The following is a 228,794-nucleotide window of genomic DNA, read 5'->3' on the forward strand; positions in this document are numbered from 1 at the left end:
ATCAGGCCTCCCGGACGAATGGCTGATCGACGGCGTCACGTGGCTGCGCGAGCCGTTGTCGATCGACGAGCTCGACCAGGCGGACGGCGTGCTGACCGGATGCGCGGTGGCGATCGCGGACACCGGCACGATCGTGCTGGACGGCAGCGAGGCCCAGGGACGCCGCGCGCTCACCCTGCTCCCGGACTACCACCTGTGCGTGGTTCGCCAGGACCAGATCGCGGCGTCGGTCCCGGAAGCCCTTCAGCGCCTGGAGTCCACCCGGCCGCTGACGTTCATCAGCGGCCCGTCGGCGACCAGCGACATCGAGCTCAACCGGGTGGAGGGCGTCCACGGCCCCCGCACCCTGGAGGTCCTGATCGTCGTCTAGCCCCGGACATCAACCGCAGTGGACTCCGGCGGCGTCCTTGATGGCCATCTCGTCGTAGTAGTAGGTGATCGCGCGAATCGTCACGCACTTGCCCTTGGCGTACACCTTGACCGGGCCGGCGTAGTACTGGAAGTTGCCGGAGTCGAAGTCGTTGTTGTAGCCGGGGCGGTTGTTGTCGTCCTCGCGGAAGTCCTGGTTGTACATGCTGATGCTGGCCTGGTGCTTGAACTGCGAGTAGTAGGCCGTCTTCACGTTGGCCGCGCAGTTGTAGCCCGTGCTGGAGTTGTAGTAGAGCCGGATCGTGCTCAGGTGGTTCGGCACGCGCGACATCACCTTGTAGGTGTCGATCAACGAGCCCGTGCACCCGTACTCGGCCGCGTGGGCGTTCATCGGCGCGAGGACGAGGGCCGCGGCGGCGGCCGCCACGACGGCGACGGTTTTCCTCAGACGTGTCATACGCCTGAGGGTGGGCCGGGCCGGTTAAGCAGCGGTTATTTGAGCAGGCGGGACAACCGGCGGTCGGCCAGCGGCTTGCCGCCGGTCTGGCACGTCGGGCAGTACTGGAAAGCCTTGTCCGCGAACGACACCTCGCGAACCGTGTCGCCGCACACGGGACATGGCAGCCCAGTGCGCGCGTGCACCCGCAGCCCCGACCGCTTCTCGCCCTTGAGGCGTGCCGCGTCCTGACCGACGGACCGTGCGACCGCATCGGTCAGGGTGGTGAGCATCGCCTCGTGCAGGTGGTCGAGCTGTTCGGAGTTCAGCTTGCCCGTCGTCGCGTACGGCGAGAGCCGGGCCATGTGCATGATCTCGTCGGAGTAGGCGTTGCCGATGCCCGCGATCAGGGTCTGATCGGTCAGCGACGTCTTGAGCCGCTCGGTCCGCTTGTCGAACAGGTCTTCCAGCTGCGTGCGGGTGATCCCCAGCGCGTCGGGGCCCAGCCTGGCGACGCTCGCGATGGTCTTCGGGTCGCGCACGATCCACGCGGCGAGGCCCTTCTTCGTGCCTGCTTCCGTCAGGTCGAACCCGGGCCCCTGGCCAGGCGGACCGAGGTGCACGCGCAACGCCAGTGGTCCGCGGCCCTGCTTGGGCGGCGGTGCGGACATGGTGTCCGCCCAGCGCAGCCAGCCGGCGCGGGCGAGGTGGACGACCAGGTGCAGGCCGTCCGCGACTTCCAGGTCGAGGTGCTTGCCGTGCCGGTGCGCGGCCACGACCTCCTGACCGTGCAGCGCGGTCCACGGCGGGTCGAACGTCTTGAGGACCTGCAGTGAAGCCACGTCGACGCGGTGCACCACACGGCCCACCGCGTTCTCGCGCAGGTGGTGGACCAGTGCTTCTACCTCAGGTAGCTCGGGCACCAGACCAGTGTCGCATCAGTCGACGGGTTGCAGCGGACCTTCGACGTCCGGCAGCGAGTGCATCTCGATCGTGCGGGCGACGCGGGAGGCCTCCTGGCGCACCGCCATCGGGCCGCGGACCGAGCCGATCCACCGCTCGGGTGGCAGCTCGTCGGCCGTGGCCTTGCTCTCCGCGACCAGCGTGTGCGGGCGGCGCAGCGCCCAGCGGACCGGGAAGAACAGGAACAGGAAGATCAGCGCGAGGATCAGCCAGGCGGGGACGACGACCTGCTCGGGCGTCCAGGCGATCAGCACGACCACCATGACGGCGAGCATGCCCGCCATCATGATCCCGGGCAGCACACCACCGCTGACGTCGTGTTCGAAGTCGTCGGACTCCACCGGGTTGCGCCACTCGATGCGGCTGTGGACAGTCCACATCCGCCCGTCAGCACCGCGCACCAGCCGCGTCATGTACCCGTCTCCCACAGTCGGTCGGTCTTGGACAAACCGTACCTGGCGGAGGCAGAGCCTTGTGGGTGAACTCGGCTGAGCTTGATCGTCACCGTCAGTTTTCGAGTGCCGGTTTCGGGTAGAGCGTGATCGTCGTGGCCGTGGTCTGCGGCGTCGAGCACGGCTCGGAAGGCGGTGTCGACGGTTCGGACGACGCCGACGGCGTGTCGAGCGACGTGATCTCACGCCTCGAGGTCGGCGCCGAGCTGACCACCTCGGCCTGCTTCGACGACTCGACGATCTTCTCCGCCCGCTCCACCGGCGGGTCCTGGCGCTGGTCGCTGGTCGGCACCGGCACGGACGTCGTCCTGCGCACGGTCTCCTGCCGCTGCCCGCCGCCGGGGTTGATCACGTTCTCCTGCGGCTGCTGCTGGTGCCCCTGGGGCGGCGGCTGGGCGACCACGAGCTCCTGGCTGTGCTCGGAGCTCGTCGAACCGGAGGTGTTCATCGCGACGACCGGGTTCTGGTCCGGCTGCAGCACGGCGACACCGGGGCCGCCGTTGAACACCGCGGCCATCGTCCCGAACAGGCCGATGGTCGCCACGCTCGCCGCCGCGACGGCCAGTTTCGCCTTCGTGAAGAAGACCTTCCCGGCGAACGCGAGCCCGAGCGTGGTCGGCACGATCAGCAACGCCGAGTTGGCGCGCAGCGTCGCGCAGACCTCGTTCAGCTCGGTGTAGAGCTGGGTGCAGGCAGAACAGGTGTCGAGGTGGGCGCGGATCCGGCGTTCCTCGACGCCCTGGACGCCGCCCGCGGTGTAGGTGCCGAGCTTCGACCGGATCGCCGCGCACGACGAACGCCCGTCGTCGGCCGCGAGGTGAGCCTGCAGGTACGCCGCACGCAGCCCCTCGCGCGCACGGCGGGCCAACGCCGACATGGCGTTCGGCGAGAGTCCGAAGTGCGGTGCCACGGTGGCGGGGCGTTCGCCCTCCACCTCGACGCGCCACAGCACGACCCGCCAGCGTTCGGGCAGGCTGGAGAAAGCCCTGGTGATGAGGTTGTGCTCGGCCCGGCTGTTCGCGTTGTCGCTCACCGGTTCGACGCGCCGGCCCAGCTCCTCGTCCTCGACGGGCACGTCCCGGCGCCGCCCGCTCCACTCCCACGCGACGCGGCGCGCGACGGTCAGCAGGTAGGTGCGGACGTGGTCCGTGGGACCGCTGCCGCGGCGAATCGCCTGCAGCATCCGGAAGAACGCCTCAGCGGTGAGGTCGTCCGCCTCAGCCGCCTCGCGGACGTGCCTGAGAGAGAAACGGCGGATCGCGTCCGCATGCCGGGAGAACAGTTCGCCGTAGGCCGAGTCATCTCCCTCGCGCACTCTGGCGAGCAGGTCCCGGTCGACCTCGTTCTCGTCGACCATCACAGGCTTCAACATGCCACAAGGGGCCAGACCTGCTCCTCGTCGAGAACAGGTCGATACACAAGACCATCCGTTCGGCGTGGGCTGATCAGCGCAACGCATTCGGTGACAGGACGGTCACAGGTGGGCGTCGGCCCGTCGGCGGAAGAAGATCCAGCGACTATCGTCACGCCCGTGGTGGACTGGCGAGAACGCGCCTCGGCCCTCGTGCCGGAACTTCGGGCTGTCGCCGAGACCGAGGAGTGGTCCTGCCACGTCTTCTTCTCCGAGCTGTACCAGCTGGCCCAGGAAGCGCACCGCGAGCAGGCCGACGACGTGCTCCGGCGCGTGTACGGCTTCGCGCACTGGTGCTTCCACCAGCCGGAGCAGTTCCTGGAGAACGCGGCGTTGATCAGCTTCTACGAGCACGTGTTCGACGACTGGGACCTCCGCGAGGAGGTCGCCGCGTGGTTGCCGGTCGACGTGCTGCCCAAGGTGCGGGCGCTGTGGGAGTGGCGCTGGCCGAAGGAGCAGTTGGACGAGGTAGATCAACTGCTGGCCGGTTTGGAACCCCCCTCGCAAGATGCCGTCTGACCCCTGTTGTATAGTTCTCTCCCGTAAGGCAGTGCGGATGTAGCGCAGTTGGTAGCGCATCACCTTGCCAAGGTGAGGGTCGCGAGTTCGAGTCTCGTCATCCGCTCTCGAAAGAAGTCCGGTGCCCATTGGGTGCCGGACTTCTTTCGTTTCAGCGGACCGCGGGGCCGACGGTGAGCGTGCCCGAGTCGGCGTCCAACTCGGCCATTGGTCCAAGCGCGATGGACAACGGGTGGTCGCCGTGGCCGACGTCGATGCCGCCGATCACCGGCACCCCCAGAGGCTCCAGCCGGTCGCGCAGAACGTCGAGGACGGTCCAGTCGCGGTCGGTGTAGTCCTCGAACCCCGGGAACCGGCCGAGCGCGACCCCGCGCAGTCCGCGCAGCGAGCCCGACCGGATGAGTTGCGTCAGCTGCCGGTCGACGTGTCCCAGCCCGACCGCCCGCGGGGCCTCCAGGAACAGGATCGCGCCGTCCAGCTCGGGCAGACCGGCGCCCACGGACCAGGCGAGGGTGCCAAGATGCCCGCCGACGAGGTTGCCCGTCGCCACACCGCCCACCTGAACCGCCGCTGTGAGCGCCTCCTGGTCGCGACGCAGCACGGCGGGTTCGGTCTCCATCAGCAACGACCGCGTCGAGGCCGCCGAGCGAGCGCCGGCCAGGAAACCGTGGATCCCGGCGATTCGGCAGTGCCGCCACAGGGCCAGGTGCAGGCTGGTGATGTCGCTGAACCCCGCCAGCGGTTTGGGGTCGGCCCGCACGGCGTCGAAGTCGAGTTCGTGGGCGATGCGGTACGCGCCGGCGCCTCCTCGGGTGGCGATGACCACCCGCACTCCGGGATCGCGGTAGGCGTCGTCGAGATCGGCCAGCCGATCGGAGTCCCGGCCCGCCAGGTAGCCGTGGCGGTCCAGCGCGTGCTCGCCCACCTCGACGACCAGTCCCCAGCTCTCCAGAGTCCGCACGGACTCCGCGAGCTCGTCCTCACTCGGGTAGCTCGCGGGCGAGACGAGACGAACCCGATCCCCGGCGACGACACGCGGTGGCAGCACGACGTTCACACGACAGACTCTCGCAGGCGGAGTCGAGTGGTTCTCGGGGTGATCTCCGAGCCCGCCCGTGAAAGGGTGGTGGAGTCCGCTCGCATCAACCTGATCGAGCCCGTTCGACAAAGGACCTGGAGATCATGGCCATCAAGCAGACGGCAAACGCTCACTGGGAAGGCTCCCTCGTCGAGGGCAAGGGGAACGTCAGCCTCGCCACCTCCAACAGCGGCAGCTTCGACATCGACTGGAAGGCGCGCGCCGAGGAGGCGGGCGGCAAGACCAGCCCCGAGGAGCTCATCGCCGCCGCGCACTCCGCCTGCTACTCGATGGCGCTGTCCCACGGCCTGACCGGTGCCGGCACCCCGCCCACCTCGATCGACACCAAGGCCGAGGTGAGCTTCCAGGCGGGCGTCGGCATCACCGGCATCCACCTGACCGTCCGCGCCAACGTGCCCGGCCTGTCCCAGGAGGACTTCGTCACGGCCGCCGAGGGCGCCAAGGCGAACTGCCCGGTCTCCAAGGCGCTCGCGGCCGTCGAGAACATCACCCTCGACGCTGCCCTGGTCTGAATCGCAGCGCCGCGGGCCCGTGACTGATCAGGTGCCTGCGGTAGCGCACGTCGCCGGGCTGCTCGGCCACCTCGGACGAGCGGTCGAGCAGCTCTTCGGCGACGATCCGGCCCTCCAGCTTCGCGAGCTGGGCGCCGAGGCAGTAGTGCGGTCCGTGCCCGAAGCCGAGATGGCCCGGCACGGACGGCCTTCCCGGGTCGAAGTCCTCGGTGAACACCTTCGGGTCGCGGTTGCCCGCCGCGTAGTCGAGGAACAGGTGGTCGCCCTCGGCGATCTTCACCCCGCCCATCGACACCGGGCACGTCGCCGTCCGGAAGAACCCGATGAACGGCGTGTCCAGGCGCACGACCTCCTCGACCACGCCGCCCAATCGGCGTTCCTTCGCGTCGAGTCTCAGGAACATGCTGGCCAGCATGTTCGTGGTCGAGTCGGTCCCGGCGACGACGATCGCGAGGCACAGCGACAGCCGTTCCTGCTCGGACAGCTGCCCGCCCCTGAACGCGTTCGAGCGGGCGAAGTAGGCGCAGAACTCGTTCATCCCGGCGAAGTACGACCCGAGCACGCGCTCGCTGACCTCCTCGCCGCTGGTCAGTTCCAGCACCGGTGCCACGAACTCGCGGAACAGCGGGAAGTCCGCTTCCGGCACGCCGAGCACGTCTCCGACGACGCCCAACGCGAACGGCGCGGCGAACTGACTGACGAAATCGGCTTCTTCCGGTAGTTCGTCGAGCAGAGTCCTTGCGCGTTCCCTAATTGTGTCAGCCATTTGGCGCACGGCCGTTGGAGTGAATTTCTGATTCGCCGCAGCACGAATTCGGGCGTGCCTGGTGCCGTCGGCCGCGTTGAGCGAGGACATGAGTTCTAGCAATCGCCGCTGCTCCGGTGGCATCATCGCCGCCACGGCCGCGACCTGCGGACCTGTCATGTTCCGGGAGGAGAACGTCACCGGATCAGCCAGCACGGCACGCAGGTCGGCGTATGCGGTGACGCGCTGGGCGTTGATTCTCGGGTCGAATTCCATTGCGATATCTTTGCGCGGTTCCAGCCTTTGTCGGGGGCTGACGACAGGACGAAAAACGTGATAATCCGGCTGCTCGGACCGCTCGAACTCACCGGTCCGAACGGAGCAGTCCAGCTCAGCAGTGCGGGACAGAGAACCCTGGTGGCACGGCTGGCGCTGAACCCGGGAGAGACGGTGCCGAGGAGTGCGCTCGTGGACGCGCTCTGGTCGGACGAGGCGCCGGCGACCGCCACGAAGACCCTGCACAGCCTGCTCGCCCGTCTGCGCGGCCAGATCCGCGACGCCGGACTCGGTGAGTTGATCACCACCCGCGAGCCGGGCTACGTGCTGAACGCGCCTGCGGACACGGTTGATGCCGCACGGTTCGAGGCGCTCGTCGCAGCAGCACGGCATAGCGAAGAACCGTTGCAGTCCGCGAAGATGCTGCGTGAGGCCCTCGCGTTGTGGAGCGGCGACCCGCTCGCGGACTGCCGGCCGGGCGAGTGGACCCGGCAGGAGTCCGCGCGGCTCACCGACCTGCGGATGGACGCGACCGAGGACCTGATGGAGGCGTCGCTGGCGCTCGGCGAACACGCCGCGGTGGCGCCGCTGGTCAACTCGCTGGTGGAGCAGCACCCGTTCCGCGAACGGCTGTGGGAACAGCTGATGATCGCGCTCTACCGGTGCGGACGGCAGGCCGAGTCGCTGGCCGCGTTCCAACGGGCGCGCGGTGCCCTGGTCGACGAACTCGGGATCGAGCCCGGCCCGCGGCTGCGCGACCTCGAACAGGCGGTGCTGACCGCTGATCCACGCCTCGACCTGCCCGAACGCACGCCGGTTCCGGTGCGCGGCAACCTGCCCGCCGACCGGTCGAGCTTCGTGGACCGCCCGGAGACCGAGCACGTCGCCGACCTGATCAGGAAGCACCGGCTGGTCACGCTGATCGGCGTCGGCGGGGTGGGCAAGACGCGGCTCGCGGTGCACGTGGCGCGCGCCGAGCAGCCACCGGACGGCGTGTGGCTGGTGGAGCTGGCGGCGTTGCGCGACCGCGCCCTGGTCCCCCACGCGGTCGCCGAGGCGCTGGGCGTGGTCGACCAGACGGGACGCGGGCAGCTGAGCGTGCTCACGGAGTTCCTGGTCCGCAAGGACGCGTTGCTGGTGCTGGACAACTGCGAGCACGTCGTGGACCACTGCGCGGTCCTGGTCGACACGCTGCTGCGGGTGGCTCCGAATCTCCGTGTCATCGCCACGTCCCGCCGCGCGCTACGGGTCTATGGCGAGCAGGTGATGTCCGTGGCGCCGTTGTCCGTGCCCTATCCCGCGGCGACGTTGTTCGCCCAACGGGCCGATGCGGCGATTCCCGGCTCGTTCGTCATCACGCGCGCGAACGAGCAGGCCGTCACGGACCTGTGCAAACGGCTCGACGGCATCCCGCTGGCGATCGAGATGGCGGCGTTGCGGGTCCGCGCGCTGACGCCGGCGCAGCTGCTGGAACGGCTGGACGACAGGTTCCGGGTGCTGACCGACGGCGGGCGCACCGCGTTGCCGCAGCACCAGACCCTGCTCGCGACGATGGAGTGGAGCTTCGACCTCTGCTCGCCGCGCGAGCAGCTGCTGTGGGCGCGGGCGTCGGTCTTCGCCGGCAGCTTCGACCTGGCCGCGGCCGAGGCGGTGTGCTCCGACGAGTCGCTGACCGCGGACTTCATGTTCGACGCGGTCGACGGACTGGTCGACAAGTCCGTGCTGCAGCGAGAAGAACACGCGGGCGTGGCGCGCTATCGGTTGCTGGAGACCATGCGCCAGTTCGGGCAGACGCGGTTGCGTGCGGGCGACGAAGAGCCACGGCTGAAGACTCGCCATCGCGACTGGTACGCAGGCATTGCCCTGCAAGGAGAACGGGCCTGGTTCACGCCACGGCAGGCCGCGACCGTCGGAGCGATGACGGCCGAACGCGGCAACCTGCGCGCGGCGCTGGAGCACTCCCTGACGACACCGGGAGAGGCCGACGCGGGGCTGCGGCTGGCGGCGACGCTGTGGTTCTACTGGGTCGGCTGCGGGCGGTTCGCCGAGGGAAGGCACTGGCTGAACTGGGCCTTGTCGCTCGAGACCCAGCCGTCGCGGGCACGCTGCAAGGCGTTGTGGGTCACCGGCTACCTGGCGACGTTGCAGGGCAACACCTCCGCGGTGCCGGCGTTGCTGGAGCAGTGCCGCACCGAGGCCGCGTTGCTGGACGACGAGGACGCCGACGTCTACGCGACCTACGTGCAGGGCGCGGCGGCCGTGTTCGACGACGACCTGCCGCTGGGCGCGACGTTGCTGGCCGAGGCCGACCGGCGGCACGCCGAACTCGGGCACATGGACAGCAACGTGGTCATGGCACGCGTGGCGTTGGCGATCACCGTGGCGTTCGGCGGCGAACTCGACCGTGCGGCGGAGATCTGCACCAAGGCACGGGAGGTGTGTGAGGAGAACGGTGAGCTGTGGGCGCGCGCGTTCGCGTTGTACGTCCTGGCTTTCGTCTCGATGGGACGCGGTGACGTCGCCGGGGCCCGTGAGCTGGCCACCACCGCGTTGCGCATCAAGGAGAAGTTCAACGACCTGCTGGGCATCGCGGTGTCCGTGGAACTGCTGGCGCTGATCTCGGTGGTCACCGGGTCCGCCTCGCACGCCGCGCTGCTGCTGGGTGGCGCGGACCGGGTGTGGCAGTCGGTCGGGTTGCCGCTGTTCGGTTCCGCGAACTTCGCCGCTTCGCACGACCAATGCGTGGCGCTGTGCCGGCAGGCGTTGGGACCGGAAGCGTACGAAGAACACTTCACGCGCGGTGCTGCGATGACCGTGGCCTCGGTGATCGCGGCCGCGCAGTCGTGACGCAGGTTCCGTGCAACCGGGCGTGAGCAGGCTGGCCGGATGAGGACCAGCGTGCGCACTCCCGACGCGGGAACCGTCGAGGAAGTGCTGAAACTCGCCGCCAGGGCACCGTCGTTCGGCATCGTTCCGCCGTGGCGATGGCGAACTGGCAACGAGTGCCTTGAGCTCGTGACGACACGTACTGACCAGACGGCGTTGCTCGCGTGTGGTGCGGTGCTGCACCACGTACGGGTCGCGTTGTCGGCGATGGGCTGGGACTGCCACGTGCTGCGGACTCCTCACCCGGACGGCCAGGTCGCGTCGGTGCACCCGCGCTGGGAGCTCGACCCGTTCTCGTGCGAGGTGGCCCCGGCGGCGGCGATCTCGTTGCGCAGGGCCGATCCGCGGCCCTACTCGGCCGACGAGGTGCCGGACTCGGCGCTGACGTGGCTGCTGCACGCGGCCCGCGCCGAGAACTGCGACATCGAACTGGTGGCGCGGCGCAACGGCGTCCTGCTGCGGATGGTCGGGCACGACTGGCTGAGCGTGGGCGAGGCGGTGAGCGGCGTGCTGCTGGCGTCGACGGTGTGGGGCCTGGCGTCGCAGGTGCTGCTGCACGAGGGCGAGGTGCTCGTCCGCGTGGGCTGGCAGTCGCCCAATGCCGAACCGTTGCCTCAGTCAGCCCGCTAGGGCGTCCTTTTGCGTGGACCATGGGTGCGTGGACCGGGACAACACGCTCGCGCACCTGAGCGAGGACGACTGGCGCAGACCCGACTCGTCGTCGACCCAGCTCTACCGCGACCTGTGCGCGTTGCGCGACCTGCCGGTGGGACAGCTGACGCCGACGTCGTTGCACCTGCTCGTGACGCATCAGGTGGGGCTCGACGTGACCGCGTTGCTGGCGCTGGAACACGTCGAGTGCGACCCGCTGCGCTCGGTCGCCCTGTACCCCGGTGACCTGCTCGCAGCTCTACTGAGAGTAGATCACTCCTTCTGGGCTGATCACCCTGAGTTACTGGCCAGGATGTCGGGAATTCTTGATCGACTTCGCACGCTGCCGGACGGCGACTGGCACCTCCTGGTGTCCGCGGCCGAGCAGTTTCCCGGTTAGGCGCGCATTAGGCGAGTCTTTGCCGGGACCTGAGTTCCTTGCACCATGGCAAAGACTCTCGCGGCCGCCGGCCTCACGCTGGCCTCTCTCGCCGCCACCGCTGTGTTCTTCTCCCCCGTGGCTTCTGCCGAGACCTGCAAGGCTTCCTACTACTCCGGGGGCGGCACGACGGCCAGCGGCGAACGCTTCGACCCCAACAAGCTGACGGCCGCGCACAAGACGCTTCCGTTCGGCACGCGCGTGAAGGTGAAGAACCGTTCCAACGGCAAGACGGTGACCGTGCGGATCAACGACCGCGGCCCGTTCATCACCGGCCGATGCGTCGACCTGACCCCGAAGGCCTTCAAGACGATCGCACCCTTGTCACAGGGCGTAGTCGGCGTGACAGTCACCAAGGTTTGATTGAACCGAAAACAACCGGTTCGCTTGACCCAATCGAGTGAACGGGATAGGCAATCGGGGTGTTGGCGGCGATGAGTGGGCCGGGACGGCTCGCGACCGGGGCTCTCCTGGGTGCGGTCGTCGCCGCGTTTTACGTGCTAGCGCCGCTTGTCGGATCGCTCGCGTCGGGCGATCCGGCAGGGCCGGGAAGCGACAAACCGGCCCGAGTCTCACTGATCAACACGCCTTCGCTGATCCCGACGGAGTCCGATGCCCCGTCACAGACAGTGGCGTCCAGCTCGTCGTCAGCGCCGTCTTCTTCTTCCAAGACAACGACTACGACGACAACCACGACCACAACGGCCGTGACGACGACAACGACCACCAAGGCGCCGCCGCCCGTCACCACGACGACCACCAGGCCGCCGACCACGACGACGACCACCAAGCAGTGTGGACTGATCTTCTGCTGATCAGACGGTTCTGCGGCGCTCGTAGATCGCGTCGAACCGGCTCGTGTCGCTGAGCCCGTGCCGCAACAACCTCGCGGCGTCTATGAGGTTCTTGTCGTCCCGCGCCATCGGTTCGCTGACGTGGTCGAGACACGCGCCGACCAGCTCGTCATGGCTCGGAAGCGCGAGTTCCGGGTACAGCTCCTCAACGCGCGCGGCGAACCCCGCACGCAGGTAAGCGACTTCCTTGGGCGTGTACACACCCTTCGCGACGCCGTGGTCCCACATCCAGAAGGCGAGCTCGACGAACCTCGGCCGTTCAGGCACCTCGTCGTGCGAAGCCGTGCGCGCGGCCAACAACCTCGCGCAATAACGCCACCATGACCGAAAGTCCTCCGGCGCCTGCCTTTCAGCCCAACGGATCCTCTCCTCCACCGGCATCGCGGCAAGCCCTTTCACCTGCCGCCACACCACCCGGTGGTCACCGTCGAACGAGATCGTCAGATCCTGCCCGAACGCCGTGAAGATCTTCCGCACGCTGCCGGGCCGGAACTCGGGATCCACCCCCACGTGAACCGTGACCTGAGCGTCCGGCTGCCAGTACAGCTGATGCCCGAACTCCACCCCACCGACCGCGACCAGCTCGACCCCACGCCGTCCCAACTCGGCCGCGACCTCGTCGAACATCACCACCCCGCCGAACCGCCCGTACTTCGCGGCCACGGCGTCGTCCAGCCACTCGTCGCCGTACTCCAGCCGATGCGCCTGCACGGCGAGGTGCTCGCCCTGCCAGCCCAGCTCGCGTTCCCGCCAGTACCAGCCGACCTCGACCAGCCCGTAGGACCGCCAGTACGTGCGCCCGCCGCGGTTCTCCCCGCCGAGCCCGCCCATGACCTCGGCCGCGACGTCCGGGCCCAGGTTCGCGTCGAGCCCGAGGACGGTGCCGGTCTGCACGACGTCGGCGAAGAAGCCGGCCTTGGCACTCATCCGCCCGATCCTGCCAGGAGGGCGGTAGGGGTGGCAGACGGAGGACCGCATCACCGACGAGCTCCGACTGGTCTACGAGGTCGCGGGCGATGAGATCAGGATCGCCGCATGTCGTTACCACTGCGGCAAGTAGCGCAAGAGCGGCTGAACTGCTCCGGACAGGGGCGGATCAGCCGCTCTTCGCGTTGAGCCGGGTAACGCGTCCGCCGCGGTCGCCGACTGAACCGTCGGGCGACCGGACAGGGCCATGACCTGCATCGCAGGGACGCGGCACCGATGATGTGAGTTAGCACATGAATCCATCTTGTTCGGACACCAGACGATGTGTTGATCAGCGAGAATCGCTGAAACGAGTTTTCTGGGGAGTTCCGTCATGTCCGCTCGCGCCCGCCGTGCCGCGCCTGTCGTGGCCGTGCTCGCGCTCCTCGCCGCCGTCAGCGGGGTGACGTGGGCGGTGTGGGGAGACGGTTCGCGGTTCGAGAAGACGATGCAGGCCGCCGATCCGACGCCGCGGCTGCCCTACCTCGTGGACACCAACGTGCTGGTCAAGCTGACCGGTCAGGTCGTGTTCGACCGGGACGGGCCGGTGGAGAGGTTCGCGCGCGGCAACGTGCTGACGCCGGCCGAGATGGAGATCGTCCGAGAAGGTGGCGTGACGGAGGTCGAGGCGACGATCACGCTGGACGAAGGCGTCACGCTCGGGCTGTGGCGATTCGGCGTTCAGCACGGTGACTCGCCGTGGGGGCTGTTCGGCGCGCTTGACGGTCTTTACGCCGCGGGCCAGCACGAACTGGTGAAGACCTCGCATCCCGACGTGTTGCTCCGCCGGAGCGGGAACACCTTCCACGCGCATTACGTGCGTGGTCAGGACGTGCTGCGCATCGAGGGGTACGGCGACAACGGTGACGCGGTCACCGCACGGGTCATGAGTTTGCTGGACCGGCAGATCGAACGGTCGCCGGCGGACGAGCAGCCGATATGACCGTGACCGCACCCCAGCGCACGACGATCGTGCCTGCCGTCACGTTGTTGCAGGCAGGCGCGGGTCTGCTGGCCGTCTACGCCTACCTGATCGGTCAGCACTTCGACCTCGCGGTCATTCGCGCCGTGCTCAACCGGCCGCTCGGACTCGGCGAGGACTTCGGGCCGCTCGCGCTTCTCGTGTTGCTGGCGACCACCGGCTACACGGCGACGTTCGACCGGTCTCCGCTGGTCAGCAGGCTGCAGCGGACCTACCTGCCAGCTGGCATCGCGGTCGGACTCGCCGCCGCGCTGGTGACGTTCGGAGTGCCGATCTGGACCTCACCGGACACCGCCGGCACCTCGCTGCTGGACTTCGCGGGCAATCTTTCGCTGGTCAGCCAGCTCGTCACGAACGCGCCGCTGCTCGTGCCGCTCGCCTGGGTCGTGTTGCTTCAGCTGGTCGGTGTCGCGACGGCGGAACTCACCCGCCGCTTCGGTGTCGTCGTCCCGATCGCCCAGATCATCGTCGTCACGGTCGTGGTCGCTGTCGCACCGACGAGCAGGGCGGCACTGGTCCTGGTCTTCTACCCGCTCGTGATCTTCGGTCAGGTCATCGCGCTGCACAGCCGGGGTGTGATCCCCACGTGGATCGCGTCCGGCATCGCGATGCTCTGCGCGATTCCGGTGCTGGGGCTGAACAACACGAACGAGCAGTTCGCGCAGTGGTGGTACCCGGTGGCCTCGCTGATCGCCGCGCTGCTCGTCGCGGTGGCCGTCGTGGTCAGCGGTGAGACCGCGCGACGGCTTGCCGGACATGCTGCCGTGCGTTGGCTCGCCGACCACGCGATCTGGCTCGTGGTGCTGGCCGGCGTGATCGGCTACCCGCTGCTGGGTGGTGCGCCATGACGGGCAAGCCCCGGTACATGCACGGCCTGGACTTCATGCGCGTCCTGCTGAGCGTCGTCGTGATCTACAACCACTACGCGGGGTGGATGCAGGTCAGCAACGAGCCCTGGGGTGCCAGCGACGCCGTCGACGGCGTGCTGATCGGACCGCTGCACCTGAACCCGAACCTGGGCTTCGTCGGCGTCAGCGTGTTCATGCTGATCAGCGGCCTGGTCGTCACGCAGGTCTCGTTCCGCGAGACCACCGGTCAGTTCCTGGGCGCCCGCGCGGCCAGGCTGCTGCCCTCCCTGTGGATCGCCACCCTGCTCGCCTGGGCCTTCGCGTCCTGGCAGTGGGTGAACATCAACAGGCTCCCCGACTTCGACGACCTGTTCTGGAACCTCCTGCTGGTCCAGTACGCCGTGCCGGAGACCGCGCAGGTGCTCGCCGTCGTGTGGACCCTCATCGTCCAGGTGGTGTTCTACCTCTTCGTCGCCGCCACGATCCCGCTGCTCAGGCGGTGGCCGTGGTTGCCGCCCGCGCTGTCGGTGGCGCTCGTGTCGGTGCTGCTGTCCATCACCCCGCCGGACGACCCCGCGCCCGCCACCGCGGTGCGGATGATCGCGACCTTCCTGCCGGTGCTGTTCATCGGCCAGCTGATCTCGCTCGTCCGGCTGGGCAAGCTGCCCGCCGGTGCCGGTGTCGCGTTCGGAACGCTGCACTTCCTGCTCTTCGTCCAGGCGGATCTGACCAGCAAGGTGTGGCCGAACGGTCAGGCGTTCCCGCGCACGCTGCTGATCGTCGTGCTGATCGTGCTGCTGGCGATCCGCGCGGACGGGAAGCTCGTCCGGTCACCTTTTGTCGCGGCGATCGCCAAGCGGACCTACGCGGCCTACCTCGTGCACATCCCGATCAGCTTCGCGCTTTTCCGCGTGATCACACCTGCTGTGGGATCGTGGCTGACGGTCGCATTCGCTCTGCTCTGCGTGGCAGTCGCGTCGGAACTGCTGTACCGGTTCGTGGAGGATCCGGTGGCGCGGTGGTACCGCCGCCGGACGAAGGCACGCACGGCCAAGCCCGAACTCGTGGGGAACTGGGGAACATGAACGCGGTCGCTTGCACGATCACCAGGGAGAGCGGTCTGCCACTGGCGACGGTGCTCGCCAAGTCGTACCTGGAGCACCACCCCGGTAGCCGGTTCGTCATCGCCGTGCTCGACGCCGAACCCGGTGCCCGCTCGGAGGACGGCATCACGGTGCTGGGTCCCGGCGCGATCGGGGTGCCGGAGGACGACTACTTCGGGCTGGCCACGGCCTATCCGCCGGAGCAGCTCGCCGAGGCGTTGAAGCCGTTGCTGCTGCGGGAGCTTCTCCTCGAAGCCGATGTCGCCGTGCATCTGACGTCGTCGAGTTTCGTGCTGGCGCCGATGGGTGATCTGCTCAGCGGCGAGCACGCGCTCGTGGTGTCGCCGCACTTCCATCAGCCGTTCGACGACGTGAAGTCCGACGAGGGCCGGCTGGTGGGCACGGGCGTGTTCGACCCCGGTTTCGTCGTCGTCTCGCAGAGTGCGGTGGAGTTCCTGGACAGCTGGGCGGAGGCGGTCCGGACGTTCCACGCCATCGACCTCGGTCGTGGCATTTGGGCTGATCAGGCGTGGTTCGACCAGGCCGTGAGCCAGCGGGCGCATCACGTCGCCAAGAAGACGATCGGTGTGTGGAACGCCTTCGAACGGGAGGTCGGCTCCGACACCCAGGTGATCGACTTCCTCGGGTTCGACGCGACCAGGCCGTGGTTGCTGAGCACGCACCTCAACGCGCGGCCTCGCACGCTGCTCTCGGCACAGCCCGGACTCGCGCCGGTGGTCGTGCGGTACGCGGCGGCGTTGACGGAGGCCGGGTACATCGCGCCGGAGGACGTGGCGCCGTCGTGGCTCAGTGAGCTCTCCGACGGCACGGCGATCACGCCGCTGGTGCGCGCGATCTACCGGCAGGCCGCGGCAGAGGAGGACGAGGAGGTGCCGCACGCGTTCAGCGGCAAGGCCTTCCGCGACTGGCTCACCGAACCCGAGCTCGGCACGCTGAACCGGTGGGCCGCCGCGATCTGGCGCGATCGGGCGGACCTGCGCGGCTACTACAACGAGTCGACGAACCCCGGCTACCTGGACTGGTTGCGGGCGTTCGGGGTGCCGGGCGGCGACCTGCCGTCCTGGGCGATCCCGACGCCGCCCCCGCCGATCGCTCCGGCGGTGGACGAGTTCGGGGTCAACCTGCTCGGACACCTCACCGCGGTGCTCGGCGTCGGCGAGCTGGGGCGCTCGCTGCACGACGCACTCGCGGCGGCGAACGTGCCGACGGCGTCGGTGATCGAGGACGAGTTCGTGGTCAACGAACTGGGCATCGACGCTCCGGAGGACGTCAGCAGGCCGCGGTTCCCGGTCAGCGTCCTCTGCGTGAACGCCGACCTCACCCAGGCCGTGCTGCAGGCGCACCCCGAGGTCGCCGAGGGGCGGCACAAGATCGGTGTGTGGTCGTGGGAGCTCGACGAGTTCCCCGAGGCGATGCACGCGTACGGCAGCGTCGACGAGATCTGGACGATCAGCGAGTTCTGCCGCGAGGCGATCGCCGCGCACACCGACAAGCCGGTGAAGGTGTTCCCCATTCCGGTCAGGAGCAGGGAAGCGGCTGCGAAGAAACCCGGCGGGCGCACCAGGTTCCTCTTCGCGATGGACTTCAACAGCGTCTTCAAGCGCAAGAACCCGCTCGGCACCATCGAGGCGTTCCGGCGCGCCTTCCCCGGACGCGACGACGTCGAGCTGGTGCTGAAGGTGATCAACGGCAAGCAGCACGTCCCGGCCGCCGAACGGCTGCGGGCCGCCGTCGCCGAGGACGACCGGATCACGTTGATCGAGAAGTACCTGACCGCGCAGGAACTGCACGACCTGTACGCGAACAGCGACTGCTACGTGTCGCTGCACCGCTCGGAAGGCTTCGGCTTCACGGTCGCCGAGGCGATGTCCATGGGCATCCCGGTGATCAGCACCGACTACTCGGGCACCACCGAGTTCGTGGACCCGGTGAACTGCTGGCCGGTGCCGTACGAGATCGTTGAGGTAGGGCCGGACGCCGCGCCGTATCCATCCGACGCGCACTGGGCCGAACCGGATCTCGACGCGGCCGCCCAGGCGATGCGCGAGGTCGCGGACGATCCCGCACGAGCAGCCGAACGCGGGCTGGCCGCGCGGGAGCATCTGCGTCGCACGCGCGGCACCGAAGCCGCCGCGGAGTGGATCCGGGACCAGGTCGGGGAAGCGCTGCGGACCTGGCGGGAGCGCTCTCAACCGGCCGCGCCCGCCGCTCCGGAGCCGGATCCGGCGGCGGGCCGAGGTGTGACGCCGGTTTTGCGCAAAGCGATACTGCGAGTGGTCAGTCAGGTAGAGCGTTATAGGGCATCCGGCCCAACGGTCCGATAGGCCGGATCACGACTTGGCGGTTGGCCGGTCAGCTCTCAGGCACGACATGCACAATGGCCGGGTTCGTACTTGGAGAAAGGGGCTGTCAGCGTGAACTGGCAGGACGAACTGCGCAAGCTGGACGACGAGCTTGCGAGCGGCCGGATCTCGGCTGACGACTACCGGGTTCGCCGCGACCAGGTGCTGTCCTCCAGCAACACGAGCGGCCAGCAAGCGTCCGGGCAGCAGCCGCGCTGGCAGGCCCAGCCGCCGTCGGCGGGTCCGTCGACCGGTTCCCAGGCGACGCAGTACATCACCCCGGTCGGTGGCGGAGAGCCGCCGAAGCCGAACCCGGACGCGACCCAGGTCGTGACGCCGCGGCCGGCCGACGCGGACCGCACCCAGGTCGTGCCCGGCGGTGGCATGCCCACGCCGAACTACGGCCCGCCCTCACCGGCTCACGGCTTCCAGCAGCCTGGCCCTCCCCCGCCTCCGTGGCAGGCCAGCGACCAGACGCCGCCGTGGGTGACGCCGTCGAACGACAACTGGATGCGCTCCGGTCCCGAGGTGTTCGACGAGAGCTCGTCGGGCAAGGGCAAGAAGGTGTTCGCGATCATCGGCGCGATCCTGGTGGTCGCGCTGATCGGCGGTTCGATCTGGTGGTTCGGCCTGCGCGGCGGCTCCGGCGGCGGCGAGAACACGACGGCCGGCGGAACGTCGACGACCTCGTCCAGCGCCAAGCCGAAGACCGCGCTCGAACTGCTGCCGGCGGCACCCGGCACGGCGGACCCGAACAACGGTGACGCGACGGCCGAAAAGCTCGTCACGGCCGGTTTCCTGACCGCGGAGGACGCCGAGGCGCTGACCGCGGCGGGCGTGCAGAAGATCGCGTTCAAGGGCGGCAAGGAAGAGGCGTTCGTCTACCACGCCGAGGTGTTCGAGGCCGACTCCGCGGAGAAGGCGACGAAGCTCGCCGCCGATCTCGCCGACGCGGCGGGCAAGACCGGCATGGTCGAGGGCGCGCGTGGCCTGTTGCCCGCGAAGTCCAAGGTGCTCCAGCTGATCAAGCAGAAGCAGAACGGCACGTACCAGATGGTGTACGCGGCCGGGAAGCAGGTCGTGCGCGCCACGACCGTCCAGGAGCCCATCGGTGACAGCGACGCCGACCTGATCAAGAAGTTCCAGGAGTACGGCTTCGCGGTGTCGAAGAAGTTCCCGATCGCCTGACATGAGCAACGACGTCGTCGACTACGCGGACGGCGCCGAGGATTCCGTTCTCGAACGGCTCCGCGCGGCGGCGGACGTCAGCGGTGGTTCAGCGGAGCTCGCCACGAACCTGGGTGGTTCGTGGGAGCTCAGCTACCACTTCTCACCCCAGCGGCTCGGGCTGCTCGCTCCGCTGAACATCCAGCCGGGGCAACGGGTTCTGGACGTCGGCTGCGGCAGCGGCGTCCTGAGCCGGGCCATGGGCGAGGCCGGGGCGGACGTAGTCGGCGTCGAGGGCGTGCCGTTGCGCGCGGCCGCGGCGCGGGAACGCTGCCGCGACCTGCCGGGTGTGCGGATCGTCGACAGTCCCGCCGTCGAACTGAGCAGGCACGGCACGTTCGACCTCGCGATGGTCTGCGGGGTGCTGGAGTACTGCGATCCCGAGCAGCTGCTGGGCGACGTCGCGGACGCGCTGGACGACGACGGCGCGCTGGTGCTGGCGATCGAGAACCAGATGGGACTCGGGTACCTGCTCGGCAGGGCGGAGGACCACCGCGGCAAGTCGTGGGTCGGCCCCGCCGGCTATCCGGGCTCCGGTGCGCGGACGTGGAACAGGCAGCGGCTCGGCGAACTGCTCGCGGACGCCGGCTTCACCGCCCAGCGCTGGCTGTTGCCGTACCCGGACTACAAGATCCCGCGGATCGTCGTGGACGCGGCGCTGCACGACCGTCCCGACGCACCCGAACTGATCGACAAGCTCGTGCGGGATCCGTTGCAGGGCGCGTTCGGCGGCACCACCGGCGCCGTCGCCGGGAGGCTGCCGCACCGGCTCGCCGTCGCGGACGGGTTCGGCGCGGCGGTGTCGCCCTCGTTCCTCGTCATCGCGGCGCGCACGCAGAAGTCCGTCGAACGGACCCTGCGGCCGGGCCTCGCCTGGATGGTCAACAACGGCAGGCTCCCGCAGTGGCGACGCTCGCGGACCCTGACCGCCGATCTCGACCTCGTGATGACCGACTGCCGCGAGACCTCGGCGGGCTGGCTGCGCCAGGTGCTGGTCGAACGCGACCCGGTGTTGCCCGGCGTCGCCCTGGACAGCCTGCTGCTCGACGCCTTGGCGGACAACGACCTTCCGGCGCTGCGCGACCGGTTGAAGCGGTGGCGCGAGTACTGCGCGGCGGACGCGCGGCCCGCCACCGACGCGGACGTGCGGCACCCGTTCCTGCCCGGCCGTGACGGTGTCGCGGTGCTGCCGCCGGACTGCCTCGACGTGCATCCGGGCAACTTCATCGTCGCCGGCGACGGGACGTACCACCGGATCGACCTGGAGTGGCAGGCCGAGTCCGGCGTGGACGCCGAACTGGCGCTGGTGCGGGCTTTGCTCGAGTTCGCTCGCGAGGTCCACCGCAGCGGCGCCGCGCATCCGTGGCCGGCGCAGTGGACGATCCGGCAGCTCACCGAGGAGCTGACCGAGCTCGCCGCACTGCCGGCGCCGAGGTGGGCCGACCTGCTTCCGGCCGAGGCGACGTTGCAGGAGCTGGTCAGCGGCACGGCGGCGGACGAGGTGCACGCCGCGTTGCTCAGCGAGCTCGACGTGCCCGGCAGGCCGAGGCTCTGGGAAGGGCCCGCGCTCACCGAACTGCAGGACGTCGCGAACTCGGTGCCGCAGCTGACCGCGCAGATCACCGACCTGAACGCACGAGCGGTCGAGCTGAACGCGCATGCCGTCGAGCTGACGGAAAAGCTGCACGAGCGCTCCCTCGAACTGGACGAGCTGCACGAGCAGTCGAACGCGGCCGCGGACACGTTGCGCGAGGAGATCAGCAGGCTGGACGACCTGGCCGGCAACTCGCTGATGGAGCTGGCCGACACCGACGCGCGCCTCGTCGAGCAGACCGCGCGTGCCGAACGGCTCGCCCAGGAGAACGCGGAACTGCGGGCCCGCCTGGACAAGCTGAACTCGTCGTCCATCGTCCACATAGGACGTGACTACGTCTGGCCCGCCGCCCGTGCGGTGCGCGGCACGCGTGACCTCCTGCTCGGCAGGGGCGGCGAGGAGACCGACGCGGTCCTGCGCCGCCTGGGCCCGATCGCACCGCTGGTCGGTGGCCGGATCCGCGAGGTGAGCAAGCAGAACCGCGCCGAACGGATGCACTACGAGGTCGAGGTTCCGGCGGACGAGATCGCGATCGGTCGCGGCCAGGTCGTCGAGCTCGAAGGCACGGCCGCGCACGACGATCTGCCGGTGCACGCCGTCGCCGTCCGCGCCGACGGCCGGACCTACCCCGGCACGATCGGTCACCCCGGCAACGGAATCCGGCTGCGCGTGCCCGTGCGCGCACGCACCTCACCGGGTTCTGTCGCGCTCGAACTCCTGGTGACGCTGGCGGACGGCACGATCTTCCGCTGCGACCTGCCGCCGTTGCGCGTCCGTCCACAGTCGACGGTCGAGCGCGTCGAGGCGTCCTGGCCCGCCACCGGGCCCAAGGTCGCGATCTGTCTAGCCACCTACAACCCGCCGAGGCACCACTTCGCCGCCCAGCTCGACTCGATCCGCGCGCAGACCCACGCGAACTGGGTGTGCGTGATCAGCGACGACAGCTCGGACGAGGCGGGCCTGGCCACGCTGCACGACGTCGTCGGCGACGACCCCCGTTTCATCGTGGTCGAGCACGAGCAGAACGCCGGTTTCTACGGCAACTTCGAGCGGGCGCTGCAACTCGTGCCCGCGGACGCGGAGTTCGTCGCGCTGTCCGACCAGGACGACCTGTGGGACGCCGACAAGATCGAGACGATGCTGGCGGAGTTCGCCGACCCGTCGGTGCTGCTGGCGTACTGCAACATGCGGCTGGTCGACGACAACGGCACGGTGATCACCGACCGCGTGTGGCAGGACAGGCCGGACCAGATCACCGACCTGGAGCAGTTGTTGCTGCTCAACACGGTGACCGGCGCGGCGAGCATGGTGCGCGCGGACGTGCTGGCAGAGCGCATGCTGCCGTTGCCGCCGAGCACTCCGGCGTCCTATCACGACCAGTGGCTGGCCGCGTGCGCGTTGTCGATCGGGCGGATCGCGTTCGTCGACCGCGCGCTGCACTCCTACCGCCAGCACGGCGCGAACGTCACCGGCTGGCAGGTGCCGCGCCTCGCCGACGGCCTGCCGGGCCTCAAGGGTCTGGCCAGGTACGCGCTCGGCCTGGACCAGGACGCGTTGGCGCACAAGCAACCTGAGCTCGACCACATCGTCGAGCACGAGACGCGCCGGATCGCGCAGTTCGCCACGGTGCTGCTGATGCGCAACCACGACCTGATGCCGCCGGAAACGGTCCAGCACGTCTCGCGGCTGACCACGGCCGAACGCAGGCTGTGGCCGCTGGTCCGGCTCGCGCTCGAAGGCGACCGCCCGGACACGGCGGGTGCCGAACGGAGGCTGCTCGCGGCCGCGTTGTTGCGGCGCGCCCAGCGTTAGCGGGTTCTCGCGGGCGCCAGACCGCATTCGACGAGCACGTCGTCCAGCACGTCGTCGCCCGCGCGCATGACGATCTGCGCCCACTCCTCCGCGCTCGCGAGCCGCGCGCGTTCGACGCCCGCACGCACCGCGTCCTCGCGCTTGCGGTCGCGCGCGTACCGCTTCTCCCACTTGAGGTGTGGCAGCACGTCCAGGCGCAGCACCCGGACGGCCTGAGGCTGCCACTCGGTGATCTCCTCCGCGGGCGTTGCCGGGCCGAGCGCGAGAACGACGTCGTAGAGGCCGACGCGTTCGCGGCTCCACGTCGCCGGTTCGGCGTCGGACACGACCTCGATCCCCGCCGAGCGCCAGTCCTGCTCGGGTTCCTCGGGCACGAACAGCGTGACGGCGGCCTCGCGGTCCCGTTCCCTGAGCTCGGTGAGCAGGGCCTCGTCGAGCTCTTCGCCGGCAACCACCAGGATCCGCGCGGAGGCGGGGTGGTCGCGCAGCCACCACAGCCGGTGGGTGTGCTCGTGGATGCCCAGCGACGGCGGGCGGTCCGCCAGATCCTCGGCGTGACGCTTGCGGAACACCTCGCGGTTGATGTCGGAGAGGCGTTCGGCCGTGGCCGTCGAGCTGGTGCCGTGCCGCACGTGCAGCACGCGTGACGCGGGCTGGACCCACACCTGCCAGCCGTGCCTGCGCAGCATGAACTGCAGATCGGTGTCCTCGTAGTAGGCGATGTGGTACTCGGGCGAGAACCCGCCGACCTCGTAGAACGCCTTGCGCCGCAACACCAGGCACGCGGCAGAGGCGTAGTCGACGACGCGCGGGTAGAACGAGTCGACGTCGTACTGCCCGTCGCCCCAGCCCCTGCTGTACGCGTCACCGCCGAGGAGGCTGCCCGCCTCCTGCACCCGTCCGTCGGGGAAGACCATCAACGGCGCGACCGCCGCGACCTCGGGCCTGCCGTCCAGGAACTCGAGCAGCGGAGGCAGCCAGCCCTCCGTCACCTCGACGTCGGCGTTGAGGAAGCAGACGAACTCGGTGCCCGCGTGCTCGACGCCGACGTTGCACCCCGCGCCGAACCCGAGGTTCTCCTCCAGCCGGACCACCGTCGCCCCGGTCAGGTTGTCCTCCAGCCACTGCCCGGTGCCGTCGGGCGACGCGCTGTCGACCACCACGACCTCGTACGGCTGGTCGGTGTGCTCGGCGAGGACCTCCAGGCAGCGTGCGGCCATCGGACCGCCGCCGTAGGTGACCAGCACGAACGTAACGCGGGGGCTCACCGTCCGCGCAGCTTTCCGTAGACGACGCGGGGCAGCCGCGACCACCGGTAGAGCTTGGTGCCGCGCATCGCCGCCAGTTCGGCCCGTTCCGCGGCCAGCGCGGCGAGCACGTCGCGATGGCGCTCCGCCAGCTCGGTGTGCAGCCGTCGTTCGGTGGCGAGGTCCGGTCCGACGTCGCCGCTGCGGCTGAGCATGTGCTCTATGACCGCCTCGCGTTCGGCGATCAACCGCGCGTGCAGCTGCTGGTGCGCCTTGCGCAGCGCACGGTTCTCCGCGGCGAGCATCGCGATGCGCGGCTCGACGGCGCCGGTGCGCGCGAACGCGTCCTCAGCCAGCCGCGCGACGGCGTTGAGGTGCTCGTCCAGCACCCGGACGGCCTTGGCGGACCTCTCCACCTTGAGCGCGCGCCGCATGGCCGTCACGAGCCTGCTGGGGGCCGTGGCGATCTGCTCCGCGCTGCCGAACTGCTCGACGGCGGGCCGGTCGACGCCCTTCGGGTCGAACAGCACCCAGGTCCGTTCGAACGACTGCGCGGCCGCCGCCACGTGTTCGTCGCCGGCCACCACCGCGGCCGCGTTCGCGATCAGGGCCAGCCGGTCCTCGACCACCGCGTCGTGCGGCAGCTCCGGCCAGCCGGTGTCCTCGGGTTTCGTGCCGGTGGGCATGACCACGACGTGGTCGATGGCCAGCAGTTCTGCGGCCTTGGCGACCGCGGGCCGCAATCGGACCAGCGGCGTGCCCGCGGTGACGTGCCAGAGCAGGTACCGGTGTTCGGGCAGCCTGCCGAGCTGCTGGAGGTGCTGCACGCGAGCGGTGAGGACCTCCGGCTCCACGAGCCGGTTGGCGAGCACGCCGAGGTTCGGCACGGCCTCCGCGTTCGGCCCGCCGTCCCTCGTCGACAGCACCTTGATGCCGGTCTGCCCGCCGCTCCTGACCGCGACCGCGACGGCGTTGCCGGGCAGTTCGGCGATCTCGACCGGCTCGGACGGCGACACGACGATCAGGTGGAAGTCGTCGGGCCCCACCGAACTGATCGGCAAGGCGCCCAGCCCGCCGTCGGCCCGGTGCGAGTGCTCCCGCCGGGCGAGCGGACTGATCCGCCAATCACCGAGGCGTTCGCGCAGCTCCCGTCCGAGGACGCGCACAGGCAACTGGTCGCCAAGCCCGTCCAGCTCGGTGCTGCACAGCAAGCCGAGTGCTCCCCCAATGGCGGTTTCTTCACGCACCGGTCGGACTCTACTGGTCAGACCCCGCCAAGACCGGCGAGTCGCCAAGGTGCAACCCACGACGAGTGCTACACGTCTAGTACGGGTGTAGGAGCCACTCGGAGGCGACACATGTTGATCACCGTGACGTTAGTCACATTGGGCGGTTTGGCGTTCTTGGTGCGAACCGTAGCGGTCCTCCTGGCCGTTTCCTCAACCAAGAAGGCCAACGATTACCCTGCGCCACAAACGTCCGCCAATTGAGATACTCGTTCGGAGTACGTCTTACGGCGGAACGTTGACTTACCGTACGATCCTTTCGGGTCGTATGACTGATCAGTCACCCGAAGGGGACCTCACAGGGGTAGGTGCGCCATGGACCACGCACTGAACAAGGTCATCGAGCTGCGCGAGAGTGGCTTTCAGTTCCTCCACCTGAGGGACGACGCCGGGCAGCTCGACCGCATCATGGCGTTCAAGCAGCGCAGAGGCTTCATCGACTCGATCCTGTTCTGGTCGGAGACGGAAGCGCGCGCAGGACGCCTGCCGGCGGTCCGCGACTCGGCCAGGCCGGCTCAGGCCGTGTGGATCTACGAGGGCCCGTTGGTCGAGGCCGTGGACAGGCTGCTGGACCTGCCTGAGCCCGGCGCTCGCAACGCACCGTCGTTGATGAAGGCGACCGCGTCCGATCTGGCTGTCGTGACGACGCTGCCGTTCAAGCTCAAGCTGCCGCCGGGGGCCATCGCCTAGGCGGGCTGTTAGTTGTTTTCGAAGTCGCCGCAGATTGCGGCGACTTTGAACCATGCCCGGATCAGGCACCCGATGACAAGGCTTGTCTTGTTCGTGAGCGGCCCTGGCGTGTCCAATACGACCAGAATCATGACGTTCGGTAGCACTCGTGGCCTACCTTTCTGCTGCGAGCCTTCGGATCCACTTCGCGGATTCGGCTGGGCTGAGCGCAACGACGGTCCCAGCGACGTGCTCGACGTACAGAATCTGTCGCCGTCACGAGGAACCGGCGTGTCCTCCGACTGAAACAGGCCTGGGATGAGCTTGGCCTGGTAGTTCCACCCCTTGGCGCCGTACATGTCGAGCATCGCTCGCAACGCGTGGATGTCCGGTAGCTGGCCGTTCTCGATGCGACTGAGCTTCTGAACGTTGTACACGCTGGCGTGCGCGCACGACTTCATGTCCCAGGCCGGAACGAAACCGGGGCTGTACGCGATATCCGTGTGGCGGGGCGAGGATCGGGTTTGCACCACCACATTGCGTTGGCGCCCCCTAAAGGATGAAGAACTTCCCTCGCCTGAGTTACGCAGCTTGATGTAGAGGGCCCGGACCCAGAAACGTTCGCGCCCATGAACCTCAGGAAGACCGTCGCGGGGGCCGCTGTTGCCCTCGGCAGCGCTACCGTCATGCTCGGCCTGGGTGGTATCGCACACGCGGACACCGGGTCCGCCGCCGCTCACACCGCGCCCGACCTGGGTGGCCAGCTGGGCGACATCGCGCAGGCAGGCGACCTCGCGCACGTCAACACCGCCGACGCCGCGGGCAAGATCCAGGCGATCAACGCGCAGGACGTGGACGTCAACGCGCTCGTCGAGAACGTCGACGCCGGCGCGACGGGCCTGCCGGCCTCCACGCTGCTCGGCCTGAACGAGCCGACCGGCGTGCCGACCGGTGCCGCGTCCGTCGACATCTGATCTGACCGACCAGCACTTCCTGGCCGGGGCGGCGCCCGATTCCCTCCCCCTCGAATCGGGCGCCGTTCCACTTTTTAGGAGCGGAACGTCTTGAGCATCAAGAAGATCGTCGCTTCCGCCGGTATCGCCGCGGGTGCGATCGCTGCGATGACGGGCACCGCGAGTGCCGCGCCGCAGCTTCCCGACGTCGACCCGATCGGCAAGGTCAGCGAGCTCGGCGACAGCGCCGGGGTCAGCACGCTGCACAACTTCGGTGGCAACGTGGAGATGATCCACGACGGCACCAGGGTCATCGGCGGCTAGAGCTACCGGCCTGCGGCGTAGCCCTGCGCGCCGCGTGCGTTCGCGCCTGCGCGCAGCAGTCCGTCGAAGGTATCCCTTGCCACGGCGGACATCCGGCCGAGAGTCCACTCGCCGGCGTCCACGACCTGGTGGCCACGCGATCGCAACGCATCCAGGACGTCCGCGCCGGCGCGGGACTCGATGACGAGTTCGCCCGGCGTCCAGGCCCTCGGGTAGAACGAGCTCGGGAACGCGTTCGAGTGCCACATCGGCGAGTCGATCGCCTCCTGCAGATTCAGGCCCGCGCGGTGCGCCAGCCAGAAGCCGAGCTGCCACTGGTCCTGCTGGTCGCCGCCGGGGGTGCCGAACGCCAGCGCGGGACGGCCGTCGCGCAACGCCATCGACGGCGACAGCGTGATCCTCGGACGCTTGCCGGGGGCCAGTGAGTTCGGCAGGTCCTTGTCCAGCCAGAACATCTGGGCGCGGCTGCCCAGGCAGAAGCCGAGCGACGGGATCGTCGGCGAGGACTGCAACCAACCGCCGGACGGGGTCGCGGAGACCATGTTGCCCCAACGGTCCACGACGTCCACGTGCACGGTGTCACCGCGCGTCACGCCGGAGCGTTCCACGGTCGGTTCGCCGATCGCACCGGTCGGGTCGGAGATCGCGACCGTAGGGCCGCTGATGATGTGGTTGGGCAGCAACGGTTCCCGGCCGTCGGGCGAGCCCGGCCGAAGCTCGAAGGACGCCGAGTCGGAGATCAGCGCACGGCGCTCGGAGGCGTAGGCGCGCGACAGCAGGGTCTCCAGCGGCACGTCCGGAACGTCGCCGTACCAGGCCTCGCGGTCGGCGAACGCCAGTTTCGCGGCCTCGACGGCGAGGTGCACGGTCTCCGCGGTGGGCTTGCCGTCCACATAGGACAGGTCGTACCCCTCCAGCAACCGCAGCTGCTGCGCCAGAACGGGTCCCTGCGTCCACGCGCCTGCCTTGACGAGCGACCACTCACCGAAGTCGGCGACGACCGCGTCCTCGTACGACGCCTCCCACGACGCCATGTCGGCACCGGTCAGCACACCCGCGTGATCACGACCGGAGTCGTCGCGGAACTCCGAACGGCAGAACTCGTCGATCTGCGCCGCGACGAACCCCTGCGACCAGGCCCGGCGCGCGGCCTCGATCTGCGCCTCGCGGTCGGAGCCGGCGGCCTCGGCGGCGGCGAGCAGCCACTCCCAGGTGTCGGCGAGCTTCGGATTGCGGAACCGGCCGCCGGGCGCCGGCAGGACGCCGTCGGGCATCCACTGCGCGGCGGACGTCGGCCAGTGGTCGCGGAAGAGTTCCGAGACGAGGCCGATGGTGTGCGCGGCGCGTTCGACCAGCGGGAAGCCGTCGCGGGCGTAGCCGATCGCCCGGTCGAGCACGTCACGCAACGACTTGGTGCCGTGGTCACGCAGCAGAGTGAGCCAGCCGTCCCACGCGCCGGGCACCGTCGCGGCCAGCAGCCCGCTGCCGGGCACCAGCGAAAGACCGAGATCCGTGTAGTGCTCGATCGACGCTCCGGCGGGCGCCACGCCCTGCCCGCAGAGCACGCGCGGGGCCGCTCCTGCGGCCGAGAAGATGATCGGCACCTCGCCGCCGGGGCCGTTGAGGTGCGGTTCCACCACCTGCAACACGAAACCGGCGGTCACGGCGGCGTCGAAGGCGTTGCCGCCGTCCTCCAGCACCGCCATGGCCGACGCGGAGGCGAGCCAGTGGGTCGAAGCGACCATGCCGAAGGTGCCGACGAGTTCGGGGCGCGTGGTGAACACATCCATAAAGGTACGCGAGGCTAACTATATTGCGTGACTCCAAGTGACGTATGCCCTAGGCCCGAACGGAGCAGCAACAGCTCGGCGTACGACTTTGGTCGTAGCGGACGGTGACAGATCTCCTACCAGAGGTCTACCGGCGCGGCCGATGTTTCGAACACCGTCGAACGGCACAGTTCTAGCCATGGGAATTCTGGGTGTCGCGACGATCTTCATCGGCCTCGCGCTCGTGGCGGCGGTGCCGTTGGTGGCCCTGCTCCACTGGACCGACCGTTGAGTTCGAGGTAACGAGCGTTAACCTCCTCGCGAGCAGTTCGCTTCGAGGAGGATGAAGGCATGGAGATCTCGGGTACCGCGGCCATCGTCACCGGTGGCGCGTCCGGTCTCGGCGGCGCGACCGCACGTGCGCTGGCGGCGCGTGGAGCGCAGGTTTTCGCTCTCGACCTGCCGAGCGCCATCGCGAACGCCGACGCGATCGAGAACGTCACCTACCTGGCCGCCGACGTGACGTCGGGCGAAGAGGTCCAGGCCGCCGTCGACACCGCGGCCGGTTCCGGCGCCCCGTTGCGCATCACGGTGAACTGCGCGGGCATCGGCCCGTCGTCCCGCACCGTCGGCAAGACCGGCCCGCATGACCTCGACCTCTACCGCAAGGTCATCGAGGTCAACCTGATCGGCTCGTTCAACGTCCTGCGCCTGGCCGCCGCGGCCATGGGCAAGACCGAGGAGCTGGAGCACGGCGCCCGCGGCGTCATCATCAACACCGCGTCGATCGCCGCGTTCGACGGCCAGATCGGCCAGGTCGCCTACGCCTCGTCCAAGGGCGGCGTCGTCGGCATGACCCTCCCGGCCGCCCGCGACCTGAGCAACGTCGGCATCCGCGTGCTCACCATCGCGCCCGGCATCGTCGACACCCCGATGCTCGCCACGGTCTCCGACGAGTTCCGCGCGGGCCTCGCCGCCGGCGTGCCGTTCCCGAAGCGCCTGGCCCAGCCGTCCGAGTACGCGCAGCTCGCGCTCTCGATCATCGAGCACGACTACCTGAACGGAGAGGTCATCCGCATGGACGGCGCTCTCCGCATGGCACCCCGCTAGAGCTCGCCCGCGAAGGGCAGACGGGACATGGCGTCCGAGGTCATCCACTCGCGCAGGCGATGGGTGGCCTGGACGTCGTCCTCGTTGTACTCCAGCAACCGCCGCCGCTGATCGGTGTCGAGCGCGTCGCCGTTCATCCCGACCGCGGACCGGTACCAGCGCATGGAGTTCTCGCCGCCGGCCTCGGGATCGCGCCACGAGAACCCGGCCACCGGCGCGATGACCTTCAGGCCCTTGCCGTGCGCGCACAGGAACTGCTCGCGGACGATGCCGAACAGGTCGACCCACGAGTCCGAGTTGATGAACTCCTTGATCTGCGCCACGGTCGGAATGCCGGGCTTGCCGGCGAACCGTTCCGCCGACGCCAGCAGCCAGCGGTTCTCCGCCAGCTCGTTGTAGCAGTAGGCGCGGAACGACAGCCCGCGCGCCTTGGCCCGCAACCGGATGCCGGTCAGCCAGGTCCAGAACTCGGCGAACGACCGCGCCTCGTCGTCGCACGGCAGCGGGTCCCACGTGACGAAGGCGCGGTAGCCGTGCTCCTCGTCGATGTCCTTTCCGGACAGCAGACAGCCCCACATGTACGCGCCGAGATCGCCGAAGCTCTCCATGTCGACGTCGACCTCGACGTCCGCGCGCGGCACGTTCATCTCGGGCACCCTGCGCACCAGAGTCAGGTCGCGCAGCCACGCCCGCGCCAGCACCACGGCGTCGCCGAACGGCATGCCGACGAGCTGGATCGGGCCCACGGCCGCGGGATCGAGCTCGGCCAGGTCGTCCACAGTGGACAGGCCGATCTTCCGCAACGCCACCGCGTCCTCGCCGCGCACGACGAGGCTGACGTCCCGGCCCTGCTTGAGATCGTTGTCGCAGGTGGGCCACCACGGGCACGTCTTGCAGTCGACGATCCGCGACGGCCGGGCGAGTGGTTCCCGCTCGTTCGCCGCCGCCAGCGCCACGGCCAGCCGGTCGCTGAACCGGGCGTCGTACTCGGCCAGCGCGTTGCGGCCGCCCGGCCACGTCGGCGCCTCCAGGTCGTGCCACAGCACCACGTCGGCGTCCATGCCGATCACGCCGCCCGTGGCGCGGCCGTTGCGCGCGTAGCCGGCGGCCTGCAGCTGCCGTTGCGCGTGGGCCAGCCGCAGCTGATCACGAGGCTGGGGACGGACCTTGCGGTGCGGGTCCGTGCGGCTGCCGTCGGGCAACGGCATCGTCAACGGGCTCGTGCGAGCGCCCTGGCCGGGATCGGTGATCTTGTGCCGGACCACGAGCACCGGCACGTAGCCGGAGGAATCCCTGACCAGCAGGTCGATTCCGCCACGACGGCCACCGCGTGGATCACGGGGCAGGGCGGCGCCCCAGATGTACTGGGCGCCCATCTCCATCGCCGCGAGCGTCACCCGTTCCCGGTCCGCGCTGCGCACATCGGGTCCGCTCGGCACCTCGAAGAGGTTCGAGCCGACGATCCTGCCGAGCGCGTCCGCCACCGCACGCCGATGGTTGGTCGCGTCCGCTTTCCGTTGTTCCGAAGCCGGATCTGGCGCCGCCTTGGGAACGTCGCGCATGTCCGGATCGTTTTCGAGGTGCACCCGCCGCCGACAACGAGTGACCACGCCGGCGTCTAGCTGCACCTGGGAAGTCACAGGATGAGGGTATGTCGCGCGTCGAGGAGATGTGTCGGCAACCTGGGCAGTAAGTTTCACGTGACGGAGGAGGTGTACCCGAATGGCGCGCAAAGCGAAGGCCGGCTTCACGCCCAGCAGGGCCAAGAGCCTGGTCGGTGTCGCGAAGGTGGTGGCCCCCGCGCTCATTCCGGTGCTGGCCCCCGTGATCGCCCGCGGAGCTGGGGTTTTGAGCGAGCAGTACGACCGCTATCGGGCCCGTCGGCTCGGTATCGACGTCGCCGACATCGGTAAGTACTCCGGATACGGCGCACGGCTGCACGCGCGAATTGTCGGCTTCTCCGAGTCGATGGAGACATTGCGGGCAACTGATTCCGATTGGGTTTCGAAGACCGAGGCGCGACTCGCTCAGCTCCTCGCCGCGGTGCGCGCGTCCGAGCGCATGCCGACGGCCCGGCGCAAAGCAGCGCACCGGGCCGTCGGAACTGATCTGGAGATGCTGGAGCAGGAGTTGCTCAGGCGTCTGAACGTGCGCTGACGTCCGGTTTCCTTCCGGTCACCTCGGCCACGGCCTTGACCGCCGCCTCCTCGACCACCTGACCGGGGTCGAGATGCGCGGTGACCTCCTCCATCACCTCGGCGACCCGTTCCTCGCGCCTGATCATCGGGTCGGAGCGCAGGTCCTTGGCCAGTGACACGCAGAGCCCGATCATCACGACCATGAACGGCAGCGCCGCGATGATCGTCAGGTTCTGCAGCCCTGTCAGCGCATCGGACCCGCCGACCAGCAGCATCACCGCCGCGACGGCACCGGTCACCACGCCCCAGAAGATCACCACGGGCTTCGTCGGCCGGATGGTGCCCTCCTGCGAGAGCGTTCCCATCACGATCGACGCGGCGTCGGCCCCGGACACGAAGAAGATCGCCACCAGGAGCATCACGACGACCCCGGCGACGGCGGCCAGCGGGAACTGGTCCAGCAGCGAGAACAACTGCGATTCCGAAGTGGACTGACCGGCGAGGTCGATGCCGTTGCGCTGTTCGAAGATGGCCGTGCCGCCCAGGATCGCGAACCACACCAGCGACACCGCGGACGGCACCAGGATCACGCCGGCGACGAACTGCTTGATCGTGCGGCCACGCGAGATGCGCGCGATGAACATGCCGACGAACGGCGTCCACGAGATCCACCACGCCCAGTAGAAGATCGTCCAGCCGGACAGCCAGGTCTCGGTCGCGTCGCCACCGGAGGCGGCGGTGCGGCCGGCCATCGTCGCGAGCTCGCGGAAGTAGTCACCGAGTGCGGTGGGCAGCAGGTTCAGGATGAACACGGTCGGGCCCACGACGAACAGGAACAGCGCCAGCACCACGGCCAGCACCATGTTGATGTTCGACAGCCACTGGATGCCCTTGGCGACACCCGAGACGGCGGACGCGACGAACGCCACGGTCAGGATCGCGATGATCGCGACCAGGACGCCCTTGCCCACGTCACCGGCCCAGCCCGCCGCCTCCAGCCCGCTCCCGATCTGCAGGGCACCGAGACCGAGGGAGGCGGCCGAGCCGAACAGGGTCGCGAAGATCGCCATGACGTCGATCGCACGGCCCCAGCCGGAGGCGGCGCGCTTGCCCAGCAGCGGCGCGAAGGCCGAGCTGATCAGCGAGTTCCTGCCCCGGCGGAAGCTGCTGTAGGCGATGGCGATGCCGACGATGGCGTAGATCGCCCACGGGTGCAGCGTCCAGTGGAACAACGTGGTCGCCATCGCGGTCTCCAACGGATCTCCGTCGGAACCGGGCGGCGGCTTCACGAAGTGCGTCAGCGGCTCGTTGACGCCGTAGAACATGAGCCCGATGCCCATACCCGCGCTGAACATCATCGCGACCCAGGACACGGTCTTGAACTCGGGTTTCTCGTCGTCCTGGCCGAGCGGGATCTTGCCGTAGCGGCTGAACGCGAGCCACAACGCGAAGACCACGAAGCCGGTGGCGGAGAGCACGAAGGCCCATCCCAGATGCTGGATGATCCATCCCAGCGCAGCCTTCGAGGCGGCTGCCAGACTCTCGGTACCGACGATTCCCCAGGTCACGAACGCAAGCGTGAGACCTGCGGCAACGCCGAACACAACCCGGTCGGTACGGCCCGGCTTGTCGCATTGAACGGTCATGCGGCCCTAGATACCCACTCATAGACCGGGCCAAACTCCTCCGATTACCCTCAACCTCGTGAGCACACGGACGAGTGAGTTGCGCACCCTTCGTGGTGCCGCACTCGCGCTGACGTCTGCCGCGCTCACGATCACCGCCCACGGGCTGGGCGGCGGCGAGATCTCCGAGTTCATCCACGCACTGCCGCTGGTGGTGCTGATCGCGTTCGCGGCGGCGTCACTGGCCGACAAGCGCACCGGACGAATCTCGGTCATCGCCGGGCTCGGCACGGCCCAGCTCGCTCAGCACCTGCTGCTGACCTGGGTCAACCACGAGCACACCACCACGCTGACCGGGCAGATGTTCGTGGCGCACCTCGTGGCCGCGACGCTGACCGGTCTGTTGCTGTTCCACGCCGAGAACGCCCTGTTCAGGCTGTTCGCCGCCGTCACCCGCCTGATCCCCCGCAGGCTCACGCCGCTGCCGGTCTCCACGCCGATGCGGACGTTCCCCCGCACGCCGTACCTCCAGAACGCGCACCACCTGGAGTTGTCGCGGGCGAATGGGCGGCGCGGCCCGCCCTGTGACTCCTGATCATCCGTATCCCTCTGCAGACCCCTTTGGCATCAGGAGCCACAACTTCATGTCTACAAATCGATTTGGCGTGCGCACGCTCGCCGTTGCCGCCGTTGCCGGATTCGCCGTGCTCGGCACGCCGACCATCGCATCGGCGCACGTCAGCGCCCAGCCCGCGGAGTTCACCCAGGGCGGCCGCGCCACCTTCGCGTTCCGCGTCCCGAACGAGCGCGACAACGCAGGCACCACCAAGATCGAGGTGACGCTGCCGCAGGACACGCCGCTCACGTCGGTGCGCACCAAGCCGCTGGCCGGCTGGAAGGCCGAGGTCGTCAAGGGCAAGCTCGACAAGCCCGTGACGCTCGCCGGCAAGGAGGTCACCGAGGCGTTCAAGACGATCACCTGGACCGCCGAGCCCGGCGTGAAGATCAACGTCAACGAGTACCAGGAGTTCTTCGTCGCCATCGGCACGCTGCCGGAGGGCAAGGACAAGCTCGAACTCCCGACCAAGCAGACCTACGAGAACGGCGAGGTCGTGGACTGGGCCCAGGCCGCCGGTGCGGACGGCAAGGAGCCGGAGCACCCGGCGCCCGCGCTGAAGCTCGCCCCGAAGGCAGCCGCCGGTGACGACCACGGCCACGGCACGACCCCGGCCGCCAACAGCACCGAGACGCACGAGGCGTCCGCTGCCGGTTCCGACAAGACCGCCCGCTACCTCGGTGGCGCCGGTCTGGCCGTCGGTGCGCTCGGCCTCGGCTTCGGCGTCGGCGCGATCCTCCGTTCGAGGCGCAAGGCATGAAGCGCGCTCTGATCGCTTTCCTGTTCGCTGGTGCGGCCGTGCTCGCCACGGCCGCCCCTGCGGCGGCGCACAACGCACTGATCGGCAGTGACCCGAAGGACAAGACCTCGCTGGAGGTCGGCCCGTCGACCGTCACGCTGACGTTCGACCAGGACGTGCAGGGCGGCCAGGGCATCAACGCGATCTCGGTCGTCGACGCGAACGGCGGCCACTACGAGGTCGCCGGCGACCCGACGATCAAGGACACCGCGGTCTCCGCGAAGGTCAACGCCCTGGGCAAGGCCGGCGAGTACAAGATCGGCTACCGCATCCTGTCCGCGGACGGGCACCCCGTCTCCGGTGAGCTGACGTTCACGCTCACGAAGGACGGCACGGGCACGCCTGCCGCGGCGCCGAGCAACGCCACGTCCGGCGACTCGGGTTCGAGCGACGGCCTGCCCATCTGGGTGTGGATCGTCGGCGCCGTGGTGCTGCTCGGCGGCGGCGTGTTCTTCGCCCTGCGCGGTGGCGGAGGCGGAGGCGCGAAGGTATGAGCGACGTCCGGACCGCCGCCCCCACCCACTACCGCGTGCTCGCCGGACTCGTGTTCGGCGCACTCGGAGGCATCGCGCTCGGCCTCGTGCTGGCACCACCCGTCGTGGTCGCCGGGGTCGTCGACGCCGGGGCGGCGGTCCGGTACGGCCTGCCGGTCACACGGGTGCTGCTCGACATCTCGGCGACGGTCGTCGTCGGGCTGTCGATCCTGCCGAAGCTGCTCGGCTTCGACCGGCCGACGCACACCGAACCGGTCATGCGGCTGGCCCGGCCGGCCGCGGTGATCGCCGCCGCCGTCTGGGTGGTCGCCGCCCTGCTGGCGATCGTCCTGCAGGCCGCCGAACTGCGGCCGGGCAGTGACGTCAGCATCGGCAACGCCATTGACTACATCGCGAACGTGGGCGCCGGAAAGGGCCTGCTGTTCAGCGCTTCCTGCGCGTTCGTCTACCTGATCGTCGGTGTGATGGCCGTGCGCAGCGGCGAGTCCGTGCCCGCTGAGCTGCGGATTCTCGTCTCGATGTTCGGGCTGCTGCCGATCCCGGTGACCGGGCACGCCTCCAACTGGAAGTACCACGACTACTCGATGGTCTCCATGGAGCTGCACGTGCTGGGCGCCGCCGCGTGGACCGGCGGGCTCGGCGCGTTGATGGCGCTGGTCGCCTACCGCAAGGGACTGCTGGCGATCGCGTTGCCGAAGTTCTCGAAGATCGCGACCGTCAGCCTGATCGTCGTCGCGGTCACGGGCCTGTTCAACGGGTTGCTGGAGCTGATCCTCAACCCGATCGTGCCGTTCCCGCAGTCGCTGTTCACGACCGGCTACGGCCTGCTGTTCCTGGGCAAGGCCGTGTGCGCGGGACTGATCGCGGTGCTCGGCGCGCACATCCGGTGGCGGTTGCTGCCGAAGATCTCCCAGCACAAGGTCACCGCGATCGTGCAGTGGGCGATCCTGGAGGTGACCATCATGGGCGTCGCGTTCGGCCTCGCCGTGATCCTGAGCCGCGCTCCGGTCAGCTGAACCCCGTCGCGACCCTGACCAGGTCGGCGACGGCACGCGACCTGCTGTGCGGCGGCCACGCGATCACCGTCGTCACCTTCGGCGCGTCCACCACCGGTACCGCGGCCAGGCCTTCGAGCAGGCCCGAGCGGACGACGTCCGGCATGACCGCGACCGCACGGCCGAGCGAGATCAGCTGGAACAGCTGCGTCAGGTTGTGCACCTCCACGCCGGGACCGGGAAGGTAGCTGCCGTCGGGTTCCGGCCAGCGCACGAGTTCCGGCAGGTCGACGACGTCGGCCATCCGCAACTGCCCGGCGTCGGCCAGCGGGTGCGAGGCCGCGAGGATCGCGAACTGGCTCTCGGTGTGCAAGGGCTCGACGTCGAGCCCGGCGGTCGAGTCGTAGGGCTCGTGCAGGATCGCCACGTCCGCCCGGCCGTCGAGCAGCGGTTGCCGGGTGTGGGTCTCGCACAACAGCAGGTCGACGGCGACCGCGCCGGGTTCGGCGGCGTAGGCGTCGAGCAGCTTCGCCAGCAGCTCGCTGGAGCCACCTGCCTTGGCCGCCAGCACCAGCGAAGGCCTTTCGACGGTGCGGGTGCGCCTCTCCGCCGCGGCCACCGCCCCGAGGATCGCTCTGCCTTCTGCCAGCAGCACCGCGCCCGCGTCGGTGAGCGAGACCTTGCGACTGGTGCGGGTCAGCAACGCGACGCCGAGCCGTTGTTCGAGCTGGGCGATCGTCCGCGACAACGGCGGCTGGGCGATGCCGAGACGGTCGGCGGCGCGGCCGAAGTGCAGTTCTTCCGCCACCGCGACGAAGTACCGGAGCTCTCTGGTCTCCACCCGGCCACCGTATCGATATCCGCCGGGTATCGGTGCCAGACCGAAGTGATGTTGGTTCTGACGACACCGCCGACCACGATCAAATGCATGAGCGAACAGACGATTGCGCTGGTCACCGGCGCGAACAAGGGCATCGGCTACGAGATCGCGGCGGGCCTCGGGATGACGGTCGGAGTCGGCGCGCGAGATGCCCGGCGTGGCGAGGAGGCGGTGGCGAAACTGCGCGCGAACGGAGTCGACGCGTTCGCCGTGCCGCTGGACGTGACCGACGACGAGAGCGTCCAGGCAGCGGTAGCACTGTTCGAGGAACGGTTCGGCCGCCTGGATGTGCTGGTCAACAACGCGGCGATCGCCGGAGCATGGCCCGCGGCGCCGTCCGCCGCCACCCCGGAAAGTCTGCGGGAGGTGCTGGAGACCAACGTGATCGGCGTCGTCCGGGTCACCAACGCGATGCTGCCGCTGCTGGCCCGTTCCGCACGGCCGCGGATCGTCAACCAGTCGAGCCACCTGGCGTCACTGACGCTGCAGACCACACCTGAAGTGGAGTTCGGCGAGGTGAACGGCACCTACACGCCGTCGAAGACGTTCCTGAACGCGCTGACCGTCCAGTACGCGAAGGAGCTCCCGAACATCAAGATCAACGCCGTCTGCCCCGGTTACGTGGCGACCGACCTCAACGGCTTCCAGGGCACCAGCACTCCCGCGGACGGCGCCAAGGCCGCCATCAGGCTGGCCACGCTGCCCGATGACGGGCCGACCGGCGGTCTCTTCGACGACGACGGAACCGTGCCCTGGTGAGGCAAATGTTCAACGTGAAACATTCGTGCACTTCGCCGTGGACTCGGCGAGTGGTCTGATCGGCGCGACGAGCTGTGCGCGAACGGACTAGTCGGTGATCAGTCGAGCCGAAGATTCTTCCCGCATCCGCGCCAGCCGGTTCATCGTCCGCTGACCGCGACGGTCCAGCTCACGGCTGTCGATCCAGCCGTTGGCGTAGTAGCGGTAGTCCTGAGCCAGCGCCACGAGCTCGGCGAGGTAGTCGGCGGATCGTCGCCGTCGCTCCTCGTCAAAGCCCGCCAGCAGCGGTAGCTGGGTGTCCACCACCTCGTCGAGCAACTGCGCGGACCGCAGCGCTCTCCTGGAACGCCACCTCCGAGTAAGGCTCACGCGCCGCACCTCGTCCTTCGCCCCGACCTGCCGCACCCTAGGCGTGGATTTCTCGCCCGTCGATGCTGCATTCGTGTGCGAAGGCCCTGGCGTTACCGGTTCGTGTCCCACGCCATCCGATCGTGCTGCTATAGGACCCAAACGAGATTGTCACTAGGCAGCGCTGTCAGCCCCGGTGAAACGTGCGACGCGCTCGGCCAGTTCACGGGCCTCGGGGTTGTTGCGGCGCTTCTCGGCCTCCTGGCGAAGCGGCTCCATGCGCTGCTTGGTGCGCACCGACTTGAGGCCTTCCGACAGGTCAACGGCCTGGCCGCCGACCTTGGCGCCGTGGTCGACGTCGCCCTGGATGAGGTGGTTGATCGACATCGAGGTGAGGTTGAAGGACCGGCTGCGGGCCATGTCGTCGCCGAAGCTGTTGATCGCCTTCGACAGGTAGGGGATCGCGGTGCGGGCGTACTTGACGTCCACGGACTGGGCGAGCTCCGTGTGCACGGTGCCGATCATCGACGAGAGGTCGATCTCGTTGAAGAAGCGTGCCCACGCGGGTGCTTCGACGACGTCGGCGCGGGAGAACTCGTCGCGCGCGCGGCCGAGCAGCTTGAGCGCCTGCTCGTCGGAACCCATCTTCGCGTAGGCCCAGGCCTCGTTCGCGCACAGGATGCCCACCGCCAGCTCGGAACCGGAGTTCTGCGCGGCCAGCTGACCCAGCTGGAACACCTTCAGCGCGTCGTCCGGAGCGTTCTGGTGCAAGTAGACGCGGCCCATGCGGTACAGGATGTTCGCCATCAGGGCCTCGTTCTCGCCCTGCTTCGCGAGGTCGAGCGCCTGGCCGAAGTGGTTGCGGGCCGAGTCCATCAGGCCCGTGTCGAACGACGTCCAGCCGGCGAGGTTGTGCAGGTCTGCCAGTGCGACGAAGAGCCGCTGGCGAACGATGTCCGTGGAGCTCGCGCCGAGCATCTGCTGTCCCCAGGACAGCTGGGCGACCACGGCGTCACGGCAGGAGCCGCCGCCGTACTGGTAGTCGAGGGCACGCAGAGCACGGGTGGCCGCTTCGACCTGCCGCACGTCCGTCATGCCGATGCGTCCCGGAGCCGGAGTCTGTGTGGGGTGTGAAACCCACGACCCGGAGTCCGCTCCGAACACGGCCGCGCCCACTGTCACGGCGGCGGCGTGCGCGAGGAACTTCCGACGCTTCACCGACTCTTCCTCCTCCGGATGGGGTGAGTCCGCAGCTGCGGCCACCCTTACTGCCGTTGTCTCGTCATAGGCGAGACCCATGTATCCACGTGGGACACCCAAGCCGATGGCGATCCTCGTCAGGACGTCGTACGCCATCACCTGGCGTCCCTTGAGGATCTCCGAGACTTCGGACTGCGACTGCCCAGTGAGCGCCGCGATCTGGCGCTGGGACACGCCGTGCCTTCGGAGCAGCCGGTAGACCGAGCTGATCTCTCGTCGGGCAAGTGCGTCCCGCATCTCCTGGTGGTCCCACACCTCGGTGGGGATAGGAGAGCCCTGGGAACTCATGGTGTTCATCGCGCACCCTCACAGTCCGTTGGGCGTCATCGGCAGACTAGGGGCAGGTCCCCAAGCCCGAGAAGTCCTCTTCGGCGGAGCTGATCGGCTCTGCCGAACACCGCTTACCGCTCACCGTAAGACTTCCACCGGTGGGCGCTGTGACGTCCCGTTCCGGCATGAATCATCGCAATCTAGATTCCGGTAAGCGAGTGAGCACGGAGAGGAACGACCTAATAGTGGACAGCTCCTCCTCAGGCTCCACCTCCATTGTGGAGACGGGTGACACCGAATCCACATGGCGCGGCATGACCGGGCAACGTCGGACGTGGCAGATCAGCTGCGGCGACGTGGTCGACCGGGACCGCCAGCTCACCGTGAAGGTCGTTCAGGGCCAAGTGGTCCTGGTAGGCCCTCCCGGCGAGACGGCAGTCTTGTCCCACGACCAGCTCGTACAGCTCAGGGCTGCACTACGCGAAGCCGCCGACCAGGCGGAAAGGTGACGGTGACGTTTCGATGGACGCGATCCTCGGACAGGTTCTTCGCAACGCTGTGTGGGAACGCCTCGACCTGCTCACAGAGCTGGCGAGCCGCGCTGACGCCCCGTCCCTCCTGTCGGTGGCTCGATCCGAGCTCCCTCGGCTGACCGAGGGATGGCGTGCTCTGCTGGCAGCGCACGAGCCGGACGAGAAGGGCAACTGCCCTGAATGTTCCGGCCGCTGGCGCCAGCAGAAGTCACCTTGCTCGGTGTGGCGCGCCGCGTACGAACACCTGGTTGCGGGCGGACTCGCCCCGCGCCCGGCTCGCCATCTGCGCGAGGCCCCGGTGACTCCTCCTGTCACCCGGACCCGCCGCGCGGTGGCTCGAGCCCACTAACGGGCGTTTGCGACTGACCTGGCGTCCCCCCGACACGACCAGGTCTGCAAACCGCCTACTGACCGGTGGCCCGCGATGTGCGAACCCCCGACCGCTACATCGCGGGCCCCGGTCAGCTTTTACAACTCCACAGATTCCCGCGGGCCGGTGACGTGCACCTTCCCTCCCCGACCGTCGTCGGCCCGCGGTCACCAACCACGGCCCTTGTCTGCACCTCCCGCGCAGACGAGGGCCGTTTTCACGTTTCTAGCGGTGGGTGCCGGTCTTCCAGGCCAGGTACGACGTCAGGCCGGGGAAGAGCCGGCCGGAGATCTCGAACGCCTTGAGCTGCCACGGGAACAGGTGCTCGGCACGTTCCTTCTCCACCGCGTCGACGATCGCCTTCGCGCACTGCTCCGGCGTGACCGTGGGGATCATCAGCCGGGCGATGGCCGGGATCCGCTCTTCCGCACCGGGGTTGTTGGTGAAGTACTCGCTGGAGACCTTGCCCGGCACCACTTCGCTGATCCCGACGCCGGTCCCCCGCAGGTCGAGGCGCAGTGACGCGGTCAGTCCGCGCAACGCCCAGCGCGACGACTGGTAACCCACGCAGCCGGGGATCGGCAGGCGGGACACCGGCGAGTTCACGTTGACGATCCAGCCGGAACCGCGTGACCGCATGGCGCCCAGGTACTCCCTGGTCAGCAGCAACGCCGCCAGGTACGGCACAGCGGTCATGGTCTGCAACTCGTCGGCCGACGTGTCGTCCAGGAACAACCAGCGTCCGACACCCGCGTTGTTGACCAGCACATCCGGCGCCGGCACCTCTTCCGCGAGTGCGCGAATCTGCTCGGCGTCCGCCAGATCGGCCGGATGAGCGGTCGCCGAGCCGCCGAACTCCTTGATCCGTTTGACCTGCAGATCGAGCAGTTCGGCGCTCCGGGCCACAAGGTGGACATGAGCGCCGTGGGCGGCGAACCGGAACGCCGCCTCCGCGCCGATTCCCTGGGACGCCCCCGTGACCAGAACCTTCTTGCCCGACAGCTGCATCAGACCACCGATCGCACTCGACTCATCAACACCGCGGCCAGCGTCGTCGCCAGCGCGGACACCGCGAACAGACCGCGGTAACCGCCCAGGTTGGCGAGGATCAACGCGGTCAGCAAGGGGGCGATGACCTGCGGCAACGCGTTGGCCACGTTGAGCACGCCCAGGTCCTTGGCCCGATCGGACGCGGTCGGTAGCACCTGGGTGAGCAGCGCGATCGCGACGGCCCAGTACGTGCCGAAACCGACGCCGAGCAGCGGGGAGGCGATCAGCACGGCGGTCCAGGTAGGCCAGATCACCAGGATCAACGCCGCCAGCGCCATCACGGCCGCGGCACCGTAGACATACGGCTTGCGGCGGCCAGAACGATCACTCCGTGCGCCGAACAGCACCGCTCCTGCGGCGAGCGCCACCCCGTAGAGCGCCATGAGCACGAGCAGACCGTCCTCCGGCGACTCGTGGTGGACCACGTCGCCGAGGAAGTAGAGGAGGTAGAGGGTGCCGAACGCGTTGCCGAGGTTGATCATGAGGTGCCCGCCCCACGCCCACGCGAAGTCGGGGTGCTGCTTCGGCGAGATCCAGAACGTCGGCCGCACGGGCTTGGTGATGAGCTGCGTGTCCGGCGTGCGCAGGACGAAGAAGATGGCACCGGCCAGCACGATGACCGCACAAGCCAGATAGCCGGCCTGAAGTCCGCTGACCAGCAGCGTCACCACGACCGCGCCCAGCACGGTGCCGAGCATCTGGCTGATCCCGATGAGCCCGCCGACCTGCGCCCGTTGCTCGACCGGCACCCGGTCGGGCACGGCAGAGGTCAGCGCGGCGAGCATTCCGCCGATTCCGGCCTGCACCAGGCACCAGCCGATGGTCATCACGACCACCGACGGCGCGTTGGCGAGCACGGCCAGGCCGACGGCGCCGACGGCCGCTCCGGCCAGCGTCCACGGGTGGCGACGGCCGAACCGCGAGGTCGTGCGGTCGGACAGGAACCCGATCAACGGCACGACCAGCAGCGACACCAGGCCGCCGAAGCCGGTGACGATGCCGAACACCAGCTCCTTGTTCGCCTTGTTCAGCAGTTCGGCCTGCTGCGGCAGCAACACCTGGATCGGCGCGTAGACCGCCAGCCACAACCCGAGGTTGGCGCAGAACAACCAGGCCATCCAGCCGCGGCGAACCCGCACCACCGGCTCAGCGAGGGCTTCACTCACCGCTGATCACCTTTCTGTACCAGTGGAACGAGTCGCGCGGCGTGCGTCGCTGCGTCTCGTAGTCGACCTGCACCAGGCCGAACCGCTGTGAATACCCGGCTTCCCACTCGAAGTTGTCGAGCAGCGACCACACGAAGTACCCGGCGACGTCCGCTGCCTGTGCGGCCTTGAGGTGTCCGTCGAGGTAGGAGACCCGGTCGGCGTCCGCGATCTCGTCGGGGAAGCTGCAGCCGCTCTCGGTGACGTACACCGGCGGCAGGTCCGGATATCGCTCACGCAGCGCGTTGATCATCTCGGTCAGTCCGGCCGGCACGATCGGCCAGCCGAAGCCGGTGAGCGGGTACTCGTCGATCTCCGCCAGTTCGAACGGCAGCGGGTTGCCCTCGGACGGCGCCTTGAGCCGCGTCGGGTTGTAGTAGTTCACGCCGTAGAAGTCGAGCGGCTGGTGGATCGTGGCCAGGTCACCATCGGCGATAGGCAGAAGCTCGGCGACTGCGTCGGGATATCGGCCCGACAACATGGGGTCCGCGTAGATCCAGTTGTGAATTTCGCTGTAGGCCTCGGCCGCTGCTACGTCGTTCGGCCCAACCGGCCATGCGGGCGTGTGGTTGTTCGCCGTGCCGACCGCTTGCGCGTTGTGCGAACGGAGCACTTCGACCGCACGGCCGTGTGCCAAGTTCAGGTGATGGGCGGTGGGCAACGCGTCGAAGAGCAGCGCCTTGCCGGGAGCGTGCTCACCGATCGCATAGCCCTGCAACGTCACCATCGCGGGTTCGTTGATCGGGATCCACATCTTCACGCGGTCGGCGAGCCGGTCCGCGACCAGCGCCGTGTAGTCGGCGAACCGGTCGGCGATGTCCCGGTTCAGCCACCCGCCCTCCGCTTCCAGTTCCAGAGGCGTGTCCCAGTGGTACAACGTCACCACGGGGGCGATACCGACGTCGACGAGCGCGTCGACCAGGCGGTCGTAGAAGTCGAGGCCCTCGGCGTTGACAGGTCCCTTGCCGGACGGCTGGATGCGCGGCCACGCGATCGAGAACCGATACGCGTTCACGCCGAGCTGCGTCATGAGCGCAACGTCCTCGCGCCACCGGTTGTAGTGGTCGCACGCAACGGAAGCGTCCTGGTTCTCGTGTACCGGAGAGAACTCGTCCCACACGGAGGGGCCGCGGCCGCCGGCGGTGAACGCGCCCTCGATCTGGAACGCGGACGTCGACACTCCCCAAAGGAAGTCGCTCATCGATCCTCCAAAATGTGAAACTTGTTCGGATCGTAGGCGTGTTGACAGGTTCAGGGAAGTGAAAGAGCCGTACAACAGGCAAGATGGAAGTACCCGAACTACTGGGAGTCGCCGTGACGAGCACCACCCCGCTTCGCCGTCAGCCCGTCCAGCAGCGCAGCGCCAAGAGAGTCGAGCGCATGCTCGAGGCCTGCGCGACGCTCATCGACGAGGTGGGCTACGACGGCGTCACCACGACGTTGATCGCGGAGAGAGCGGGCGTGGCGGTCGGCTCGCTCTACCAGTTCTTCCCCGACAAGAGAGCCGTCGTGCAGGCGCTGACGCTGCGCAACGTCGACAAGTTCTCCCTGGGCATCACCGAACGGCTCGAGCAGGCGACGCTTGAGCACTGGTGGGACGCCGTGGACACGGTGTTCGACGTCTACGTGACGATGCACCGCGAGATCCCCGCGTTCGGGAAGCTGCACTTCGGTGACGTCGTGGACATGCGCCTGCTCGACGACCGCCGCGACAACAACGCCGTCATCTCCGACAAGATCTCGGAGCTGATCTCGGGCAAGTTCGGCATCCCGATGGTCGAGGTCCAGGTGCCCATCGCGATCGCCGTCGAAGCCGCCGACGCCGTGATGAAGATGGCGTTCCGCAAGAACCCGACGGGCGACCAGGCGATCCTGACCGAAGCCAGGGCTCTGGTCAGGGGTTACCTGTCGTCGCGCCTACCCGCATAGGGCCGGCGGGCGGCCTGGGCTCGCCGGAAGTACCGCCGACGCTGTTCTCGAACGGCGAAGGCTCGGGCACGGCGACGCTCGGCTTCGACTTCGTTGAGCCGGTCCCACGCCTGCGCCCACATGTCCACGCTCTGCTCGTTTCCGCCGCAGGCACGCACCAACGCCTCCGTCATCCCCCTGCGCGGCCTTCGCTCACCGCGGAGCACCGCTCCCAGGTTCGACCGGCGCAACCAGCCGGACTCGGCGGCGTCCACAATCGCGCGCTGGGACAACCCGGTGTCCAGCCACATCTCCCGAAGCGCGTCGCTCAGATCATCAAAGGTGCTGATCTGACCGCTCGGTTCCCTGCGGACGCGCAGGTTGCGGTGCATCCGCTGTTGCTTGTCGGCCGCCTCCCACAGGCGCCTGGCCAAGCCGACATCGGCACGACAGGCCACCACGATCGCGGACGCCAACGCCCAGCTCGGCACCGTCTTTCCGTTGCACGCCCGCGACACAGCCGTCCCGTGATAGCCGATTCGCGCCCCCAGGCGGGCGTTCGTCAAACCCGTGGCCTTCCGCGCATCGCCCAGCCACATCCCGCTTGCCGGGGCACGGTCGGCCCCACGCGGACTCAACTTTGGCGATCGACGTGGGCCTGTACAGCTGATCCGCCGGACGGCGAGCTTGATGGCCACCGCAGCGCATCCATGTTCGCGGGACTTCGCCGCACAACCGTTTCCACAGCTCAACCTATGTGAGCGGCACTGCGACAAGCCTGAGGCCCCGAATTTGTGCAAACTCTCCGCACTAGCCCGAAAGGCCTGCGGTCTAACCGAAGTTGCGGCGCTCGCCGCGGTACGTGGGCACGGTGCGCTCGATGCGGTCACCGTGCACCAGGTGCACCTCGTCGAACCGCTCGAACAGCTCGCCCGCCTTGGCGTGCCGCATCCAGACGCGGTCGCCGATCTTCAGCTGCTCCGCCGCCTTGCCGGTGACCGGCGTCTGCACCTCGCCCGCGCCTTCGAGGCCGAGCGTCTTCAGCCCGGACGGCAGGTACGGCGACGGCTGGCGGTCGGGAGTCGGCGTGCCGGACGCGATGTAGCCGCCGGCGAAGAGCGTGGCGACCCGCTTGGTCGGCTTGCGCACCACCGACAACGCGAACAGCGCGGCGGGTTCCGGCCTGAACGCCTGGTACCCGTCGAACAACGTCGGTCCGAAGAGACCGCTGCCCGCCGCGAGCTCGGTGACGGACGGGTCGGACCCGGTCAGTTCCAGGCTTCCGGTGCCGCCGCCGTTGACGAACTCCAGGTCGGCGACCTGCCGGACCGCGCTCACCACGGCCGTGCGGCGCTGGACCAGCTCGGGCCCGGACTTGGACTGGATGAACCGAATCCCGAGCGCCCGCAGCGGCTGACCGGGCGGGTTGTCGCCCAGGCCGGCGATCTGCCCCTCGTACGCCATGACGCCGACCAGCTTGAAGCCGGTGCGTTGCGTGATCTTGGCGGCCAGGGCCTTCGCCTGCTGCGGCGTGTGGATCGACGACCGGCGCGGACCGATGTGCACACCCGGCAGCGGCCGCCACGACACGTCCAGCTCCAGGCAGACCCGGATGTCGGCGTGCGGACCGATGGCGGCGTCGACGAAGTCGAGGTGCTCCGTCGAGTCGACCATGATCGTAACGCGCTGACGTGCGGTTTCGTTGGCCGCGAGCTTCTGCAGCGACGCACGGTCGGCCGTCGGGTACGCCACGAGGAGGTCCTCGCTGACGTTCTGCTCCGACAACCACAACGCCTCGGCCAGCGAGTAGCACATGACCCCGGCATAGCCGGGCCGTTCGAGTGCCCGGCTCACCAGCTCACGCACCCGAATCGACTTGCTCGCCACCCGGATCGGATGACCGGCAGCGCGACGGGCGAGGTCCGCCGCGTTGTGGTCGAAGGCATCCAGGTCGACGATCGCGAACGGAGGATCCAGATCCTTCGTCGCGGCATCGAGTCGAGTTCTGCGCATGCTCTGACGGTACGTGCTGAACCCTTGAAACGTGAAGAGCTTTCACTTACGTTACTCGCAGGTCACACTCTCTCGTGGAGGTTCGCGTGTGGACGAACTGGGCTAAAACGGCTTCGTGCACGGCGCGCGTGGTCCACCCGTCCAGCACGGATGAGATCGCCACAACGATCCTCTCCGCCTCCCGAGTCCGCGCGCGAGGCAGCGGCCACTCGTTCAACGACATCGCCGTCGCCCCAGAAGTAGCGCTTGACCTGGACCGATGGACAGGAATCGTACGCGCGGACGCGGAAACCGGTCTCGTGACCGTCCGCTCGGGCACTCCCCTGTGGGCGTTCAACGCCGACCTGCACCGCCTGGGCCTGGCGATGCCGAACCTGGGCGACATCGACGCCCAGACCGTCGCCGGCGCAGTCTCCACCTCGACCCACGGCACCGGCGGAAAACTGGGCGTCCTCGCCACCGCGATCGTGGAACTGGAACTGGTCCTGGCCGACGGCTCAGTGGTGACCTGCAACCGCACCAACCGCCCAGACCTCTTCAACGCCGCACGGGTAGGCCTGGGCGCACTCGGCGTCATCAGCACCCTGACCCTCCAGTGCGTCCCGTCGTTCGTACTGCAGGCCTCAGAATCCCCAGGCCGCCTGGACGCCGTGCTGGAACAGTTCGACGACCTCTGCGCTGTAGAGGACCACGTGGAGTTCCACTGGTTCACCCACTCCGACCGCGTGATCCTCAAGCGCAACAACAGGATCACCACCCCAGCGCGCCCGCTCTCGAAGCTTCGCCAGGCGTGGGAGTACGAGGTGATGGAGAACGCGGCGTTCGGCGCGGTCACCAAGGTGGCCAAGACCTTCCCGCGCTACACCAAGCGCCTCAACGAACTCTGCGGCTCCCTGATCTCCGAACGGTCCTATTCGGACTACTCGCACAACGTCTTCGTGACCCCGAGACGAGTCCGCTTCGTGGAGACCGAGTTCTCCATCCCCCGCGAAACCCTGATGGACGTGATCGGCGAACTCCGCGCCGTGGCGAACAAACTGGGCGACCGCGACCACCTGATCGTCCCGTGCGAAGTACGCATCGCCCAGGCCGACGACATCTGGCTCTCGACGGCAAGCGGCCGAGACACCGCGTACATCTCAATGCACCAGGCACTGGGCATGCAGTACAAAGCGTTCTTCGACGCGTACGCAGCCATCGCGGCGTCGGTGGGCGGCCGCCCGCACTGGGGCAAGATGCACGACCTCACCGCAACGGACCTCCGCCCGCTGTACCCGCACTTCGACGACTTCCTGCGGGTACGCAACGAGGTGGACCCAGGCAGGACATTCACGAACCCGTACTTGGACCGCGTGCTTGGCTAGAACAACCAGCCAACCCACCCGCGAAGCCGAAGGCGAGCCGTCCTTACCGAGCGGGCCCGGCGGTGGGGTCCCGTCACGAGTCGCGCCACACCCCTACCTGCATGTGGCCCGCTCTTGGTTCGGCTCGTGACGGGACCCCACCGCCAACGCAACCCAACTACGAAACAGGCAGCCGCCCAACGCAACAGGCGTGCCATCAACCCGCAGGCGGCGCCACCCCCCGATCAGATTGCCGGGGGTCTGGGGGCAGAGCCCCCAGGGAAAGCACGCAACAGAACCCGCCGCAAGCAAGCCAGGGAACGCTACGGAACGAGCGCCATCAAAGAACAGCCCGAACAGCCTCGGCGACCGGCGTCTCCCCGTTCACCAGCTCCAGCGTCTTACCAACAGTCCCAGGCGCACCCAACAACTCCGCCAGCACGGCGGCAACATCCGCCCGGGTAACAGAAGCCCGAGGCAACCGAGGCGCAGCCAGGGTGACCAGCCCGGTAGCAGGATCATCGACCAACGGCCCAGGCCGCAAGATCGTCCAATCCAGATCCCGAGCCTTCAAATCTTCCTCGGCCAACCCCTTGGCCTTCAGATACACCGCGAACTCAGGATCCACAGAAGGCGAATCAGCGGACTCGATCCCCACGGTGGAAACCTGGAGAAACCGCCGCACCCCAGCCTCCACAGCAGCAGAGGCGAACAGAGCGGCGGCCCCGTAGTCCACGGTGTCCTTGCGGGCGGCACCAGATCCGGCGCCGGCACCTGCGGCGAACACTGCCGCGTCAGCACCGTTCAAATACGCGGCGACCGAGTCCAGATCAGCGGACTCCAGGTCGCACAACACCGGAACGGCTCCGGCTTCCTGCACGTCACCAAAGTGATCGGGGTTCCGGACCAGCGCGGTGGCGGCGTCTCCACGGGTGGCCAGCTGCTGCTCGAGAAGCAGCGCGATCTGCCCGTGTCCGCCGGCTATCACTACTCGCATGGTCTGACCGTAGATCAGTGAGCGACGACCAGCACGACGCGTGGATCAGGACGCGGTGGCGAGCACCTGCTCGTAGACCAGTTCGTTGACCCAGCGGGTGATGGCGGTGTCCTCGGCGGGCGCGTTCTCCTGGCGGCCGGACACGTCGACCGAGAGGTCCTTCTCGTCGTCGGCCAGCAGGACGGAGACGCCGTAGCGGCGGACGCGCGGCAGGCAGTTCGCGAGGTAGTCGTGCGAGAACGCGACCGACTCCGGGAGGACGACCGCGGCGTTGCCGTAGCGGGCGAAGGGGACGGCGGAGGCCAGCGCGGTGCGCCAGTGGCGGGCGACGGCCAGGACGCCGACGATGCGCACGGCGGCCGGCGGGACGCGGCCTTCCATCTCCGGCCACACCCACGTGGAGACGGTGGTCTTGTCGGCCTCAGGGCCCGCACCCACGCACACGCGCTCGGCGTGGGCGTCGGCCAGGAGTTCGGCCACGACGACGACCTTGCGGCCCATCAGGACCATTTCGGGGAGAACCACGCCGTGCCAGCCGAGGCGGATCGCCGCAGCGGCTGCCAACTCCTCGACGGACGCGGGCAGTTCCGGAACCGGGACCGGGGTGGTCGACAGACCGTTCGAGCTGTCGAGTGCCGCGATCCTTGCTGGGGTGCTGCTCACGCCAGTGCCTCCTCGTCACCCGCGGCGGGAGATCCGCCGCGTTTCGACTCGTGCTCTGGATAAAGAATTAGCAGTAAGCGCGCGGCCCGCCCCCAGGCCACAGGACCCCCTGCGATCGACGGCGTCGACCGGTCGGTGACCGGTCGAGGAGTGGCAAGGGGAGTTCGGTCCTACGGTGCTGCCGTCTGGGTGACGTTAATCCGTATGGACGCACCAAAAGACCTGCTCAGGGTGTGTGCGCCAGGCGTGGGGGCAAAAAGCCGGTCAGCGGTACCGGTCACCGTCCGTCGACCGTTCACCGCGCCAGAACGACCACCTACATGATGATCACGGTCTTGCCGGGCCCGTGACCTGCGAAAACATCGGCCGCGTCGCGCAACGGCACGCGCCGGGCGATCGGTACTTCCAGGTCCCCCGCCTGCACCATCGACGCCAGCCGGACCAACGTCTCGCGGGAGCCCTTCATGCCGAAGTTCTGCCCCTGATCAGCGGAAACGTAGTTGGTGTTGAACGCCAGCGGCGCGTAGCGCGCGTTCGCCTCGAACGACGAACGGTCGGCGCTGACGAGGTCGATCAGAGCGTCGGCCTCGACGAGGGTGTCGCCACGGCCGATGGGGATGACCCGCTTGCCCGCCGCACGCGCGATCTGGACGGCGAACGACCCCACGCCACCGGAAGCACCGACGATCAGCACGGATTCCGCGGTCCCGAGCGACTCGACCAACTGCAAAGCGGTCATTCCCGCGGTCGGCAATGCGGCGGCGACCGCGGGATCCATGTCGTCCGGCAAGGGAGCCAACGCGTTCCCGGCCGGAACTGTGACGTACTCGGCGTATGTTCCACCGCCGACGGGACGGTGGAAGAAGGTGCCGAAAATCCTCTCTCCGGAACCTTCCACCTCACCCGCACCATCAGTTCCGGGAACCAGCGGGAACTGATGAGGCGCGGAACTCCGGAGCATCCCGTTCACGACTTTGCGGTCGAAGGGGTTCACGCTCGCCGCGAACAACCGCACCTTCAACTCGTTCGGGCCCGCCACCGGCTCCAGAACCTCGACCAGCTCGAGCTCCGCACCGAAATCCGCTGCCGCTATCGCCCACATGCCGACCCCCGAACGAGTGACAGACATCACCTGTTGGATCAAGGAATCCGATACTGCCGGTTCAACGAAAGAACCCCCCTCGCGATTCCGCGAGGGGGGTTCTCTCTGTCTTTACTATGGGCAAGGGGGGAGTTGAACCCCCACGTCCTTTCGGACACACGGACCTGAACCGTGCGCGTCTGCCATTCCGCCACTTGCCCCTGGAGACGTTGGAAACACTAGCACGCGCCCAAACCAGGTTCCTAATCGCCCCCTGTAGGTGCGGTCGTACCCGGATACGATCGGTACAGGAGCCCGGCCGAGCGGAACGAGCGGAAGGAGTCGACATGGGCCTGCAACGCTTCGAACGCAAGCTGGAAGGTCTGGTCGGCAACACGTTCGCGCGCGTGTTCGGCGGCAGCGTCGTGCCCCAAGAGGTGGCACAGGCACTGCAACGGGAGGGTGACAGCAACATCCGCGAACTCGCGGGTGGCAGACTGCTAGCCCCCAACCACTACAAGGTGCTCCTCGGACCTCAGGACCACGAACGTCTTGCGGGCGACGAGCAGGATGAACTACGCATCACACAGCTTCTCGCAGAGGGCCTGCGAGAGCACCTGGCCGAGTCCGGATGGGATACCTATGGTGACGTCGTAGTCTCCCTGGAGCGCTCCGAGGCGCTGCACACCGGACAGTTCCGAACCAGCTCGTCCGTCGACCCCGACGTGAAAGCGGCCAGCCGACGGTCAGCACCACCTCGCACCGCAGGAGACCGACCCATGAGCCAGCCTCCCGGCTACGGACAAGGACAGGGCCAGCCCGCCCAGGACCCTTATGGTCAGGGCGGCTACGGCCAGCAGGGCTACGACCAGCAGCAGCAGGGCTATGACCAGCAGGGTTACGGCCAGCAGCAGGGTTACGGCCAGGCGCAGGACCCCGGCTACGGCCAGCAACAGGGCTATGGCCAGCAGGGCTACGACCAGGGTTACGGCCAGCCGCAGGGCTACGGCCAGGACCAGGGTTACGGCCAGCAGCAGCAGGGCTACGACCAGGGCTACGCCGGCGGCCAGCAGCCGGGCTACGGCCAGGACCAGGGTTATGGCCAGCAGCAGGGCTACGGCCAGCAGGGCTACGACCAGGGTTACGCCGGCGGCCAGCAGGGCGGCGGTTACGACCAGGGTTACGGCCAGCAGCCGGCCGGCGGTTATGACCAGGGTTACGGCCAGCAGGCGGGCTACGGCCAGCAGGGCGGCTACGACCAGGGCTACAACCAGGGCGGATACGCCCCGCCGGCCACCCAGGGCGCCAACCGTCAGCTCAACGCGACGTTGCACCTCGACGACGGTTCCAACCGCACGTACAACCTGAAGCAGGGTGGAAACGTCGTAGGACGTGGGCAGGAAGCCGACTTCCGCCTCCCGGACACCGGAGTCTCCAGGCGCCACCTGGAAATCTCCTGGGACGGGCAGAATGCGATGCTCGCTGATCTCGGTTCGACCAACGGCACCACGGTGAACGGCACGCCAGTGCAGACTTGGCAGCTCGCGGAGGGCGACGTCGTCCGCATCGGCCACTCGTCACTGGTTTTCCGCACCGCGGGCTAGAGGTCGATACGGGCGTCGGTAAGCAACTCAAGGCAGGAGCGGTTACAACCGGTGCCAGAGCTGGTGATGCAGCTGACCAGAGCGGGCTTTCTCGTGCTCCTCTGGCTCTTTGTGCTGGCCGCCCTACGTGTGGTCCGCTCTGATCTCTACGCAGCCTCAGGGCTCCGGGCGTCAGGTCTGCCCGGTTTCCGGAGGTCCGAGAAGTCGGCGAGGGGAAGCAAGGCGCCTCGGCAACTCGTGGTCACCCACGGGGCGCTGACCGGCACCCGAATCTCACTCGACGGCAGGCCGATCCTGATCGGCCGCGCTGACGACTCCACTCTCGTGCTGGACGACGACTTCGCGTCGACCAGGCACGCGAGGCTGTCCATGCGCGGCACCGACTGGTACGTGGAGGATCTCGGCTCCACGAACGGCACCTACCTAGACCGAGCCAAGGTCACCGCACCCCTGCGCGTACCTCTCGGCACCCCGATCCGCATTGGCAAAACGGTGATCGAGCTGCGCTCATGACCTTGGTTCTTCGATACGCGGCCCGAAGCGACAGGGGCCTGGTTCGCAACAACAACCAGGACTCCGTGTACGCGGGCCCCCGCCTGCTCGCAGTAGCCGACGGCATGGGTGGCCACGCCGCCGGTGAAGTCGCGAGCAAGGTGGTCATCGCCTCGCTGGCCCACGTCGACGACGACGAGCCTGGCGACGACCTCCTCGGCAAGCTGCGCGACGCGGTCGCGAGTGGCAACGGCGCCATCTCCGAGCTCGTGACGAGCGACCCGGACCTGGAAGGCATGGGCACCACGCTCACGGCCATCCTGTTCGCGGGCAACCGTCTCGGACTCGTGCACATCGGCGACTCGCGCGCGTACCTCCTGAGGGAGGGCTCCTTCGCGCAGATCACGCACGACGACACGTTCGTCCAGTCGTTGATCGACGAGGGCCGGATCACCGCGGACGAGGCCGCCACGCACCCGCAACGCTCGTTGCTGCTGCGCGCCCTCACCGGGCACGACTTCGAGCCCAGCCTCACGGTGCGCGAAGCGCGTGCCGGCGACCGGTTCCTGCTCTGCTCGGACGGTCTGTCCGGCGTCGTGAGCCTGGAGACGCTCGACGAGGCGATCCGCATCCCGGACCCGCAGGCCTGCGCGGACCGGATGATCGAGCTCGCGCTCAAGGGCGGCGGTCCCGACAACGTCACGGTGATCGTGGCGGACGTTCAGGACGTCGCTTTCGGCGACGACTACCCGATCGTCGGCGGCGCGGCAGGTGACGGCAGCGAGGACCACACTCCTCCGCCGGACTCCGCGGCCTCACGAGCGGCGACGATCACGCAGCAGCGCCCGCCCATGCAGCAGCGCATGGACGCGCCTCCCCCGCCTCCGCAGGACCCGAAGCGCAAGAAGCGCAGCGCCATCAAGGCGTTCGCGATCATCTTCGTGCTGCTCCTGCTGACCGCTGTGGTGGCTGTCGGCGGCAAGCTGTGGCTCAACACCCAGTACTACGTCGGCGCCACCGAGGACGGCCAGGTCGCGATCTTCCGCGGCCTCAACGGCACCGTCATCGGCTTCAAGCTGTCGTCCAAGGTCGAGGACTCCTGCCCGCCCGGATCCACGGGCTGCACCCCGATCACGCTGAAGGACCTGCAGGAAGCCGGTCGCAAGACCATCACCGCGGGCATCCGCAGCGACAACGGCCTCGACGGCGCGCGCGCCGCGGTCCGGTTGCTGCGCACCGAGCACATGCTGCCGCTGTGCAAGGACACGTCGTCGACGTCGACCAGTACGACGCCCTCGACGACGCCGTCCACGCCGAGCAGCAGCCCGTCGAGCAGTGCGTCCAGCGCGCCGCCCACGAACGGTTCCCCGAACCCGGAGACCGGTTCCACCGAGCCTTCGCTCACCCCCTCCCAGCAAAAGCCGGGTGTGGAATGCCGGGAGGGTCCGTAGTTGATGGGCTCGCCCGTCCCCTCCGGGGAAGGTTCACCAGGTGCGTCGGCGGCGACCAACACGTCGCCAGGCCTGAAGGCGCCGACGCGACGCGGCACCGAACTGGTGATGCTGTCGTTCGCCGCCGGTCTCGTGACGCTCGCTCTCATCCTGGTCGAACTGAACCAGGAGCGCTCGCTGAGTCTGAGGATCCTCTACCTCGGTCTCGCGTACCTCGGACTCTTCGCTTGTGCCCACCTCGCCGTGCGCAGGTGGGCGCCGTACGCCGACCCGGCGATCCTGCCGTGCGTCGCGCTGCTCAACGGGCTCGGCCTGGTGGTCATCCACCGGATCGACCTGGCCCTGGAAGGCACCGTCTTCCCGGACGGCTCGACGTGGGACCCGGTGGCCTTCAAGCAGGTCATCTGGACCGGCATCGGGTTGTTGCTGTTCGCGGCCACGTTGAAGTTCCTGCCTGACCACCGGATGCTCGCGCGGTTCGGCTACACGTTCGGCCTCGTCGGACTGGTCGCGCTGCTGCTTCCCGGTGTGCTGCCCGGTTTCATCGCGCCGACGATCAACGGCGCGAAGATCTGGCTGCGTCTCGGTCCGTTGTCCATCCAGCCAGGTGAGTTCGCCAAGATCCTGCTGATGGTCTTCTTCGCCGCGTTCCTCGTGTCGAAGCGGGACCTCTTCACCGTGGCGGGCCGCCGGTTCCTCGGCATGGACCTGCCCCGTGCCCGTGACCTGGGCCCGCTGTTCGCGGCGTGGGGCGTCACGGTCGCGGTCATGGTGCTGCAGAAGGACCTCGGCTCGTCGCTGCTGTTCTTCGGCATCGTGCTCGTGCTGCTCTACATCGCCACCGAACGCGCGGCCTGGGTCGTGCTCGGACTCGGCATGTTCTCCGGCGGCGCGGTCATCGCGTGGAAGCTCTTCGCCCACGTGCAGCAGCGCGTCGCGAACTGGCAGGACCCGATCGCGCGCTACGACGTGGTCGGCGGCGGTTACCAGATCTCGCAGTCGCTGTTCGCTCTCGCGACCGGCGGCATCGGCGGCGCGGGCCTCGGCGCCGGCCGTCCGGAGATGATTCCTGAGGCCAACACCGACTTCATCACCGCCGTGATCGGCGAAGAACTCGGGTTCGTCGGCTTCGCGGCGCTGCTGCTGGTCTACATGGTCTTCGCGTTGCGCGGCCTGCGCGGCGCCATCGCCGTGCGCGACAGCTTCGGCAAGCTCCTGGGCGGCGGTCTCGCGTTCGCGGTCTGCTTCCAGGTGTTCATCGTCGTCGGCGGCATCACCAAGCTGATCCCGATGACGGGTATCACCGCGCCGTTCCTGTCCTACGGCGGTTCGTCCCTTCTCGCGAACTACATCCTGGTCGCGTTGCTACTGCGAATTTCCGCGGCGGCCAGGGCCCCGCAGCGGGTCGCGAAGCCGAAACCGCAACAACCGGCTATCGCTGACCAGCACACTGTGATGGTGGAGCGTCCCAAATGAACACACCGCTCCGCCGCGTCGGCATGGCCATGATGGTGATGATCCTGCTTCTGCTGGGCAACGCCACGTGGGTGCAGGTGATCAACGCCGACGAGTGGCGCAAGAACGCCTACAACCGCCGGGTGCTGCTCGACGAGTACGCCCGCAAGCGCGGTCTGATCACGGTCGCCGACGGCACGGTGATCGCGGACGTCAAGGAGACGAGCGACCGTCTCCGGTTCCTGCGCACCTACAACAACGGCCCGGTGTACGCGCCGGCGACGGGGTACCTGTCGGTCACCTACGGCACCTCCGGCATGGAGCGCGCCGAGAACGACCTGCTCAACGGCTCGGACGACAGGCTGTTCGCGCGCCGTGTCTCGGCGTTGATCACCGGTCGTGACCCGGTCGGCGGCAACGTGCAGCTCACCCTGAACGCCAAGGTGCAGCAGACCGCGTACGACCAACTGACGGCGAAGGGCTTCACCGGTTCGGTCGTCGCGATCAAGCCGGACACCGGCGAGATCCTCGCGATGGCGAGCACGCCGTCCTACGACCCGAACCTGCTCGCGAGCCACGACGCGAACGAGCAGGCGTCGGCGTGGAAGCAGCTCACCGCCAAGGACTCGAACGACCCGCTGATCAACCGCGCGACGCAGGCCCTCTACCCGGCAGGCTCGACGCTGAAGGTCGTCGTCGCGGCGGCCGCGCTCGCCGACGGCAAGAACAAGGACACGCAGTACACCGCCAAGGGATCGATCACGCTGCCGGGCAGCCAGACGCCGCTGCCGAACTTCAACGGCACCCCGTGCGGCCCTGGCGAGACGGTGCCGATGGAGACCGCGCTCGCCAAGTCGTGCAACACGGCGTTCGGTGAGATGGCGGGCCAGCTCGGCGCGAACAAGCTGCGCAGGCAGGCGGAGAAGTTCGGCTTCAACGACCCGGACCTCGCGGTGCCGCTGGTCGTCGAGACCTCGACGCTCGGCCCGATCCCCGACGACGCCGCGCTCTACCAGACCGGCATCGGCCAGCGCGACGTGCTGATCACGCCGCTGGAGAACGCGGTGGTGGCGGCGACGATCGCGAACAACGGCAAGCGCATGCAGCCGTACCTGGTGTCGAAGATCCTCGGCCCGGACCTGAAGTCGATCGAAGACACCAAGCCGGACCAGGTCGACACCGCGATGACCACGGCCAACGCCAACGCCCTGCGCGACATGATGATCCAGTCCGAGGTCAACACCGGTGGCGAGGGCCGTCTGCAGAACGTGCAGGTGGCGTCGAAGACCGGTACCGCCGAGCAGGGCAACGACGCGTTGAAGAACAACCCCCACGCCTGGTACATCGCGTTCGCGCCGGCGCAGAAGCCGGAGATCGCGATCGCGGTCATCGTGGAGGACGGTGGCGACCGCGGTCTGGGCGCCACCGGCGGCAAGGTCGCGGCCCCGATCGGGCGCGCCGTGATGAACGCGTACCTGGCAGGCCGCTGATGCTGACCAAGGGCCAGCTCCTCGCCGACCGCTACCGCCTGAGCAGGCGGATCGCGGTCGGTGGCATGGGCGAGGTCTGGGAAGCCGCGGACGACCGGCTCGACCGCCGCGTCGCGGTGAAGGTGCTCAAGGCGGAGCTCTCCGGAGACCCCGAGTTCCTGCACCGGTTCCGCGTCGAGGCGCGGATGACCGCGTCGCTCAACCACCCCGGCATCGCGTCGGTGCACGACTACGGCGAGACCGCGTCCGTCACCGACGGACCGGAGGACACGGCGTACCTGGTGATGGAACTCGTCGAGGGCGAACCGCTCGCGACGATCATCTCCCGCGGTCGGCTGACCGCCGAGGTGACTCTCGACCTGCTGGAGCAGACCGGGAACGCGTTGCAGGCGGCCCACGAACGCGGGCTCGTGCACCGCGACGTGAAGCCCGGCAACATCATGGTCACGCCGTCGGGGAAGGTGAAGATCACCGACTTCGGCATCGCGAAGGCCGTGGACGCGGCACCCGTGACGCGGTCCGGCATGGTGATGGGCACCGCGCACTACATCGCTCCCGAGCAGGCACTTGGTGGCGAGGCCGAACCGGCGAGCGACGTTTACTCGTTGGCAGTGTGTGGCTACGAGTGCCTGGCCGGTCACCGGCCGTTTCTGTCGGACAACGCGGTGACGGTCGCGATGATGCACATCCGCGACATCGCACCGCCGTTGCCGCCGGACGTTCCGCCTGGTGCGCGGGCGTTGATCGAGGCGACGCTGGTGAAGGACCCCCGGCAGCGCTACCGGACGGGTGGCGAGTTCGCCGCGGCCGTCAGCGCGGTGCGGGTGGGCCAGCCGCTTCCGACGCCGTCCGGGTTCACGATGCCTCCGGTGATCCCGCAGCAGGTGCAGGCACCACCGCCTCCGCCGCCGCAGGCGTCACAGCCGCTGCCGATTCCACCGCAGATGGCGCACCACCAGGGAGGGCCGGGACGTCCCGGAACCCATCCGACCATGCAACCGGCGCACCAGACGGGCATGCAACAGGTGCATCAGACCGGAATGCAGCCGGTGCACCAAACCGGAACGTTCACTCCCATGCCGACGCCACCGGGGAGAAACCGGACCGCCGTCTGGGTTATGGTCGCTCTTCTGGTGGCAGTGCTGCTGATCCTTGGCGTGTTCCTCCTGTGGAAGTACACCGTCAAGCCGAACGACAGCACCGGGCAAGGTGGCCGGCCGACGACGTCCAGCACGGCGAACTCGAACGCCCCGGCGAACGGTCAGCCCGACTCCGCAGACCGGATTCCGGGCAGTTCACCGAAGCGGATCGACGAGGACGACTACATCGGCCGTTCCGGCGACGAGGTCAGCATCGCGCTGATCGACCAAGGCATGGAACCCAAGGTGCAGAGCGCGCAGGGCACGCCACCGGGCGACTTGAAGAAGTGCCGGGTCACCGCCATCGCGCCCACAGGCGATGTGCCGGTCGGCTCGCAGGTGAAGGTGACGTGCGCGCCATGAGCAACACAAGAACCGAGTTCGGAATACCGTCGACGAGGAGCGGGACGAAGCACCGATGAGCACTCCGCGACTGCTCTCAAACCGCTACGAACTGGGTGAGACTCTCGGGTACGGCGGCATGTCCGAGGTCCACAAGGGGCGGGACGTCCGCCTCGGCAGAGACGTGGCGATCAAGGTGCTGCGAGCCGACCTCGCCCGTGACGCCCAGTTCCAGGAAAGGTTCAAGCGCGAGGCCCAGAACTCGGCCGCCCTGAACCACCCGGCGATCGTCGCGGTGTACGACACCGGCGAGACGCAGACCGAGTACGGCCCGCTGCCGTACATCGTGATGGAGTTCGTCGACGGTCGGACGCTGCGCGACATCGTGAAGACGCAGGGCCCGCTGTCGGGCAAGCGCGCCATGGAGGTCATGGCCGACGTCTCGGCCGCGCTCGACTTCAGCCACCGGCACGGCATCGTCCACCGCGACGTGAAGCCGGCCAACGTGATGATCACCAAGTCCGGCGCCGTGAAGGTGATGGACTTCGGCATCGCCCGTGCGCTGCACGACGGCCAGGCCGCGGTCACCCAGACCGCCGCGGTGATCGGCACCGCCCAGTACCTGTCGCCGGAGCAGGCGCGCGGTGAGTCCGTCGACGGCCGTTCCGACGTCTACGCGGCCGGTTGCGTGCTGTTCGAACTGCTGACCGGCGAGCCCCCGTTCACCGGTGACTCTCCTGTCGCGGTCGCGTACCAGCACGTGCGGGAGGACCCGAAGGCGCCGTCGCAGCTCAACCCCAAGGTCTCGCCGCAGCTCGACGCGATCGTGCTGAAGGCGATGTCGAAGGGCCCGGCGAACCGCTACCAGTCGGCCGCCGAGATGCGCGCCGACCTGGTACGCGTGCTGTCGGGTCAGCGCCCGTCCGCGCCGGCCGTGATGACGGCCGAGGACCGCACCGCCGTGATGAACGAGCAGGCGGCGGCGCGTTCACCGCGCACGCAGGTCGTGTCCGGCGGAAGGCACCGCCCGGCGGCGTTGAAGTCGGAACCGGACGACGACTACGACCCGATCGCCGACGAGGAAGAAGAGCGTCGCGCGAAGCGCAAGAAGGCCATCATGGTCACGTTGGTGGTGATCCTGTGCGTGGCCGTGCTCGGCCTCGCCGCGTGGATCACCGCGAACGTCATGAACACCGGCAACGATGCGACGGAGAAGGTCCCCGTCCCGTCGATCGTGGGCCTGAGCCCCGTGGAAGCCTCGGAGAAGATCACGAAGGCCGGCCTCGTGCCGGCCCAGGAGACCGTGGCCTGCGAGCCCGGTCCGAACGGCGCCGCGGCGAAGTGCACGGCCGACCAGATCAACAAGGTCATCGGCACGAACCCGCCAGAGGGCACCCAGGTGGCGAAGGGCGGGCAGGTCACCATCTCCGTCGGCGCGCCCCCCGGTGAGGGCGTCGCGCCCGACCTGAAGGGCAAGACCCCGCAGGAGGCCCAGGCGATCCTGGACAAGGATCCCAACGGCTTCAAGCTGCAGCAGAGCGACCAGACCACCGAGGTCGACGACACGGCCAAGGTCGGCAAGGTCGCTTCGCAGAACCCCGACGTCGGCGTGAAGCTGAAGAAGGGTGGCACGATCACCATCCAGCTCGGCAGGGCGCCGGAGAAGCAGAACGTGCCGAACGTCGTCGGTGACGACCAGGCCGACGCGCGCCAGACGCTGGAGGGTTCGGGCTTCAAGGTCGTCATCGAGCCGGTCGACAGCGCCAAGCCCGAGGGTCAGGTCCTCTCGCAGAACCCGGCGCCGAACAGCAAGGCCGCCAAGGACACGGCGGTGACGCTGAAGGTCTCGAAGGGCAACCAGATCGAGATGCCCGACCTGACCGGCCTGAACGAGAACGAGGCCTCGAACAAGCTGAAGTCGCTGGGCTGGAACGGAAACCTCAACGTCCAGGAACAGCAGGTCGGCACCCCGGATCAGAACAAGAAGGTCCAGTCGCAGAACCCGGCCAGGGGTTCCGCGATCACCAAGGGGTCGACGGTGACGATCAACGTCGGCAAGTTCGGGATCATCTCGTCGTAGCGCTCAAGCACTTTCGGGGCGGCTTCCCTTCGGGGAGCCGCCCCCTTTTTGCTTACAGGCGGGCAGCTGCGGCGAGCGTGCGCATGCCGTTCTCGAGCTGCGCGACCGTGGCTTCCGGAACCTCGAAGCCGCAGACCTTGAGCCAGTTGGCGAGCATCCGGTGGCCGCCGTCGGTCAGCACCGACTCGGGGTGGAACTGCACGCCCTCGACCGGGAGTTCCTTGTGGCGCATGGCCATCACGATGCCGGTCTCGGTCTTGCCGGTGACCTCGAACTCCGCGGGGATCGTCTCCGGCAGCACCGTCAGCGAGTGGTAGCGGGTCGCGATGAACGGCTGCGGCACCCCGCCGAGAACACCCTTGCCCTCGTGGAAAACGATGCTCGTCTTGCCGTGCAACAACTCTGGCGCGCGGTCGACCGTGCCGCCCCACACCACGCCGATCGCCTGATGGCCGAGGCACACGCCGAAGACGGGCTTGCCGATGTCGGCGCACTTCTTGATGACGTCGATGCTGGCGCCCGCGCGCTCCGGCGTACCGGGCCCAGGACTGACGAGCACACCGTCGACCTCGTCGATCTCGTCGAGGTCCACCTCGTCGTTGCGCCGCACCACGCACTCGGCACCCAGCTGAGCCAGGTACTGGACGAGGTTGTAGACGAAGCTGTCGTAGTTGTCGACCACGAGCACGCGCATGAAGAGAGCCTAGTCGGTCGCGTCGAGTGAGTTAGCTCTCGTCCGCGTTGAGGTTAGGCTATCCTAAAATAGGTGTCATGAGTCGCCCCATGCGCGTCGCGGTCGTCGGCGCCGGACCGGCCGGCGTGTACGCCGCCGACATCCTGACCAAGTCCGACGTCGACGCGCAGATCGACCTGTTCGAAAAGCTGCCCGCGCCCTACGGCCTCGTCCGCTACGGCGTGGCGCCGGACCACCCCCGCATCAAGGGCATCGTGGGCGCGCTGCAGAAGGTGCTGGACCGTCCGTCGGTCCGCTTCTTCGGCAACGTCGAGTACGGCGTCGACATCAAGCTCGACGACCTGCGCCAGTTCTACGACGCCGTCATCTTCTCGACCGGCGCCTCCGCCGACCGCGCGATGGACATCCCGGGAATCGACCTGCCGGGCAGCTACGGCGCCGCGGACTTCGTGTCCTGGTACGACGGCCACCCCGACGTCCCGCGCACCTGGCCGCTGACGGCCACCTCGGTAGCGGTGCTCGGCGTCGGCAACGTAGCCCTGGACGTGGCCCGCATCCTGGCCAAGACCGCCGACGAGCTGCTCGTGACGGAAATCCCCGCGAACGTCTACGAGGGCCTTGCCACCTCCCCCGTCACCGACGTGCACGTCTTCGGCCGCCGAGGCCCGGCCCAGGCCAAGTTCACGCCGCTGGAACTGCGCGAGCTCGACCACTCCCCGAACGTCGAGGTGATCGTCCACGCGGAGGGAATCGAGTTCGACGAGGCCTCGATGCACGCGATCAGGACCAACAAGCAGGTCGAGATGATCGTGAAGACCCTCCAGGAGTGGGCGATTCGCGACGTCGGCACCCGCCCCCGCCGCCTGCACCTGCACTTCCTCGAAGCACCGGTCGAAGTGCTCGGCACGTCCTGCGTCACGGGCCTGCGCACCGAAACCCAGGAACTGACCGGCGACGGCAACGTCCGAGGCACCGGCGTCTTCACCGACTGGGACGTCCAAGCCGTGTACCGCGCGGTCGGCTACCTCTCGACGCACCTCGCCGACATCCCGTTCGACCACGTCTCGGGCACGATCCCCCACCAGTCCGGCCGCGTGCTGGACCTCGACGAAGTCCCGATCCCCGGCGTCTACACGACCGGCTGGATCAAGCGCGGCCCGATCGGCCTCATCGGCCACACCAAGGGCGACGCCCTGGAGACCATCACCAGCCTCCTCGAAGACGCCCCCGAGCTGCCCCTCGCCTCCTCGCCCGAACCCACCGCGATCGTCGAGTTCCTCGAACAGCGCGGCGTGCCGTTCGTGACCAACGAGGGCTGGAGCCGGCTCGACGCGCACGAGATGGCCCTGGGCGCGGCGCACGGCCGTGAGCGCGTGAAGGTCGTGTCGCGCGAGGAGATGACCTCGGTCTCGAACGGCTGAGAGCTTGAACGGCTGAGACGCCGTTCCCCGATGAAGCCGCCATCGCGTTGTGGGCGCGATGGCGGTTTCACTTACTCGGTCGCGCTCGCCCGAACTCTCGGCGCGTGATCCCAGGGTCTGCGCAACCGCTTGCTGCGCCTCAACACCGACTCGGCTACACCGACAACTCGCATACGCCGAACCGAGGCCGAGTCGGACGTCTGCTTTGTCTGCGACCTGCTGCCTTCCAGCGTCGAGCTCTGCCTGCCAAGCTGCTCGCCGGCCCGACAGAAGAAGCAAGAGCCATCAAGCCTGTGCCCGCTGCCCCCGCGCGCCTTCCTTTTGCGCAACGACGGCGGCCGGATTTCGGTTCCCAGGGCGTCCGGAATCCTGTGGACAACTCCCCCGCCGACGAGTCCACGCTAGCTTCCCAACGAGCTGAACTGCGCAAACAGCCGGTCTAACCCCATGATCACCGCTATACATCACCCGGTCAGGTGACTAGGATCAGTCGATCACCAGGCAAGCGTCAGGCGACCGTCGGCTCCGACGCTCACTCGGTGGTGACGTTGTTGAACGGCAGCTTCGGTTCCGCCCACGGGAACACCACGAACATCAGCAGCGCGACGATGCCGACGACCAGCACGACGGCCTCGATGACCCGCAGGAACAGCGGGCCCGGCAGGTGCCGCCAGATCCAGCCGTACATCAGCCCTCCGTCATCTCGGGCGGCACGAAGCCGTCGGCCACCGGGTAGCTCTTGGTCTCGATGGCGTGCACGATCAGTCGCTGCTTGTCGGAGAAGCGCGGGTGGCAGGTCGTGAGCGTGAGCAGGCGGGCCTGTTTGTCGGCCGGGACCGCGGCACCTACCTGGTGCGGGATCGGGGCGATGACCTCGCCCTGGGTCGGGACGACGATCTCCTGGCCCACGGTCTTGGAGTAGGCGTCGCCCAGCGTCGTGGAGAGCGGTGCCACGCCGGTGCAGGCGGCTTCCTTCGCCTTCGGGTTCGTGGCCCAGCCGGCCACCTCGCTGCTCATCGGCAGTACGCGGTAGACGAACCACTGGGTCTGGGTCTGCACGACGACCGCGTTGCAGGATTCGAGCAGGTCCAGGTCGTTGAACGGCGCGCCCTTGCCGACGCGGTGGCCGGCGATGGAGAAATTGCCGGCCTCGCCGGGCTGGGCGGTGTCCTTGTAGTGGCCCGGGCCGATTTCGAGGTGCTTGTCGGTGGTGCCCTCGACCACGGAGAACTTCCAGTCGTTGCCGAAGACCGGGATGTACATCTTCGCGAAGGCCTTGCCCTCGATGAGGTTGAGCTTCGACTGGCGGTTCGGGTCGGCGGGCGGGGGTGTGACTACGTTCGAGTTCCATTCGGAGTCGAGCGCGGCGGTCGCGTCCTGCTGCTTCTCCGCGGAGAGCAGGTCGGTCACGTAGACCTCGTAGACGACGAACAGCAGGACGATCAGGCCCATCGTGATGAGGGCTTCGCCGACACCACGCACCGTTTTGCGCGCCATGCTGTCCGGCGGGAACTCGTCCTTGGCCGCGGGCTCGTCGTCGTAGTACTCGTCATCGTCGTAGTCGTCGTAGTCGTCGTAATCGTCCTCGACGCGCGGGATCACCTCGGTGGGCGGATCGACCGGGCGGGGACGCGGCGGCATCGGGCGGGGAGGCATTCCCCGCGGTGGCGTTCCAGGCGGTGCGGGCGGCGTTCCGGGCGGCGGACCGGGACGGCCGGGCACCGGGATTCCGCGCACGGGAGTGCCCGGCGGCGGAGTCCACGGAGGCGGCCCCTGGCGGTGCTGCGTCTGGCCGTTCGGAGGCAGGCTTCCGGAGAAAGCGCTGGTGAACTGGGTTGCTTCCGGCGGAGGCAGCGGGCGGGGAGCTGGGGTGGCCCGCGAGTGCTGAAGGTCATCACGACGGGGTGCAGGACGCCGTGGTGGCGGCTGCTGCGGTCCCGAGTTCACCTGAGAACCTCCGCGCGCACTGTGAACTGAAAACAACTGCGTCTACAAGGATGGTTCGCTGACCACCGCCGCTACGTTAACGTGTCTACTGAGTAGTGCACGTAAACTCGCGTCACTCACGGATATCCACGTCAGGCGAGGACAGCATGCCCAAGTCGAAGGTCCGGAAGAAGGCGGTCTACACCGCACCCACTGACCGCCGCACGCCGGTCAAGGTCAAGGCAGCGGGGCCGTCTCACCCGGTCTACGTCGTTGTCATGCTCGGCTTCATGCTGCTGGGCCTCGCGTGGCTGGTCGTCAACTACATCGCCGCCGAGAAGATCCCGTTCATGCTCGAGCTGGGCGCGTGGAACTTCGCGATCGGCTTCGCGCTGATGATCATCGGCCTGCTGATGACGATGCGCTGGCGCTAGGCGCTCAGCAGCTCACTGTTCGTACAGGTCGGCCCGGACGTCACACGTCCGGGCCGACCTTTGTTCGCGGCACGTTCACCGGGTTCATCCGAGCGTCACCGAAGCACACAGCTGTAAGTCATCCCCATTGGGGACAAGTCCTGTGGACAACTTTGCACCAAAATGCACAAGCGACGGTTTTCCCTCATGCGGACCCGTTCAGTTGTCCACATTTCATGCGGGACACTCGACAGTGTGACTCGTACCTGGTCCACTCCCGCCCCGCTGGTCGCCGTCGCGTGGGTGGTCGCCCTCGCCCTTGCCGTCGCGGCGCTGACCGTCGACGACAACGCGGGCCGTCTCCTCATCGGGCTGGCAACGCTGCTGGTCACCTACCTCGCGGCGTTCGCGACGATCGCACGGCCGAGGCTCACCGCGGACGTCGACGGTCTGGCCGTGCGCGGGTTCGCGAGCACGACGCGGCTGCCGTGGCACGAGGTGAAGGTCAAGCTGCAGACCACCCGCCGGCTCGGCAGGGAACAGCAGACGTTGGAACTCGACGCCGACGACCGTCTCGTGGTGCTCACGAGAGTGGACCTCGGCGCCGATCCCGAAGAAGTCGCCGGAGTGCTCCACGCACTGCGGCCGTGAATCGGTTCTAGCGGCACGTCCTGGCGTACTCCAGGACGAGTTCGGCCGCCGTGTCGAGTTCGGCGGCACGCAACGCGAACATCCCGCCGAGCAACAGCAGCGCCACCGAGACCGCACCGATCTGGTACAGGTTGCGGTTCTTCTGCGGCGCTTTGACCATCGCGAGCGTCAGCAGGCCGCCGATGACGAACCCGCCGAGGTGCCCGAGCAGCGAGGCGTTGGTGAAGAGGTTCGACACCAGGTTGATGCCGACGATCACGACGATCGTCGAGATGTCCCGCTTCTGCCGCTTGAACACGATCAGCAAGGCGCCCATCAGGCCGAACACCGCGCCGGACGCGCCGGCGAGCTGCTGGCAGACGGTGCCGAAGTAGAACGCCGCCGCACTGCCGCCGAGCAGCGACAGGAAGTACACGGCGCTGTACCGCAGCTTGCCCAGCTCCTGCTCGACGACAGGCCCCACCACGAAGAGCGCGGCCATGTTGAGAGCGAGGTGGATCAGGCCGAAGTGCATGAAGCCCGAGGTGAGGATGCGCCACCACTCACCGTTGGCGGTGAGCTCCGGGATCATCGACGTCGCCGTGAACAGCCCTGCGCGCTGGTTGTTCATCGGGCTGCCGGACTGGAAGACCGTGACGACGTACGCCAGCACGTTGAGCGCGATCATCACCTGCGTGATGATCGGCCGGCCGGTCGAGACCACCGCACCCGCGGACGTGCGGGCTTGGCGGACCGTGCGGGCGCCTTCGTTCACACAGTCGACGCACTGCATGCCGACTGAGGCGTCGCGCAGACATTCCGGGCACGCCGGACGGTCGCACCTGGTGCAGCGCAGCCGGGTGGGCCGATCGGAATGACGTGCGCAGACCGGGGTCTCCGGCTGCGCTCCGATCGGCCCGTCCGGTGGCACGGGGGCGTTGCTCACGCGCGTTCGATCGTGATCCGCTCGATCTTGATGTCGTTGACCGGACGGTCGCCCGCGCCGGTCGTGGTGTTGCCGATCGCGTCGACGACGTCGCGCGACTCCTGGTCCGCGACCTCACCGAAGATCGTGTGCTTGAAGTTCAGCCACGTCGTCGGCGCCACGGTCACGAAGAACTGCGAGCCGTTGGTGTTGGGCCCGGCGTTCGCCATCGCGAGCAGGTAGGGCTTGTTGAACTGGAGTTCGGGGTGGAACTCGTCGCCGAAGCGGTAGCCGGGGCCACCGCGGCCGGTGCCGGTCGGGTCGCCGGTCTGGAGCATGAAGCCCGCGATGACGCGGTGGAACAGGGTGCCGTCGTAGAACGGGCCCGACTTCGTGCCACTCGCGTTCGCCTCGGTGTAGGTCTTCGTGCCCTCGGCGAGAGTCACGAAGTTCGCCACCGTCTTGGGGGCGTGGTCGGGGAACAGGTTGATGCGGATGTCGCCCTGCGTGGTGTGCAGAGTTGCCGTCACCTTGGTCCCGACGAAGGATTCGTTGCTGTCAGCCACCACCCCATCGTGCCATCCACGGGCGGAGATGTTCAGAAAGGGGCACGATGGGTACCCCTGTGACAATCACCGGACGACAACGTGTGGAGCAGAGGATGGACGAGGTGGACGTCATGACCCGTGCCGGCGAGAACGTTGGCAAGGCTGTCGGCACCGGTCTGAAGGCCGCGCGTCAGGGTGTCGTTCGCGCTGGTCACACCGCTGAAGCCAAGCTCGCTGAGCGTGGCATCACGGCCGACCAGGTTCGCGGCGCACTCGTCGAGCGGGCTGACACGCTCATGGGCAAGGCCGAGGACTGGGAGAAGCAGACGCGTCGCTCTCGCAAGCGCCTCGCGAAGAAGAGCGCGAAGACGCGCTCCGACCTCATGGGCAAGGCTGAGGTCGTGCGCAAGGAAGTGAAGAAGGCGGCGAAGAGCGCGCGCAAGGACGCGAAGGTGCGTGCGAAGGAGATCCGCAAGGCCGCGGCCCAGCTCGGTGCGGACGCGCCGAAGCGTCGGCGCTGGCCGTGGGTGCTGGGCCTCCTGGTCGCGGCTGCGGCGGCGGGCTACGTCGCGATGACGCGCCGGCCGCAGGAGGTCCACCTGCAGGACGACGAGGAGCAGGCCCCGCACGCGGAGCCCGTCCTCAACGGGCAGGTGCCCTCGCAGAAGGAGCCGGTCAAGTAGTTCGAATCAGAGCTTGAGGCCCTTGATCGCCTCTTCGGCGATGCGGCGGGCCTTGATGGACTGCTTCTGATTGCTCGTGACGACCACAGCGGCGTCGCTCTTCGCTACGGCGTAGACGACGCCGCTGTCGTTGTTCACGTACCCTCCGGTCCAGCCGGTGGGCGAGTTCGCGGGCTGTGAACCGTCCGGCGCCGCCTCGTTCACGATGAGCTTCGCAACTTTTTCGTCACCCACGTAGACGCGCACCGTCAACTGAATCTCCGTTGCGTTCGCGTAAAAGAAACACGCTGGGTGAGGCTCGTCCGTTGACAGTTTCACTCTGGGTACAAGCTGTCCGTTGGCCTGCGCGACGAAACTGATCGCCAGGTACGGGCAGGTGCCTTCATTCGCGGGCTTGGGCGCGGGCGGCACCGTCGCAGCCGCGCTGGTCGTGGCGGGGGCCTGCTGGTTCTGGGGCGCGGGCACCGGCTTGCTGGGGACGACATCGGGGCCACATGCGGCGAGCAGGCCGAGCAGGGGCAGCAACAGTGCTCGTTTCATAGGGGCAACAGTCAACCAGATACCAAAAGCGCCTCTAGCGGGACACTCTAAATTGGTCCATACCTTTTGTGCCTCTGCCCCTGTACCCCCTGCCTTGGAAGGACTCGATCATGGAGTTCCTGGAGCAACGACGAGAGCACGCTCTGGCTCTCTTCCGCATCGTCATCGGTCTGCTCTTCGTGTTCCACGGGGTTCAGAAGCTGTCCAAGGGAGTCGATCTGCTCTCGTGGCCGTCCGGCCCCGTGGCCCTCATCGAGCTGATCGGCGGCGGTCTCATCATCATCGGACTGTGGACGCGCTGGGCCGCGTTGCTCAGTTCCGGCGCCATGGCCTATGCCTACTTCGTGGTGCACCAGCCGAAGGCCCTGCTGCCAATCGAGAACGGCGGCGAGCTCGCGGCGATCTACTCGTGGGCGTTCCTGTTGCTGGCGTTCACAGGTGCCGGCGCCTGGAGCATCGACACGCTGCGCAAGTCGCCGAAGAAGTCACTCACCGCGGCGTGACGTGATGCGCGGAATGCACTGATGCCCCGTTCGCAGCGGCGCGAACGGGGCATCAGTGAAAGCGTATGGAGACGAGGGGAATCGAACCCCTAACCCCCGCCTTGCAAAGGCGGTGCTCTGCCAATTGAGCTACGTCCCCGGAGACCCGGGGCGGCAAGCCGCCCGCAAGATCAGTCGGTGGGAGCGGTGGCCTCGCGCCACAGGTCCGCGTCGGCCTTCGCCGAACGGCTGCGCTTAACGAAGAACAGGACCGCACCGGCGACCACGACGAGTGCGATGATCTTCTTAGCCACTCTGAACCCCTCCAAAGACAGTTATGCCCCGACTACCGGACCAGCCTACAGGCTTCTTGGGTCTTCGGCCGGGGCTCCGGAACTCAACGTCCGGACAGAATCGAGATAGTGATTCGAGAGAAGTTTCGAATCGAGTGGGCCTAGGAGGACTTGAACCTCCGACCTCTTCATTATCAGTGAAGCGCTCTAACCGCCTGAGCTATAGGCCCTCGATCAAACTGTCACCCCTCGGGGCGACGAGGAGAACCTTACAGGATCGTCCTCGCCGCTCCCAAATCGGGGGTCACTCACGCTCGGAGAGCGTCAACTCCAAGCCACCGGCCAGATCCGCGGACACGTTGTAGACGAACGCGCCCACGGTCGCGAGGGCCGTGAACAGCACGATGTTGACCGCGCCGATGATCGCCGAGACGCCGAACACGCGACCAGCGCTGATCAGCGGTTCGCCCGGCTCGTTGGCCTGGAGCAGGTCGTTCGCGGTGCTGTTGATCTTGTCCCAGACGCCCATGCCGTGCAGGACGCCGTAGAGCACGCCGACTGCCACGAGCCAGACGAAGAACAACGCGACGCCGAGCACCAGGGCCAGCTTGAGCACCGACCACGGGTCGACGCGCTTCACCTGGAGCGAGGCGCGGCGCGGGCCGCGGCCGGGGCGGCGGGCCGACGGGGTGGACGCCGCGGGGCGGGCGCTGTTGCCCATGTTCACCGACGTGCGGCTGCTGCCCAGGCCCACCGGCACGGCCGAGCCCGTGACCACGGGCTTCTGCACCTTGACGGTGTCCGGGTCGTTGACCGGGAAGGCCGGAGACGGTGCTGCGGCCGACGGAGTGGGCGGCGCGGACGGAGCCACGTACGTCTCCGTCGCGTCGTGCTGGGAGGCCTCCGTGTCGTTCGTCACTCGCTGCCAGGGCGGCGGTGTCGAGACGACGACCGGCTCGTCGGCGGCGGGCGCGGGCGGAGCCGCGGGTGCCGCGGTGCCGAGCGAGACCGTCTTCTCCTCTGCCGGAGCAGCCGGTGCGGCCGGAGTGGGAGCAGGTGCCGGGGCCGGAGCCGCAGCGGCCGGGGCGGGAGCCGGAGCAGGAGTCGCGGCCGGTGCGGCCGGCTTCTCCTGAGCCTTCTCCTTGGCGGGTGCGGCGGGGGCGGCGGCCTCGGCCGCCTTCTCCGCCGACACCGGCTTGGTCTTGTCCTGCGCGTTTCCACCCGAGGAACCGGAGGCCGCCGAAGCGGTCGAGTCCGCCTTCTCCGCAGATTTCTGGGGAGTCGGTTTGGTGATCACCGCGGTCTTGTCCGCGTCCCGACCTTCGCGGTTCTCGGGTGGAGTCACGAGCTTGTCCTTGACCTCTCGCTAGCGATTCCGACTACTCAGCCGAGTCGGTGGGGGTGGCTGCCAGGTCGGCGGCAGAATCCTCCGCAGCAGACGCTTCACTGATAGTGACGTCGCTGGGCTCATCCGCGTTGCGTGCGACGGCGATCAAAGTGGTGCTCTCGCCGAGGTTCATCAGCCGCACGCCCTTCGTCTGCCGTCCAGCCTTGCGCACCTGCTCGGCTCGGGTCCGGATGACCCCGCCCGTCGAGGTGATGGCGTAGAGCTCGTCGTCGACGTCGACGATGAGCGCGCCCACCAGCCTGCCACGTCGGCGGTCGTGCTGAATGGTCAGCACACCCTTGCCGCCACGGCCCTGGACCGGGTAGTCCTCGATCGGCGTTCGCTTCGAGTACCCACCGTCCGTCGCGACCAAAACGAACAGGCCCTCCTGGACGACGCCGACGGAGAGCAGCTCGTCATCGGCGTTGAACCGCATGCCCTGCACACCTGACGTGGCGCGACCCATGGGGCGCAGCACGTCGTCGGTCGCGTGGAAGCGGATCGACTGGCCGTCGGCGGAGACCATGAGCAGGTCGTCGTCGGCCGAGCAGAGCACCGCTCCGACCAGCTCGTCGTCCTCGCGCAGGTTGATGCCGATAAGTCCACCCGATCGGTTGGAATCGAAGTCGGAGAGCTTCGACTTCTTCACCAGACCCTTGCGAGTGGCGAGCACCAGGTACGGCGACACGAGGTAGTTCGGGATCTGGATGACCTGCGCGATCTCCTCCTCCGGCTGGAACGCGAGGAGGTTCGCGACGTGCTGGCCGCGGGCGTTGCGGTTCGCCTCAGGCAGTTCGTACGCCTTCGTGCGGTACACACGGCCCTTGTTCGTGAAGAACAGGATCCAGTCGTGCGTCGAGCACACGAAGAAGTGCGCGACGATGTCGTCCTGTTTGAGCTGCGCGCCCTGAACGCCCTTGCCGCCGCGCTTCTGCGCCCGGTAGAGGTCGGTCTTGGTGCGCTTCGCGTAGCCGGTGCGCGTGATCGTGACGACCACGTCCTCGACCGCGATCAGGTCTTCCATGGACACGTCGCCGTCGAACGGGATGATCTCCGTGCGCCGGTCGTCGCCGTGCTTGTCCACGATGGCCATGAGCTCGTCGCGCACGATGGCGCGCTGCCGCTCCGGCTTCGCGAGGATGTCCTTGAGGTCCGCGATCTCGATCTCGATCTCGGCCAACTGGTCGATGATCTTCTGGCGCTCCAGGGCGGCCAGGCGGCGCAGCTGCATCTCCAGGATCGCGTTCGCCTGGATCTCGTCGACGGCGAGAAGTTCCATCAGGCCCGTGCGTGCGATGTCCGGCGTCTGCGACCGGCGGATCAGCGCGATGACCTCGTCGAGGTGGTCGAGCGCCTTGACCAGGCCGCGCAACACGTGCGCGCGCTCCTCGGCCTTGCGCAGGCGGAACCTGGTCCGCCGGACGATGACCTCGATCTGGTGCTTCACGTAGTGGCGGATCATCTGGTCGAGCCGCAGGGTGCGCGGCACGCCGTCGACGAGCGCCAGCATGTTCACGCCGAACGAGTACTGCAGCTGGGTGTGCTTGTAGAGGTTGTTCAGCACGACCTTCGCCACCGCGTCGCGCTTGAGCGTGACCACGATGCGCATGCCGCGGCGGCTGTTCGACTCGTCCGCGATGTTCGAGATGCCGGTGAGCTTCGCGTCGCGCACGAGCGCGGCGATGTTCTCGACGAGGTTGTCCGGGTTGACCTGGTACGGCAGCTCGGTGACGACCAGGATCGTGCGGCCCTTGGCGTCCTCGTCGACCTCGATGACCGCGCGCATCTTCACCGAGCCGCGACCGGTGCGGTACGCGTCCTGGATGCCCGAGTTGCCGAGGATCTGGCCGTGCGTCGGGAAGTCCGGGCCCTTGATCCGCTCCATCACGGCCTCGAGGGTCTCCTCGTCGGAGGCCTCCCAGTTGTCCAGTGCCCACACCACGCCCGACGCGACCTCGCGAAGGTTGTGCGGCGGGATGTTCGTCGCCATGCCGACCGCGATGCCCGAGCTGCCGTTGATCAGCAGGTTGGGGATGCGGGACGGCAGGACCGTCGGCTCCTGGATGCGGCCGTCGTAGTTGTCGCGGAAGTCGACGGTCTCTTCCTCGATGTCCGCGAGCATCTGCATGGCCAGCGGGGTGAGGCGGCATTCGGTGTAGCGCATCGCGGCGGCCGGGTCGTTGCCCGGTGAGCCGAAGTTGCCCTGCCCGTCGATCAACGGGTAGCGCATGGCCCACGGCTGGGCGAGCCGCACGAGCGCGTCGTAGATCGACGAGTCGCCGTGCGGGTGGTAGTTGCCCATCACGTCGCCGACGACACGAGCGCACTTGTTGTAGCCGCGGTCCGGCCGGAACCCCGAGTCGAACATCGAGTAGAGGACGCGGATGTGAACGGGCTTGAGTCCGTCACGCACGTCCGGCAGTGCTCGGCCGACGATGACGCTCATCGCGTACGCGATGTAGGAGTTCTGCATCTCCTGCTGGATGTCGACCGGCTCGGTGCGGTCGTGCTCCGGCGGAAGGGTCGTCTCAGTCACGGTTCTTCTTTCCTCTTCGCCAGCCGTGGATGTCTAGAAGGGACCGGACTCAGACGTCCAGGAACTTCACGTCCTTGGCATTACGCGTGATGAACGAGCGGCGCGCCTCGACGTCCTCACCCATGAGCACGCTGAACAGCTCGTCCGCGGTGGCGGCGTCGTCCATGGTGACCTGGAGGAGCACCCGGTTCGCGGGGTCCATCGTGGTCTCCCACAGCTCCGCGGCGTTCATCTCGCCGAGACCCTTGTAGCGCTGGATGTTGTCGTCCTTGCCGAGCTTCTTGCCGGCGGCGAGGCCTTCCTTGATCAGGCCGTCGCGCTCGCGGTCGGAGTACGCGTACTCCGGCTCGATCCGCTGCCACTTGATCTTGTAGAGCGGCGGCTGGGCGAGGTAGACGTGGCCGTGTTCGAGGAGCGGCTGCATGAAGCGGAACAGCAGAGTGAGCAGCAGCGTGCGGATGTGCTGACCGTCGACGTCGGCGTCCGCCATCAGGATGATCTTGTGATAGCGCAGCTTCGACAGGTCGAACTCGTCGTGGATGCTCGTGCCCAGAGCGGTGATCATGCTCTGGACCTCGTTGTTCTTCAGCACGCGGTCGATGCGCGCCTTCTCCACGTTGATGATCTTGCCGCGGATCGGCAGGATGGCCTGGTACATGGAGTCCCGGCCTTCCTTGGCCGAGCCGCCGGCGGAGTCACCCTCGACGACGTAGAGCTCGCACTCCTCCGGGTTGGTGGAGCGGCAGTCCTTCAGCTTGCCGGGCAGGCCGCCGATGTCGAGCGCGCCCTTGCGGCGGACCAGTTCACGGGCCTTGCGCGCGGCCATGCGGGCCTGCGCAGACGAGACCGCCTTGCTGACGATCGTCTTCGCCTCGTTGGGGTGCCGCTCGAACCAGTCGGCCAGGTGTTCGTTCGTCGACTTCTGCACGAACGACTTCGCCTCGCTGTTGCCCAGCTTGGTCTTCGTCTGGCCCTCGAACTGGGGCTCCTTCAACTTCACCGAGATGATCGCGGCGAGACCCTCGCGGATGTCGTCGCCGGTGAGGTTGGTGTCCTTCTCCTTGAGCAGCTTCTTCTCGCGCGCGTACTCGTTGACGACTCGCGTCAGCGCGGCGCGGAAGCCCTCCTCGTGCGTGCCGCCCTCGTGCGTGTTGATCGTGTTCGCGAACGTGTAGACCGAGGCCGTGTAGCCGGTGTTCCACTGCATCGCGACCTCGACCTCGAGGTCCTCGCCCTTCGCCTCGAACGCGATGACCTTCTGGTGCACCGCTTCGCGCGTGTGGTTGATGTGGCGGACGAAGTCCTCCAGACCACCCGGGTAGTGGTAGATGCGCTCCTTCACCGCGGCCTGGTGGCCCTCGGCGTCGGCTACCTCGTCCTCCTCCGAGATCCGCTCGTCACGCAGGACGATGGTGATCCCCTTGTTGAGGAACGCCATTTCCTGCAGGCGGCGCGCGATCGTCTCGACGTTGTACGTCGTGGTCTCGAAGATCTCCGGGTCGGCCCAGAACGTGGTCGTGGTGCCGGTCTCGTCGGTCGCCTCGCCCTGGCGCAGCTCGTGCGCGGGCTTGGAGGCCTCGTAGCGCTGGGTCCAGACGTGACCCTGGCGCCTGATCTCGAGGTCGACCGCGGTGGACAGCGCGTTCACCACGGAGATGCCGACGCCGTGCAGACCGCCGGACACCGCGTAGGAGTCGCTGTCGAACTTGCCGCCCGCGTGCAGCTTGGTCATGACGACCTCGACGGTCGGCACGTTCTCGACCGGGTGCATGTCGATCGGGATGCCACGACCGTCGTCGATCACCCGGACGCCGCCGTTGGCCAGCAGCGTGACGTCCACCTTCGTCGCATAGCCGGCCATCGCCTCGTCGACGGAGTTGTCCACAACCTCCTGGACCAGGTGGTGCAGACCGCGCTCGCCGGTCGAGCCGATGTACATGCCCGGCCTCTTGCGCACTGCCTCGAGGCCTTCGAGGACGGTGATCGAGGACGCGCCGTACTCATTCTTCTTAGCTGACACGGGCCTGGAGTCTCCTCGCTGATGCGGGCAGGACCCGCACGGTGATGGGTGACGCTTCTGTGATTCTACCGGTGCACCCCGACAGAACGGGGCCAAGGACACCTTTGATTCGGTCACAGAGCGCCTCAAGCGCCATCAGACGGGTCAGGACCGCTGAAACGGGGGTTCAAATCCGCAGGTGAACGCTCATTGAGCCGCAGAATCGCCGCTGAGCCCTTGACAGGACCTCACCCGTAGGTGTCACGCGGACCGCGCCCAGGCGCGTGCCTGGGGCCGTGTCGCCAGCTGGGAGCGTCCGGTCCCTTGATCTTGAGCCGTTTGACGACGCCGTTGCCGACACCCGCGGCGATCCGTTTGATCAGCTCGCGCTGCAGAAGGCGCAGCTGAGTGGCCCACGCCGTCGACGACGCCTGGACCGTCAGTTCCCCGTCACTGAGCGCGATCGGTTTCGCGTGCTCGGCGACTTCCTCTCCCACCAATTTTGCCCAACGACCGAAGACCTGGCCACCCTGGAGTTGCGCGACCCAGCCGCGGTCCGCCGCGATCCTGGACGCGATCCGCCCGAGCGGCTGGGGGTCGCGGTCGTCCGGCCCCGCACCCGACCAGCGACGTCGGCGACGGTCGGCCGGACGGCCCTTCGACTTGCTCCCCGGCACCCGTCCGCGGGCCTTCGCGCTCGCCTTTGCCGCCTCCAGGGCGGCCCTCGCGAGGTCGGATCCCTTCAGCGACTCACCCTCAGGTGTGAATGAACCTGTGGACAAGTCCGGATTTGTGACGGAGTTATCCACACCATCCACAGACTTGTCCCCAGATGTGTGGGCGGACACACCCGATCGAGCTACATGTGGGGGCTTTGAACCCCCTGAGTCAGTCTCCGAGTCAGACACGTCGCACCTCCCCGCCGTGGACCTCGAACCGGGCCCCGGTCAGCTCGTCCGGAACGTCCTCCGCCACCGCCGCGGTGATCAGCACCTGCTCGGCGGCGGCCGCCACCTTGGCCAGCTGCTGACGCCGGCCGCGGTCGAGTTCCGCGAAGACATCGTCCAGCACGAGCACCGGTTCGATGCCGTCGACACGCATCAGTTCGTACCCGCCGAGCCGCAGGGCGAGCGCGAAAGACCATGACTCTCCGTGACTGGCGTAGCCCTTCGCAGGGAGTTCACCGAGCGTCAGGTCGAGGTCGTCCCGGTGGGGACCGACGAGACACACGCCGCGTTCGATCTCCTGCCGCCGCACCCGGTCGAGCTCGGCCAGCAGCAGATCTTCGATGCTCTCCCTGTCCTCCGGGATCTCACCGACGCTCGACCGGTACGAGATGAGCGCCGGGCGTGACTCCGGAGCGACCTCCGCGTACGCCGAGGTCACGTGGTCCTTCATGTCGCGGACCAGTTTCAACCGCGCGGCCAGCAGCTCCGCGCCGTGCTTGGCGAGATGCCCGTCCCAGACGTCGAGCGTCGAGAGGTCCGCCGATCGGGAGTGCTTCACCGTCTTCAACAACGCGCTGCGCTGCTTGAGGACGCGGTCGTAGTCGCTGCGAACTCCGGCGTACCGGGGCGCGCGCAGCACCAGCATCTCGTCGAGGAACCGCCGCCGGTCGCTCGGATCGCCCCTCACAAGAGAGAGGTCCTCCGGTGCGAACAACACGGTCCGCAGAATCCCGAGCACGTCACGCGGGCGCGGCACCGGTCCCCTGTTGATCCGCGCCCGGTTCGACTTGCCGGCCGTGATCTCCAGTTCGACGAGCAGCTCGCGGTCCTCGTTGACCACGGCCGTGCGCACCACGGCGCGCTGGGCGCCGTGCCGGATCAGCGGTGCGTCGCTGGACACGCGGTGCGAACCCAGTGTCGCCACGTACCCGATCGCCTCGACCAGGTTCGTCTTGCCCTGGCCGTTGCGCCCGACGAGCACCGACGCGCCGGGCTCGAGCTCCAGGTCGGCGAGCTCCCAGGAACGGAAGTCGCTGACCTGGAGGTGTCTGACGTGCACTCGCTAGGCCTGGGTGCTGCCCGCGCCGGACGACGGACCGGCGAGGTGCACCGAGTGGCCGCCGAACTGGTTGCGCAGCGCGGCGACGGCACGCATCGCCGGCGAGTCCTCCTGGCGTGACTGGAACCGCGCGAAGAGCGCGGCGGAGATCACCGGGAGCGGCACCGCGTTGTTGATGCCCTCCTCGACGGTCCACCGGCCCTCGCCCGAGTCCTCGACGTAACCGCGCAGGTCGTCGAGTTCGGGGTCGGACTCCAACGCGCGCACGAGCAGATCGAGAAGCCACGACCGCACAACGGTTCCGCGCTGCCACGCCGTGATGACCGCGGGCACGTTGTCGACGACATCGGTCTTGTCGAGCAGTTCGAAGCCTTCGGCGTACGCCTGCATCAGGCCGTACTCGATGCCGTTGTGCACCATCTTCGAGTAGTGGCCGGCGCCGACCTTGCCCGCGTGCGCGAAACCTTCTTCGCGCGGACCCTCCGGACGCAGCGCGTCGAAGATCGGCTGGGCCTGCTCGACGTGCTTTGCGTCGCCGCCGACCATCAGCGCGTAGCCGTTGTCGAGGCCCCACACACCACCGGACACGCCGCAGTCGAGGTAGCCGATCTCCTTCTCCGCCAGCAGGTCCGCGTGGATCCGGTCGTCGGTGAACTTGGAGTTGCCGCCGTCGACGACGAGGTCGCCGGGCGCCAGCAGCTCGGAAAGCTCCTTCACCGTGTCACGGGTGATCTCGCCGGCGGGCACCATGACCCACACGACGCGCGGCGCTTCGAGCTTGGACACCATGTCCGCCAACGACTCCGAGTCGCTGACCTCCGGGTTGCGGTCGTAGCCGATCACCTCGTGACCGGCCCGGCGCACCCGCTCGCGCATGTTGAAACCCATCTTGCCGAGGCCGACGAGTCCGAGCTGCACGGTGTTCTCCCCTAAGTTCTTCTGGTACCCGGTAAGGGTTTTCTCAGCCGGGAAGGCGAACGGGCATGAGCAGGTACAGGTAGCCCGGCGCCACGTTCCCATCCTCGTCCACCGGCTTCAGCAGCGCCGGTCGGCTGGGTGTGGTGAAGGACAAGTGGACTTTCTGCGTGCGGACGGCACCGAGTCCGTCGAGCAGGTAGCCCGGGTTGAACGCGATGGTGACCGCGTCGCCGGTGTACTCGACCGGAAGTTCTTCCTCGGCCGAACCTTCGTCGTCACCACCGGCGGACAGGCGCAGACCGCCGTCCACGAACTCGAGGCGCACCTGCGTGCCGCGCTCGGCGACGAGCGACACGCGCTTGATCGCCTGCTGCAGCGCGTCGATGTCGATGATCGCCGCGGCCGAGTGCTCGGAGGGCAGCAACTGGCGGTACTTGGGGAAGTCCGCGTCGAGCAGGCGGGTGGTCGTCCGCTTGCCGGAACCGGAGAGACCGAGCAGTCCGTCGTTGGCCGCGAGGGACATCTCGACCTTGCCGCCGTTCGAGCCGAGCGTCTTGGCCGCGTCGCCGAGGGTGCGGGCGGGAACGAGAATCGCGACCTCACCGAGCGCCTCGTCCGGCTCCCACGGGAACTCGCGCATCGCCAGGCGGAACCGGTCGGTGGCGACGAGGGTCAGCTTGCCCTCGCCGATCTCGACGCGGACGCCGGTCAGCATCGGCAGCGTGTCGTCCTTGCCGGCCGCGACGGCGACCTGGCTCACGGCCTCGCCGAAGATCTCGCCGGGAAGCTCACCGATCAACTGCGGCATCGACGGCAGGGCCGGGTAGTCCTCGACCGGCATCGTCGGGAGGCTGAACCTGGCGCTGCCACAGCTGATCATCATCCGAGAGCCGTCGACCGCGATCTCGACTGGGTGGTTCGGCAGCGCCTTGGTGATGTCGGCCAGAAGACGCCCGGAGACCAGAGCGCGGCCACCGTCGGCGATCGTCGCGGGAACGCCGACCTGTGCCGAGACCTCGTAGTCGAACCCGGAGACCGTCAGCGAGTCGTCCGACTCCGCGTCGAGCAGCACGCCGCCCAGCACGGGAACCGGTGGACGGGACGGAAGGCTGCGAGCGACCCAGGCGACTGCGTCGGCCAGGCCGTCGCGTTCGACGCGGATCTTCATGAGGCGTCCTTTCCTCGACAGTCGACAAGCCCAACCACGACAACGTGCCAGTGGGGGTTAGGGAGCCTCGACCTCGGCTGACCGAGCTGACCGAGGTGCGGAGCAACAACGTTAGAGCCTCCCGGCCCTTCCCGTCACTTCGGGGTTCGGCACCGATCCCCGGGAACCATCCACCGCTGTTTTGCTTTTGAGTTCTCTCTAGAAGAGATCAAACAGCAGTAACAGTAAGGGTTGTGGATTGTGGGGACAGCCCTTAAACCTGCAGGTCAAGGTGTCACCCACCATGTGGACTAAGGGGGGATGGCACCCGGGGACAGATCGGCGCACCCGGGGACAGCCAGTTGTGCACAGCTCTCGATCCACAGATCGTCCACAGTTGTCCCCGGGTGCGTCCCCGGGTGCGGGCCAGTTGTACCCGGGTGTTCAACAGGCTTCTGTGGCCAGATCGTGGCCGGGGCCACAGACTTTTCCAGTTGTCCCCACCCCTTCGAGTGCCGGGGGCGAACAGAAAGCCTCGGCGGGCGGCCGATCGACCCGCGTCTACCCGGGTACGTGTGCGGCGCGTGGTGGTGGTTGGAGCCGCACGCACTGATGCAGTCCCATCGCTTCGCCGAAGCCGTCCCCGGGTGTTGGCCGTCGAGCGGCAGCCGCGTACCCGGGTGCTCGCCATCGCCTCCGCTCGTCGCGTCCCCGGGCGCAGGGGTCCGTTCACCCGCACCGCCGCGGGCGAACGAAAAAGGGGCCCTCCGCGATGGAGGACCCCTGCGTTGCCACCCAGGTGGATCAGGGTGTGTGGCGAGCGCGCTGCTTGATCCGGGACGTCAGTTCCTGCACCTGGTCGTAGATTCGCCGGCGCTCTGCCATCTCCTTGCGGATCTTCTTGTCCGCGTGCATGACCGTCGTGTGGTCGCGGCCGCCGAACGTCTGACCGATCTTCGGCAGCGACAGGTCCGTCAGTTCGCGGCACAGGTACATGGAGATCTGCCGTGCCTGCGCGAGCGCCTTCGTCTTGCCGGGGCCGCACAGGTCGTCGATCGACACACCGAAGAACTCGGCGGTGACCGCCATGATCATCGGTGCGGTGATCTCCGGCGCGTGCGAGTCCGGGATCAGGTCGCGCAGCACGATCTCGGCGAGCTGGATGTCGACCGGCTGGCGGTTGAGCGACGCGAACGCCGTGACGCGGATGAGGGCGCCTTCGAGCTCGCGGATGTTGCGTTCTATGCGGGAGGCGATGAACTCCAGCACGTCGGCCGGGGCCGCGAGCCGGTCCTGGGCCGCCTTCTTGCGGAGGATCGCGATCCGGGTCTCCAGCTCGGGCGGCTGGATGTCCGTGATCAGGCCCCACTCGAACCGCGTGCGCAGACGGTCTTCCAGCGTCTCCAGCCGCTTGGGCGGCCGGTCGCTCGACACCACGATCTGCTTGTTCGTGTTGTGGAGCGTGTTGAACGTGTGGAAGAACTCCTCCTGCGTACCTTCCTTGCCCTCCAGGAACTGGATGTCGTCGACGAGAAGAACGTCGATGTCCCGGTAGCGGCGCTGGAAGGCGACCTTGCGGTCGTCACGCAGCGAGTTGATGAAGTCGTTGGTGAACTCCTCGGTCGACACGTACCGCACGCGCATGCCGGGGAACAGGCGCTGGGCGTAGTGCCCGACGGCGTGCAGCAGGTGCGTCTTGCCGAGGCCGCTCTCGCCCCAGATGAAGAGCGGGTTGTACGCACGGGCCGGAGCCTCGGCCACCGCGACGGCCGCGGCGTGCGCGAACCGGTTCGAGGCGCCGATGACGAACGTGTCGAAGTTGTACTTCTCGTTCAGCCGCGTCTGCGACGGCGACGGGTTCGCGGGCCGGGTGTACGGGAGGTTCCCGTTCGGCGTCGCGCCGCCCGCCGCGCTGGCGGTGTTGAAGGTGGGCCAGATCTCGGTGACGGCGGCGAGCGCGTCGCCGGCTTCGTCGACCTCTTCCTCGGCACCGTCGACGGTGGTCGTCTCGTCCGCGAGGCCGGGCGTGTCGCCGTGGGGAATGCCCTGGATCCCGGGCATCGGCTGGATCGCCTGGACCGGGATCGGCGTGGTCGGCGGGCTCACGGGGCTGACCGGTTCCGGTGAGTCGACCTTCACCGCGAGGGAGACCGTGCGGCCCAGCCTGCGGGAGAGCGCCGCGGTGATCGGGTCGCGCAGTGCGCGTTCGATCGCCTCTTTCGCGAAGTCGCTGGGGGCCGCGAGCAGTGCCGTTCCATCCAGCAAACCGATCGGACGGGTGACCCTCATCCACGCGCGCTGCTGAGGGGACAGGTGGCTCGTCGCCAGTTCCTGCACTACCTCGGCCCACACGAGACCAAGATCGACCTGCTGGTTCGACACTCCGCGCTCCCCTCCCCTCCACCGGAGCCCAAGACTCCACATGTGGACACGGAGGATAGAGGTATCCACAGAGTTATCCACAACTGTGCACTAAAAGGTGCGTTGTGTTGCCGGTCTGGTGGCGGCTCCCTCGCCTACCGCGGCACGCGCGAAGGACGAACGGTAACAAGGCCCGGCACGCCTCACAAGACGTGGCCCAGGCCACCCCGATTTGGTTGCCGCACCCGGGCATGCGTACCCTCGTACGAGTCTCCCGCTTGCGACGGGCGCCTTTCGCGCGCCTACGTCCACGTTTGTCGGGGACAACCACACAGGCTTTGTCAGCAGTGAAGCACCGGGAGACCGACCGTGAGCAAGGGTAAGCGCACCTTCCAGCCCAACAACCGCCGCCGCGCGAAGACGCACGGCTTCCGGCTGCGCATGCGGACCCGCGCCGGCCGCGCCATTCTGGCCGCGCGCCGCAGCAAGGGCCGTGCGACTCTGTCCGCCTGACCGCGGCTGGTAAGCGCAGCGTCGTCGTGCTACCACCGGCCGCCCGGCTCACCCGCAGCCAGGACTTCGGCCTGGTGGTCCGCCGAGGCCGCCGCGCTGGACGGCCCCGGTTGGTCGTCCACGTCTTGAAGCCCGACGTGCCCACCTTGGATTCGTCCAAGGTGGGCTTCGTCGTGAGCAAGGCAGTGGGCAACTCGGTGGTTCGCCACCGTGTCTACCGACGTCTGCGTCACGTCGTGCGCCCGGCACTGGATGAACTGCCGCCGGGAACTCTCGTCGTGGTGCGCGCGTTGGCTCCAGCAGCCGAAGCGTCGAGTTCCGAGCTCGCCGCTGATTTCTCTTCCGCCCTGCGCAAGGTGCTGCGATGACCACGTTGCCCGCGAAGGTCGCGCTGCTGCCGGTGCACTTCTACCGGCGGTTCATCTCACCGCTGCTGCCGCCGACCTGTCGCTTCTACCCGAGCTGCAGCGCGTACGCGGTGGAGGCGTTGACCGTCCACGGTGCGCTGCGCGGAACCTGGCTGACCATCCGCCGGTTGCTGCGCTGCGGACCCTGGCACCCTGGAGGCCTGGACCCCGTTCCGCCGAGGCGGCAGGTCCCCGACGTATCCACCGAGGAGTAGCTCCGTGCTCAACTTCATCTACTACCCGGTGTCCTTCATCTTGTGGTGTTGGCACTGGGTGTTCGGCAAAGTCTTCGGTGAGTCGAGCGGCTTCGCCTGGGCCCTGGCCGTCATCTTCCTGGTCTTCACCCTCCGTGCCATCCTCTTCAAGCCGTTCGTCGGCCAGGTGCGCTCCATGCGAAAGATGCAGGAGTTCGCGCCGGAGATGCAGAAGATCAAGAAGAAGTTCCCGAACGACCGCCAGCGCCAGGCGCAGGAGATGCAGAAGCTCCAGTCCGAGCACGGCGTCAACCCGCTCGGCGGCTGCCTGCCCATGCTGGTGCAGATCCCGGTGTTCATCGGTCTGTTCCACGTGCTGCGCTCGTTCAAGCCCGGCTGGGGCGAGGTCTACTTCTTCGACAAGCAGGGCGTCGACTCGTTCGTCAACGCCAAGCTCTTCGGCACGAACCTCTCGACGTTCATCACGATGCCGTCCGACCAGCTCGCGACGTACGGCACGGAGCGCCTGAACGTCATCCTGCTGTCGGTGCCGCTGATGATCGTGGCGTCCATCGCGACCCACTTCACGGCCCGCCACTCGGTGGCCCGCCAGAACGCGGCGGCGCTGGACAACCCGCAGACCGCCATCATGAACAAGCTGACGCTCTGGATCTTCCCCCTGGGCGTCCTCGCCGGTGGCTTCTTCTTCCCGGTCGCGATCCTGCTGTACTGGCTGTCCAACAACGCGTGGACCCTCGGCCAGCAGCACTTCGTGTACAAGCGCATCGACTCCGAGGAAGAGGAGAAGAAGGCGACGGTCGTAGAGACCCGCCAGGCCCTCGCCCCGAAGCCGGGCGCGAAGCCGGTGAACCCGAAGAAGCCCGCACCGGGAGCCAAGCCGGCCAACGGAGCCAAGCGCATGCCGACCGCGGGCCCGAGCGGCCCCTCCTCGTCGGCGTCGTCGGAGACCGCCGCCAACGGCAACTCCAACACCGAGATCCCCGGCCTGACCCCAGGCCGATCCACCAGCAAGAAGCCGGGCAGCAAGAAGCGCCGCTGATTTCGGGCGTTCGCCCCGGAGAGGAGACATCGTGTCGGAGACCTTGCAGGCGACCGACGACGTGGAGGCGTCGTCTGACGCCTCGGCCGAGTCCGAGGCTGCGGCCGAGCCGCAGTCGCAGAGCAAGACCGAGGACCTGCTCGTCCAGGAAGGCGACATCGCGGGCGACTACCTCGAGCGCCTCCTCGACCTGCTCGACTACGACGGCGACATCGACCTGGACGTGGAAAGCGGCCGGGCCATCGTCAGCATCGACGGAGGCGAGGACCTCGCCAAGCTGGTGGGCCCCCGAGGCAACGTCCTCGAATCGCTCCAGGAACTCACCCGCCTCGCCGTGCAGCAGGAAACGGGAGTCCGCTCCCGCCTGATGCTCGACATCGCCCAGTGGCGAGCGGGCCGCCGCGCCGAACTGGCCGAGATGGGCCGCACCACCGCAGAAAAGGTGGCCGCCTCAGGCGAGCGCGCCCGCCTGCACCCCATGACCCCGTTCGAGCGCAAGGTCGTCCACGACGCCGTCGCCGCGGTCGCGGGCGTGCACAGCGAGAGCGAGGGTGAGGAGCCGCAGCGGCGGGTCATCATCTTCACCAAGCCCTGACGGCTCAGCTTTCACTCACGGCCCCTGGTTCCCACCGGAACCAGGGGCCGTTTGCTGTCCCAGCCAGACCCCAGCGCGAGACGGAGCACGGGTGCAGGAGGAGCTCAGCTCCGAACTGGAACGGAAACCTCCGCCGTGCAGTCCGTGCGCGAACAACACCAGGCTCGCTGACACGCAAGCCCAGTGCGGGTTGCAGCATCCGGTGGCGACTTGTCGACACGCGTGACGCTTCAAGGGGACGCCTCCCCCGCACGGTCAGGGCAACGGCGAAGCCGAGCCACCTGTCGCCAACCGCAATGGCGAAGCCGAGGCGTCCCTCCGCGCGCAACGGGCAACGGCGAAGCCAAGCCATCTGCCGCCAACGGCAATGGCGAAGCCGAGGCGTGTGAACCAAGACCTGCCGGTGAAGCGGTGGTGACCCACGCACTCGGCGATTGGGGCTTTACCTTGAGTGGGCGGGATGCTCCCCTCATGGGCACGGCCGGGCGCTTTTCAGCCCGGCCTTTTCCGGCCGTCAAGCATCCCGCCAGAGGCTCAAGGTCAAGCCCCAATCGCTATCGTCGCGAAGCGGCGATGACCGGCAGCGGCTCGGTACTGCCCGCCCGGCCACCCTCGCAAGGTGACCGTCCGCCCGGCAGGTGACCGCCCCGCTGGAACGCGACAAGCCAACGCAAGCCGACCCGCACGGCCCCCCGCCCGTCCGCAAGATGACCGCCTGCCCAGCAGGCGACCGCCCTGTCGGAACGCGACTAGCTAGCGCAAGCCGACCTGCGCGGCACCTCCACCCACCCGCAAGGTGACCGCCCGCCCAGCAGGCGACCGCCCCGCCGGAACGCGACTAGCCAGCGCAGTCCACCCGCACGGTTCCCGCCCGCAGTGCGACGACCTGTCCGGCACCCGCCCGCAGTGGGATGACCTGTCCGGCACCCGCCCGCAAGGCGACCACCTGTCCGGCAGGCACCCCCACCCAGCAGTGCGACCTCCCCCGGCCGGAACAAGGCCCAGCCAACCCAAGCCGTCCTCTGACAGGCACCCGCCACCGCAAGCCGCCCCGGCAGCACTCGCCACCACAAGCCACCCCCGCACGGCACCAATCAACGTTCCACGTGAAACAGCTACCCCCGCCCCGCCCACCAACCGGCAAGCCACTCCCGCTGCGCCGCCGTGTCCGGCACCGGAAACCCGCGAGCCGCCGCGATCAACCTCCACGCCTCCCCCGGCTCCACCCCATCCATTCCCAACAACAACCCGGCCAACAACGACGACCGCCCAATCCCAGCCCAGCAGTGAAACACCACATGAGCCCCACGCAGATACAGCGCATGAAGCGGCTGAACGAGAGCAACGGCCGACACCACGTCCGGCACCGAGCGATCCTCTATCGGGAAGCACACGTACTGCAGACCCGCAGCGACGACCACGCGCTCCTCGTCCACCAGATCGCACTCGACCCGCTCATCATCCGTCTGAGCCGACACGAGCACGTCCACACCAAGCCGGCGCAGCTCGCGAATCTTGCCCTCCAGGTACATGCCGCCGGCCGGGTGAGCCATCGTCGAGACGGTGCCGGGACCGGGCCGAGAGACCGTGTAGAGCATCGGACGCAACTTTCCCCCAAGTTTCACGTGAAACGGCGCTCAGGATTTGGCAGAGCGCACGGTCGATCCGTCATGATGGTGCCCTGGCATTCGCCAGCTTTTCCACCGGCCGCCGGAACGTCGCCGCCGCGTGGTTTCACGTGAAACGCTCACGGACGGAGAACATGGCCGGGGAGTTGCCCGACAACGCGAAGCTCGTATTCGGTGAGCACGTTGAGCGTGCTGCCGAGTTCGTCAGGCTCCTGGAGGAGCACGGCGTGGAGCGCGGACTTATCGGTCCTCGTGAAGTCGAGAAGATTTGGGATCGGCACGTGCTCAACTCGGCAGTGATCGAGGAGCTGTTCGAACCCAACGAACGTGTCGTTGACGTGGGCTCAGGCGCCGGGCTGCCGGGGGTGCCGCTCGCCATTGCGCGGCCCGACCTGAGGATCACGCTTCTTGAGCCGATGGCTCGCCGCATCGCGTGGCTTGAGGAAGTGAAGGAACGGCTCCAGCTCGACAACGTGACGGTCCTCCGCGGGCGTGCGGAGGAAGGACCGATTCGCAAGCAGCTCCTCAACTGCGACGCGGCCACTGCGAGGGCGGTGGCTCCGCTGGAGAAGCTGACGAAGTGGTGCCTCCCGCTCCTCCGGGGTGGCGGGCGGATGGTCGCGCTCAAGGGCGAGCGTGCGCAGGAAGAGTTGGAACGCGACGGCGCGGCGGTGCTCAAGGCTGGGGGCGCCAACGCCAAGGTCGTCGTCGTGGGAGCGGACGTACTTGAGGTGCCTACGACGGTGCTCATCGTGGAGCGCCAGACGCGGAGGGATCGGTGAGCGTGTATCCGGAGTTCCAGTCCGCCGATGTTCCACGTGAAACGAAGACCTCCAAACCCAAAGCCAAGCCGACCAACAACGGAGATGACAGCGCCGTGGTGTGGACCCCGATTGCAGAAGAGGCGGCTCGTGCGGCAAGCGTGCTGCACCCCGACGAGTCACTGCTCCCCCGCCCGACCCATCGCCGGGTGATGACCGTCGCCAACCAGAAGGGTGGCGTCGGCAAGACGACGAGCACGGTGAACCTCGCTGCCGCGCTCGCCATTCACGGGCTCAAGACGCTCGTGATCGACCTCGACCCGCAGGGCAACGCCAGCACGGCGCTCTCCGTCGAGCACCGCAGCGGCACGCCGTCCGTCTACGAGGTGCTGCTCGGCGAGATCTCCATCGCCGAAGCGGCTCAGGTCAGCCCGACGTCACCGAACCTGTTCTGCGTGCCCGCGACGATCGACCTCGCCGGCGCCGAGATCGAGCTCGTCTCGATGGTGGCGCGCGAGTCGCGGCTCAAGGAGGCGCTCTCCTCCGAGGCGCTCGACCAGCTGCAGCCGGACTACGTCTTCATCGACTGCCCGCCGAGCCTCGGTCTGCTGACCGTCAACGCGATGGTCGCGGCGCAGGAGGTGCTGATCCCCATTCAGTGCGAGTACTACGCGCTGGAGGGACTCAGTCAGCTGATCCGCAACATCGAACTCGTGCAGCAGCACCTCAACCCGGACCTCTCGATCTCCACGATCCTCCTCACGATGTACGACGGTCGCACGAAGCTCGCGGACCAGGTGACCAGTGAGGTGCGTGGCCACTTCGGCGACGTCGCCCTCAAGACGGTGATTCCGCGCAGCGTGAAGGTCTCCGAGGCACCAGGATTCGGGCAGACGGTGTTGACGTACGACCCGGGCTCGCGCGGGTCGATGAGCTACCTCGACGCCGCCAAGGAGATCGCGATCCGCGGGGCCCAGAAGGAGGGCGCATGACCGAGCAGCGCAAGGGCGGACTCGGGCGCGGCCTGGCCGCACTCATCCCGCAGGGTCCGCCTGCCGGTGCACCCAGCACCATCCGGCCCGCCATGGCCGGCAACGGGGCCAAGGCCCAGCAGCCGATCGGCGAGATCGCGGGGGCGGTGTACCGCGAGATCGCGGTCACCGCGATCCGCACGAACGCCAAGCAGCCGCGCCAGGTGTTCGACCAGGATGCGATCGACGAGCTCTCGTTCTCCATCAAGGAGTTCGGGCTCATGCAGCCGATCGTGGTCCGCGAGCTCACTGCGGACACGTTCGAACTCGTCATGGGCGAGCGTCGGTGGCGTGCCACGCAGCAGGCCGGGCTCAAGACGATCCCGGCCATCGTGCGGCAGACCGCCGACGACGTCATGCTGCGCGACGCGTTGCTGGAGAACATCCACCGCGTCCAGCTCAACCCGCTCGAAGAAGCGTCGGCCTACCAGCAGTTGCTGGAGGAGTTCGGCGTCACGCACGAGGAACTCGCCGACCGCATCGGCCGCAGCCGCCCCGTCGTCACGAACACCATCCGGCTGCTGAAGCTCCCCCTCGCCGTCCAGCGACGGGTCGCGGCGGGCGTCCTGAGTGCCGGGCACGCGCGGGCACTCCTCGGTCTGGACGACGCGGGAGCACAGGAAGACCTCGCGGCACGGATCATCGCCGAGGGCATGTCGGTCCGCGCGACCGAAGAAGCGGTCACGATCGCCAAGAACGAGAAGCCGGCGAAACCGAAGCAGGCTCCGCGCAAGCAGCTGCACGCGCCGGGTCTGCAGGAGCTCGCCGAGCGCCTCTCGGACAACTTCGACACCCGCGTGAAGGTCGAACTCGGGCAGCGAAAAGGCCGGATCGTGGTCGAATTCGGGTCAGTTGATGATCTTCAAAGGATCATCGGCATGATGAGCCCAGAAACGACAATTCGGACATCGGAGTAGGCCCATAGGATCACACCAGGGCCTTATGTCACGGTGACGATGACGCCTCGCATCCAGTCGGATACGAGGCGTCACCTATTTGTCGATCAGTCATCGCGGACTTTCGAGCCGCCGAGCTCGCCGCCGACGAACAAAAAAGTGCGGCGCCGAGAAGCTCGGCACCGCACTCAGACCGGAGAGAACTCAGCGAGCGACAGCGCGCTCGATCAACCCGGCGTAGATCTCGCCCAACGACTCCCCCGCGGCCTCGACCGCCATCGGCAGCAGCGACGTCTCGGTCAGTCCCGGCGACACGTTCACTTCGAGGAAGTAGACGGTCCCGTCCTCGGCCACGATGGCGTCGGTCCGCGACACGTCCCGAAGCCCGAGCAGCCGGTGCGCCGCGACCGCGAGCTCCCCGACCGACTTCGCGGCGGCCGCGTCCAGCCGAGCCGGCGCGTGGAAGTCCGTCAGCCCCGCGGTGTACCGAGCGGTGTAGTCGTAGACCCCGGTCTCCGGAACGATCTCGACGGCCGGCAGCGCGTACGGACCGTCCGGGCCGTCGACGACCGCGACCGCCACCTCCACACCGGAGATGAACTGCTCGGCCAGGACGGTGTCGCCGTACGCCAGGCACCCGACCATCGCGGGCGGCAGTTCGGCGGCGTCCCTGACGACCTGAGCGCCCAGCGCCGACCCACCCTGGTCCGGCTTCAGCATCAACGGCAGTCCCAGCGTCGAGACCATCGCGTCGAGCACCGGCTTGGCACCCAGCTCCCGGAATGTCGCGTGCGGCAGCACGATCCACTCCGGCGTCGTCAGGCCGGCGCGGGCGAGCTCGGCCTTCGCGGTCGGCTTGTCCCACGCCCGCCGGCACGCCCGTGAGTCGGTGCCCACGTACGGAACGCCGAACATCTCGAGGATCGCCTGCACCGAACCGTTCTCGCCTTCACCGCCGTGCAGGGCGACGACGACGGCGTCCGGGCGGTGGTCCCGCAGACGAGTCAACAGAGACGCGTCCGCGTCCCACTCCTCCACCGTCACGCCCGCCGACCGCAGGGCAGCCGACAGACGGCGACCGGAGCGGATCGAGACCTCGCGTTCGTGGGAGAGCCCACCGGACAGCACAGCGACCATGCGGTCAGCCACAGCACAACTCCAAAGAAAGATCAGGCGGTGTCAGGCGAGGGGGTCTGCGGACCGGACAGCTGACGGCCCGGTGTCGCCCCGAAGGTCGCGGCCAGCTGCATCTCGTCCTCGATGACGTTCGCCAGGCGGCGGACGCCCTCACGGATGCGCTCGGGCGTCGGGTAGCAGTACGAGATCCGCAGCTGCCGTGAGCCGAAGCCGTCCGCGTAGAAACCGGTACCGGACGCGTAGGCCACTCGGGCCGTCACGGCGCGGGGCAGCATCGCCTTCGTGTCGATGCCTTCCGGCACCGTCACCCAGACGTAGAAGCCGCCATCCGGAATGTTCCACGTGGAACCTTGCGGCATGTGCTGTTCGAGAGCCGAGATCGCGGCGTCCCGGCGTTCCCGGTACGCCTCGCGGTAGGTCTTGATCTGACCCTTCCAGTCCTGCGTCGACAGGTACCGGGACACGATCATCTGGTTCAGGGTCGGCGGGCACAGCGTGGCCGACTCGGCGGCCAGCACCAGCTTCTCGCGCACCGCGTGCGGCGCCAGCACCCAGCCGACCCGCAGACCGGCCGCGAACGTCTTCGAGAACGACCCGAGGTACACGACGTTGTCCGGGTCCATCGACCGCAGCGCCGGGTACGTCTGGCCGTCGAACCCGAGCAGCCCGTATGGGTTGTCCTCCACGACCAGCACGCCGTAGGTCCGGCAGATCTCCAGGATCTCAGCCCGCCGCGACACCGCGAGCGTCACGCCGGCCGGGTTGTGGAAGTTCGGGATCGTGTAGAGGAACTTGACCCGCTGCCCCGCGCGCTTGCAGGCCTCCAGGGCCTCGCGCAGCAACGACGGCACGAGCCCGTCAGCGTCCATGGCGACGTGCACGACCTGAGCCTGGTACGCCGTGAACGAGCCGAGAGCGCCCACGTAGGACGGTCCCTCCGCGATCACCACGTCGCCGGGGTCGCAGAAGATCCGGGTGACCATGTCGAGGCCCATCTGCGAGCCCACGGTCACCACCACGTCGTCCGGGTGGCCGTTGATGCCCTCCAGCGCCATGACGTCGCAGATCTGCTCACGCAGCAACGGAACACCGTGCGCCGAGCCGTACTGCAGCGCCACCAGTCCCTCGGCGGCCACCAGCTGGCCGATCTCCGCGGACAGCGACTCCAGGGGCAGAGCAGCCAGGTGCGGCATGCCGCCGGCCAGCGATACGACCTCGGGACGGGACGCGACTGCGAAAAGTGCCCGGATCTCCGATGCCGTCATCCCTGCCGTGCGCGCTGCGTAGCGGCGGAGGTGGGGGTCAAGGCTTCTGGGGCCCTGCTTGGCGGGCTGTCCGGGCGCAGTCATGTGGGACTCCTGTATAGGAAATGTCCCGAGCGAGTGTAACCGTCGTCCCGTTCAGGGCACGCGCCTTCCGGGTTCCGTCACATTCGCCTACCCTCGTATGGGTTCGCTTTGTGTGTTAACGGGTGGAGGTCGGGGTGTCCCGTCGCGTCGTAGGCGTCACGCTGGACAACCTGGAGCATCTCTCCAAGCACAGCAGGACGTGCGTTTTCTGGGAGTTGGCCCCTCACCTGCGAGAACAGGCTGAGGAATACGGCGACACCGAGTTCGAGAAGGAAGCCTGGGTCTCCAGCGTCCTGCTCGAGTGGGGTTCGTGCGGTCGCATGATCTACTGCGACGGCATCCCCGCTGGTTCGGTCTTCTACGCACCACCGGCCGCTGTTCCGCGCAGCGCCGCCTTCCCCACCTCTCCGGTGAGCCCGGACGCCGTCCTCATGACGTCGCTGGACGTTCTCCCGGAGTTCCGAGGGGGAGGACTCGCGCGCGTGCTCGTGCAGGCCGTGGCGAAGGATCTGACGCGTCGTGGCGTGAAGGCCATCGAGGCGTTCGGCGACATGCGCCCGGACGACGAAGAGTCGAGTTGCGTCACTCCTGCGGAGTTCCTCACGAGCGTCGGCTTCAAGACCGTGCGCCCGCACCCGCGCTGGCCGCGGTTGCGCCTGGAACTGCGCAGCGCCATCACGTGGAAGGAAGACGTCGAGGCAGCTCTCGAACGGCTTCTCAACAGCGTCACCGTCTCCACCGCGGAACCGAGCTTCCGCCCCGTCTAGGACAGCGAAAAGGCCCCCTCGCCGGCAGCGAGGGGGCCTTTTTCGTCAGTCAGGCCGGCAGAGCCGGAGATCAGCCCTTGGCCATCTCGTATCGCAGCAGGTCGTTGAACGTGAACGTGCCCGTCGGCTGGTCGTCCTTGCCGAGCAGGTAGAGACGCTTCACGGCCACGAGAATGCCCTCGGCCACGATGTCGCGGAATCCGGGCGTCGCCAGCCGGGCGCGGTCCTCGGTGTTCGTCAGGTAGCCCACCTCGACGCGGACGGCCGTGCAACGGGTGAGCCGCAGCAGGTCCCACGTCTTCGGGTGCGAACCGCAGTTCGACATCGACGTGCGGGCGGTGACCTCGCGCTGGATGAACCCCGCCAGCGCCTCACCGACCGTGGACGACGTGCCGTTGCCCGTGCCGTAGTGGAACGTCGACACGCCCTGCGCGTTCGGCGACGAGTTGCCGTCGCTGTGCAGCGACAGGATCAGGTCGGCGCCCGCCTCGTTCGCGAACCTGGCGCGCTCCGCCTCGTCCGGGCAGTTGTCCGGACCGCGGGTGAGAAACGCCTCCATGCCGGTGGCGGCCATCTTGCCTTCGAGACGACGTGCCAGATCCAGCATCAGCTCGGCCTCGGACAGGCCGTCCACGACCACGCCGCGGTCCTGGCCGCCGTGGCCGGGGTCGATGACGATGCGCTTGCCGGACAGGCGCGAGCCCGCCCCGCGGAGCTTCTCCTGCTCCCGCAGCAGCTGCGGACGGCCGCCGCGCACCTTCGGCTGGAGCTGACGCAACGCGCGCACGGTGTCCGGACCGCACATGCCGTCCACGATCAGTCCGTAGTCGCGCTGGAAGTTCTTCAGGGCCTGCTCGGTCTGCTGGCCGAACACGCCGTTCGCGCGGCCGGCGTCGTAACCGAGCTCCAGCATGCGTTCCTGCAGAGCCAGCACGTCGTCGCCGGTCGTCGGCTGCGACATCAGGAACGCGAGTGGCCGGTCCCCCAACCGGAACGTCGCGTCACGCAGCGAGCGATAGGTCGCCGGGCCGACAATGCCATCGATGATCAGCCCCCGCTGCTGCTGGAACGCGCGCACGGCGTGCTCGACCTGCTGGTCGAACACCGGCGGCGCCTGTGGGTCGGCCGGCGGAAGCAGTCCGAGCCTGGTCAGGGTCGACCGGATCTCGGCAACATCACTTCCGACGTCCCCGCGGCGGAGCAGCTGCATGCACCCTCGCTCGACTATGGCGCCGAACCTGGTCGGCGCGTCAGTTGGGAAGTCCTCATTGTGCCCTGCTGCGCTAAGTGATCGATGCAGGGCTACTCACAGTCGTACCGAGATCACCGCCTCGGCACCAAAACGAACGTGACCCGCTCGTCTTATCGATAGACGGGCGGGTCACGTTGCGCGTTGCAAAGAACTTCTCAGCTCACTGCAAATTCTTGCGTCAGGCCAGGACGTCCTGCAGGTCCTTCAGCAGCGCGGCCTTGGGCTTCGCGCCGACGATCTGCTTCACCGGACGGCCGCCCTGGAACAGGATCAGCGTCGGGACGGACATGATCTGGTAGTCGCGGGCGATCGACGGGTTGGCGTCGATGTCGACCTTGGCCACGGTGATCTTCTCGCCGTGCTCGGCCGCGATCTCCTCCAGCACCGGCGCAACCATCTTGCACGGGCCGCACCAGGTCGCCCAGAAGTCGACCAGCACGGGCTTCTCGCTGGTCAGAACGTCGTCCGCGAACGACTTGTCGGTCACCGTGACGGTGGCGCCTGCCATGTTGCTCTCCCTAAAAGATCTCGCAGAAGGAACTTCAGTTGCTCTTGCCGTAGCCGCCACCGACGGCCTCGGCGGCCATCTCGGCCTGCTCGGTGCCGTGCTCGGCGAGCCACCGTTCCGCGTCGATCGCAGCGCTGCAACCGGAACCGGCGGCGGTGATCGCCTGACGGTATTCGTGGTCCACGAGGTCACCGGCGGCGAAGACGCCGTCCAGGTTCGTGTAGGAGGACTTGTCCTTGGTCAGGACGTAACCCTCCTCGTCGAGGTCGACCTGGCCCTTGACCAGCGCCGAACGCGGGTCGTGGCCGATCGCGAGGAAGAAGCCGGTGACGGGCATCTCCGACTCGGCGCCGGTCTGAGTGTCCTTGATCTTGATCGCGGACACGGTGCCGTCACCCAGAACGTCGGTGACCTGCGTGTTCAGCTGCCACCTGATCTTCTCGTTGGCACGGGCGCGCTCCAGCATGACCTTCGAGGCGCGGAACTCCTCGCGGCGGTGGATGACCGTCACGGACTTGGCGAAGCGCGTGAGGAACGTCGCCTCCTCCATCGCCGTGTCGCCGCCGCCGACCACCGCGATGTCGTGGTCGCGGAAGAAGAAACCGTCGCACGTCGCACACGCCGACACACCGCGGCCGAGCAGCTCCTGCTCGCCGGGGATGTTCAGGTAACGGGCAGCGGCACCCATCGCGAGGATGACGGCCTTGGCCTCGTACTCGACGCCGTTCGCGACGACCTTCTTGATCTCACCGGTCAGCTCGACCGACTCGACGTCCTCCGCGCGCAGCTCGGCGCCGAAGCGGATCGCCTGCTCGCGCATCTGCTCCATGAGCTCGGGGCCCATGATGCCGTCGCGGAAGCCGGGGTAGTTCTCGACCTCGGTCGTCGTCATGAGGGCGCCGCCGTACTGCGAACCTTCGAAGACCAGGGGCTCCAGCTGCGCGCGTGCCGCGTAGACCGCCGCGGTGTAGCCCGCCGGTCCCGATCCAATGATGATCACGTTGCGCACGCTCACGGCTCTGCAACTCCTCGATCTCGTCGTCTGACTGGCTCAACGGATCGTAGGTGCAGCTAATTCCGTGATTTGAGCGACTACCTCTGGCCCACGGTCGTGTCCGCGAGAACGCCCTCCGGCTTGCCCGGTCCACAGGTCGCCGGGTCCAGCACGACCAGCCGGTACTTCCCGATTCCGGCGGGCAGGATCGCCATCACGGCGTCCTTGCCCTCCAGGTTGACCGGGCTGATGCCGAGGGGGTTGCCCGAACTGGTGATGCCGCCGCCCTGCAGGCAGCCGGCCAACCGGTCCGGCGTCTCCAGCGGGCCGTAGTTCTGCGCCTTGAGCACTTCGCCGACCGCGGAGCCCAGCTGGGCCTTCGTCAGCGACTGCAGGTCGGCCGAGCCAGGTGTGGACGTCGCCTGCGGAGGCTGCGCGTTGTCGTTCGAGGGGGTCTGCGAGCCCGGCGACACGGCCAGCACGATGCCGAACGCGGCGGCAGCGGCCACCAGCACACCACCGCCGAGACCCAGCCTGCGGTTGCGGCGCTTGCGGGCGTCGTTGAGGGACACGACCGGCGCGATGCCGGGACGGGCCTCCGCGGCCAGTGCGGCGTCGATCCGTGCGGCCACGTGGTCGGGCATCGCGATGGGCGGCAGCGACTGCAGATCCATCAGCGTGGCGTCCAGCGCCTGCAGGATCTCCCTGGCCTCCGCGTCCGCCTCGACCCTCGGACGCAGCTGTGCGGCGACCTCAGGGGGCAGCACGCCCGCGTGCAGGTCCGCGATGAGGTCAACAGACCACGGCGGACCCATCGGCACGCGCTCCATGCCGGTCATCGGCCCTCCCACTGACGTTGCTCTTGCACATTCACACCGTCAGCTGGGACGTTCGCATCTGCGATTCGGTTCCTGAGGTGCCCGAGAACTTTGGCCAGCTTGGCGCGACCTCGCGCACACCGGCTCTTGACCGTGCCCTCCGCGATGCCCAGGAGCTTCGCCGTCTCGGCGACCGAATACCCCTCGACGTCGACCAGCACGATGGGCGCCCGCTGCTCTTCCGGCAGCTCCATCAACGCCTGCTGCACCATCAGGCTGGTCTCGCGGTCGCTCATCGCGTCACGGGGCGCGACGGGCTCACCAGGACCTGCCTCGGGCAACGGCACTGTCGGTCTTGTTTGTCGTCGTCTCATCCGGTCGAGGCACGCGTTCACCACGATCCGGTGAAGCCAGGTGGTGACCTGTGACTCGGCGCGGAACGACGACGCGGCCCGGAAGGCCGAGATGAACGCCTCCTGGAGCGCGTCCGCGGCCTCTTCCGGATCACGCAGCGTGCGCAACGCCACCGCCCACATCCGGTCGCGGTGCCGTTTGACCAGCTCCGAGAACGCGTACGGGTCACCTGCGGCGTGGGCCGAGATGAGATCGGCGTCCGAGCTGGCTGCGGCGGTCACGGGACGCACTTTAGCGAGGGTGATCACAGATCACCCGGACAGGTCTGCTCAGCGTGCCCGCGTAGTTCTACTGAGCGCGGGTGTAGAGGACCTCGCGGATCTCCGACTGGTTCTTGCCGCCGCCGGAGTTCGTCAGCTGAGTGATCCAGATCAGGACGTGACCGGTCGGTTCGTGGTCGTTGAGCTGGATCTGCGTCTGCCCGTCGGACAGGTCGGCCACGCCGATGACCTTGGTCTCCTCGATCGGCGAGTCCAGCGCGGACGCGACCCGGATCTCGACCTTCGTGCCCTTGCTGGGCGAGGTGATCGTGACCGAGGCCAGCTTCACCGGCTCCGCGAACGACGCCATCAGCCCGATGCCCGGCTTCAGCGTCGGGAACGGCTGGAAGTAGTTGTCGGTCCGCCAGAACGTGCCCGCGTTGGTGTCGACCGCCCGGCTCGCCTGGTTCGCGTTGTCGGGCTGGTTCGTCACGTCGTAGACGCCGATCTGGCCCGGCTGCACCGGTCCGGCCGGCGCGGGCGGAGGCGCGGTCTGCCCGTTCGACCCCGGCTGGTTGATCACCACGGTCGGGCCGCCGCCCTTGGACGGCTCGTCGCTGAAGAACCCGACGATCTGCACGCTCAGCCACACGATCACGGTCAGCGTGGCCAGGGCGAGCACGCCGACGCTGATCCACAGCTTCTTCTTCTGCTGCTTGTCCTGCCTGGGCCGCTGGGTCGTCCACACGACCTGGTCGTCGTCATCGCGTGACGCCGACACGGCGGGGATCAGCGAGGTCTGGGCTTCCTCGGCCGCGATCTGGTCGAGGACCTGGAGGATCGCCGCGGACGTGCGGATGCCGCCGACCGACGTGTCCTCCAGCGACCGCACCGCGACGGACGACAGGTCGTGCGGCAGGTACGGGTGCAACGCGTTCGGTGCGACCACGGACCCGTCCGGCCCGGTCGGGGCGACCGGCACGCCCTGAGGGCCGCCCGGCAGCGCCCACCGGCCGGTGAGCAGCAGGTACAGGATCGCGCCCAGGCCCTTGACGTCGTCGCGCGCGATCGCGTCCGGCCGGGGACCGGGGAACGCGAGGCGCAGACGGCCGTCCGAGGTGACCCGGATGCGTTGCGGGTGGTCGGCGCCCAGCACGAGACCGGCGTGGTGCGCGCCCTCGATGGCGGCGCCCAGCGGTTCGAGCAGACGGGTCGCGGCGCCCGCCGGCAGCGGGCCCTCCGCGATGAGGTCCATCAGGTCGGTGCCCTGGGTCCACTCGGCGATGACGATGCCGAGGATGCCCTCGTCGCCGCGGATTCCGGTGCCGGGCGTCAGCACGTCGATCACTCGCGACACACCGGGATGCGTGAACGACGCCGCGTGCATCGCGCGTTCGACCGTACGGCGGGCACGGGCCGCCGCGTCGTTGTCCGCCAGATCGCCCAGCAGCACCGTCAGCGCGACGTCCCGGTTGAGCTGACCGTCCCGCGCGCGCCACAGCTCCGCGTTGGACCTGGCGTCGGCACCGGATTTCGCGAGCAGCCGGTAGCGGCCATTGCCGATGACGCCGCCGGGATTCAGGGCGGCGTGAACTCCGCTACTCACGGAGACGAGGGTACGGGACGGCGCTCACGGACTGGAGTCACCTTCGCCGCACCAAACGGTTGATCTTGTCGATCGCCGGCTTCATCTCGGGCACCCGGAACGCGGCCAAAAGGCCGAACGCCAGCGGCAGACCGATCAACGTCACCAGAACGACCTCGACCCACGCGGAGATGACCGGGTCCTCGAGCCCGAGCGCGCCCAGGACCAGCCAGTTCACGCCCTTGGCGACCGCGAAGGCCAGCGAGGACGCCACGACGGTGAGGCAGACGGTCCAAATCGTGAAGCCGGTGCGCAGCCGCCCGAGGCGGATCCGCAGCCACACCTGACCGACGATCGCGCCGAAGACGAAGCTCAGCGACATCGCGAGCGACACGCCGACGGCGAGCTGCGAGGCGTCACCCGGCGTGGACACGGCGAGGAAGAGGTAGAGCAGCCCGATGCGCACCGCCACGATCAACGCCTGGATGAGCGTCGGCGTGCGGGCGTCCTTCATCGCGTAGAAGACCCGCAACTGCAGCAGCGTCACGGCGTAGGGCACGAGACCGAACGCCGAGAGCGCGAGCGCGAGACCGATCCTCGTGCCGCCGTCGACGCCGGAGTTGCCCCAGGCGAAGGCCGCGAGACCGATGGCCAGACCGGACACCGTCATCAACGCGCTGAACGGCATCAGCAGGATCGCCGACATGCGGTTGCCGAACAGCAGGTCGCGCACGATCGACTCGTTGTCGCCGTTCGCGGCCGCCCGGCTCATCTTCGGCATCAGCGCGGTCAGCAGGGAGACGCCGAGAACGCCGTACGGCACCTGGGCGATCAGCCATTGGTAGTTGAACGCCGTCAGCGTGCCCTCGGCGCTTGTCGCCACGTTCGTCAGCACCGTCATGCTGGCCAGACCGAGCCCGACGTAGAGCAGCACCCAGAACGCGAGGCTGCCGAACTCCGACAGGCGCGAGTCCCAGCCGAAGCGCCACTTGAACTTGAAGCCGGTCTTCTTCAGCGCTGGGAACAGCACGGACGCCTGCACGGCCACACCGAGCGCGGTGCCGAGGCCGAGCACCAGCAGGTGCACGTCGGTCATGCGGACCGGGTTGAGCGTGAGCTCGCCGGGCAGCAGCGCGTAGACGACCAGCACGACGATCACGACGAGGTTGTTCAGCACCGGAGCCCAGGTGGGGATGCCGAACACGTGGCGTGCGTTGAGCACGGCGCTGAGCAGCGCCGTCAGTCCGTAGAAGACGATGCCCGGCAGCACCAGGTACGCGAACGCGGTGACCAGCTCCGGGTTCGCGTTCTCGGAGTCGGAGATGTAGAGGTCGGTCAGCAACGGCGCGCAGGCCATCGCGATGACCGTGCCGACGCCGAGGATCAGCGTGCCCATGGTGATCAGCCACTGGGCGTACGACTCGCCGCCGTCGCCGTCCTCCTTCTCGGCCCTGACCAGCAGCGGGATCGCCACGCTGGTCAGAATGCCGCCGAGCAGGAGCTCGTTGATCATCGTGGGCAGCGTCGAAGCCGCCTGGTACGAGTCGCCGAGCATCTCGGCGCCGATCACCGCGATCAGCAGCACCTTCGACAGCAGGCCGGTGCCTCGGCTGACGATCGTCGCGATCGCCATCGAGCCGCTCGCCCTGGCGACCGACGGTGCTTGGTTCTGCTGCTCTGGCTGGGTGGTCGTGGCTGTCTCGCTCACGCGCTCGACTTCTCCGGTGTGACGTTCTCGATGGACGGGGCGTCGCCGTTCTCGCCGTTGCGAGCGCGGACCCTCTTGTAGATCCGGCGCCCGGAAAGCAGAACGAGCGCGATGCCCGCGATCACGGTGATGATCACCGTGATGGTGCCGTAGGCGGACGACGACACCTCCAGCTTGACAGTGTCGCCGAGCGGGACGCCCTCGGGAGTGGTCAGTCGCACGCTGACCGGGAACCGGCCGGAGCGCAGCACCTCGACGGGCACCCGCACGACTCGTTCGCCGCGGGCCGGAAGCACCTGGTCGGCGAGGTCGAGCTTGCGGATGCCGGGGGTGTCGGCGAGGTTGATCCGGACCGTCACGCGGACGTCGAGCTTGTTCGTGATCGTGATCGGGATCGGGCTGTCGCCGGAGCCGAGCAGGATCGGGCTGTTCGGCTGCGTCACGCCGACCATGCCGGTCAGCGCGTTCAGCTCGCCCTGGCTGACCTCGGCCGCGGACCGGGCGCCCTGCTCGTTGCCCCGCCACGCGCCCGACATCGCCCGCAGCAGCCCGAGCCACAGCGGGTCGGCCAGGTCGGCGGGCGAGGCGTGCTCGCTGTCCTCCTGCTGCATGGCCGCGACCAGGCCGTTGAGCTCGACGCTCTGGCTCGTCACGGAGTTCGCGATGATCTCCGAAATCTCCCGCGCACCGGCCTCCGGAGGGTAGGTGATCTTGGCGTTCGTCGTCGCCGGCGCGGCCCTGGTGAGCTCCTCGAGCCCGGTCTGGGACGCGTAGCCGTCGGCCAGCAGCTTCTTCGAGGTGGTGAGGAACTCGGTCATCTCCGAGAGCGGCGCGTGCCAGCGGCGCGGCGGCGCGATCAGCACGTTGCGGCCGTCGCCCTGCCAGCCGGCGCGGAACACCAGCACCGCCAGCGCGTTCTGCACGGACACCGGCTGGCTCTCGAACGGCGCGGTGACGCCGGACAGCGTGCGGGGCCGGGACTCACTGCCCTGCAGCGCGTCCGAGACCATCGAGTCGATCCTGACCGCGGTCACCGGGTTCTTGCCGCCGACACCGACGGGCGCGGTGCCCGGCGCGTCGGCGAGTCCGGTCGGGTCGAGCAGCAGCGACTTCACGCCGGGGTAGCTCTTGTCCGGCTGCGGGGTGACCAGCTCGTCGAACGTCGACTGGTCGAGGACGCCGTCCTCCGGCCACACCAGGTCGGGCAGCGGCTGCACGGACAGGACGTCCTGGATGAGCTTCGGGCCGTCGGTCACCGCGAGCGTGCGCATCGTGCCGAGCTTCGCCCTGTTCAACGCGACGAGGTCGGCGTCGGCGTACGGCAGCGCGACGACGCAACGGCCGGTGACGGCGAGCTTGAGCCGGTCGAGCCACAGCTCCGCCTCGGCCTGGCCCGTGCCCTCGGCGCCGCCACGCACCCGGTAGCCGTTGCTCATGGCCTGCACGGTCCGCAGCAGGTCGGGGTCGATGGCCAGGCACATGGCCGTGCTCATCGACGGGATCGCCTGTTCGTAGGCCTGCAGCAGGCCGTAGAGCCGGCCGTTGACCGACAGCGACGTCGCGAGCTCGTCGTCGATCAGCTCGGAGTCGTCCTCGCCGCCGAGCCTGACCAGCCGCGGGCGGTCCGCGATCGGCCACAGCACCGTCAGCTTCGCGGGCGCGCCCGGCTTGCCCTTGGTCTCGCCACCGGGCACCCCGAGCACGGGCAACAGCGTCGACAGCGCCGCGAGACGTGCCTGGCCGCCGTAGTCGGGCCTGCCGTTGACGTTCGCGAGAATCGGGTAGATGCCCGGCTGCTCGATCTCCAGCGAGGTCGGCTCGGTACCGCGCAGCGGCACCTCCAGCGTGAAGTCCTTCTGCTGGCCGGACTCGAGCTCACCGGCGACAGGGGTGAACTTCGGCTGCACGGCCTCGGCCGCCGCGGGCTCCCGCAACGCCTTGCGCAGGTCGTCCTCGGTGCCGAGCGGCTCACCGCGCTCCAGGCGCAGCACGATGTCGGACACCTTGCGGTCGCCGACGTTCACGATCTTGCCGGTGATCTTGACGGTCGCCGGGGAGTCGCCCGTGACGAACCGGGGGGTGAGCTGGTCGATGTCGAGCCGCAGGAACTGCTGTTGCGCCTGGCCCGGCTGGGCGGAGAGCGATCTGGTCGCCCACACCTGGGTGGCGGGAGCGGGCATGAAGGGCAACGCGTCGATCTCGTCAGGCTGCGCCTGCTGAGCGCCGGCGGGCGGCGCTGTGATCACCACGAACGCGGCGACAGCTGCTGTGCAGACGAGCTTCCTCAGGCTCACGCCGACTCCGCCCCGTTGCGGCAGCGGTCGGCGAGCAAATCGGCGGCTCGGCGGACCAGACGGCGCTCATCGGCATATGCGAGTCGCTCGTCCAGCTCGCCGAGGGGCACCCACGCCACCTCGGTGACCTCCACGTCTTCGTCGGAAAGCTCTCCCCCCGTCGCTTCGAGGAGGAAGTGGTGAACCGTCTTGTGCACCCGGCGGTCGTCCGCGACGAACCAGTAGTCGATCGACCCCAACGGGCGCAGCACCCTGCTATGAATACCGGTCTCCTCGGCGACCTCGCGCACCGCGGTCTGTTCCGCGGTCTCGCCGGCCTCGATGTGACCCTTGGGCAAAGACCACAGCAACCGGCCTCGCCGGTCAAGTCTGCCGATCACCGCGGCCCGCTGCTCGGCGTCGAGCACCAGGCCACCCGCCGACGTCTCGTCGACGGTCTTGAGCCTCCTGCCCCGGCGCCTCTTCCGGCGCCCCGGTTTGGGGCTCCCGGAACGTGCGGCTGACGAGGGCATACGGCCGATCGTACTTACGAACCTTGAGTACGCTGGTTTCTCGTGTCTCGATCGCTCCAGCAGAATGCGGTGGTGGAAGCTCCCGCAATCGCACCAGTCGTCGCTGAGCTCGCCGCTCGGTTCGCAGCCGAGGGCAAGCGCCTCTACCTCGTGGGTGGAAGTGTGCGCGACGCCGTGCTGGGGCGCCCGACGAACGACTTCGACTTCACCACGGACGCGCGACCTGCGGAAATCCAGAAGCTGCTGAGCGGCTGGGCCGAGGCGCAGTGGGACACCGGAATCGCCTTCGGGACGGTCGGCGCGTCGAAGCAGGGCGAGATCATCGAGATCACGACCTTCCGCGCGGACGTCTACGACGGCGTGACCCGCAACCCCGAGGTGACCTTCGGCGACAACATCGACGGGGACCTCGTCCGGCGCGACTTCACGGTCAACGCGATGGCGTTCGACATCGCGGCGAGTGAGTTCGTGGACCCGACCGGCGGCCTCCAGGCAGCGCGGGACGGCGTGCTGGACACGCCGGCGACCCCGCAGGAGTCGTTCGGCGACGACCCGCTGCGCATGCTGCGCGCGGCCCGGTTCGTCTCCCAGCTCGGCTTCACCGCGGCGCCTCGGGTGATCGAGGCGATGCGGTCGATGGCAGGCGAACTCGCCCGCATCACGCCGGAGCGCGTGCAGGTGGAGCTTTCGAAGCTCCTGTGCGGCGCGCATCCGCGCCGCGGCATCGAGCTCATGGTGGAGACCGGGCTGGCCGACATCGTGTTGCCCGAGCTCACGGCCATGAAGCTGGAGATCGACGAACATCATCAACACAAGGACGTCTTCGACCACTCGCTGGTTGTGCTGGAACAGGCAATTGATCTTGAAGAAGTTGATCAATCACCCGATCTGGTGCTGAGGATCGCCGCGCTCCTGCACGACATCGGCAAGCCGGCGACCCGGAAGTTCGAGTCCGGCGGCGGCGTCTCGTTCCACCACCACGAGGTCGTGGGCGCGAAGATGGTCCGCAAGCGCTTGCGCGCGCTTCGGTACTCGAAGGAGATCACCGAGGACGTCGCGAAGCTCGTCTACCTGCACCTCCGCTTCCACGGGTACGGCAGCGGCGAGTGGACCGACTCGGCCGTGCGCCGGTACGTGACGGACGCCGGTGACCTGCTGACGCGGTTGCACAAGCTCGTCCGTGCCGACTGCACGACCCGCAACAAGCGCAAGGCGAACCTGCTGAAGCGGACCTACGACTCTCTTGAGGAACGCATCGCGCGCATCGCGGCCGAGGAAGACCTCGCGCGCGTACGCCCGGACCTCGACGGCAACGAGATCATGAAGCTGCTCGGGCTGTCCCCGGGTCGCGAGGTCGGTGCCGCGTGGAAGTTCCTCAAGGAACTCAGGCTCGACCGGGGACCGCTGGACCGCGACGAGGCCGAGGCGGCGTTGCTCGAGTGGGCGCGCGAACAGGGCATCACACCACCCGCTCCGTGACGCATAGTGAGCGAATGGAATCCCCGCGTTAGCGAAGTGTCAGCGCGGGGATGCACCATGAGAAGTGCGCTAGGGGGCGCATGGGGGTGGTGCAGATGTTCGCTTGGGGACTTTCCGCAGGTCCTGCCACACGGGACCTGGACGTTCTGACCGACGACCAACGAGCCGTGCTGAGGTGTCTCGCGCGGGGTCACGCCGAGCACGAGATCGCGCGGGTGCTCGGCATCGGGCAGCAGCGGGTGGCCGACGAGGTGGCCGAGATCCTGCGGCGCCTGGATCTACCCGATCGTGTGGCGGCTGTCGTCTTCGCTCACGAGGCCGGCATGTTGCACCTGCCGTTTCCGCGCTGACAGGAGCAGGTAGGCGGCCATGCCGACCAGGTAGAGGCTCGCGGCGACGAGGATCAGGCCGGGCGAGCGCCCGTCCAGGGGGATCACCGTCGCCGTGATGGTCACCGCGGTGACCTGCGCGATGTTGAAGAGGGTGTCGTAGAGGGCGAACACGCGCCCCCGCACCTCGTCGCCGACGTCGTGCTGCACCGCGGTGTCCACGCAGAGCTTGACGATCTGACCGGCGAAGATGATCACGAAGCTGGCCATCAGGATGGACGGCAGCGTCATCGGCAGCCCGAGCCCGACCTGGGCTGCGGCCGTGAGCAGCAACGCGCCGCAGATCGTGCGCCCGACTCCGAACCTGTCGACGATCCGGTCGGTCAGGATCCCGGCGAGCAGCACACCCGCGCCGCCGGCGACCGCGACCTCGCCGAGCCCGCCGATGCCGGCCTTGAGGATGCCGACGTCCTCCAGGCTGTAGCGCATCAGCAGCAGCGTGATCATCAAACTCATGCCGAACGCCGCCCGGTGCGCGAGCAACGCGGCCAGCCCTGCCGTGACGCTGGGGGTGCGCCAGGTGGCCTTCGCGCCGTCCACCAGCCCGCGGGCGACGGCCGTGAGCGCGTTGTGCGGCTCGTCGACCTCGTCCGGCCCGAGCACGCCCGCCTTGAACCGGCTGGCGATGAACGCGCTGAGCAGCAACCCGACCACGGCGATGCTGGTGGTCCACGCCGAACCGCCGTCCCCGGCGCCGAGCAGCGTGCGGAACCCGATCGCGCAGGCAGCGCCGATCACGGCCATGACCGCACCGGCCGTCGTGGTCAGCGCGTTCGCCTCGACCAGGTGATCTTCGTCGACGACGTGCGGCAGCGCCGCGGACAGCCCGGAACCGACGAATCTGCCGATCCCCATGACGACGAGCGCGGACACGTACAGGGGCAGCCCGCTCAGTCCCGCACCGACCGCCAGGGCCGTGAACAGCACGAACGTGGCCCGCGCGATGTTCGCGACGACGATGACCTTCTTGCGGTCCCACCGGTCGAGCAACGCACCCGTGAAGGGCCCGATCAGCGAGTACGGCAACAGCAACACCGCGAACCCGGCCGCGATCGCCGCCGGATCGGCCTGCCGTTCGGGGTTGAAGAGCACAGCGCCGGCCAGACCGGCCTGGAAGAGCCCGTCGCCCCACTGCGAGGCGAGACGTGTGGCGAGGAGCCTGCGGTAGGCGGGGATGCCGAGGAACCGGCGTGATCCCCAGTGGTGCTTCTCCACCGCAAGCGTTGTCACCGTTGCACTGTATGCGCGCAGTGGTGAAAACCACGAAAGCCGGACCTCACGGTCCGGCTCTCTTGGATCGGATGCCAGGTCGCCTCACGGCGCGGCGCACTACGCGGCTCCAGCCGAACGGTATTCCGCGAAGGCGGTTGTCTGTTGAGCCCGGGGGACACAAAGACATCCGACACCTCAGTCTAACGGGGTGCGGCCCTGAGTTGTTCCGGCGATCACGGGTGATTTCATGGTGACGTGCGTCCCGATGACGAAGTCGAAGTCGAGCCAGGCTCCCTGTTGGTTGCCGCTCCGAGCCTCAACGACCCGAACTTCTCACGCACCGTCGTCTACATCATCGACCAACGTCCAGAGGGGACCCTCGGCGTCGTGCTGAACCGCCCCTCCGAGGTGGCGGTCCACGACGTGCTGCCACCGTGGGGCTCCCACGTCACGAAGCCGCAGTGCATCTACGTAGGCGGCCCGGTCGAACAGAAGACGGCGCTGTGCCTGGCGGCGTTGAAGGTGGGCACCGACCCGTCCACCGTGGAGGGACTCGTCGGCGTGCAGGGCCCGGTCGCCCTCGTCGACCTGGACGCGGAACCGGACGACCTGATGCCGCTGGTGCGCGGACTGCGCGTGTTCGCCGGCTACAGCGGGTGGGGCGAGGGCCAGTTGCAGGGCGAGATCGACCGTGGCGACTGGATCGTCGTGACCGGACTGGCCGACGACGTGCTGGCCGGCGCGAAGGTCGACCTGTGGGGACGGGTGCTGCGCCGCCAGGGCATGCCGCTGGCGCTGCTGTCGACCTACCCGAAGGACGTCCGCGACAACTGATTCACGTGAAACGTCGCGTTAGAGCCCTGCGAGCGGGGAGCAGCCGCCGCCACCGCACGCGCACCCGCCGCAGCCCTTCGGCTTGACCGGCTCCGGCAGCGCCTCGGCCGCGCGGCTACCGACGAGCCCACCCGCGAAGGCGATCGCGAGCGCCCCGACCAGTCCGATGATCCCAGCGGTGACGGCCAGGTCGGCCATGACGAACGCCATCGCGCCCGACACGATCGCCACGACGCCCGCGGCGACGTTCGGCACGCCGGCGACGCGGTTGGCCAGCGCGAACGTCTCCTCGTCACGCACGGCGGCGGCGGTGCGCACGCCGACGAAGCGGTTGCGGCGCAGCTTGCCCTGCAGACCCAGCAGACCGACCGCGCCAAGAGCGACGCCGAGCACACCCAGGACGACCGACAGCACGATGTTCACCCCATGAGGGTAAGACGAATCCCCGGTTCGCCCGGCAGTCACCCCGGTCTGGTGTGCCGCAGGCCACCGCCCGGTTCATCGCGCTTGCGGTCCGCTGATACCGTTGACGGCATGAGCACGGCCCGCCTGCTCCTTATCTAGCCGCGACGACCTGATCGCAAGACGGTCGGCGCGGCCGCCCTCCATGCCCTGTCTGGGCTGGGGGGTTTCGTCATGTCAGGGGCAGGAACGACGTGAGAGGGACCTTGAAATGAGCACGGACGCGGCGGAGATTCCCGCCTACCGCTACACCGCCGAGCTGGCGAACCAGATCGAGGAGCGGTGGCAGCGGTACTGGGAGAACAACGGCACCTACCACGCGCCCAACCCCGTTGGAGCGCTCAAGGGTGACGTGCCCGCGGACAAGCTGTTCGTGCAGGACATGTTCCCGTACCCGAGCGGCGCCGGCCTGCACGTCGGCCACCCGCTGGGCTTCATCGGCACGGACGTCTTCGCGCGGTACCACCGCATGAACGGCCGCAACGTGCTGCACACCATGGGTTTCGACGCGTTCGGCCTGCCCGCGGAGCAGTACGCGGTGCAGACCGGCCAGCACCCGCGCAAGACCACCGAAGACAACATCAACACGTACCTGCGCCAGATCCGCAGGCTGGGCCTGGGTCACGACGAGCGTCGCCGCATCTCGACGATCGACCCCGAGTACTACAAGTGGACTCAGTGGATCTTCCTGCAGATCTTCAACTCCTGGTACGACCCCGACGCGCGCAAGGCTCGTCCGATCGCCGAGTTGATCTCGCAGTTCGAGTCTGGCGAGCGGGACGTCGAGGGCGGCCGCACGTGGTCTGAGCTGTCTTTTGCCGACCAGCAAAGGATCTTGGGCGAATTCCGCCTGGCCTACATGTCGGAGGCGCCCGTCAACTGGTGTCCCGGACTGGGTACTGTGCTGGCGAACGAAGAGGTCACCGCGGACGGTCGCAGTGAGCGTGGCAACTTCCCGGTGTTCAGGAAAAGCCTGCGCCAGTGGATGATGCGCATCACCGCGTACTCGGACCGGCTGATCGACGACTTGGACCGGCTGGACTGGCCGGACAAGGTCAAGGCCATGCAGCGCAACTGGATCGGGCGCTCGCATGGCGCCCGAGTCCGATTCGCGGTGGGAGACGAGAGCATTGAGGTCTTCACGACCCGGCCGGACACGTTGTTCGGCGCGACCTACATGGTCCTGGCGCCGGAACACGAGCTGGTGGACCAGATTGCGGCGCCCGATCGCGTGGCAGACATCGCCGCGTACCGGCGCGCAGCGTCCCTGAAGTCCGAGCTGGACCGTCAGGAGAACAAGGAGAAGACCGGCGTCTTCATCGGGGCCCATGCGACAAACCCGGTGAACGGCAAGGAGATTCCGGTCTACATCGCCGACTACGTGCTGATGGGCTACGGCACGGGCGCGATCATGGCCGTGCCCGGCCAGGACCAGCGCGACTGGGACTTCGCGAAGAAGTTCGACCTGCCGATCATCCGCACGGTCCAGCCGTCCGAGGGCTTCGAGGGCGAGGCCTACACGGGCGACGGTCCGGCGGTGAACTCCGGGTTCCTGGACGGCATGGCGATCGACGACGCCAAGAAGACGATGATCGGCTGGCTGGAGGAGAACGGCCACGGCCACGGCACCGTCCAGTTCAAGCTGCGCGACTGGCTGTTCAGCCGCCAGCGCTACTGGGGCGAGCCGTTCCCGGTCGTCTACGACGAGGCCGGCACCGCCATCGCGCTGCCCGAGTCGATGCTGCCGATCGAGCTGCCCGAGGTCGACGACTACTCGCCGCGCACCTTCGACCCGGAGGACGCGAACACCGAGCCGTCGCCGCCGCTGTCGCGTGCCACCGAGTGGACGACGATCGAGCTGGACCTGGGCGACGGCCTGAAGACGTACCGCCGCGACACGAACACCATGCCGAACTGGGCGGGTTCGTGCTGGTACCAGCTGCGCTACGTCGACCCGGTCGAGACCGAGCGGTTCGTCAACCCGGAGAACGAGAAGTACTGGCTGGGCCCGCGCACGGCCGAGCACGGCCCGACCGACCCCGGCGGCGTCGACCTGTACATCGGCGGCGTCGAGCACGCGGTGCTGCACCTGCTGTACTCGCGCTTCTGGCAGAAGGTCCTGTTCGACCTGGGCCACCTGTCCGGCGACGAGCCGTACCGCCGCCTGTTCAACCAGGGCTACATCCAGGCGTACGCGTACGTCGACCCGCGCGGCGTCTACGTGCCGGCCGACGAGGTCGTCGAGGCCGATGGCAAGTACACGTACAACGGCGAGGAAGTCCGCCGTGAGTACGGAAAGATGGGCAAGAGCCTGAAGAACGTCGTCACGCCGGACCAGATGTGCGAGACGTACGGCGCCGACACCTTCCGGTTCTACGAGATGTCCATGGGCCCGATGGACGTGTCACGTCCGTGGGCGACCAAGGACGTCGTTGGCGCGCAACGGTTCATGCAGCGTCTGTGGCGCAACCTGGTCGACGAGACCGACGGCTCGCTGCGCGTCACGGACGAAGAAGCGTCCGTCGAAGCGCTGCGCCTGCTGCACAAGACGATCGCCGGCGTCCACGACGACTACGCGAACCTGCGCTACAACACGGCGGGCGCGAAGCTGATCGAGCTGAACAACTACGTCACCAAGCACTACTCGGCGGGCACGCCCCGAGTGCTGGCCGAGGCCCTGGTGCTGATGCTGGCTCCGCAGGCCCCGCACGTGGCCGAGGAGCTGTGGTCGAAGCTGGGCAACGACGGCTCGCTGGCGCACGGCCCGTTCCCGAAGGCCGACGAGCAGTACCTGGTCGAGGACACGGTCGAGTACCCGATCCAGGTCAACGGCAAGGTCCGCTCGCGGGTCGTCGTGTCGGCGTCCGCGTCGCAGGACGAGATCAAGGCCGCGGCGCTGTCCGAGGAGAAGATCGCCGAGCTGGTCGCCGGTGGCGAACCGCGCAAGGTGATCGTCGTTCCCGGCCGCCTGGTGAACATCGTTCTGTAGCAACGAGAAGAGCTGGCGTGGCTACGGCCGCGCCAGCTCTTCCAGCACCTGCTCCACCTCCAGCGACGGGTCGGCCACGCGAGCCGCCCGCAACGCTCCCCCGAGCACTGTCATGAGCATCTCGACGACCACGTCCTTGCTGAACGGGTGCTCGTTCAGCAAGTAGTCACGGGCCAGCTGGTCGGCCGCGGTCGTGTACATCCGCAGCGCGGCCCGGACCGCCGGTCGCTCGAAGTCGAGCCCCAGGTTCTCGCACAGCCGGCGATTGCCGTCGTCCCGCACGGCGTCGAACGGCTCCTCCACGCCCCACGGCCGCAGCACCAGGTTCAACGCCAGGTCGCGATGCGCCGTCAGGTAAGTCAGGTGCGCCGCGTGCGACTGACGAATCCGCTTCCCCAACGGCACGGCCGGGTCGCTGACGTGCAGGTCCAGCACCTCGCGGCCGATCGAGCACAGCACCTCGCCGTAGAGCCCCTGCTTGCTGCCGAAGTGGTGGAACACCAACCCGTGCGCCACCCCGGCGGCTCGGGCGATGTCGGCTGCCTTCACCTCGTCGTACTTCGACGTGATGAACAGCTCTCGGGCCGCTGCCAGGACCTTCTCCTTGGTGGCGGCTGCGGTGGCGGCTCGGGTCATGTCACCACGCTAACAGCTCGTTGACTCCGAGTCAGTGAAGGAGTACCTCTTGATTAAGAGTCATTGACTCAAAGTCAACGAGGGGATGCGAGATGACGAAGACACTGATCATCGGAGCGACCGGCACCGTGGGTGGTCTGGTGCTCGACGAGGCCGTGCGCCGAGGTCTGGACGTGCGCGCGTTGGTGCGCAACAAGGAACGAGCGAACGTGCCGGACACGGTCGAGTTGGTGCAAGGCGACCTGGCTGACCGCGAGGCCGTGCGCAGCGCGTTGAGGGGCGTCGACTCGGCGTTCTACGTCTCACCGCACGAGACCAACGAGGTCGAGATCGCGACGATCTTCGGGCAGGAGGCCGAACGGGCGGGCGCACGCCTGGTGTTCGGTGGCTTCCACATCGAGGACGACGACGCGCGCGAGGCGGCGGGTGCCGCGATCCCCGCGTACATCCCGAAGCTCAAGCTGGCGGCGTTTCTCGCGAGCACCGACACCAGGCCCGCGATGGTCAGCATCACCAACTTCGACCAGAACGACGAGATCTTCCGCGAGGACATCGAGGCCGGCGTCTTCCCGACGCCGCTGCACCCCGGCGGGGTCAACCGGATCGACCTGCGCGACGTGGCCGAGGTGCTCACCAACGCGCTGGTCGACGTGAGCTTCGCGGCCGGCTCCTACCAGCTCGTGGGCCCGGAGTCGTTGAACGGCGAGCAGTCGGCGCAGATCTGGGCCGAGGCGCTCGGGCGCGAGGTCGTCTACACCGGTGACGACCCGGAGTGGCGCAAGGCGTTCGAGCGCAGGCTGTCGGGTCAGAAGCTGGTGGACTGGATCCGCAGCTTCGAGCTGCTCAGCGCGGCGCCGATCCCCACGACCGAGGCCGAGGTCGCGGCCATGACCAAGTTGCTCGGCCGTGCACCGCGCACGCTCCGCGACTACGTGCGCGACTCAGTGAACAGCTGAGTTCGGGGAGTCCTCGAAGCCGATGTCCGTCAGCATCTGGTCGAGCATGCTGTCGAACATCGGCTCCGGGTTGCTCACCGCGAACGGGAACCGCCCGAACACCTCCAGCGCCACGTGCCCGTACAGCCGCACCCACGACTGGACGACGTGGTAGATCTTGCCCAGGTTGAGGACGGAGTCCTCGACGACGACGCCGTGCACCGACACCGCGTCCATCAGGACCTGTTGGAACCTGGCCAGGTCCTCGTGCAGGATTTCGGGCACGTCGTCGTCCGCGTGGTTCGCCACCAGATTGGACGCGATCAGCCGACCGGCCAGCTGCAGGAACACCGAGCCGAACTGGTCGGCGCCGAGCGGGTCGCGGGGCGAGGCGAAGACCAGCGCGAACTCCTGCGGGTGGGCCAGCGCCCAGCGGCGGAAGGCGTGGCAGACCGCCCTGACCTGGCATCCGACCTGGCCTGACGTGTCCGCGGCGAGGTCGGCGTAGAGGGCCGCCGCCATGTCCGCGCAGATGTCGTCGCAGAGCTGCCGCAATAGCGCGTCGTGGGAGTCGTAGTAGCGGTACAACGCCGGCGCGGTGATCCCCAGTTTGCGCGCGATGGCACGCAGGGTAACCGCGTCGCGGCCGCTCTCCACCAAAAGGGCGCGGGCCGCCTGCCGAATCTCACGCTCGGTTTCGGCGCGAAGCCGTTCTCGGCGAGTGGCCTCGGTCATATGTCACTCCATCGGGTTGTAGACCCCGTCCGTGGACCCGTACGGTTTCAGTGAACGGTGTTTACAAGAGTTCACGGGATTAACAGCACGGTAACCCAGGAGGCCGTCGTCGATGTTCGCGAAGTGGGGATCTATCGCATATCGCCGCCGGTGGGTGGTGTTGATCGCGACCGTACTGCTCGCCGTGGTCGGCGGTGTGTGGGGCATCGGCGTGTTCGACAAGCTCAGCCAGGGCGGCTACGAGGCTCCCTCCAGTGAGGCGGCGCGGGCCGACAAGGTAGCCGAGGAGGCGTTCGGGCGGCAGAACGGTGACGTGATCGTCATTTATCGCGGCGACTTCGCGAACCCGCTCGAACTCAAGAAGATCGCCGACCACATCAGCGGCTTCCCGAAGGACGACGTGCTCAAGGCCGTCGGGCCGGTGCCGTCCGACAACCAGCAGCAGGCGCTCGTCGCCATCACGCTGAGCAGCGGTGACTCGAACGAGCAGATCAAGCAGTTCCAGGACATCCAGTCGCAGCTCAAGGTCGACGGATTCAGCGAGCAGGTCGGTGGGCTCGTACCCACCCAGAAGGCCATCAACGACATGTCCCAGGAGGACCTGACGCGCGCGGAGATGTTCTCGCTGCCGCTGGTCCTGCTGCTGCTCGTGATCATCTTCGGTGGTCTGGTGGCGGCGTCTCTGCCGGTCGTCGTCGGCGGTCTCGCGATCATGGGCTCGCTCGGCGTGCTGCACGCCGTGGCCCTCTTCACCGACGTCAACTCGTTCGCGGTCAACGTCGCCTCGCTGCTGGGCCTGGGCATGGCGATCGACTACGGCCTGTTCATGGTCGGCCGGTTCCGCGAGGAACTCGCCCAGGGCCGCACGACCGAACAAGCCGTCGGACGCACGGTCGCCAGCGCCGGCCGCACCGTCGTCTTCAGCGCGACGCTGCTGGTCATCGCGTTGGCCGGACTGCTGCTCTTCCCGCACGGCTTCCTGAAGTCCCTCGCGTACGGCGGTGTGTCGTCGGTCGCGATCGCGGCACTGGTCTCGGTCACGCTGCTGCCCGCGTTGCTCGGCGTGCTCGGCCACCGGGTCGACAAGCTCGCCATGCCGTGGCGCAAGAAGGAGCCGAGCGAACGCGGCTGGCGCAAGCTCAGCACCAAGGTCATGAAGCGGCCCGTGCTGATCGCCGTGCCGATCATCGGTGTGCTGCTCGCGCTCGGCTCGCCGTTCCTCGGCGTCCAGTTCGGCCAGGTCACCGAGAAGGTCCTGCCGGAGGGCAACGCCGTGCGCGTGGCCACCGAGAACATCAACCAGAACTTCTCGGCGCTCTCCAACACCGGTTTCAAGATCGTCGTCAAGGGCGGTGACCAGGCCGCGGTCCAGGAGTACCTGGCCAAGGTCAAGGACGTGCCCGGCGTCGGCGACGTCCAGCCGACGGGTGCGGACAAGGGCGTCACGGCCGCGGCCGCGGGTCTGGACAGCGACGCGCTGAGCGAGGAGTCGAAGCAGGCGCTGAAGGACGTCCGCGCGCTGCCCGCCCCGCCGGGAGCCGAGGTGCTGGTCGGCGGCAACACCGCGACGGTCAGCGACTCGCTCGACGCCATCGCGGACGGACTGCCGTTGATGGTCACGCTGCTGGTCGGCGCGACGCTGATCCTGATGTTCCTGGCGTTCGGCTCGGTCGTCCTGCCGATCAAGGCCGTGCTGATGAGCGCGCTGTCGCTGTCGGCGACGTTCGGCGTGCTCGTGTGGATCTTCCAGGACGGCCACGGCGCCGACCTGCTCGGCGTCACGCCGGGGCCGCTGGAATCCGGCATCGTCGTGCTGATGGCGGCCATCGTGTTCGGTCTGTCGACGGACTACGAGGTCTTCCTGCTCAGCAGGATGGTCGAGGCCCGCGGCCAGGGCGCGACGACGGAGGAGGCGGTGACCACCGGCCTCGCCAAGACCGGCCGGGTGATCACCTCGGCCGCGTTGCTGCTGATCGTGGTGACGGGCGCGTTCGCGTTCTCGCAGGTCGCGATGATGCGGTTCGTCGGCGTCGGCATGATCCTCGCGCTGGCGCTCGACGCCACCATCGTCCGGATGCTGCTCGTGCCCGCCGTGCTCAAGCTGCTCGGCAACGCCGCGTGGTGGTCACCCGGTCCGCTCAAGCGGATCCAGGAACGCCTCGCGCTTCACGACGAGCCGGCCGACCTCGACGACCCGTTCGACGACGAGGTTCGCAAGCCGGTCGCCGTCGGCTGACCGGGCGGGAAGGCGATCATGGCCGCGTCGAACTGGCGCGGCCTCGCCTCCTGCAGCTCACCCGTCTTCATCCGGTACGTGGTGAGCACCGCGTTCGTGCTGTCCAGGACCGTCGTCGTCGTGCCGGTGGCGAGGAAGACCCTCGTGTCCCCCGGCGCGATGGCGACGCTCGGCGAGTCGATGCGCAAGCGTTCGCGCACCGTCATGGTCGCCGCGTCGACCACCACGACCGACCGTTCCTTCGGCAGCGTCAGGTAGACCGTGGCGCCGTCCGGGGTGACGGCGATGCTGCCCGCTCCCCTGCCGGCTTCCAGCGTGCCGACGACCTGGTTCGTGGCCGTGTCGATCACCGACAGCGTGCCGGGGGTCTTCTCGCCGAGGCGCATGCCGCTCACGTAGAGGCGCTTGCCGTCCGGCGAGATCGCGAGGTGCTGCGGCAGCCCGCCGACCTGCACCGTCGAGGTCTGGAACGCCGTCGCGGTGTCGACCAGGCCGACGGTGCCGTCCTGGGAGTTGGCGACGTAGAGGATCTTGTTGTCCGGGTGGACGGCCAGGCCCTGCGGTTGGCCGCCCGCCTTGATCACCGCGACCATCTGGAAGTTCTCGGGATTCACCACCGCGATGCCGCCACTGGCCGAGACGTAGAGCCGCTGGCCGTCCGGGCGCATCGCCGCGTGCGAGAGCTGGACCTGGGTGAAGAGCCGGTCGACGATCTCGCCGCTGGCCGGGTCGACCACGGTGATCGCGCCGGTCCACCCGTTGATCACGTAGAGGCGGCGCCCGTCGGGAGAAACGGCGACACCCGTCGCGCGTCCCCCGGTGTCGGCCTGCACGAGAACGGCACCGTTGCGGGTGTCGACGACCTGGACTAGACCGGTCTTGCCCACGACGTACGCAAGCGGTGCGACCGATGCGGAGGAAGTGGTTGTGTACTCGTGCCCTTGGTGAACACCCGTCGCCGCGAAGGCCGCTGAGAGCGCTATAACCGCGGCCACGAGGCGTGGCTTTGCCATACGCCCGATGGGACCACTTCCGGGTGCTTTCGATCTACTTCCGTCACTCTGTCGAGGGAAATCTTTGCCTGGATGTAGTACGACCGTCGCCCGCGACGGCGGCGCGGGCGACGGTCGCACACTCAGTAAGAGGGCGGAGCCACCGGTTTGGATTCATACGACTCGGGATTCCTCGCCGATGTCACCAGTTTGGCGTAACGGGCGCCCGCGGTGAGCAGGACCAGACCGGCGCCGAGGAACGCCAGCACGCGGGCGATGCCGTCGAGCGCGGAGAGGTCGAAGAGCACCAGCTTCACGACCGCGGCACCGACCAGGATCAGGCCGGAGATCCGCAACGCCTTGTTGTTGATCCCCTTGACCAGCAGGAACAACGCGGCGATCGTCCACGACACGGTGACCACCGAGTGTCCGAAGAGGAACCCGGTCTCGGTCGGCGACACGAGCAGCGCCGCGCACAGCACCGCACCCGCCGCGCCGTAGAGCAGCACGAGCCCGGAGACGATCCACGTGAACGGGTACTTGGCCGGCTCGCGCAGCACCTGCATCTTCAACGCGGCCCACGGCAGAACGGCCGCGAGCACGGCCAGCATGACCGCCGTGACCAGCCCGGCCGCGTAGTCGCCGGCCTCGACGGTGCTGAAGAAGCGCGGTTCCTGCACCAGCCACGTGATCGGCACGGCCAGCCCGATCGTCATGAAGAACCCCAGCAGGCCGAACGCCACGGCCCCGACCAGCGCGCTCTTCTTGTTCAGCCGCGCCGCGAGCACCGCCAGCAGCACCGCCTCAGCCAGCACGATCGCCGTGCGGACGTTGCCGTCGAGCGCGATCAGCGTGGTCTGGCACAACGCGAGCATGCCCGCCGCACCAGCCGCCGTCGTGAACCCGCGCGGCAGGTCGGGGACCATCCAGATCGCCAGCAGCACGGCGGCGACCACTCCGGCGAGGATCGAGTTGGCCGGGTCTTTCAGCAACGTCGTCGCGAACAGGGCCGGCAACGCCGAACCGGCGATCAACGCGACCGCGACGATGTCGTCCGGACGCTTGCGGATCGTCAGGAACGCGACCGCGATGCCGACGACGGTCGTGGCCGCCGCGACGCCGACCACGGTCCACTCGTAGGAGCGCGGGATGGCGTTCGCGGTGGTGAGCAGCGAGGCGAGGATCGCGGGGAAGCCACCGGCGATCGCGAGGCCCGGCCAGTTGCGCTTGATCTGGACCGGCGTGCTGGCCATCTTCAGCACCAGCAGGAAGCCGACGAGCAGGACCGTGAAGCCCTCGGTGATGATCGGCGAGCACAGGGCACAGGCTGCGACGACGGTGACCGCGAGCGCTTGCGAGTCCCACTTCAGCGCGAGCACGACACCGGCTGCCGCGACGGTGAGCCCGACGACCAGGCCAACGCCTTCCGGCAGGTAGCCGTAGAGGCTCGTCGCGGCGATCACGTCCAGGTAGAGACCGGCGAAACCGGTGAAGGCCAGCGCCATCGCGCCGGTGCGACCGGCGGGGTTGCGGTGCAGCCACATGCCGATGCCGACCATCGCACCGCTGAACACCGCACCGCCGATGACGCGCGGCATCGGGCCGAGCCAGCCGCGCTGCACGGCGAGGACCAGCAGCAACACGAAGCCGAGCACGGTGATCGCGCCACCGACCCAGGCCAGCAGCTTCGCGCCGGCGCCGTCCTTGCCGAGCTTCTCGAACAGGGTCTCGCGCGGCGCCTGCGGCTGCTGTGGCCACGGCTGCTGTTGCTGCGGGTGGGGCCACTGCGCCTGGGGAGGCGGTGGGAACTGGCGGCCGGGAGGCGGCTGCTGGCCGGGGAACTGCTGGCCGGGGGGCATCTGGGTCGAGGCGGCGGCGTGCTGCGACCACGGGTTCGGCTGCTGCGGCACGCCCACGGGCGGCGACGGCACACCGGTCGGCTGCTGCGGCGCACCCACGGGCGACTGCTGCGGCGCAGGCCCGGGGCCTTGCTGCGGCGCACTCGCGGGCGGCTGCTGCTGCGGCACTCCGGCGGGCGGCGTCGGGACGGTCGTGGCCGGCGGCTGCGGCACTTCACCAGGCCGCGCCACCTCCGGTGCCTCCATCACCGCGGTCGCGGTGGAGGCGGAGCGCTCACGCATCTCCGAGCTGATCGTCGTCAGCCGCTGCCCGATGGCCGCGAGCTCCAGCGCAAGGCGCTGCTCGTCTCCGAGGCGATCCTGTCCGTCCATGTGATCAGAGTGAGGCAGAGCACGCCCAGTGACATCCGTACACCTACTCATCCACTGGTCTCAGCTTGACTACATACATGTGTAATCGATTAACTACGGCCTCGTGACGACCATGAAGGACGTCGCGCTGCACGCAGGCGTCTCCACGGCCACCGTGTCGCGCGTGCTCAACGGCCATGCCGCGCCGACGCCCGAGACCCGTGAGCGCGTGCTCGCCGCGATCGACGAGCTCGGCTACCGGCCCAACGCCCTGGCGCGATCCCTCAGGACCACCAGCACCCAGACCCTCGGTCTGGTCATCAGCGATCTGCTGAACCCGTTCTTCGCCGAGATCGCGCGAGCGGTCGAGGACGAAGCCCGGTCACACGGCTACTGCGTCGTGATCGGGAACGCCGACGAGAGCGCCGAGCAGGAAGCGACCTACGTGCGCACCCTGCTCGACCGCCGGGTGGACGGCCTCCTGCTGTGCCCCGCGACCGACGACCCGAGTCTGGTTCGCGAAGTGAGCGCAGGCGGCGTACCGCTAGTTCTGCTCGACCGGACGGTCAGGGGCGCCACATGCCCCGTCGTCCGCGCTGACGGCAGTGAGGCATTGACCGCGCTCGCCCGGCGGCTCGTCGGCGCCGGCCACACCCGCATCGGAGTGATCGCGGGTCCGCCGAACACCTCCACTGGAAGAGAACGAACAGACGTGCTCACGGGGTCGCTCGGCGGCCTCGCGCAGGTCGTGCACGGCGACTTCCGGCAGGAGAGCGGCAGTCAGGCCGCGGCCAGGCTGATCGACGACGGCGCCACCGCGCTCGTCGCGATGGACAACCTGATGGGCCTCGGCGCGCTGGGCGAGGTCAGGGCACGCGGCCTGCAGATCCCGCACGACATCGCGCTCGCGGTGTTCGACGACCAGCCGTGGTTCCCGCTGCTCGACCCACCGATCACGGTCATCGCGCAGCCGACCGTCGAGATGGGTCGCGCCGCCGCACGAAGCCTGCTCGCCCTGATCAACGGCCAGCAGCCCGACGACATCCGTCTCACCGCGAAGCTCGTGCTGCGCGGCTCGCTCGGGGAGGCCGAGCTGTGAACACCCTGATCACCGCCCGCGGCATCACCAAGCACTTCGGCGCCACCAAAGCGTTGGACGGCGTCGACCTCGACATCAACGCGGGCGAGGTCCACGTCCTGCTCGGCGAGAACGGCGCGGGAAAGTCCACGCTGGTCAAGGTCCTCGCGGGCATCCACGCCCACGACGCCGGCACGATCGAGGGCCACGCCAGCCTCGCCGTCATCCACCAGGAACTGGCGCTGGTCCCCGAACTCAGCGTCGCCGAGAACCTGTTCCTCAACCGGCTCCCCCGGAAGTACGGCTTCGTCGACCGCGCCGAGATGCGCCGCAGGGCCCCGAGGCTGCTGGAACGGGTCGGGCTGAACGTCGACCCGAACGCCAAGGTCAAAGACCTCGGCATCGCCCAGCAGCAGATGATCGAGATCGCCCGCGCGCTCGACAAGAACGCCGGCGTGCTGATCCTGGACGAGCCGACCGCGGTCCTCACCGAGACCGAGACCGACCGCCTGCTGCAGATCATGACTCAGCTGCGCGACAACGGCGTCGGCCTCGTCTTCATCACCCACCACCTGGACGAGATCCAGCGCGTCGCCGACCGCATCACGATCCTGCGCGACGGCCGCTCGGTCGGCGTCCTGGGTCCGAAGGCCACCACCCGGCACATGATCGAGCTGATGGTCGGCCGCCCGATCGACGAGCAGTACCCCAGGGCGCAACAACGTCCGGGCCAGCCCTTGCTGAGCATCCAGGGCCTGACCAAGCGCGGCGTCTTCGAGAACATCAGCATCGAGGTCCACGCGGGCGAGGTCGTCGGCATCGCGGGCCTGGTCGGCGCGGGACGAACGGAAGTCGCGCGCGCCGCGTTCGGTGTCGACGGCTACGACCGCGGCACGGTCGCGGTCGACGGGAAACCGTTGCCCCGCCACGACGTCCAGGCCGCCATCAAGGCAGGTCTCGGCCTGGTCCCCGAAGACCGCAAGGGTCAGGGCCTGGTTCTCACCGCCACGGTCGGCCAGAACCTCGAACTCGTGACCCTCGACAACCGCGACGAGAAACGCCTGCACGACATCGCGGGCAAGCTCCGGATCAAGGGCCGCGTCGAGCAGCCGGTGAAGGAACTCTCCGGCGGCAACCAGCAGAAGGTCGTCATCGGCAAGTGGCTGCTGGCCGACCCGAAGGTGCTGATCCTCGACGAACCGACCAGGGGCGTCGACGTCGGCGCCAAGGTCGAGATCTACGAGCTGATCAATCGCATGACCGCGCAGGGCCGGGCCGTGCTGCTCGTGTCCAGCGACCTGCCCGAGGTGATCGGGATGAGCGACCGCGTCGTCGTGATGGCCCATGGCCGGGTGGCCGGTGAGCTGCCCAAGGGCGCGACTCAAGACCAGGTGATGGCACTCGCCGTGCAGGAGATTTCGGCATGACCACGATCAGCATTCGCAAGTACGCAAGCGAGAACGGCGCCCTCGCGGGGCTCGTCATCCTCGCCCTGGCCATCGCGATCATGCAGCCGGCGTTCCTCAACGCGCAGAACCTGCTCAACGTCGGCGTGCAGGCCGCGGTCATCGCGATCATGGCCTTCGGCATGACGTTCGTGGTGGTGGCGGGCGGTATCGACCTCTCGGTCGGCAGCATCGCCGCGCTGGCCGCGATGGTCGGCGCCCTCACCGCCGGGCCGATCGGACTGGTCGTCGGCGCGCTCTGCGGCCTCGTCAACGGCGCACTCATCAGCTACGGCAAGCTGCCGCCGTTCATCGCGACGCTCGCCATGCTCAGCGTCGCCCGCGGTCTCACGCTGGTGTTCTCCGAAGGCCAGCCGCACGAGACCGACGCGCTGGTCACGTTCCTCGGTTCGAACCTCGCGCCGATGCTGCCGCTGCCGCTGCTGCTGATGCTGGCGTTCTTCGGCATCACCGGCCTGATCCTCACGCGCACCAACCTCGGCCGTCGCATGTACGCGATCGGCGGCAACGAGGAGGCCGCGAAGCTCAGCGGCATCGACGTGCGCAGGCAGAAGCTCTGGATCTACGCACTCTCCGGCCTGTTCGCCGCCGCCGCGGGCCTCGTGCTCGCGGGACGGCTCGGGTCCGCCGGTCCGCAGGCAGCGGCCGGCTACGAGCTCGACGCCATCGCCGCTGTCGTCATCGGTGGTGCGTCGTTGTCCGGTGGCGTTGGCCGCGCCACCGGGACGTTGGTCGGCGCACTTGTGCTCGCCGTCCTGCGCAACGGCCTCAACCTGCTGCAAGTGCCGCCGTTCTGGCAGCAGGTCGTCATCGGCGCGGTGATCGCTCTCGCCGCGCTGCTCGACTCACTTCGCCGTCGCTGAAAACCCGCAACAGGTAAGGAAGACACCAATGAAGGTGACCCGACGGATCGCGTTGACGCTCGGTGCCGCAGCTCTTGTGGCGACCGGGTGCAGCGGAACTGGGGCGTCCGGAGGAAGCGACATCACCATCGGCCTCGCCGTGTCCACTTTGAACAACCCGTTCTTCGTGGAACTGCAGCAGGGCGCGCAGGAGATGGCGGACCAGCTCGGCGCCAAGCTGACCGTGGTCGACGCGCAGAACGACGCGACGAACCAGATCAACCAGGTGCAGACGCTGGTGACGCAGGGCGTCAAGGCGATCCTGCTGAACCCGGTCGACTCCAAGCAGTCCGCGCCCGCCGCCAAGGCCGCCGAGATGGCGAACATCCCGCTGATCTCGGTCGACCGCGCCGTCGAGGGCGGCAAGGTCGCCGCCGAGGTCGCCTCGAACAACGTGTCGGGCGGCAGCCTCGCGGCCATCGAACTGGGCCGCGCCGCCTCCGGCGAGGTCGCGCACCTCAAGGGCATTCCAGGCGCGTCGGCGTCGCGTGACCGCGGTCAGGGCTTCGAACAGGGCCTGAACAGCGGCAACATCAAGGTCGCCGCCACCGCCGTGGCCGACTTCGACCGCGCCAAGGGCCTCAACGAGACCACGAACCTGTTGCAGGGCCACCCCGGCCTCAAGGGCATCTTCGCCGAGAACGACGAGATGGCGCTCGGTGCGATCAAGGCTCTCGGTGCCCGTGCCGGCAAGGACGTCATGGTCGTCGGCTTCGACGGCACGCCGGACGGCCTGAAGGCGATCCAGGACGGCACGCTCACCGCGACCATCGCGCAGCAGCCGAAGCTGCTGGGCTCCAAGGCCGTCGAGCAGGCCGTGCACGCCGCCAAGGGCGAGCCGGTTCAGCAGGTCGTGGACGTCGAGGTCAAGGTCATCAACGCGAAGAACGTGGCAGAGTTCATCAAGTGACGAACGCTCTGCTTGTTCTCGGGTCCGCCAACGCCGACCTCGTGGTCGAGGTCGGCAGGCGGCCCGCCGGCGGTGAGACCGTGCTCGGCGGCGACACCGTCGTGCTGCCCGGCGGCAAGGGCGCGAACACCGCCGTCGCCGCTGCTCGCGTCGGTGCTTCGGTCGCGTTGATCGGCGCCGTCGGTGGCGACGGGTACGGCTCGCTGCTGCGGGAGTCGCTGGAGTCGTCCGGCGTCGACACCGCTCTGGTGAAGACTTCCGCGCGCCCCACCGGGATCGCCTACATCACCGTGACGCCGGACGGCGAGAACTCCATCGTCGTCTCACCCGGCGCCAACGCCGACGTGTCACTGTCCGATGTGGACGGTGTGTCGTTCGACGGCGCTCAGGTGCTGACCTGCTCGCTGGAAGTGCCGCTGGAGACGGTGATCCACGCGATCGGCGTCGCGTCGCAGGCCGGCGTCCGGACGGTGCTCAACCTGTCGCCGGTCGCCGAGCTGCCCGCGGAGACGCTGAAGCAGCTCACAGTGCTGATCGTGAACGAGCACGAGGCCGCGCAACTGGCTTCGGACTGGCGTGACCTGCTCAAGCTCGGCCCGACGTCGGCGATCGTCACGCTCGGCTCGCGTGGTGCCGCTGTGGTGGCCCGGACGGGAGTCGTCGAGGTGCCGTCGATCGAGGTCGACGAGGTGGTCGACACGACCGGCGCCGGTGACGCGTTCGCCGGAGCACTGTCCGCCCGGCTGGCCGAGGGCGACAACCTCGTCCAGGCCACCGAGTACGCGGTGAAGGTGGCCGCGCTGTCCGTCACGAAGGCGGGCGCGCAACCGTCCTACCCGACCGCCGCCGAGGTCTACTAGGTCCGCACCGCCGCACGATCGTCGAACAGGTCCTCGCTCGGCACCAGGTACTTCTCGACGTCCGGTGCCCTGTCCGGCAACGGGTCCGCGGGCATCTCCGGCTGCAGCGGCGGCGCGGCGACCTGGTTGAACGGGATTCCGCGCGGCGCCTTGGACTTCTTCTGCGGCACGTCGTCGTAGCGCACGTCCTGGCCGTTGCCGACGATCACGTTGCTCTCCAGGCGGTCCTGGCTGGAGCTCGGCGCCAGCCCGACACCGGGGTTGGCGGTGATCAGGTTGTGGGACACCAGGTTCTTCGTGCTGGACAGGATCCTCATGCCGAGCCCGAACGCGCCGTCGGCCCGCGCGGGCGAGAGGGCCTCGTCGTTGTCGGAGACGAGGTTGCCGACGAGCGCGACGTCCTCCTGACGCTCGGCGGCCGAGGTCAGGCCGACGCGGTTGCCGCTGAACCTGTTGCCGAGCACGAACATCCGCCCGGACGCGTTCGTGCCCTCGTAGCCGACGGCGTTGCGCTCGGCGACGTTGCCGCGCACGACGACGTCGCACGGCTTGCACCGGCTGACGGAGAACCCGGAGTCCGCGCTGCCGCTCGCGTAGCTCTGCTCGATCACGCCGTTCTGGGAGGCGGACGCGTGGATGCCGTGCCGCGCGTTGTTGCTGGCCGTCACGTAGGAGACGCGGAAGCCGCGCTGCTCGGAGATCAGCACACCGTTGGCCGTGTGGTTGCGGACCGTCAGGTTCTGCACGGACACGTCCGGTGCGGCGACCTCGATCCCGTTCTCGCGCTTGACCTCGCCGTCGATGATCACGCTGCCGCGCCGGGCACCCCTGATCGTGAGGCCCTTGGTCCTGACCCGCACCGACTCCTCGTAGACGCCCGGCGACACGACGATGGTCGCGCCCTCCTGCGCCACGTCGACGGCGTCCTGGATGGTGCTCACTTGCGCCGGGACGTTGATCTCGGGGCCGAGGCCCGGTTGCGCCGACGTGCATCCGGCGACCAGGAGGATTGCGGCGAAGACGAGCGGAAGGCGCACAGCCGGGGACCGTACTGCTCCGAACGGCCTATTGTCACACCGCTGTCGGCTGTTCGTGTTAAGCCATGATGACGAACGGGCCACCGCTGCGCGTTCTGCCGCTCGATTGGCCAGACTGAGCTGTCCAGGGTTTCCCGTAGGAGGGTATGGTCTAGACCATGTCGAGCGCGCGGCTGAGCGGTGTCGGTGTGAGCAGCGGACGGGCAACCGGCCCCGTGGTGAGGGTCGCGGAGGCTCTCCCCGAACCCCCTGCGGGCCTGCGAACAGCGGATACGAAGATGGAAGCCTCCCTCATCCGTCCTGCGGCCGAGGTCGTGGTGCAGCGCCTGATGGAGCGCGCGAAAACGGTCGAGGGTGACGCCCGTGCCGTTCTGGAGACCACCGCGGCGATGGCGGGCGACCCTTCGCTCATCAAGGCCGCCGAGAAGCTCGTCGTCGACCAGTCGCTGACCGCCGCCCGTGCGGTGCACCAGGCCGCCGAGAAGTTCATCTCGGCACTGCAGGCCTCCGGTGGCTACATGGCCGAACGGGCCCGCGACGTCCAGGACGTCCGCGACCGCGTGGTGGCCGAGCTCCTCGGCCTGCCCGCACCCGGCGTTCCCGACCTGGCCTCGCCGTCCGTGCTGGTGGCGCGTGATCTGGCGCCCGCGGACACCGCCGGTCTCGACCCGTCGAAGGTCCTCGCCCTGGTCACGGAGGAGGGCGGTCCGACCTCTCACACCGCGATCCTCGCCCGCTCGCTGGGCATCCCGGCCGTCGTCGCGTGCCGCGGCATCCTGGCGTTCGAGGGCACCTCTCTCGACGTCGACGGTGACACCGGCCAGGTCCGCGAGTCGGACGGCAAGGTCCGCGCGGCCGGCACCAGCAAGAAGGCCGAGTGGAACGGCGTCGGTGTCCTCAAGGACGGCCACCGCGTGAAGGTCCTGGGCAACGTCGGCTCCCCCGCCGATGCTCAAGCCGCTGCTCAGGCGGGTGCGGAGGGTGTCGGCCTCTTCCGCACGGAGTTCTGCTTCCTGGACGCCGCAGAGGAACCGACCGTTGCTGAGCAGACTGCTGCTTACGAGGCTGTGCTGGCGCCGTTTGCGGGCAAACCCGTTGTGGTGCGCACCCTCGACGCGGGCGCGGACAAGCCGCTGGCGTTTCTGAACCCGGACCCCGAGCCCAACCCTGCCCTCGGTGTCCGCGGTCTGCGCGTCGCCTTCGACCGCCCCGAGATCCTCGACCGCCAGCTCGAAGCCATCGCCGCCGCGGCCAAGTCCTCCGGTGCCGACGTCTCGGTCATGGCCCCGATGGTCGCTACCGCCGCCGAAGCCGCCTGGTTCGTGGATCGCGCCCGCAAGGCGGGCATCCAGCGCGCCGGCGTGATGGTCGAGGTCCCGTCCGCTGCCCTGTCGGCGAAGGAGATCCTCCAGGTCGTCGACTTCATCTCCATCGGCACCAACGACCTGGCCCAGTACGTCTTCGCCGCCGACCGCCAGCTCGGTGGCGTCGCCGCGCTGAACGACCCGTGGCAGCCCGCGTTGCTGCGCCTGATCGCCCAGGTCGGCGATGCGGCGACCGCCACCGGCAAGCCCGTCGGCGTCTGCGGCGAGGCAGCGGCCGACCCGCTGCTCGCGTGCGTGCTGATCGGCCTGGGCATCACGTCGTTGTCGATGAACCACACGGCTCTCACGGGCGTCGGCGCGAAGCTCGCGACGACCAGTGTGGACATCTGCCAGCTCGCGGCACGTGGCGCGCTGGCGGCGGGCGACCCGGCTTCGGCGAAGCTGGCGGCTCGCGCCCCGCACTAACTGATCGCGGTCACGCGGATCTCGATGCGCATCTTCGGGTGACCGAGGGCGGTGACTCCGCTCTCGGTCCAGATGGGCGCGCGCTCGCCCATCCGCGTGCGGAACTGCTCGACCATCACGCGGTTGTGGTCGTCGAACGAGTCGTCGCCGAGCACGTGGTACGAGTTCACGTGCACGACGTCGGCCCAGGACGAGCCCGCCGTCGCGAGTGTGCGCTCGACGTTCTCGAACGCGCGCACGATCTCGTCCTCAAGTGACTCGGGGAACTCGAACTCGTCGCTCCAGCCGCCCTGACCTGAGATCTCGACCCGGTCGCCGATGCGCACGGCCTGGCTGTACCGCATGTTCTTGAGCTGCGTCTCGCCGTATCCAGGGGTGGCGAAGAACTCCGGCTTGCTCATGACTCGTCCCTTCGATGACTTCATGCTTGAAGTCAAACGTAGCATGACTTCAAGCATGAAGTACGCTGCGCGGAATGCAGTGGCTGAACGCCGAGGAGAAGGACGCCTGGACCGGCCTGGTCTCGATGTTGCTGTTGCTGCCGGGCCGGCTGGAGGCGCCGTTGCAGCAGGAGTCGGGGCTGAGCCTCTTCGACTACCTGGTGCTCAGCCACGTCTCGGAGGCACCGGACCGCCGGATCCGGATGAGCGAGCTGGCGCACCTCGCGAACGGGTCGCTGTCGCGGCTGTCCAACGTGGTCAAGCGCTTCGAGCAGCGTGGCTGGGTGGTGCGTGCTCCCGACCCCGACGACGGCCGCTACACCGTCGCCTCGCTCACCGACGAGGGCTTCGAGGTGGTCAAGGCTGCCGCGCCCACGCACCTGCGGGCGGTGCGCGAGTTCGTGCTCGACCCGCTCACCGCCGCTGATCGCCAGGCGCTGACCCGCATCGCGGCCAAGCTGCGCGTGACGATCCCGCCGCCCTAGGCGGGACCTCTGCACATCGGCAGCACGGCCGCACCGAGCGCGTCCCCGGTGAGGCTGCGCGCCACGGCAGTTCCGGCGCCGGAGCACCACAGCCGGCGAGCAGAAGCACGAGCATCGCCACCCGAAGAGTCATGTCCCGCAAGGTGGGCAGTCGAGGTGGGACAGGTCCCCGTCAGCGCTGGAGCTCGCCGAGGACCGCACTGATCAACGGGTGGTCCTCCGACCCTCGCCGCACCGCCGCCACCACCCGGCGCAACGGCGCCACCCCGGCGACAGGCACCCCGCGAACGGCGTTCCGCGGCGCCAGCGCCACCCCGGCTCCGGCATCGACGAGTGCCTGGATCGCGCGGAAGTCGTCAGACGTGTGCCGGATGCGCGGCGTGAACCCGGCCTGCGCGCACGCCATCTCCACCACGTCCCGCAGCGGGTTGCCCGGCAGCGTCACGACCCAGTCCTCGTCCGCCAGCTGCCGCAGCTCGACCGGTCCCCTCAGCGCATGCCCCGGTGGCAGCACGACGTCGAAAGGCTCGGTGTAGAGCGGAAACCGCGTGAGGCGGTCCGTCGCGCGGTGTTCCTCGGTGATCGCCACGTCGATCTCGCCGTCGAGCAGAAGCCGCACGCTCTCGTGCCCCTCGGCGTCGCGCACGGACAGTTCGATCGCCCGTTCCTTCAACGCCGCCAGTGCGGGCGCCACCACCTGCGTGATCGCCGACGCGAACGCCGCCACCGCCACCCGCCCCGCCGTACCGGAGGCGAGAGCGTCCAAAGTGGCCTGTGCGCGTTCCAGTTCCGCGGCGACGACGTGGGCGTGCGCGACGAGCAACGAACCGGCCGGAGTCAGCGAGACCCGCCTGCCCTTGCGCAGCAGCAACGGATGCCCTGCCTCGGACTCCAGCGCCGCGAGCTGCTGCGACACCGCTGACGGCGTGAGGTGCAGTGCGGCGGCTGCGGCCGTCACGGTGCCGTGGTCAGCGAGTGCGCGCAGCACGCGGAGCCGTCTTGGGTCGATCACCGCTCAATGATGGGGGATTCCACTTCGCCGTTCACGGGGACGTCCTGAGGCACGATCGGCTCGAAGGCCACCTCCTCCAGCAGGAGGTACTCCTCCTCCGAGATGGGCATTTGCGCGGGCAGGCCGAACTGGGACGTGGTGATCACGTCCCGCTTGCTGATCGGCAGGCCGGTCTCCTTGCTGATCACGAGCTGCGTCTCGACGTCGGAGAACTGGAACGTCGGCGGCGCGGCGATCGCCACACCGATTCCCGCGCGCTCGACGTGCACGGTCACGTCACCGAGGAACCGCGCCCCGTCGAGCGTCTTGATCAGCTCGAACGCCGCCCGCCGCTGGTCGGCGCGCACGTTCGAGCTGATCAGTTCCATCGCGAGCGACCCGATTCGGTAGGTGTCCTTCCCGACGATGGTCTCCAGCGCCTTCTTCAACTCCTGGGGGTCGGCGGGCAGCGACTCGAGCGAGTCGAAACGCGTCTGGCTGTGGAGGGACATCTGGAAACCGGAGACCGCGGTCTTCTGCACCGCCGGCTTCATCGGGCCGATGCGCACCGAGTGGGTCCCGCCGACCTGGGGCACCGTCTCCGGCTTGCCCGCTGCCTCCCACTCGAGGCCGCGGTCCAGCGAGAAGGGCGTCACGTCGCCCTCCTTCTGGATGACCGTGACCTGCTGGTTCGCGGCCAGCCACCGGTCGGTCTTGGAGTCGAGGTGTACGGCGTACGGGTCCGCCGGATCGCCAACGATCATGATCGACGACTGTCGCGTCAGCACGTGCCACCACTTCGGAGGCGCGGCGGGCTGCACGGGCTGTGGAGGCGCAGGCAACAACACGACCGCAAGCACGATCACCGCACCGATGACCACCAACGGCGCAAACCGCTTGAGGAACAGCTTCCGAGCAGGCCTCTCGCGTGGCAACAAGACGATCCGCGCGAGGTCGCGTTCCATCCGCGCGGAGTCGACCTCAGGCGTCGGAGGCTTGGCCTGGGCCAGGTCTTTCAGGATGTCTTCCACGACGCCCTCGCACTGTCGAATTTCGGAGTCCAGAGCGCAGCCTGCAAACGCCGCCGAGCCCGATGCAGCCGCACGAAGAACGTCGCCGTCGTGCACCCGAGCACCTGCGCGGCCTCGGCCGCCGCCAACCCGTGCCACGCGATGAGCGTCAGCACCTCCTGGTCGTTCTCGGACAGACTCGCGAGAGCCGCACGCAGCTCGATCACCGCGAAGTCGTCGTCGGCCGGGAAGTCGGTGAGCTCGTAGGTCGTCGTCTCGCGACGGGTCGCGCGCACCAGGTTGCGGGCGATGCCGAGCAGCCACGGCAGCGCGTTCGACGGCATCTGCGCCTGTCTGCGCCAGGCGATCGTGAAGGTCTCGCTGGTGACGTCCTCGGCGAGGCGGCTGCCCGCGTGGCTCGCCGCATAGGCGAGCACTCGCGGGTAGCACTCGCGGTAGACGATCGAGAATTCCTCCACGTGAGGAAGTGCGCTGACCGGGCCGATTCTTACCGGTGTGTGATGCGGGTCACATCGCGGAGGAACGCGGACCACGCCTCACCTGACACGGGGAGGTGCGTGGCCGGCGCCTTGCTGTCCCGGATGCCGACACCGTGCCCGATCTCAACGCAGTCACTGGAGTTCGGGCTGTAGGAGCTCTTGCGCCAGGTCGACATGCGGAACGTCTCCTCAGGTCAGGATGCCGGTGATCAGCTCCTTCGATTCTTCCGGATTCAGAGCTTGATCGTCGAGCCGCTTCACCACGGAGGCGTAGACGGCAAGTGAGACCGCGTCTTCGAGGAAGAGGCCGGAGTTCTCGCCTTCGAGGAAGACCACCGGCTCGAACTTCTCGTAGCCGAGCCGGATGAACGACCCGGAAACACCGGCGTGCGCGCCGATCGCGGCCGGCACGATTCGCAAGGTGATGTAAGACCGCTGCGCCATCCCCAAAAGGTGGATGTATTGATCTTTCATCACGTCCGGTCCGCCCACAGGGAGGCGAAGAGCGTATTCGTGGATGTAGAAGACGAACGTGCGGCTCCATTGAAAGAGCTTGTGCCGTTCGAGCTTCGCGGCGATGACTTCCTCGTAGTCGACCGCGTCGGGGTGAACCACTCCGTCGATGGCCGCACGCATGTAGTCAGTGGTCTGGAGGTGACCTGGGATGAGGAGCGACGACCAGACGGTGATCTCGTTGGCCAGGCGTTCCTGTTCAAGTAGCGCCGGTACCTGATCATCGGAGAACTTGAGGTACCCGCGCACCCGAGTCTCACGGAACAGGGCGAGCAGGTGCTGGATCACGTCCGGCTTGACGTGGCAGTAGCTGAGCAACTGCATCACTTCGACTTCGGTCACGCCGCCCTTGCCGCGGACCATGTCGGAGAGCTTGGCTTCGTCCCAGCCGAGTTCTTCGGCGAGCTTGCGGTGGGTGAGCCCGGTCTGCGCGATGACCTCGCGTACGGCGTCGCCGAACTCACGTCCCACCACACTGGAATTTCGTCGTGGCATGCCGACGAAACTAGAAGCAAGACCCGTACCGGCTCCAATGTTTCCTTCCGAATATCACCGAAGGAAGTAGTTTTTGGAGCCGGTACAAGTCCTACCTTCACATCTTTTCGCGTGCGGCGATAAAGGCGTCAACCGCGCGGTTAACGTCCTCGGTCGTGTGTGAAGCCGACATCTGCGTGCGGATGCGTGCCTTGCCGTGCGGCACGACCGGGTACGAGAAGCCGATGACGTAGACGCCCTGCTCAAGCAGTAGATCCGCGAGCTTGGCCGCCTCGGCAGCGTCGCCGATCATCACCGGGATGATCGGGTGCTCGCCGGGCAGCAGGTCGAAGCCCGCCTCGGTCATCCGCCGGCGGAAGAGCTCGGTGTTCGACCTCAGCTGGGTGAGCAGTTCCGTGGAACTGGACAGCATGTCCAGGGTGGCGATCGCGGCCGCGGTGATCGACGGTGCGAGGGAGTTCGAGAACAGGTACGGGCGCGAGCGCTGGCGCAGCAGTTCGACGATCTCCTTGCGGCCGGACGTGTAGCCGCCGGACGCTCCGCCCAGTGCCTTGCCGAGCGTTCCCGTGACGATGTCGACGCGGTCCTGCACGCCGAACAGCTCCGGGGTGCCGCGGCCGGTCGGGCCGGTGAAGCCGACGGCATGCGAGTCGTCGACCATGACCAGGGCGTTGTAGCGCTCGGCCAGGTCGCAGATCTCGTCCAAAGGCGCCAGGTAGCCGTCCATCGAGAAGACGCCGTCGGTCGCGATCAGGCGGTAGCGGGCGTCGGCGGAGTCCTTGAGCTGGCGCTCCAGGTCGTCCATGTCGCGGTTCTTGTAGCGGAAGCGCTTGGCCTTCGACAGCCGCACGCCGTCGATGATCGACGCGTGGTTCAGCTCGTCGGAGATGATCGCGTCCTCGGCGCCGAGCAGCGTCTCGAACAGGCCGCCGTTCGCGTCGAAGCACGAGCTGTAGAGGATCGTGTCCTCCGTGCCGAGGAACTCGCTGAGCTTGCGCTCCAGTTCCTTGTGCGGCTCCTGGGTGCCGCAGATGAACCGGACCGAGGCCATGCCGAAGCCCCAGTCGTCCAAGCCCTTCTTGGCGGCCTCGATGAGCTGCGGGTGGTCGGCGAGACCGAGGTAGTTGTTGGCGCAGAAGTTCAGGACCTCGTCACCCTTGCCGACCCGGACGGCGGCGTTCTGCGGGGTGCCGATCACGCGTTCCGACTTGTAGAGCCCGGCCTCCCTGATCTCCTCGATCGTCTTGAGGAGGTCGTTCTTCAGCTCGCCGTACATCAGGCTCCCGTCCAGTCGAGGATGACCTTGCCGCACTTGCCTTCGCGCGCGGTGGCGAACGCCTCCGCGTGCTGCGTGTGGTCGTACCGGTGCGTGATGACCGGCGCGAGGTCGAGGCCGCGCTGCAGCAGCACGGTCATCGAGTACCAGGTCTCGAACATCTCGCGGCCGTAGATCCCCTTGATGTGCAGCATCTTCAGCACGACGCTGCTCCAGTCGACGGAGAACTCGTCCGCGGGCAGCCCGAGCATCGCGATGCGGCCGCCGTGCGCCATGTTCGCGATCATGTCCCGCATCGCCACCGGCTTGCCGGACATCTCCATGCCGACGTCGAAGCCCTCTGCCATGCCGAGTTCGGCCTGGGCGTCCGCGATCGACTTCTCGGCGACGTTCACCGCGAGGTCGACGCCGACCTTGCGGGCCAGATCGAGCCTGTGCTCGGAGATGTCGGTGATCACGACGTTGCGCGCGCCCGCGTGCTTGGCGACGGCGGCGGCCATGATGCCGATCGGCCCGGCGCCCGTGATGATCACGTCCTCGCCGATGACCGGGAAGCTCAGCGCGGTGTGCACGGCGTTGCCGAACGGGTCGAAGATCGCGGCCACGTCCAGGTCGACCTGCGTGCGGTGCACCCACGCGTTCTGCTCGGGCAGCACGACGTACTGCGCGAACGCGCCGTTGGAGTGCACGCCCAGACCGCGCGTGTTCGCGCAGAGGTGGCGGCGGCCGGCCTTGCAGTTGCGGCAGGTCCCGCAGACGAGGTGGCCCTCGCCGCTGACCAGGTCGCCGACCTTGACGCCGGTGACGCTGTTGCCGATCTCGACGACCTCGCCGACGAACTCGTGCCCGAGGACCAGTGGCGCCTTGATGTTCTGCGCCGCCCAGTCGTCCCACGAGTCGATGTGCAGATCGGTGCCGCAGATGCCGGTGCGCAACACCCTGACCAGCACGTCCGTCGGACCCGGTGTCGGGTCGGGGACGTCGGTCAGTTCGAGTCCAGGCCCAGCGGCGACCTTGACGAGAGCCTTCATGCGGGAAGTTTCACCCTTTGCTGCTTGTGCAGTCCATCAGGACTTTCTGAAGTTCTTGTGCAGCTCAGCTTCATTGGCGATGTTGCGCACCATGCCGCCGAACACGATGCCGTGAAACGGCCAGACAGCCGCCCAGTAGAGGTGTCCGGCGAGCCCCTTGGGCACGAACACGGCGCGTTGGCGGTAAGTGGACCCGTGTCCCTCGTTGCCCGCCACTCGAAGCTCCAGCCACGCCTTCCCCGGCACCTTCATCTCGGCCCGCAGCCGCAGCAGATGCCCGCGTTCGATCTCCTCGACGCGCCACCAGTCAAGCGCCTCGCCGACGTTCAGCCGGTTCGCGTCACGCCGGCCACGCCGGAGCCCGACGCCGCCCGCGGCCCGGTCCATCCAGCCCCGTACGGCCCAGGCCAGCGGGAACGAGTACCAGCCGCGTTCGCCGCCGATGCCTTCGACGACCTCCCAGAGCCGTTCGGGCGTGGCGTTCGTCTTGCGCTCGCGTTCGTCGGTGTAGATCGAACCGCCGGACCAGTCGGGGTCGGTCGGCAGCGGCTCACTCGGCGCACCCGGCAGCGACGCCCCTGACCAGCGGGTCTCGACGTTGGCGTCACGGATCTTGTCCAGCGCCAGTTCGACGGCCTTGACGAAGCCGGTGTTCTCGCCCGGCAGCACCTCGCGGATGTCGTTCTCGCGGCACACCACCTCGTGCACCAGCGATTCGATCAACGGCCTGGCGATCGACTTCGGCACCGGCGTGACGACGTTGACCCAGTGCGAGGACAGGCCCGGCGTCAGCAACGGCACGGGCAGCACGCGGCGCCTGGGCAGCCCGGCGACCTCGGCGTACCGGAGCATCATCTCCAGGTAGGTCAGCACGTCCGGCCCGCCGATGTCGAACGTCCGGTTGTGGCCTTCGAGCGTCGTGGCGTCGACCAGGTAGCGCAGCACGTCCCGCACGGCGATCGGCTGGATCCGGTTGTGCACCCAGCGCGGCGTGACCATGACCGGCAGCCGTTCGGTGAGGTAGCGCAGCATCTCGAAGCTCGCCGACCCCGACCCGATGATCACCGCCGCCTGCAGCACCACGGCCGGTGTCTTCGAGCGCAGGAAGACCTCGCCGACCTCCTTGCGCGAGGCCAGGTGCGGCGACAGCTCGACGTTGGCCGGGTGCAGTCCGCCCAGGTAGACGATTCGCCGCACGCCGGCCCGTTCGGCAGCCCGCGCCGTGTTCTCCGCGGCCTTGCGGTCGGCGTCGGCGAAGTCCTTCGACTGCAGCGAATGCACGAGGTAGTGAACGACCTCGACGTCCCGCATGGCCTCGTCGAGATCGCCGAGCACGTCACCCTTGACGATCTCGACGTCAGCGGCCCACGGGACGTCGCGCAGCTTCTCCGGCGATCGCACCAGGCAACGCACCTGGTGCCCTTCGGCCAGCAGCCTGGGCACCAGTCGTCCGCCGAGATATCCGGTCGCGCCGGTCACGAGGCATCGCATGCCTCGATCCTGCGTGTTCGCGCGACCGTTCGCAGATCAGCGCTTCCGCTTGATCACCACGGTTCCGCCGCGCACCGAGCCCTTGAGCTGGAAGTGCGGATTGCCGTCGGAGTTCTGGACCTTGTCCTTCAGCTCGCCGGCGGTGATCTCGACGGCGTCGGCGTTGACCGACGACCCGGCCGGCAGCAGGAGCTTCACGGTGCCCAGCGACACGTCCAGGTCGACGTTGACGACCGGCGGCACGTCGGCGGCGGTGAAGTCGAGGTTCGTGGTGCCGAGGGTGTTGCGGATGACGAGCTCGTTCGGCACGACCCAGTGACCCTTGCGGGTCGTGGTGCTCATCGTGTTCTTCAGCTCGGTCCGCTCACGGGCCACCTCGTTGTTGACCATGCCGGGCAGGTCGAGCAGCACGACGTTCAGATCGGCCCTGGTCTTCGCGGCGAGAGCGGTGTCCGTGCGGACGGTGAACTCGTCCAGCGTGATCATGCCTCGGCCCACCGCCTTGTTCAGCAGGGTGACGACGTGCTCACGTTCCGCATCGGACACGCGTAACTCTCTGGGGTCTGTCATTTCTCTGCCTCCGGTTCGGCGTCAAGACCGTGCTCGATGGCATAACGCGCCAACTCCACCCGGTTGTGCAGTTGAAGCTTCCGCAAAGTCGATTGGACGTGGTTCTCGACCGTGCGGTGGGAGATCACCAGGCGGTTCGCGATCTGTCGTGCGGTCAGGCCCTTGGCGACCAGTCGCAGCACCTCGGTCTCCCGATCGGTGAGCTGCGGCTTCTCCTCCGAGTCGTCCGGCGCGGCGGCCATGCGCCGGTACTCGCCCAGAACCAGGCCGGCGAGGCCCGCGGTGAACACGGCGTCGCCGGCGGCGGTGCGGGACACGGCCTCGACCAGTTCCTCCGAGGACGCGGACTTCACGAGATATCCGGACGCGCCCGCCTTCACGGCCTGCAGCACGTCGTCGTGCTCGCCGGACGCGGACAGCACCAGCACGCGCGTGTCCGGCAATTCGCTGGTGATCATCGCCGTGGCGTCGACCCCGGAGAGTTCGCCGAGGTTGAGGTCCATCAGGACCACGTTGGGTCGCACGGCTTTCGCGATGCGCACGGCCGAGGGCGCGTCGCCCGCGGTCGCCACGATCTCGAAGCCGCGCTCCTGGAGATCACGCGCCACGCCCTCGCGCCACATCGGGTGGTCGTCCACGACCATCACCGAGACCGTCATCCTGCCGCCCCCTTCCTGAACACCCGAACCTCCCATTCCGTGCCCTCCCCCGGCCCGGTCTGGAGCTCCAGCGTTCCGCCGAGCGACTCCACCCGGCCTTTGATCGACTTCTCGATCCCCATCCTGCCTTCCGCGGCGGCCGACGCGATCCGGCCTTCCGGGATGCCAGGTCCATCGTCCCTGACGCTCAGCACGATCTCCTCCCCGAGATCTTCCAGCAGCACCCAGGCCCGTGCGTCCTCACCGGCGTGCTTGTCCACGTTGGACAGCGCCTCGCGCACCAGCGACGTGAGCTCGCCCGCCGCCGGTGCTTCGAACATCACCTGGGTCGCGGGCGTCGACACCTGGATCCTGGGCGTGGCGAGCACCTGCAGTCCGGGCCGCAGGTCGATCTCTCCATCCACAGTGGAGTCGACGGGAGCAGCGGCCACCAAATTCCTGAGGGCCACCTCCTGCTCGCCCGCCATCTTGGCCAGTTCGGCCGCCTCGCCACCGACTTCGAGGCCGCGCTTGCGCACGCGGGCGAGGACCTGCAGCACGCTGTCGTGAATCGAACGGGCAAGCCGTTCCCGTTCCGCCGTCGCCGCTTCGGCTCTCAAGGCCTGGGCGAGCAACACGGCCGAACGTCGTGCGGTCGCCGACGCCATGCCGACGACCATGCCGGCGCCCGCCAGCAGCACGACGTCGCGCAGCAGGTCGAGACTCGGCGAACGGTGGGACAGATAGGTGAAGAGGCCGACGGTCAGCCCGCCGCCGAAGCCCGCGGCCGCCCCGCCGAGCGCGCCCAGCGCGACCGCCGGCACGCACGCCCAGATCGTCGTGATCAGCGGGACGTGCAGGACCAGCAGCTGGTGGTCGGACATGATCAACGGCGACAACGACATGAGACCGCAGGTCAGGGCCAGGTCGACGAGCACGATCGGCCACCGCCTGCCCCACGTCGTGCTGTAGGCGCGGCTCGTGAAGACGGACCACAGCGCCATCACCCCGAGCGTGGTCCACGCGAGCCACGGCCGGATGTAACCGGATTGGTTCGCGATGACGTTCGCCGCCGCGAAGAGGAATGTGACTATGCGTAGCGCAATCGTCCCGCACCACAGGGGCGTGGCCGGGTCGTCGATCACCTTCGTCACACGTTCGGCAGGCTCTTTGCGCACGCTGTGCTCCTTTCGGACACCATCCTGCCGCGTGAACGTGTGCTGGCTAACCCCCAGGTGGCCGTCTTCTGCCGAACGGAGGAATGTGCGACGCTCTCCGGGTTCGGGGGAGGGCGATGCAGGTGCGGGACTGGCCGGTGTGGACTTTGCGGCGGCCTGCGCTCTGCTACTGGTTGCTGATCGACATGGCGGCGTTCGCGACCGTCGTCTACGCGATCGTTTCCTCCGAAACGCCGTCACCCTCCGAAATCGCCAGATTCGCCGCCATCGCGGGCACGGCGGGCGCGGTGATCATCGGCAGCTCCATCTACAGCCACCGCCTGGGCGAGACCGAGCGCAACCCGTGGGCAGCCCACCTCTGCTACCTGACGGCGGGCATCCTCGCCCTCCCGCCGAACCTGCTCGTCCTGCTCCTCTTCGGCCCCGCCCTGCACAGCCTGCTCTCCCCACGCCCGGAGACCCATCGCTGGCTGTTCACCCTGAGCGCCACCGCTCTGGCCGTCTTCACCACCCGCTACGTGCTCGGCTGGGCGGATCCGCACGCCAACCTCGTGATCCTGACCCTGGGCGCGGCGCTGCTGCTGATCCTGCGCGCGGGCCTGATCTCGCTGGGCCTGAAGCTGCGCAGCCCCTCCGCCACGTTCGAGGAGAACGTCGGCGAACCCATCGACGCCATCCTGGGCATAGTGGCCGTGTCGATCGGCGGCCTCATGGGCTGCGTGGCGGAGGCGAACGCCATCCACGCCCTCATCGCCGGCCCACCTCTGGCCCTTCTGGAGCGAGCCGCCCAACTCCCGCAATGGCGCCGATCGGCCCAGCGCGACGCCAAGACCGGCCTTGCCAACGCAGTCCACTGGGACAGCCGAGCCCGCTACGAACTGACCAAGGGCTCCGGCCGCACCCGCCCCATGGCCGTCATGCTCCTGGACCTGGACCACTTCAAGCGCGTCAACGACGAGGTGGGCCACCTGGCGGGTGACGCCGCCCTGGCCGCGATCTCGTTGCTGCTGCGCGGCACCGTCCGCCGAGGCGACCTGGTCGGCCGGTTCGGCGGCGAGGAGTTCGTGGTCCTCCTGCCTGAAGCCACGCCGGACGAGGCCGAGTACGTCGCCGAACGCGTCCGCAAGGCCGTGGCCGCGTTGCGCGTGCCCACGATGGCCACGGACGGCAAGCCGCACGAGCTGCACGGCCTGACGGTGTCCATCGGGGTGTCGACGACGACTCGGTTCGGGTACGAGCTGCCGGACCTGCTGGTGGCGGCCGACGCGGCGTTGCTGGCGGCCAAGGCCTACGGCCGCAACCTCGTGTCGATGGCCTAGAGCTCCTTGACCCGTTCGCTCTTGTCGTCCTTCGGCGCCGTGTCCTGAGGATTCAGCACGTCCACCTTCTCCGGCTTCTGCACTGCGTCCGAGTCGGAGATGAGCGACCGGATCCCGGAGTTCAGCACCGCCAGCAGCGGCACGGCCAGCAACGCTCCGGCGATGCCCCCGGTCACCAACCCGCCCGCGATCGCCAGCACCACGGCCAACGGGTGCAACTTGACCGCACGGCCCAGCAACAACGGCTGCAGCACGTGCGACTCCAGCTGCATCACGCCAATAAGCACGGCCAAGACCACAAGTGCCGCAATAGGCCCGTTGGTCACCAACGCGATCAACACCGCCACGGCACCCGTGAACACCGCACCGATGATGGGGATGAACGCACCGAGGAACACCAAGGCGGACAGCGGCACCACGAGCGGCACACCGATGATCGCCAGGCCGACACCAACGCCCACGGCGTCGACGATCGCGACCACGGCCGTAGCGCGCACATAAGAAACGAGAGAGCCGAACCCGCGGCGCCCGGCCACGTCGACGCGCTGACGCACGTCGCGAGGCACCGCACGCGTCACGAAGCGCCAGATGCCGTCGCCGTCGTGCAAGAAGAAGATGAGAGTGAACAGCGCGAGCAGCAGCCCGGTCAGCAACTCGCCCAGGGTGGCCGCGGTGGTCAGGGCGCCGGACGTGATCTCGGCCTGGTTCTCCTTGATCGTCTTCACGATCTCGTTGACGTAGTTCTGCAGTTGCTGGTCGGACAGGTGCGCGGGTCCGTCCTTCAGCCACGTCTGGATCGTGTCGAGCGAGGCCGCCACCTGCGTCTGCAGTTCGGGCAGGCCGCGGGAGAACTCGCTGATCACGAACGTCAGCACGCCGCCGAGCACGCCGATGCCGAGGATCATCATCACGGTCGTCGCCACGCCGCGCGGCACCCGCCACTCGACGAGTTTCGCCACGCCGGGCGACAGCAGTGCGGCCAGCAGCAGGGCGATAGCGACCGGAATCACTATCGAAGCCAGGAAGCTCAACGCGTAGGCGACCACGTACAACGCGGCGATCACGACGACGAACCGCCAGCTCAGGGCGGCACTGACCCGTAGCAGCAGGGGAACGCGGTTGCTGATCTCCGACTCCGGCGCGCTCATGGACCTCACGGTAACTGTTCGAACCCTCGCCAAGCCGGAACTCCAGAAGGGATGATCCGACTCGTCAGGGGAGGACGAAGTGATCAAGCCGGAAGACTTGACCGAAGTCGAGCGCCAGGTCGCAGGGGCCTACGCGGGCGGTACCGAGACAGACCTGACCGGACAGAGCGTTCGCGGCGAGGTGCTCACCGGTCTGCTGACCGGCTTGTACCGGGTGCCGCGCAAGGGATTGCCCGCTTTGCGGCTTCGAAACGCGCGGATCACCGGCAGGTTCGAACTGGAGGGCACGCGCGTCACACGGGTCATCGACCTCACCCACTGCACCTTCGAGGAGTCGCTCGACCTCCGCATGGCCCGCCTCATCGGGCTCCGGCTGCGCGGCACCCGCGTCCCCGGCCTGCAGGGCCGCAACCTCCGCGTCTTCAGCGACCTGGTCCTCGAAGCCGGCTTCACCTGCACCGGCACCGTCGACCTCACCGACGCCGCCGTCGACGGCACGCTCCGGCTGGCCGGCGCGGTCCTGCGCAGCAACACCGACCACGCGCTCCTGGGCGCACGGCTGCGGGTCAGCGGCTCCGTCCAGGCCATCGCGATGCGGGCCAACGGCGAGGTCCGACTGAGGGGTGCGTCGATCGGCGGCAGCGTCCACCTCGGCGGCGCCCGTCTGATCAACACCGGCAAGGACGCGCTCGACGCGTCCGGGATCGTCGTCTCGGGCAACGTCTTCTGCAACGCCGAGGGCGGCCGCTTCAACGCGGACGGCCGGGTGCTGTTCGACGGCGCGCGCGTCGGTGGAAACGTCGAGTTCACCGGCGCCCGCCTGCACTCCGCCCACCGCGTCGACAACCAGGTGCTGGTCCTGCCGCACGGATCGGCCGACGAAGCGGCGACGCTCGTGGCCGACCGCATCCGGGTGGAGGGCAACGTCGAACTCGACGACGGCTTCACCAGCGAGGGCACGGTCCGGCTGCCCAACGCGAGCATCGGCGGTTACCTCCGGTTGTCCGGCGCGGTGATCGGGCCGCGCGAGATCGCCGAGGAACTCGCCGGTGACGTCACGAACCGGATCCCGGTCGCCCTGCACGCGGACGGCCTGCAGGTCCGCGGCGACGTCGAGGCGCGCAGCGCGGTCAACGGCGCGGGCGCCCGTTCGCTCGCGTTGCAGACCTACGGCCAGGTCCGGCTGTCCAACGCGACCATCAACGGCAGCGCCAGCATGTCCGGGGTGTCGTTGCACGGGCCCGGCATCGACGTCCTGTTCGCCGACCGCCTCCAGATCGGCGGCACGCTCTTCCTGCGCGAGCTCAGGGCCAAGGGCTCGGTCCGCCTGCAGAACGCGAACATCGGCTCGACGCTCGACATGTCCGGCGCCGAACTGACCCTCCCGAGGCTGCGCGCGAACGGTACGCAGAAGCCTTCGCTGGACGCCCGCGCCATCACGATCGGCAAGGACCTCCTGTGCAGCCGCGGGTTCACCGCGGTCGGCGGCGTGCGCATCCGGCTGGGCGAGGTCGGCAAGATGGCGACGTTCAGCAACTCGCACCTCGGCTCGACCGCCGCGGACATCGCGCTGAACGCCTACGGCCTCACCGTCCACCAGTTCCGCCTGCACATCCCCGAGGGCCAGCAGCCCAAGGGCAAGGTCGTGCTGAGCCGGCTCAAGGCGGTGTCGGTGACCGACGGGCCCGGCCTGTGGGACGCCGAGGGTGGCGTCGCCGTGGACGACTTCGAGTTCGCCGGCATCACCGCCGATCCCGACGTGCCGGTGCAGACGCGGCTCAAGTGGCTGCTCAAGGTGCAGCCGGACTTCGCCCCGGGACCGTACGAACAGCTCGCCGCCGTCTACCAGCAGGGCGGTGAGGAGGAGCTCGCGCAGAAGGTCCAGCTGGAGAAACAACGCCGCCGCTACTCCGAACTCGGCCGTGCCGGGCGGGTCTGGGGCGTCGTGCAGCGGTTCACGGTCGGCTACGGCTACCGGCCGTGGCTCGCGATCTGCTGGCTCGGCGTGTTCTGGTTGTTCGGCGCGCTGTGGTTCAACTGGCACCCGATGGCCAAGCTCAACCAGGACGAGGACCCGGTCTGGAACGCGTCGCTGCTCGCGCTCGACCTGCTGATCCCGATCATCGACTTCGGCCACGACGGCAAGTGGCAGTTCACGGGCGCGTCGCAGTGGATATCTTCGCTGCTCGTGGCCGTGGGCTGGGTGCTCGCGTCGACCGCGGCGGCGGGTGCGGCACGGGTGCTGAAGCGGGTGTGAGTCCCAGGACGGCGTTCACACGATGTAGTTAACCGGGCGCTCAGAGCGTGCATTCGGGGTGGATGGACTGGCAGAGTCGCCGACGTCGACTTGATCACGTTGATCGTCGGCGAATCCCTTGAGCGCCACCGAGTAGCGAGGTTTCCTGCGTTGTCCGCTGACATGCGAGCGAAGACGGGAGCGAACGGCATCCGCCGGTTCGCCACCCGAGCGCTGCTCGCCGTCGGTGGAGCGATCGCGGGAACGGCCGTTGCCTGGGTGCTCACCACGTCTGCCGCGAACGCGGAAGGCGCTGTGCCCACTGCGGATGCGCAGCAGGTCGACGTCGTCAGCAAGCTCGTCGCCAAGACGGACGAGAAGCTGCCGGTCGTCGTTCCCGCCGCCAAGGCAGTGCACAAGCTCGACGAGACCTTGCGCGCCGAGCAGGAGAAGGCTCGCGCCGCCCTGCCGGACGTGCAGGTCTCCCAGGCGGTCGAACAGATCGCCGCGCGAATCCTGCCGCAGGTTACCAGGATCGGTCAGTCCAGCACCCCCGCCAGCGAGCGGGCCATGGACGTGACGTTCCCGGAGATCCCGGCTCCCGCCACCGATGCCGGACAGTCGCCGGCACCGGTGGTCTCGCAGTTCACCGGCTCGTCCGGTGCCAAGTGGACGGATCTGCTGGAGCACAACGGCTTCGTCGTGCCCTCCGAGCAGCGCCCGTCCCTGCCCAGCAACCCGTTCCCGAAGCTGCCCGTCCCGGCCCCCGCGCCGGTGCAGTGCTCTTCGTGCAACGACGGTTCTGGCTCTGCCAAGGGCAGCACGTTCGCTGCCTTCGCTGCGTCCGGCAACTCTCACGGCATCTCGTCGACGAGCGCTCTCGCGCCGTCCACTGACGAGGTCACCGTGACGTCGGGCAAGCAGCCCGGTATCAACCCCGACTGATTCCAGCGCGCGGTCCGCGGCAGCCTCCTCCCCTGGCTGTCCGGAAGTCGACCGTCGCGCTTTTTTCTTGCGCTCACACAGGTCGATCACCGCGTGCGATTCCCCCGGTGATGACGCGCCTTCCCCTGCGCGTTTCGGCCCCACCCCCTTGAGCCCCCGTCGCTTTCTCGACGGGAAACCGATGAAGGAGATCTAATGCAGACCTGGGCAAAGCGCGGACTTCAGACCGCGTTTGTCACTGGTGGTTTGCTGATGCTCGGTACGGGCATCGCTTCTGCCCAGGAGAACGTCGACCCGGACGCAGCGCCTCCGGCTGTCGACGTCGCGGCCTCGGTTCCGATCAAGGCCGACCAGAACAAGCTGGCCACTCCGGTCAAGGAGATCACGGTCCCCAAGGTGGACCGCACGATCAGCACGGACCGCGTCACCAGCGCGGTGCCCACCCGCACGGCAGCGCCCGTCGCGAACCCGCTGGTCCGTCAGGCAGGCGAGCGTCTGCAGGGCACCCCGCTCCAGAACCTGGTGCGCGGCAACACGATCCAGGCGCACGTCGATGTGCCGATCAACATCTGCGGTAACGCGATCGCGGTTCTCGCCAACACCGAGGCGACCGGCGACTGCTCCCAGACCACGCACCGCGACGGCACGATCGTCACCGATGGCGCGGGCCAGGCCCTCGCCGGCAACGTCGTCGCCGTCAACCACGTGCTCCCGGTCCAGCTGACCGGCAACGCGATCGCGGCCGGTGGCAACGCCACCACCAACACCGACGCCCAGCAGGTCTCCACGACCGGCGGCGACATCACCACCAACGGTGACAAGGGCGCCATCTCCGGCAACGTCGTCTCCGAGCAGGGTGCGACCCCGGTCCAGATCACCGGCAACGGTGTGGGTGCGGCCGGCATCGCCGACGCCAACTCGACCGCCGACACGTTCGCCTCCTCCGAGGGTGACGTCCTGACGAGCGGCAAGAGCAGCTCGATCTCGGGCAACGCCGTGCCGATCCCGCTGTCCCCGCTGGCCGAGGTCAACGGCAACTCGGCCGCCGGTGCGGGCAACGCCTCCACCGACTCGACCCAGACGGGCACCGCCGTCACCGGTGGCAACGTCGACACCAACGGCGACCCGGCCACGCTGGCCGGCAACATCGCCGAGCCCGCGCTCGCCGGCCCGATCACGGTCGACGACAACGCCGCCGCCGTCGGTGGCAACTCGACCGCCGTCAGCGACACGTCCAACTGGTCGAAGGCCGGTGGCACCAAGCACACCAGCGGCACCGGTTCGACCGCGTCGGGCAACGTCGCCGGCGCGCCGATCTCGCTCCCCGCCGCCGTCGGTGGCAACGGTGCGTCGCTCGTGGGCAACGCGCTCACCGACCACGCCAACGCCGCGACCTCGAACGCCGGTGGCGAGACCTACACGCAGGCCGACAAGTCGGTCCTGTCCGGCAACATCGCCGACGTTCCCCCGGCCTCGGCCGTGGACGTGTGCGGCAACGGTGCCACCCTCGCGGGCCAGGCTGCCGGTACCTGCGAGAACGACGTCAAGTCGACCACCAACGGTTACCAGGGCACGACCGGCAACGACTCGGTCATCTCCGGCAACATCGCGCAGACCCCGCTCGCCGCTCCGGCCGAGGTCTACGGCCTCGCGGCCGCGGTCGGTGGCCAGGCCGCCGGCTCCGCCGACGAGACCAAGCTGGTTCGCTCCAGCGGCCAGCCGAACACGCAGGACGACCACGGCACGGTCTCCAGCAACATCGTGACCGCACCCACGGCCGTCGCGCCGCAGGTCTTCGCCGTCACCGCCGGCCTGGTGGGCAACACCACGTCCGACACGGCGAACGACACCACGGTCATCGCGGGCCAGGGCCCGAAGGCCTACGGCAAGAAGAGCTCGGCCTCCGGCAACATCGTCCAGGTCCCGACCTCGACGCCGGCCCAGGTCTTCGCCGACGGTGCCACGCTGGTCGGCAACAACAAGACCACCGGCGACAACGACACCGACATGAAGGCCGGCGGCGACGCTCTCACCACGGGTGAGAAGGGCTCCATCGCGGGCAACGTCGTCTCGGCTCCGGTCGCCACCGGCACCCAGGTGCTCGGCTGGTCGGTCGGCGGCGGCAGCAACGTCGACGCCTTCTCCACCAACGCCCTGTCGTCCGTCGCCGGTGGCGACGTCAACAGCAACGGCGACCAGGGCGCGGTCTCGGGCAACCTGATCGGCGCGCAGCCGGCCGTGCTCCCGGCCGTTCCGGGCAACACCGTCGCCGCCGCCGGCATCACCAACTCCGACGTGGTGTCCGACACCAACGTCGTGTCCGGTGCCGACAGCTACTCCACGGCCGACGACGCCTCGGTGTCCGGCAACCTGATCCACGTCCCCGCCAACGCCGTCGCCGGCGTGTACGCGGACTCGGTCGCGGCTGCGGGCAACGCGACGACGGTCACGGACAAGACGTCGTACACCTCGGCCGGTGGCGAGATGCTCACGGAGGGCAGCGGACCGCTGACCGCCCGCGAGATGACCGTTCCGGTCGAGGCCGCGGCCAAGGTCGCGCGCATCCCCGTCGAGGTCGTCGGCCAGGCGACCACGCTGGGCACGAGCGACGACACGCAGCTCACCGGCGAGGACGCCGGCACCCTGCGTGCCGCGCAGCTCAAGGGCCTGGAGCTCCCCAAGGGCGTCGACAGCCTGCTGAAGGCCAACGAGGTTCCGGCGTTCCACGGCCTCGACAGCAAGCTGCCCGTGAACCAGCTCCCGAACCCGGCTGACCTGGCGGCTCTGACCGGCCAGCTGCCCACCTCGGCGCTGCCCGCGGTGGCGCAGGAGCGCTCCGCTCTGCCGGTGAACGGTGGCGCGGCGAGCCTGTCCCCGAACGTCCAGGGCCTGCCCCTCGGCCAGCTGCTCGACGCCGCGAAGGGCCTCGTCCCGGCCGGCGCCACCGAGCGTTCGCTGCCGTCCCTGCCGGTGACCGCCCCGGCCCTGCCGGTGCCCGTGCAGCTGCCCGCGCTCCCCACCGAGCGCTCGCTGCCCACGCTGCCCGTCGACGGCCCGGCCTCCCTCTCGGGTCTGAACCTGAACCCGACCCAGGGCCTGGCCCCGCAGGCCGACGAGCGCGCGCTGCCGCAGCTGCCGTTCAACGCCCCGGCGCTCGCCTCGATCGACCCGGCCAACCTGTTCCAGACGGTGACCGGCTCGCTGTAAGTAACACCCCTGGTAACACCCCGCAGTTGTAACACCCTCCTCCGGTAAGAAACTGAGCCCCAGCGACAGACGTTGTCGCTGGGGCTCAGTGCCGTGCGGGGGGTGTTCGTGCTGTCGCGAGAATGTCCTGCGGCTCCGCATCACCGTCACTCGTCACCCAGTGCACGTGCGGCCGCTCCCCCACGAGTCGCCTGATCAACTCCGCGATCGGTGCCCCGTCCCCGAAGTCGTGCTCGGCCAGCACCGCCAGCACCGAGTCGCCGTACCGCGCGACCGTGAAGTCTGGTCTCAGCCCTTGCCTCAAGGCCTTCGCCGCTGCCAGCACGTCGTCCGGCCCCGTGACCAGGACCAGCGTCACGAGCGTGCCGCGCGTGCGGGCGCGGATGAGCGCCTGCTCCAGGCGGTCGAGCAGCAGCGCGTGGCCGGGCAGGCCCGTGAGCGGGTCGTGCAGCACAGTCCGGTTCTAGCCGAGGCAACTGCCGTTGACCAGGTTGTTCAGGCGATCGGGGCAGCAACCGCCTTCTCCGCGGCGCGACTGGTCTCCTCCCAGGCAGCCCAGGTGTCCATCCGCCGCCGCGAGATGTCGAAGGCGACGTCGTAGACCATGCTCCCGAGCAGAAGCCTGAGCGGCGGTTCGTCGCTGGCGACCAACTTCATCACCGCCTCCGCGGCGAGCTTCGGCTCGCTGTCGATCGACCCTTCGGCCCACTGCTTCTGGAGCTCGTCGCGCAGTTCGTCGTAGGCGGGGTTCGGCTCCGTCGCCCTGCTGCTCGTGTAGAGGTCCGTCCAGTAACCGCCCGGCTGAACGATGCTGACCTTGACGCCGAACCGCGCGGCCTCGGCGGCCAGCGCCTCACTCATTCCTTCCAGCGCGAACTTGCTGGCGCTGTAGAGCCCGGTGCTGCAAAAGCCGCCAAGTGCGCCGATGCTGGAAATCTGCAGGACGTGCCCGCTACCGTTCGCCCGCAGGTGCGGCATCACCGCCTGGCTGACCCACAACGCACCGAAGAAGTTGACCTCCATCTGCTCGCGGGCCTCGGCCTCGGTGAACTCCTCCACCATCCCGACGAACAGCGCACCCGCGTTGTTGACCACGACGTCAAGTCGCCCGAAGTGCTTCTTCGCCTTGTCGACGACGTCGAAAACGGCTGCGCGGTCCGTGACGTCCAACCGCAGTCGTAAAAGTCGATCCGGGTACCGCGCGGCGAGTTCATCGAGCGGCGAGAGGTCGCGAGCCGCTCCGGCGACCCGGTCACCCGCAGCGAGCGCAGCCTCGGTGAAGGCGCGGCCGAGACCACGGCTCGCGCCGGTGACGAACCAGACCCGTGATGAGGCTGAGGCAGTCATCCCATTCCTTCCGTCGGCCTGACGAGACGAGACGTCTCGTCTCGTTGGCGACCCGAAGCATGCCTCTGGCTGCGACTCTGTGTCAAGACGAGACGTCTCGTCTCGTCACTTGTTAGATTGGCGGGGTGTCCATGACGGCTGTTCCAGATCCCAACCGGCGCAACGACGCCGCGCGCCGCGCCATCCTCTCCACGGCAATCGATCTTGTCGGCGAGGTGGGATACGCCAAGCTCACCATTCAGGGCATTGCCCGGGCCGCCGGAGTCGGCAAGCAGACGATCTACCGGTGGTGGTCGTCAAAGGGCTCGCTGCTCTTCGACGCCTTCCTCGCTTTCGCCGGCGACGGCGAGGCCGCTGCCCTGCCGGACACCGGTGATCTGGCCGCCGACCTGAAACTGGTGCTGCGGGCCACAGTCGACGAGCTCGACGACCCGCGCTACGACCAGGCCATGCGTGCCATGCACGTCGAGATCGTCAACGACCACCTCTTGGCCGCCGAGTACGTGTTGCGGCTGGACCAGCCGATGCGGGAGCTGAAGAGGACGCGACTGCGCGCCGCCCAGCGCGCCGGTCAGCTCGCCGACGACGTCGAACTCGACGTGGCCATCGACATGCTGTTCGGCCCTGTCCTCAACCGGTGGCTGCAACGCACCGGCCCGCTGACTCACGACTACGTGGACCAGGTGGTGGACACGGCGCTGCGCGGCCTTCAGCCTCGCTAGCCATGGCGGAGACGCTGCGCGGCGAGGCCTAGCCAGGCACAGAACCGCGACGTCAGCTCAGGTCTGGGCCAGGTCCGTGAAGCGGCTGTAGTGCAGCTGGTGCGCCACGACGATGGTCGCGGTCGGGCCCGCGCGGTGCTTGGCGATGATCAGGTCGGCCTCGCCGGCGCGCGGGTCGTCGCGTTCCCAGGCGTCGGGGCGGTTGACCAGGATGACCATGTCGGCGTCCTGCTCCAGGGAGCCGGACTCACGGAGGTCGGAGAGCATCGGGCGCTTGTCGGTTCGTTGTTCCGGGCCGCGGTTCAGCTGGGAGATCGCGATCACCGGGACGTGGAGTTCCTTGGCGATCAGCTTCAGGTTTCGCGAGAACTCCGAGACTTCCTGCTGGCGCGACTCGGTCTTCTTGCCCGACGACATCAGCTGGAGGTAGTCGACGACCACGAGCTTGAGGTCGTGCCGCTGCTTGAGGCGGCGGGCCTTGGCCCTGATCTCCATCATCGTGAGGTTCGGGCTGTCGTCCACGAAGAGCGGGGCCTCGCTGATCTCGCTCATCCGGCGGGCCAGGCGGGTCCAGTCGTCGTCGCTCATCGTGCCGCCTCGCATGTCGCTCAGGCGGATGCGCGCCTCGGCGGAGAGCATGCGCATGACGATCTCGGTGCGGCTCATTTCCAGACTGAAGATGGCGCTGGTCATGCCGTGCTTCACCGAGCACGACCTGGCGAAGTCGAGGCCCAGCGTCGAGTTGTGGGTCGGGATCATCGTCTCGCCCGCGAGGTACAGGTGGTCGTGGTTGTCGACCTCGACGCAGCGCACCGGCACGGAGGCGATCGGGCGCACGGCGACGATCTCCACCTGGTCGTGCCTGCCGAGGCCCGCGATCAGCTCGGCCAGGTCGCGGCGCAGGCGGGCGAAGCGGCCGTCGATCTGCAGCGCGGCCAGCAGTTCCTCGCGCTGCTTGCGGGACGCGCGCAGGTACGCGGCCGGGATGTGCGGGTCGTCGGCCAGGTCGAGGTCCTTGGCGACGCGCAGTTCGTCGTCGGTCAGTTCCAGGTCGCCCAGGCCCGAGAGGAACAGGCCGAGCGAGCGCGGCGTGAGAGGCAGCGCCGCCGTCGGCAGGTCCCAGGCCGCGGACAGGCGCACGAACATGCGGCACACGCCGACGCGCTCGAACAGCTGCGCGGTCGTGCGGATCGCCCAGAAGCCGCCGGTCTCGCTGCACGACTCCGTCAGCCACTGGTGCTCGCCGTCGGCCACGATCACCGTGCCGTCGGAGAACTCGACCTCGAAGCACGGGCGGCCCGTCATCACCTCGGTCGCGGCGACCACTCGGGTCGGGCGGCCGTCGGCGCCGATCAGGAACGAGCCGACGGAGACCTCGCCCATCGTCGTCCAGCCGGACGGGGTGGGCAGCGGAGTGTTCAACGCCAGCGCCTTGCCGACACCGGGACGGGCGGCGACGATGATCATCTGGCCGCCGTGCAGGCCGTTGGTCAGCGCGTCGAGGTCGGCGAAACCGGTGGGGATGCCCTGCGACATGCCGCCACGGGACGCGATCGCGTCGATCTCGTCCATCGTCGGCTGGAGCAGGTCTTCGAGGGCGACGTAGTCCTCGGTGGTGCGGCGGTCGGTGACCTCGTAGATCGCGGCCTGCGCCCGGTCGACCACCTCGTCGACGTCCGCGCCCTCGGCACCGTTGTACCCGAGCTGCACGATGCGGGTGCCCGCCTCGACGAGACGGCGCAGCACCGCCTTCTCGGCGACGATCTCGGCGTAGTAGCCGGCGTTCGCGGCCGTCGGAACGGTCGCGATCAACGTGTGCAGGTACGGCGCGCCGCCCACGCGCAGCAGTTCGCCGCGGCGTTCGAGCTCGGCCGAGATGGTGATCGGGTCGGCCGGCTCGCCGCGGCCGTACAGGTCGAGGATGCAGTCGTAGATCGCCTGGTGCGCCGGGCGGTAGAAGTCGTTCGGCGCGAGCGCCTCGATGACGTCCGCGATCGCGTCCTTCGACAGCAGCATGCCGCCCAGAACGGACTGCTCCGCGGCGAGGTCCTGCGGCGGCTGACGCTCGAATGCGGGCTCCGCCATGCCCCGGTCGTCCACGAGCGCCACTGCTGAATCACCCCTGCGAAGAGTCGAAAGCCGGTGCGTGAGTCCCCTAGTTGTACCGCGAGGCACCGACAATTTCGGGCGGCCACGCTGTGCGATGGCCTTGCCCTGGTCGCGACGCTAGAGGGACCCGTCCGGAGCAAGCAAACCAGCGTGTGGATCGCCCTGTGGACAACTGGGGGACAACCTGTGGATGGATGCTCACAGGGGTCGCGGCACTGGGGACAACCTGTTGACAACCAGTGGAGTGACAGAAGTAACCGCAGCTCAGTGGCTGTGCACAAGTTGTGGAAAAAGTTGTGCGCCACACCCTCGGCGTGTCGCGAAAAACACCCTCTTCGGCGTGTCGCGACCACGCTGAACGCGCGGTTTATCCACAGGACGTGGACAGAGCGGCACTGGTCCGAACGAGCGAAAGCGCCACCCACCCGGAGCATTCCGGGTAGGCAGCGCTTCAGCAAACTGAACTGTGGGCGATCCCCACCAACGTGTCACGGGGTCTGCGGGGTCGCCCCGCAACAGACACCCGCTACTCGGCGGTGGTCTCGCCCAAAGATCACTCGCCCGCGGTGACCACGAGCGGCAGAGCGACGGTGACCTCGGGGTGGAGGCGAACCGTGACCGAGTGCTTGCCGGTGGTCTTGATGTGACCCGGCAGCTCGATGGCGCGCTTGTCCAGGACCGGACCACCGGCGGACTTGACGGCAGCCGCCACGTCCGACGCGGTGACCGAGCCGAACAGCTTGGTGCTGCCGGCGGCGGCCTTGGCCTTGAGCGTCACGGAGAGACCCTCGAGCGCGGTCTTGATCTCCTTGGCGTGGTCCAGGTCGCGCACGCGGCGGGTGTCCTGCGCGCGGGTGATGACCTGGATCTGCTTCTGCGCGCCACGGGTCGCCACGATCGCGAAGCCACGGGGGAGCAGGTAGTTGCGGCCGTAGCCGTCCTTGACCTCGACGATGTCGCCGGGAGCGCCAAGGCCGGAAACGTCAGCGGTGAGGATGAGCTTCATCGCAGTGTCTCCTTCTCTTAGCGAGCGGTCGAGGTGTAGGGCAGCAGGGCCATCTCACGGGCGTTCTTCACGGCAACAGCGACGTCGCGCTGGTGCTGCGAGCAGTTGCCCGTGACGCGGCGGGCACGGATCTTGCCGCGGTCGGAGATGAACTTGCGGAGGAGCGTCGTGTCCTTGTAGTCGATCAGGGACGCGCTCTTGTCCTTGCAGAAGGCGCAGACCTTCTTCTTGGGCTTGCGCACAGGCGGCTTGGCCATGTGTCTCTAACTCCTGAATACGCGATGAATGAAGTACTGGATGACCGGTGCAGTCGGTCTAGAAGGGGGGCTCGTCGGCGAAGCCGCTGGAGCCGGCCGGCGGGGCGGAACCCCACGGGTCGTCTGCCGGCGCGCCACCGCCACCGCCACGAGACTGCTGACCGCCGCCGCCGCCGAAGCCGCCGCCACCGCCGCCGTCTCCACGGCTGACCTTGTTGACCTTCGCGGTCGCGTAACGCAGCGAGGGGCCGATCTCGTCGACCTCAAGCTCCACGACAGTGCGCTTCTCGCCTTCCTTCGTTTCGAAGGAACGCTGGCGCAACCGTCCGGAGACGAGCACTCGCGAACCGCGGGTGAGCGACTCGGCCACGTTCTCGGCGACCTGCCGCCACACGTTGCACCGCAGGAACAGCGCTTCGCCGTCTTTCCACTCGCCCGAATTCTTGTCGAACGTGCGGGGCGTGGAGGCGACCGTGAAGCTGGCCACCGCCGCACCGGACTGGGTAAAGCGGAGTTCAGGGTCGGCAGTCAGGTTCCCGACTACCGTGATCGTCGTCTCACCAGCCATGTCTTGGGAGCTCCCCTAATCGAGGTTCGTCAGGCCCTGGCGGCGGCCCTGGCCGCCGACTTGGCCGACTTGGCGTCCGACTTGGCCGCGGCCTTGGCGGCCAACTTGGCAGCCTTGGCGGGCTCGCGGCGCAGGACCTTCGTCCGGAGCACCGTCTCCTGCAGACCGAGCTGGCGGTCCAGTTCCTTCACCGCGTCAGGCGTCGAGGTCAGGTCGAGCACCGCGTAGATGCCCTCGCTGTTCTTGTTGATCTCGAAGCTCAACCGGCGCTTGCCCCAAACTTCGACCTTCTCCACGTTGCCGCCCGACGTCTTGATGACGTTGAGGAACGTGTCGAGAGACGGCGCAATCGTGCGCTCGTCGAGACTGGGGTCGAGGATGACCATCACTTCGTAATGACGCATGAGGACCACTCACCTCCTGTGGACTCGCGGCCACGGGCTTTCCGTGGCAGGAGGGTCGTCGCGTCAGCAACTGACAAAGGTTAACAGAGCGCGTCCGGCGACTACGCAGGGGTGCGGCGGAGCACCCAGGTCCGCACCAGCGCGCCCGTGACCAGGGCCAGCAGCAGCACCGCGACCAGCACCGGAGCGCCGACGCCGCCGGGTCCGCTCAGCCGGGGCAACGCCGTCGCGCGGCCGGCCGCCTGCACCGAGTCGCCTTGGACACCGGTGCCGTTGGACGCGCGGGGCACCTGCGAGCCGTACCGGACGCCGGGTGACGGCGAGTACAGGCCGGGCATCGCGAACGGCAGCGATCCGTAGCTGAACAGCGGCACGCGCCCGAAGTTGGAGCCGATGGGATAGAGCGAGAAGTCGCGGTTGCTCGGCGCGCCGGCGCCCACACCGGGAACCCCGGGCTGCGTGCCGGGCTGACCGGGCGGGGTTCCAGGCTGCGGCGAAGGCTGCTGACCAGGAGGTTTCGGTGCTCCGGGGATCGCGCCGACGGCCTGCTGCGAGGCGTCCGCGATCGCCTTGGACCCGTCCTGCACGGGCGCCACGACCTGGTTGACGGCGACGACCGTCACCTGGCAGCCCTGCGTCAGGGTGGCGCGCACGGTCTTGTCGAGCGTGCCGAGGATCGGGCCGAGCAGCGGGATCTTCTGGACCTCCGCCATCACGGCGTTCGCGATCGTGGCACCGCTGATGGTCGTCGTGCCGACCTGCACCGCGCCGATGGGCATGGGCTTGGCCTGCGCGAACGCCTGCTTGAACGGTTCCGCGAGCGGCGGCCCGAGCAACGGGACGGCGCGCACCAGGTCCGTGATCGGCTGCGTGACCGCGGCCGGACTGAGGGAGACGGGGGTGCCGGGCGCGCCCTGCACGGTGGTGGCGCAACTGCCGACCACGATGGGTTCCGCCGCGTGCGCGACCCCGCCCACCGAAGCGGACACGAGGGCCAGCAGCGCCGTGGCGGCGACGCTCAACAGCCTCATGCGAACCCCTTTCCTACTCTCTAGTAACGACCGTAGGTCCTGGTGGTGACGTAGACCATCCCCAGTTTTTCCAATTACTCCTATCGGCGGCGGCTGCGATGGCGTTATGGACGCCGACTACCCTCCTGCGTATGCGCATCGGGGCCCATGTACGCGACGACGACCCGGTCGGCGCCGCGGCCGAACGCGGGGCCGAGGTCGTCCAGTTCTTCCTGTCGGATCCCCAGGGCTGGAAGAAACCCAAACCTCATCCGCAGACGGACGCCCTGCTGGCTTCCGACCTCGAAGTCTTCATCCACGCCCCGTACATGATCAACATCGCGTCGCTGAACAACAAGATCCGGATTCCGTCCAGGAAGAACGTGATCCAGCACGCGGAGGCCGCCGCGACCGTGGGCGCGAAGGGCCTGATCGTGCACGGCGGGCACGTCACGAAGGGCGAGGACCCGGCTGAGGGCTTCGCGAACTGGCGCAAGTTCTTCGAACGCCAGGTCGCCGACGGCGGCTTCGCGGTCCCGGTCCTGATCGAGAACACCGCGGGCGGCGACGGCGCCATGGCCCGCACGTTCGACTCCCTCAAGCTGCTCTGGGACGCGGTCGGCGAGTTCGGCGCCGGCTTCTGCCTCGACACCTGCCACGCGTTCGCCGCCGGTGAGGACCTGGTCGGCATCGTCGATCGGGTGAAGGCCATCACCGGCCGGATCGACCTGGTGCACCTCAACAGCTCGCGCGACGAGTTCGGTTCCTCGCGCGATCGGCACGACAACATCAAGACTGGCACGATCGACGCCGACCAGCTGGCGGCCGTGGTCGCCAGCGCCGGGTGCCCCGTAGTGGTGGAGACGCCGGACGAGGGCCAGGCCGACGACATCGCCTTCCTGCGCGACCGCGCCGGCCGGTGAACAGCGTGCACGAGGTGGTGAGCGTGACGCCCGAGCGAGGCGACGCCGGGCGTTTCGTGAACCGCTTCGGCAGGCCCGCCGCTGTCGTGCTCGTGCTGCTGTGCGGGCTCACGCTGCTGCTGGGCTTCATCAACAAGGACCGCTGCACCGGTCCCGCGTTCGACCAGTGGGGCCGCACGCAGCCCGACTACGACGAGCGCAACAAGGAAGACGTCTGCTACTCCGACATCCAGCACCTCTGGATCGGGCGTGACATCGACCGGCACGTCTTCCCGTACGTCGACGGCAACATCAACGACAAGGGCACCCTCATCGGGGGCTCGGTCGAGTACCCGGTGCTCTCCGGCCTGATCATCTGGGCGGGTGCGATCTTCGCGCACAACGACGCGGAGTACCTGCTCTACTCGTCGCTGCTGATGGCGCCGTTCGGCCTGCTCACGGGCTGGCTGCTGGGCAAACTCGCCCGCTGGCGCGCGTTGCTGTGGGCGATCGGTCCACCGCTGATCCTCTACGCCTTCCACAACTGGGACCTGCCGGTCGTGCTGTGCTCGGTCGCCGCGGTCTTCGTGGTGCACCGCTGGAACCGGCCACTGGTCGAGAGAGCCGTCGTCGCGTCCGTGCTGCTCGGGCTCGGGTTCGCGTTCAAGGTCTACCCGGCGGCCTTCGTGCTGCCGCTGGTGCTCTTCGTCGCCACCGGCGGCTGGCGCGGCCAGGAGATGCCGGACGGCAAGAAGGCCGACATCGCCGGCGCGGTCAAGGTCGGGCTCGCCTCGATCATCACGGTCGTGCTGGTCAACCTGCCGTTCGCGATCGCGGGTTACGACGGCTGGGCGGCGTCGTTCGAGTTCCAGCAGCTGCGCCGGGTCGACATCACCACGAACTCGATCTGGTACTGGGGCCTGCGGCCGTTCATCGGCGACGACGCGATGCAGTCGCTGGTCGGCGTCATCTCGCCGATCACGATCCTGATCTCGTTCGCGATCGCCGCCGGCTACGGCTGGACGCGCTTCCGGCGCGAGGGCACCTACCCCTGGATCGCGGTGTCCGGCGCGATGCTGTGCGGCTTCATGCTGCTGCACAAGGTCCACTCGCCGCAGTACACGCTGTGGCTGGTGCCGTTCCTCGTGCTTCTGCGCGTACGACTGGCCTGGGCGTTCGCCTACTTCGTGGTCGACCTCGCGATGGGCATCGGCATCTTCCGCTGGTTCTGGGCGATCGAGTTCGGTCAGCCGGCCGGGATCTACGACAGCTTCTCCGCGCAGGCCGTGATGATCGGCGTGTGGGGCAGGGCCGCGTTGCTCGTGGCGCTGTTCGTGGTCTTCCTCAAGGCCGGGGACGTGACCGAGGACGATCACGAGGACCTGAAGTTCCTCCGCGGGGCCGTAGCAGCGAAGACCTGATCAGCCGCAGACTTCACCCGTGAGGGTGATCATCGTGCTGGCGTTGCTGCTGGCCTGCGGTGCTTCCGGCGTGCCCGCGCGCTCGGAGGTGATCCGCTGGCTGCCCGTGTGGCAGGCCGTGCCGACGCTGTCGAGTTCGGTGCCGGACCAGAGCGTGCGCACGACCGTCGACCTCGCGGCGGGCGGCACGTCGGTCCGGGTGCGGCTGTCGAACCTGATGGGCATCAAACCGGTCCGCGTCGAGCAGGTCACCGTCACCGCTGACGGCGAGACGCGGCAGCTCACGTTCGGCAGGTCCCGTTCCGTCACGATCAGGGCCCGCGACGACGTCTACAGCGACGCCGTGCAGCTCAAGGTCACCAAGACGCTCGACATCAGCACGTACTCCCCCGCCGGCACGCCGTGTCAGGCGCGCGCCCATCGCACGATCACGTCGACGCGCGAGCAGATCTGCCTCGTCTCCGCGGTCGAGGTCGCGGGCTTCACCGCGCCGGGTGCGGTGGTGATGTTCGGCGACTCGATCACCGAAGGCTTCTACGAGAACACCTGGCCGTCGCAGGTCGAGACCGACTACGCGGTGCTGAACGCGGGCATCAACGGCAACGGCGTGGTGCTGGGCAACGCGCCGATGGTCACCCGTGTGCACCGGGACGTCCTGTACAGCAAGGAAGTGCGCAAGGTCGTGCTGCTGGGCGGCATCAACGACATCCAGAGCGGCGTCAGCGCCGAGAACGTCATCGCCGGCATCCGCACCGTTCAGTCGCGGTGCCAGAACCAGGGCGTGGAGTTCCACGTCGGCACCATCACGCCGTGGCACGGCTGGTACACGTGGACCGAGGAGAAGGAGCAGCAGCGGCAGAAGGTGAACGCGTGGATCCGCGCCACCTTCCCCGCCGCGATCGACTTCGACGAGGCCGTGCGCGACCCCGCCGATCCGCTCAGACTGCGTCCGGAGTTCGACTCCGGTGATCATCTGCATCCGAACGGGACCGCATTCGGTGCGATGGCTCGCCTCGTGCGGGTCTGACGATCTGCCGGTCCGGCGCATCGGCCAGGACGCCCGCCAACGGGTCGTCGCCCGCCAACCGCACGAGGTCGCGCTCCGGGTGGTAGATCTCCTTCAGGATGATCACGCACAACGTGATGACAGCCGCGTCCCGCAACAGCACCGCGCCGAGGAACCAGTCGATCGGCAGTCCCTTGTTGTCCGTGCCGAGGTAGAAGTACATGCGCGGCACCCACACCAGCGCGTCGACCGCCATCCACGCCAGCAGCAGCTTCCAGCGCGGCAACGCCAGCACGGCCAGCGGCACCAGCCACAGCGAGTACTGCGGGCTCCACACCTTGTTCGTCAGCAGGAACGCCGCCACGACCAGGAACCCGAGTTGCGCGAGCCTCGGCCTCGTCGGCGCCGAGAGGGTCACGTAGGCGATGCCGGCGCAGCAGACGAGGAACAGCACCGAGCTGACCGTGTTGAGGACCGTCGGCGGTTGTCCCTGCGTCAGTCCCGGGTCGAAGCCCTGCCAGCCCGTCCACTGGACGAGCACGTTGTAGAGCGTGTCCGGGTCGGCGTTGCGTTCGGTGTTGAGGCGGAAGAACTCCCTCCACCCCGTCTGCGAGGCCGGGTTCAAGGCGATCGGCGCGTTGACGAGCGCCCATGCGCCTATGGCGGCCGCGGTGGCGGTGAGCCCCGCCTTGATCCTGTTGGACCGCCAGCACAACAACAGCAACGGCCCGAGAAGGAACAACGGATAGAGCTTTGCCGCGCCACCGAGCCCCAGCAGCACGCCGGCGAGCGCGGGTTTCTTCCGCGCCCACGCCAGCAGGCCGGCCGTCGCGAACGCCGTCGCGATCGTGTCGAAGTTCGTGAACGCGTGGACGACGACCAGCGGCGACACCGCGACGATCGCCGCGTCCCAAGTCCGGCGCCGGGCGATCCTGGCCACCGAGAACACGGTCACCAGCCACGCCACGGCCAGCCAGAACGCGGTGACGTCGAAGAACACGATCACCGTCATCGGCAGCCCGGGGACGAGCGCCACGAGCCCCTGCGCCACCCGCGCGTTGAGCCACATGAACAAGCCCGTGACCACCGGGTACTCCATGTACCGGACGTGCTCGGTCGGCTTGCCCTCGTCGTCCTTCCACGAGGTGATGTACGGGAAGGCACCGCGCTGGTCGAGCCGTTCCGCGGTGTAGAGCGGCACCGTGTCGGAGTAGCAGAGGGCGGTGAACTGCTTGCTGCCCCGCCAGTCGAGCTGCACGACGCCCTTGTCGTCCGTGTACTGCTGGACGCAGGGCGACTTCTGCACCCACCCCAGCAGCAACGTGACCACGGCGAGCATCAGGATCACCCGCAGCGCCGTCCAGAAGTAGTTCCGGCCGATCTGCGCGTGCTCGCCGAGGGGACCGCCGAACGGTCTGCTCAGGCCGCGTGCGAGCGACTCGGTCCACGTGGGGGCGACGCGCTCTTCGTGAGTGAGCGAGTCGGTTTCCTCGGAGAGGTCCTTCTCGGGGGCCTCGGCGGGAAGCTCGGCAGGGCTGCTGGGCACGTCGCGGATGTTACGGCCAAGACCGTTTCGCCGTGGTCAACATCCCAGGTACCGCACAAAGCGAAGGGGCCCGGTGCACGTGCACCGGGCCCCTTCGCGGGTCAGCCGTCTCCTGGACTACCGCCTCTGGGGCGGCCGCTGGTGGACGGATCGGGATCGTCGGACGGATCGGGGCAGCTGATGCCGGGGATGCAACCGGGGTTCTGAGGCTTCGTCTGCGACGGCTTGGTCGGCTCCGAAGTCTGCGACGGCTGGTTGTTGCTCGGCGGGTTGTTGCTGCTCGGCGGCGGCGACGGCGGGTCGGACTTGCGCGGCGGGTTGAAGTTGCCCAGCGGGACCGGCTTCGCGAACGGCTCCTTCTGCGCGCCCGCGAGTGCCGCGTCCATGAACTTCTTCCACATCAGACCAGGCAGGCCACTACCGAAGATGGGGTTGCCCTGCTTGTTCTTGATGGCCACGTTGCCCTGGTCCTTGCCGACCCACACGGAGGTGGACAGCTGCGGCGTGTAGCCGACCATCCAGGCCTTCGAGTTCTGGTCGACGCTGCCGGGGAGCTCGTGCGTACCGGTCTTGCCGGCGCACGGGCGGCCGCTGGCGCACGCGATCGGCCCTGACGGGATGTCCTTCAACGTCTCGGTGACGTTGTCCGCGATGTCGCGGCTCTTCGTCTCGACCGGGTCGAACGCCGGCACCGGCTGGTCGACGTGCTGGTAGAGGACATCACCGGTGGGGCCGACGATCTTCGTGACGAAGAACGGAGCCCGGTACACGCCGCGAGCCGCGAACGTCGCGAACGCCGAGGCCATGTCGAACGGCCGCACCTGGGCGCTGTCGGCACCGATGGAGATACCGGCGGTGGGCGGGTTGCCGCCCTCACCGACCAGGGTCTGCTTCTCCTGGCCGCCGACCCGGACGACCTTCGGGATGCCGGCCGCGTGCGCCGCGTCCGCCACGGCCTTCGTGCCCGTGCCCTCGGGGCCCGCCACCATGTCGTAGAACACGGTGTTGAGGGACTCCTTCATGGCCTGCTTGATCGGGCACTGCTTGCCGCACGTGCTGTTGCCGGCGTTGCGGATCTCGACGCCGGCGATCTTGCGCGGCGTGGCGTCGTAGGTGTCGCCGATGCCCTTGCCCATCTTCAGGGCTGCCACCAGGTCGAACGGCTTGAACGACGAGCCGGCCTCCTGGATCGTGCCCTTGGCGTAGTCGATGCCCTTGAGGCCGTCCTTGCCGGGGTAGTAGGCCTTGACGGCGCCGGACTGCGGTTCGATCGCGCTGAGCGACGTCCGCAGGTCGGCGTCCTGGCCGTCCATCACGGAGTTCACGGCGTCGACCGCGGCCTGCTGCATCTTCGGGTCGATCGTCGTGTGGACGGTGACGCCGACCTTCTGCGCCTTCTCCATCGTGAGGCCGACGAGTTCGCTGTCGATCTCGTTCTGGATCTGCTGGCTCACGCGGGCGAGCGGTCCGTCGAGGCTCGCGGGCTGCGTCTGCTCGAACGGCAGCGGATTCGGGTACTGACGGGCGTCGTAGTCCGCCTGGCTGATCCACCCCTTCTCGCGCATCTGCTTCATCACGAATTCCCAGCGGCTCTTCGCGTGCTCCTCGTCCTCCGACCAGGAGGGGATCTGGATCATGCCCGCGATGAAAGCGGCCTCGGAAGGAGTGAGGTCCTTCATCTGCTTGTTGTAGTAGACCTGCGCAGCGGCCTTCATGCCGTTCGCGCCACGACCGAAGTACACCGTGTTCATGTACGCGGTGAGGATCGTGTTGTGGTCCGACTCGTTGCTCATCTTGTAGGCCTTGACGAGCTCGGTGAACTTGCGAGTCAGCGTCGGGGCCTCGTTGTTGGTGGCCTTCTTGATGTACTGCTGAGTCAGACCGGAACCACCGGAGCTGCCGCCGGTCGCCTGGATCCAGACGGCCCGGACGATGGCCTTCGCGTCGAAGCCGGGGTTGTCGTAGAAGTTCGCGTCCTCCGCGGCCATGACGGCCTGCTTGACGGTGTCCGGGAGCTCCTCGTACGTGAGCAGTGTGCGGTTCTCACCGGGTGAGGTGATCTTGCCCATCTCGGTGTCGTCCGAGTAGAGCAGCGTGACCGTCTTGTCCTGCTTGGCCGCGATGTCGCTCGGCCGAGGCCAGTCGACCAGCGGGTACGTGACCGCGATGGCGATCACCGGGCCGAGGATCATCAGGCCGATCGCGACGAACGCGCCAATTCGGATGCGCTTCCAGATCTTCTTCTTGCGCAGACGACGCTCCTCCTCTTCGGTGAGCTCCGGCTCGTCGTCGTAGTACTCGTCGTCATCGTCGGCGACACCGGCCATGAGGAACTCGTCGTCCGGCTCGCGGTGCGTGATGAGCTCGGGCTCGCGCTGCGTCGGCCGGTTGACCGGCGGCATCTGCGTGGTGCGTTCCTCACCGGGGTTGCGCGGGGGCACGCCGGGGCGACCGGGACCACCAGGGCCGCCCTGAGGGCCGCCGGGTCCGCCAGGTCCACCGGGGCGACGGCCACCGGGAGGCGGCGCGATCGGCATCCCGCCCGGAGGCGTCGGAGGACGGCCACCCGGACCACCGGGGCCGCCCTGAGGGCCACCAGGACCGCCGGGGCCGTTCATCCCGGGTCCCGGCGGACGCCCCTGAGCGCCTGGAGGCACACCAGGACCGCCCTGCGGACCGCCTGGTCCGTTCGGGCGGCGTGGGGGCTGTTGCTGTGGGAAACCACCAGGTGGCGTGCCACCCTGGGGAGGGCGCGCGAAACCGCCGGGTGGAGTCCCCGGTCGTGGCTGATTCGGGACATCGCGCCTCGTGCCGCCGCCGTCCGGGTCGTCCCCGGTCGGCCACTGCGGCTCGCCTCCGCGCTGCCGGTCATCATGCTGGTCGTTCACGTGAAAAGGCCTCCCAGACCGGCGTGCATCAGCACACGGTTCGGTGGTCGTACTTCATTCGGAGCAGTGTCACCTGTGGGTCATTCCGCCGCAGTCCTCCTGCGTGGTTTTTCCAGCCCACGCTTCCCCAGGACGTATGACTGCACCAGGTGGTTCCAACTGCACGTGCGACAAACTTCAACTAGGTACACGGAGAACTCGTCGAAGAGGTTCGCCATCTTCACCAGTTCTTCAGGCGTGCGTGCCGAGCCGGCCGCGTGCTTGAGCTCGTCACCGTAGACCCACGACACGTGAGTGAGCGGTTCCTTGCGACACACGGGGCAGGGCACGTCGGTCGCCGTCCCGTGGAACTTCGCAGCTCGCAGCAGGTACGGGTTCGCGTCGCAGACCTCCATGGTGCCCGTGCGACCGGCATAGACCTCCGCCAGCAGCGCACGCCGCTGCAGCGAATAGTCCACCACCTGCCGTTGGGTCAACACGTGACCAGAGTACGTGCCGACCGCTTTCCGATGATGGGCCGTTCAGGGCAGCGAGGTCCGGCGCGGTATCACGGTGTGCCACATCCCACAGTTGCGAGGAGCCATCGATGTATCGAGCCGATATAATCGCCTCACCTATCGGTGCAGGTGCGAGGAGGTGACTCGTGTTCGAGTTCGCGCTGCTCGGCCTGCTGCACGAGGCGCCCATGCACGGCTACGAGCTGCGCAAGCGCTTGCATGACCTGCTCGGAGCGTTTCGAGCGTTCTCGTACGGATCGCTGTACCCAACACTGCGGCGACTCCAACGTGCGGGCCTGATCGTGGAGGAGGGGCCGGAGGAGTCGGCTCTTTCTTGGGGACGCCGGGCACGCAAGGTCTACAAGCTGACTCCCGAGGGCAAGGAGCGGTTCGCCGACCTCCTGGCCAACGCGGGTCCGCAGACCTGGGACGACGACTCGTTCGGGGTCCACCTGGCGTTCTTCTCGCGCACGCCGGCCGACGTCAGGATGCGCATCCTGGAAGGCCGTCGGCGGTGTGTCGAAGAACGCAGGGAGGGGCTCCGCGAGCGGCTCACGCGCACGGGTGAGCAGATCGACCGCTACACCCGTGAGCTGCACAGCCAAGGCCTGGAAAGCACGGAGCGCGAGGTGCGGTGGCTCAACGAGCTCATCGCGCACGAGAAGTCCGAGCAGGACGAGTAGCGATTCACTGTTGATCAAGGAGGACTCGGCAATGGGCGAAAACCGCCGCACCGTTCGAGTGGCCATCGTCGGGGTGGGCAACTGCGCGGCGTCGCTGGTGCAGGGCGTCCACTACTACCGTGACGCCGACCCGAACACCCGCGTGCCCGGTCTGATGCACGTGCAGTTCGGCGACTACCACGTGCGCGATGTCGAGTTCGTCGCAGCGTTCGACGTCGACGCGAAGAAGGTCGGTGTCGACCTCTCGGAGGCCATCGGGGCCAGCGAGAACAACACGATCAAGATCGCGGACGTGCCGCCGCTCGGCGTCGTCGTCCAGCGGGGTCACACCTTCGACGGTCTCGGGAAGTTCTACCGGGAGACGATCGAGGAGTCCGACGCCGAGCCGGTCGACGTGGTCGCGGCGCTGCGCGAGGCCGAGGTCGACGTGCTGGTCTCGTACCTGCCGGTCGGTTCGGAGGACGCGGACCGCTTTTACGCCCAGGCCGCGATCGACGCCGGTGTGGCGTTCGTCAACGCCCTGCCCGTCTTCATCGCGTCGGACCCGGAGTGGGCGGAGAAGTTCCGCGCCGCCGGCGTCCCGATCGTGGGTGACGACATCAAGTCCCAGGTCGGCGCCACCATCACGCACCGCGTGCTGGCGAAGCTCTTCGAGGACCGCGGCGTCCAGCTCGACCGCACCATGCAGCTGAACGTCGGCGGCAACATGGACTTCCTGAACATGAAGGAACTGGAGCGCCTGGAGTCCAAGAAGGTCTCCAAGACCCAGGCCGTCACGTCCCAGGTGGACCGCGAGATGGGCAAGCGCAACGTCCACATCGGCCCGTCCGACTACGTGGCGTGGCTCGACGACCGCAAGTGGGCCTACGTGCGCCTCGAGGGTCGCGCGTTCGGCGACGTGCCGCTGAACCTCGAGTACAAGCTGGAGGTCTGGGACTCCCCGAACTCCGCGGGCATCATCATCGACGCCGTGCGCGCGGCGAAGATCGCCCTCGACCGGGGCATCGGCGGCCCGATCCTCTCGGCGTCGTCGTACTTCATGAAGTCCCCGCCCGTGCAGTACTCGGACTCCGAGGCGCACGAGGCCGTCGAGAAGTTCATTCGCGGCGAGGTCTGATGCGGTGAAGGGCCGCTCTCCTCGCGAGGGCGGCCCTTCTCGTTCAGCGCTTCGAGAGCCGCAGCTTCTGCCAGCTGCCGTCCGCGGTCCACCCACCGTCGACGGGCAGTGCGACACCGTTGATGTACCGCGCGTTGTCGCCGGCCAGGAACCGCACCGCCTGCGCGATGTCGTCCGGCGCGGCGAACCTGTTCATCGGCACGTGGTCGGTGATGTCGTCGTCGACGTAGTACCCGCCGGCCTGCGACTCGACGTCCATCTCGGTCTTGACCCAGCCGGGACACACGGCGTTGACCCTGATCCCCCGCCCGCCCCACTCGACGGCGAGCGTGCGCGTCAACCCGATCAGCCCGTGCTTGGTCGTGTTGTACGCCGCCCGGTCCGCCACACCCTGCAGCCCGGCGACACTCGCGATGTTGACGACACTGCCGCTGCCCTGGCCGAGCATGACCCTGCCCAGCGCCTGCGTGAGCAGGAACGGCCCGGTCAGGTTGACCGCCATGATTCGTTCCCACTGTTCGAGGCTCGTGTCCTCGAACGGCACGATGCCGGCGATCCCGGCGTTGTTGACCAACACGTCCACGCGCCCGTAGGTGCTGGTCACGTGATCGGTCAGGCGCTGGACGTCCGCGGCGCTGGCGACGTTGCCGACGATCCCGTCCTCGCTCTCCTGCAGGTCGAAGCCGACGACGGCGAACCCGTCCTCGCGCAGCACGTCCGCGATCCGCAGACCCATGCCCTGCGCGGTGCCGGTGACCACAGCAACTCGTTGCGTCATGCCCGCGACGCTAGAGACAGTTCAGCCGCGGCGGGAGTCACCCGTGCACGATCTGGTGCTCAGCATCAGTCCTGCTGACAGAGACAGCAGAAGTCCCAGTCGAACCTGCCGGACGGCTCCACGTCGACCCGTCGGCCGATGACCAATCCCACGACCCGCGCCGCTCCTGCCCGCCTGAGAGCGATCGCTGATGACTGCAGGCTTGCACCGGACGTCCACTGATCATCGATGAGCAGCACGCGCTTGCCCGTCACATCGACCTGGACGGTGTACTCGTCCGGTCGAAGCTGCCGGCTGTTGGAGCTCGAGGTGGTGAGCACCTCGGCGAACTGATGTCTCGTGATGTTGAGGCGCCGACTGAGGATGTCGATCAACGGGTGGGTGGTCGTACGTTGTCTCGTGCCGGGTACGACCGTGACGATGTCGAACTCTCCGAGACACCGACGATGCTTCGCCAGGAACGTCGCGAGCACGTACGCCAGCTCGTCGGTGAACTGCTTGCGCATTTCGGGGCGTTCGCCGTACTTGTACTTCGCCAGCACGCGAGCCAGCTGCCCGCCTCTGCCCGCCATCGATATGATCACGACGTCGTCGGCCAGCTCCGCGCCGAACTCGCGGAAATGACTGTTGCACTGCAAGCAGCGCAGGTAGCCATCAGTCCGGCGAAAGCAGGTTGCGCACACGTTCGGTCCCCGATCGGGCGGCGCGACCAGAATGTTCAAATACCGCTCGAGAACGCGGCTGAGCGGGCTCACGTCAGAGGTCGATCAGGTCCGGGACTCCGGCGTGCAGCTCGTCCAGCACGCGCAGCAGGTGGTCGGGACCTTCCAGAACAGTGGTGTTCGGTCGCTCGGACATCTCACGGCCCCACGAAGTGCCGGACACGACCTCGGGCAACAGGAAGACGTGCCGGCCGTGCTCCAGTGCGAGCCGTGCCTGGATCCGGGTGCCGCTGTGCTCGCCCGCTTCCACGACGACAGTCGCGACGCTGCAGCCGCTCATGATGGCGTTGCGCATCGGAAAGTGGTGCTTGGCGGGGGCGGCGTCCGGCCAGAACTGGGAAAGCACTGCTCCCGTCCTGGAGATCTCCTGCTGGAGGTCCGCGTTCTCCGCCGGGTAGCAGTGACGCAGACCGGTGCCGATCACGGACACCGTCCGGCCTCCGGCGTCCACGACAGCACGATGCGCGGCTGTGTCGACGCCTGCCGCGAGGCCGCTGAAGACCGTGATGTCGTGCTTGGTCAGCGTTGTCGCGATCTCGCGCGTGATGTGCAGTCCTCGCGCGCTCGCGTGCCTGCTGCCGACGACGGCGACGCCGAACTGGTCAGCGGGGTCGAGGAAACCCTTGCACGTCAGGAAAGGCGGCCGCTGGTGCACCATGAGCAGCTGGACCGGGTATTGCTCGTCCAGCACCGTCACGAGGTGGATGCCCTCGTCCTCCCAGGACCCGATCTCCTTCTCGACGAGTTCCAGGCGACCCGCCACGTCAGGAGCGATGTGGTCCAGCGTGGGTTGGTCGGGGGTGAGCAGCGACTCGAGCACGGACAGGGCGGAACCCGCGTCCTCCACGGCGCTCGTGACGTCGGCCCAGCCACGCTCGCTGTCGCGCAGTGCGAGCAGGAGCGCCGCCTGTTCACGCCGGTTCACCACCGTCACATCCTATCGAACGCAGGTTCGACGAGCCGGGTCGAACCGCCTGAAAGTGGGCGAGTCTAGCTGGGAAAGCAGCGATCGCCGCTAGGTTCGGCCGGTGCGCACCCTGCTCGTCGCCGTCCCCGGCCTGATCCTCGCCGGCATCGGCCTGACCCACCCGCACCACCTCGACGCGTCGACCGCCCAGTGGTGGCGGGACATGCACGTCATCCTCGCGGTGGTCTTCCCGCTCCTCGGTGCCGCGCAATGGGTTCTGCTCGACGGCAGCCCGCGCTACGTCCGCTACCCGGCCCGCGCGGCGACGTTCGGCTACGTCGTCTTCTACGGCGCCCTCGACGCGCTGGCGGGCATCGGCGGAGGTGCCATGACGCTGGCCAATGGCGGGCGGACCAGTGCGGACGCGCCGCTGTTCAAGATCGGCAACCAGCTCGGAACCGTGGGTGCGTGGTGCTTCTTCGCCGCCAGTCTCGCGATCGCGGTGTGCGCGCTGATCGACCACCGGCTGAAGGCGCTGCCGGGCGCGGTCTTCCTGATGCTGGGCAGCTACCTCTTCCTCAGCAGCCACATCTACTGGCCGAAGGGCGTCGTCGCCTGCACCTGCCTCGCCATCGGCATGGCCGCGATCAGCTACGCGAGCGCGTCCGGCAGGTCGGCGACCGAGGACAGCACCCGCACCTGAGCCAGCACGTCCGCGGCAGGTGGGAAGTGCGGGTTCGGCACGGCCAGCACGGTCATCCCCGCTGCCAGCGCGGCCTTCAGACCGTTGGTCGAGTCCTCGACGGCGTAGCAGAGAGCGGGGTCGACACCGAGTTGTGCGGCTGCCGCCAGGTAGACGTCGGGCGCGGGCTTGCCGGAGGCGCACGACTCCGACGACACGGCAACCGGCACGTCCAGGCCGGTCGCGTCCAGGAACGCCCTGATCAGCACGGCCGGCGCGGACGACGCGATCGCGACCTGGAACCGTGACGAGACGAGACGGACCGTCTCGTCGGCGCCCGGGATGAGCGGGAGATGCGCGGCGTAGGCCTTCTCCATCTCGGCGATCACGCCGGCGGACGCCTCGGCCGCGGTCAGCCGCACGCCCAGCGAGACCAGGTACGCGCCCCACTCCGGCGTCGACATCCCCTGCATGGCCCGGGTCGCCTCAGCGGTCCACGTGCCGCCGTGGGCGGCGGCGAACGACCGGCGCACCTCGTCCCACACCTGCTCGGAGTCGATCAGCACGCCGTCGAGGTCGAAGATCACCGCATCCACGCCACGAACCGTACCCTGTGGCCCACGATACTTCGCTATGCTAAGCAAAATCAGTTAGGATAGCTAAGTGAATTTCAAGGCTCAGCCCAAACAGGTGTGGATCACCGCGTTCGCCGCGGTCATCGCATTCATGGGGATCGGGCTCGTGGACCCGATCCTGCTGTCCATCGCAGAGGGTCTGCACGCAACACCCGCGCAGGTCACCCTCCTGTTCTCCTCCTACCTCGGCGTCCAGGTCGTGGCGATGCTCTTCACGGGCGCGGCGACGGCGCGGTTCGGGGCCAAGCGCACGCTCGTGGGAGGCCTCGCGCTGATCGTCGTGGCGACGCTCGCCTGTTCCGCGGCGGGGAGCATCGGCCAGCTCGTCGGACTGCGGGCCGTGTGGGGGCTCGGCAACGCGTTCTTCATCGCCACCGCGCTCAGCGTCATCGTCGGCGCTGCCAGCGGCGGGCAGAAGGCCGCGATCCTGCTCTACGAGGCCGCGCTCGGTCTCGGTCTGAGCGTCGGGCCGCTCCTCGGCGCGTTGCTCGGCAGCTTCTCGTGGCGTGGGCCGTTCCTCGGGACGGCGGTCCTGATGGCGGCGGCATTGATCCTTTGTGCAACGTTCCTGGCCAAGGACTCGCACGTCGAACGTCCGAGGATCGGCCTGCTCGACCCGCTCAAGGCGCTGCGGAACCCGACCCTGCTGCGCACCTCGATCGGAGCGGCGCTCTACACGGCCGCGTTCTTCACAGTTCTCGCCTGGTCGCCGTTCGTCCTGCAATGGGGTGCCGTCGAGATCGGACTGATCTTCTTCGGCTGGGGCGTGTGCGTCGCCGTGTCGAGCGTCTTCCTCGCGCCGAGGCTCGCTGACCGGGTCGGCGAGAAGGCCGCAATCATCGGATCCGTGCTGGCCTTCGCCGTCCTGATGCTGCTGATGGCGGTGCCCGCCAAGCCTCTGCTGGTGGTCGCGGTCGTCCTGAGTGGCCTGGTGAGCGGCCTGCTCAACACGTTGTTCACCGGTACCGCGATGAGCGTCAGCGACGCGCCGCGGCCGGTCGCCAGTGCCGGGTACAACTTCCTGCGGTGGCTCGGCGGCGCGCTGGCCGCGACGTTCGTGAGCCACCTGGCCCAGCCGTTCGTCGTCGCCGCGGTCCTTTGCCTCGTGGCCGCCGCACTGCTGACGTTCAACCGGACGGACACAAGGGACGTTCCGTCCGAAGCTGTCCTCGCGGGTGAACAACTTGTGGGTTAACAAAGCATGAACGGAAGCCTACGGTCGGTGCTGGTTCCCGCACCGACCGTAGGAGGCCACCACAATGATCCCTCTGCCACTCGTCAACCACCGCGTCGGCAGAGCGGCGGTGACATGCGAGTACCGCTGCGGGGACGCGTGCTTCCACGAGGTCCCGAACACCTCGGACAACCCGTACTTCGGTGACCTGGTCAGCCGCCGCACCGCGCTCAAGGCCGGTGCGGTCGTCGCGGCCGCGGCCACCATCGCCGCACCCGCGACGGCAGCGGCTGCCGCGGAACCCGAAGCGAAGTCCCAGGGCCGCCCACCCAGGGGACTCGACTTCAAGCCCGTCGCGGTCAACACCAAGGACGAGGTCGTCGTCCCCGAGGGGTACGAGCAGGGGATCGTGATCCGCTGGGGCGACCCGCTCTTCCCCGGCGTCCCCGAGTTCGACTTCGACGACCAGACCGCCGCGAAGCAGGAGAAGCAGTTCGGCTTCAACTGCGACTTCGCCGCCATCCTGCCGCTGGACCCGCTGGAGCTCAGCGGGATCATGGTCACGAACCACGAGTACACCAGCGAGCCGTTCATGTTCCGCGGCTACGACGCGAACAACCCCACCGAGGAGCAGGTGAAGATCGGCTGGGCCGCCCACGGCCTCTCGGTCTTCATGATCAAGCGCTCGCTGTTCTCCGGCCACTACCGGCCGCGGTTCAGCAAGTACAACCGCCGCATCACCCTCAACACCCCGTTCGAGGTGCGCGGTCCGGCGGCCGGCAGCGACCTGCTGAAGACCTCCGTCGACCCCACCGGCAAGAAGGTCTTCGGCACGATCAACAACTGCGCCGGCGGCGTCACGCCGTGGGGCACGATCCTGTCCGGCGAGGAGAACTTCAACCAGTACTTCGGCAACGCCGCGACCCGCAACGACCCGAGGCTCACGAGGTACGGCGTCACCGGCACCGCGACCACGCGCAAGTGGGAGCGCTTCGACAAGCGCTGGGACCTGGCGCAGGAACCCAACGAGGTCAACAGGTTCGGCTGGGTCATCGAGCTCGACCCGCACGACCCGGACTCCACGCCGGTCAAGCACACGCACCTCGGCCGCTTCAAGCACGAGACCGCGAACATCCGCGTCGCCGACGACGGCCGCATCGTCGCCTACTCCGGTGACGACGAGCGGTTCGAGTACATCTACAAGTTCATCTCCAACGGGAAGATGAAGCGCGGCAACAGCAAGGCCGCGCGCCGCCACAACATGACGCTCCTCGACGACGGCACGCTCTACGTGGGCCGCTTCAAGGGCGACAGCCCGGTGAGCGAGATCGACGGCACCGGAAAGCTGCCCAGCGACGGCAAGTTCGACGGCACCGGCGAGTGGATCCCGTTGGCGGCGGGCAAGAAGTCGTTCGTGCCGGGCATGACGGCCGAAGAGGTCTACGTCTTCACGCGCATCGCCGCGGACAAGGTCGGCGCCACGAAGATGGACCGCCCCGAGGACATCCAGTGCCACCCGCGCACCGGCACGGTCTACTGCGCGCTCAGCAACAACGTCGAGCGCGGCGTCACCGCCGGCAAGGAGGGCGCGACCGAGCCGAACCCGCGCGTCAACAACCGCCACGGCCAGGTGCTGGAGCTGACCGAACGCCGGGGCGACGCGCTCGCGCTGACGTTCAACTGGGGCCTGTTCCTGGTCTGCGGCTTCCCCGAGGACCCGAACACCTACTTCGGCGGCTACGACAAGACGCAGGTCAGCCCGATCTCCAGTCCGGACAACGTCGCGTTCGACCGGCACGGCAACCTGTGGATCTCCACGGACGCCGACGGCAAGCTCGACGGGCTGAACGACGGCCTCTACGGCGTGCCGCTGGAAGGCCCGGAACGCGGTCACCTCAAGCTGTTCCTCACGGTGCCGCGCGGGGGCGAGACGTGTGGCCCGGTGATCGGCGAGCGGGTGATCACCGTGTGCGTCCAGCACCCCGGCGAGGTGGACGGCGCGAGTGCCGACAAGCCCGTCTCGAACTGGCCGGACCGGGGCACGTCGAGGCCCAGGCCGTCCGTCGTGGCGGTGTGGCGCAAGGGCCATCGTCAACTGGGAGAGATCGGCTGATCACGGCGCGTGCTGTGATCGTTCGGGTGTAGTACGAGTTCGCCCGCCGTTCATCTTCTGGACGGCTGGCGAACTCGTTCGGCTCTTAGGTTCGGCCAGTTCCCACACTGACCGATCTCGGAGGCCTGCGTGTCCTCACCCACCGATCGGGGCCGTCGTCTGCTGCCCCTCCTCACGGCCGGCCACCCGCTCGGGCGGCAGGCGGTCACCTGCGAGTTCCGCTGCGGCAACGCCTGCGCGCACGAGGCGCCCAACTCGTCCGCCAACGCGTACTTCGGCGACGTCGTCAAGGAGGTCGTGAGCCGCCGCGGCATGCTGAAGGCCGGTGCGGTCGTCGCGGCCGCCGGTGCCGGCGCGCTCGCGTTCTCCGGTTCCGCCACCGCCGCTCCGGCGAACGCCGAAGCCCGCGGTCACGGCGGCGGCAACGACCCCGGCGGTCTGAACTTCGAGCCGGTGGCGCCCAACACCCTCGACCAGATCACCGTCCCGCAGGGGTTCCAGCAGGACGTCGTCATCCGCTGGGGCGACGGTGTGCTGGACGATGCGCCGAAGTTCGACTTCGACAACCAGACGCCTGAGGCGCAGGCCAAGCAGTTCGGCTTCAACAACGACTTCTGCGGTCTCGTCCCGGTGCCCGGCTACCACGACAGCTGGCTCATGGTGAGCAACCACGAGTACACGACCGAGTCGTTCATGTTCAAGGACTGGACACCGGCCACCATCACCGAGAAGCACGCCAAGATCGCGTGGGCCGCGCACGGCCTGTCGGTCGTGATGGTCGACCGTGACCCGCGCACGGGCAAGCTCTTCGTCTGCCCGGACGACAAGAAGAAGTACAACCGCCGCATCACCCTCACCACGCCGTTCGAGGTCAAGGGCCCGGCCGCCGGGTCCAAGCACCTCAAGACCTCCGCCGACCCGACGGGCCGCAAGGTCCTGGGCACGCAGAACAACTGCGCCGGTGGCGTCACACCGTGGGGCACGATCCTGTCCGGCGAGGAGAACTTCAACCAGTACTTCGCCAACGGCGGCAACGTCACGGACCCGGACACCAAGGCCAAGTTCGCCCGCTACGGCATCAGCGGCGGCGCTTCGCTGCGCCAGTGGGAGAAGTTCGACAAGCGCTTCGACCTGGCCCAGGAACCCAACGAGGCCAACCGCTTCGGCTGGATCGTCGAGATCGACCCGCTCGACAAGACGTCGACGCCGGTCAAGCACACGGCTCTCGGCCGCTTCAAGCACGAGGGCGCGAACGTCATCGTCGCCAAGGACGGCCGTGTGGTCGCGTACATGGGCGACGACGAGCGCTTCGACTACATGTACAAGTTCGTCACGGACGAGAAGATGCAGAAGGGCGACTCGAAGCGCGCCCGCGAGCACAACAAGCAGTTGCTGGACAAGGGAACGCTCTACGTCGCCAAGTTCACCGGCGACAGCCCCGCGGCTGAGATCGACGGCACCGGCAAGCTGCCGGCCGACGGTGAGTTCGACGGCTCTGGCGAGTGGATCGCGTTGGCGCACAACGACAAGTCGTTCGTGCCGGGCTTCACCGCCGAAGAGGTCTACGTCTTCACGCGCCTGGCCGCGGACAAGATGGGCGCCACGAAGATGGACCGCCCCGAGGACGTCGAGCCCTCGACGCACAACCGCCGGATCTACGCCGCGCTGACCAACAACACCGACCGCGGCAAGGCGGGCAAGGAAGGCCCGACCGAGATCAACCCGCGCAACGGCAACAAGCACGGCCACGTCCTGGAGATCGAGGAGCGCCGCAGCGACAACACGGCGCTGACGTTCTCCTGGAAGCTGCTGCTGGTCTGCGGTGACCCGAAGGACCCCGGCACGTACTTCGGCGGCTTCGACAAGTCGCAGGTCAGCGCGATCTCCTGCCCGGACAACGTCGCGTTCGACACGCACGGCAACCTGTGGATCTCCACGGACGGCAACGCACTGGCGTCCAACGACGGCCTCTTCGCGGTGCCCGTCTCCGGCAAGCGCCGCGGTCAGGTGAAGCAGTTCCTCACGGTGCCCAAGGGTGCGGAGACCTGCGGCCCGGTCATCACCGAGGACTTCGTGCTGGTGTCCGTGCAGCACCCCGGCGAGATCGACGGCGCGTCGGCGAACAACCCGCTCTCGCACTGGCCGGACGGCGGCACCTCGCAGCCGCGTCCGTCCGTCGCGGTGGTGTGGCGCAAGGACCGCAGGAAGATCTGCGACTGATCGTGTGGTCCGGCTCACTCTGATCTTGTGAACCGGTGCGGCCACCCGTCCGTGTGATGGGTGGCTGCACCGCGGACAGCCAAGGAAAGTCCACTTTGGTCGTCCACTTTGGAGTGAATCGTGAATGTTCGTCTTCTCGTTGGTGCTGCTGCTCTTCTGGGTCTTGCTGCGTGTGGCACCCCCACCACCGGCACCGCTACCCCCACTCCCGTCGCTCAGGCGGAGGACACGCCCGTCGCCGCGGCCGTCCAGGTCCCGGCAGGCCAGAAGCTGGTCGGCGAATACCGGGCCACGGGCGTTCAGACGTACTCCTGCACGGGCAACGCGTGGAAGGGGCTAGAGCCTGCCGCGACGCTCGTGGACAAGAACGACAAGCCGATCATCATCCACTCCCGCGGCCCCGTCTGGATCTCCGCTGTGGACGGCAGTGCGGTCGAGGCGGCCCCGGTCGACGGCGCCAAGAACGACGTCAAGGGCGCCGTGCCCGAGCTCCTGCTCAAGACCAAGACCGTTCGCGGCGAGGGTCTGTTCGGCAAGGTCTCCTACGTCCAGCGCCTCGCGACCGAGGGCGGCGTCGCGCCGACCGGTGGGTGCAAGGCCGGCGCGCAGACCTCCGTGCCCTACAAGGCCCTCTACACCTTCTACGCCCCCGCCAACTGAGACGGTACTGAACCGGTCCGGTAATGAGGCCGTACGACCAGGCGTGATGAAACGTGCTGGCTTAGTCCTGGTCTCATCAACTCTTCTGGGCATCCTCGCAGGAGGTGTCGGCTCCACCGCGGCGCCGACCCCGGATGCCATGAGCGGCGGATCTGACGCGAGGGTCGCACCCGCTGTTCAGGTCCCGTCCGGCAACAAGATCGTCGAGAAGTTCTACGCCAAGGGCGTGCAGACCTACACCTGCACGGCCGGTGCCTGGAAGGGCCTGGAACCCGCCGCGACGCTGGCGGACCGGCTCGGCAGGGCGGTCGGACTGCACTCGCGCGGTCCGATCTGGGTCTCCACCGTCGACGGCAGCGCGGTCGAGGCCGCCCCGGTCGACGGAGCCCGCAACGAGGTTCCGGGAGCCGTTCCGGAACTGCTCCTGAAGGCCAAGTCCACCAGGGGCGAAGGAACGTTCGCCGGCGTCAGCTACGTGCAGCGGCTCAACACCAAGGGCGGCGTCGCACCCGCCGGAAGCTGCACCGAAGGCGCCCAGACCTCCGTCCGCTACGAAGCCCTCTACACCTTCTCCGTACCCGCCCTCTGAACGAGCGCGACCACCGCTGCCGTGATCATCGTGATGCCGACGACCCAGAGACCGGCCTTCTGGGTCCCGGTGATGTCACGCAGCCACCCGGTCACGTAGGGCGCCACGAAACCGCTCAGGTTGCCCAATGAGTTGATCAACGCGATTCCACCCGCCGCCGCCGCGCCGCCCAGGAAGCTCGTGGGAAGCGCCCAGAACGTGGGCAGCGCGGCGCAGACACCGATCGCGCAGACCGAGACCGCCACCATCGCCGCGATGGGGTTCTCCAGGTAGAGCGCGACGGGGATCGCCGCTCCACCCAGCAACATCGGCGCGGCGACGTGCCACTTCCGTTCTCCGGTGCGGTCGCCGTGCCTGGCCCACAGGATCATGGCGACCGCGCCGAGGACGTACGGAATCGCGTTGATCAGCCCGCGCTCGATGACGCCCGCCCCCGGCGCCAGTCCCTTGATGATCGTCGGCAGGAAGAACCCCAGCGTGTACAGCCCGTACACGATCCCGAAGTACACGAAGCTCAACGCCAGAATCCGGGGATGGGTGAGGGCCTTCTTCAACGGCCAGTGCTCTTCCGCCGGCTGCTCGACGGCCTCCTCCGGCTTGTCCGGCAGCCAGAACCACGTCACGAACGCCAGCCCGATCGCCGGCAGCCCCTCGATGAGGAACATCGTGCGCCAGTCCGTCCACTGGATCAGCAACCCGCTGAACGTGGCCCCGAGCGCCGTCGAGATCGGGATCGCCACCATGAACAACGCGACGATCCGCGCCCGGTCCTTCTGCGGATACCAGTAGGTCAGGTACAGGATGATCCCCGGGAAGAACCCGGCCTCCGCCACGCCCAGCAGGAACCGCAGCACGACCAGCACGGTTCCGTTGGGCACGAACGCCATCGCCGTGGCGACGATCCCCCAGGTGATCATGATCCGGGCGATCCACTTGCGTGCGCCGAACTTGTGCAACGCCAGGTTGCTGGGCACTTCGAGCAACAGGTACCCGATGAAGAACACCCCGGACGCGAACCCGAACACGGTGGCCGAGAGCTTGAGCTCCTCCGACATCCCGTTCGGCCCGGCGAACCCGATGTTGACCCGGTCGAGGTAGTTGATGAAGTAGAGCACGCAGAGGTACGGCAGGATCAACTTCCTGGGCACTATGGTCCCCCCATGACTGATCGTCCGGTCGCCCTCGTCACCGGGGCATCCAGCGGAATCGGCTCGGCCATCGCCAGAAGTCTGGCCCCAACTCACGATCTGCTGCTAGGCGGACGAGACGAAACGTCGCTCTCGGTGCTCGCCGCGGAACTCCCCGGATCCCAGGCGTGGCCCTTCGACCTGGCGAACGTGGCCTCGTCGGACCTGGGCAGCGTCTCGCGCCTGGACGTGCTCGTCCACAGCGCCGGCATCGCCCTGCTCGGCCCGTTGGCCGACGCGTCCCAGGACGACTGGCGGAAGACCTTCGACATCAACGTCTTCGCGGTGGCCGAGCTGACCAACCTGCTCCTGCCGCAGTTGCGCACCGCCAACGGCCACGTCGTCCTGATCAACTCGGGCGCCGGTCTGAACGCCAACCCGGGCTGGGGCGTCTACGCGGCCTCGAAGTTCGCCCTGCGCGCCTACGCCGACGCCCTGCGCGGCGACGAGCCGGCGTTGCGCGTGACCTCGGTGTATCCCGGCCGGACCGCCACGCCGATGCAGGAGGACGTGCGCCGCCAGGAGGGCGGCGACTACGACCCCTCGCAGTACATCGACCCGGCCTCGGTGGGGCGGGCGGTGGCGTCAGCCGTGCTGGCGACGCCCGACGCCCACATCACCGAGATCAACGTGCGGTCCCGGCCACGCCGCCCACGTCCTGAGTCACCCCGCTAGTTGTCCACAGGCTTGTCAACAGCCTGTGGCTAGAGGTTGACGCTCCGCAGTCGCCGCGCCACCGCGGCGACTCCGGCCTGCGCCTCCTGCCGGTCCACCCGCGTCGACTCGCCACCAGCGACGACGTGGTCACCGGCGACCCACACGTCGGTGACCCGGCGCGACCCGGACCCCCACACGAGGTTCGCCAGCAACTGCGCGTCCGGCGCGTCCAACCCGGTCGCGAAGGCGGGGTCGTCGGCGGCGACGTGCACGACGTCGCCCCAGCGACCGGCCTCCAGCGCACCGATGTCGTCGCGTCCCAGCGCGTCGGCACCGCCGCGAGTGGCCATCAGCAACGCCTGCGCAGCTCCGAGCACGGTCGCGTCCATCTTCGAGACGCGCGCCAGAAGCCCGGCCAGTCGCGCTTCCTCGAACAGGTCCAGGTCGTCGTTGGACGCGGGGCCGTCGGTGCCCAGCCCGACCGCCACGCCCGCGGCCAGCATTTCCGGCACCCGTGCGATCCCCGAAGCGAGCTTCGTGTTGGAACCGGGGCAGTGCGCGACGCCGACTCCGTACGCCGCGTACAGCGCGATGTCGTCGTCGGACAGGTGCACGGAGTGCGCGGACAGCACGCGGCCGCCCAGCACGTCCGAAGCCTTCATCAGCGCCGGCACCGAACCGAACTCGGCGCGGGCGGCCTCGTCCTCGAACGGCGACTCGGCCACGTGCACCATGAACAGCGCGCCACGGGCTCGCGCCTCGACAGCGATCGCCGTGAGTTGCGGAGCCGACAGCGTGTAGGCGGAGTGCGGCCCGTAGGCCAGCTCGACCCGCTCACCAGGCCCGAACCGGAGCCCGTCCGAGTCGATCCACGACGAGAGCTCGTCGGTCTGCGACTTCCAGTCCATGCCCGGCACGTCGAGGATCGCCCCGCCGAACACCACCCGTGACCCGGCGGCCAGGACGGCGGCCGTCAGTTCGCGGCCGTGGAAGTACATCTCGGTGGAGGTGGTGACGCCGTGCCGGAGCATCTCGACGGCGCCGAGCAGCATGCCGGTGCCGATGTCGGCGGGGGTCATCTGCGCCTCGTTCGGCCACATCTGCTCCTGCAGCCATCGCAGCAGCGGCAGGTCGGAACCCAGGCCGCGGAGCACCGTCATCGGGCTGTGCGCGTGGGTGTTGACCAGGCCGGGCAGCAGGATTCCCGAGAGCGAGCGGACCTCGCCGTCGAAGGCGGGGGCATCGGCGATGGCACCCACGTAGGTGATCCGGCCGTCGACGACGTCCACGACGGCGTCGCGCAACACGGCGCAGGACGGGTCGCAGGGCAGGACCACCGGGGCGTGCAGACGCAGTGACATGCGGAGAATCCTGCCATTGTGATGCCGGTCACATGCATGCATACATCCGGACGGGATGGGAATCCTCGTCCTGTCGGGCGCGGGCCGACCCCCAGGGTCCGCCCCGGCCTAAAACTTTTCCCCAACCAAGGGGCCCGTTGCGCGCGTGATGCGACGGGCCCTTTGTGCATCCAGAGCAACCACGGGTAGGACAGGGGCGTCTCAAGATCATGTCGAAGAAGCCGTGCACGTCCAGTGGACAGTTCCGCCGCGCGCAGAAGCCCTCCACCCCCAAGCCGCCGACCCGGCGCTGAGTTGGCATGATCACACTCCACGGTACGGGCGTGATCATGCGGAGGCATCAGTGGCCGACATCGACCCTCAGAACGACGACCAGCTCAACGATGTCGAGATGACTCAGGAGTTCGAAGTCATCCGCGACGACATGTGAGCTAGCTGATCGGCAGATCGGCGCGGACCGTCCACCCGGTTGGTTCGCGTCGGCCTGCGGAGAACGTGCCACCCAGCAGTTCCGTGCGCTCGCGCATGCCGACGAGCCCGTAGCCTCCCGACCCGCCGACAGGCACGCCGGAGGCAACGCCGTCGTCCAGGATCGCCAGGTGCAGCACACCGTCGCTTGAGGACAGTGCGACATCCACTGAGGACACAGCGGAAGCGTGTTTCTGGGTGTTGGTCAGCGATTCCTGCACCAACCGCAGCACCGAGCGCGCCAGTTCCTGCGGCACCGCGTCCTCGAGGTCGAACGAGAGTCGTACCGGCAGACCGGATTCCGCGGCCAGCGAGCGCACGTCGTCCACCAGCGACGAGGACGCGGCCGGCCCGGAGGACTCACCGTCCCGCAACGTTCCGACCAGCCGGCGCATCGCGGTCAGTGCCTCGTAGCCGGACGCCTCGATGGTCGGCAGCACCTGTTCGGCGGCCTCGCGGTTGAGCTGACCTGCCTGCGCGTGCACGACTATCGCGGTCACGTAGTGCGCCACCACGTCGTGCAGTTCGCGGGCGAGCGCCATCCGTTCGGAGTTCTGGGCCGCCGCGACGGACGCAGCCAGCTGCGACGCGCGTTCGTTGTCCCTCGCACGGAAGTACAGCCCGGTGCCGATCGCCAGCACGAGCATGATGCACGCCCCGAACAGGTACGACGTGGTGTCCGGCTCCCATTCGCGGTACTCGACCGCCGACACGACAGGCCAGCCGAGGACCTCCGCGGTGATCATCGCCGCCACCACCAGCAGCGTGCCGGCGATCGCGCGCACGTGCGAGGACTCCCGCACCAGGACCGCGATGGTCGCCATCGCGGCACCGGTGATCGAGACGTTGACACCGCTGAGGAAGAAGTGCGGCTCGAACGCGATGCCGAGCAGCCGCATGTAAAGCGCAGCGCAGACGATCGCGAACGCCGCTGCCAACGCCGCGTCGAACGGCCGGCGCGGTGCCAGTACCGAGATGGCGCAGATGACCAGCACACCGGGGATCTGCCACCAGCCGGCCGCGGTGCTGATGGACCCGGTCTCCGCGATGACGATGCCGGTGAGCGAGAGCGCCAGCGGCCACTGACGCTTGGCCAGCAGCCGCCAGTTCAAGTCCGTGCTCTCCACCCGAGCAACAGTAGGGCCGAAAGTGCGACCCCGCGTCCGACCGGGGGCTACCCCGGCATCAGCCATAAGGCTGACTGGGCGACCTGCGGAAATACCCTCACGGCGGATGTCAGATTACGCGGCGGTCACGGACTCTGGAGGAGCGAAAGTCGGGGAAACGGAGGACGCCATGTTGTCAGTTGTGTTCACTTGGGCCGCCGCTGTGGTCGGCCTGTTGGTCCTTGCGCTGATGGCTCTCTCGGGCGTGATGATCGACTCGAAGCACTAGGTCCTCCCGGCAGCCAGCGTGTGATGGGGAAGTCAGACGCTGGTCAGGGAGTGTTGCTGGCGGAGCAGTTCCGCCAGCCTGCTCGTCGGCTGAGGCCGGGTCTCGTCCAACGCGGCCGTGAAGCGCGCCGGAGAACCGTTCCGTGCTCGCGCCGCGGCTGCGGTGTCCAACCGGAACGCGGGACGCGCGGCCGACGGACGTTGGCGGGAACGCAGCCAAGCGAGACGGTGCAACGCTTCCGCGTGGTGGTCCGTGATGGTGACGGCCGCTTTGTCGAACGAGTGCAGCACTGCCGCGTTCAGGTGAACGGTGGCGAAGTCCCGCCACAGCGTGCGTTCGGACGAAGTGTCCAAACCCAACGCCTCGGCGACCTCGCGCGCCACACCGTAAGCACCTTCCTCAGCCAGTGACCGCGTGCCGATCTCGGCGCCGACGAACCACGAGTTGAACGGCGCGGCCGGGTAGTGCACGCCACCGATCGACAGCCGCATGTTCGAGATGACCGGAACCGCGTGCCAGCGCAGGCCCATCTCGCCGAACCACGGCAGAGTCGGGTGCTCCAGAGGAACTTCGTGCACGATCTCGGACGGCAACGTGAACAGGCGCGGTCCCTCGTGCTGCGTCTCCACCACCAACGGCAGCAGGTCGAAGCGCGACCGTCGCATCGGTGGCCGCCAGCCCATGCCCTGCATGGTCTCGGTGAACTGGGCGTACCGGCGGTCCCCCATCCCGTCGGCGTACCCGGCGTAGCGGATCAGCTGCTCGTTCCAGATCACCGGCCCGGGCGAACCGGGCGCGTCCGGCGCGAAAACCGTTACCAGCGGCCGAATTTCACCGCCGTTGGTCGCCAGCCGAAGATGTTCGACGCATTCGCCGGCCACCGCGGCGGCGTTGCGATAGCCGCGCAGGTCGCGGACTTTCAGCCGGCGCCACGGCACACCTGAGGTGCACCAACCGGAATCCCGCAACGCGATCCGCGCGCCGTACGCGAGCTCGTTGGTGGTGTGGCGGTAGGTTCCGGTCTCGGTGATCTCGGCGCGCACCTGGGCGATGCGGGCGGTCAGGGAGCCTGCGTCGGAGTGCGCCGCGTGGAACATGCGGACGAACTCCTCCGCGACGGGGAGGACGTCGGGGGTCACGGAGCGAGACGCTAAGGCCGGAAGAGCCTCACGCGTCACTGCCACTCGGGGCATTTCGGGTGATCAACACCCGCCACTCCAACGAGTGAAGACTAGACCCAGGGTGTTCACTCGATCGGCTTGAGACCTCGATCAGGTGAGGTCGTTCCGCCGGAACATCAGGTCGTGCGAGACCCGATCTTCGTTGACGGCCCGCTGCTCGAACTTCGTGACGGGCCGCCAGTCCGGCCGCGGCGCCCAGCCGTCGTGGACGTTGGTCAGCAGTCGCTCGCCGGAGCAGACCTCCAGCATCTGGTCCGCGTACTGCTCCCAGTCCGTCGCGAGGTGCAGCACGCCACCGGGCTCCAACCGCGACGCCACGAGCGCCACGAACTCCGGCTGCACGAGCCGGCGCTTGTGGTGCTTCTTCTTCGGCCACGGGTCCGGGAAGAAGATCCGCACGCCGTGCAGCGACGCGGGCGCGATGTGGTCGGTCAGCAGGTCGACGGCGTCACCGCGCAGCACGCGCAGGTTGTCGAGCCCGCCGAGGTGCTCGGCACGCAACAGCAACTGGGCCAGGCCCGGCTTGTAGACCTCGGCGGCCACGTAGTTGAGCTCGGGCGCGGCGGCCACGAGCTGCGAGGTGGTCTCGCCCATGCCGGACCCGATCTCCAGCAGCACGGGCGCGGAGCGGCCGAACCAGGAGTCGAAGTCCAGCGGCCCCTCGGGCAACGACTTCACGTCGTTGCCCATCTTCTCCCAGTACGTCTCCCAGGCTCGCTCCTGTCCCACGGTCATGCGCTCGCCGCGCTGGACGAAGCTGACGATGGAACGGGGGAACTCAGGCCTGGTCACGACCGGGCATTCTATGCAATCAGTTCGATGTCCTCGATCTGAGCACGCAGGTCATCGAGTGTGAAGTCGATGGGGTGGGGTCGGCCGGGGCCGTGGTGAGCCGGAACGAGGTGGATCCAGCCGCGGTGGGTGGAGGTGAACTGCACGGTCGTCGGCGTTGCGGGACCGTAGACACCGGATTCGGACGGGACGAACTCCCAGTACCCGATCTCGCCGTGGTCGACCCACGGCACGAAGACCCATCCGGGTCGTGACGACAGCAGTTCGGTCACCGCGTCCTCAAGGGCGTGACCTTCGGCACGTGAGGACAGCTTTCCGCGATCCAGCGCACGCAACCACCACGGCGCGGGCGCGTTGTCGACCGCGTTCACGGCGCGGTACGTCGCGAGGACCTGCTTCTCATCCGCCTGGTTCACCCAGGATCGGCGCACCTGCGCGGGTGCTTCGGCCAGGTCAGGTGAGTTCGGGACTTCGAGCGCGTCAGACCACTCGAGGCTGAGCATTGCTTCGACGTGAACCGCCACAGGCCACCTCCGGCTCCGGGATAACCCAATTGAACGTGAAGCCAAACGCCGACGATGTCCAGATTGCCGGTTTTCGCGGTTTGTTAACAGCACCCTTACGAAACGTGTGACGCCAGGCACGTTGCGCCATGACCTGGAAACACGATGTAGCTGACGTGCACCTGCTCTCCGCGCTCGCCGTCGCGCTGCCGTTGCTGCTCGCCGCGCAGTCGATCGAGGAGCAGGAGTGGCACCTCGACGCGCTCGACGTGTACACGGCACAGGCGCAGGCGCGCGGGGACGGCGTGATCGTCGGGGTGATCGACTCCGGTGTCGACGCCAAACACCCCGACCTCGCCGGGCAGGTCCTACCCGGAGCGGGCTTCGGCCGTTCCAAGGGCACCGACGGCACGACCGACACCGACGGCCACGGCACCGGGATGGCCGGGATCATCGCCGCGACCGGCAGGGGTGGCGGCGCGCTCGGCATCGCGCCCGGCGCCAAGATCCTGCCGATCGCGAGTGCTGACGAGAAGGAGCAGTTCGGGCTCGACGTCGTCGCCGACAGCATCCGGTGGGCCGCCGACCACGGCGCCAAGGTCGTCAACATGTCGCTGGGCTTCTCCAGTTCGATGACGCCGACGCTGGTCAAGGCCGTGAACTACGCGATCGAGAAGGACGTCGTCCTCGTCGCCGCCACCGGCAACGAGGGCAAGGAGGTCTCCGCACCCGCCAACATCAACGGCGTGATCGCGGTCGCGGGCACGAACAAGGTGGGCAAGCCTTGGGCGTCGTCCAACGTCGGCGCGGACACGGTGCTCGCGGCTCCGGCAGAAGGCATCGTGACGATCGCCCCGGAAAGCGTCTACGCCAGCGGTTACGCCGAGATGGACGGTACGAGCGCGGCGTCGGCGATCGTGACCGGGGTCGCCGCGCTGGTGCGGGCCAGGCATCCGCAGATGCCGGCGAAGGACGTCGTCAACGCGTTGATCAGGACCGCGACCGACCTGGCGGAACCGGGCCGGGACGCGGCGACCGGGTTCGGCATGGTCAACCCCGTGGGCGCGCTCAACGCGCAACTCCCCGCGGTGGAGCGCAATCCACTGCTGCCGGCGCCGGCGCCCTCGACGACGCAGCCGACTCCGGCGCTCGCGGCGCAACGCCCCGCGCAGCCGGTCGACGTGAAGGCCCGGCTGCCGTTCGTCGCCGCCGTCGCGGGCGGCACCGCGGTGATGACCGGTTTGCTGATCGCACTACCGGCCATCAGGTCGCGGCGTCCCAAGCCCGTCGTCAGTGCGCGTGATACTCCACCGACTCCTTGGTGAGCTGCATGAAGGCCTCCTCCAGCGAACCCCGCTGAGGGCTGAGCTCGTGCAGCACGATCTGGTTCTCCGCCGCGAGCTCACCGATCTGCTGCGCCGGAATCCCGTGCACCACCAGGCTTCCGCTCACCGAGTCGTCGGTGACCGTCGCGTGCGCCGCGAGGATCTCTCGCAGCTTCGCGGCGTGCGGTGACCGCACCCGGACGGTGTCCTGGGTGGCGTCGGCGATGAACTGCTCGGTGGTGGTCTGCGAGATCAGCTGGCCCCTGCCGATCACGATGAGGTCCTGGGCGGTCTGCGCCATCTCGGAGAGCAGGTGGCTCGACACGAACACCGTGCGGCCCTCGCCCGCGAGCCGGTGCATGAACTGCCGGATCCAGAGGATGCCCTCGGGGTCGAGGCCGTTGACCGGCTCGTCGAACAGCAGCACCTCGGGGTCGCCGAGCAGGGCGCCCGCGATGCCGAGCCGCTGTGACATGCCGAGCGAGAACCCGCCGGCGTTCTTGTGCGCGACCTCGGTGAGGCCGACGATCTCCAGCACTTCCTTCACCCGGCTGACCGGGATCTTGTTCGAGACCGCGAGCCACTTCAGGTGTGAGCGAGCGGAACGGTTGGGGTGCACCCACTTCGCGTCGAGCAGCGCGCCGACCTTGCGCAGCGGCTGCTTGAGCTCGACGTAGTGCTGCCCGTCGATCTTGACGTCTCCACCGGTGGGGGTGTCGAGGCCGAGGATCATCCGCATGGTCGTGGACTTGCCGGCGCCGTTCGGGCCGAGGAACCCGGTCACGCGGCCCGGCTTGACGACGAACGACAGGTCGTCGACCGCCTTGGTCTTGCCGTAGTGCTTGCGAAGACTGACTGCTTCGATCATGACCTCTCCCGGTTCGCTCGAAAGAACTGACAGGGACCTGGGTCACCCCCCGACGGATGACCCAGGTCCCTCTCCCCCTTTATTCGGAACAGGTCACGCGTCCCGCCGCTTCGCGACGATCAGTGCGACCACCAGCATCGCGATGGCGATACCGGCGAAGTAGGCCAGCGATCCCCACTGGCTCAGCTTGAAGTCGACGCCCGCCCCCGCCTGTTCGGCCGCGTTCGCGCCGCCGAGCTGCAGGAAGTGGTTGGCGTTCATGAACGGCAGCCAAGCCTGGATCTTCACGCCGGCCTTGGGGATGATCCCGATCAGGCCTTCGAGCAGCATGTTCCAGACGAGCAGGATCGCCACGGCGCCGGCGGTCTGGCGGACCAGGATGCCGACCGCGATCGCGATGATCGCGCCGATTCCGTAGAGCAGCCCGACGCCCGCGACGTGCCGCCACTCGTCGCCCGAGTTGATCGCGAGATCGGAAGCCGGCGACAACAGCTTCGCCATGCCGACCGAGCCGAACGCGATGATCTCGCCGAGGACAGCGGCGATGAACGCCACCACGACGGTCTTCGCGACCAGCGCGGACGTCCGGTTCGGCACCGCGAGGAACGTGGCGCGGATCGTGCTGAAGCGGTACTCGGTGGTGACCGCGAGAGCCGCCATCACCAGCACGACGGACAACGCGAGCTGGCTGCTGCCGAACTGCGTGACGCCGAGGGACAGCTGGCCGTTGTCGGTCGAGGCCGCGATGATCGCGGTGAGGCCGACACCCAGGACCAGGGCGAGCGCGCTGCACCAGTACGGCGAGCGGGTCGAGAAGAGCTTGATTCTCTCAACAGCCAACAGGGTCATCAGACTCACTTCCCGATCTCTGCGTGGTACTCGACAGCATCGCCGGTCAGCTGCATGAACGCCTCTTCGAGCGAACCGCGCTGAGGACTGAGCTCGTGCAGAACAACACCGTGAGTAGCGGCGATGTCCCCGATCTGGTCACTGGTGGCACCCGATACGGACAACGCGCCGTCCGCACCGTCACGAACGGTGAAGCCCTTGTCGACGAGCAGCGGGCCGAGCTTGAAGAGCTGAGGACTGCGCACGAGGACTGTGTTACCCGTCGCGCCGTCGATGAACTCCTGCGTGCTGCTCTGGGTGATCAGCTTCCCGCGGCCGATCACGATGAGCTCGCTGGCCGTGAGGGCCATCTCCGACAGCAGGTGGCTCGACACCAGGACCGTGCGGCCCTCGGCGGCGAGGTTCTGCATGAACGTGCGGATCCAGAGGATGCCCTCGGGGTCGAGGCCGTTGACCGGCTCGTCGAACAGCAGCACCTTCGGGTCGCCGAGCAGTGCCGCGGCGATCCCCAGCCGCTGCGCCATGCCGAGCGAGAACCCGCCGGCGTTCTTGCCGGCGACCTGGGTGAGACCGACGGCCTCCAGGACCGCGTCCACCCGCTTGTTCGGCAGCCCGTTGGACTTCGCGAGCCAGCGCAGGTGGGCACGAGCGGACCGGTTGGGGTGAACCCACTTGGCGTCGAGCAGCGCACCGACCGTCTGCAGTGGACGGACCAGTTCCGCGTAGGGCTTTCCGTCGATCAGCACGCGGCCTGCCGTCGGACGGTCGAGCCCCAGGATCATCCGCATGGTCGTGGACTTGCCCGCGCCGTTGGGACCGAGGAACCCGGTCACGCGTCCAGGTTGGACGGTGAACGACAGGTCGTCGACCGCGACCGTCCTGCCGTATCTCTTGGTGAGGCCGACTGCCTCGATCATTGGCTTTCCCCTCTCGGTGATGGGATCACTCTGTCCCTCCGAGGGGGCCTGCCACATCGGCCTGCGGTCTGCGCGTGCGTCAACTTCCGTCGTCGGGTGCCGCTACCTCCGTCGTAGTTGAATGAGCCACATGGGATACACGGAAGCCCCGGACGGCTGGTGGCGCGAGTTCGTCCTGGCCACCCCCGCCCGCACCGGCAAGCTCGCGGTCACCCGCAAGGACGGCTCACCGCACATCGCCCCGGTCTGGGTGGACCTCGACGGCCCCGACGTCGTCTTCCTCACCGCACGCGACACGGTCAAGGGCAAGTCGATCCTGCGCGACGGCCGCGTCGCCCTGTGCTTCGACGACGAGACGCCGCCGTTCAACTTCGTGACGATCACCGGCCAGGCCGTGATCGACGAGGACCCCGAACAGCTCAAGTACTGGGCGGGCCGCACGGCCGCGCGCTACATGGGCGCCGACCGCGCCGACGAGTACGCCGAGCGCAACGGCGTGCCCGGCGAGATGGTCGTGCGGGTGAAGGTCGGCAAGGTCGTCGCCGTGCAGAACGTCTCCGACTGAATCGGGTTGCCGTCCTGGCACCGGCTCGGCGACGCTGAACCGGTGCCAGGGCAGAAGAAGCGCAAGAACCGGCAGGCGATGGCGGACCGTCGCCTGGCCGCGCGCACCGCGCCGGGCACGGGCGAATGGGTCGTGCACTTCGAGACGCAGAACTACGTGGAGTGGCGCGACTACGTGCACCGTCTGCGCGCCGCGCCGGAGCAGGCCGGCCTGACTCCGTCCGACCTGGAAGTGGCCAGGGTGGACGCGTTCTGCGGCCGCGACCGTCATCCGACCACGTACCGGCTGAGCGTGTTCGTTCCGCACTCGGACTAGCGGTTCCTAGACCTCGATGGTGGCGAGCGGGTCCACGCCGTAGTTGCGCGCGTACCCGTTCTCCACCCCGACCAGCAGGTCGACCACCTCGAAGTAGGTGTCCCAGAACGGGGACTCGCGCAGCGCCTCCACGAGCAGCTGCCACGCCTCGTGGTCACGCGCCTCCCACACCCACACGTCGGTGACGCGCGTCGAGTAGAACTCGGTGTCGTAGAAGCGCGACCGCACGTCCTCCGCCTTCTCCTCGATCACGGGCAGGATCTCGGTCTCGAACGCCTGCAAGCGCTGCGGGACGGTCAGGGTGAGCCACTTCGGGGTGGTCTTGACGAGCATGAACGCGGTGATGCCTGCTTCGAATGTCATGCCTCGAAACTAGAAACCGCCGGGCATTGCTCGCCACGCAACTTTGGCAAGTCAGAGTTGCATACGATGCAAAGGTGCCTGATCAGCTGGATCTGAACCTGTTGCGCGTGTTCGACGCCCTGCTCCAGGACGGCAGCGTCACCGCGGCCGCCGAGCGGCTGCACCTGTCCATCCCGGCGACCAGCAGGGCGCTGGCCCGGTTGCGGCGGGCGATGGGCGACCCGGTGCTGGTCCGCGCGGGACGGGGGCTGGTGCCGACGCCGTTCGCGCTCCGCATCGCGCCGCGGGTCCGTTCACTGCTGGACGAGGCGTCCGCGCTGATCAACGCGAAGGAGCTCGACCTCGCCGAGTTGCGCAGGACGTTCACCGTCCGCGTGAGCGACGGGGTGGTGACTCCGCTGGTCAACGCCGTCGCCACGCAGGCGCCCGGTGTGGTGCTGCGGTTCGTGCCCGAAGGCGACGAGAGCGTCGAGGCGTTGCGGAACGGGTCCGTCGACCTCGACATCGGCGCGGGGAACGACACCGAGACCGACATCCGGTCCGTCGTGCTGTTCCGGGAGAAGCTCGTCGGCATCGTGCGCGCGGACAGTCCGCTCAAGGCCCGTCCGACGCTCAAGCAGCTCTGCCGTCATCCGCACGTCTCGGTGTCCCGCCGCGGCCGGTCGCGCGGCCCGCTCGACACGACGCTGCAAGCCGCCGGCCTGCAACGACACGTCGCCGCCGTCGTCCCGTTCTTCTCCGCAGCCGCCCAGCTCGTGGCGTCGAGCGACTACGTCGGGCTGGTCCCGCAACGGCTCGCCGAGCAGTACCCGGGAGGACTGCGCTGGTTCCCGATCAGCGCGGACCTCCCGGAGATCGAGGTGCGGATGCGCTGGCACGCCCGGCTCGACGCCGACCCGGCCCAGCGCTGGCTGCGCGAGACGATCCAGGCCTGCGTCTAGGGGAAGTAGCGGTTCAGCACCTGCGCCGCGCCGTCCTCCAGCACGGTCGGTCCCACCTCGTCCGCCGCCGCGTGCACGTTCGCCGGCGCCTGCCCCATCGCCACGCCGAGACCGGCCCACCGCAGCATCTCGACGTCGTTGGACCCGTCGCCGATCGCGAGCGCGTCCTCCGCGCGGATGCCGTGCGACGCACTGATCTCTTCCAGCGCCGAGCCCTTGGTGACGTCGAGCGGCACTGCGGTCAGCCACGCCTCGGTGTGGTCGACGGACCACTCGATGCCCGGCAGCTCCAGCTCCCGGACGGCGAACGACAGTTCGGCCGGCGTGTGGTCCAGCCAGCGCATGACCAGCCGTGGAGTCGGCACGGACATCTCGTCGAACGTCACCGGCGTCGTCACGCCCCACAGATCGCCTGGCAGGAACTCGCCGAGGTGCAGGCTGCCGACGCCGGTCTGCTCCACCGCGAACACCGACCCCGGCAGCAACGCCCGCAGCGTCTTGATCGTCGGGCCGGGATCGAACGTCACGCGCTTCGTGACCTCGGCGAGAGCCGGGTCCCACCACACGGCGCCGTTGGAGCACACGCAGAACGTCACGGGCAGCTGTGCGGCGACCGCGGAGACGCCGACCAGGCTGCGACCAGTGCACAGCACGATCAACGCGCCGTGCTCGGTAGCGCGCGTGATGGCCGCCTTCACGGCGGGCGAGATGTCGTTCGAGCCGACAGGGGTCAGGGTTCCGTCGATGTCCAGCGCCACCAGACGCGGTCTCCAGCTCACGTGACGCCACCCTATGCGAAGGTTAGTGAACTGTGGTTCACTAACCGCGTGGCACGACCTCGCACGATCACCGACGAACGGATCCTGAACGCCGTCGCGGCCGTCATCGACCGGCGCGGACCGGAGTTCACCGTCGCGGACGTGGCGGCGGAGGCAGGGGTGTCGGTCGGGGCGGTGGCGAAGCGGTTCGGCTCCAAGAGCGGGCTGCTGCAGGCCCTCACCAAGGCGGGCACCGAGGAGGTCGTCCGGCGGATGCGCGAGGCCGGCACGGTCCGCGACGCGCTGCTGACCTGGTTCGACCGGCTCGCCGACCCGGTGGTCGCGACGAACAACCTGGCGCAGCTCGGGGTCGACCTGATCGACCCGGAACTGCGCGCGCTGCTGGCCAGGCACTACGCGGTGCTGGAAGAAGAGCTGGAAGTCCTCTGCGCGGCCGAGGGGCTGCCGTCCAACGCGGCCCGGGTCCTCGCCGCGCTGGTCTACGGGATCTCGATGGACTGGTCGGTGCGACCGCGGGGTGACCTGCTGGTGCGCACGGCGGAGGACATCGATCTGGTACTGGAAGGGATGCGCTGATGGCTACCTGGGCGGAGTTCGCGGCCGAACAGCCCGACATGGCCGCGTTCGTGCAGGGCAGGTTCGCCGCCGACCGGCACGCGCTGATCGCGACGCTGCGCAAGGACGGCTCGCCGCGGATCAGCGGTGTGGAACCGGACTTCACCCACGGTGAACTGTGGGCGGGCATGATGCCGGACTCGTTGAAGTCGAAGGACTTGCGGCGCGACCCGAGGTTCGCGCTGCACTGCATGAGCACGACCGCGTCGATGACGGAGGCGGGTGACGCGAAGATCAGCGGCACCGCCGAGTTCTGGACGGACAAGGACACCTATCTGAAGGACCTGTTCGACCGCACGGGGTGGCAGCCGAAGCCGGAGGAGATCGACCTGTTCCGCTTCGACGTCACCGAGGTCGTGCAGCTCACCGTCGAGGGCGACGGAATGGTCGTCCTCTCCTGGCACGAGGGAAGGGGAACTCGCCGTGTCGTCAAGAAGTGATCCCGATCTGAGCGGGAAGGTCGCGGTCGTCACCGGCGCGACGCGCGGTGCGGGACGGGCGATCGCCGTGGAGCTGGGGGCGGCGGGGGCGACGGTGTTCGTCGTCGGCCGGACCACCCGCACGCAGCAGTCCGAGGTCGGCAGGTCGGAGACGATCGAGGACACCGCCGAGCTCGTGGACGCCGCCGGCGGCAAGGGAATCGCGGTCCGGTGCGACCTCACGGATCCGTCCGATGTGGACGCTCTCGCCGCGAGGATCGACAAGCTCGACATCTTCGTGAACAACGCCTGGGGCGGCGAGAACCTCGTCGAGTGGGGCAAGTTCTGGGAGCACGACCTCGGCAAGCAGCTGCACATGTGGCGCAACGGCGTCGAGACGCACCTCGTGGCGTTGCACAAGCTGATGCCGATCCTCATCAGGTCCGACGACGGGCTCGTGATCGAGGTGACCGACGGCGAGGACGGTGAGGCGTACTTCGTGAACCTCACCTACGACGCGGTGAAGAGTTCGGTGCGCCGGTTCGGCGAGGTGCTGGCGAAGGACCTCAAGGACTACCCGAACGTGACCGCGCTGGCGGTCACCCCGGGATACCTGCGGTCCGAGCAGATGCTGGAGACGTTCGGCGTCACCGAGGCCACCTGGCGTGACGCGATCGAGAAGGTGCCGGACTACGCGCTGTCCGAGACGCCGCACTACCTCGGCCGCGGCATCGCTCACCTCGCGGCCGACCAGGACCGCAAGCGGTTCGCCGGGCAGTGCCTGTCGTCGTGGAAGCTCAAGCGCGAGTACGGGTTCACCGACCTCGACGGCTCGCAGCCCGACTGGGGTCACTGGTGGGACGACGTCGTGAAGCCGCGCATGGCGGGTCAGACGGTGGAAGCCGACCCGGAGAAGTACCGCTAGGCGTCGCCGGGGCGGACGAGACCGGTCTCGTAGGCCAGCACCACGGCCTGCACCCGGTCTCGCAGCTCCAGCTTCGCGAGGATCCGGCCGACGTGCGTCTTCACCGTCGCCTCCGACAGGAACAGCTTGCGGGCGAGCTCGGTGTTCGACAGGCCCTTCGCGATCAGCACGAGCACCTCGCGCTCGCGTTCGGTCAGCACGTCGAGCACCGAGGCGTCCCGGAGCTCACCGCCGCCGTCGCCGAGGAACCGGCCCAGCAGCCGCTTGGTCACCGACGGTGAGACCACGGCGTCGCCGGAGGCCACCGCGCGCAGCGCCGACACCAGGTCGGACGGCGGGGTGTCCTTCAGCAGGAAGCCGCTGGCCCCGTTGCGCAGGGCCGACAGGGCGTACTCGTCCATGTCGAAGGTGGTCATGACCAGCACCTTCGCCGTTTCCGCCTCGGTGATGCGCTTGGTCGCCTCCACGCCGTCCAGGACAGGCATGCGGACGTCCATCAGGACGACGTCGGGCCGGAGCTTGTCGGCCATCTGCACGGCGTCGAGGCCGTCGGCCGCCTCGCCGATCACGTCGATGTCTTCCTGCGCGCCCAGCACCATGCGAAAGCCCATCCGCATGAGTTCCTGGTCGTCTACGAGCAGTACCCGAATCACTCGATCACCCTATGCGGCTAGCGGGAATGTTGCGCGGACGCGCCAGCCTCCGCCGGGGTTGGGGCCTGCCTCGAACTCGCCGCCGAGCACCGCCGCCCTCTCCCTCATGCCGATCAGGCCGTTGCCGCCGGAGACCTTGACCACGTCGTGGGGGGTGCCGAAGCCGTTGTCGGTCACTTCCAGCCGCAGTTCCTCCGGCATGCGGGCCAGTCGCACCATGGCGGTGGTGCCGGCTCCAGCGTGCTTGATGGTGTTCGTCAGAGCTTCCTGCACGATCCGGTAGACGCTCAGCCCCACGCCCACGGGGAGGTCGTCCACGTCGCCGGTGATCTCCAGGCGCACGGGGACCCCCGCGGCACGGGTGTTCTCGGCCAGTTCGACCACGCCGCGCGCGTCCGGCTGGGGAGCCCACTGCGTCTCGGCGTCATCGCTGCGCAGAACGCCCAGCAGGCGGCGCATCTCCGTCAACGCCTGGCGGCCGGTGTCGGCGATCGTGCGGACCGCGTTCTCGGCGACCTCCGGCTGGGACCTGATCGTGTAGGCGGCGCCGTCGGCGTGGACGATCATCACGCTCACCGCGTGGGCGACGACGTCGTGCAGTTCGCGGGCGATCCGGGAACGCTCCTCGCCCACGGCGATCTTGGCCTGCTGGTCGCGTTCGGTCTCGAGAAGTGCCAATCGTTGCTCCATTTCACGCTGGTAGGCGCGGCGGGCGCCGATGAACTCGCCCATCGCCCAGCTGAAGCCGAAGATCACGAAGACCAGGAACACGAGGAACACGGCCTGGATCTCGCCGACCTGGAAGACCGCCCAGAGCAGCGTGCCGGCGAGCAGCCAGCCCAGGTAGATCAACGCCGTCTTGCGGTTCGTGTTCGCGACGAGCGTGTACAGCGCTATGGCCAGCGCGAAGTCGGACATGCGGACCGGGAGGCCGTTGATGCCCCCGTGCGTGAAGAGCTGAAGGAACCCGCCCGCCAGGATCAGATAGCTGGTCCCGAGCGGGTGGTAGCGGCGGAACGGCAGCGGCCCGAGCATCAGCAACGTCACCGCGAGGTAGGCGGAGAACGACACCCCCTGGTCGACCGCTGTGACCGCGAAGCCCATGTCGAAGAGCAGCAGAATCCCGGCGATCAGGGAGTCCCCGAACGCCGGATGAGCCTTCATCCACAGACTGAACCGCCGCACTGGACAAGGTTAGGTGCGGGCCGAACTTCCGCGCGTCGCGCCACGGGTTGACGCTGCGTACGACTGCAGTGTGAGTTATTGTGTCAAGGAGTTGGTACAAAGTTCGGGGGTCTGCCATGTTGTACGACGCTTTGTGGTCCGCCGGCGTGGGTTTGGCGCTGCTCGTCGCGCTGTGGCCGACGAAGTCGACCGGCAAGCGGCTGCTGAAGAGCTGGGAGGTGAAGGACCCGACGCCGGCGCAGATCGATGACGCGATCCGCTACCTGAAGCGGCGGCGACTGCTCTACCCGTGGCTCATCGTCGGGCTGACGCTCCTGCCGATCGACACCGGTCGCGGTGTCGGCTCGCTCGCGGCGATCGTGCTCGGTGGCACCCTGCTCGCCGAGTTGATCGCGACGCAGCTGCACCGCGAAGGGTCGCAACGGGTGGCCTCGCTCGCGCCGCGCGGCCTGTTCGACATCGCCTCGCAGTACGTGTTGATCGCCTACGCGCTCATCGTGCTGATCGCGGTCGTCCTGCTCCTCGCCGACCTCCGGATTCCCCAGCTGCCTCCGCTCGTGGTGTCCGTCGCCGCGGTGACGGCGGTCATCTGGGCGGCGGTCGTCCGGCCGGCGGACGGTGACGAGGTGGTCGACAGGGCACTGCGCACCCGCAGCGTGCACGTGTCGGCGGGGCTCGGCGCGGCCCTGGCCGGTGCGCTGGTCGGCCATGCGCTCGCCTTCATCGGCCTGCTCGCGTGGATAGCGATGGCCAACACGAACTACGTGGCGAAGAAAATCTTCTGGTGACAGGTCCCAGAATCGTCGTCGACGTCGAAAACGGTGTCTCGCCCTGGCGCCAGGTGCGCGACCAGTTGGTGAGGTTGATCAGCGGTGGCGTGCTGCCGGTCGGGTCGCGGTTGCCGACGATCCGCCAGCTCGCCGCCGACCTCGGTCTCGCCGCCGGCACCGTCGCGCGGGCCTACCGGGAGCTGGAGACCGAAGGCGTGCTCACGACAGGACGAAGGCAGGGCACCGTGGTGGCTGCCCTGCCTTCGCATGCACCGGACCCGCTCTCCGCCGCTGCGGCGGAGTTCGTCGCCATCGCTCGGTCACTCGGCGCCAGTGAGGGGGAGGCACTGAACGCCGTGCGAGCCCACTACGTGGGTGAGTAAGGCGACTCGATCTTGGGCGCGGGCCGCGGTTCGCCTACGTGTGCCTGACGTTCCTCTTGCCGCTCTTCGTAGATGCGGTGTTCCTCTGCCATCTGGTCCGCGAGCTGCTGCTGCATCTGGCGATCCCGAATCCTGGCCAGGATCGCCATCGTCGCGCCATGAGCCCCTGCCAGCAGCAACAACACGACGCCCAGCTTCAGGACCACGTTCTTCACTTCGCTGCCGGTGTCGACCTCGATGATCGACACGATCGCCAGCAGGCCGAGCACGACGAGGTGGAACAGCACGGCCGTCAGCTTCATCATGCCGCTGGCCTGCTCGTCGTCGTACGCGGCGCGCCTCAAATATCCCTTGCCGCTGTGGTAGATCAGCTGGCCGTCGACCACGACCAGGACGATCCCCAGCACTAGGAACGTCACGTAGCTGTCACCCATGCGCTGTGGCTACCCGCGCACGCACGCACACAAACCGTGGCACGATCAGTGCCCGTGACGGCGTTGCAGGGACAACAACTGGCCGGACCGCTGTGCGCGGCGGTGGCCAACCTGTGCGTTGCCCTGCAACCGCAGGTCTCCCCGCGGACCGCCGCCGGATTCCAGGAAGTGCTGCGCCGTCTGCACGCGCCGCTGCAGGTCGCGGTCGCCGGCCGGATCAAGTCCGGCAAGTCGACTCTGGTGAACGCCCTGATCGGTCGCCGGGTGGCGCCCACCGACATCGGCGAGTGCACCCGGCTCGTCACTCGCTATCAGTACGGCACGGTCGACCGCATCGAAGTCGTGCTGCGGGACGGCAGACGGCAGGTGCTGCCCTTCGACGCGAACGGCATGATCCCCGCTTCTCTTGGTGTGGAAGGCATCTCGCACATCGAGGCGTACTTGACGAACGCCGTGCTGCGCGACTTCACCGTCATCGACACGCCAGGGCTCGGTTCGCTGGACGCGGCTTCGGTCGCACGCACCGAGGAACTGCTGGATCCCGTGTCGCGCAACGCGGTCGCGGGTGCCGAGGCCGTTCTCTACGTCGTGACGCAGGGCGTGCGCGCGGATGATCATTCGACGCTGGCCGCCTTCACCGCCGCGACCGCGTCCCGCGAAGCCGGTCCGGTCAACGCCATCGCCGCGTTGAACAAGGTCGACGCGGTCGCGCCGGAAACCGTCGAGGGCTCGGAGGGTGACGTCTGGCGGGCCGCGCAGATCCTCGCGTCGAAGCAGGCCGACCTGCTCAAGCCGCGGGTCGCGGACGTGCTGCCGGTGATCAGCCTGCTCGCCGAGTCCGCGGAGACCGGGGAGTTCACGTCGGCGGACGCGGAGGCGTTGCGGGCGCTGGCGGCCCTGGACCCCGACACCCGCACGATGATGCTGATGTCCGGCGACCTCTTCACGTCCTGGGACTGCGACGTCGCGGCCGGCGTGCGGTCCCGGTTGCTGGAGAAGCTCGACCTCTACGGCATCGGGCAGGCGCTCCAGGCGTTGGACGCCGAACCAGCACTCACCGCCGGAGCGCTCAGGCGGGTGCTGTTCGACGCATCGGGGTTCGCGGCCGTCCGAGGCCGGTTGGACGCGGTCTTCCGGGCACGGGCCGACGGCATCAAGGCCGCCGCCGCACTGGCCTCCGTCACGTCGCTGGCCGCGGGCGACGCGGGTGAACGGCAGCGCGTGCACGACGCGATCGAGGTCCTGCTGGCCCGCCCCGAGGCACATCAGCTGCGGCTGCTGGAGGCGTTGACGCTGGTCTCGTCCGGTGCGGTCGCGCTGGCCCCTGACCTGACGGAAGAGGTGCTGCGCGTCGGCAGCACCCCGGACATCGCGGCCCAGCTGGGCATGGCCGGTCGGCCCGGCTCGGAGCTGGCCGCGTTCGCGCTGGAACGGGCCGGGTGGTGGCGTTCGTTCGCCTCGTTCGGCGCGACTCCGGCGCAGGCTCGAGTGGCGCACGTCGTCCACAGGGCGTATTTCCTCATCTGGCAGCAACTACGTGCTGGGGGGCACCGATGAGCGTGAACGGAACCGAACCCGCCGATCTGGCGTCGGACCACGGTGTGGAGACCATTGCCGACGAGCTGCTCGACCAGGCGCTGGCCGAGCGCCGCGCGCTGGTCCAGCTGTGCATGTACGCGCTGGACCGCGCCAGTGCCGGCGTGGTCCAACGCATCGAGGAAGGCCTCTCGTCCATAGGGGTCGTGGCGGTGCGGGCGGACGGTGAGCGGTTCGATCCGTCGCAGCACGAGGCCGGCGGCACCATGCCGACGGACGACCTGTCGTTGCAGGGCCTGGTCGCGGAGACCGAGGTGCCCGGCTTCTGCGACCGCGGCCGGGTCCTGCGGGCTCCCGTCGTGACGGTCTACACGGCCCGATGAGCAACCTCTCGCAGACCGTCCGGCAGACCCGCGAACGTCTCGTCTCCGTCGTGCGCGAGCTCGACCCGTCGATGGCCGACTGGGTGGCTCGCCGCGCGGTACCGGAGGTGTCGTCGGTCGTGATCGTCGGCGAGACGAACCGCGGCAAGTCGTCGCTGGTCAACGCCCTGCTGTCGGCTCCTGGTCTCTCGCCGGTCGACGCCGACGTGGCCACCTCGACGTACCTCGTCTTCCAGCACGGCCCGTCCTGGGCGGCCCGCGCCTGCTACCCCGGCCTGCTCGCGCCGGTCAGCTTCCCGCTGCCGGCGCTGATCAACTGGGTCTCCGCCGCCCACGACCTGCCAGAGGGCGAGCTGCCCCCGCGTTACGTCGAGGTCGACGCCCCGATCCCGTTGCTGGAACGGATGTCCGTTGTGGACACTCCAGGCGTCGGCGGCCTGGAGTCGGTGCACGGCGAACTCGCCCTGGAGGCCGTCACCTCGGCCACCGCCCTGGTCTTCGTCGTGGACGCCTCGTCGCCGTTCACGCGCGGCGAACTCGACTTCCTCAAGCGCGTCGGCGACCGCGTCGAGACCGTCGTCTTCGCCCTGACCAAGACCGACCAGTACCGCGGCTGGCGCCAGGTCCTCGACGCCAACCAGGCCTTGCTCGCCGAGCACGCCCCCCGCTTCGCCGACGCCACCTTCCACCCGGTGTCGTCGCGCATGTTCGGCATGGCCGCCCAGGCCCCGAACCCCGACGCGGCCGCCATGCTCCGCGAACGTTCCGGCATCTCCGTCCTGCAGACCGCCCTGCAGGAACTGGTCACGGGCCGCGCCGGAATGCTGGCCGAGGCCAACGCCCTGCGCGCGCTGTCGACCGTGCTGGCGGAGCTGGAAATCCGCCTCGAACACGAGAAGCGCGCCCTGTCCGTGGGCGAGGACGAGGCCGTCGTCCTGCGAGCCCGCCGCGAAGAACTGCAGACCGAACGCCGTTCCTCCACCCGAGGCTGGCAGGTCCGGCTGCGCGGCGAGGTCCAGCGCGCCCGCATCGAGAACTCCCACGAGATCTCACGTCAGATGCGCGACCTGCAGACCTGGTACCGCCAGGCCATCGACGCCGCCGACCGCACCGCCCTCGCGTCCCTGCCACAACAGGTCGACACGGCGTTGCAGGTCGTGTCCGGCCGCATCTCCACCGCACTCTCGGTACGCCTCTCCCAGGTCACCGACGCGGTGCTGGCGACCCTGTTCAGCACCGAGGAACTGACCCTGATCCGCAGCCAGTTCGCCCGCGGCGAGCGACCGCCGGTCGTGTTGCGCCCCAAGGAGAAGCGCCCGCCGACAGCCGAGGACAAGCTGCTGGTGTTCATGGGCGTCTCCGGCGGCCTGGGCGCGGGCAAACTGGCCGTGATGCCACTCGCCGGTCTGGGTGTCGCCGTGCTGAACCCGATCGTCCTCCCGGTCACCATCGCCCTGGGCCTCGGCGCGGGCTGGTGGATGGCCCGCACCCGCACCCACACCGCGGAAAAGCAGCACGTCAAGCAGTGGCTCTCCGACGCCATCGCCGACGCACGCTCCACAGTGGACCAACTGGCCGCCGAACAGCTGATCGAGGCCGAGCAGGCCCTCTCCCTGGCCCTGGACGAGGCGCTGGCCAAGCGCATCGAGGCCATCGAGGCGGAGCTGCGCGAGGTCGACCGGGCGTTGCGGATGGAGGCCGGCGAACGCGGGCGCGAGCTGCAGTCCGTGACCCGGCAGCTGGCCGAGGTGGAACAGGGTCGGTCGAAGGCCGAGGAGCTACTGGGCCGGATCAGGTCCGTGCGGGACCGAGCCTAGAAACGCCTTCCACGCACGTGACGAGACGTCGAACAACGGCCCATCGGCGTTCTTCGAGTCCCGAATGGACACAAAGCCGCTGCTCAGTCGCACTTCCACGCAGCTGTCATTGCCACTCGCGCTGTGGCTGCTCTTGACCCACACGAACAAGTCAGGTGCTCCTTGCCAGAAAACGGATGAGAGCACCGCGGCTGTCTTGCGGGCTCAAGGCGATGTCTTGCACAGCCGCGAAGAGCTGTCGCATCGGTACTGTGTCATCTGGCTGATCGAAGTAGAGAGACGGGCCCCAGATCGCGGACGCGAACGTGACCGGGCTGGCGTTTTCGAACTCGAGCGACACCATGTTGCCACCCAGCAGGGGGTGGTTGCCGGCCTCGAGAGGGACGATGCGGATGCTGAGGCCGGCGTGCTGGTCCAAGAGCCCCAGCAGGTGAACCACTTGCTGGCTCATCACCGACTCGTCACCGACCACACGCAGCAGGGTTTCCTCGGTGAACACGATGTCGATCCGCTCGGCTTCGCCGACCTCGAGTACCCGGCGCTGGGACTCCAGCCGAAACCCGATCCGCTCGGCCATCTCGGCCTCAGACCAAACCGTGCTGCCCGCGCCTATGAGGGCCCTGACGTAGGCCTCCGACTGAACGACCCCCGGCATGAGACCGGTTTCGTACCAGCCGATTCGCTTTGCCGCGGTCAGCATGTCGGTGAAGCGCAGGTAGGAGTCGGGCAACGTGTCGAGGTAGCCCGCCCGCGGCTGTCGGCGCCTGCTCGCCTTGCCGAGCGAGAGGACGGTGGCGCGGTCCTCCGGCGTGACGTCGTAGAGGTCTAGCAGCCGGACGAGCTCGTCCGGTCCGAGCGCGCCCTTCCCGTTCTCGACCTGACTCAGCCGACCCGCGCTACGTCCGATGGCGTCAGCCGCTTCCTGCTGGGCCAGTCCCGCGTTCAGGCGCAGGCGTTGGAGGGTCAGCCCGAGTTGGAGGCGTTCCACGGTTTGTCGTGCCTGGCCCACGTGGCTGCCTCCCTTCATACGCTTAGGCGAGCGACTTTAGTCTCAAGTAGCTCTAAAGTTAAGCCTAATACGGGCTGACTGGGGCGAAGATGAGGTTGACCATGGGCGTCAAACGCGATTGGCTCCTCCGCTGCAGCGACAGCTACGCGGACCGGGCGGTGTGCGAGATCAGCGTGAGCGCCGGAGTCGTGGAGATCGCTGGCCCAGACGGCCAGGCCTTCACCCTCGTCGGCCAGGAGATCCGGGAGTTCCGCGACGCTTTCGATGCGGCCATCGATCAGTGCGAGATCGACAGGCACGTCCGCCACAAGGTTGGCGACGGAACCAAACCGGCATAACGTGGGTCATACCGGTACATGAGCAAGTAGGAGGTGTGTCCCGGTGTACATCGACGAGAACGGTGCGGCCGACGCCGAGCTGAAGGTCACCGTCGAGGATGAGGAGTACACCGCCGACGTCACCTTCGACCTCGACCAGGACGGCGTGAACGACTCCGCCGTCGTCGAGACGGATGACGGTGGTCATCTCGCGTTCACCGACACGAACGGCGACGGCGACGCCGATCTGATGAGCACGTTCGACAAGGACGGCAATCTCCTGAGCCAGGCTCGGTTCGAGGAGAATTCCGGTGAGTGGGTTGCGGTAGGCCCGAACGACCCGCAACAGGAAAAGACGAATTCGTCACCCAAGCAGGCGATTGTCGTGGACACCGACGAAGGTGAACGAAACGTCGGGCAGGCCACCGAGGACACCGACGGAGACGGCAAGGCCGACACCGCGATCGTGCGGGACGACGACGGTGACACGTGGCTGTTCACCGACGCGAACGGCGACGGCAAGGCCGACGTGGCGACCGAGATCACGCGATCCGGCGAGGTCACGATGTCCGAGCACCGCGGTGACGACTGGGTCGAGGTCGAGCACGGGCACATCGAGTCCGACGGCCGGTACGTGACCGACTCGAAGAGCGGCATTTTGGACGACTCGGACGACTGGCTGGAGGAAGAACGGTTCGACGGCGTCGTCCGAATCGATTCCACAACGGGGCAGTGGATCAGTCCGAACTGACCCCAGAACTGAAGCGCAGGTCACAGGCCCCGGTGTGGTGAGAACCGCACCGGGGCCTCTTGTGTTTTTCCCACCTCAAGCCGGCCTTAACGCCGTCCGAGTGCTGAATCGATTCCAGAATCGGTTTTGTGAGGGAAGCGACAGGCTGGGGGTGCTTTACCTGCCATTCACCGGGCTAACCTCGGTCCATCCCCTTCCACGTACGCCCGGCCCCACCGGGCGTCGTGAGCTATTCCCGAGGACGACGAAGTCCTGCACCGGACCACCACGTGCTCGGGTTGCCGAGGCGTTCAGTCAGGAGACGAGACGAGATGACGGCAGTGACCATTCCCGGTCTCGAACACGCACCTACCAACCACGCGCGTCTGCTCGCATGGGTTCAGGAAGTCGCTGAGCTGACCTGCCCCGACGAGGTTGTTTGGGCTGACGGGTCTCAGGGCGAATGGGACCGTCTCACGAAGAAGCTCGTCGACGCCGGCACGTTCGTGCCGCTCAAGAAGAAGCCCAACTCGTTCTGGGCGGCCTCGGACCCGACGGACGTCGCGCGCGTGGAAGAGCGGACCTACATCTGCTCCGTGCGCGAGGAGGACTCGGGCCCGACGAACAACTGGATGGACCCTTCGGAGATGAAGGCCATCATGACCGAGCTCTACCGGGGCTGCATGCGTGGCCGCACGATGTACGTCATCCCGTTCTGCATGGGCCCGCTGGACGCGGAGAAGCCGATGCTCGGTGTCGAGATCACCGACTCGGAGTACGTCGTCGTCTCCATGCACATCATGACCCGCATGGGCACCAAGGCGCTGAAGCTGTTCGGTGAGGACGCTCCGTTCGTCCCCGCGCTGCACTCGCTCGGCGCTCCGCTGGAGCCCGGCCAGGAAGACGCGCAGTGGCCGTGCAACGACACCAAGTACATCTCGCACTTCCCGGAGACCCGCGAGATCTGGAGCTTCGGCTCCGGCTACGGCGGCAACGCCCTGCTCGGCAAGAAGTGCTACTCGCTGCGCATCGCCTCGGCCATGGCGCGCGACGAGGGCTGGCTCGCCGAGCACATGCTGATCCTCAAGCTCACCTCGCCGGAGAACAAGGCGTACTACATCGCCGCCGCGTTCCCGTCGGCCTGTGGCAAGACGAACCTCGCCATGCTGGAGCCGTCCATCCCCGGCTGGAAGGTCGAGACGCTCGGCGACGACATCGCCTGGATGCGTTTCGGTGAGGACGGCCGCCTGTACGCGGTGAACCCGGAGAACGGCTTCTTCGGCGTCGCGCCCGGCACCGACTACCACACCAACCCGAACGCGATGCGCACCATCGCCAAGGGCAACTCGCTGTTCACGAACGTCGCGCTGACCGACGACGGCGACATCTGGTGGGAGGGCATGGGCGAGCCCCCGGCCCACCTCACCTCGTGGAAGCACCAGGACTGGACGCCGGACAGCGAAGAGCTGTCGTCGCACCCGAACTCGCGCTACTGCACGCCGATCGAGCAGTGCGACATCAAGGCGCCGGAGTGGGAGGACCCCAACGGCGTCCCGATCTCGGCGATCTTCTTCGGTGGCCGTCGCGCCACGACGATCCCGCTGGTCACCGAGTCCCGCGACTGGCAGCACGGCACCTTCATGGGCGCCACGCTGTCGTCGGAGACCACGGCCGCCGCGGTCGGCAAGACCGGCGTCGTGCGCCGCGACCCGATGGCGATGCTGCCGTTCATCGGCTACAACGCCGGCGACTACTTCCAGCACTGGGTCGACCTCGGCAAGCGCGCCGACGCCGACAAGCTGCCGAAGATCTTCTACGTCAACTGGTTCCGCCGGGGCGACGACAAGCGCTTCCTGTGGCCCGGATTCGGCGAGAATTCGCGCGTGCTGAAGTGGGCCATCGAGCGCCTCGAAGGCAAGGCCGCCGCCCAGGAGACCCCGATCGGCTACGTGCCGACCGCGGCCGACCTGGACCTCGAAGGCCTGGACGCGTCGCGTGAGGACATCGAGGCCTCGCTCGCGTTCGACGCCGACGAGTGGCGCGCCGAGATCCCGCTGGTCGAGGAGTGGTTCGCGAAGATCGGCGAGAAGGTCCCGACCACGCTCCGCGACGAGCTGGCGAACCTCAAGCAGCGCCTGGGCTAGTTCTCAGGTGTTTGTGATGCCCCAGCGGTCAACGGCGACCGCTGGGGCATCTTTTTGAGGTACTACTGATCGTGTGACGCGAGACGACTTCCTCGGCGGCCTGAACTTCGACGGCTCGAAGCGCGATGTGGAGGTCGGCCCGACGACGGGCATCGTGCGCTACTACCCGGTACCGCCCACCCCGCCGGCCCGTCCGTCACGGTGGCGTTACGTGCTCGTGTTCGGCCTTGGTTTAGCCATCGGCGTGGTCGCCGGCGTGGTCCTGTGCAGCAATTTTCTCTGAATCAGCGCAGCTCATCGTCCACTTGAGACGAAGTTGTCCACAGATGTGGACGGACTTGTGCACATGTTGTGGATAGCTGTGGACAAGCCTGGGGACTTCTCCACGCGTCCTGAAAAAGTCTTGCCTCAGGAATGAACCTGGCCCCTTCCGGGAACGTCTTAGGTATGTGATGGCGATCACAAAGATCGTCACCGGACGGTAGGGAGGTGTGCCGTGGGGATCGCAGGAATCGCGATGCTGGTGCTGTCCCTGGCCGCCGTGCTGATGGTCGTCGTCGCCGGGTCAGTTCGGGAGCGGGTTGTCCCGAATGCCGAGGAGAGTGCTGTTGAAGACCTTGGTGGCCTCCGCGTAGCAGACGGCGTTGGTCCAGCCCTCTGACCAGGCCTGCGAACCGGGGTTGCGCCACGCGGGGAACACGTCGGTGCGCTTGGTCGAGCCCAGGTAGTCGTGCACGGCCTTGGTGCACTTGTCGTTCGCGAGCGTGTTCATCTGCTCCTTGGACGGAGCGGGGTCGGTCGACTTGCCGAGCGACACGACACCGGCGGGCACTGCCTCTGCCAGGTGCGGGGTGTTGCAGGCGACGACCTTGACCTCCTGGTCCTTCGACGGCGAACCCTGGGTGCAGGTCTGGAAGGTGCTGAAGCCGTTGTTCTTCAGCGTGTCCTTCACGGAACCCTTGCGCGCCAGCGGCTTCTCGTCGGGGCTGATCTCCACGACGGTGCACAGCCGCCAGCGCTGACCGTCCTTCCAGCCCTGCTCGTTCGGCCAGAACGCCCAGACCCGCAGGCGCGTCGAGTCCGAGTCGCCGCCGCCCAGGTACTCGCTGAGCGTCTGGCGGCACGGCGGGAGCGCGGCCTTGCGCAGCGCCTGCGTGTCCGGGTAGGTCGCGGGCAGGCCGGTGAGCTCACCGACGCTCATGACCTCGGCCTCGTGCGATTCGGTGCACTGCAGCACCTTCAGCTCGTAGGCGTTCATGCACTGCCCCGCCTTGGGCAGGGTGGGCGCGGAGGCGGAGGCCGTGGACGGCAACGGTCCCGGGACCGCTTGCCCACCCACCTGAATCGCGCACGCGGACAGCGTCAACGCGCTCAGGACAATTGCCACCGCCAGCCGCACACGAGTCACACCACAGAGACTAGGGCCTTCACCTGATCGGCGATGTCCCGACGCTGCTTTTCGAAGGCGGAATCGGTCAACGCGGCCGGATCGGCCGGCTGCCCGAGCACCGGCGTGTGCAGGTGTCCGCCGAGGACATTCGTTGCGCCGTAACCGATTCGCAGCCGATTGGCCCGGTACATGCTCTCGTTGGAGAGGTAGTCACCGCCGCCACCGGACGCCGCGACCCTGCCCGGCGTCGGCTCGTCCGTGCGACACGACTGCTGCGAACCGACGACGACCCACTCGCAGAAGGCCCGGTTGAAGTTCACGGTGAACGGGCCGGTGCCCGCGTCGATCATCTTCTGGAACGGCAGCGAGGTCTCGATGAACTCGTTCGCCGGCTGCGGCCAGCCCGCCGCGTTCGGGACGCTGCCGAACGAACCGACGTTGTTGTTGTCCGCGAAGCCACCACGCCAGCGCGCCGCCCACCGTTCGACGTCGAAGCGGCCCGGCCTGCCCTGGCTGATCGTCACGAACGCGTCGGGCTTCTGCTGGAGAGCCGATCCGTAGAACTGCTCGACGACGCCCTCGTCGAAACCGCCCCACAGCACCGGAAGCACCGCGGCCTGCAGCACGACCTTGCCGCTGGGCGTGGAGATCTCGCGGCCGTCGAGCTGCAACGCCGCCGCGCCGGCGGGGTTGGCGCGCCGCACGTTCACGCCGCTGAGCTGGAACGGGTCGAAGCCGGTCACCGCGATCCTGCGCACACCCGGCTTGCTGGGGAACGCCGAGTCGCTCAGACCCCGCGACGCCCAGTCGAACTGCTGGACGAGCTTCGCGCGGTCGTTGGGCGCCATGGCGAACCGCGGCGTCCACTGGCGCAGCGCGGAGCTGAGCTGCAGCCGTGCCCAGTAGAGCGGACGGTCGTCGTAAGCGTCGTGTGTCACGGGTGTTGTGCTCTGTGCGCGGGCGACAGCGGCCTTCCACAGCGCGTTGCCCTCGCGCTGCACGAACTGCTGTGCCTGCTTCGGCGCGATCTGGCGGCAGAGCTTGGCGGTGAAGTCCGTGACGCGGCCGTCGAACCCGGCCAGCTTCACGAGTGCGGGGCCGACCGCGGGGCCGCCCGCGACGAGCGTGTCGTCGAGCCGTTGCTCCTCGACGGTCAGCGGAACCGTGGTGTCGTAGCAGTTCGCGTCCTGCGCTTGGGCTACGGCAGGACTCAGGGTGAGGGCGATCGCGGTCAGTCCGACCAGTCCGGCGATGGTTTTCACGTGCTAGATCCTCAACGCAAAGGGCCACCCGTCGTAACCGACGGGTGGCCCATAGTGTTGACGACTGCGTCTCAGTGGGCAGCGATGGGCTTCACTCGCGGGTTGTCCTCGTCGACGTGGTAGTCCGACGGATCGGTCTGGTCCGTGCCGTTGAACCACTTCGCCTTCTTGGCGATCAGCGTGACGACCACCGCGACCAGCAGGTTGACGAACAGCGCGATGATGCCGACGTAGATCTGCGTCGTCGAGGCGCCGAACGGGTGCCAGCCGAAGATCGAGATCTTGCCCAGAGGCAGAGCCGAACCGGCGAAGTGCTGTTTGCCGCCAGGGACAGGGCTGGCGATGTTGTAGAGCAGCCACATGCCGTAGCCCATGCCCGCGACCCAGCCCGCGACCAGGCCGTACACGTGGAACCAGCGCGTGTACAGCGCGATCGCGACCGCCGGCAGCGTCTGCAGGATCATGACGCCACCGATGAGCTGCAGGTCGATCGAGAACTGCGGGTCGACGAACACGATGAACGCGACGGCGCCGAACTTCACGACCAGCGACGCGAGCTTGGCCTGCTTGGCCTCCTCCGCCGGGGTGGCGTTCTTCTTGACGTACTCCTTGTAGACGTTGCGCGTCCACAGGTTCGCCGCCGCGATCGACATGATCGCCGCCGGCACCAGCGCGCCGATGCCGATGGCCGCGAACGCGATGCCCGCGAACCACGACGGGAAGTTCGCGCCGAAGAGTTCCGGCACGATCGTGTTGGTGTCGGGACGGCCGGTCGCCTGGTTGACGAGCGGTTTGGTGCCCGCGCTGATCGCGACGAAGCCCAGCAGCGCCAGCAGGCCCAGCAGCAGCGAGTACGCGGGCAGCGCGACCATGTTGCGCTTGATCACGTTGCGGCCGCGGCTCGCGAGGATGCCGGTCAGCGAGTGCGGGTAGAGGAACAACGCGAGCGCGCTGCCCAGTGCCAGCGTCGCGTACTGCAGCTGGTTGGTGCCCGTGAGCAGGATGCCGTCGGTCTTGCTCTCCGTGGCGTCGAACTTGGCCTGCGCGTCGTTGAAGATCTCGCCCCAGCCGCCGAACTTCGCGGGCAGGTAGACGATCGCCACCAGGATCACCAGGTAGATCAGGATGTCCTTGACGAACGCGATCAGCGCCGGCGCCCGCAGACCCGACTGGTAGGTGTAGAGGGCGAGGATCACGAACGCGATGAACAGCGGCAGGTGGCCGAGGATGCCGGAACCGTTGAGGCCCATGCTGCGCAGCACGGCTTCGAGGCCGACGAGCTGCAGCGCGATGTACGGCATGGTCGCGACGATGCCGGTGATGGCGATGATCAGCGCCAGCCAGTGCGAGCCGTAGCGGCCCTTCACGAAGTCGGCGGGCGTGACGTAACCGTGCACGCGGCTGACCGACCACATCCGCACCAGCGGCAGGAAGACGAGCGGGTAGAGGATCACCGTGTAAGGCAGCGCGAAGAACCCGGTCGCGCCCGCACCGAACATCAGCGCCGGCACCGCGACGAAGGTGTAGGCGGTGTAGAGGTCACCACCGACCAGGAACCACGTGATCCAGCTGCCGAACTTCCTGCCGCCGAGACCCCACTCGTCGAGGTGTTCGAGAGTGTCGCCCTTCTGCCACTTCGCGGCCAGGAAGCCCATGACCGTGACGAGCAGGAAGAGAGCACTGAAAACGATCAGCTCGGTCCACTGCATCAGTTCGCTCCCTCGTCCAGGTCGTCAACGCCGAGCTTGTCCGGCTTGCCGGTGACCACGGCCTCGTCCTTGGTCTTCACGTAGACCAGGCCGACGCACAGGACGCCGAGCGGGACGAACAGGAACTGGTACCAGTAGAAGAACGGCAGCCCGAAGATCCTGGGTTCGTCCTGGTTGAACCACGGCGTGATGAGCATGAACAGCGGAAGTATCAGCAGCAGGTTCCAGTTGCTCCAGCGCAAGCCGGTCTTGTGATCCGACGGCATGGTGGCCCTCCGTGTACGCGGTGTTGCGCGGATGTTAGGCCTGATGAAGAGTGCCGTCAGCCTCGTGATCGCAATCGTTGCCTTCGACTTAACGTTCTCTTTGGACTAATCCGCCGTCAGACGGCTGACGAGGTCCTGTTCGGCCGCGTCGAAGTACTCGTCCAGCTGCTGGACCGCCTGCTCGACCGTGCCGTCGTTCAGCAGTTCGACGATCTTGCGGTTCCACGGCAGGTAGGTCTGGTGGAAGGCCTCCACCTCGTGCGCGACGCGGAACGCGAGCATGAGCTCGGCGAAGAGCCGGTCGGACTCGTCGCTCAGCCGGACGCTGCCCGCGAGGCCGACGATGCCGCGGTGGAACTGGATGTTCGCGGTGCCGGTCTTGCTGAAGTCGTTCTTCTCCGCCCGTGCCACGGCCTGGCGGACCGGCGTCCGCACCGCTTCCCGCTGCTTCTCGCTGACGTCGTTCCACCGGCGGAGGGCACCGCACTCGATCACGCGGCGCGCGGCGTAGAGGTCGCGCACGTCGTCGCCGGTCGGGCGGCGGACGAAGACCCCGCGGCTGTGCTCGTGCACCAGGATGCGGTCGCGCGTGAGCAGCCGGAACGCCTCGCGGAGCGTGTTGCGGCTGACGCCCAGCGCGCCGCCGATCGCTTCCTCGCTCAGGCGCAGTCCTGGCTCCAGCTCACCGTCGAGCACCCGTTCGCGCAGCATGTCGGCGACCTTTTGCGCGGTGCTCGCGCGCTCCAGGTCGGCCTTGCCCTGAGCCAGCGTCGACACCCACGTCTCGGTCACCTCGGCAGTCTATTTGCAGGATCGTTCTATTGCACTATCGTAGAATCGTTCAACAATCCCACGATCCAACAAAACGAGCGCGCCTAGGAGGACGTCCATGGACCTGAACGCGGATCTCGGCGAGGGCTTCGGCCAGTGGACCCTCGGCGACGACAAGGCACTGCTGAACGTCGTGACCAGCGCGAACATCGCCTGTGGCTACCACGCGGGCGACGCCGACACGATGCGGGAGACCTGCGCGCTGGCCGCGTCCGCAGGCGTCGCGGTGGGTGCCCACGTCGGCTATCGCGACCTGGCGGGCTTCGGCCGCCGGTTCATCGATGTAGCTCCGGACACCCTGACCAACGAGGTCCTGGCCCAGCTGGGCGCGCTGGCAACGTTCGCCCGCGCCGCCGGAACCCGCGTCTCGTACGTGAAACCGCACGGCGCCCTCTACAACACCCTCGTCCGGCACGAGGCCCAGGCCGACGCGGTGGTCGACGCGGTCCGGCTGTTCGACCCGACGCTCGCAGTGCTTGGCCCACCAGGTGCGGTGTGGCTGAAGCGAGCATCGGTGGCCGGATTGCGCGTGTGGCACGAGGCGTTCGCCGACCGCGCCTACACGGCGTCCGGAACCCTGGTGCCGCGCGGCGAGCCGGGAGCCGTGCTGCGCGATCCGGCCGAGATCGCGGCCCGGTGCGTGCAGCTGGCGACGGAGGGGTGGGTCCGCAGCGTCTCCGGCCGTCCGGTCCGGATCCAGGCCGATTCCCTCTGCGTGCACGGAGACACGCCAGGAGCGGTGGAGATCGCTCGCACGGTACGTGCGGCTCTGGAGGCGGGCGGCGTCGCGGTGGGCCGCGTGGAGTCGCCGCTGCGACACACCCGTCAGGCGGTCTGACGGACCAGCGCGGCGGCGCCCACCAGTCCGGCCTCGCCGCCCAACTCCGCCTGCCGCACTTCGAGCCCTGCCAGGTACGACAGCCCGGCGTGCGTCTTCAACGTCCGCCGCACCGGCTCGAACAGCAGCTCCCCGGCCTGCGCCACCCCGCCCCCGATGACCGCCAGCTCCAGATCGCACACCGCGGCCGCACCGGCGATCGCCATCCCGACGGCCTGACCGGCGCGTTCGAAGGCCTCCAGCGGGATCTCCTCGCCGGACATCGCGGCGGCGGCCAGCAGAGCGGCATCGGCGTGGTCCGGCGCCTGCCAGCCCTTGCGTCGCGCCCACTCCACCATGCGCGGGCCACCCGCGACGGTCTCCACGCAGCCGCGGCCGCCGCACGTGCAGGGATCGCCGTCGGGCTCCACCACGATGTGGCCGATGTGCCCCGCGTTGCCGGTGCGGCCGCCGAACGGCCGTCCGTCCAGCACCAGCCCGCCGCCGACGCCGGTGGACACGACCAGACCGATCATGAACGTGCTGCCCTGGCCAGCGCCACGCCAGTGCTCGCCCAGCGCCATGCAGACGCCGTCGCCCGCGAGCTCGACCGGGACACCGGGGAACAGCGACGCCACCGACGACCGCAGCGGGAACTCCTGCCACGACGGCACGTTGATCGGCGAGACGGTGCCGGCGACGGCGTCCAACGGGCCCGCCGAGGCGATGCCGACACCGGCGACAGCCGCGTCCTGAACGACCGACGAGATCACCGAAACGACGGCGTCCCAAGGGTTCTCGGAGGGCGTCGGCACGCGCGAGGAACGCACCACCGAGCCGCGGGGGTCCACCAGGGCGGCGGCGATCTTGGTGCCGCCGAAGTCCAGTGCCAGCACCAGATCAGTCACGGTGACGCAGCTTAACCAGCCACTTCTAGGCGGATGGGCGCAGTGGTCCTGACCAACTCGCCGGCGGTCACGCGGACCACGGCGGACCAGGTGCCCGGCGTGGCCCAGGGCGGCGCCGCGACGGTGAAGCCGAGCGGCAGACGGCCTTGGGCGGGGAGCAGGCCGCCCACGCAGAACGGGCCGGCGAAGTCCCACGACTCCCGCGGCGACAGCAGCCGGGCCTGCACCGGCAGGTCGCCGTGCGCGCCGGACGCCACGACCACCTGAAGCGACGACGTTTCCCCTGGTCCGACCGACACGACCGACGGTGCCGAGGCCACCCAGAGCACCTCGACGGGGTCGTCGTCCCATTCGGGAACCGTCAGCAGCGCGACGTCGTAGACCTCGAACGGCAGCCCTTCCAGCGTGGCGCGCACCGGATGGCAGCCGGGCGTGCGCGGCGGCTCCAGGTCCACTTCGGCCGAGACGTAGTCGCCCGCCGGAAGAGACACGGGCAGCGAGTCCCACGACGCCGACCAGCCGTCGGGCAGCGAGAGGCGGACGACGCCCGAGAACGCCGGGCCGTCCGAGACGGCCACCACCCGCAGCCGCGTAGGACCGAGCACTTCGAGCTGGACGTTCGCGGGCAGGCCGCCCAACGGCGTGGGCTCGTGCAGCCAGTAACGCGCGAACACCGGCGTCACGGCAGGTGAGACAGGGCCCAGCGGCCCAGCCTGCGACGGCGGCGTCCTGGGCGACCCCAGCACGCCGAACAACGAGGAAGGACCCAGGTGAGCGACGTCGTTCCACAGCGTGAAGGTCGTGGACCCGACCATCTTCTCGCCGACCTCGCTGTGCCAGACGCTGACAGGACCGGTCAGACGGGGCGTCTCCTGAGCAGATCCGTCCACGGCGACGAGAGAAGCGATCGGGTCGTACGACAGGACGTAGTGAGTGGAGGCGATCTCGGTGCCATAACCACGCTTCCAGCCATGGTCGACGTCGTCCTCGACCAACTCGTACGTGCAACACCCGCGTGCGGGCACATCGCGCGCCAAGAACGTCACGGTCACACCGTCGACCAACGTCGGCAGCGCCACACCGTCGAGCTCCACGTGCACGTTCGAAGCAGACGGCAGATGCACAGACACGATGTCGGTGCAGGAAGAAGGCAGCGGGTTCCAGACGGTCACTGAAGAGTCCACAGTGGACGTCAACGCGGCCAGAGACCGCGACACGACCTCGGACCGCAGGTCGAAGGCCTCGCGAGGGTGGGCGAGGGCGGCCCGCTCCAGCGCGGCGTGCGGAAACTCCAATCCGGTCAGCCGGGCGAACACGGCAGCGGGAGAGTCGTCCACCAAACCAGGCGGCACGGGCACAGACCCGCGCACGTAGTAGTCACGCGGCAACGAGCAGACGATCCGTGGCCACGTGTAGCGCGCGCTCCAGTCGTGATGGACAGCAGTAACCCACGGGTTCGGTGCATCACGAGCGCCTCCGACCGGCAGCATCACGTGCGGAGCGGAAACGCCGGGCCGCAGTTCCAGGAACGCCGAGTAGACCGACCGTTCGGCCTCACCCAGCGAAGAGGCCGTCAGCGGCAGACCGGACGGCAGCGAGGAGAGCACCGGCGCAACACCGACCACATTGGACTCGCTCCCGACGACCTCGACCCGCCCCTCCGAGATCAGCCGCAACAGCAGCGAACGGTGCTGCGGAAACGTGTCCCAGTACGGCTGCAGCAACTCCACCGACGTCACGGCGAACCGGTAGGCGGGATCGGTCAGCGCCAGGTCCAGATGGGCGCGAAGAGCAGCGAACGGCGCGTCAGCCGCGACGTGCCCGACGAGGTGCACGGTCCACCCCGGCGAGCCCACGACCAGCGAGAACGTGCACGACTCCTCACCCGCCGCAGACCGCATCACGGCCTGAGCGGGCACCACGGCGCCCGGCTGATGCGCCGAGACGTCGACGCCGAGCTCGTAGCCGAACGGTCCCAGCACCAGCGATCCGCCGTGCCGCGGCGAGTGCAGGCCGGGCCCGGACACGTGCGCGTGCACCGGCCCCGCCGCCGTCGGTGACGTCAGCCGCACCACCTGCAACAGCGCGGTCCGAGGCCCGACGAACAGCTCGGTCGACTCGGCGGCGATCACCACAAGATCGCACCACCGTTCACCACGAGGCGAAATACCCCGATGGTGGAGTTCTAACGCTTCAGCATCCGGGTCAGACCGGCCGCCACGGTCGTCGCCAGCACCCAGCCCGTCACGATCAGCCCGGACGCGATCCACTGCGACGCGCCCGGCGTCTGCCAGCGGTTCTTGTTGCCGAAGTCGACGATCGGCACCACCAGGTCGATCGTGTAGAGCCACGCGTTCCACGGCAGGTGGTCGTCGTCGTTGATCTCGATCAGCGGTCCCTTGACGTGGAACCAGATGCTGCCGACGACCCACGCCGCGATCAGCCACCCCAGGGCACGCGCCGGGCGGTAGCCGTAGCCGACCATCGACCGTTGCAGGAAGCTCCACAGCAGCACCAACGGGCCGAAGAACCGCATGCCCTCGGCAACGGCCTTGTACCGCAGGCGTTGCTTCTCGATCAGCACGGTCGAGGCGTGTTCCTCGTTGCCGGCCGCGGTCAGCATCTCGGCGAACTGGTCGTACGGGCGCGGGTGGTAGCTGCGCCGCATCGCTTGCCGCAGCCAGCGCAGCCGTTGCTCGACCTGCTCGTCGTCGCGCAGGTCGATCGGGTACGCGAGAGAGTCGTAGCGGAAGTCGTCGAGGTCGATGAACCCGGTGGCGTTCCAGAAGTTCTCGTTGTCGTCCAACGACGTGCAGCGCGCCTGCCGCAGCGTCACCAGGCCCTTGGGCGGCGACACGACGTTGAGCATCAGCTCCTGCACCTGCATGCCCATGGCGTTCAACGCGTGGCTGTCGAGCTTGTAGCCGAGCACTCCGCCGTTGAAGTTCGCCATGCGGCCGATCACCGCGCGACGGCAGCGCACGCCGCCATGCGCGACGAACTCCTTGTCGCCGCGCGCGCAGATGAGGTCGCGGCCGATCGTGGCGCCACCGATGTCGAGCGACGGCTTCTCGCGCGGCTGGTGCCGGTACTTGCCAGGCTTGATCAACCGGCTGCCGCGCAGGTCGAGGTTGGCGCCGACGGTGATGCCGCGCAGCTCCAGGCCGCCGGAGACCTCCGACTCGCGCACCACGAAGTTGCTGCCGATCTGGGAACGGTTGGCCAGCACGGCATCCGCGGCCGGATTGTCCACAGTGGCCCGTTCGATCGTGATGCTGCCGCGCACGTGCGTGTCGACCATGCGCAGCTGGCCCCTGATCTTCACGCCACGGCCGACGACGTCGCCGCCGATCTCCGCGCCGTCGACGTGCAGCGCGCGGCCCGAGCCGGTCGGGTCAGTGCCGACGGCGGGCGGCGAGACGGCGTCGATGACGGCATCTGCCAGCGACAACGTGCCGCCGATCTTCGCGTTCACCGCGCGGATGGTGCCCTGGCTGGTGAAGCCGCGGTCGAGTTCCAGGTCGCCGGAGACGTCGACGCGGTCGAGGATCAGCGTCGCCGACGGGTCGTCGTGCGGGTCGCTGCTGTCGGCGAAGTCGGAACCGCGCGAGAGCATCGCGCCGCTCAACGACAACGTGGAGCTGATCCGGGAGTTGGACAGGAACACCACGCCGTGCGAGGTGAACGCGCCGAGGAAGTTGCCGCCGACCTGCATGCCGTTGCCGTTCAACGTGAAGCCGTCGGCGTTCTCCAGCACGGAGCTGCCGAGGTTGACGTTGCCGCCGATGCGCGAACCCGCCAGCCGGATCTCGCCCTCGGTGTGGATGCCGAACCCGAGCAGCGCGCCGGCGATCGTCAACCGGTCGCCGTGCAGGCACAGCCCGCCGGGAAGACTGAACCTGGTGTCCCGCAACAGGACCGAGCCGGCGATCTCGGCATCGGTCAGGTCGGTGAGCCCGGTGACGCGGCAGCCGAGCAACGAGACGTCGTTGCCGCTGTGGAGGTTGCGCGCCTCAAGACCGGGCAGGTCGCAGTCGGTGAACGAGATGCCGGCCAGGTTCGCCTGCCGCAGGTCCGGCGCCGCCTCGAACTGGCAGCGCTCGAACTCCAGCACGTAGGGCACCTCGACCGCGCGCAGGTCGAGCACGTCGGTGACCACCCGGTCCACCACGCGGATGACGGGTGGGGTGCTCGGCCTTCGCCGAGGCAACCTCCACCCGCCACCACCGGAATTCTCGTTCTCCCCCAACAGCCCCCGCAGCACGTCCGCCGCGGCGACCTTCCCCCTCGCCACGCGACTAGACCGGGTCGCTCGGACCGTGGTGCGTCGGGTCGAGCACGCGGGCCAGGAACTCCTGGGTGCGCGTCTCCTGCGGGTTGCCGATCACCTCGGCCGCGGGGCCCTCCTCGACGATGTAGCCGCCGTCCATGAAGATCACCTTGTCGGCGACCTCGCGGGCGAACTGCATCTCGTGCGTCACGACCAGCATCGTCATGCCCTCGTCGGCGAGCTGGCGCATCACGCCCAGCACGTCACCGACGAGCTCGGGGTCGAGCGCCGAGGTCGGCTCGTCGAACAGCATCACTTCGGGGTCCATCGACAACGCGCGGGCGATCGCCACGCGTTGCTGCTGGCCACCGGAGAGCTGCGCGGGCATCGAGTTGGCCTTCTCCGACAGGCCGACCCGCTCCAGGTTGCGCAGGGCGACTTCCTGCGCCTCCTTCTCGCCGCGCTTGAGCACCTTGCGCTGCGCGACGGTGAGGTTGGCCAGGACGTTCAGGTGTGAGAACAGGTTGAACGACTGGAAGACCATGCCGATCTTCGTGCGCGCCAGGTCGATGTCGACGTCCTGGTCGGTCAGCTCGACGCCGTTGACGACGATCTTGCCGTCGTTCGGCTCCTCGAGCAGGTTCACGCAGCGCAGCAACGTCGACTTGCCCGAACCGGACGGGCCGACGATGCAGACCACGTCACCGCGGTTGACCGTGACGTCGATGCCCTTGAGCACGTCCAACGAGCCGAACGACTTCTTCAGCCCGGTGATCTCAACGGAAATCTCGCTCACAGGACGGACACCTTCTTTCCGCCGGAGCGGCGCTCCAGGTACCGCGAGAGGTACCCGAGCGGCAACGTGATGATCAGGTAGCAGAGCCCGACGACGAGGATCGGGGTGAGCGACGGGCTGCGGCTCAGCGTCTCCCGCCCGAACTTCGTCAGCTCGTACTGGTCGCGGGCCAGTCCGATGATGTAGATCAGCGAGGAGTCCTTGGTCAGCAGGATCAGCTCGTTGGTCAGCGGCGGCAGGATGATCCGGAAGGCCTGCGGGATCACGATGGTGATCATCGCGCGGCCCTGCGACATCCCCAGCGAACGCGCCGCCTCGATCTGCCCCTTCGGCACGGCCTGGATGCCGGCGCGGATCGTCTCGGCCATGTAGGCGGCACCGACGATGCCGAGCGCCAGCATGGTCGTGGAGTAGATGTCGAACTGGATCTGGAACGCGAGCGGCACACCGAACGCCAGACCGATGAACACCAGCAGCGCGGGAATGCCGCGGAAGAACTCGATGTAGACGGTCGCGATCCAGCGGTACGGCGCGATCGACGAGAGCTTCATCAGCGCGAGGACCAGGCCCAGCGCGAGGCCGAACGCGAACCCGAGCGCCGTGTAGATGAGAGTGTTCTTCAACGCGATGACGATGACGTTGGGGAACATGTCCCCCATCGTCTTGAAGTTGAAGAAGGCCGTGCGGATCTGTTCCCAGTCGGCGAGGAACGCGATCACCAGGGCGATGACTACGAGCAGCGTGTATTGCGAGTACCGGAAGTATTCGGCCCGCTTGCGCTTGGACAGCGCCATGGTCTGACTCCTAGCGGCTGTGGTTCGGACACGAACGGGGCGGCGTCATCCGCCGCCCCGTCGTTGGTGGAGCTACTTCTTCTCCGGCTTCTTGCCGAACCACTTCTCGTAGATCTTGTCGTACTCGCCGCTGTCCTTGGCCTTCTTCAGGACGTCGTTGACCTTGGTCAGCAGCGCGGTGTTGCCCTTCTTCACGCCGATGCCGTACTGCTCGTTCGTCTGGAACTCCGCGGAGACCGCGGTGTCCGGGAACTCCTTGACGTAGTCGAAGAGCACGCCGTTGTCGTTGATCGCGGCGTCGACGGCGCCGGTGCGCACGGCCGTCTCCATCAGCGGGAGGTCCTCGAACTGGATGACCTCGTAGCCGTTGGCGGCCTTGTTGTCGTTGGCGTAGATCTCACCGGTGGTGTCCTGCTGGACACCGATCTTCTTGCCCTTGAGGTCCGCCAGCGCCTTGATCGGCGAGTCCTTCTTGACCAGCAGCGCCTGCGTGGCCTCGAAGTACGGGTCGGAGAAGTCGATCGACTGCTTGCGCTCCTCCTTGATGGTCATACCCGCGGCGGCCACGTCGCACTGGTTCGCGTTGAAGCTCGCGCCAGACGTGATCGTCTCGAACTGGGTGTCGAAGATCTCCTGCTGGACACCCAGGTCCTTGGCGATCAGGTCGACCAGATCGACGTCGAAGCCGACGGTCTTGTCACCATCGGTGTACTGGAAGGGCTTGTAGGACAGATGGGTGCAGGTGACGAGCTTGCCTTCCTTGACAAGCTTGATACCACCGTCGGTGGTGCCACCACCGCTGTTGGTGCTCGTCGCGCAACCGGCGAGCGCGGTCAGCGCTAGGGCCGCTGCGGGCAGCAGGGCGAGCACGTGCCTGGATCGACGAGCCACTGCGTCACTCCTCGTAACTGTCGCGGACGAGTGAACGGGATCCTGCCACTCGGGTGACGCGGTGGACAGCACGTGGGTGTTACAGGCCACTGCCTTGCAATGTTTTTGCGTCAAATCAGTCTTGTGGGCACAGAATCTTGCGCGATTTGGGCCAGATCACACAACGTCTTCACGTATTGCGCACGAATGATAACCATCCGCGAGCGTGTCCTTGATCAGGATTTGATCACGACGGTGCTGGTCAGCGTGTTCTTTCGGTCAGCAGTCCGGCCACCAGCGCGGTCCAGCCGGTCTGGTGCGTGGCCCCGAGGCCTTCTCCGGTGTCCCCGTCGAAGTACTCGCTGAAGGTGACGTGCCTGCGCCACAGGGGTGACTCGGACGCCTCGATCCGCTTGCCGTCCGACGGTCTGCGCCCGTCGTGGTCGGGCAGGAACAACCCGACGAGCCGGTCGGAGAGCTCGTCCGCGACCTGGCCCGCGGTCACCCAGCGGCCGGAGTGCGTCGGCATCTCGACCTGGAACATGCCGTCGTGGAACGCGCAGACGGTCCGGAGCGCCTCCACCAGCAGCGCGTTGGTGGGCAGCCAGACCGGGCCGCGCCAGTTCGAGTTGCCGCCGAACATCGGCGTGTGCGACTCGCCGGGCTCGTAGCCCATGCGGTGGTCCTGGCCCGCGACGTTGACCTCAAGTCCCTCGCGGTGGGCGGCGCTCAGGCTCCGGATGCCGTGCGGCGACAGGAACTCCTGCTCGTCGAGCATCCGGTGCAGCACGCGCTTGAGCTTGCTCTCGTCCAGCAACGACACGAACGCGCCGCGCTCGTAGTGGAACGTGATGAACTGCCGCAGCTCCGGCCGGCGCTTGAGCAGGTGCTCCAGCCGTCTGGTGAACCCGTGCAGGTCGCTGAGCACCCACGGTTCGAGAACGGCGCTTGCCAGCAACGGGATCAGGCCGACCATCGACCGCACGCGCACCGGCTCGGACTCGACGTGGCCGTCCGGGTGGCGCCGCGAGACGCGGTCGTAGCAGAAGCCGTCCTCGTCGTGCCAGATTCCGCCGCCGTGCGAACCGAAGTGCGTGAACGCCTCCGCGATCGACAGGAAGTGCTCGACGAACTTCGTCGCGACGTCCTCATAGGACTCGTCGTCGCGCGCCAGCTCCAGCGCGATCTGCATGAGGTGCAGGCTGTACGCGGCCATCCACGACGTCGCGTCGGACTGCTCCAGCCGCCACGCGCCCAGCATCGGCTCGGACCTGTTGACCGGCCCGATGTTGTCCATGCCGAGGAACCCGCCCTCGAACAGGTAGCTGCCGTCGGCGTCCTTGCGGTTGACCCACCAGGAGAAGTTGAGCAGCAGCTTGTGGAAGATCTTGGCGAGGAACCCGCGGTCCCTGCTGCCGTCGGCGCGGTAGACCTGCAGCGCCGCCCATGCGTGCACCGGCGGGTTGACGTCGCCGAACTCCCACTCGTAGGCAGGAATCTGGCCGTTGGGGTGCATCATCCACTCACGGCAGAACAGCAGCAGCTGTTCCTTCGCGAACGCGGGGTCGACCAGCGTGAACGGGATCGTGTGGAACGCGAGGTCCCACGCCGCGAACCACGGGTACTCCCACTCGTCCGGCATCGAGATCACGTCGGCGACGTCGAGATGCCGCCAGTGCACGTTGCGCGCCTCGGGCGTTCTTCGGCTCGACGGCGCCTCGGGCTTGGTCGGGTCGCCGTCCAGCCAGTCACGCGTGCGGAACCGGTAGTGCTGCTTCGTCCACATGAGACCCGCGAGCGCGCGCCGCAGCACGTGCTTCTCCTCGGGGCTCGTGTCCGGCGCGATGGCGTCGTGGAACTCGTCGGCTTCGAGCTTGCGGGCGCTCATGGTCTCTTCGAAACTCGGCCCGAACGGATCCAGGTGCCCGTCGCCGCCGACCAGCCGGACCCGGATCGTCACCGTCTCGCCCGGCTCCACCGGGTCGAACGAGTACCAGGCCGCGAACTTCGTGCCCGCCACACCGGCGTCGTCCGGCCCCACGACCTGACACGTGGACGTGCTGCCGTGCACCACGTAGTTGCAGATGCCGTCCTTGGCCCACGGCGACGGGTTGCGCTCGGCCCCGAAGAGCGACATCTCGTTGCTCTCGTTGTCCGTCATGAGCATCGACGGCGAGTCGTCCAGGTGCAGCGTGTACCGGCCGAGGTTGCCGTGGTCAGCCGTGACCTTGCGTCCGGTCGTGGTGCTCGCGACGAGCTGACACGGCCGTTGGTCCCGCCCCCACGCCCACGTGTTGCGGAACCACAACTGCGGCAGCAGATGCAGCGGCGCGTCCTCCGGCCCGTGGTTCGTCGCGCTGATCTCGACGCAGATGTCGTCCGTGTCGGCCTTCGCGTAGGTGACCTGCACGTCGAAGAACCGGTTCTCGTCGAGCACCCCGGTGTCGCTCAGCTCGGGCTCGCGGTTCTCCCGGCCGGCGTTGCGCGCCATCTCCCGCAACTGGCCGTAGGGGAACTCCCGCTGCGGATACCGGTAGACCACCTGCATCCAGGAGTGGGTGGGCGTCCCGTCGGTCACCCACCAGTGCTCCTTGACGTCCTCGCCGTGGTTGCCCTCGTCGTTGGTGAGGCCGAAGTACCGCTCCTTGAGGATCGGGTCCTTGCCGTTCCACAGGGCGATCGCGAAGTTCATGAACCCGTGCACGTCGCAGATCCCGGCGATGCCGTCCTCGCCCCACCGATAGGCGCGCGCACGGGCGTGGTCGAACGGGAACGACGCCCACGCGTCACCCTCGGGCGAGTAGTCCTCGCGGACCGTGCCCCACTGGCGACCCGAGAGGTACGGCCCCCACAGCCGCCACGGCGAAGTCGGTGTGTCCGACTCCGCGAGACGCGCCCGTTCCGCTTGTTCGCCCATCGCCCCAGTGTGGGACACCTGGTAGGACGGCTGGTGGGGTCCAGGTCTTGTCTGAGTGATTCCTCACTAAAAGACGGGTCAGGCCTGCTTTGAGTGCGAGTCGAGCACCAGCGCGATGGCCTCGGTGACCCGAGCCGCGTGCGCCAGGTGCAGCCACTCGTCCGGCACGTGGCAGTTCGAGTCCGGACCGATCACGCCCGTCACCACGAACTGGGCCTCCGGATACGCCTCGTGCAGCAGCCCCATGAACGGGATCGAGCCGCCCAGCGACACGGTCCGCCACGGCGCGCCGAAGATCTCCTTGCCCGCCTCGTCCAGGACCGCGGACAGCCAGGGGGCCAGCTCGGGTGCGTTCCAGCCGTCGGCCGACTCGACGCGGGAGAGCTCCACGGTCGCGTTGTAGGGCACGTCGGTGGTGAGCTTCTCGCGCACCGCCTCCAGCGCCGCGGCGGCCGAGGCCGTCGGGGGCAGGCGGAACGACAGCACCAGTGAGGTGAACGGCCGCAGCACGTTGCCGGCGTCGTCGGGCAACGGCAGACCCTCGGCACCGGTGACGGACAGGGTCGGCCGCCACCCCGAGTTCAGGGCCAGTTCGACCTCGTCGGAGGACACGGGCTCCAGGTCGCCGACGCGCGGCACCGCACCCCACAGCGCACCCGGCGCGGCCTCTACGGCCTCGCGGACCTCGGCCAGCCGTCCGGCCGGGATCTCGACGTGCATCTCCGGCACGAGGATCTCGCCGGTCTCCGAGTTCTCGATCCGGTCCAGCAACACGCGGGCGATGCGGAACGACGACGGCACGATGCCCGACGCCATGCCGGAGTGCAGTCCGCCGTCCAGCACCCGGACGGTGGCCGTGACCTGCACCAACCCGCGCAGCGACGTGGTCAGCCACATGCGGTCGTAGTCGGAGCCGCCGGAGTCCAGGCAGACGACGAGCGACACGCGACCCAGCTGTGAGGACAGGTGCTCCAGGTAGGCGGGCAGATCGGGCGAACCCGACTCCTCGCCGGTCTCCAGCAGCACGACGCAACGGGCGTGTGAACCACCGGCGGCGCGCACGGCCTCGATAGCGGCAATCGCGGCATATCCGGAATAGCCGTCATCGGCCGCGCCACGGCCGTAGAGACGTCCGTCACGCAGAACCGGGGTCCACGGGCCGAGCCCTTCACCCCAGCCGCCCACCGGCGGCTGCTTGTCGAGGTGGCCGTAGAGCAACACCGTGTCGTCGCCGGAGTTACCGGACGCGGGCACGTCGACCACGAGAAGTGGCGTGCGTCCCGCCAGTTGGACGACTTCGAGGACCGCTCCGGGGAGGTTCCGAGACTCGATCCAGAGGCGCACGTGCTCGATCGCGGCGGCCAGTTCGCCGTGTTCTTCCCAGGCGGGATCGAACGCGGGCGAGATCGCCGGTACGGCGACGAGCTGAGACAGGCTCGGGACGATGTCGTCGTCCCAGAGCGTCCTGACGGTGCTGGTCACAACTGAGCGGTCCACCTCTCGATCCTGTCACGACTCCGCCTCTGCTCGCGTGCCTAGGCTCTTCCCCTGAGGCCCGCAGCTAAGTTAACGATCGGTAACCGGGACAGCAGCGTCCGGTAATCGGACGGCCTAGTCGGAGGACAAAAGGTCGAACCTCCGACTGTTGTCGCTGATCAGAACGTTGACTCGTGTGTTACGAAGTGGGACGGGTCTCACCAACTCGGGTGAGGCCGTGTCAGGATGTGGTCGTAAGCCACCGTCACCGTCGACGGCTGCCTCCGGCCCCACAGGGTTGGCGGCGACCGCCGACGTCGCCGCACGAGGTCGTCACGAGCGATCAGGCGGTCGGAGTAGACAGAGGAGAAGGCGCATGTCGTCCCCTGAGCAATGGACGCACCCTGAGCCGGATGCAGCGCCGGCCGCCACTGCCGCAAAACCGACAGCGGAGCAGGTGATCGCAGGCTTGCGAGCGACAGACGAGGGCGGCGCCGACCTGGTGCAGCTCCTCACCCCGGAGGGTGAGCGGGTCCAGCACCCCGACTTCGACATCGACATCTCGGCGGAGGAACTGCGCGGTCTGTACCGCGACATGGTCCTGATCCGCCGGGTCGACCGCGAAGCGAACGCGTTGCAGCGCAAGGGTCAGCTCGGCATCTGGGTGCCGCTGCTCGGCCAGGAGGCGGCCCAGATCGGCGCCGGCCGCGCGATGCGTCAGACGGACATGGCGTTCCCGAGCTACCGCGAGCACGGCATCGCGTGGACGCGCGGGATCAACCCGACCGAGCTGCTCGGCATCTTCCGCGGCACGGACCAGGGCACCTGGGACCCCGTCGAGAAGCGCTTCCACCCGTACACGATCGTCATCGGCAACCAGGTCCTCAACGCGGCCGGGTACGCGATGGGTCAGAAGTTCGACGGCAAGGTCGGCGACGACGAAGGCGAAGCCACCATGTGCTTCTTCGGCGACGGCGCGACCAGCCAGGGTGACGTGCACGAGGGCTTCGTGTGGGCCGCGGTCTACGACGCGCCGCTCGTCTTCTTCTGTCAGAACAACCAGTGGGCCATCTCCGAGCCCACCGAGCGCCAGTCGCGCCTGCCGCTGTACCAGCGCGCCCGCGGCTACGGCTTCCCCGGCATCCGCGTCGACGGCAACGACGTCCTCGCGACGCTCGCCGTGACGAAGTGGGCGCTGGACGAGTGCCGCCACGGCAACGGCCCGATCCTGATCGAGGCGTTCACCTACCGGATGGACGCGCACACCACCTCCGACGACCCGACGCGCTACCGCCTGTCGGACGAGCTGGAGATGTGGAAGCTCAAGGACCCGATCGAGCGCGTGAAGGTCTACCTGGTCCGCCAGCAGTGGGCCGACCACGACTTCTTCGACAGCGTCGAGGCCGACGCCGACAAGCTGGGCGAGGAACTGCGGGAGTTCTGCACGAACATGCCCGATCCGCCCGCTGAACGGATCTTCAGCAACGTGTACGCGGAGGGCAGCCCCGTCCTCGACGCGCAGCGCGACGAATTCCTCGACTACGTCTCGGGTTTTGCTGGAGGTGAGCACTGATGGCTGCTCCGACCATGGACCGTTCCACGGCCGCTGCCCCGGCTTCCCCGGTGCAGACGCTCACCATCTCCAAAGCTCTGAACATGGGCCTTCGGGCGGCCATGGAGGCCAACCCCAAGGTCATCATGATGGGCGAGGACATCGGCAAGCTCGGCGGCGTCTTCCGAATTACGGACGGCCTGCAGAAGGACTTCGGTGAGCAGCGCGTGCTCGACACGCCTCTCGCGGAGTCCGGCATCATCGGCACCGCCGTGGGCCTCGCGATCCGCGGCTACCGCCCGGTGTGCGAGATCCAGTTCGACGGCTTCATCTTCCCGGGCTTCGACCAGATCGTGTCGCAGGTCGCGAAGCTGCATTACCGCACCCAGGGCAAGATCAAGCTGCCCATCGTGATCCGCGTGCCGTTCGGTGGCGGCATCGGTGCGGTCGAGCACCACTCGGAGTCGCCGGAGTCGTACTTCGCGCACACCGCCGGCCTCAAGGTCGTCTCGTGCTCGAACCCGGCCGACGCCTACTGGATGATCCAGCAGGCGATCGACAGCGACGACCCGGTGCTGTTCTTCGAGCCGAAGCGCCGTTACTACGAGAAGGGCGAGGTCGACACCACGGCCCAGCCCGGCAAGCTGTTCGAGTCGCGGGTGCTGCGCTCCGGCACGGACGCGACGCTGGTCGCGTACGGCCCGATGGTCCGCACCTCGCTCGACGCCGCGAACGCGGCAGCGGAGGACGGCACGTCGCTGGAGGTCATCGACCTGCGCACGCTGTCGCCGCTGGACCTCGCGCCGGTCTACGACTCGGTGCGCCGCACCGGCCGTCTGATCGTCGTGTCCGAGGCGCCGTCCGAGTCCTCGATCAGCAGCGAGATTGCAGCCAAGGTCCAGCAGGAGTGCTTCTACTCCTTGCAGGCACCGGTGCTGCGGGTGACCGGTTTCGACACCCCGTACCCGCCGTCGAAGCTCGAGGAGGAGTTCCTCCCCGACCTCGACCGGGTGCTGCACGCCGTCGACCGCTCTCTCGCCTGGTAAGGGGACAACCGGAAATGCCGCAGTTCAAGCAGTTCCCCTTGCCCGACACGGCAGAGGGGCTGACCGAGGCCGACATCCTCACCTGGCACGTGAAGCCGGGTGACACCGTCACGGTCAACCAGATCATCGTCGAGATCGAGACGGCCAAGGCCGCCGTCGAGCTGCCCTGCCCGTGGGCGGGCGTCGTGACCGAACTCCTCGCGGAGCCCGGTCAGACCGTCGAGGTCGGCGTCCCGATCATCACGATCGACACCGACCCCGGTGGCGCGGCCGCTCCCGCTCCCGTTGCGGCGGAAGCGAACGGCACCTCGTCCGGCAAGATCGGCGAGGAGATGCCGGGCGGGCGCATCGCGACGCTCGTCGGCTACGGCCCGAAGTCCGGTGCCGCGAAGCGCCGTGCCCGCAAGGACGCGCCCGCCGCTGCTCCGGCCGCGGCGGTCGTGGCCCCGCCCGCTCCCGCCCCTGCTCCTGTTGTGGCGCCTCCGGCTCCGGTCGTGGTCGCCGCTCCCGTGCAGACGCCGGGCGGGTACGTGCCGCTGGCCAAGCCGCCGGTGCGCAAGCTGGCCAAGGACCTCGGCGTCGACCTGCACGCGCTCACGGGCTCCGGCCCGAACGGCGTGATCACGCGGGAGGACGTCGAGACCGCGGTGGCAGCCCCGGTCGCCACCGCCGCCCCGGCAGCGTCCTACGTGGACAACGGCTCGCGCGAGCGCCGGGTGCCGATCAAGGGCGTCCGCAAGGCGACCGCGCAGGCGATGGTGGACAGCGCGTTCACCGCGCCGCACGTCACCGAGTTCCTGACGGTCGACGTGACGCCGATGATGGAACTGCGCGCGCGCCTGAAGAACGCGCCGGAGTTCCGCGGCGTGAAGCTGACGCCGCTCGCGTTCTGCGCCAAGGCGATCATCCTCGCGGCCCGTCGCACGCCGGACGTCAACGCGACGTGGGACGCGGCGGCGAACGAGATCGTCTACAAGGACTACGTCCACCTGGGCATCGCGGCCGCAACGCCGCGCGGCCTGGTGGTGCCGAAGGTCCGCGACGCCGACCGCATGTCGTTGAAGGAACTCGCGGTGGCACTGGACGAGCTCGCCACGGTCGCCCGTGACGGCAAGACGTCGCCGGCCGACATGATGAACGGCACCATCACGATCACCAACGTCGGCGTCTTCGGCGTCGACACCGGCACGCCGATCCTCAACCCCGGAGAGTCCGCGATCCTCGCCCTCGGCGCGATCCGCGACATGCCGTGGGTGGTCGACGGCGAGATCAAGATCCGCAAGATCTGCCAGCTCGCTTTGTCGTTCGACCACCGCGTGGTCGACGGCCAGCAGGGTTCGCAGTTCCTGGCCGACGTCGGCGCTCTGCTGGCCGAGCCGGGCATCGCGATGACCTACTGAGGTCCGGCAACGGGGTGCCTGTCCGTCACTCGAAACGACGGACAGGCACCCCGTTTCCTTTACGCGCTACAGAAACGTTCCGGTCAGCGCTTCCATCTGCCGGGAACCGTTGATGGTGCCGACAGCGGTGAGGACGTTGGGGCCGTTGCACCGGTACCCCATCCAGCCGAGGCCGGCCACGTGGGCTTCCGCGCACGAGCTCAGGACGGTGCTACCGAACCGGATCGCTTCGATCCGCCGGGCCTGCCCGACGGTGCCGACCCGGCCGATCAGCCCGTCCCCCATGCACAGCGTGGCCTGCCAGGCGATGTCCTGGACATGTGCCTGCATGCAGGTCTTACCACCCGTGTTGAGGCCGAAGAACTCGACAGCCTCAAGCCTGCGGGACTGGCCAGTCGTGCCGGCCATCGCCCAGCTCCCGTCGTTGCTGCAGTCCCAGCTCTGCCAGCCGATGTCCTGGACGTGACCTCGGAAGCAGGCCACCGGGTCCGCCCCCAGCCCCAGGTTGGTCGGAGCGTGCACGGCGTCGGCCGGCTCCGGGCCCACCTCGCCGATGCTCACCGGCGCGTCCCACGGCTCGTCCGCCGCGCTCGCCGGTGCGGCGACAGCGGAGAACAACGTGGCGACCAGGCAGGCCGTGCCCAACGTGAGTTTCAAAGCACGCGAAGAAATACCCATCAAATCCCCCAGAAAACGTCGGGAGGCATGCCGAAGAGACCTTCTTCGCGAAGGTCGTGAATCGGCGCTTGCCCCCCAGGCAATCCCAACCCGACCAAGCTTTCACAGATCGAGCCTCGTCGTCACGCGGCCGTTCGGGTCAACCCTCTCGGGGAATCCTTCGTTCGCGTGAAGCGGCCGAGTGGCCCCTCCTTCTTCCCCGGACCTGCCGGACGTCGTGCCACGCTGGCCTCATGAACGATGCGAACGGTGGCTACTTCATCGGCTGGGGCACGTTGTCGTTGATCAACGCGGGCCTCGCGCAGGCGAAGGGGCGCAGTGGGCTCGCCTGGTTCCTGTGGTCGCTGCTGCTGGGGCCGGTGGCCACGTTCCTGATCGTCGTCCTCGACCCGCCCAAGGCAAGAGTTTGACTCTCCAGCAACTGGAGGGTTCACAGTAGTTCTCGTGACGCGCTACCAGATCGGCGAGCTGGCCAGGATGACCGGCCTCACCGTCAGGACGATCCGGTTCTACTCCGACCAGGGCCTCATCCCGCCCACCTCCAGAACGGTCGGCGGCTACCGGACGTACGACGGTGAGGCGGTCGCCAAGCTCAAGCTCGTCCGCACCCTTCGCGACCTGGGTGTGGATCTGCCGACCGCCGGGCGGATTCTCGCCCGCGAGGTCTCGATGACCGACGTGGCGCGCACCCATGCGGATGCGATCGACGCGCAGATGAGGACGTTGCGGCTGCGCCGTGCCGTCCTGCGCGCCGTCGCCAAGGGAGGGGAGATGGAACTGATGAACGAGTTGGCACGCATGTCGGACGAGGAGCGCCAGCGGATCCTCGACGACTTCTTCGAGGAGGTGTTCGGGCCCTACGAGCTGGACCCGCAGTTCGAGCAGCACATGCGATCCGTGCGGGTCGAGCTGCCGGACGACCCGTCGACCGAGCAGTTGGAGGCGTGGGTCGAGCTCGCGAAGCTCGTGCAGGACCCGGACTTCCGCGCGTCGGTCAAGCGGATGTCCCAGCAGCACGAGGAACAGCGCAGGGCGGGGGCGGACATGGGGCCGCCGGCCGAGGGGCAGATGGAGGCGTTCAACTTCGCGATCGCCCAGGCCCGTGAGGCGCTCGACGCGGGCATCGCGCCGGAGTCCGCCGAGGCGCGCGCGGTCGTGGACCGGGTGAACGCCAACTGGGCGGAAGCGCTGAACCTGCCCAACGACGAAAGCGTCGTCGAACGGCTGCGCGAGCTCTCCGACTTCGCGGACCCGCGTGCCGAGCGGTACTGGGTCCTGATCGCGAGGATCAACGGCTGGCCCGCCATGCCGGACCACTCGCGTGAGCGCGCCTGGCTGCGTGAAGCCGGCCAGCCGTTCGGCTAGACCTCCGAGATCGCGCGGGAACCAGCTGGGCGCCCAGCTCGTTCCTGTAGCAACGAAGGGGGTTCGATCATGTCTGTGCTTTTCGAGATTCTCGGGGGAGTCGTCGCGGAGGCCTTCGGGCCCAGCGGAGAAGACAACTCACGCGGCGACGGCGACGTCTTCCTGGACGGTGAGTGGCACGAGGGCGAGCTGTTCTTCGGCCCCACCAAGCTCATCTGGGCCGAGCGGATCGTCTTCAGCGACGCCGAGGGCCGCGTCGAGCAGATCGTCGACCACGACCCGCCACACCCGAACTTCGTGGTGCTGCGCTTCCGCCGCCCGTCCGACGTGGTGCTGCTGGCAGTGCACCGCCGCGAACTCAAGCGCGTGGGCGCGATCCTGACACTGCCCGTCTAACGCGAGTCCGCGGCGCGCTGGACGATTCCGGCGTAGACGAGCGTGCCCGAGGCGAACGCGGCAGACAGGCCCACCCACCCGCGCTGATTCGCAGTCGCGTCGAGACTTCCGATGTCGTCGACGGTCAGCAGCGGGTGAGCGAAGAGGAAGATCCCACCCCAGAACGCGATCGTCGCCGCCACGATCAACCACAACGGCAGCGTCCTGCGCAGCAGCGTCCACATCGACCCGAAGCTGTCGTAGCCGAAACCGCCCTTGGACCACAGCCGCGTCCCGAACATGAGGGCTATGGAAACCACCGTCAGAACGAGGTTCGCCGCCCGCGGCAACAAGGGACTGCCGGTCAGGAACCCGAACACGATGACGACGACGTCGATGAAGAGCACCACGAACGCGGCCCACTGCGGCGGCAACAACCTCATGCCTCACAACACTAGGACCACCAGGCCGTTTACCGAGCTATAACCGCGAACCCCGATGCTTGCGCAGGTGGCCCGCCGGCTCAGGGGAACGGCGGGCCATCACTTCAACCCCTTGACGACGTTCCGCAGCTCGGCTTCCTTGCGGTACAACGTCGGCACCACCTTGGTGACCTGCGCCAGCAACACCGTCTGGTCCACCGGCGCCACCGCGTCCCACGTCAGCCCGCCGGGTTTGGCCAGCTGATCCACCAGCCCGATGGCGGTCTTCGCAGTGTCCGCGGCCACCGTCAACTCGGCCCTGCTGCCCTTGAGCGGCTGCGCCTCGACCACGGCCGCGGCCTCGGTGATCGCCTTGACCTGCCCGGGCAACGTGCACGGCACGTCCGGCGAATGCAGCCCCTTCCGCTTCTCCACGGCCGAGTTGTTCGCTTCCTTGGCCTGACCGAGGAACCGGATGCCGTTGACGGTGGGCACCGCGAGCCCTTCACCGATCAACGCGGCGTTGACCAGCTTCCCGTCCTGTGTGGACAGAGCAGCGAACGGCCCTTCCCGCGTCACGGTCACCTGTGTGCCCTCGGGCAACAGCTGGGTGAGCAGGTTCCGCGCCTCCGCGTGCAGACACTCGTCCGCAGCGGGCGCGGCAACGTTCACGAGCTTCACGGCCGTCGTGCGATCGCCTTCGCGCACCTCGACCGTCTCCGCGTCGACGACGCGCACCACATGACTGACGACGACCGGTTGCGGACGGTCCACGACCGTCACGACGTAGGCACTGCTCGCGGCCCCGGCCAGGACCGCGGCGGCCATCAGGAACACATTCGGGAGCACCACGATCCCCCTAACGCCGACCTACTGAGCTGATCGGCGTAGTGGGACACGGTGTTACATGGCGCTCACGCAGCGTCCTGATCCGCCCGCGCTTCACTCGGATGGAGCAGTGGTGGGCGTTAACGCGTTTGGGGCCGAAAACGCTATATCAGTCGATAACCGCCTCGGGAAGAAGAGGAACTCGACGTGATATCCGGCTACTCCTCGCTCCTTTCGGTGCGGTTCACCGGCGTGCAATTCCTAGCCGCCGAGAATGCGCCTTGGTGGCGCAGTGACGAGGTCATCGGTGGCGTCGCCGGCGCCGTCGTCGCTGCGGTTCTCACCAGCATCATCACGTGGTCGGTGACGAAGGGAAGGCTGAGCAAGGAGAACACTCGGATGACGAAGGACCTGGCTACCAGTAAATTGTCAGCGAACAGATTGCGCGGGCAGCTGGAATCATCGCAGCGCACGGTCACCCGTCTCACGGCGGTCGAGCAGAAGTACTTGAACGTGCGTAACGCGCTGACGAACTCCGGTGTGATCCAGCACTTCCACCAGCCGGTTCTGCTGCTCGGTCCCCGCGCGGTGGGCAAGACCTCGCTGCTCATGCAGTGGAATGCCCCGTGGGAACGCACCATCAGTGTCCAGTCGACCCGGACGCACAATTACGCGACGGTGCCGGTTTTCGACTACCAGCTTCCCTACGACGTTCCATACGCTGCCGACCCCGACATCCGGACCACGGCGTACGCCCACCTGAGGCTGCGTGTGCACGACTTCCCCGGCGAAGTCAGTGCGCAGACGAAGGCGTTGGAAGTGGCGAGTCAGGAAGCGTTGCAACTGCGCGCCGACATCGGGCAGAACCTCGGAGTGGTGCTCATCTGCATGTTCGACGCGGTGGAGGTCGTGGACGGAATTTCGTCGGAGACCAACCAGTACTACAACGGTGATCTGTTTCAGCGCCTGCGCATCTACGTGGGCGACAGCAGCATCACGATCCAACGCCTGATCGTCGTGTTCAACAAGATCGACCTGCTGGCGAAGCGCCTGCCTCAGCTCTCCCAGCCGGAGCTGCTCGACAGGTGTGTCACCACCTTCATGAAGCTGCTCGAACCGCTCAGGGGCGCCTGTTCCGCGGAGAAGGTCTGCGAGACGTTGACGATGTGCGACAGGGCCAATCTCATGGCGAGTCAGGGTGGCCCTGTGGTCAAGGGCGAGGCCGCCAGGGGAATGGTGCACGCGATCTCTGGCCCGGCGAAGGTGGCCGAGCTGCTCAACGGCAACAGCGCGAGCACGGTGATGTCCACGCAGTTCCCCATCGTCCCCACACTGAGCTAGGGAAAACCTGTGCGCCACATTCTTCGGGTCAACGTTCAAGGTCCTGGCTACTCGCTGCTCACCTTCACCTCGCTGGACGACGTCGTCGAACTGCCGCTCGACGTGATCTCCAAGCCGTTGCCCGAGCAGTACCTCGGTCTCCAGAGTGTGCTCGACGACGTGCTCGACCACAGTCCCGGCCGGGTCCACCTGGCCGCATCGGCAGCGGAGTCTGGCGAGTCGCCGCTCGTGCTCGGTGGTTACTGCGTCAGGAAACCGGATGAGCACAACCGGATGGGCATCGGCTTTCTGCACGGTGTCGTGGGAGAC

223 protein-coding genes, 4 tRNA genes and 1 pseudogene (2 of these 228 only partly in view) are annotated in these 228,794 nt (G+C 68.2%); 106 read left to right on the forward strand and 122 right to left on the reverse strand.

All coding sequences use genetic code 11. From position 1 onward, the window contains the following. Positions 1-370, forward strand: partial view of a LutC/YkgG family protein gene (locus SK854_RS18150; protein ID WP_319976286.1) — the 3' portion only. It extends 212 nt beyond the left edge of the window; only the last 370 of its 582 coding nucleotides appear in the window; its start codon lies off the left edge, out of view; its stop codon occupies positions 368-370. 9 nt (positions 371-379) lie between these two features. Here the strand turns inward: SK854_RS18150 and SK854_RS18155 are convergent, their stop codons facing one another. The 4 genes from SK854_RS18155 to SK854_RS18170 all read right to left on the reverse strand — a co-directional run bounded on the left by SK854_RS18155 (position 380) and on the right by SK854_RS18170 (position 3,592). Next, complete coding sequence (locus SK854_RS18155) at positions 380-826, reverse strand: hypothetical protein (protein WP_319976287.1); 447 nt, start codon at positions 824-826, stop codon at positions 380-382. Positions 827-861: 35 nt separating this feature from the next. Next, on the reverse strand, positions 862-1,728 hold the full coding sequence (locus SK854_RS18160; RefSeq protein WP_319976288.1) for an Fpg/Nei family DNA glycosylase: 867 nt from the start codon (positions 1,726-1,728) through the stop codon (positions 862-864). 15 nt (positions 1,729-1,743) lie between these two features. Further along, positions 1,744-2,181 carry a DUF983 domain-containing protein gene (locus SK854_RS18165; RefSeq protein WP_319976289.1) on the reverse strand — a complete coding sequence of 146 codons (438 nt, stop codon included), beginning with the start codon at positions 2,179-2,181 and terminating at the stop codon, positions 1,744-1,746. Between the two features lie 94 nt (positions 2,182-2,275). Then, the gene (locus SK854_RS18170) at positions 2,276-3,592 is read right to left on the reverse strand and encodes a sigma-70 family RNA polymerase sigma factor (protein WP_319976290.1); all 1,317 of its coding nucleotides are present in this window, start codon (positions 3,590-3,592) and stop codon (positions 2,276-2,278) included. A 159-nt stretch (positions 3,593-3,751) separates the two neighbouring features. Here SK854_RS18170 and SK854_RS18175 point away from each other — a divergent pair, with 159 nt between their 5' ends. Together SK854_RS18175 and SK854_RS18180 are read left to right on the forward strand one after the other, a co-directional pair. Continuing rightward, the gene (locus SK854_RS18175) at positions 3,752-4,150 is read left to right on the forward strand and encodes a DUF7674 family protein (RefSeq protein WP_319976291.1); all 399 of its coding nucleotides are present in this window, start codon (positions 3,752-3,754) and stop codon (positions 4,148-4,150) included. A gap of 33 nt (positions 4,151-4,183) precedes the next feature. Continuing rightward, positions 4,184-4,256 (forward strand) — tRNA-Gly (locus SK854_RS18180). 45 nt (positions 4,257-4,301) lie between these two features. On the opposite strand, the gene SK854_RS18185 is transcribed toward SK854_RS18180, so the two are convergent. Then, positions 4,302-5,207, reverse strand: a complete 906-nt coding sequence (locus tag SK854_RS18185; RefSeq protein ID WP_319976292.1) for a S66 peptidase family protein — start codon at positions 5,205-5,207, stop codon at positions 4,302-4,304. 125 nt (positions 5,208-5,332) lie between these two features. Between SK854_RS18185 and SK854_RS18190 the strand changes: the two genes are divergently transcribed. Further along, a complete protein-coding gene (locus tag SK854_RS18190) occupies positions 5,333-5,761 on the forward strand; it encodes an OsmC family protein (protein WP_030480288.1) in 429 nt (142 codons plus the stop codon). On the opposite strand, the gene SK854_RS18195 is transcribed toward SK854_RS18190, so the two are convergent. After that, the gene (locus tag SK854_RS18195; RefSeq protein WP_319976293.1) at positions 5,736-6,782 is read right to left on the reverse strand and encodes a cytochrome P450; all 1,047 of its coding nucleotides are present in this window, start codon (positions 6,780-6,782) and stop codon (positions 5,736-5,738) included. The two genes, SK854_RS18190 and SK854_RS18195, sit on opposite strands and share 26 nt — an antisense overlap. 57 nt (positions 6,783-6,839) lie before the next feature. On the opposite strand from SK854_RS18195, the gene SK854_RS18200 reads away from it, so the two are divergent. Genes SK854_RS18200 through SK854_RS18215 form a run of 4 tightly spaced genes read left to right on the forward strand, consistent with a single transcriptional unit; the run spans position 6,840 to position 11,121 of the window. Beyond that, positions 6,840-9,629 (forward strand): BTAD domain-containing putative transcriptional regulator, encoded by a 2,790-nt coding sequence (locus SK854_RS18200; RefSeq protein WP_319976294.1) that lies wholly within the window; start codon positions 6,840-6,842, stop codon positions 9,627-9,629. A 39-nt stretch (positions 9,630-9,668) separates the two neighbouring features. Then, positions 9,669-10,298 carry a hypothetical protein gene (locus tag SK854_RS18205; RefSeq protein WP_319976295.1) on the forward strand — a complete coding sequence of 210 codons (630 nt, stop codon included), beginning with the start codon at positions 9,669-9,671 and terminating at the stop codon, positions 10,296-10,298. Positions 10,299-10,326: 28 nt separating this feature from the next. Next, complete coding sequence (locus SK854_RS18210; RefSeq protein WP_319976296.1) at positions 10,327-10,719, forward strand: contact-dependent growth inhibition system immunity protein; 393 nt, start codon at positions 10,327-10,329, stop codon at positions 10,717-10,719. A gap of 45 nt (positions 10,720-10,764) precedes the next feature. Beyond that, positions 10,765-11,121, forward strand: coding sequence for a septal ring lytic transglycosylase RlpA family protein (locus SK854_RS18215; RefSeq protein ID WP_030480284.1), 357 nt, complete (start codon positions 10,765-10,767; stop codon positions 11,119-11,121). Positions 11,122-11,251: 130 nt separating this feature from the next. Here SK854_RS18215 and SK854_RS18220 read toward each other — a convergent pair whose 3' ends face one another. Together SK854_RS18220 and SK854_RS18225 are read right to left on the reverse strand one after the other, a co-directional pair. Beyond that, positions 11,252-11,545 carry a hypothetical protein gene (locus SK854_RS18220; RefSeq protein ID WP_319976297.1) on the reverse strand — a complete coding sequence of 98 codons (294 nt, stop codon included), beginning with the start codon at positions 11,543-11,545 and terminating at the stop codon, positions 11,252-11,254. Between the two features lie 28 nt (positions 11,546-11,573). Continuing rightward, positions 11,574-12,539 carry a hypothetical protein gene (locus tag SK854_RS18225; RefSeq protein WP_319976298.1) on the reverse strand — a complete coding sequence of 322 codons (966 nt, stop codon included), beginning with the start codon at positions 12,537-12,539 and terminating at the stop codon, positions 11,574-11,576. Between the two features lie 49 nt (positions 12,540-12,588). On the opposite strand from SK854_RS18225, the gene SK854_RS18230 reads away from it, so the two are divergent. The 7 genes from SK854_RS18230 (at position 12,589) to SK854_RS18260 (ending at position 22,507) form a co-directional block, all read left to right on the forward strand. Beyond that, entirely contained in the window at positions 12,589-12,672 is an 84-nt protein-coding gene (locus SK854_RS18230) for a hypothetical protein (protein ID WP_319976936.1), read from the forward strand. A 240-nt stretch (positions 12,673-12,912) separates the two neighbouring features. After that, positions 12,913-13,521, forward strand: a complete 609-nt coding sequence (locus SK854_RS18235; RefSeq protein ID WP_319976299.1) for a hypothetical protein — start codon at positions 12,913-12,915, stop codon at positions 13,519-13,521. After that, on the forward strand, positions 13,518-14,408 hold the full coding sequence (locus SK854_RS18240; protein WP_319976300.1) for a hypothetical protein: 891 nt from the start codon (positions 13,518-13,520) through the stop codon (positions 14,406-14,408). The genes SK854_RS18235 and SK854_RS18240 overlap by 4 nt, the downstream gene beginning before the upstream one ends. Continuing rightward, entirely contained in the window at positions 14,405-15,493 is a 1,089-nt protein-coding gene (locus tag SK854_RS18245) for an acyltransferase family protein (protein WP_319976301.1), read from the forward strand. Before SK854_RS18240 ends, SK854_RS18245 begins: the two co-directional genes overlap by 4 nt. Then, entirely contained in the window at positions 15,490-17,856 is a 2,367-nt protein-coding gene (locus SK854_RS18250) for a glycosyltransferase family 4 protein (RefSeq protein ID WP_319976302.1), read from the forward strand. Before SK854_RS18245 ends, SK854_RS18250 begins: the two co-directional genes overlap by 4 nt. A gap of 90 nt (positions 17,857-17,946) precedes the next feature. Further along, a complete protein-coding gene (locus SK854_RS18255; protein ID WP_319976303.1) occupies positions 17,947-19,062 on the forward strand; it encodes a hypothetical protein in 1,116 nt (371 codons plus the stop codon). A gap of 1 nt (position 19,063) precedes the next feature. Further along, on the forward strand, positions 19,064-22,507 hold the full coding sequence (locus SK854_RS18260) for a glycosyltransferase (protein WP_319976304.1): 3,444 nt from the start codon (positions 19,064-19,066) through the stop codon (positions 22,505-22,507). On the opposite strand, the gene SK854_RS18265 is transcribed toward SK854_RS18260, so the two are convergent. Beyond that, positions 22,504-23,775: a glycosyltransferase family 2 protein gene (locus SK854_RS18265; RefSeq protein ID WP_319976305.1), complete on the reverse strand. Its 1,272-nt coding sequence runs from the start codon at positions 23,773-23,775 to the stop codon at positions 22,504-22,506. The genes SK854_RS18260 and SK854_RS18265 overlap by 4 nt on opposite strands. Then, positions 23,772-25,001 carry a hypothetical protein gene (locus SK854_RS18270; protein WP_319976306.1) on the reverse strand — a complete coding sequence of 410 codons (1,230 nt, stop codon included), beginning with the start codon at positions 24,999-25,001 and terminating at the stop codon, positions 23,772-23,774. The genes SK854_RS18265 and SK854_RS18270 overlap by 4 nt, the downstream gene beginning before the upstream one ends. A 354-nt stretch (positions 25,002-25,355) precedes the next feature. On the opposite strand from SK854_RS18270, the gene SK854_RS18275 reads away from it, so the two are divergent. Then, positions 25,356-25,730 carry a hypothetical protein gene (locus tag SK854_RS18275; protein WP_093594958.1) on the forward strand — a complete coding sequence of 125 codons (375 nt, stop codon included), beginning with the start codon at positions 25,356-25,358 and terminating at the stop codon, positions 25,728-25,730. A gap of 8 nt (positions 25,731-25,738) precedes the next feature. Here the strand turns inward: SK854_RS18275 and SK854_RS18280 are convergent, their stop codons facing one another. Then, complete coding sequence (locus SK854_RS18280) at positions 25,739-26,146, reverse strand: hypothetical protein (RefSeq protein WP_319976307.1); 408 nt, start codon at positions 26,144-26,146, stop codon at positions 25,739-25,741. A 192-nt stretch (positions 26,147-26,338) separates the two neighbouring features. Here SK854_RS18280 and SK854_RS18285 point away from each other — a divergent pair, with 192 nt between their 5' ends. Together SK854_RS18285 and SK854_RS18290 are read left to right on the forward strand one after the other, a co-directional pair. After that, positions 26,339-26,683, forward strand: a complete 345-nt coding sequence (locus SK854_RS18285) for a hypothetical protein (RefSeq protein WP_319976308.1) — start codon at positions 26,339-26,341, stop codon at positions 26,681-26,683. Positions 26,684-26,773: 90 nt separating this feature from the next. Then, entirely contained in the window at positions 26,774-26,986 is a 213-nt protein-coding gene (locus tag SK854_RS18290) for a hypothetical protein (protein WP_319976309.1), read from the forward strand. Between the two features lie 2 nt (positions 26,987-26,988). Here the strand turns inward: SK854_RS18290 and SK854_RS18295 are convergent, their stop codons facing one another. Next, complete coding sequence (locus SK854_RS18295) at positions 26,989-28,770, reverse strand: gamma-glutamyltransferase family protein (protein ID WP_319976310.1); 1,782 nt, start codon at positions 28,768-28,770, stop codon at positions 26,989-26,991. Between the two features lie 336 nt (positions 28,771-29,106). Here SK854_RS18295 and SK854_RS18300 point away from each other — a divergent pair, with 336 nt between their 5' ends. Further along, on the forward strand, positions 29,107-29,865 hold the full coding sequence (locus tag SK854_RS18300; RefSeq protein WP_319976311.1) for an SDR family NAD(P)-dependent oxidoreductase: 759 nt from the start codon (positions 29,107-29,109) through the stop codon (positions 29,863-29,865). Here the strand turns inward: SK854_RS18300 and SK854_RS18305 are convergent. Further along, complete coding sequence (locus tag SK854_RS18305) at positions 29,862-31,505, reverse strand: TM0106 family RecB-like putative nuclease (RefSeq protein WP_319976312.1); 1,644 nt, start codon at positions 31,503-31,505, stop codon at positions 29,862-29,864. The genes SK854_RS18300 and SK854_RS18305 overlap by 4 nt on opposite strands. Positions 31,506-31,587: 82 nt before the next feature. Here SK854_RS18305 and SK854_RS18310 point away from each other — a divergent pair, with 82 nt between their 5' ends. Continuing rightward, positions 31,588-32,022 carry a DUF6474 family protein gene (locus tag SK854_RS18310; protein WP_319976313.1) on the forward strand — a complete coding sequence of 145 codons (435 nt, stop codon included), beginning with the start codon at positions 31,588-31,590 and terminating at the stop codon, positions 32,020-32,022. Here SK854_RS18310 and SK854_RS18315 read toward each other — a convergent pair. After that, on the reverse strand, positions 32,000-33,649 hold the full coding sequence (locus tag SK854_RS18315) for a BCCT family transporter (RefSeq protein WP_319976314.1): 1,650 nt from the start codon (positions 33,647-33,649) through the stop codon (positions 32,000-32,002). The genes SK854_RS18310 and SK854_RS18315 overlap by 23 nt on opposite strands. 58 nt (positions 33,650-33,707) lie before the next feature. Between SK854_RS18315 and SK854_RS18320 the strand changes: the two genes are divergently transcribed. From SK854_RS18320 to SK854_RS18335, 4 genes are all read left to right on the forward strand, one after another. After that, a complete protein-coding gene (locus SK854_RS18320) occupies positions 33,708-34,223 on the forward strand; it encodes a hypothetical protein (protein WP_319976316.1) in 516 nt (171 codons plus the stop codon). Positions 34,224-34,293: 70 nt separating this feature from the next. Continuing rightward, positions 34,294-35,004, forward strand: coding sequence for a YcnI family copper-binding membrane protein (locus SK854_RS18325; RefSeq protein WP_319976317.1), 711 nt, complete (start codon positions 34,294-34,296; stop codon positions 35,002-35,004). Next, the gene (locus SK854_RS18330; protein WP_319976318.1) at positions 35,001-35,537 is read left to right on the forward strand and encodes a copper resistance CopC family protein; all 537 of its coding nucleotides are present in this window, start codon (positions 35,001-35,003) and stop codon (positions 35,535-35,537) included. The genes SK854_RS18325 and SK854_RS18330 overlap by 4 nt, the downstream gene beginning before the upstream one ends. After that, positions 35,534-36,553 (forward strand): copper resistance D family protein, encoded by a 1,020-nt coding sequence (locus tag SK854_RS18335; RefSeq protein WP_319976319.1) that lies wholly within the window; start codon positions 35,534-35,536, stop codon positions 36,551-36,553. Before SK854_RS18330 ends, SK854_RS18335 begins: the two co-directional genes overlap by 4 nt. On the opposite strand, the gene SK854_RS18340 is transcribed toward SK854_RS18335, so the two are convergent. Further along, complete coding sequence (locus tag SK854_RS18340; protein ID WP_319976320.1) at positions 36,546-37,373, reverse strand: LysR family transcriptional regulator; 828 nt, start codon at positions 37,371-37,373, stop codon at positions 36,546-36,548. The two genes, SK854_RS18335 and SK854_RS18340, sit on opposite strands and share 8 nt — an antisense overlap. An 87-nt stretch (positions 37,374-37,460) precedes the next feature. On the opposite strand from SK854_RS18340, the gene SK854_RS18345 reads away from it, so the two are divergent. Further along, positions 37,461-38,171, forward strand: a complete 711-nt coding sequence (locus SK854_RS18345) for an SDR family oxidoreductase (protein WP_319976322.1) — start codon at positions 37,461-37,463, stop codon at positions 38,169-38,171. A gap of 87 nt (positions 38,172-38,258) precedes the next feature. Here SK854_RS18345 and SK854_RS18350 read toward each other — a convergent pair whose 3' ends face one another. Together SK854_RS18350 and SK854_RS18355 are read right to left on the reverse strand one after the other, a co-directional pair. Beyond that, positions 38,259-38,540 carry a hypothetical protein gene (locus SK854_RS18350; RefSeq protein ID WP_093596166.1) on the reverse strand — a complete coding sequence of 94 codons (282 nt, stop codon included), beginning with the start codon at positions 38,538-38,540 and terminating at the stop codon, positions 38,259-38,261. A gap of 153 nt (positions 38,541-38,693) precedes the next feature. After that, positions 38,694-40,076 carry a helix-turn-helix transcriptional regulator gene (locus SK854_RS18355; protein WP_319976323.1) on the reverse strand — a complete coding sequence of 461 codons (1,383 nt, stop codon included), beginning with the start codon at positions 40,074-40,076 and terminating at the stop codon, positions 38,694-38,696. A gap of 191 nt (positions 40,077-40,267) precedes the next feature. On the opposite strand from SK854_RS18355, the gene SK854_RS18360 reads away from it, so the two are divergent. Together SK854_RS18360 and SK854_RS18365 are read left to right on the forward strand one after the other, a co-directional pair. Continuing rightward, positions 40,268-40,558 (forward strand): hypothetical protein, encoded by a 291-nt coding sequence (locus tag SK854_RS18360; protein ID WP_307790106.1) that lies wholly within the window; start codon positions 40,268-40,270, stop codon positions 40,556-40,558. Between the two features lie 13 nt (positions 40,559-40,571). Then, on the forward strand, positions 40,572-40,931 hold the full coding sequence (locus tag SK854_RS18365; RefSeq protein ID WP_035909125.1) for a hypothetical protein: 360 nt from the start codon (positions 40,572-40,574) through the stop codon (positions 40,929-40,931). A gap of 246 nt (positions 40,932-41,177) precedes the next feature. On the opposite strand, the gene SK854_RS18370 is transcribed toward SK854_RS18365, so the two are convergent. Genes SK854_RS18370 through SK854_RS18380 form a run of 3 tightly spaced genes read right to left on the reverse strand, consistent with a single transcriptional unit; the run spans position 41,178 to position 44,408 of the window. After that, complete coding sequence (locus SK854_RS18370) at positions 41,178-41,960, reverse strand: SDR family NAD(P)-dependent oxidoreductase (RefSeq protein ID WP_319976324.1); 783 nt, start codon at positions 41,958-41,960, stop codon at positions 41,178-41,180. Continuing rightward, positions 41,960-43,120, reverse strand: coding sequence for an MFS transporter (locus SK854_RS18375; protein ID WP_319976937.1), 1,161 nt, complete (start codon positions 43,118-43,120; stop codon positions 41,960-41,962). The genes SK854_RS18370 and SK854_RS18375 overlap by 1 nt, the downstream gene beginning before the upstream one ends. Positions 43,121-43,160: 40 nt before the next feature. Beyond that, positions 43,161-44,408 carry a GH1 family beta-glucosidase gene (locus SK854_RS18380; RefSeq protein ID WP_319976325.1) on the reverse strand — a complete coding sequence of 416 codons (1,248 nt, stop codon included), beginning with the start codon at positions 44,406-44,408 and terminating at the stop codon, positions 43,161-43,163. 83 nt (positions 44,409-44,491) lie between these two features. On the opposite strand from SK854_RS18380, the gene SK854_RS18385 reads away from it, so the two are divergent. After that, complete coding sequence (locus SK854_RS18385; RefSeq protein ID WP_406601788.1) at positions 44,492-45,136, forward strand: TetR/AcrR family transcriptional regulator; 645 nt, start codon at positions 44,492-44,494, stop codon at positions 45,134-45,136. On the opposite strand, the gene SK854_RS18390 is transcribed toward SK854_RS18385, so the two are convergent. Then, on the reverse strand, positions 45,109-45,714 hold the full coding sequence (locus tag SK854_RS18390) for a helix-turn-helix transcriptional regulator (RefSeq protein WP_319976327.1): 606 nt from the start codon (positions 45,712-45,714) through the stop codon (positions 45,109-45,111). The two genes, SK854_RS18385 and SK854_RS18390, sit on opposite strands and share 28 nt — an antisense overlap. Positions 45,715-45,946: 232 nt before the next feature. Beyond that, positions 45,947-47,128 carry an amino acid deaminase/aldolase gene (locus SK854_RS18395; RefSeq protein ID WP_319976328.1) on the reverse strand — a complete coding sequence of 394 codons (1,182 nt, stop codon included), beginning with the start codon at positions 47,126-47,128 and terminating at the stop codon, positions 45,947-45,949. Between the two features lie 74 nt (positions 47,129-47,202). Here SK854_RS18395 and SK854_RS18400 point away from each other — a divergent pair, with 74 nt between their 5' ends. Continuing rightward, the gene (locus SK854_RS18400) at positions 47,203-48,492 is read left to right on the forward strand and encodes a D-arabinono-1,4-lactone oxidase (RefSeq protein ID WP_319976329.1); all 1,290 of its coding nucleotides are present in this window, start codon (positions 47,203-47,205) and stop codon (positions 48,490-48,492) included. 319 nt (positions 48,493-48,811) lie between these two features. On the opposite strand, the gene SK854_RS18405 is transcribed toward SK854_RS18400, so the two are convergent. The 4 genes from SK854_RS18405 to SK854_RS18420 form a co-directional block, all read right to left on the reverse strand. Next, positions 48,812-49,468, reverse strand: a complete 657-nt coding sequence (locus SK854_RS18405) for an NAD(P)H-binding protein (protein ID WP_319976330.1) — start codon at positions 49,466-49,468, stop codon at positions 48,812-48,814. A gap of 45 nt (positions 49,469-49,513) precedes the next feature. Next, positions 49,514-50,131: a hypothetical protein gene (locus tag SK854_RS18410; RefSeq protein ID WP_089928501.1), complete on the reverse strand. Its 618-nt coding sequence runs from the start codon at positions 50,129-50,131 to the stop codon at positions 49,514-49,516. A 316-nt stretch (positions 50,132-50,447) separates the two neighbouring features. After that, positions 50,448-51,260, reverse strand: a complete 813-nt coding sequence (locus SK854_RS18415) for an NADP-dependent oxidoreductase (protein WP_319976331.1) — start codon at positions 51,258-51,260, stop codon at positions 50,448-50,450. A gap of 90 nt (positions 51,261-51,350) precedes the next feature. Further along, positions 51,351-51,433, reverse strand: a tRNA-Leu gene (locus SK854_RS18420). A 126-nt stretch (positions 51,434-51,559) separates the two neighbouring features. Here SK854_RS18420 and SK854_RS18425 point away from each other — a divergent pair. From SK854_RS18425 to pknB, 7 genes are read left to right on the forward strand one after another with little or no spacing between them, the layout of a single operon-like run. After that, positions 51,560-52,816, forward strand: a complete 1,257-nt coding sequence (locus tag SK854_RS18425) for a DUF3662 and FHA domain-containing protein (RefSeq protein ID WP_319976332.1) — start codon at positions 51,560-51,562, stop codon at positions 52,814-52,816. A 51-nt stretch (positions 52,817-52,867) separates the two neighbouring features. After that, positions 52,868-53,329 (forward strand): FHA domain-containing protein FhaB/FipA, encoded by a 462-nt coding sequence (locus tag SK854_RS18430; protein WP_030465595.1) that lies wholly within the window; start codon positions 52,868-52,870, stop codon positions 53,327-53,329. Then, complete coding sequence (locus tag SK854_RS18435; protein ID WP_319976333.1) at positions 53,326-54,759, forward strand: PP2C family protein-serine/threonine phosphatase; 1,434 nt, start codon at positions 53,326-53,328, stop codon at positions 54,757-54,759. Before SK854_RS18430 ends, SK854_RS18435 begins: the two co-directional genes overlap by 4 nt. Before the next feature lie 3 nt (positions 54,760-54,762). Next, entirely contained in the window at positions 54,763-56,235 is a 1,473-nt protein-coding gene (locus tag SK854_RS18440) for an FtsW/RodA/SpoVE family cell cycle protein (RefSeq protein ID WP_319976334.1), read from the forward strand. After that, on the forward strand, positions 56,232-57,704 hold the full coding sequence (locus SK854_RS18445; protein ID WP_319976336.1) for a peptidoglycan D,D-transpeptidase FtsI family protein: 1,473 nt from the start codon (positions 56,232-56,234) through the stop codon (positions 57,702-57,704). Before SK854_RS18440 ends, SK854_RS18445 begins: the two co-directional genes overlap by 4 nt. Continuing rightward, positions 57,704-59,206: a serine/threonine-protein kinase gene (locus SK854_RS18450; protein WP_319976337.1), complete on the forward strand. Its 1,503-nt coding sequence runs from the start codon at positions 57,704-57,706 to the stop codon at positions 59,204-59,206. The genes SK854_RS18445 and SK854_RS18450 overlap by 1 nt, the downstream gene beginning before the upstream one ends. A 55-nt stretch (positions 59,207-59,261) precedes the next feature. Continuing rightward, positions 59,262-61,265, forward strand: coding sequence for a Stk1 family PASTA domain-containing Ser/Thr kinase (gene pknB, locus SK854_RS18455; protein WP_319976338.1), 2,004 nt, complete (start codon positions 59,262-59,264; stop codon positions 61,263-61,265). 52 nt (positions 61,266-61,317) lie between these two features. Here pknB and SK854_RS18460 read toward each other — a convergent pair whose 3' ends face one another. Then, entirely contained in the window at positions 61,318-61,959 is a 642-nt protein-coding gene (locus tag SK854_RS18460; RefSeq protein ID WP_319976339.1) for an aminodeoxychorismate/anthranilate synthase component II, read from the reverse strand. A gap of 77 nt (positions 61,960-62,036) precedes the next feature. Between SK854_RS18460 and SK854_RS18465 the strand changes: the two genes are divergently transcribed. Further along, positions 62,037-63,380 (forward strand): FAD-dependent oxidoreductase, encoded by a 1,344-nt coding sequence (locus SK854_RS18465; protein ID WP_319976340.1) that lies wholly within the window; start codon positions 62,037-62,039, stop codon positions 63,378-63,380. 532 nt (positions 63,381-63,912) lie between these two features. Here the strand turns inward: SK854_RS18465 and SK854_RS18470 are convergent. Next, positions 63,913-64,068: a hypothetical protein gene (locus SK854_RS18470; RefSeq protein WP_093595057.1), complete on the reverse strand. Its 156-nt coding sequence runs from the start codon at positions 64,066-64,068 to the stop codon at positions 63,913-63,915. Further along, the gene (locus SK854_RS18475; protein WP_319976341.1) at positions 64,068-65,021 is read right to left on the reverse strand and encodes a class E sortase; all 954 of its coding nucleotides are present in this window, start codon (positions 65,019-65,021) and stop codon (positions 64,068-64,070) included. The genes SK854_RS18470 and SK854_RS18475 overlap by 1 nt, the downstream gene beginning before the upstream one ends. Positions 65,022-65,473: 452 nt before the next feature. Between SK854_RS18475 and crgA the strand changes: the two genes are divergently transcribed. Next, entirely contained in the window at positions 65,474-65,740 is a 267-nt protein-coding gene (gene crgA, locus SK854_RS18480; protein ID WP_030465604.1) for a cell division protein CrgA, read from the forward strand. 234 nt (positions 65,741-65,974) lie between these two features. After that, a complete protein-coding gene (locus SK854_RS18485) occupies positions 65,975-66,370 on the forward strand; it encodes a PH domain-containing protein (RefSeq protein ID WP_319976342.1) in 396 nt (131 codons plus the stop codon). 7 nt (positions 66,371-66,377) lie between these two features. Here the strand turns inward: SK854_RS18485 and SK854_RS18490 are convergent, their stop codons facing one another. Together SK854_RS18490 and SK854_RS18495 are read right to left on the reverse strand one after the other, a co-directional pair. Then, positions 66,378-67,295 (reverse strand): rhomboid family intramembrane serine protease, encoded by a 918-nt coding sequence (locus SK854_RS18490; RefSeq protein ID WP_319976343.1) that lies wholly within the window; start codon positions 67,293-67,295, stop codon positions 66,378-66,380. Next, positions 67,292-67,840, reverse strand: a complete 549-nt coding sequence (locus SK854_RS18495; protein WP_319976344.1) for a peptidylprolyl isomerase — start codon at positions 67,838-67,840, stop codon at positions 67,292-67,294. The genes SK854_RS18490 and SK854_RS18495 overlap by 4 nt, the downstream gene beginning before the upstream one ends. A gap of 95 nt (positions 67,841-67,935) precedes the next feature. On the opposite strand from SK854_RS18495, the gene SK854_RS18500 reads away from it, so the two are divergent. Next, complete coding sequence (locus SK854_RS18500) at positions 67,936-68,505, forward strand: hypothetical protein (protein ID WP_319976345.1); 570 nt, start codon at positions 67,936-67,938, stop codon at positions 68,503-68,505. A 6-nt stretch (positions 68,506-68,511) separates the two neighbouring features. Here SK854_RS18500 and SK854_RS18505 read toward each other — a convergent pair whose 3' ends face one another. Continuing rightward, the gene (locus SK854_RS18505) at positions 68,512-69,045 is read right to left on the reverse strand and encodes a DUF2020 domain-containing protein (RefSeq protein WP_319976346.1); all 534 of its coding nucleotides are present in this window, start codon (positions 69,043-69,045) and stop codon (positions 68,512-68,514) included. Positions 69,046-69,155: 110 nt separating this feature from the next. Here SK854_RS18505 and SK854_RS18510 point away from each other — a divergent pair, with 110 nt between their 5' ends. Then, positions 69,156-69,548 (forward strand): DoxX family protein, encoded by a 393-nt coding sequence (locus SK854_RS18510; RefSeq protein ID WP_319976347.1) that lies wholly within the window; start codon positions 69,156-69,158, stop codon positions 69,546-69,548. A 66-nt stretch (positions 69,549-69,614) separates the two neighbouring features. Here SK854_RS18510 and SK854_RS18515 read toward each other — a convergent pair. The 11 genes and pseudogenes from SK854_RS18515 to dnaA form a co-directional block, all read right to left on the reverse strand. Further along, positions 69,615-69,687 (reverse strand) — tRNA-Ala (locus SK854_RS18515). Positions 69,688-69,721: 34 nt separating this feature from the next. Next, positions 69,722-69,841 (reverse strand): annotated as a pseudogene (locus SK854_RS18520) (DLW-39 family protein); the annotation flags it as partial. Between the two features lie 135 nt (positions 69,842-69,976). After that, positions 69,977-70,050, reverse strand: a tRNA-Ile gene (locus SK854_RS18525). A 74-nt stretch (positions 70,051-70,124) separates the two neighbouring features. Beyond that, the gene (locus SK854_RS48240; protein ID WP_455032265.1) at positions 70,125-71,012 is read right to left on the reverse strand and encodes a DUF3566 domain-containing protein; all 888 of its coding nucleotides are present in this window, start codon (positions 71,010-71,012) and stop codon (positions 70,125-70,127) included. Between the two features lie 187 nt (positions 71,013-71,199). Beyond that, positions 71,200-73,743, reverse strand: coding sequence for a DNA gyrase subunit A (gyrA, locus tag SK854_RS18535; protein WP_319976348.1), 2,544 nt, complete (start codon positions 73,741-73,743; stop codon positions 71,200-71,202). A gap of 49 nt (positions 73,744-73,792) precedes the next feature. Next, positions 73,793-75,763, reverse strand: coding sequence for a DNA topoisomerase (ATP-hydrolyzing) subunit B (gene gyrB, locus SK854_RS18540; RefSeq protein ID WP_319976349.1), 1,971 nt, complete (start codon positions 75,761-75,763; stop codon positions 73,793-73,795). Between the two features lie 227 nt (positions 75,764-75,990). Continuing rightward, entirely contained in the window at positions 75,991-76,524 is a 534-nt protein-coding gene (locus tag SK854_RS18545) for a DUF721 domain-containing protein (RefSeq protein ID WP_319976350.1), read from the reverse strand. Positions 76,525-76,642: 118 nt separating this feature from the next. After that, entirely contained in the window at positions 76,643-77,749 is a 1,107-nt protein-coding gene (recF, locus tag SK854_RS18550; protein WP_319976351.1) for a DNA replication/repair protein RecF, read from the reverse strand. A 3-nt stretch (positions 77,750-77,752) separates the two neighbouring features. Continuing rightward, entirely contained in the window at positions 77,753-78,667 is a 915-nt protein-coding gene (gene gnd, locus SK854_RS18555; protein ID WP_319976352.1) for a phosphogluconate dehydrogenase (NAD(+)-dependent, decarboxylating), read from the reverse strand. 43 nt (positions 78,668-78,710) lie between these two features. Then, a complete protein-coding gene (dnaN, locus tag SK854_RS18560) occupies positions 78,711-79,835 on the reverse strand; it encodes a DNA polymerase III subunit beta (protein ID WP_319976353.1) in 1,125 nt (374 codons plus the stop codon). 783 nt (positions 79,836-80,618) lie between these two features. Then, on the reverse strand, positions 80,619-82,196 hold the full coding sequence (gene dnaA, locus SK854_RS18565) for a chromosomal replication initiator protein DnaA (protein WP_319976354.1): 1,578 nt from the start codon (positions 82,194-82,196) through the stop codon (positions 80,619-80,621). Between the two features lie 348 nt (positions 82,197-82,544). Here dnaA and rpmH point away from each other — a divergent pair, with 348 nt between their 5' ends. The 5 genes from rpmH to SK854_RS18590 are packed head-to-tail and all read left to right on the forward strand — an operon-like array spanning position 82,545 to position 84,944. Further along, positions 82,545-82,688, forward strand: coding sequence for a 50S ribosomal protein L34 (rpmH, locus tag SK854_RS18570; protein WP_030465619.1), 144 nt, complete (start codon positions 82,545-82,547; stop codon positions 82,686-82,688). 26 nt (positions 82,689-82,714) lie between these two features. Then, positions 82,715-83,056, forward strand: a complete 342-nt coding sequence (rnpA, locus tag SK854_RS18575; protein WP_319976355.1) for a ribonuclease P protein component — start codon at positions 82,715-82,717, stop codon at positions 83,054-83,056. Continuing rightward, positions 83,053-83,310 (forward strand): membrane protein insertion efficiency factor YidD, encoded by a 258-nt coding sequence (yidD, locus tag SK854_RS18580; protein WP_030465621.1) that lies wholly within the window; start codon positions 83,053-83,055, stop codon positions 83,308-83,310. Before rnpA ends, yidD begins: the two co-directional genes overlap by 4 nt. A 4-nt stretch (positions 83,311-83,314) precedes the next feature. Continuing rightward, positions 83,315-84,349 (forward strand): membrane protein insertase YidC, encoded by a 1,035-nt coding sequence (yidC, locus tag SK854_RS18585; protein WP_319976356.1) that lies wholly within the window; start codon positions 83,315-83,317, stop codon positions 84,347-84,349. A gap of 31 nt (positions 84,350-84,380) precedes the next feature. Continuing rightward, entirely contained in the window at positions 84,381-84,944 is a 564-nt protein-coding gene (locus SK854_RS18590; RefSeq protein ID WP_319976357.1) for a Jag family protein, read from the forward strand. A 1,115-nt stretch (positions 84,945-86,059) separates the two neighbouring features. On the opposite strand, the gene SK854_RS18595 is transcribed toward SK854_RS18590, so the two are convergent. Beyond that, positions 86,060-86,542, reverse strand: a complete 483-nt coding sequence (locus tag SK854_RS18595; RefSeq protein ID WP_319976358.1) for a protein-tyrosine phosphatase family protein — start codon at positions 86,540-86,542, stop codon at positions 86,060-86,062. A 164-nt stretch (positions 86,543-86,706) separates the two neighbouring features. Here SK854_RS18595 and rsmG point away from each other — a divergent pair, with 164 nt between their 5' ends. From rsmG to SK854_RS18610, 3 genes are all read left to right on the forward strand, one after another. Beyond that, a complete protein-coding gene (rsmG, locus tag SK854_RS18600) occupies positions 86,707-87,354 on the forward strand; it encodes a 16S rRNA (guanine(527)-N(7))-methyltransferase RsmG (protein WP_093596184.1) in 648 nt (215 codons plus the stop codon). Between the two features lie 95 nt (positions 87,355-87,449). Beyond that, on the forward strand, positions 87,450-88,325 hold the full coding sequence (locus SK854_RS18605) for a ParA family protein (protein ID WP_319976939.1): 876 nt from the start codon (positions 87,450-87,452) through the stop codon (positions 88,323-88,325). Further along, positions 88,322-89,281 carry a ParB/RepB/Spo0J family partition protein gene (locus tag SK854_RS18610; protein ID WP_319976359.1) on the forward strand — a complete coding sequence of 320 codons (960 nt, stop codon included), beginning with the start codon at positions 88,322-88,324 and terminating at the stop codon, positions 89,279-89,281. The genes SK854_RS18605 and SK854_RS18610 overlap by 4 nt, the downstream gene beginning before the upstream one ends. A gap of 183 nt (positions 89,282-89,464) precedes the next feature. Here SK854_RS18610 and SK854_RS18615 read toward each other — a convergent pair whose 3' ends face one another. After that, on the reverse strand, positions 89,465-90,409 hold the full coding sequence (locus SK854_RS18615) for a D-alanine--D-alanine ligase family protein (protein ID WP_319976360.1): 945 nt from the start codon (positions 90,407-90,409) through the stop codon (positions 89,465-89,467). A 20-nt stretch (positions 90,410-90,429) separates the two neighbouring features. Then, positions 90,430-91,746: an aminotransferase-like domain-containing protein gene (locus SK854_RS18620; RefSeq protein WP_319976361.1), complete on the reverse strand. Its 1,317-nt coding sequence runs from the start codon at positions 91,744-91,746 to the stop codon at positions 90,430-90,432. Positions 91,747-91,880: 134 nt separating this feature from the next. Here SK854_RS18620 and SK854_RS18625 point away from each other — a divergent pair, with 134 nt between their 5' ends. Next, positions 91,881-92,513: a GNAT family N-acetyltransferase gene (locus SK854_RS18625; protein ID WP_093595118.1), complete on the forward strand. Its 633-nt coding sequence runs from the start codon at positions 91,881-91,883 to the stop codon at positions 92,511-92,513. Between the two features lie 70 nt (positions 92,514-92,583). Here the strand turns inward: SK854_RS18625 and SK854_RS18630 are convergent, their stop codons facing one another. From SK854_RS18630 to SK854_RS18670, 9 genes are all read right to left on the reverse strand, one after another. Continuing rightward, positions 92,584-93,723, reverse strand: coding sequence for an N-acetylmuramoyl-L-alanine amidase (locus SK854_RS18630; protein ID WP_319976362.1), 1,140 nt, complete (start codon positions 93,721-93,723; stop codon positions 92,584-92,586). Between the two features lie 220 nt (positions 93,724-93,943). Beyond that, positions 93,944-94,273, reverse strand: coding sequence for a thioredoxin (gene trxA / locus SK854_RS18635; RefSeq protein WP_093595124.1), 330 nt, complete (start codon positions 94,271-94,273; stop codon positions 93,944-93,946). 34 nt (positions 94,274-94,307) lie between these two features. After that, complete coding sequence (gene trxB, locus SK854_RS18640) at positions 94,308-95,288, reverse strand: thioredoxin-disulfide reductase (RefSeq protein ID WP_319976363.1); 981 nt, start codon at positions 95,286-95,288, stop codon at positions 94,308-94,310. Between the two features lie 77 nt (positions 95,289-95,365). Next, positions 95,366-96,106 carry a hypothetical protein gene (locus SK854_RS18645; RefSeq protein ID WP_319976364.1) on the reverse strand — a complete coding sequence of 247 codons (741 nt, stop codon included), beginning with the start codon at positions 96,104-96,106 and terminating at the stop codon, positions 95,366-95,368. Continuing rightward, complete coding sequence (sigM, locus tag SK854_RS18650) at positions 96,103-96,720, reverse strand: RNA polymerase sigma factor SigM (protein WP_089927514.1); 618 nt, start codon at positions 96,718-96,720, stop codon at positions 96,103-96,105. Before sigM ends, SK854_RS18645 begins: the two co-directional genes overlap by 4 nt. A 67-nt stretch (positions 96,721-96,787) precedes the next feature. Next, positions 96,788-98,305, reverse strand: a complete 1,518-nt coding sequence (locus SK854_RS18655; RefSeq protein WP_319976365.1) for a protein kinase family protein — start codon at positions 98,303-98,305, stop codon at positions 96,788-96,790. Between the two features lie 37 nt (positions 98,306-98,342). Further along, positions 98,343-99,992 (reverse strand): murein biosynthesis integral membrane protein MurJ, encoded by a 1,650-nt coding sequence (gene murJ / locus SK854_RS18660; protein ID WP_319976366.1) that lies wholly within the window; start codon positions 99,990-99,992, stop codon positions 98,343-98,345. Continuing rightward, the gene (locus SK854_RS18665; protein ID WP_319976367.1) at positions 99,989-102,286 is read right to left on the reverse strand and encodes a DUF6049 family protein; all 2,298 of its coding nucleotides are present in this window, start codon (positions 102,284-102,286) and stop codon (positions 99,989-99,991) included. The genes murJ and SK854_RS18665 overlap by 4 nt, the downstream gene beginning before the upstream one ends. Continuing rightward, positions 102,283-102,798, reverse strand: coding sequence for an NUDIX hydrolase (locus SK854_RS18670; protein ID WP_319976369.1), 516 nt, complete (start codon positions 102,796-102,798; stop codon positions 102,283-102,285). The genes SK854_RS18665 and SK854_RS18670 overlap by 4 nt, the downstream gene beginning before the upstream one ends. Positions 102,799-102,840: 42 nt before the next feature. Between SK854_RS18670 and SK854_RS18675 the strand changes: the two genes are divergently transcribed. Next, positions 102,841-104,277 (forward strand): CCA tRNA nucleotidyltransferase, encoded by a 1,437-nt coding sequence (locus SK854_RS18675; protein ID WP_319976370.1) that lies wholly within the window; start codon positions 102,841-102,843, stop codon positions 104,275-104,277. Positions 104,278-104,372: 95 nt separating this feature from the next. Further along, the gene (locus tag SK854_RS18680; protein WP_319976371.1) at positions 104,373-104,627 is read left to right on the forward strand and encodes a LuxR C-terminal-related transcriptional regulator; all 255 of its coding nucleotides are present in this window, start codon (positions 104,373-104,375) and stop codon (positions 104,625-104,627) included. On the opposite strand, the gene SK854_RS18685 is transcribed toward SK854_RS18680, so the two are convergent. Beyond that, positions 104,556-105,896: an MFS transporter gene (locus SK854_RS18685; RefSeq protein ID WP_319976372.1), complete on the reverse strand. Its 1,341-nt coding sequence runs from the start codon at positions 105,894-105,896 to the stop codon at positions 104,556-104,558. The two genes, SK854_RS18680 and SK854_RS18685, sit on opposite strands and share 72 nt — an antisense overlap. Positions 105,897-106,133: 237 nt before the next feature. Here SK854_RS18685 and SK854_RS18690 point away from each other — a divergent pair, with 237 nt between their 5' ends. Next, positions 106,134-106,712, forward strand: a complete 579-nt coding sequence (locus SK854_RS18690; RefSeq protein WP_319976373.1) for a YqgE/AlgH family protein — start codon at positions 106,134-106,136, stop codon at positions 106,710-106,712. An 18-nt stretch (positions 106,713-106,730) separates the two neighbouring features. Here SK854_RS18690 and SK854_RS18695 read toward each other — a convergent pair whose 3' ends face one another. Next, positions 106,731-107,135 (reverse strand): SdpI family protein, encoded by a 405-nt coding sequence (locus tag SK854_RS18695; protein ID WP_319976374.1) that lies wholly within the window; start codon positions 107,133-107,135, stop codon positions 106,731-106,733. A gap of 250 nt (positions 107,136-107,385) precedes the next feature. On the opposite strand from SK854_RS18695, the gene leuS reads away from it, so the two are divergent. Beyond that, the gene (leuS, locus tag SK854_RS18700; RefSeq protein ID WP_319976375.1) at positions 107,386-110,163 is read left to right on the forward strand and encodes a leucine--tRNA ligase; all 2,778 of its coding nucleotides are present in this window, start codon (positions 107,386-107,388) and stop codon (positions 110,161-110,163) included. 21 nt (positions 110,164-110,184) lie between these two features. On the opposite strand, the gene SK854_RS18705 is transcribed toward leuS, so the two are convergent. Beyond that, positions 110,185-110,799, reverse strand: coding sequence for a TetR/AcrR family transcriptional regulator (locus SK854_RS18705; RefSeq protein ID WP_319976376.1), 615 nt, complete (start codon positions 110,797-110,799; stop codon positions 110,185-110,187). Between the two features lie 92 nt (positions 110,800-110,891). Between SK854_RS18705 and SK854_RS18710 the strand changes: the two genes are divergently transcribed. After that, positions 110,892-111,755 carry an SDR family oxidoreductase gene (locus SK854_RS18710; RefSeq protein ID WP_319976377.1) on the forward strand — a complete coding sequence of 288 codons (864 nt, stop codon included), beginning with the start codon at positions 110,892-110,894 and terminating at the stop codon, positions 111,753-111,755. Here SK854_RS18710 and SK854_RS18715 read toward each other — a convergent pair. Beyond that, positions 111,741-112,469, reverse strand: coding sequence for a TetR/AcrR family transcriptional regulator (locus tag SK854_RS18715; RefSeq protein ID WP_319976378.1), 729 nt, complete (start codon positions 112,467-112,469; stop codon positions 111,741-111,743). The genes SK854_RS18710 and SK854_RS18715 overlap by 15 nt on opposite strands. Positions 112,470-112,581: 112 nt before the next feature. Between SK854_RS18715 and SK854_RS18720 the strand changes: the two genes are divergently transcribed. Further along, positions 112,582-114,705, forward strand: a complete 2,124-nt coding sequence (locus SK854_RS18720; protein WP_319976379.1) for an MMPL family transporter — start codon at positions 112,582-112,584, stop codon at positions 114,703-114,705. On the opposite strand, the gene SK854_RS18725 is transcribed toward SK854_RS18720, so the two are convergent. Beyond that, positions 114,636-115,718, reverse strand: coding sequence for a YVTN family beta-propeller repeat protein (locus tag SK854_RS18725; RefSeq protein ID WP_319976380.1), 1,083 nt, complete (start codon positions 115,716-115,718; stop codon positions 114,636-114,638). The genes SK854_RS18720 and SK854_RS18725 overlap by 70 nt on opposite strands. Positions 115,719-115,840: 122 nt before the next feature. Continuing rightward, positions 115,841-117,928 carry a DUF2339 domain-containing protein gene (locus tag SK854_RS18730; protein WP_319976381.1) on the reverse strand — a complete coding sequence of 696 codons (2,088 nt, stop codon included), beginning with the start codon at positions 117,926-117,928 and terminating at the stop codon, positions 115,841-115,843. Positions 117,929-118,040: 112 nt separating this feature from the next. Here SK854_RS18730 and SK854_RS18735 point away from each other — a divergent pair, with 112 nt between their 5' ends. From SK854_RS18735 to SK854_RS18755, 5 genes are read left to right on the forward strand one after another with little or no spacing between them, the layout of a single operon-like run. Continuing rightward, positions 118,041-119,006: a LacI family DNA-binding transcriptional regulator gene (locus SK854_RS18735; RefSeq protein ID WP_319976940.1), complete on the forward strand. Its 966-nt coding sequence runs from the start codon at positions 118,041-118,043 to the stop codon at positions 119,004-119,006. Continuing rightward, entirely contained in the window at positions 119,003-120,412 is a 1,410-nt protein-coding gene (locus SK854_RS18740) for a sugar ABC transporter ATP-binding protein (RefSeq protein ID WP_319976382.1), read from the forward strand. Before SK854_RS18735 ends, SK854_RS18740 begins: the two co-directional genes overlap by 4 nt. Further along, positions 120,409-121,314 carry an ABC transporter permease gene (locus SK854_RS18745; protein ID WP_319976383.1) on the forward strand — a complete coding sequence of 302 codons (906 nt, stop codon included), beginning with the start codon at positions 120,409-120,411 and terminating at the stop codon, positions 121,312-121,314. The genes SK854_RS18740 and SK854_RS18745 overlap by 4 nt, the downstream gene beginning before the upstream one ends. 28 nt (positions 121,315-121,342) lie before the next feature. Then, positions 121,343-122,263, forward strand: coding sequence for a substrate-binding domain-containing protein (locus SK854_RS18750; RefSeq protein WP_319976384.1), 921 nt, complete (start codon positions 121,343-121,345; stop codon positions 122,261-122,263). Then, positions 122,260-123,123, forward strand: a complete 864-nt coding sequence (locus tag SK854_RS18755; protein WP_319976385.1) for a ribokinase — start codon at positions 122,260-122,262, stop codon at positions 123,121-123,123. The genes SK854_RS18750 and SK854_RS18755 overlap by 4 nt, the downstream gene beginning before the upstream one ends. Here SK854_RS18755 and SK854_RS18760 read toward each other — a convergent pair. Continuing rightward, positions 123,120-124,160 carry a right-handed parallel beta-helix repeat-containing protein gene (locus tag SK854_RS18760; RefSeq protein ID WP_319976386.1) on the reverse strand — a complete coding sequence of 347 codons (1,041 nt, stop codon included), beginning with the start codon at positions 124,158-124,160 and terminating at the stop codon, positions 123,120-123,122. The two genes, SK854_RS18755 and SK854_RS18760, sit on opposite strands and share 4 nt — an antisense overlap. A 158-nt stretch (positions 124,161-124,318) precedes the next feature. Between SK854_RS18760 and ptsP the strand changes: the two genes are divergently transcribed. Next, entirely contained in the window at positions 124,319-125,950 is a 1,632-nt protein-coding gene (ptsP, locus tag SK854_RS18765; RefSeq protein ID WP_319976387.1) for a phosphoenolpyruvate--protein phosphotransferase, read from the forward strand. Here ptsP and SK854_RS18770 read toward each other — a convergent pair. Beyond that, on the reverse strand, positions 125,947-126,351 hold the full coding sequence (locus SK854_RS18770; protein WP_319976388.1) for a Rid family hydrolase: 405 nt from the start codon (positions 126,349-126,351) through the stop codon (positions 125,947-125,949). The two genes, ptsP and SK854_RS18770, sit on opposite strands and share 4 nt — an antisense overlap. Positions 126,352-126,425: 74 nt before the next feature. Between SK854_RS18770 and SK854_RS18775 the strand changes: the two genes are divergently transcribed. Further along, positions 126,426-126,875, forward strand: a complete 450-nt coding sequence (locus tag SK854_RS18775; RefSeq protein WP_319976389.1) for a MarR family winged helix-turn-helix transcriptional regulator — start codon at positions 126,426-126,428, stop codon at positions 126,873-126,875. A 172-nt stretch (positions 126,876-127,047) separates the two neighbouring features. Here SK854_RS18775 and SK854_RS18780 read toward each other — a convergent pair whose 3' ends face one another. The 11 genes from SK854_RS18780 to macS all read right to left on the reverse strand — a co-directional run bounded on the left by SK854_RS18780 (position 127,048) and on the right by macS (position 136,568). After that, positions 127,048-127,887, reverse strand: a complete 840-nt coding sequence (locus SK854_RS18780; protein WP_319976390.1) for a LysR family transcriptional regulator — start codon at positions 127,885-127,887, stop codon at positions 127,048-127,050. Then, the gene (locus SK854_RS18785) at positions 127,884-128,897 is read right to left on the reverse strand and encodes a hypothetical protein (RefSeq protein ID WP_319976391.1); all 1,014 of its coding nucleotides are present in this window, start codon (positions 128,895-128,897) and stop codon (positions 127,884-127,886) included. Before SK854_RS18785 ends, SK854_RS18780 begins: the two co-directional genes overlap by 4 nt. Beyond that, positions 128,882-129,355: an RNA polymerase sigma factor gene (locus tag SK854_RS18790; protein WP_319976392.1), complete on the reverse strand. Its 474-nt coding sequence runs from the start codon at positions 129,353-129,355 to the stop codon at positions 128,882-128,884. Before SK854_RS18790 ends, SK854_RS18785 begins: the two co-directional genes overlap by 16 nt. A gap of 29 nt (positions 129,356-129,384) precedes the next feature. Beyond that, complete coding sequence (locus tag SK854_RS18795) at positions 129,385-129,552, reverse strand: DUF397 domain-containing protein (protein ID WP_319976393.1); 168 nt, start codon at positions 129,550-129,552, stop codon at positions 129,385-129,387. A 13-nt stretch (positions 129,553-129,565) separates the two neighbouring features. Then, positions 129,566-130,360, reverse strand: a complete 795-nt coding sequence (locus SK854_RS18800; RefSeq protein ID WP_319976394.1) for a helix-turn-helix domain-containing protein — start codon at positions 130,358-130,360, stop codon at positions 129,566-129,568. Between the two features lie 121 nt (positions 130,361-130,481). After that, positions 130,482-131,660: a glycine C-acetyltransferase gene (locus SK854_RS18805; RefSeq protein ID WP_319976395.1), complete on the reverse strand. Its 1,179-nt coding sequence runs from the start codon at positions 131,658-131,660 to the stop codon at positions 130,482-130,484. Then, the gene (tdh, locus tag SK854_RS18810) at positions 131,660-132,691 is read right to left on the reverse strand and encodes an L-threonine 3-dehydrogenase (RefSeq protein WP_319976396.1); all 1,032 of its coding nucleotides are present in this window, start codon (positions 132,689-132,691) and stop codon (positions 131,660-131,662) included. Before tdh ends, SK854_RS18805 begins: the two co-directional genes overlap by 1 nt. A 36-nt stretch (positions 132,692-132,727) precedes the next feature. Then, entirely contained in the window at positions 132,728-134,182 is a 1,455-nt protein-coding gene (locus tag SK854_RS18815; RefSeq protein WP_319976397.1) for an SDR family oxidoreductase, read from the reverse strand. Between the two features lie 36 nt (positions 134,183-134,218). Then, positions 134,219-134,752 carry a DUF1707 SHOCT-like domain-containing protein gene (locus SK854_RS18820; RefSeq protein WP_406601790.1) on the reverse strand — a complete coding sequence of 178 codons (534 nt, stop codon included), beginning with the start codon at positions 134,750-134,752 and terminating at the stop codon, positions 134,219-134,221. Then, on the reverse strand, positions 134,749-135,411 hold the full coding sequence (locus tag SK854_RS18825; RefSeq protein WP_191297707.1) for a response regulator: 663 nt from the start codon (positions 135,409-135,411) through the stop codon (positions 134,749-134,751). Before SK854_RS18825 ends, SK854_RS18820 begins: the two co-directional genes overlap by 4 nt. Continuing rightward, entirely contained in the window at positions 135,408-136,568 is a 1,161-nt protein-coding gene (gene macS, locus SK854_RS18830) for a MacS family sensor histidine kinase (protein WP_319976399.1), read from the reverse strand. The genes SK854_RS18825 and macS overlap by 4 nt, the downstream gene beginning before the upstream one ends. A gap of 116 nt (positions 136,569-136,684) precedes the next feature. On the opposite strand from macS, the gene SK854_RS18835 reads away from it, so the two are divergent. After that, positions 136,685-137,887: a GGDEF domain-containing protein gene (locus SK854_RS18835; protein ID WP_319976400.1), complete on the forward strand. Its 1,203-nt coding sequence runs from the start codon at positions 136,685-136,687 to the stop codon at positions 137,885-137,887. On the opposite strand, the gene SK854_RS18840 is transcribed toward SK854_RS18835, so the two are convergent. Further along, positions 137,884-139,035 carry an AI-2E family transporter gene (locus SK854_RS18840; RefSeq protein WP_319976401.1) on the reverse strand — a complete coding sequence of 384 codons (1,152 nt, stop codon included), beginning with the start codon at positions 139,033-139,035 and terminating at the stop codon, positions 137,884-137,886. The genes SK854_RS18835 and SK854_RS18840 overlap by 4 nt on opposite strands. A 79-nt stretch (positions 139,036-139,114) precedes the next feature. Here SK854_RS18840 and SK854_RS18845 point away from each other — a divergent pair, with 79 nt between their 5' ends. The 3 genes from SK854_RS18845 (at position 139,115) to SK854_RS18855 (ending at position 145,423) form a co-directional block, all read left to right on the forward strand. Next, positions 139,115-141,292: a translocation/assembly module TamB domain-containing protein gene (locus tag SK854_RS18845; RefSeq protein WP_319976402.1), complete on the forward strand. Its 2,178-nt coding sequence runs from the start codon at positions 139,115-139,117 to the stop codon at positions 141,290-141,292. Between the two features lie 162 nt (positions 141,293-141,454). Continuing rightward, positions 141,455-142,216 carry a hypothetical protein gene (locus SK854_RS18850; RefSeq protein WP_319976403.1) on the forward strand — a complete coding sequence of 254 codons (762 nt, stop codon included), beginning with the start codon at positions 141,455-141,457 and terminating at the stop codon, positions 142,214-142,216. Positions 142,217-142,411: 195 nt separating this feature from the next. Next, positions 142,412-145,423 carry a beta strand repeat-containing protein gene (locus SK854_RS18855; protein ID WP_319976404.1) on the forward strand — a complete coding sequence of 1,004 codons (3,012 nt, stop codon included), beginning with the start codon at positions 142,412-142,414 and terminating at the stop codon, positions 145,421-145,423. Positions 145,424-145,508: 85 nt separating this feature from the next. Here SK854_RS18855 and SK854_RS18860 read toward each other — a convergent pair whose 3' ends face one another. Further along, positions 145,509-145,877, reverse strand: coding sequence for a nucleotidyl cyclase domain-containing protein (locus SK854_RS18860; protein WP_319976405.1), 369 nt, complete (start codon positions 145,875-145,877; stop codon positions 145,509-145,511). Positions 145,878-145,918: 41 nt separating this feature from the next. After that, complete coding sequence (locus SK854_RS18865) at positions 145,919-146,770, reverse strand: SDR family oxidoreductase (protein WP_319976406.1); 852 nt, start codon at positions 146,768-146,770, stop codon at positions 145,919-145,921. Between the two features lie 131 nt (positions 146,771-146,901). On the opposite strand from SK854_RS18865, the gene SK854_RS18870 reads away from it, so the two are divergent. Next, the gene (locus tag SK854_RS18870; protein WP_319976407.1) at positions 146,902-147,492 is read left to right on the forward strand and encodes a TetR/AcrR family transcriptional regulator; all 591 of its coding nucleotides are present in this window, start codon (positions 146,902-146,904) and stop codon (positions 147,490-147,492) included. A 57-nt stretch (positions 147,493-147,549) separates the two neighbouring features. Here SK854_RS18870 and dnaB read toward each other — a convergent pair whose 3' ends face one another. From dnaB to SK854_RS18900, 6 genes are all read right to left on the reverse strand, one after another. Continuing rightward, a complete protein-coding gene (gene dnaB, locus SK854_RS18875) occupies positions 147,550-149,577 on the reverse strand; it encodes a replicative DNA helicase (RefSeq protein WP_319976941.1) in 2,028 nt (675 codons plus the stop codon). A 577-nt stretch (positions 149,578-150,154) separates the two neighbouring features. After that, entirely contained in the window at positions 150,155-150,607 is a 453-nt protein-coding gene (rplI, locus tag SK854_RS18880; protein WP_319976408.1) for a 50S ribosomal protein L9, read from the reverse strand. A gap of 17 nt (positions 150,608-150,624) precedes the next feature. Continuing rightward, positions 150,625-150,864, reverse strand: a complete 240-nt coding sequence (rpsR, locus tag SK854_RS18885) for a 30S ribosomal protein S18 (RefSeq protein ID WP_030480165.1) — start codon at positions 150,862-150,864, stop codon at positions 150,625-150,627. A 58-nt stretch (positions 150,865-150,922) separates the two neighbouring features. After that, positions 150,923-151,432: a single-stranded DNA-binding protein gene (locus SK854_RS18890; protein WP_319976409.1), complete on the reverse strand. Its 510-nt coding sequence runs from the start codon at positions 151,430-151,432 to the stop codon at positions 150,923-150,925. Between the two features lie 29 nt (positions 151,433-151,461). Continuing rightward, the gene (rpsF, locus tag SK854_RS18895) at positions 151,462-151,836 is read right to left on the reverse strand and encodes a 30S ribosomal protein S6 (RefSeq protein ID WP_319976410.1); all 375 of its coding nucleotides are present in this window, start codon (positions 151,834-151,836) and stop codon (positions 151,462-151,464) included. Between the two features lie 101 nt (positions 151,837-151,937). Next, on the reverse strand, positions 151,938-152,867 hold the full coding sequence (locus tag SK854_RS18900; RefSeq protein WP_319976411.1) for a hypothetical protein: 930 nt from the start codon (positions 152,865-152,867) through the stop codon (positions 151,938-151,940). 131 nt (positions 152,868-152,998) lie between these two features. On the opposite strand from SK854_RS18900, the gene SK854_RS18905 reads away from it, so the two are divergent. From SK854_RS18905 to SK854_RS18915, 3 genes are read left to right on the forward strand one after another with little or no spacing between them, the layout of a single operon-like run. After that, complete coding sequence (locus SK854_RS18905) at positions 152,999-153,769, forward strand: deoxyribonuclease IV (RefSeq protein ID WP_319976412.1); 771 nt, start codon at positions 152,999-153,001, stop codon at positions 153,767-153,769. 23 nt (positions 153,770-153,792) lie between these two features. After that, positions 153,793-155,169 carry a glycosyltransferase family 87 protein gene (locus SK854_RS18910; RefSeq protein ID WP_319976413.1) on the forward strand — a complete coding sequence of 459 codons (1,377 nt, stop codon included), beginning with the start codon at positions 153,793-153,795 and terminating at the stop codon, positions 155,167-155,169. A gap of 19 nt (positions 155,170-155,188) precedes the next feature. After that, the gene (locus SK854_RS18915; RefSeq protein WP_319976414.1) at positions 155,189-156,196 is read left to right on the forward strand and encodes a GDSL-type esterase/lipase family protein; all 1,008 of its coding nucleotides are present in this window, start codon (positions 155,189-155,191) and stop codon (positions 156,194-156,196) included. Here the strand turns inward: SK854_RS18915 and SK854_RS18920 are convergent. The 3 genes from SK854_RS18920 to SK854_RS18930 all read right to left on the reverse strand — a co-directional run bounded on the left by SK854_RS18920 (position 156,108) and on the right by SK854_RS18930 (position 161,088). Then, positions 156,108-157,721, reverse strand: a complete 1,614-nt coding sequence (locus tag SK854_RS18920) for a glycosyltransferase family 87 protein (RefSeq protein ID WP_319976415.1) — start codon at positions 157,719-157,721, stop codon at positions 156,108-156,110. The two genes, SK854_RS18915 and SK854_RS18920, sit on opposite strands and share 89 nt — an antisense overlap. 101 nt (positions 157,722-157,822) lie before the next feature. Continuing rightward, positions 157,823-160,339, reverse strand: coding sequence for a transglycosylase domain-containing protein (locus SK854_RS18925; protein ID WP_319976416.1), 2,517 nt, complete (start codon positions 160,337-160,339; stop codon positions 157,823-157,825). 350 nt (positions 160,340-160,689) lie between these two features. Continuing rightward, complete coding sequence (locus tag SK854_RS18930) at positions 160,690-161,088, reverse strand: DUF5318 domain-containing protein (RefSeq protein WP_030480154.1); 399 nt, start codon at positions 161,086-161,088, stop codon at positions 160,690-160,692. A 164-nt stretch (positions 161,089-161,252) separates the two neighbouring features. On the opposite strand from SK854_RS18930, the gene SK854_RS18935 reads away from it, so the two are divergent. Beyond that, entirely contained in the window at positions 161,253-161,789 is a 537-nt protein-coding gene (locus SK854_RS18935; RefSeq protein ID WP_030480153.1) for a PadR family transcriptional regulator, read from the forward strand. Positions 161,790-161,820: 31 nt separating this feature from the next. After that, positions 161,821-162,906 carry an inositol-3-phosphate synthase gene (locus SK854_RS18940; RefSeq protein WP_319976417.1) on the forward strand — a complete coding sequence of 362 codons (1,086 nt, stop codon included), beginning with the start codon at positions 161,821-161,823 and terminating at the stop codon, positions 162,904-162,906. Positions 162,907-162,949: 43 nt separating this feature from the next. Here the strand turns inward: SK854_RS18940 and SK854_RS18945 are convergent, their stop codons facing one another. From SK854_RS18945 to SK854_RS18955, 3 genes are all read right to left on the reverse strand, one after another. Continuing rightward, entirely contained in the window at positions 162,950-163,684 is a 735-nt protein-coding gene (locus SK854_RS18945; protein ID WP_319976418.1) for an SDR family NAD(P)-dependent oxidoreductase, read from the reverse strand. Positions 163,685-163,749: 65 nt separating this feature from the next. Next, the gene (locus SK854_RS18950) at positions 163,750-164,322 is read right to left on the reverse strand and encodes a ComF family protein (RefSeq protein ID WP_319976419.1); all 573 of its coding nucleotides are present in this window, start codon (positions 164,320-164,322) and stop codon (positions 163,750-163,752) included. A 118-nt stretch (positions 164,323-164,440) separates the two neighbouring features. After that, positions 164,441-165,334, reverse strand: a complete 894-nt coding sequence (locus SK854_RS18955) for a DNA-processing protein DprA (RefSeq protein WP_319976420.1) — start codon at positions 165,332-165,334, stop codon at positions 164,441-164,443. A 100-nt stretch (positions 165,335-165,434) separates the two neighbouring features. Between SK854_RS18955 and SK854_RS18960 the strand changes: the two genes are divergently transcribed. Beyond that, positions 165,435-166,016, forward strand: coding sequence for a hypothetical protein (locus SK854_RS18960; protein ID WP_319976421.1), 582 nt, complete (start codon positions 165,435-165,437; stop codon positions 166,014-166,016). Here SK854_RS18960 and SK854_RS18965 read toward each other — a convergent pair. Beyond that, positions 165,965-166,591, reverse strand: a complete 627-nt coding sequence (locus SK854_RS18965) for an HAD family hydrolase (RefSeq protein WP_319976422.1) — start codon at positions 166,589-166,591, stop codon at positions 165,965-165,967. The genes SK854_RS18960 and SK854_RS18965 overlap by 52 nt on opposite strands. 67 nt (positions 166,592-166,658) lie before the next feature. On the opposite strand from SK854_RS18965, the gene SK854_RS18970 reads away from it, so the two are divergent. The 5 genes from SK854_RS18970 (at position 166,659) to SK854_RS18990 (ending at position 173,386) form a co-directional block, all read left to right on the forward strand. Beyond that, positions 166,659-167,825 (forward strand): MFS transporter, encoded by a 1,167-nt coding sequence (locus SK854_RS18970; RefSeq protein ID WP_319976423.1) that lies wholly within the window; start codon positions 166,659-166,661, stop codon positions 167,823-167,825. A 64-nt stretch (positions 167,826-167,889) separates the two neighbouring features. Further along, entirely contained in the window at positions 167,890-169,917 is a 2,028-nt protein-coding gene (locus SK854_RS18975; protein WP_319976424.1) for a PhoX family protein, read from the forward strand. Positions 169,918-170,046: 129 nt separating this feature from the next. Further along, positions 170,047-172,137 carry a PhoX family protein gene (locus SK854_RS18980; protein WP_319976425.1) on the forward strand — a complete coding sequence of 697 codons (2,091 nt, stop codon included), beginning with the start codon at positions 170,047-170,049 and terminating at the stop codon, positions 172,135-172,137. Positions 172,138-172,257: 120 nt separating this feature from the next. Beyond that, the gene (locus tag SK854_RS18985; RefSeq protein WP_319976426.1) at positions 172,258-172,797 is read left to right on the forward strand and encodes a DUF3455 domain-containing protein; all 540 of its coding nucleotides are present in this window, start codon (positions 172,258-172,260) and stop codon (positions 172,795-172,797) included. Between the two features lie 139 nt (positions 172,798-172,936). Then, entirely contained in the window at positions 172,937-173,386 is a 450-nt protein-coding gene (locus SK854_RS18990; protein ID WP_319976427.1) for a DUF3455 domain-containing protein, read from the forward strand. Here the strand turns inward: SK854_RS18990 and SK854_RS18995 are convergent. Beyond that, positions 173,359-174,534 carry an MFS transporter gene (locus tag SK854_RS18995; protein ID WP_319976428.1) on the reverse strand — a complete coding sequence of 392 codons (1,176 nt, stop codon included), beginning with the start codon at positions 174,532-174,534 and terminating at the stop codon, positions 173,359-173,361. The genes SK854_RS18990 and SK854_RS18995 overlap by 28 nt on opposite strands. A 12-nt stretch (positions 174,535-174,546) precedes the next feature. On the opposite strand from SK854_RS18995, the gene SK854_RS19000 reads away from it, so the two are divergent. Next, on the forward strand, positions 174,547-175,248 hold the full coding sequence (locus tag SK854_RS19000; RefSeq protein ID WP_319976429.1) for an SDR family oxidoreductase: 702 nt from the start codon (positions 174,547-174,549) through the stop codon (positions 175,246-175,248). 29 nt (positions 175,249-175,277) lie between these two features. On the opposite strand, the gene SK854_RS19005 is transcribed toward SK854_RS19000, so the two are convergent. Further along, on the reverse strand, positions 175,278-176,591 hold the full coding sequence (locus tag SK854_RS19005; RefSeq protein ID WP_319976430.1) for an amidohydrolase family protein: 1,314 nt from the start codon (positions 176,589-176,591) through the stop codon (positions 175,278-175,280). Between the two features lie 223 nt (positions 176,592-176,814). Between SK854_RS19005 and SK854_RS19010 the strand changes: the two genes are divergently transcribed. Then, positions 176,815-177,021: a hypothetical protein gene (locus SK854_RS19010; protein ID WP_319976431.1), complete on the forward strand. Its 207-nt coding sequence runs from the start codon at positions 176,815-176,817 to the stop codon at positions 177,019-177,021. A 1-nt stretch (position 177,022) separates the two neighbouring features. Here SK854_RS19010 and SK854_RS19015 read toward each other — a convergent pair whose 3' ends face one another. The 4 genes from SK854_RS19015 to SK854_RS19030 all read right to left on the reverse strand — a co-directional run bounded on the left by SK854_RS19015 (position 177,023) and on the right by SK854_RS19030 (position 180,930). Continuing rightward, complete coding sequence (locus SK854_RS19015; protein WP_319976432.1) at positions 177,023-178,186, reverse strand: sensor histidine kinase; 1,164 nt, start codon at positions 178,184-178,186, stop codon at positions 177,023-177,025. Positions 178,187-178,486: 300 nt separating this feature from the next. Further along, entirely contained in the window at positions 178,487-179,593 is a 1,107-nt protein-coding gene (locus tag SK854_RS19020; protein WP_319976433.1) for a nitric oxide synthase oxygenase, read from the reverse strand. A gap of 132 nt (positions 179,594-179,725) precedes the next feature. Then, positions 179,726-180,370 (reverse strand): tRNA (guanosine(46)-N7)-methyltransferase TrmB, encoded by a 645-nt coding sequence (trmB, locus tag SK854_RS19025; protein WP_319976942.1) that lies wholly within the window; start codon positions 180,368-180,370, stop codon positions 179,726-179,728. Positions 180,371-180,438: 68 nt separating this feature from the next. After that, the gene (locus tag SK854_RS19030; protein ID WP_319976434.1) at positions 180,439-180,930 is read right to left on the reverse strand and encodes a hypothetical protein; all 492 of its coding nucleotides are present in this window, start codon (positions 180,928-180,930) and stop codon (positions 180,439-180,441) included. 149 nt (positions 180,931-181,079) lie between these two features. Between SK854_RS19030 and SK854_RS19035 the strand changes: the two genes are divergently transcribed. Further along, a complete protein-coding gene (locus SK854_RS19035; protein WP_319976435.1) occupies positions 181,080-182,255 on the forward strand; it encodes a S8 family serine peptidase in 1,176 nt (391 codons plus the stop codon). On the opposite strand, the gene SK854_RS19040 is transcribed toward SK854_RS19035, so the two are convergent. The 3 genes from SK854_RS19040 to SK854_RS19050 all read right to left on the reverse strand — a co-directional run bounded on the left by SK854_RS19040 (position 182,221) and on the right by SK854_RS19050 (position 184,889). After that, entirely contained in the window at positions 182,221-183,123 is a 903-nt protein-coding gene (locus SK854_RS19040) for an ABC transporter ATP-binding protein (protein ID WP_319976436.1), read from the reverse strand. The two genes, SK854_RS19035 and SK854_RS19040, sit on opposite strands and share 35 nt — an antisense overlap. Before the next feature lie 93 nt (positions 183,124-183,216). Then, a complete protein-coding gene (locus SK854_RS19045) occupies positions 183,217-183,972 on the reverse strand; it encodes a hypothetical protein (protein WP_319976437.1) in 756 nt (251 codons plus the stop codon). A 5-nt stretch (positions 183,973-183,977) separates the two neighbouring features. Then, positions 183,978-184,889, reverse strand: coding sequence for an ABC transporter ATP-binding protein (locus SK854_RS19050; protein WP_319976438.1), 912 nt, complete (start codon positions 184,887-184,889; stop codon positions 183,978-183,980). Between the two features lie 130 nt (positions 184,890-185,019). Between SK854_RS19050 and SK854_RS19055 the strand changes: the two genes are divergently transcribed. Both SK854_RS19055 and SK854_RS19060 read left to right on the forward strand, forming a co-directional pair. Continuing rightward, complete coding sequence (locus SK854_RS19055; RefSeq protein WP_319976439.1) at positions 185,020-185,454, forward strand: PPOX class F420-dependent oxidoreductase; 435 nt, start codon at positions 185,020-185,022, stop codon at positions 185,452-185,454. Between the two features lie 42 nt (positions 185,455-185,496). Then, positions 185,497-185,769: a hypothetical protein gene (locus tag SK854_RS19060; protein WP_319976440.1), complete on the forward strand. Its 273-nt coding sequence runs from the start codon at positions 185,497-185,499 to the stop codon at positions 185,767-185,769. Between the two features lie 6 nt (positions 185,770-185,775). Here SK854_RS19060 and SK854_RS19065 read toward each other — a convergent pair whose 3' ends face one another. Next, positions 185,776-186,132, reverse strand: a complete 357-nt coding sequence (locus SK854_RS19065) for a darcynin family protein (protein WP_319976441.1) — start codon at positions 186,130-186,132, stop codon at positions 185,776-185,778. Positions 186,133-186,206: 74 nt separating this feature from the next. Between SK854_RS19065 and SK854_RS19070 the strand changes: the two genes are divergently transcribed. After that, on the forward strand, positions 186,207-187,073 hold the full coding sequence (locus SK854_RS19070; RefSeq protein ID WP_319976442.1) for a LysR family transcriptional regulator: 867 nt from the start codon (positions 186,207-186,209) through the stop codon (positions 187,071-187,073). Here the strand turns inward: SK854_RS19070 and SK854_RS19075 are convergent. Next, positions 187,070-187,852, reverse strand: coding sequence for an HAD family hydrolase (locus tag SK854_RS19075; protein WP_319976443.1), 783 nt, complete (start codon positions 187,850-187,852; stop codon positions 187,070-187,072). The two genes, SK854_RS19070 and SK854_RS19075, sit on opposite strands and share 4 nt — an antisense overlap. Before the next feature lie 48 nt (positions 187,853-187,900). On the opposite strand from SK854_RS19075, the gene SK854_RS19080 reads away from it, so the two are divergent. Genes SK854_RS19080 through SK854_RS19090 form a run of 3 tightly spaced genes read left to right on the forward strand, consistent with a single transcriptional unit; the run spans position 187,901 to position 189,811 of the window. Further along, complete coding sequence (locus SK854_RS19080) at positions 187,901-188,428, forward strand: TetR/AcrR family transcriptional regulator (protein ID WP_319976444.1); 528 nt, start codon at positions 187,901-187,903, stop codon at positions 188,426-188,428. Continuing rightward, on the forward strand, positions 188,428-188,907 hold the full coding sequence (locus tag SK854_RS19085) for a pyridoxamine 5'-phosphate oxidase family protein (protein ID WP_319976445.1): 480 nt from the start codon (positions 188,428-188,430) through the stop codon (positions 188,905-188,907). Before SK854_RS19080 ends, SK854_RS19085 begins: the two co-directional genes overlap by 1 nt. Further along, positions 188,891-189,811, forward strand: coding sequence for an SDR family oxidoreductase (locus SK854_RS19090; protein WP_319976446.1), 921 nt, complete (start codon positions 188,891-188,893; stop codon positions 189,809-189,811). Before SK854_RS19085 ends, SK854_RS19090 begins: the two co-directional genes overlap by 17 nt. Here SK854_RS19090 and SK854_RS19095 read toward each other — a convergent pair. Then, positions 189,808-190,464, reverse strand: coding sequence for a response regulator transcription factor (locus SK854_RS19095; protein ID WP_319976447.1), 657 nt, complete (start codon positions 190,462-190,464; stop codon positions 189,808-189,810). The genes SK854_RS19090 and SK854_RS19095 overlap by 4 nt on opposite strands. 9 nt (positions 190,465-190,473) lie before the next feature. Continuing rightward, entirely contained in the window at positions 190,474-191,649 is a 1,176-nt protein-coding gene (locus tag SK854_RS19100; protein WP_319976448.1) for a sensor histidine kinase, read from the reverse strand. A gap of 116 nt (positions 191,650-191,765) precedes the next feature. Here SK854_RS19100 and SK854_RS19105 point away from each other — a divergent pair, with 116 nt between their 5' ends. Together SK854_RS19105 and SK854_RS19110 are read left to right on the forward strand one after the other, a co-directional pair. Further along, complete coding sequence (locus SK854_RS19105) at positions 191,766-192,437, forward strand: hypothetical protein (protein ID WP_319976449.1); 672 nt, start codon at positions 191,766-191,768, stop codon at positions 192,435-192,437. Next, the gene (locus SK854_RS19110; RefSeq protein WP_319976450.1) at positions 192,434-192,802 is read left to right on the forward strand and encodes a GntR family transcriptional regulator; all 369 of its coding nucleotides are present in this window, start codon (positions 192,434-192,436) and stop codon (positions 192,800-192,802) included. Before SK854_RS19105 ends, SK854_RS19110 begins: the two co-directional genes overlap by 4 nt. Here SK854_RS19110 and SK854_RS19115 read toward each other — a convergent pair. Then, positions 192,787-193,236, reverse strand: a complete 450-nt coding sequence (locus SK854_RS19115; RefSeq protein WP_319976451.1) for a hypothetical protein — start codon at positions 193,234-193,236, stop codon at positions 192,787-192,789. The genes SK854_RS19110 and SK854_RS19115 overlap by 16 nt on opposite strands. Before the next feature lie 54 nt (positions 193,237-193,290). Here SK854_RS19115 and SK854_RS19120 point away from each other — a divergent pair, with 54 nt between their 5' ends. From SK854_RS19120 to SK854_RS19130, 3 genes are read left to right on the forward strand one after another with little or no spacing between them, the layout of a single operon-like run. Next, on the forward strand, positions 193,291-194,793 hold the full coding sequence (locus SK854_RS19120; RefSeq protein WP_319976452.1) for a dynamin family protein: 1,503 nt from the start codon (positions 193,291-193,293) through the stop codon (positions 194,791-194,793). Beyond that, positions 194,790-195,155 (forward strand): nucleotide exchange factor GrpE, encoded by a 366-nt coding sequence (grpE, locus tag SK854_RS19125; RefSeq protein WP_093595321.1) that lies wholly within the window; start codon positions 194,790-194,792, stop codon positions 195,153-195,155. The genes SK854_RS19120 and grpE overlap by 4 nt, the downstream gene beginning before the upstream one ends. After that, complete coding sequence (locus SK854_RS19130) at positions 195,152-196,972, forward strand: dynamin family protein (protein ID WP_319976453.1); 1,821 nt, start codon at positions 195,152-195,154, stop codon at positions 196,970-196,972. The genes grpE and SK854_RS19130 overlap by 4 nt, the downstream gene beginning before the upstream one ends. Here SK854_RS19130 and SK854_RS19135 read toward each other — a convergent pair. Together SK854_RS19135 and SK854_RS19140 are read right to left on the reverse strand one after the other, a co-directional pair. Further along, on the reverse strand, positions 196,934-197,158 hold the full coding sequence (locus SK854_RS19135; protein WP_319976454.1) for a DUF397 domain-containing protein: 225 nt from the start codon (positions 197,156-197,158) through the stop codon (positions 196,934-196,936). The genes SK854_RS19130 and SK854_RS19135 overlap by 39 nt on opposite strands. Beyond that, entirely contained in the window at positions 197,124-197,981 is an 858-nt protein-coding gene (locus SK854_RS19140; RefSeq protein WP_319976455.1) for a helix-turn-helix domain-containing protein, read from the reverse strand. Before SK854_RS19140 ends, SK854_RS19135 begins: the two co-directional genes overlap by 35 nt. A gap of 101 nt (positions 197,982-198,082) precedes the next feature. Between SK854_RS19140 and SK854_RS19145 the strand changes: the two genes are divergently transcribed. The 4 genes from SK854_RS19145 (at position 198,083) to SK854_RS19160 (ending at position 201,455) form a co-directional block, all read left to right on the forward strand. Beyond that, positions 198,083-198,319 carry a hypothetical protein gene (locus SK854_RS19145; RefSeq protein ID WP_319976456.1) on the forward strand — a complete coding sequence of 79 codons (237 nt, stop codon included), beginning with the start codon at positions 198,083-198,085 and terminating at the stop codon, positions 198,317-198,319. Between the two features lie 43 nt (positions 198,320-198,362). Then, positions 198,363-199,049 (forward strand): DUF6802 family protein, encoded by a 687-nt coding sequence (locus SK854_RS19150; RefSeq protein ID WP_319976457.1) that lies wholly within the window; start codon positions 198,363-198,365, stop codon positions 199,047-199,049. Positions 199,050-199,360: 311 nt separating this feature from the next. After that, positions 199,361-201,172, forward strand: coding sequence for a phosphoenolpyruvate carboxykinase (GTP) (locus tag SK854_RS19155; protein WP_319976458.1), 1,812 nt, complete (start codon positions 199,361-199,363; stop codon positions 201,170-201,172). 73 nt (positions 201,173-201,245) lie between these two features. Continuing rightward, positions 201,246-201,455 (forward strand): hypothetical protein, encoded by a 210-nt coding sequence (locus SK854_RS19160; protein ID WP_319976459.1) that lies wholly within the window; start codon positions 201,246-201,248, stop codon positions 201,453-201,455. 282 nt (positions 201,456-201,737) lie between these two features. Here SK854_RS19160 and SK854_RS19165 read toward each other — a convergent pair whose 3' ends face one another. The 5 genes from SK854_RS19165 to SK854_RS19185 all read right to left on the reverse strand — a co-directional run bounded on the left by SK854_RS19165 (position 201,738) and on the right by SK854_RS19185 (position 206,591). Continuing rightward, positions 201,738-202,580, reverse strand: a complete 843-nt coding sequence (locus SK854_RS19165; protein ID WP_319976460.1) for a septum formation family protein — start codon at positions 202,578-202,580, stop codon at positions 201,738-201,740. Continuing rightward, positions 202,577-203,824 carry a hypothetical protein gene (locus tag SK854_RS19170; protein WP_319976461.1) on the reverse strand — a complete coding sequence of 416 codons (1,248 nt, stop codon included), beginning with the start codon at positions 203,822-203,824 and terminating at the stop codon, positions 202,577-202,579. The genes SK854_RS19165 and SK854_RS19170 overlap by 4 nt, the downstream gene beginning before the upstream one ends. A gap of 71 nt (positions 203,825-203,895) precedes the next feature. Continuing rightward, positions 203,896-205,533: a monocarboxylate uptake permease MctP gene (mctP, locus tag SK854_RS19175; protein ID WP_319976462.1), complete on the reverse strand. Its 1,638-nt coding sequence runs from the start codon at positions 205,531-205,533 to the stop codon at positions 203,896-203,898. After that, entirely contained in the window at positions 205,533-205,799 is a 267-nt protein-coding gene (locus SK854_RS19180; RefSeq protein ID WP_319976463.1) for a DUF3311 domain-containing protein, read from the reverse strand. Before SK854_RS19180 ends, mctP begins: the two co-directional genes overlap by 1 nt. Positions 205,800-205,904: 105 nt before the next feature. After that, a complete protein-coding gene (locus tag SK854_RS19185) occupies positions 205,905-206,591 on the reverse strand; it encodes a GntR family transcriptional regulator (protein WP_319976464.1) in 687 nt (228 codons plus the stop codon). A gap of 97 nt (positions 206,592-206,688) precedes the next feature. On the opposite strand from SK854_RS19185, the gene SK854_RS19190 reads away from it, so the two are divergent. Continuing rightward, entirely contained in the window at positions 206,689-207,468 is a 780-nt protein-coding gene (locus tag SK854_RS19190) for a LamB/YcsF family protein (protein WP_319976465.1), read from the forward strand. Here the strand turns inward: SK854_RS19190 and SK854_RS19195 are convergent. The 8 genes from SK854_RS19195 to SK854_RS19230 form a co-directional block, all read right to left on the reverse strand. Next, on the reverse strand, positions 207,456-208,355 hold the full coding sequence (locus tag SK854_RS19195; RefSeq protein ID WP_319976466.1) for an ROK family protein: 900 nt from the start codon (positions 208,353-208,355) through the stop codon (positions 207,456-207,458). The genes SK854_RS19190 and SK854_RS19195 overlap by 13 nt on opposite strands. Positions 208,356-208,366: 11 nt before the next feature. Beyond that, entirely contained in the window at positions 208,367-210,487 is a 2,121-nt protein-coding gene (locus SK854_RS19200; protein WP_319976467.1) for an NEW3 domain-containing protein, read from the reverse strand. 53 nt (positions 210,488-210,540) lie between these two features. Next, complete coding sequence (locus SK854_RS19205; RefSeq protein WP_319976468.1) at positions 210,541-212,649, reverse strand: hypothetical protein; 2,109 nt, start codon at positions 212,647-212,649, stop codon at positions 210,541-210,543. A gap of 4 nt (positions 212,650-212,653) precedes the next feature. Beyond that, positions 212,654-213,421, reverse strand: coding sequence for an amino acid ABC transporter ATP-binding protein (locus tag SK854_RS19210; RefSeq protein ID WP_319976469.1), 768 nt, complete (start codon positions 213,419-213,421; stop codon positions 212,654-212,656). Then, positions 213,418-214,215 carry an amino acid ABC transporter permease gene (locus SK854_RS19215; protein ID WP_319976470.1) on the reverse strand — a complete coding sequence of 266 codons (798 nt, stop codon included), beginning with the start codon at positions 214,213-214,215 and terminating at the stop codon, positions 213,418-213,420. The genes SK854_RS19210 and SK854_RS19215 overlap by 4 nt, the downstream gene beginning before the upstream one ends. Before the next feature lie 72 nt (positions 214,216-214,287). Then, entirely contained in the window at positions 214,288-215,106 is an 819-nt protein-coding gene (locus tag SK854_RS19220; RefSeq protein ID WP_319976471.1) for an ABC transporter substrate-binding protein, read from the reverse strand. Positions 215,107-215,347: 241 nt separating this feature from the next. Continuing rightward, positions 215,348-218,002, reverse strand: a complete 2,655-nt coding sequence (locus SK854_RS19225) for an MGH1-like glycoside hydrolase domain-containing protein (protein WP_319976472.1) — start codon at positions 218,000-218,002, stop codon at positions 215,348-215,350. 78 nt (positions 218,003-218,080) lie between these two features. Next, positions 218,081-219,499 carry a M20/M25/M40 family metallo-hydrolase gene (locus tag SK854_RS19230; protein ID WP_319976473.1) on the reverse strand — a complete coding sequence of 473 codons (1,419 nt, stop codon included), beginning with the start codon at positions 219,497-219,499 and terminating at the stop codon, positions 218,081-218,083. Positions 219,500-219,854: 355 nt separating this feature from the next. On the opposite strand from SK854_RS19230, the gene pdhA reads away from it, so the two are divergent. The 3 genes from pdhA to SK854_RS19245 are packed head-to-tail and all read left to right on the forward strand — an operon-like array spanning position 219,855 to position 223,476. Then, positions 219,855-221,051 carry a pyruvate dehydrogenase (acetyl-transferring) E1 component subunit alpha gene (pdhA, locus tag SK854_RS19235; protein ID WP_319976474.1) on the forward strand — a complete coding sequence of 399 codons (1,197 nt, stop codon included), beginning with the start codon at positions 219,855-219,857 and terminating at the stop codon, positions 221,049-221,051. Then, positions 221,051-222,076, forward strand: a complete 1,026-nt coding sequence (locus SK854_RS19240; RefSeq protein ID WP_189157420.1) for an alpha-ketoacid dehydrogenase subunit beta — start codon at positions 221,051-221,053, stop codon at positions 222,074-222,076. Before pdhA ends, SK854_RS19240 begins: the two co-directional genes overlap by 1 nt. 14 nt (positions 222,077-222,090) lie before the next feature. Further along, complete coding sequence (locus tag SK854_RS19245) at positions 222,091-223,476, forward strand: dihydrolipoamide acetyltransferase family protein (protein WP_319976475.1); 1,386 nt, start codon at positions 222,091-222,093, stop codon at positions 223,474-223,476. A 66-nt stretch (positions 223,477-223,542) separates the two neighbouring features. Here SK854_RS19245 and SK854_RS19250 read toward each other — a convergent pair whose 3' ends face one another. Then, positions 223,543-224,133 carry a hypothetical protein gene (locus SK854_RS19250; protein WP_319976476.1) on the reverse strand — a complete coding sequence of 197 codons (591 nt, stop codon included), beginning with the start codon at positions 224,131-224,133 and terminating at the stop codon, positions 223,543-223,545. Positions 224,134-224,387: 254 nt separating this feature from the next. Here SK854_RS19250 and SK854_RS19255 point away from each other — a divergent pair, with 254 nt between their 5' ends. The 3 genes from SK854_RS19255 to SK854_RS19265 all read left to right on the forward strand — a co-directional run bounded on the left by SK854_RS19255 (position 224,388) and on the right by SK854_RS19265 (position 225,915). Further along, a complete protein-coding gene (locus SK854_RS19255; RefSeq protein WP_319976477.1) occupies positions 224,388-224,564 on the forward strand; it encodes a hypothetical protein in 177 nt (58 codons plus the stop codon). 34 nt (positions 224,565-224,598) lie between these two features. Then, positions 224,599-225,519, forward strand: a complete 921-nt coding sequence (locus SK854_RS19260; protein WP_319976478.1) for a helix-turn-helix domain-containing protein — start codon at positions 224,599-224,601, stop codon at positions 225,517-225,519. Between the two features lie 69 nt (positions 225,520-225,588). After that, a complete protein-coding gene (locus SK854_RS19265) occupies positions 225,589-225,915 on the forward strand; it encodes a hypothetical protein (RefSeq protein WP_319976479.1) in 327 nt (108 codons plus the stop codon). On the opposite strand, the gene SK854_RS19270 is transcribed toward SK854_RS19265, so the two are convergent. Together SK854_RS19270 and SK854_RS19275 are read right to left on the reverse strand one after the other, a co-directional pair. Further along, positions 225,912-226,337 carry a hypothetical protein gene (locus tag SK854_RS19270; RefSeq protein WP_319976481.1) on the reverse strand — a complete coding sequence of 142 codons (426 nt, stop codon included), beginning with the start codon at positions 226,335-226,337 and terminating at the stop codon, positions 225,912-225,914. The two genes, SK854_RS19265 and SK854_RS19270, sit on opposite strands and share 4 nt — an antisense overlap. Positions 226,338-226,436: 99 nt before the next feature. Next, positions 226,437-227,144, reverse strand: coding sequence for a thermonuclease family protein (locus SK854_RS19275; RefSeq protein WP_319976482.1), 708 nt, complete (start codon positions 227,142-227,144; stop codon positions 226,437-226,439). 399 nt (positions 227,145-227,543) lie between these two features. Here SK854_RS19275 and SK854_RS19280 point away from each other — a divergent pair, with 399 nt between their 5' ends. After that, entirely contained in the window at positions 227,544-228,485 is a 942-nt protein-coding gene (locus SK854_RS19280) for a hypothetical protein (protein WP_319976483.1), read from the forward strand. Between the two features lie 147 nt (positions 228,486-228,632). Then, positions 228,633-228,794 carry the 5' end (the start) of a hypothetical protein gene (locus tag SK854_RS19285; protein WP_319976484.1) on the forward strand. It continues 822 nt past the right edge of the window, so the window shows 162 of its 984 coding nt (coding positions 1-162); it begins with the start codon at positions 228,633-228,635; its stop codon lies off the right edge, out of view.

It is taken from the genome of Lentzea sokolovensis (assembly GCF_033949975.1).
GTDB classification, from domain to species: domain Bacteria; phylum Actinomycetota; class Actinomycetes; order Mycobacteriales; family Pseudonocardiaceae; genus Lentzea; species Lentzea sokolovensis.

Excerpts from the sequence above, each read along its gene's own strand:
- SK854_RS18720 (WP_319976379.1), top strand. The coding sequence starts at position 112,582 with ATGTTCGCGAAGTGGGGATCTATCGCATATCGCCGCCGGTGGGTGGTG.
- SK854_RS18905 (WP_319976412.1), top strand. The coding sequence starts at position 152,999 with ATGCGCATCGGGGCCCATGTACGCGACGACGACCCGGTCGGCGCCGCG.
- SK854_RS19245 (WP_319976475.1), top strand. The coding sequence starts at position 222,091 with ATGCCGCAGTTCAAGCAGTTCCCCTTGCCCGACACGGCAGAGGGGCTG.
- SK854_RS18385 (WP_406601788.1), top strand. The coding sequence starts at position 44,492 with ATGGAAGTACCCGAACTACTGGGAGTCGCCGTGACGAGCACCACCCCG.
- SK854_RS18805 (WP_319976395.1), bottom strand. The coding sequence starts at position 131,660 with ATGTACGGCGAGCTGAAGAACGACCTCCTCAAGACGATCGAGGAGATC.
- SK854_RS19055 (WP_319976439.1), top strand. The coding sequence starts at position 185,020 with ATGGGATACACGGAAGCCCCGGACGGCTGGTGGCGCGAGTTCGTCCTG.
- SK854_RS18235 (WP_319976299.1), top strand. The coding sequence starts at position 12,913 with ATGTCCGCTCGCGCCCGCCGTGCCGCGCCTGTCGTGGCCGTGCTCGCG.
- dnaN (WP_319976353.1), bottom strand. The coding sequence starts at position 79,835 with ATGAAGATCCGCGTCGAACGCGACGGCCTGGCCGACGCAGTCGCCTGG.
- SK854_RS19190 (WP_319976465.1), top strand. The coding sequence starts at position 206,689 with ATGGACCTGAACGCGGATCTCGGCGAGGGCTTCGGCCAGTGGACCCTC.
- SK854_RS18250 (WP_319976302.1), top strand. The coding sequence starts at position 15,490 with ATGAACGCGGTCGCTTGCACGATCACCAGGGAGAGCGGTCTGCCACTG.
- SK854_RS19270 (WP_319976481.1), bottom strand. The coding sequence starts at position 226,337 with ATGAGGTTGTTGCCGCCGCAGTGGGCCGCGTTCGTGGTGCTCTTCATC.
- SK854_RS19115 (WP_319976451.1), bottom strand. The coding sequence starts at position 193,236 with ATGGGTGACAGCTACGTGACGTTCCTAGTGCTGGGGATCGTCCTGGTC.
- SK854_RS18925 (WP_319976416.1), bottom strand. The coding sequence starts at position 160,339 with ATGAACGGCCCCGGCGGTCCTGGTGGCCCTCAGGGCGGCCCCGGTGGT.
- SK854_RS18595 (WP_319976358.1), bottom strand. The coding sequence starts at position 86,542 with ATGCTCTACACGGTCTCTCGGCCCGGTCCCGGCACCGTCTCGACGATG.
- trxA (WP_093595124.1), bottom strand. The coding sequence starts at position 94,273 with ATGGCAGGCGCCACCGTCACGGTGACCGACAAGTCGTTCGCGGACGAC.
- SK854_RS18730 (WP_319976381.1), bottom strand. The coding sequence starts at position 117,928 with ATGGACGGACAGGATCGCCTCGGAGACGAGCAGCGCCTTGCGCTGGAG.
- SK854_RS18990 (WP_319976427.1), top strand. The coding sequence starts at position 172,937 with ATGAGCGGCGGATCTGACGCGAGGGTCGCACCCGCTGTTCAGGTCCCG.
- SK854_RS18315 (WP_319976314.1), bottom strand. The coding sequence starts at position 33,649 with ATGACCGTTCAATGCGACAAGCCGGGCCGTACCGACCGGGTTGTGTTC.
- SK854_RS19180 (WP_319976463.1), bottom strand. The coding sequence starts at position 205,799 with ATGCCGTCGGATCACAAGACCGGCTTGCGCTGGAGCAACTGGAACCTG.
- SK854_RS19280 (WP_319976483.1), top strand. The coding sequence starts at position 227,544 with ATGACGAAGGACCTGGCTACCAGTAAATTGTCAGCGAACAGATTGCGC.
- SK854_RS18170 (WP_319976290.1), bottom strand. The coding sequence starts at position 3,592 with ATGTTGAAGCCTGTGATGGTCGACGAGAACGAGGTCGACCGGGACCTG.
- SK854_RS18500 (WP_319976345.1), top strand. The coding sequence starts at position 67,936 with ATGGACGAGGTGGACGTCATGACCCGTGCCGGCGAGAACGTTGGCAAG.
- ptsP (WP_319976387.1), top strand. The coding sequence starts at position 124,319 with ATGTCGAGCGCGCGGCTGAGCGGTGTCGGTGTGAGCAGCGGACGGGCA.
- pknB (WP_319976338.1), top strand. The coding sequence starts at position 59,262 with ATGAGCACTCCGCGACTGCTCTCAAACCGCTACGAACTGGGTGAGACT.
- SK854_RS18225 (WP_319976298.1), bottom strand. The coding sequence starts at position 12,539 with ATGAGTGCCAAGGCCGGCTTCTTCGCCGACGTCGTGCAGACCGGCACC.
- SK854_RS18770 (WP_319976388.1), bottom strand. The coding sequence starts at position 126,351 with ATGAGCAAGCCGGAGTTCTTCGCCACCCCTGGATACGGCGAGACGCAG.
- SK854_RS18855 (WP_319976404.1), top strand. The coding sequence starts at position 142,412 with ATGCAGACCTGGGCAAAGCGCGGACTTCAGACCGCGTTTGTCACTGGT.
- SK854_RS18390 (WP_319976327.1), bottom strand. The coding sequence starts at position 45,714 with ATGTGGCTGGGCGATGCGCGGAAGGCCACGGGTTTGACGAACGCCCGC.
- yidD (WP_030465621.1), top strand. The coding sequence starts at position 83,053 with ATGACCACGTTGCCCGCGAAGGTCGCGCTGCTGCCGGTGCACTTCTAC.
- rsmG (WP_093596184.1), top strand. The coding sequence starts at position 86,707 with ATGGCCGGGGAGTTGCCCGACAACGCGAAGCTCGTATTCGGTGAGCAC.
- rpsF (WP_319976410.1), bottom strand. The coding sequence starts at position 151,836 with ATGCGTCATTACGAAGTGATGGTCATCCTCGACCCCAGTCTCGACGAG.
- SK854_RS19065 (WP_319976441.1), bottom strand. The coding sequence starts at position 186,132 with ATGACATTCGAAGCAGGCATCACCGCGTTCATGCTCGTCAAGACCACC.
- rplI (WP_319976408.1), bottom strand. The coding sequence starts at position 150,607 with ATGAAGCTCATCCTCACCGCTGACGTTTCCGGCCTTGGCGCTCCCGGC.
- SK854_RS19145 (WP_319976456.1), top strand. The coding sequence starts at position 198,083 with ATGGGCGTCAAACGCGATTGGCTCCTCCGCTGCAGCGACAGCTACGCG.
- SK854_RS18440 (WP_319976334.1), top strand. The coding sequence starts at position 54,763 with ATGGGCTCGCCCGTCCCCTCCGGGGAAGGTTCACCAGGTGCGTCGGCG.
- SK854_RS18365 (WP_035909125.1), top strand. The coding sequence starts at position 40,572 with ATGGACGCGATCCTCGGACAGGTTCTTCGCAACGCTGTGTGGGAACGC.
- SK854_RS18380 (WP_319976325.1), bottom strand. The coding sequence starts at position 44,408 with ATGAGCGACTTCCTTTGGGGAGTGTCGACGTCCGCGTTCCAGATCGAG.
- dnaB (WP_319976941.1), bottom strand. The coding sequence starts at position 149,577 with ATGGCGGAGCCCGCATTCGAGCGTCAGCCGCCGCAGGACCTCGCCGCG.
- SK854_RS18375 (WP_319976937.1), bottom strand. The coding sequence starts at position 43,120 with ATGGCCTGGTTGTTCTGCGCCAACCTCGGGTTGTGGCTGGCGGTCTAC.
- SK854_RS19005 (WP_319976430.1), bottom strand. The coding sequence starts at position 176,591 with ATGTCACTGCGTCTGCACGCCCCGGTGGTCCTGCCCTGCGACCCGTCC.
- SK854_RS18460 (WP_319976339.1), bottom strand. The coding sequence starts at position 61,959 with ATGCGCGTGCTCGTGGTCGACAACTACGACAGCTTCGTCTACAACCTC.
- SK854_RS18275 (WP_093594958.1), top strand. The coding sequence starts at position 25,356 with ATGGACCACGCACTGAACAAGGTCATCGAGCTGCGCGAGAGTGGCTTT.
- SK854_RS18240 (WP_319976300.1), top strand. The coding sequence starts at position 13,518 with ATGACCGTGACCGCACCCCAGCGCACGACGATCGTGCCTGCCGTCACG.
- SK854_RS18425 (WP_319976332.1), top strand. The coding sequence starts at position 51,560 with ATGGGCCTGCAACGCTTCGAACGCAAGCTGGAAGGTCTGGTCGGCAAC.
- SK854_RS18820 (WP_406601790.1), bottom strand. The coding sequence starts at position 134,752 with ATGACAGACCCCAGAGAGTTACGCGTGTCCGATGCGGAACGTGAGCAC.
- SK854_RS18775 (WP_319976389.1), top strand. The coding sequence starts at position 126,426 with ATGCAGTGGCTGAACGCCGAGGAGAAGGACGCCTGGACCGGCCTGGTC.
- SK854_RS18900 (WP_319976411.1), bottom strand. The coding sequence starts at position 152,867 with ATGAGGCTGTTGAGCGTCGCCGCCACGGCGCTGCTGGCCCTCGTGTCC.
- SK854_RS18355 (WP_319976323.1), bottom strand. The coding sequence starts at position 40,076 with ATGAACACCATGAGTTCCCAGGGCTCTCCTATCCCCACCGAGGTGTGG.
- SK854_RS18195 (WP_319976293.1), bottom strand. The coding sequence starts at position 6,782 with ATGGAATTCGACCCGAGAATCAACGCCCAGCGCGTCACCGCATACGCC.
- SK854_RS19105 (WP_319976449.1), top strand. The coding sequence starts at position 191,766 with ATGTTGTACGACGCTTTGTGGTCCGCCGGCGTGGGTTTGGCGCTGCTC.
- SK854_RS18825 (WP_191297707.1), bottom strand. The coding sequence starts at position 135,411 with ATGACGGTCTCGGTGATGGTCGTGGACGACCACCCGATGTGGCGCGAG.
- SK854_RS18975 (WP_319976424.1), top strand. The coding sequence starts at position 167,890 with ATGATCCCTCTGCCACTCGTCAACCACCGCGTCGGCAGAGCGGCGGTG.
- SK854_RS18435 (WP_319976333.1), top strand. The coding sequence starts at position 53,326 with ATGACCTTGGTTCTTCGATACGCGGCCCGAAGCGACAGGGGCCTGGTT.
- SK854_RS18710 (WP_319976377.1), top strand. The coding sequence starts at position 110,892 with ATGACGAAGACACTGATCATCGGAGCGACCGGCACCGTGGGTGGTCTG.
- mctP (WP_319976462.1), bottom strand. The coding sequence starts at position 205,533 with ATGCAGTGGACCGAGCTGATCGTTTTCAGTGCTCTCTTCCTGCTCGTC.
- SK854_RS18715 (WP_319976378.1), bottom strand. The coding sequence starts at position 112,469 with ATGACCGAGGCCACTCGCCGAGAACGGCTTCGCGCCGAAACCGAGCGT.
- SK854_RS19035 (WP_319976435.1), top strand. The coding sequence starts at position 181,080 with ATGACCTGGAAACACGATGTAGCTGACGTGCACCTGCTCTCCGCGCTC.
- SK854_RS19265 (WP_319976479.1), top strand. The coding sequence starts at position 225,589 with ATGTCTGTGCTTTTCGAGATTCTCGGGGGAGTCGTCGCGGAGGCCTTC.
- SK854_RS19000 (WP_319976429.1), top strand. The coding sequence starts at position 174,547 with ATGACTGATCGTCCGGTCGCCCTCGTCACCGGGGCATCCAGCGGAATC.
- SK854_RS19040 (WP_319976436.1), bottom strand. The coding sequence starts at position 183,123 with ATGATCGAAGCAGTCAGTCTTCGCAAGCACTACGGCAAGACCAAGGCG.
- SK854_RS18205 (WP_319976295.1), top strand. The coding sequence starts at position 9,669 with ATGAGGACCAGCGTGCGCACTCCCGACGCGGGAACCGTCGAGGAAGTG.
- SK854_RS18620 (WP_319976361.1), bottom strand. The coding sequence starts at position 91,746 with ATGACTGCGCCCGGACAGCCCGCCAAGCAGGGCCCCAGAAGCCTTGAC.
- SK854_RS19030 (WP_319976434.1), bottom strand. The coding sequence starts at position 180,930 with ATGCTCAGCCTCGAGTGGTCTGACGCGCTCGAAGTCCCGAACTCACCT.
- SK854_RS19045 (WP_319976437.1), bottom strand. The coding sequence starts at position 183,972 with ATGACCCTGTTGGCTGTTGAGAGAATCAAGCTCTTCTCGACCCGCTCG.
- SK854_RS18815 (WP_319976397.1), bottom strand. The coding sequence starts at position 134,182 with ATGCGATGCCTCGTGACCGGCGCGACCGGATATCTCGGCGGACGACTG.
- SK854_RS18890 (WP_319976409.1), bottom strand. The coding sequence starts at position 151,432 with ATGGCTGGTGAGACGACGATCACGGTAGTCGGGAACCTGACTGCCGAC.
- SK854_RS19130 (WP_319976453.1), top strand. The coding sequence starts at position 195,152 with ATGAGCAACCTCTCGCAGACCGTCCGGCAGACCCGCGAACGTCTCGTC.
- SK854_RS19085 (WP_319976445.1), top strand. The coding sequence starts at position 188,428 with ATGGCTACCTGGGCGGAGTTCGCGGCCGAACAGCCCGACATGGCCGCG.
- SK854_RS18450 (WP_319976337.1), top strand. The coding sequence starts at position 57,704 with ATGCTGACCAAGGGCCAGCTCCTCGCCGACCGCTACCGCCTGAGCAGG.
- SK854_RS19225 (WP_319976472.1), bottom strand. The coding sequence starts at position 218,002 with ATGGGCGAACAAGCGGAACGGGCGCGTCTCGCGGAGTCGGACACACCG.
- SK854_RS18215 (WP_030480284.1), top strand. The coding sequence starts at position 10,765 with ATGGCAAAGACTCTCGCGGCCGCCGGCCTCACGCTGGCCTCTCTCGCC.
- SK854_RS18300 (WP_319976311.1), top strand. The coding sequence starts at position 29,107 with ATGGAGATCTCGGGTACCGCGGCCATCGTCACCGGTGGCGCGTCCGGT.
- SK854_RS18840 (WP_319976401.1), bottom strand. The coding sequence starts at position 139,035 with ATGAGCGCGCCGGAGTCGGAGATCAGCAACCGCGTTCCCCTGCTGCTA.
- SK854_RS18155 (WP_319976287.1), bottom strand. The coding sequence starts at position 826 with ATGACACGTCTGAGGAAAACCGTCGCCGTCGTGGCGGCCGCCGCCGCG.
- SK854_RS18865 (WP_319976406.1), bottom strand. The coding sequence starts at position 146,770 with ATGACTGCCTCAGCCTCATCACGGGTCTGGTTCGTCACCGGCGCGAGC.
- SK854_RS18705 (WP_319976376.1), bottom strand. The coding sequence starts at position 110,799 with ATGACCCGAGCCGCCACCGCAGCCGCCACCAAGGAGAAGGTCCTGGCA.
- SK854_RS19275 (WP_319976482.1), bottom strand. The coding sequence starts at position 227,144 with ATGGCCGCCGCGGTCCTGGCCGGGGCCGCGAGCAGTGCCTACGTCGTG.
- SK854_RS18870 (WP_319976407.1), top strand. The coding sequence starts at position 146,902 with ATGACGGCTGTTCCAGATCCCAACCGGCGCAACGACGCCGCGCGCCGC.
- SK854_RS18470 (WP_093595057.1), bottom strand. The coding sequence starts at position 64,068 with ATGTACGGCTGGATCTGGCGGCACCTGCCGGGCCCGCTGTTCCTGCGG.
- SK854_RS19050 (WP_319976438.1), bottom strand. The coding sequence starts at position 184,889 with ATGATCGAGGCAGTCGGCCTCACCAAGAGATACGGCAGGACGGTCGCG.
- SK854_RS19215 (WP_319976470.1), bottom strand. The coding sequence starts at position 214,215 with ATGGCGCTGTCCAAGCGCAAGCGGGCCGAATACTTCCGGTACTCGCAA.
- SK854_RS18505 (WP_319976346.1), bottom strand. The coding sequence starts at position 69,045 with ATGAAACGAGCACTGTTGCTGCCCCTGCTCGGCCTGCTCGCCGCATGT.
- SK854_RS19240 (WP_189157420.1), top strand. The coding sequence starts at position 221,051 with ATGGCTGCTCCGACCATGGACCGTTCCACGGCCGCTGCCCCGGCTTCC.
- SK854_RS18945 (WP_319976418.1), bottom strand. The coding sequence starts at position 163,684 with ATGACGCAACGAGTTGCTGTGGTCACCGGCACCGCGCAGGGCATGGGT.
- SK854_RS18310 (WP_319976313.1), top strand. The coding sequence starts at position 31,588 with ATGGCGCGCAAAGCGAAGGCCGGCTTCACGCCCAGCAGGGCCAAGAGC.
- SK854_RS18630 (WP_319976362.1), bottom strand. The coding sequence starts at position 93,723 with ATGCAGCTGCTCCGCCGCGGGGACGTCGGAAGTGATGTTGCCGAGATC.
- SK854_RS18750 (WP_319976384.1), top strand. The coding sequence starts at position 121,343 with ATGAAGGTGACCCGACGGATCGCGTTGACGCTCGGTGCCGCAGCTCTT.
- SK854_RS18465 (WP_319976340.1), top strand. The coding sequence starts at position 62,037 with ATGAGTCGCCCCATGCGCGTCGCGGTCGTCGGCGCCGGACCGGCCGGC.
- SK854_RS18835 (WP_319976400.1), top strand. The coding sequence starts at position 136,685 with ATGCAGGTGCGGGACTGGCCGGTGTGGACTTTGCGGCGGCCTGCGCTC.
- SK854_RS18245 (WP_319976301.1), top strand. The coding sequence starts at position 14,405 with ATGACGGGCAAGCCCCGGTACATGCACGGCCTGGACTTCATGCGCGTC.
- SK854_RS18285 (WP_319976308.1), top strand. The coding sequence starts at position 26,339 with ATGAACCTCAGGAAGACCGTCGCGGGGGCCGCTGTTGCCCTCGGCAGC.
- SK854_RS19155 (WP_319976458.1), top strand. The coding sequence starts at position 199,361 with ATGACGGCAGTGACCATTCCCGGTCTCGAACACGCACCTACCAACCAC.
- SK854_RS18330 (WP_319976318.1), top strand. The coding sequence starts at position 35,001 with ATGAAGCGCGCTCTGATCGCTTTCCTGTTCGCTGGTGCGGCCGTGCTC.
- SK854_RS18395 (WP_319976328.1), bottom strand. The coding sequence starts at position 47,128 with ATGCGCAGAACTCGACTCGATGCCGCGACGAAGGATCTGGATCCTCCG.
- SK854_RS18345 (WP_319976322.1), top strand. The coding sequence starts at position 37,461 with ATGAGCGAACAGACGATTGCGCTGGTCACCGGCGCGAACAAGGGCATC.
- SK854_RS18670 (WP_319976369.1), bottom strand. The coding sequence starts at position 102,798 with ATGCCCTCGTCAGCCGCACGTTCCGGGAGCCCCAAACCGGGGCGCCGG.
- SK854_RS18370 (WP_319976324.1), bottom strand. The coding sequence starts at position 41,960 with ATGCAGCTGTCGGGCAAGAAGGTTCTGGTCACGGGGGCGTCCCAGGGA.
- SK854_RS18260 (WP_319976304.1), top strand. The coding sequence starts at position 19,064 with ATGAGCAACGACGTCGTCGACTACGCGGACGGCGCCGAGGATTCCGTT.
- SK854_RS18415 (WP_319976331.1), bottom strand. The coding sequence starts at position 51,260 with ATGTCTGTCACTCGTTCGGGGGTCGGCATGTGGGCGATAGCGGCAGCG.
- crgA (WP_030465604.1), top strand. The coding sequence starts at position 65,474 with ATGCCCAAGTCGAAGGTCCGGAAGAAGGCGGTCTACACCGCACCCACT.
- SK854_RS18165 (WP_319976289.1), bottom strand. The coding sequence starts at position 2,181 with ATGACGCGGCTGGTGCGCGGTGCTGACGGGCGGATGTGGACTGTCCAC.
- SK854_RS19255 (WP_319976477.1), top strand. The coding sequence starts at position 224,388 with ATGAACGATGCGAACGGTGGCTACTTCATCGGCTGGGGCACGTTGTCG.
- SK854_RS18475 (WP_319976341.1), bottom strand. The coding sequence starts at position 65,021 with ATGCCGCCGCGTCCCCGCCCGGTCGATCCGCCCACCGAGGTGATCCCG.
- rpsR (WP_030480165.1), bottom strand. The coding sequence starts at position 150,864 with ATGGCCAAGCCGCCTGTGCGCAAGCCCAAGAAGAAGGTCTGCGCCTTC.
- SK854_RS18445 (WP_319976336.1), top strand. The coding sequence starts at position 56,232 with ATGAACACACCGCTCCGCCGCGTCGGCATGGCCATGATGGTGATGATC.
- SK854_RS18645 (WP_319976364.1), bottom strand. The coding sequence starts at position 96,106 with ATGACCGGCATGGAGCGCGTGCCGATGGGTCCGCCGTGGTCTGTTGAC.
- SK854_RS18610 (WP_319976359.1), top strand. The coding sequence starts at position 88,322 with ATGACCGAGCAGCGCAAGGGCGGACTCGGGCGCGGCCTGGCCGCACTC.
- tdh (WP_319976396.1), bottom strand. The coding sequence starts at position 132,691 with ATGAAGGCTCTCGTCAAGGTCGCCGCTGGGCCTGGACTCGAACTGACC.
- SK854_RS18190 (WP_030480288.1), top strand. The coding sequence starts at position 5,333 with ATGGCCATCAAGCAGACGGCAAACGCTCACTGGGAAGGCTCCCTCGTC.
- SK854_RS18850 (WP_319976403.1), top strand. The coding sequence starts at position 141,455 with ATGCGAGCGAAGACGGGAGCGAACGGCATCCGCCGGTTCGCCACCCGA.
- SK854_RS18680 (WP_319976371.1), top strand. The coding sequence starts at position 104,373 with ATGTTCGCTTGGGGACTTTCCGCAGGTCCTGCCACACGGGACCTGGAC.
- trmB (WP_319976942.1), bottom strand. The coding sequence starts at position 180,370 with ATGACCGTGGGACAGGAGCGAGCCTGGGAGACGTACTGGGAGAAGATG.
- SK854_RS18725 (WP_319976380.1), bottom strand. The coding sequence starts at position 115,718 with ATGGCAAAGCCACGCCTCGTGGCCGCGGTTATAGCGCTCTCAGCGGCC.
- SK854_RS18405 (WP_319976330.1), bottom strand. The coding sequence starts at position 49,468 with ATGCGAGTAGTGATAGCCGGCGGACACGGGCAGATCGCGCTGCTTCTC.
- leuS (WP_319976375.1), top strand. The coding sequence starts at position 107,386 with ATGAGCACGGACGCGGCGGAGATTCCCGCCTACCGCTACACCGCCGAG.
- SK854_RS18745 (WP_319976383.1), top strand. The coding sequence starts at position 120,409 with ATGACCACGATCAGCATTCGCAAGTACGCAAGCGAGAACGGCGCCCTC.
- SK854_RS18735 (WP_319976940.1), top strand. The coding sequence starts at position 118,041 with ATGAAGGACGTCGCGCTGCACGCAGGCGTCTCCACGGCCACCGTGTCG.
- SK854_RS18795 (WP_319976393.1), bottom strand. The coding sequence starts at position 129,552 with ATGTCGACCTGGCGCAAGAGCTCCTACAGCCCGAACTCCAGTGACTGC.
- grpE (WP_093595321.1), top strand. The coding sequence starts at position 194,790 with ATGAGCGTGAACGGAACCGAACCCGCCGATCTGGCGTCGGACCACGGT.
- SK854_RS18510 (WP_319976347.1), top strand. The coding sequence starts at position 69,156 with ATGGAGTTCCTGGAGCAACGACGAGAGCACGCTCTGGCTCTCTTCCGC.
- SK854_RS18940 (WP_319976417.1), top strand. The coding sequence starts at position 161,821 with ATGGGCGAAAACCGCCGCACCGTTCGAGTGGCCATCGTCGGGGTGGGC.
- SK854_RS18335 (WP_319976319.1), top strand. The coding sequence starts at position 35,534 with ATGAGCGACGTCCGGACCGCCGCCCCCACCCACTACCGCGTGCTCGCC.
- pdhA (WP_319976474.1), top strand. The coding sequence starts at position 219,855 with ATGTCGTCCCCTGAGCAATGGACGCACCCTGAGCCGGATGCAGCGCCG.